Raw genomic sequence first — 230686 nt, forward strand, 5'->3', positions numbered from 1 at the left:
AACTAAGCCCTGGTTCCCGTTCCTCTGAGGCCTGGTTGTCCCGAGCAGTACGCCGAGGGCCCCGCGCGATCACCCCGACGGGCCCTCGGGCGGTGCGGGCACCCGCCCCCGGCGGGCCGCCCGGCCCCCCCCCCCGCCCGCAGGCGGGGGGCAGCCACGGCGGCGGCGGGGGCCGCCGCGGGGGGGGGGGGGGGGGGGGGGGGGGCGGGGGGGGCCCCCCCCCCCGCCCCGCCGGCCGCCCCGCCCCCCGACCGGTAGGCCCCCTGGACACCGTCCCGGGGGCCGTCGCCGTGCCACGGCCCGTGCGGTGCCCGGTCGGCCCACCTGCGGTTATTGGACGGCCCGGCCCCTTGCTGCCAAAATGTAGGGACTTGCCCCCAGACACAGCCGCCGGCCCCGTTGGTCACGGCGAGAGGAGCCCAGTCGTGTCCAACGCGCGAACCATCCGCCAGTTCGAGCAGCGCATGGCCGAGGTGCTCCGGATCCGCCCGAACCAGGTCAAGGACGTGTTCCGGGGCGCCCGCCCGACGTCGATCCGGGTCAACCGCCTCCTCGACGAGGCGAAGTACCTGGAAACCCTCGACATAGTCCGCGAGAAGGCGCCCAGCGCATTTCCCGTCGAATGGTGCGACCACACTTTCCTGTGGCCCGAGAGCGACGGATTCGAGGACATTCTCGAACTTGCCCACGAAGGCCGCGTCTATCTGCAGAACGCGTCCAGCCTCATTCCCCCGGTGGCGCTCGACCCGCGCCCCGGGGACAGCATTCTGGACGTGGCGTCCGCGCCCGGCGGCAAGGCCTTCCACCTCGCCGCCCGGGTGGGCAACGACTGCGACCTCTGGCTGAACGACGCCGCCGCGCCGCGCGCCCGCAAGCTCGGCGAGCTGGCCAAGACCTACGGCGTCAACTACGGCGAGCTGACCACGCACCAGGCCCAGTACATCGACAAGGAGCTGCCGGCCGAGTCCTTCGACCGGATCCTGCTCGACGTGCAGTGCTCGGGCGAGGGCCGGGTCGACATGCGCAAGCCGATCACGTTGCGCTACTGGTCCGAGGAGCGCATCGAGAAGTACAAGTTCCTCCAGCTGAAGATGCTCAGCGCGGCCTACACCCTGCTGAAGCCGGGCGGCGTGATGGTGTACTCCACCTGCACGCTCAGCCCGGAGGAGGACGAGTTCCCGGTCAGCAAGATCCTGCAGCGCCGCTCCGACCTGACGCTGGAGCCGCTCGGGTTCTCCGAGCCGTCGTTCCTGCCCGGGGTCACCTCCTGGCGCGGCACGAAGTTCGACGAGCGCCTCAAGCACGCGGTCCGGGTGGCCCCGAGCGACCTCTTCGAGGGCTTCTTCGTCGCCCGGATCGTCAAGGCCGGGCCCGCGGACGCGTAGGGCGCGACGGGTCGGCCCCGGGCCCGGCGGCCCGGGGCCGACCGCCGGTCAGCCGGTCAGCGGCTCGACGTCGGCGACGACCCGCTCCTGCGCGAGGTCGAGCGCCCGCCCGGTGCCGGCCTCGTCCCCCGCCACCGCGATCAGCGCCGCGAGCCGCGGGATCGGGTTCTTCGGGGGCAGCAGCAGCTGCGTACCGGGCCCGGCGAGCGCGGCCGTGTGGACGATGCCCGGCACGCTCCCCGCGGCCGTCAGGTCGACGGACCGCACCGTGCAGTCGTGCGGCGGGTAGACGAAGCGGACCTCCGCCGTGCCGCCCCCGCCGCCGCCGCGGGTGACCGGCTCCGGGTCGTGCCCGAGCGCGATCTCGGCGGCGGCCTTCACCAGGTCGATCCCGGTGGCCATCCGGCTGATCAGGGGTATCAGGTCCCCGCCGAGCCGGGCGTTCAGCTCGACCAGCCGGGGCCCGGCCGTGGTCAGCCTGACCTCGGCGTGGGTGACGCCGTAGTCCACGCCCAGGGTGCGGTGCGCGGCCCGGACGAGTTCGGCGACCTCCTGCGGCAGGGCGTCCGGGGTGGCGGCGGTGACGAGGTGGCCCACCTCCTCGAAGTACGGGGGGAAGCCGAGCCGCTTCTGCGCCACGTGGACGCAGTGCACCACGCCCTCGAAGACCACGCTGTCCACGCTGATCTCGGGGCCGTCCAGGTACTCCTCGACGAGGATGCCCTCACCGGCCGGCAGGGTGGCGTACGCCGCCCCGGTGGCCAGCTCGAACGCGGCGCGCACGGCGGCCGCGTCCTCGGCCCTGACCACCCCGATGCTGCCGGCCAGCGAGCGGGGCTTCACCACCACGGGGAAGCCGAACTCCTCCGCCGCGGCGACCGCCTCGTCGGCGGAGGACACCAGCCGGTGCGCCGCCGACGGCAGTCCGGCCCCGGCCATCAGCGACCTCGTCGCGTACTTGTCCCGGCACCGCGCGACGGCCGCGGACGACATGTGCGGCAGCCCGAGCTTCTCACAGGCCAGCGCCGTCGCCTCGAGGACCAGCTCGTCCCAGGTGAACACCCCGGACGGCCCCTGCTCCGGGGCCAGTTCGGCCAGCGCCGCGGCGATCGCGTCCGGGTCGGTGCAGTCGACCACCCGGTGGTCGGTGAGGTATTCGCGCTGCCAGGTCGGCTCAGCGGGGAGGACCGCCGACAACGCGTAGTCGCCGGCGAGGGACTGGTAGCAGTACTCCCGGTAGGGCTGCCCCCCGCTCCCGACGATGGTCAGCCGCGGCCTGCCTTGTTCCGTCACGTGCATTCCTCTCCGTCGTCACCCGGGGCCCCCGTCGGTGTCGAAGAGCTCCCGGCCGTATCTCCCCGGCGCCTGCCGGACCGGTGCGTCCCGGTCCAGCAGGAACGCCGCCGAAGCCGTGCCCCCGGGGGGCATGGCGCCGGTCGGTATCCCGAGCGGCAGCAGGACGGTCCGGCCGCCGCCCGGCGGGCGGCCCGGGTAGGCGGTCAGCCGGGCGGTCCCCGACTCCTCGCTCACCCCGACCGCGGTCGGCGGCACCCGGAGCCCCTCGCCGGTGGCCTTCAGGACCGCCTCCTTGTACGTCCACCGCCGCAGCAGCCAGCCGTCCCGCTCCGCCTCCGGGACGCGCCCCAGCTCGGCCGACTCCCGCTCGCCCAGGGCCCGCCGCAGGGCCGCCGACTGCCGCCGGGGCGAGGCCGCCGGGGCCTCGGCGTCCACGCCGACGACCGCCCCCGCGGTCACCGCGACCAGCACGACGTCCCCCGCGTAGGAGACCGACGCGTCCAGCGGGCCGGTGATCCGGGGCCGTCCGTGCGGCAGCGGGCAGTCCGGGCAGTCGCGCAGCACCTCGACCTCCCGCGGGCCGGTGCCCGAGAACTCCGCGGCGGCCAGCCGCAGCAGCGCGGCCGCCACGGTGAACCGGCGCCGGTCGGCCTCGGCCGCGTACAGGTCGCGCCGCACCGCCTCGGCCGGCGCGAGCAGCGCCTCCAGCCCCGGTCGGTGGTCCGCGGTGCGGGCCCACCAGACCCGGCAGGCGACGGCCCCGTCGGCCCCGTCCGCCGCGGCGGCCGTCGGTGTCACCGGGCGGGGTGCGGCAGCGCCGTGCGCGCCGACCGGACGTCCTCGACGAGGTGCCGCAGCAGCGGTGCCGGGTCGGCGCCGAAGTAGAAGTGGTCCCCGTCGAGCGTGCGCAGCCCGCGGAACGCGGTGGACTCCGCCTCCCAGGCGGCGACCCGGCCCGGGGTCGCGAGCGCGTCGTCGCGGCCGCGGAACACCGTGAGCGGCACCGGCAGCGGCTCCGCGTGCGCGGGCCGCCACTGCTCCACCAGTCGCAGGTCGGCCCGGATGATCGGGCCGAAGATCTCCCAGAGCCTCGGGTCGTCCAGCAACTGCTCCGGCGTGCCGCCGAGTTCGCGCACGTGCCGGCGCAGCTGAGCCTCGCTCAGGGTGTGCCGCAGGACGACCGGAGGCGCGGAGCGCGGGGCCCGGCAGGCGGAGATCCCGAGCCAGACCGGCGGCACGGCGCCCTCCCCGACCAGCCGGCGGGCCAGTTCGTACGCGACGATGCCCCCCATGCTGTGCCCGAAGAACGCGTACGGAACGTCGTCCCCGGGGCGCACCTGGTCGAGGAAGTAGCCCACCAGCCGGTCGAGTTCGTCGATCAGTTCGCGTCCCATCAGGCTGCCGTGCCCCGGCGCGTCCAGCGCCCGCACCTCCCAGCCCGCGGGCAGCCGGTCCTGCCAGCCGTGGAACAACGTGCCGGACCCCCCGGCGTGGTGAAATCCGAAAAGCCGGACCGTTGTCGCGCCATTCACCTCGAAGCCGCTCAACGACACCCCTCCCCACGGTGTTTCGGCCATTCCCCGGCCCAACTCTGCCAGATCAGCGGCCTGGCGTTAACGGGGGAAATGAATCATTGCCTCCCGCCTTCCCGGAGGATAGCTTGATCGGGCCATGACCAAGTCGTCCTGGAGGACGTTCTCATGCCGACTACGAGGAACGAGGACGCGGGAGCGCGCCGGCACGTGGTGGTCATCCACCGCTGGCGGGACGCGTACGCACACTACGACGACTACCTCGATCACGCGACCCACGCCGTCAGTTACGTGACCACCGAGGTGGGCGCGGCCGGTGTGCCCGCCGCCGCGGCCGGCGTCGTGCTGGTGGCCGCCACCGACGACCTGGTCGAGGTGCGCGAGGCGGTCTGGGAACTGACCCGGCGCCACGGCGCCCCGCAGGCCGTGGTCGCGCTCAAGGAGGACGACCTGCTGATCGCCGCGCAGTTGCGCGCGGAGTGGGGCCTGGCCGGCGCCACCCCGCAGGACCTGCTGCCCTTCCGCGACAAGCTGGAGATGTGCCGGCGGGTCCGGGACGCCGGGCTCCCCGTGCCCGCGTTCGCCGCGGTGTCCGCCGCCGCGGACGTGGAGCGGTTCGCGGCGCGGCACGGCTGGCCGCTCGTGCTGAAGCCCGTACGGGGCAGTTCGAGCGCGGGCGTGCGGATCGTGCACGGCCCGGCGGACCTCGCCGGGGTGCGCTGGGGCGACGAGGCGCCGCTGCTGGTGCAGGTCCGGCGGACCGACCCGATCTACCACGTCGACGGCCTGTTCCGGGACGGCCGCCTCGACGTCTGGCGCGCCTCCCGCTACGTCAACACCTGCCTGGGCTTCCGGGACGGCTCCTACCTGGGCTCCGTCGAGGAGACCGACCCGGCCGTCCTGGCCGCCGTGGAGGCCGCGGCCCCGCGCTTCCTCGCCGCGCTGACCGCCGCCCCGACCGTCTTCCACCTGGAGGTGTTCGTCGGCACCGGCCCGGACGGCACCCCGCACTGCTCCTTCCTGGAGGTCGGCGCCCGGGTCGGCGGCGCGGAGATCCCGTTCGTCTGGCGCGACCTGCACGGCTACGACCTGATGGAGGCGGCGTTCGCCCTGCAGCTGGGGGAGCAGCCGGCCAAGGGCCGGCCGGCCTCCGGGGCGGTCGGCGGCTGGCTGCTGGTCCCCGCGCCCGCGGAGCGGCCCTGCCGGATCACCGCCGTCACCCCGATGACGGGCCGGGTGCCGGGCCCGTACGCGGAGTCGCTGCTCGCCGCCGGGGAGGTGCTGCCCGCGGCGGACGCCTACTACGAGCACGTCGGCGGGCGGTTCCGGTTCCGGGGGGCGACCGGCGCCGAGGTGGAGGCCGCCATCCGCGCCACCGCCCGCGACTTCCGGGTCCGCGCGGCCCCCGCCTGACCGCCCCCGGGCGGGCGCGGCCCGGGTGGTGCGCCCGTCCGTCCGGGCACAGCGAAAAGGTCGGTACCGTGATCACGGTACCGACCTTTTCGTCGATGCTGCCGAACACCTCGCGGTGTTCCGCTGTGCGCGAGGGGGGAGTTGAACCCCCACGCCCTTTCGGGCACTGGAACCTGAATCCAGCGCGTCTGCCTATTCCGCCACCCGCGCATGGGTGTCGTCCTCGTTGCCGACCGATCTTCCGAACCGCTCGGTACCATGAGTACTTCGCGTTTCCTTGGACCGGCCTCCCTTTCGGGCGGCCCTTCCGACGTGGAAAACAGTAGCACGACCCGGGGGGCCGCTCCGAATCCGTTCCCGCGCGGAACCGACCGCATCCGAACGGATGCGCGACGAACGGGTGAGCGAGGGGTGCGGGGCCGCCCGGGCGGGCACATCTGGCGTGCCGTACCCGACATGCGTCACCCTGTGTGTCCGAGCCCACCCCCGGGCACCACGCTGTCCGGGAACCGTACGGAAGGGCCCGGCGTGGATACGATCAGTACGGAAGTACCGCAAGTAGGCGCGACCGACTCCCCGGGGGGATCCGGTCGGCAGGCAGGCGAACGAACCCTGGAAGGGGGTGCCCCATGGGAGTGCTGAAGAAGTTCGAGCAGCGACTCGAGGGTCTCGTCAACGGCACCTTCGCCAAGGTGTTCAAGTCCGAGGTCCAGCCCGTGGAGATCGCCGGTGCGCTGCAGCGCGAGTGCGACAACAACGCGAGCATCTGGAACCGCGACCGCACCGTCGTGCCGAACGACTTCATCGTCGAGCTGAGCCCGCACGACCACGAGCGGCTCAGCCCCTACTCCGGGCAGCTGGGCACCGAGCTGGCCGGCATGGTCCGCGAGTACGCCGAGGCCCAGCGGTACACCTTCATGGGCCCGCTCCAGGTGAACCTGGAGAAGGCCGACGACCTGGACACCGGGCTGTACCGGGTGCGCAGCCGCACCCTGGCAGCCGAGGAACCCCAGCAGTACTCCCCCCAGCAGCAGCAGCCCGGCTACGACCGCCAGCCGGCCGCACCGGCCCAGGGCGCACCGTGGCAGCAGCAGGGCGCCGGCCAGTTCGGCACGCCCCCGCCGCCCGCCGCGCCCCCGGCGATGCCCCCGGGCCCGCCCGCGACCTCCGGCGGCAACGTCCGGGCCTTCCCGGGTGCCGGCCACGGCGCCTCGGTCCGCCGCTGGATCGAGGTGAACGGCGCCCGCCACCAGATCTCCGGCGCGGCCTGCGTCCTCGGCCGCTCGACCGAGGCGGACGTACGGATCGACGACCCCGGGGTCTCCCGGAAGCACGCCGAGATCCGCCCCGGCACCCCTTCGATGGTCCTCGACCTGGGATCCACCAACGGCATCGTGGTGGACGGGCAGCACACCCAGCGCGCTACGCTCCGCGACGGCTCCCGCATCGTCGTGGGCTCCACCACCATCGTCTACCGACAGGTCGAAGGGTAGTGTCCGAGTTGTTCGCGCGCCTCACTCACCGACGGGCGGGCCGGCCATGTCAGAACTGACCCTCACGGTCATGCGGCTGGGCTTCCTGGCCGTGCTGTGGCTGTTCGTCATCGTCGCGATCCAGGTGATCCGCAGCGACCTGTTCGGGACCAAGGTGAACCCCCGGTCCTCGCGCCGCGGCGCCAACGCGGCCGCGAACGGCTCCGCGGCCACCACCGTGGCCACCGGCGCCCCCGGGGGCCGCCCCGCGCCCGCCCAGACCGCGCCCGCCCCCGCGGCGGGCCAGACCCAGGGCGGCGGGCGCCGCCGCGGCGCCCCGACCCAGCTCGTGGTCGTGCAGGGCTCGCTGGCCGGGACCACCGTCGCGCTGCAGGGCCAGACGATCACCCTGGGCCGCGCGCACGACTCGACCATCGTGCTGGACGACGACTACGCGTCCTCCCGGCATGCCAGGATCTATCCGGATCAGACTGGGCAGTGGACGGTCGAGGATCTAGGCTCCACCAACGGCACCTATCTGGACCGGCAGCGCCTGACCGCGCCCACCCCGCTCCAGCCGGGCATGCCGATCCGTATCGGCAGGACCGTCATCGAACTGCGGAAGTAGTAGCGCATGAGGGACAGCATCCCGTCCATGACCCAGAGGGGGGCACAGGTCGCATGACCCTGGTGCTGCGCTTCGCCGCCGGCTCCCACAAGGGACTGATCCGGGAGGGGAACGAGGACTCCGGCTACGCCGGGCCGCGGCTGCTGGCCGTGGCCGACGGCATGGGCGGCGCCGCGGCCGGCGAGGTCGCGTCCTCCGAGGTGCTCGGCTCGATCGTCCGGCTGGACGAGGACGTGCCGGGCGCCGACCTGCTGACCCTGCTGGGCGACGCCGTCCAGGGCGCCAACGACCGGCTCCGGCAGATGGTCGAGGACGACCCCCAGCTGGAGGGCATGGGCTGCACGCTGACCGCCATGCTCTGGACGGGCCAGCGGATGGGCATGGTGCACGTCGGCGACTCCCGCGCCTACCTGCTGCGCGACGGTTCGCTGGTGCAGATCACCCAGGACCACACCTGGGTGCAGCGCCTGGTCGACGAGGGCCGGATCACCCCGGAGGAGGCCGAGACCCACCCGCAGCGCTCGCTGCTGATGCGGGCGCTCGACGGCCGCGGCCAGGTCGAGCCGGACCTGTCGATCCGCGAGGTCCGGGCCGGCGACCGCTACCTGATCTGCTCCGACGGCCTCTCCGGCCCGGTCAGCCACCAGACCCTCCAGGACACCCTCGGCAGCTTCTACTCGCCCGAGCAGACCGTGCAGGAGCTGATCCAGCTCGCGCTGCGCGGCGGCGGTCCGGACAACATCACCTGCATCGTGGCCGACGTCATCGACGTCGGCGCCACGGACACCATGAGCGGCCAGTTCAACGACGTCCCGGTGGTGGTCGGCGCGGTCGCCGACACCCCGCCGTCCTCGGCCGCGGCCGACCGCTCGATCGCCGACACCCCGGCCGGCCGCGCGGCCGGCCTCGGCCGCAACCCGCAGGGCACCTTCGGCCCGGCCGAGGGCTACGAGGGCGAGTACGGCGGCCAGGGCGGCTTCGGCCCCGCCGAGGGCTACGAGGGCGAGTACGGCTACCCGGCCGAGCCGTCGGTGTACGGCACCGAGGAGTTCGACGAGCCGCGTCCGAGCCGGCGCAAGCGCAAGGGCCTGACCGTCTCGGTGGCCGTCCTGGTCACCCTCGGCCTGCTCGGCGGTGCCGGGTTCCTCGGTTACCAGTGGACCCAGGACCAGTACTACGTCGGCGAGGACGGCGACCACGTCGCGGTCTACCAGGGCGTCAACCAGAACCTGGCCGGCCTGAGCCTGTCCTCCGTCCACTCCTCGTTCAGCAACGTCAAGCTGAAGTTCCTGCCGCAGGACCAGCGGGCGCACCTCAGCAAGACCATCTCGGTCGGCAGCCTGAACGACGCCAACGCCACCGTCCAGGAGCTCGACGGCTGGTCCCAGCTCTGCCAGAAGGTCGCCCAGGCCGCCCCGCCCGCGCAGGGCACCCCGGCGACGCAGGCCACCCACGCCGCGTTCCTGGCGAGCACACCCACCCCGGGCGAGAAGAGCCGCGGACCGGCCGCCGCCGTCCCCAGCGCCTCGCCCACGCCCGCGCCCACCACGCCCGCGCCCACCACGAGCACGCCCGCCCCGAGCACGCCCGCCCCCTCGCCGAGCGCCACCGCGCCGGCCGCCGGTTCGCCGGGCGACCTGCCCGGGCTGACCGACGAGGAGCGCGGCCGGGCCGAGTCCTGCCCGAAGCCGTGACGTCCGTGATCCGACATAGGCCCGCCCCCTGCGGGACCGCCGGCCGTCAGGGGGCGGTCACCACGTGAGCACCTACGACCTGAGCGGCGACCCCGGCCGGACCGGCCGGCGTCGCGCGGCGGCCGAACCCGCCGCGCCCCGACGCCGGGGCAACACCACCATCTCCCCGCAGGGCGCGCCGAACCGGCGCAACACCGAGCTGGCCCTGCTGGCCTTCGCCGTCGTCCTGCCGATCCTCGCGTACGCCAACGTCGGCCTCGCGATGGACTCCGCGCTGCCCGCCGGCATGCTCGGCTACGGGCTCGGCATGGGCGCGCTGGCCCTGGTGGCGCACCTGCTGGTGCGCCGCTTCGCGCCGTACGCCGACCCGCTGATGCTGCCGATCGCCACGCTGCTGAACGGGCTCGGCGTGGTGATGATCTGGCGCCTCGACAAGGCCGGCAAGCTGCTCAGCGGCAACTACCCGGCGGCCCAGAACCAGCTGATGTGGTCGGGACTGGGGATCACGCTGTTCATCGGCGTGATGGTGTTCCTGAAGGACCACCGGGTCCTGCAGCGCTACACCTACATCTCGATGGTGGCGGCGCTGGTGCTGCTCGCCGCGCCGGCCTTCTTCCCGGCCCGGGCGGAGGACTTCGGCGCCAAGATCTGGATCCGGGTGGGCAGCTTCTCCATCCAGCCCGGCGAGTTCGCCAAGATCGTCCTGACGGTGTTCTTCTCCGGCTACCTGATGGTCAAGCGGGACGCCCTGGCGCTGGCCAGCCGCCGCTTCATGGGGCTGTACCTGCCGCGCGGCCGCGACCTCGGCCCGATCGTCGTCATCTGGCTGCTCAGCCTGCTGATCCTGATCTTCGAGAACGACCTCGGCACGTCCTTCCTGTTCTTCGGCCTGTTCGTGGTGATGCTCTACGTCGCCACCGAGCGGACCAGCTGGATCCTGTTCGGTCTGCTGATGTCGATCGGCGGCGCGGTCGCCGTCGCCTCGACCGCCGACCACGTGAAGGTCCGCATCAACGCCTGGCTCGACCCGATGGCCGCCTTCGCCCCGCACCCGCCGAAGGGCGCCACCGAGCAGATCGGCCAGTCGCTGATGGCGCTCGGCTCCGGCGGGGTGACCGGCTCGGGCCTGGGCCAGGGCCGCTCCTGGCTGATCAACTTCGCCGCCAAGAGCGACTTCATCCTGGGCTCGTTCGGCGAGGAGCTCGGACTGACCGGCCTGATGGCGATCTTCCTGCTGTACGGGCTGCTGGTGCAGCGCGGTCTGCGCACCGCGGTCGCCGCCCGCGACCCGTTCGGCAAGCTGTTCGCGGTCGGCCTCTCCTCGGCGATGGCCCTGCAGGTCTTCGTCGTCGCCGGCGGTGTCACCGGGCTGATCCCGCTGACCGGTATGACCATGCCGTTCCTCGCCCAGGGCGGCTCGTCCGTGGTCGCCAACTGGGCACTGGTCGCCATCCTGCTGAAGATCAGCGACAGCGCCCGCCGACCCGGGGCCGAACCGGCCCCCGCCACCGAGGGCCAGGGAGGACCCGTCCGATGAACAAGCCGATCCGCCGGGTCTCGATCTTCTGCCTCGTCCTGATCCTGGCCCTGATGGTCCGCACCAACTGGGTGCAGGGCGTCCAGGCCGACGCCTGGGCCGGCAACAAGAACAACAAGCGCCAGCAGTACGACCGCTACGCCCACCCGCGCGGCAACATCATCGTCGGCGGGCAGCCGGTCACCAAGTCCGACTTCGTCAACGGCCTGCGCTACAAGTACAAGCGCTCCTGGGTCGACGGCCCGATGTACGCCCCGGTCACCGGGTACTCCTCCCAGGTCTTCGGCTCCAGCCAGCTGGAGAACCTGGAGGACGGCATCCTCTCCGGCAGCGACGACCGGCTGTTCTTCCGCAACACCCTGGACATGCTGACCGGCGAGCAGAAGCGCGGCGGGGACGTCCTCACCACGATCAACGCCAAGGTCCAGAAGGCCGCCTTCGACGGCCTCGGCGACAAGAAGGGTGCGGTCGTCGCGATCGACCCGAAGACCGGCGCGATCCTGGCGCTGGTCTCCACCCCCTCCTACGACCCGAGCACCATCGCCGGCAGCGAGGGCACCGACTCCAAGGCCTGGACGGACCTCAACGCCGACCCGAACAAGCCGATGCTCAACCGGGCGCTGAAGGAGACCTATCCGCCCGGCTCGACCTTCAAGCTGGTCACCGCGACCGCCGCGTTCGAGAACGGCCTCTACCAGAACGTCGACGACGCCACGACGACGCCGGAGCCGTACATCCTGCCGGGCACCAGCACCCAGCTGAAGAACGAGAGCCCCAACGAGCGCTGCGAGAACGCCACCGTCAAGTCCGGCATGGACCAGTCCTGCAACACGGTCTTCGCCAAGATCGGCGCCGACCTCGGCAAGGAGAAGATGCGGGCGCAGGCCGAGAAGTTCGGCTTCAACAGCACGATCGACACCCCGGTCCGCTCCGAGAAGAGCATCTTCCCGGACAGCGCCAGCCTGGACGGCACCGCGCAGGACTCGATCGGCCAGCACGACACCCGCGCCACCCCGCTGCAGATGGCCATGGTCTCCGCCGCGATCGCCAACAACGGCAGCCTGATGCAGCCCTACCTGGTCGACCAGGAGCGCTCGGCCTCGCTGACCACCATCTCCAAGCACACCGAGAAGCAGTTCTCCCAGCCGATGAGCCCGGCCACCGCGCAGAAGATGCAGGACCTGATGGTCTCCGTGGTGGAGAACGGCACCGGCAAGAACGCCAAGATCCCGGGCCTGCAGGTCGGCGGCAAGACCGGCACCGCGCAGCACGGCGAGGACAACGCCGGACTGCCCTTCGCCTGGTTCACGTCCTGGGCCAAGACCTCCGACGGCCAGTCGGTCGCGGTCGCGGTCGTGGTCGAGGACGGCTCCAACAACCGCGACGGCATCAGCGGCGGCCGGCTGGCCGCCCCGATCGCCAAGGCGGTGATGCAGGCCGCACTCGGCAAGTAGGGCGCGGCTGCGGTGAGTGGAATGTCACGATCGGCACCCCCGTCCGGATACCGGTCTGATATCGGCCGACGGCTGACTCCGGTCCTCCGTGGTCCGACCGGTAGCGTATCCGCCAGCAGCGGGTGTGCCCGTTGCCGCCCGCGAGGCCGCGCACGGCCCGGCCGGAGAACCGGTCGAGTCCCGCGCGGCGTCACCCAGAGCGTGCGGGGACACCTACGTCACAACCTCACCGGCGGGTGAGGGAGAGGGTCGGAACTATGGAAGAGCCTCGTCGCCTCGGCGGCAGGTACGAGCTCGGCGGCGTCCTCGGGCGCGGCGGCATGGCCGAGGTGTACCTCGGCCATGACACCCGGCTCGGCCGTTCCGTCGCAGTGAAGACGCTCCGGGCCGACATGGCCCGGGATCCGTCGTTCCAGGCCCGCTTCCGCCGCGAGGCCCAGTCCGCGGCGTCCCTGAACCACCCCGCGATCGTCGCCGTGTACGACACCGGCGAGGACTACATCGACGGCATCTCCATCCCGTACATCGTGATGGAGTACGTCGAGGGGTCCACGCTGCGCGAGCTGCTGCACTCCGGCCGCAGGCTGCTGCCCGAGCGCGCGCTGGAGATGACGATCGGCATCCTGCAGGCGCTGGAGTACTCGCACCGCGCCGGCATCGTGCACCGGGACATCAAGCCGGCCAACGTGATGCTGACCCGGCAGGGCAACGTCAAGGTCATGGACTTCGGCATCGCCCGCGCGATGGGCGACGCCGGGATGACCATGACCCAGACCTCGGCCGTCATCGGCACCGCCCAGTACCTCTCCCCGGAGCAGGCCAAGGGCGAGCAGGTCGACGCCCGCTCCGACCTCTACTCCACCGGCTGCCTGCTGTACGAGCTGCTGACCGTCCGGCCGCCGTTCGTCGGCGACTCCCCGGTCGCGGTGGCCTACCAGCACGTCCGGGAGGAGGCGCAGCCGCCGTCCGTCTTCGATCCCGAGGTGCGCCCGGAGATCGACGCGATCGTGCTGAAGGCACTCGCCAAGGAGCGCGACTACCGCTACCAGACCGCCGACGAGATGCGCGACGACATCGAGCGCTTCCTCGACGGCCTGCCGGTGGCCGCCGCGCAGCAGGCCGCCGCCTACGGCATGGGCGCCGCCGGCTACGGCTACGACCAGAACGGCTACCCGCAGCAGCACGACCCGTACGGCCAGACCAACGTGCTGCCGCAGCAGCCCGGCGGCGGCCCGACCACCGTCCTGCCGCAGGCCGCCCCGCAGGCCGGCTACGGGCAGCCCGGGGGCTACCAGGACGACGGCTACGGCCAGACCTACCCCGGCGGCCCGTCCGGCGGCGGCCACGACGACGGCTACGGCCGCGAGGGCGGCCGGCGCGGCGAGGAGCCGCCGAAGAAGAACAACACCTCCTGGATCGTGCTGGCGGTCGCCGCCGTGCTGGTCCTGGTCGGCACCTTCTTCGTGGCCCAGGCGATGTTCAACGGCAACGACGGCGCCAAGAAGGAGTCGCCGAAGGTCGCCGTGCCGAGCCTGGTCGGCAAGAGCCTGGCGGACGCCAAGACGGCCGCCGCCGCGGCCGGTCCCAAGCTCGTGGTGGCCGAGGGCGACAAGGTCGCCTGCCCGGACAGCAACGTCAAGAAGGACCAGGTCTGCAGCCAGAGCCCGGCCGCCGCGGCGCAGGTGGCGGAGAACAGCACCATCACGGTGCAGCTCTCCTCGGGCCCGGCCAAGTCGAACGTGCCGAGCGTGGTCGGCAAGACCAAGGACCAGGCGACGAAGGCGCTCGCCGACGCCGGCTTCACCAACGTCACCACCGAGTACAAGGACGACGACACCGCTCCGCAGGAGACGGTCACCGCCCAGGACCCGGCGGGCAACGCGGCCGGCGACCCGACCGCCCCGGTCAAGCTGACCGTGTCGCAGGGCAAGAGCAAGGTCGCCGTCCCTGGCGTGGTGGGCCAGCCGAAGGAGGCCGCCCAGGCCCAGCTGGAGCAGGCCGGCTTCCAGGTGGACGCCTCGAAGACCACCCAGACCAACGACCCGACCAAGATCAACACGGTCGCGTCGCAGTCGATCCCGGCGAACAGCAAGGCCCCGGCGAACTCGAAGATCACGCTGACGATCTACAAGGCCCCGGACAAGGCCACCGTCCCGCCGCTGCAGAACGTCAAGCTGTCGGACGCCATCGCCGCGCTCGGCAAGGCCGGCCTGGGCTACACCGTCACCGGCCCGTCCGACCCGAACGCGCTGGTCATGGGCAGCAACCCGCCGGCCGGCACCCAGCTGGACCCGAACAGCCAGGTCGCCCTGGTCACCAGGCCGGCGGAGCCGACCAAAGGGGGCGACCCCCTCCCCTCACCCACCAACACCAAAGGGCAGCCCAACAACTAAGCCCTGGTTCCCGTTCCTCTGAGGCCTGGTTGTCCCGAGCAGTACGCCGAGGGCCCGTCGCGATCACCGCGACGGGCCCTCGGGCGTTCCGGGCACCGGCCCCGGGCGGGCCGCCGGGCCCGCCGACCGGCCGTCAGGAGTGGCGCAGCTCCGGCGGCGGCGTCCGCTTGGCGTCCACGTCGTCCACCCGCACCAGGCTCCCCCACACCGCCATCCGGTAGCGCGAGGTGTACACCGGCGTGCAGGTGGTCAGCGTGATGTACCGGCCGGGCCCGGTGTAACCGGAGCCGACCGGGACGGGCGCGACGATGCCGGTGTCGTACTTGGAGGTCTCCGGCAGGGTGTTGTCGACCTTGTAGACGTACCACTTGTCCCTGGTCTCCACGACGACCGCGTCGCCCCTGTGGACGGCGTCCAGGTCGTGGAACTTGGCGCCGTGGCCGTCCCGGTGGGCGGCCAGCGCGAAGTTGCCGCTCGGGTCCCAGGGCATCGCGGCGCGGTAGGGCTGCTCGTACACCCCGGCCACGCCCTCGGCCAGGACGTCGCCGCCGGTGCCCATCCTGATCAGCACCTGGTAGTCCCGGCCCATCGCCGGGACGTGCAGGAAGCCGAGCGCGTCGCCGGCCGCGTACGACGCGGCGGGCGCGGCGCCGGGCGCCGGCGTCGCACCGGGCGACGCCGTCGCGGGGGCGGCGGTCGGGCCCGCGGCCCAGGCGCCGCGCAGCCGGTCGGCGGCCGCGGCCGCGGTGCGGTCGGCCTCCACGTTGGTCCACCACAGCGAGTAGGCCACGAACAGGCCCAGCACCAGCCCCAGGGTGATCAGCAGCTCGCCGAAGACGCCGAGCGCGGCCAGTGCCCGGCCCGGGCCGCGCCGGGCCGGCTCCGGGCCCTCCCCGGGCGGCGGGAAGGCCTCCTGCACCGGCTCGGCCGACTGCGCCGTCTCGTCCGTCATCTGCGCTGCTCCCCATCCGTGCCGGGCGGGCGGGCGACTACCCGCCGATCGCGGCCGGCTTGCCCTGACTGCGCGGCCGTTCCTCGGTCATCTTGCCAAAGACGATGAGGCGGAACTTCGAGGTGAACTCCGGGGTGCAGGTGGTCAGCGTGATGTACCGGCCGGGGCCCGCGTACCCGGCGCCGTTGGGCACCGGCTTGATCACGCTCACGTTGCTCGGGGAGGTCTCCGGGATGCCGCCGGTGATCTCGTAGGTGTAGTACGAGGTGGCGGTCTCCACCACGACCTTGTCGCCCTTGGCGAGCTGGTTGATGTACCGGAACGGCTCGCCGTGGGTGTTGCGGTGCGCGGCCAGCGCGAAGTTGCCCGACTTGTCGGCCGGCATGCCGGTGCCCGTGTAGTGGCCGACCAGGCCCTTGTCGAGCACCGCCGACTTGGAGGTGCCCTCGGCGATCGGGAACTTCAGGCCCAGCTTGGGCAGGTAGATGATGGCGAAGCCCTTGCCGGGCTCGAACACCTCCGGCTTGGCCGGGTCCGGGGCCGGCTGGCCGGGAGCCGGCGCCTGCGCGGCGTCGAACTGCTGCTCCAGCTGGTTGCGGGCGCCGCTGGCGGCCGCGTCGGCCTGCACGTTGGTCCACCACAGCTGGTAGGAGACGAACAGCAGCATCACGACGCCGAGCGTGATGCACAGCTCGCCCACCATGCGCGCGGCCACCACGGCCTTGGACTCCTTGGGGCGCGCCCGCCCGGCCGCGCGGCCGTTCGCCCGGCGCCGCCCGTTGCCGGAGCGCACCGAGGTGCGGCCCTGCGCGGCCCGCCGGCGCTCGGCCCGGCCGCCGGTCGGCGGGGCGGGCTCGGCGGCCGGCCCGGCCTCGAAGGCCGGCAGCCGCAGCTGGAGGGTCTGGTCGGGCAGCCACGGGTACTCCGGGCCGGACGCCCCGGGCTGCGCGGCCTGCTCGTAGACGCCCCAGGCGTCCTCGGGAGCGCCCGGGCCCTGCCGGTACGGCTCCTGACGGTGCGGCTCGGCGCCGGCGCCGCCCCCGTACGACCCGTCCCCGTACGGGGCACCGCCGAACTGGGCACCGCCGTACTGCTGCTGCACCTCGCCGTACTGCTGCGCCCCGTCGTACGGGCCCGCCTCCGGCTGGTAACGCCCCTCCGGACGCAGCGTGGTCACGCCGCTCAGCCCCGGCCGATCACCGGGGCGAGCCCGGCCGACCGGTCCACGGCCTGCGGGTGGCCGCACTCGGCCAGCCAGTTCGCGAGCATCCGGTGCCCGCCCTCGGTGAGCACCGACTCGGGGTGGAACTGCACGCCCTCGACGGGCAGTTCACGGTGGCGGAGGCCCATGATCACACCGCTCCCGGTGCGCGCGGTGACGGCCAGCAGGTCGTCCGGCACGGTGTCCGGGTCGACCGCCAGCGAGTGGTAGCGGGTGGCGGTCAGCGGCGAGGGCAGTCCGGCGAACACTCCGCCGTCCTCGTGCTCGACCAGCGAGGTCTTGCCGTGCAGCAGCTCCGGCGCCCGGCCGACCACCGCGCCGTACGCCACCGCGATCGACTGCAGGCCCAGGCAGACGCCGAAGACCGGCAGCCCGATCCCCGCGCAGTGGTGCACCATCTCGATGCAGACCCCGGCCTCCTCGGGCGCGCCCGGGCCGGGGGAGAGCAGCACCCCGTCGAAGCCCTCGTCACCGGACCGGCGGACGGCGTGCCCGACGGTCACCTCGTCGTTGCGCACCACCTCGCAGGTGGCGCCGAGCTGGTACAGGTACTGGACCAGGTTGAAGACGAAACTGTCGTAGTTGTCGACGACCAGGATGCGGGGCGGGGTCGGCTGGGTGGTCATTCTCGCGTGGTCTCCGTGGGATGCGGGGCGGGGTCGACTGGGTGGAGGGGCCGGGCCGTCGGTTCAGCCGGCCGCGGCACCGTCGCCGCCGTCCACTGTGACGTCACCGAAGGGGAGCAACGGTTCCGCCCACGGGAAGACGTAGGTGAAGAGGAGGTAGACGATCCCGACGACGAGGAGCAGCGAGATGACGGCCCGGACCAGGGTGTTCCCCGGGAGATGACGCCAGATCCAGCCGTACATGGTGCTCCCTCGACGTAGCGGACTGGGGTCAAGAGTAGACCCGGGATCAACGGCCGGGAGGCCGGTCCCGTCACTGCTGTCCGCCGGCCGATCGCAGCTCGGTGGTGCCGGTGTAGCCGGGAAGGGTCAGGTCGCCGCTCTCCTGGACCTTCCAGCCGAGCCCGTACGCCTGGACGTACTGCAGGTAGTTGCGGATCGTCGGGTCGGTGTCCACGGCCGCCCGCAGCGCGTCGGTCCGGCCCACCGCCCGGACCACGTAGGGCGGCGAGTAGACCCGGCCCTGGAGCAGCAGGGTGTTGCCGACGCAGCGGACGGCGCTGGTGGCGACCAGCCGCTGGTCCATCACCTGGACGCCCTCGGCGCCGCCCCGCCACAGCGCGTTGACCACCGCCTGGATGTCCTGCTGGTGGATGACCAGGTCGTTGACGCCGGGCTCCGGGACGTTCGGGATCCGCGCGGTGGCGTTCGGCGGGGCGTCGTTGAGGGTGACGGTCAGGCCGCCGCCCTGCAGCGGCTCCAGGGCCGCGCCGAGCCGCAGGCCGTCCATCCGGGCGGCGTCGGCGGGGTTGCGGCCCTGCTGGCCGGTGAGCTCCTGGGCGCGGGCCTGGAGGTCGCTGAGCTGGGCCTGGGCCTGCTGGTTCTGCGCGCTGCGCTGGCGTATCACGTCGCCGAGGCTGAGCAGCGAGTTGTCGGTCCGCAGGTCGGTGCCGCGGGCGGTCTGCGCGCTGATGTAGAAGAGCAGTCCGGCGAGCGCGAAGACGGCGCAGGTCAGGGCACGTCCGACAATTCGGGTGCGGGAGCGGCGGGTGGCGGTCGGCCGAGGGGGAATCGACAAATTAGGCACCGTACCCTTATCTCCTTAAGACCCGCCGAGCCACTACGCTAACGGACGCCGGTGGCGACTGCGGGAACGGTCCCCGTAGCGTTCCCCACAGCCCACCACCGCCGACTCGAACCCCCGCTGCACCTCTGCGCGGTCTCACAGCGCATCGACAGGAGAGCTCCTCGTGCCGAAGTCTCGACTCCGCAAGAAGTCCGACTACACCCCGCCGACCACGGCCGCCGCGGTGAAGATCAGTTCGGGCCGTAGTTGGGTCGCGCCGCTGATGCTGGCACTGTTCCTGATCGGCCTGGTGTGGATCGTCACCTACTACGTGACCAGCGGCAGCTACCCGATCGAGAGCTGGCGGAACTGGAACATCCTGGTGGGCTTCGGGTTCATCGCCGCGGGGTTCGGCGTCTCCACCCAGTGGAAATGACCTCCCGCTCGTCCTGAGGCCCGCACCGGGCCTCCCCTCCCGCCGCTCCGGACCGCGTGACCCGGGGCGGCGGTCAGGCGTGTCCGGGCCCGGACGCCCATCCGATGCGCTATCCCGACAATCGGGTTGTCGCGCTTATCCACATGGTTATCCACAGTGGGGAAAAGTCTCCCCAGCCTGTGGATAACCAGGTGTCCGCGGACTGTCCACAGCTGTGCACAACTCCCCCGGTCCGGGGGAACCGCACAGCAGGACACGCGTAGAACAGCAGTTCACCACGGGGGCGCGGAACAGCCTGTGCACAACCCCGCACCCGCTGTGGACAACCCCCCGGCGGCGTCACGCGCCGTAGCGGGCCATCCCGATCATCACCATCGCCGCCACCACGGCCACCGCCCCCAGCACGGTCAGCGCCTGGAGCGGGCCGCGCCGCTCGCGCGGCGCGTACATCAGCCCGGCCGCCGTCAGGCCGCCCACGAAGAGGCCGCCGAGGTGCGCCCGCCAGTCGATCACGTCCGACCGGGCGAAGGTGATCACCAGGTTGAACACCAGGAAGGCCACCACCCAGGCCAGCGGTCCCCGGTCGCGCAGCCGCATCACCACCGTGGCGCCGATCAGGCCGAAGATCGCGCCGGAGGCGCCCACCGTCCGCAGGCCGTCGCCCGACACCAGGAAGGCCAGGGCGCTGCCGCCGAGTCCGGAGAGCAGGTAGAGGGCCAGGAAGCGCAGCCGGCCGAGCGCCTCCTCCAGCTCGGGGCCGAGCCGGAGCAGCACCAGCATGTTCAGGCCGACGTGCCACCACTGGAGGTGCAGGAAGGCGGCGGTCAGCAGGCGGTACCACTGGTCCGGGCCGGCGGCCACGCCCTCCGGCCCGCCGGCGACGCCCCGCCCGACGCTGTACAGCTCCCAGACCTGCCCGAGCCGCGGCGCGAGGACGTAGGCGGCCAGGACGAAGACCACCGCGTTGATCCCGACCAGCACCCTGGTGACCAGTGCGTCGCCCGCGCCCGGGGCCCCGCCGAACCGGGTGGTCGCCCGGCGCGCCCCCCGGTGCCCGTCCCCGACGCACCCGGGGCACTGGAAGCCCACCGCGGCGGGCACCATGCACTCCGGGCAGATCGGCCGGTCGCAGCGGGTGCAGCGGACGCCGGTGGCCGTCCCCGGGTGCCGGTAGCAGCAGCCCGTCGCGGCCTCCGGTGTCCGATCGTCCGGGAGCATCGGCGTTCCCCTTCCCGTGCGCTACCAGCGAGGCCGTCAGCCTACTGCCGGGGCTTCGCGCCCCGGGCGCCCCGAGGGCCGGTACCCGGGCCCCGCAGACGGCCCACTCCGGAGTGCCGGTGGACAAATCAGGATGCATGATCAGCATTCAGGTGGATATGTGCGTAAAGGACGCCACCCAGGAGGAGAGACTCGTGACCTTTTCGGACTCGGCTCGTGAGACGGCCACCAAGACCCGGGACACCGCCGCGCAGTTCGCGGACGGCGCGAGGCAACGCCTGGGCCCCGCCATGGACGCCCTCGGGCCGAAGGCCGCCCAGGCCGCCCAGGGCCTCCGCGTCCAGTACGACCGGCACCTCGCGCCGCAGTTCGGTCACCTCTTCGCCAGCCTGCCGCCGGAGGCCCAGAAGAGCACCCTGAAGGCCCTCCACCGGGCCCAGGAGGCCGCTCTGGCGGCCCGGCTGTCCGCCGCCCACGCCGCCGACCAGGCCCGCTCCACGGTCGGCCCCAGGGTCGCCCAGGCCGTCGAGGACGCCCGGGCCGTCGTCGTCCCGGTCGCCCAGGAGGCGCAGACCCGCGGCGCCGCCGCCTTCACCGCCCTGCAGGGCAACGTCACCTCGGCCGAGATCAGCGACCTCGCCGCCCGCAACGCCCGGCGCCGGCACCGCAACCGCTGCGCCACCGGGCTCGCCGTGGCCGGCGCGGTGGCGGTCGGCAGCGGCGTTCTGGTGTGGCAGTGGTGGCGCCGGCACAGCAACCCGGAGTGGCTGGTGGAGCCCCCGACCGGGGCGGCCGGCCGGCCGGCCGGCGCCCACGCGGCGGGCGGCGCGGGCCCGGCCGGGGTCACCGCCGCGGACGCCGCGAACGGCCCGGCGGTCACCCCGCCGGCCGCCGGCAACGGCAACGGCAACGGCACCGGGGACGCCGAACCCGGCCCGCCGCCCGGCCGGCCCGCCGAGGACGACCGCCCCAAGCCGCACGACCCGCGCAAGCACCCCTGACCGCCGCAACGGCCCCGCCCGACCGGCGGGGCCCGCCGGAACGCAGATCGGCCGCTGACCCGGATTCAGGTCAGCGGCCGATCTGCGTCACGACTGCGTGGAACTGTGGAGCATAGGAGACTCGAACTCCTGACATCTGCCTTGCAAAGGCAGCGCTCTACCAACTGAGCTAATGCCCCTCGTCAGGCACCGCGGGTGCCGACGGGCACTAGCGTACCGGGTTCCGGCGCGTTTCCCAGCGCCGTCCCCCCGGGCCGACCGGACCGGCCGCCGAGGCGGTGTCCGGGCGGTGCCTGGGGCGCGGCCGATCCGGTCGGGTGACCGGGCCGGCCGGCCCGGGAGGCGCGGTCGTGCGCCTCCGGAGATCGTCGATCGTCAGATCGTCCGGGCTCAGCGACCGGCCGGAACCGGGTCGGTGGCCTCGGTCCACAGGTCCTGCTCGGCGCGGTCCGCCTGGACCTGACGGTAGACAAAGAAGCCGCCGAGGGCGACCAGGGCGACCAGGAGAAGCTTCTTCACCGCGGGACCTCGTCCTTCTTGCGTTGGCGGACTCAGGAGCCGGTGCTCCGGCCGGAGTGACCGGGCCGACGAGTCCAGATGTGTTTCGAGCGCAAACGGGCTGTCGGGTGCCGGACCGCCCTTGCGGCCGATGATACACACCGGTGTCCCAATCGTGACCAGCCACCGCTGCGGCCAACCCGGGGGTCCGGGCCGAGGATTGACGCCGCACCTCCTGTCGTACCGGTCGGGCCGCCCGGACCGGGCCGGGGAAACGCCGAGGGGCCCGGAGTGCTGCACTCCGGGCCCCTCGTGGAGGTGGGCCTAACAGGACTTGAACCTGTGGCCTCTTCCTTATCAGGGAAGCGCTCTAACCGTCTGAGCTATAGGCCCCTGCCACGCGGCAAAGGTTACCGGAACAACCGGCCGGCGGTGACATCCGGTCGAACCCCCGGCTCCGGCCGGCGTCCGCGCGGAACGCCGAAGGGCCCGGAGCACATGGCTCCGGGCCCTTCGCGGTGGTGGGCCTAACAGGACTTGAACCTGTGGCCTCTTCCTTATCAGGGAAGCGCTCTAACCGTCTGAGCTATAGGCCCTTGCCGCACTGAAAGATTAGCGGACCGATGGCCGATCCCCCAAATCCGGGTCGGCGGGGGCCGCCGCGCGGACTCCCCCGACCAGCGGCGACGCCCCGACGGCCGGGCGGCCCAGCAGCCACTCCCCGCGGGTCGGCGGGAGTCCGGCCGCGCCCGCGTCGGTGCTGCGGACGGCGAGGACCTGGTTGACCCCGATCCGGTTCTGCTCGAAGGCGAGCGCGCTGGCGGCCATGTACAGCCGCCAGACCCGGGCCCGGCCGCGGCCGACCAGTCCGACCGCCTCCGTCCAGCGGGCCTCCAGGTTGGCCACCCACTCGCGCAGGGTCAGCCCGTAGTGCTCGCGCAGCGACTCGACGTCCCGGACCTCGAAGCCGGCCTCCTCCAGCCGGGCCACGGTGGAACCGACCGGGGAGAGCTCGCCGTCGGGGAAGACGTAGCGGTCGATGAAGGGACTGGGGCGGTAGGGCTCGCCGGGGTGGTCGGGGCGGCGGGCGATCTGGTGGTTGAGCAGCCGGCCGCCGGGCACCAGCAGCCGGTACAGGCCCTCGGCGTAGGCCCGGTACTGCACGGAGCCGACGTGCTCGGCCATCCCGATGCTGGAGATCGCGTCGAAGGGGCGGTCGGGGACCTCCCGGTAGTCCTGGAGCCGGACCTCCACCCGGTCGGCCAGACCGGCCTCCTCGACCCGGTGGCGGGCCAGCGCGACCTGTTCCCGGGAGATGGAGACGCCGACGGCGGTGACGCCGTAGTGCCGGGCCGCGTGCAGCAGCAGCGAGCCCCAGCCGCAGCCCACGTCCAGCAGGCGCATGCCGGGGCGCAGGCCGAGCTTGCGGCAGACCAGGTCGAGCTTGGCCTCCTGGGCGGCCTCCAGGCTCTTCGCCTCCGGCGTCCAGTAGGCGCACGAGTAGACCATCGAGGGGCCCAGCACGAGCCCGTAGAAGTCGTTGCCGACGTCGTAGTGGTGGCTGATGGCCGCGCGGTCCCTGCCCCGGCTGTGCAGCCGTCCGCGGGCCCGGCGGACCTCCTCCGGCGGCGGCGTCGGCTCCGGGCCGAGCGCCCCGGCCCGCAGCACGGCCGTCAGGGCGCGCCGGCCCGGCTCGCCGAGCACCTCGCCCGGGCCGAGCCGCAGCGTGCGGATCTCCGGGAGCTCGCCGAACCGGCCGACGGCCGAGAGCACCTCGTAGAGGTCGGAGTCGGGGGCGACCTCCAGGTCCCCCGCGACGTAGGCCCGGGCCAGGCCCAGCTCGCCCGGCTGCCAGAGCAGCCGGCGCAGCGCCCGGCGGTTGCGCAGGACCACGGTGGGGGCTCCCGGCGGCCCGGCCGCGCTGCCGTCCCAGACCTGCAGCCGCAGCGGTGCCGGCACCCCCAGCAGCCCCTCCACGGCCCCGACCAGTCGATCTGCGAGCTTCGCCACGTGCGCCTCCGTCCAGCCGTCCTGCGGAACGTCCTCCGGCCCGGTCGGGCGGACCGGGGGGCGGCCTGCGGCACTCCCAGACCTGGACCGGGCGGCGTCCAGCTAAACCCACCGCGGCCGGCCCGTTTCCGGGCGGCACGCCGCGGGCGGCCGGCTGTCACCCGAAATGCCGACGGGCCCCACAGGCTGGAACAGCCTGCGGGGCCCGGTCATTCCGTCCGTGGACGGCGGGCTGAGCCCGGATCAGGAACCGACCCGGGGTCAGTCCTCCTCGGCCAGCGTCAGCTCGATGCCGCCGGTGAAGCCGGCCGCCGCGTTGTAGATGAACGCCGAGAGCGTGGACAGCGCGGTCAGCAGCACGACGTCGACCACGGCGATCAGCGCGGTGAAGGTCATCACCTTGCCGAAGCCCACGTAGTCCATCAGGTTCAGGCCGCCGGTGCTGTCCGAGCCGGTGACGTCCTTCAGGGTCTTGGTCAGCGAGTCGAAGACGCCGAGCGAGTCGAGCGTCATCCACAGCACCGCCGCGGCCACGATGATGATGATCCCGACCGCCAGCGACAGCAGGAAGCTGACCTTCATCACGGACCACGGGTCGGCCTTCGTCACCCGCAGCCGGGCCTTGCGGGTCCGGCCGAGGCCGGGACCGGCGGCCGCGGGGGCCGCGGCCGGACGGCGCGCGGCGCCCGGGACGGGCGTGCCGCCGGGCGGGGTGGTGCCGCCGGTCCGGGTGCCCCGGGCCGGGGTCGGCTGCCCCTTGGCGTAGGTGGTCGGCTGCGAGAAGCCGCCCGAGCCGGGCGCCGGTGCGCTCGGCGGCGGGGGCGTCTGACCGCCGTAGGTCGCGCCGCCCTGGCCCGCTCCGCCCACCGGTGGCATCAGCGAGGTGGACGCGGCCGAGTGCTCGGCCGGCGGCTGGGGCACGCCGTACCCACCCCCGCCCTGCGCGCCCGGACGGCCGCCGGAGGGTCCTCCCGCAGCACCCGTGGCTCCACTCACCTGGTCCTCCCGCACTTCCCACCAGGGCGGCGGCACCGCCCTGCTTCGTCACTCGTCATCCAGCGCCCGGCGGGATTGCCCGGAACTGGTCGGCGACCGGAGCCGCCGCGTCCTCTCTCTGGACGCGACGGCGCCGGTCCGCGGTTCGGTTCAGGCCTCGGCGTCGCCGCCGGCCACCGTCTCCGTACCCTCGGCCGTCTCGGTGGACGCGGTGTCCGCGACCTCGTCCTCCGCCGTCTCCTCGTCCTCGGCCTCCGCGTTGCGGGCCATGCCCACGACCGCGTCGCGCTTTCCGAGGTTGATCAGTTGGACGCCCATGGTGTCACGTCCGGTTTCACGAACTTCGGAAACCCTGGTGCGGATCACCCCACCCGACAGGGTGATCGCCATGATCTCGTCGGTGTCGTCGACCACGAGCGCCCCGACCAGCGAGCCCCGGCCCTCGACGATCTTCGCCGCCTTGGTGCCGTAGCCGCCGCGTCCCTGGACACGGTACTCGTCCACGCCGGTGCGCTTGGCGTACCCGCCGTCGGTCGCGGTGAAGACGTACGTCCCCGGCCGGACGACGTTCATCGAGAGCATCTCGTCGTCCTCGCGGAAGGCCATGCCCTTGACGCCGGAGGTGGCACGGCCGGTGGGCCGGAGGGCGTCGTCGGTCGCGGTGAAGCGGATCGACTGGGCCTTCTTGGAGACCAGCAGCAGGTCGTCCTCGGAGGAGACCAGCTCGGCGCCGATCAGCTCGTCGTCCCGGCCCTCGTCGTCCTGGCGCAGGTTGATCGCGATCAGGCCGCCGGAGCGCGGGGAGTCGTAGTCCTTCAGCGGGGACTTCTTCACCAGGCCGGCCCGGGTGGCGAGGACCAGGTACGGCTTGTCCTCGTACGTCCGGACGGCCATCACCTGGGCGATGTGCTCCTCCGGCTGGAAGGCCAGCAGGTTGGCGACGTGCTGGCCGCGGGCGTCGCGCCCGGCGTCCGGCAGCTCGTAGCCCTTGGCCCGGTAGACCCGGCCCTTGTTGGTGAAGAACAGGATCCAGTTGTGGGTCGTCGTCACGAAGAAGTGGTCGACGATGTCGTCCTGCTTCAGCTGGGCACCGCGCACGCCCTTGCCGCCGCGCTTCTGCGAGCGGTAGAGGTCGGAGCGGGTCCGCTTGACGTAGCCGCCGCGGGTGATCGTGACGACGATGTCCTCCTCGGCGATGAGGTCCTCGATGGAGAGGTCGCCGTCGGAGGGGATGAGGGTGGAGCGCCGCTCGTCGCCGTACTTCTCGACGATCGCGGTGAGCTCCTCGGAGATGATCTCCCGCTGGCGGGTCGGCGAGGCCAGGATCGCGTTGTACTCGTCGATCTTGCGCTGCAGCTCGTCGTGCTCGTCGGTGATCCGCTGGCGCTCCAGGGCGGCCAGGCGGCGCAGCTGCATCTCCAGGATGGCGTTGGCCTGGAGCTCGTCGATCCCCAGCAGGCCCATCAGGCCGGTGCGGGCGGCGTCGGCGCTCGCCGAGGCCCGGATCAGCGCGATGACCTCGTCGATCACGTCCAGGGCGCGCAGCAGGGCGCGCAGGATGTGGGCGCGCTCCTCCGCCTTGCGCAGGCGGAAGGTGGTGCGCCGGACGATGACCTCGACCTGGTGGTTGACCCAGTGCCGGATGAAGGCGTCCAGCGCCAGCGTGCGCGGCACGCCGTCGACCAGGGCCAGCATGTTGGCGCCGAAGTTGGTCTGCAGCTCGGTGTGCTTGTACAGGTTGTTCAGCACGACCTTGGCGACGGCGTCGCGCTTGAGCACGACCACCAGGCGGGTGCCGGTGCGGGACGAGGACTCGTCGCGGACGTCGGCGATGCCGGCGATCTTGCCGTCCTTGACCAGGTCGGCGATCTTCAGCGCGAGGTTGTCCGGGTTGACCTGGTAGGGCAGCTCGGTGATGACCAGGCACTGGCGGCCCTGGATCTCCTCGACCTCGACCACGGCGCGCATGGTGACCGAACCGCGGCCGGTGCGGCAGTAGTCGTCGATCCCGCGGCGGCCGACGATCAGCGCGCCGGTGGGGAAGTCGGGGCCCTTGATCCGCTCGATCAGCGCCTCGAGCAGCTCCTCGTTGGAGGCGTCCGGGTGCTCCAGCGCCCAGAGCGCGCCGGAGGCGACCTCGCGCAGGTTGTGCGGCGGGATGTTGGTGGCCATGCCGACCGCGATGCCGGTGGCACCGTTGACCAGCAGGTTGGGGATGCGCGCGGGCAGGACGGTGGGCTCCTGCGAGCGGCCGTCGTAGTTGGCGGCGAAGTCGACGGTCTCCTCGTCGATGTCGCGCATCATCTCCATGGCCAGCGGCATCATCTTGCACTCGGTGTAGCGCATGGCCGCGGCCGGGTCGTTGCCCGGGGAGCCGAAGTTGCCGTTGCCGTCGACCAGCGGCATCCGCAGCGACCACGGCTGGGCCAGCCGGACCACGGTGTCGTAGATCGAGGTGTCGCCGTGCGGGTGGTAGTTGCCCATCACGTCGCCGACGACGCGGGCGCACTTGTAGTAGCCCTTCTCGGGGCGGTACCCGCCGTCGTACATCGCGTAGAGCACGCGTCGGTGCACCGGCTTGAGGCCGTCGCGGACCTCGGGGAGCGCCCGGCTGACGATCACGCTCATCGCGTAGTCGAGGTAGGACCGCTGCATCTCGGTCTCGAGCTCGACCGGCTCGATGCGCATCGTCGTCTGGGCGGTGGCCTCGGCGGCCTGGGGGGTCTCGGGCTGTTCGCCGTCGGGACGGTTGTCGTCGACCACTGGTGGTCAGTTTCCTTTCACGCGGACTGGTACGTGCTCGCTGCCGGGTCGGGCGGCGTCACACGTCCAGGAAGCGGACGTCCTTGGCGTTGCGCTGGATGAAGGAGCGGCGCGCCTCGACGTCCTCGCCCATCAGCACGGAGAACAGCTCGTCGGCACGGGCGGCGTCCTCCAGGGTGACCTGGAGCAGCAGCCGGTGCTCGGCGTCCATGGTGGTGACCCGGAGCTCCTCGGCGTTCATCTCGCCGAGACCCTTGAAGCGCTGGATCGCGTCGTCCTTGGGCAGCCGGCGCCCGGCCTCCACGCCGGCCGCGATGACCGCGTCGCGCTCGCGGTCGGAGTAGGCGTACTCGAAGTCGTCCTTGCCCCACTTGATCTTGTACAGCGGGGGCATGGCGAGGTACACGTAGCCGGACTCCACCAGCGGCCGCATGAAGCGGAACAGCAGGGTGAGCAGCAGGGTGCGGATGTGCTGTCCGTCGACGTCGGCGTCCGCCATCAGGACGATCTTGTGATAGCGGAGCTTGGCGTCGTCGTAGTCCTCCTGGATGCCGCAGCCGAACGCCGAGATCAGCGCCTGGACCTCGGTGTTCTGCAGCACCTTGTCGATCCGGGCCTTCTCGACGTTCAGGATCTTGCCGCGGATCGGCAGGATGGCCTGGGTGCGCGGGTCGCGGCCCTGCTTGGCCGAGCCGCCGGCGGAGTCACCCTCGACGATGAAGATCTCGCACTCGGACGGGTCCTTGGACTGGCAGTCGGAGAGCTTGCCCGGCAGCGAGGCGGACTCCAGCAGGCCCTTGCGGCGCGTCAGGTCGCGGGCCTTGCGGGCGGCGACGCGCGCGGTGGCGGCCTGGATGGACTTGCGGATGATGTCCGCGGCCTCGTTGGGGTTGCGGTCCAGCCAGTCGTTGAGCTGCTCGTGGACGACCTTCTGGACGAAGGTCTTGGCCTCGGTGTTACCCAGCTTGTCCTTGGTCTGGCCCTCGAACTGCGGCTCGCCGAGCTTGACCGAGATGATCGCGGTCAGGCCCTCGCGGATGTCCTCGCCGGAGAGGTTGTCGTCCTTCTCGCGGAGCAGCTTCTTGTCCCGCGCGTAGCGGTTGACCAGGCCGGTCAGCGCGGCGCGGAAGCCCTCCTCGTGGGTGCCGCCGCCGTGGGTGTGGATGGTGTTGGCGAAGCTGTAGACCCCCTCGGTGTACGAGGAGTTCCACTGCATCGCGACCTCCACCGAGATCGCCTTGTCCTTGTCCTCGGCCTCGAAGTCGATCACCGAGGGGTGGACGACCTCGCCCTTGCGGGAGTTGAGGTGGGCGACGAAGTCGGCGATGCCGCCGTCGTACTTGTACGTGACGGTGAGCGGCTTGCCGTCCTCGTCGACGTGCTCGGGGCGCTCGTCGGTCAGCGAGATCGACAGGCCCTTGTTGAGGAAGGCCATCTCCTGGAAGCGCCGGGAGAGCGTCTCGAAGGAGTAGACGGTGGTCTCGAAGATGTCGCCGTCCGCCCAGAAGGTCACCGTGGTGCCCGTCCGGTCGGTCTGCTCGCCCTTGACCAGGGGGGCGACCGGCGCGCCCATCTTGTAGTCCTGGGTCCAGATGTGGCCGTCCTTGTGGATCTCCACGGAGAGCCGGGTGGACAGCGCGTTCACCACGGAGACGCCGACGCCGTGCAGACCACCGGAGACCGCGTAGCCGCCGCCGCCGAACTTGCCGCCGGCGTGCAGGACCGTGAGCACGACCTCGACGGCGGGCTTGTCCTGACCGGGGACGATGTCCACCGGGATGCCTCGGCCGTTGTCGACGACGCGGATCGCACCATCGGGCATGATCGTGACGTCGATGGTGTCGGCGTACCCCGCCATCGCCTCGTCGACGGAGTTGTCCACGACCTCCTGCACCAGGTGGTGCAGGCCGCGCTCGCCGGTGGAGCCGATGTACATGCCGGGGCGCTTGCGGACGGCGTCGAGGCCTTCCAGCACCTGGATGTTGCTACCGGTGTAGGAAGCCTGGTCGGTCTGGTCTGGGGTCTGGCTGGGGTTGCCGGAATCGGCCACGAAGCGCCCTCTCTGGCACAGCACGGGCCGCATTCCCGCCCCGTGCGGGCGAGCGTGCGACCACGGCGTTTCGACTCGGTTGCCACTAGCAACAGTGTTTGGCTCTCAGTCTACCGGTACGACTGACAGAGATGGGCGTTTGGCAGCCCTTGAAGGCAGATACGCCGCCCTGAATCCCCTCTGCACATGTCCCGATACTCGCCCCGGGGGCCCAGAGCGCCTGGAAGGGCTGTCAGGGGTTCCGGAAGATCGTGGTCCGGTCGGGGCCGGGCCGGCACCGGTCAGCCCCAGGTGTCGCCCGGCCCCTTGCTCCCCGGCGCCCGCAGCCGGCCGTAGCCGCGAGCGGGTGCCGCCGGGCCGAGGACCTTGATGGTGCGGACCGTGCCGTGCCCCAGCTCGTGGTTCAGACGGGCCACCAACTGCTTTGCCAGCCACCGCAGTTGGGTGGCCCATGCGGTGGAGTCGCACTGCACGGTGAGGACCGCGGCGGTGTCGTCGAAGGAGGAGGGGTGGCAGTGCGCGGCGATGTCCGGGCCGACGATCTGCGGCCAGCGGCCCATCACTCCGCCGACCGCGGCCGAGGACTCCCAGCCGCGCTCGGTCAGCAGCCGGTTCAGTGCCGCACCCAGCGGGACGGGGTCGCGGCCGTCCGAGCGGGCGCCGCTGCGCAGGCCGTACCGCTTCGCCTCGCGCTTCTCCCGCACCTGCTCGCCGCGCTGGCGGGCGTTGGCCCGGGCCGCCCGCAGCGCCGAGCGGGCGAGGTCGGCGCCGGTGGGCGCCGCGTCACCGGGCCCGGCGGGCCGCTGCTCCGCGGACTCGCTCACGGCGATCTCCTTTTCCCCAGCCTGTGGACAACGGTCGCGGTCGCGCGCCGATGAGCCGTCCAGCCTACGGGAGCGCGCGGGCCCGGGGGACGGGTGTGACGGGTGGGGACCGGACGGACGGGGGCGGCGGCCCGACCGGGCGGAGGGAGCCGGGCGGCCGGACGAGCGGGCGTTCGGGCGGGCGACCGGGCGGGCGACCGGGCGGGTGCCCTAGGCGTCGATCCGGCGGACGGCGCCGTCGGCGACCGCGAACCGGGCACCGGCCAGCGCCTTCGGCACGTCCTCGGCGACCGCCGCGGTGACCAGCACCTGCTCGCCGTCGGCGACCAGCTCGGCCAGCCGGTCCCGGCGGGCGGCGTCCAGCTCGGCGAACACGTCGTCCAGGATCAGCACCGGCTCCCCGCCGTCGGCGCGCAGCAGCTCGTACGAGGCCAGCCGCAGCGCCAGCGCGAACGACCAGGACTCCCCGTGGCTGGCGTAGCCCTTGGCCGGCAGCGGGCCGAGCTTGAGCACCAGCTCGTCGCGGTGCGGGCCGACCAGGGTGATCCCGCGCTCGACCTCCTGCTTCCGGACCGCCTGCAGCGCCCCCAGCAGCTGTTCCTCGGCCTGCTCCCGGCTGGTCGGCAGCTCGCCCTCGAAGGAGCTGCGGTACTCCAGCGCGGTCTCCCCGCCGCCGGGCGCCAGCCGCCCGTAGGCGGCCGTCACCAGCGGCTGCAGCGCGGCCACCAGCTGGATCCGGAAGGCCGTCAGCTCGGCTCCGGCCCTGGCCAGGTGGCCGTCCCAGACCTCCAGGGTGGAGAGGTCGGCGCCCTTGCCGCCGCCGGCCCGGCGGGCCATCGCGGCGGTCTTCAGCAGGGCGTTGCGCTGCTTGAGCACGCGCTCGTAGTCCTGCCGGACCCCGGCCAGCCGGGGGGCCCGGGCGGTCAGCAGCTCGTCCAGGAAGCGGCGGCGCTCGCCCGGGTCGCCCTTGACGAGGCTGAGGTCCTCGGGGGCGAACAGCACGGTGCGCAGCAGGCCCAGCACGTCGCGCGGGCGGACGTTGTCGGAGCGGTTGATCCGGGCCCGGTTGGCCTTGCCGGGGGCGAGCTCCAGCTCGACCAGCGTGGAGCGGCCGCGGTCCACCACCGAGGTGCGGATCACCGCCCGCTCGGCGCCCAGCCGGATCAGCGGCGCGTCGGTGGCGACCCGGTGGCTGCCCAGGGTGGCGACGTAGCCGATCGCCTCGACCAGGTTGGTCTTGCCCTGGCCGTTGGGACCGACGAAGGCCGTCACGCCCGGGTCGAGGGGAACCTCGGCCAGGGTGTACGACCGGAAGTCGGCGAGCGACAGGTGCGCGACGTGCATGGCTGTGGACTGCGCTCGCCTTCTGTGGACGTGCCCGCCCGGGGGAGGGCCCCCGGGCGGCGCGTTTCCTGCTTACTTGGACTCGACCGCGTGGCCGCCGAACTGGTTGCGCAGCGCGGCGATCATCTTCATCTGCGGCGAGTCGTCCTGCCGGGAGGCGAAGCGCGCGAACAGCGAGGCGGTGATCGCCGGCAGCGGCACCGCGTGGTCGATCGCGGCCTCGACCGTCCAGCGGCCCTCGCCGGAGTCGGCGGCCCAGCCGCGCAGCTTGGCCAGGTGCTCGTCCTCGTCCAGGGCGCGGACGGCGAGGTCCAGCAGCCAGGAGCGGATGACGGTGCCCTCCTGCCAGCTGCGGAAGACCTCGCGCACGTCGGTGACCTCGGGGGCGGCCTCGAGCAGCTCCCAGCCCTCGGCGAAGGCCTGCATCATCGCGTACTCGATGCCGTTGTGGACCATCTTGGCGAAGTGGCCGGCGCCGACCGCGCCCGCGTGCACCGAGCCGAAGTCGCCCTCGGGCTTGAGCGCGTCGAAGACCGGCAGGACCTTGGCCACGTGCTCGGCGTCGCCGCCGTACATCAGGGCGTAGCCGTTCTCCAGGCCCCAGACGCCGCCGGAGACGCCGCAGTCCACGAAGCCGATGCCCTTGGCGGCCAGCGCCTCGGCGTGCTTGACGTCGTCGGTCCAGCGGGAGTTGCCGCCGTCGACGACCACGTCGCCGGGGGAGAGCAGCTCGGCGAGCTCGTCGACGGTCGCCTGGGTGGCGGCGCCGGCCGGGACCATCACCCAGACCACCCGGGGGCCCTCGAGCTTGGTGACGAGTTCCTGCAGGCTCTCGACGTCGGAGATGTCCGGGTTGCGGTCGTAGCCGATGACGGTGTGGCCGGCGCGGCGGATCCGCTCGCGCATGTTGCCGCCCATCTTGCCGAGACCGATGAGGCCGAGCTCCATGACCAAGTCCTTACCTGTGGTGACGTGCCTGCCGGCGGCGCCGTTGCCGCACGCCCCGAGCCTACGCGGTGGAGCGGTGCCGGCTCCTGGTGGTCGGGCCGACCGGGGGAGACGTCCACAGGCTGTGCACAGCGGGTGTGCACAGCCTGTGGATCCCGCGCGGGCGGGCTCAGCCGCAGAGTCAGCCGGAGAGGCGGACCGGCATGATCAGGTACTGGTACGCCCGGTCCTCCTCGGCGTCCACCGAGGCCTTGCCGCTGAGCAGGGCGGGCTTGGTCGGGGTGGTGAAGCTGAGCTGGGCGTAGGCGGAGTCGATGGCCTTGAGGCCCTCCTCCAGGTAGCCCGGGTTGAAGGCGATCGAGATGTCGTCGCCCTCGAGGTCGGCGTCGATCCGCTCGGTGGCCTGGGCGTCGTCGCCCGAGCCCGCCTCCAGGGTCAGCACGCCCTGCTCGAAGCTGAGCCGGACCGGGGTGTTGCGCTCGGCGACCAGCGAGACGCGCTTGAGCGCCTCCAGGAAGGGCTGCGTCTGGATCGCGGCGACGGCGCTGAACTCGGTCGGGAAGAGGCTGCGGAACTTGGGGAACTCGCCCTCCAGCAGCCGGGTGGTGGTCCGGCGGCCGGCGCCCTCGAAGCCGATCAGGCCCTCGCCCGCGCCGCCCGAGGACAGCGCGATCGAGACGTTGTCGCCGCTGCCCAGGGACTTGGCGATGTCCTGCAGGGTCTTCGCCGGCACCAGGGCGACGGCGGAGATGTCCGACTGCTCGGGCTTCCACAGCAGCTCGCGGACCGCGAAGCGGTAGCGGTCGGTGGCGGCCAGGGTGATCCGGTCGCCCTCGATCTCGACCCGCACACCGGTGAGCACCGGGAGGGTGTCGTCACGGCCGGCGGCCACCGCGGCCTGGCTGACCGCGGAGGCGAAGACGTCGCCGGAGACGGTGCCGGTGGCGGTGGGCATCTGGGGCAGTGCCGGGTACTCGTCCACCGGGAGGGTGGGGAGGGTGAAGCGCGAGCTGCCGCAGACCACGCTGACCCGCTGGCCGTCGGTGGAGATCTCCACAGGCCTGTTGGGGAGGTTCCGCGAGATGTCGTTCAGCAGGCGGCCGGAGACCAGCACGGTGCCGGCCTCCTCGATGTCCGCCTCCAGCTCGACCCGGGCCGAGACCTCGTAGTCGAAGCCGGACAGCGCCAGGCTGCCGTCCTGCGCCGTCAGCAGCAGGCCGGCCAGCACCGGCACCGGCGGCCGTGCCGGGAGGCTGCGGGCAGCCCAGGCCACCGCCTCCGCGAGGACGTCACGCTCCACCCGGAACTTCACCGGTAACCGCCTCCTGGATCGAGCGCTCCCGCTCGCACTCTGGTTCGTCTGATCTTGATCGTCGGTCTGGCTGTCCGCCGAGCTCTGCCACTCCGCTTCCAGTCGCCGAGGACAGTCTGACGTACTCCGCCGACAGACGGGGCAGACGGGCGGAAGCAACCCGAACAGATGTCGGGGCGCGGTTGTCCACAGATTCGGGGCCCACCCACTTTCAAGCGAGTCGATGGGTCTAAATGTGTAGTGGTAGTAGTAGGGCCTGTGGAAACCGTGGATAACCCCGTTTCCGCAGGTCAAGGCCCGTTTTTTGTCCACAGTGCGTGTGGACGGCGGCTGTGGACGGACAGGGCCCGCTGTGGACAGCGGAGCGTTACCCACAGGGCACGTTGGGTATCCACAGGTTATCCCCAGGGCTTTCCCCAGATCCGGGCCCGGTTATCCACGGGCCTCGGTCAACTTCACGTGACGCCTTTCACACCAGGGTATGAACGGAGCCCCACGGTTGTCGAACTGTGGACCGCGCTGTGGACAACCTGGGGATAACCGGGGTGCCCCTGGGGACAACCGGTGGATAACCCGAACGGCCCACTGGCGGCCCGTCAATTGTCCACACCCTGTGGATAACCGTTGTGCACAAGTCCACAGGCACCTGACCTGCGCGGAAGAGCGTAGCGGTGACGGAGCTGTGGACGAATTCTGGATAACTCCGGACTCCCCGGCCTGTGGACCACGGGGACGGCTCCCACCCTGTGGACAACTGCCCTGCGCGGCCCCGGTTTTCGAATCACCGGTCAGATGTTCGGCGCTGGCTGTGGACTGGTGGAGCGTCCGTCGTGGACAACCCTGCCCAGCCGGTGCCCGGCGCACACCTGTGGATATGCGGAAAGGGCGTCAGGATCGCTCCTGACGCCCTTTCCCGGGGGTGGCCGGGCGGCCGGCCCCGGCTAGCTCTTGATGCGGTTGGTCAGCTCGGTGACCTGGTTGTAGATCGACCGGCGCTCGGCCATCAGCGAGCGGATCTTGCGGTCGGCGTGCATCACCGTGGTGTGGTCGCGCCCGCCGAACTGGGCACCGATCTTCGGCAGCGAGAGGTCGGTCAGCTCCCGGCACAGGTACATCGCGATCTGCCGCGCGGTCACCAGCACCCGGCTGCGCGAGGAACCGCAGAGGTCGTCCACGCCGAGTCCGAAGTACGCGGCGGTCTGCTGCATGATGACCTGCGCGGTGATCTCCGGCCCGGCGTCCTCGTCCCCGCCCGGGATCAGGTCCTTGAGGACGATCCCGGCCAACTCCAGGTCCACCGGCGCCCGGTTGAGGTTGGCGAAGGCGGTGACCCGGATCAGGGCGCCCTCCAACTCCCGGATGTTGCGGGTGATCCGGGACGCGATGAACTCCAACACGTCGGCCGGCGCGTTGAGTTGCTCCTGGATCGCCTTCTTGCGCAGGATCGCGATCCGGGTCTCCAGCTCCGGCGGGGTGACGTCGGTGATCAGACCCCACTCGAAGCGGTTGCGCAGCCGGTCCTCCAGCGTGGTCAGCAGCTTGGGCGGCCGGTCCGAGGAGAGGACGATCTGCTTGTTCGCGTTGTGCAGGGTGTTGAAGGTGTGGAAGAACTCCTCCTGCGTGGACTCCTTGCTCGCCAGGAACTGGACGTCGTCCACCAGCAGGATGTCCATGTCCCGGTAGCGGCGGCGGAAGGTGTCCGCCTTGCCGTCCCGGATCGAGTTGATGAACTCGTTGGTGAACTCCTCCGAGGACACGTAGCGCACCCGGGTCCCCGGGAAGAGGCTGCGCGAGTAGTGCCCGATGGCGTGCAGCAGGTGGGTCTTGCCCAGCCCGGACTCGCCGTAGATGAAGAGCGGGTTGTACGCCTTGGCCGGGGCCTCGGCGACGGCCACCGCCGCGGCGTGCGCGAAGCGGTTGCTCGCGCCGATCACGAAGGTGTCGAAGAGGTACTTGGGGTTCAGCCGGGCGGCCGGCTCGTCCTTGCGCGAGCCGCCGGCCGGGGGAGCGCCGGGCGGGGCGGGCACGCCGGGGACGGCGGGGCGCTCGGTGGCGCGCTCCGGCGCGGACTTCTCCGCGGGGCGGCCGCCGGCCGGGCGGGCCCCCGGGCCCCGGCGGCCGGCGCCGGCCCGGGGCTGCTCGTTCGGGCCGGGGCCGTAGGCGCCGCCGAACAGGTCGCCCTGGGTGGTCGCGGGCGGGCCGGGCAGCGGGCGGGGTGCGGGCCGGCCCGCCGGCTCCTCGGGCTGGCGGTAACCGGGCGGCTGCTCCTGGTACCCGTGCTCGGGGTAGCCGCCGCCCTGCTCCTGGTAGCCGTTCTGGTCCTGGTAGCCGCCCTGCTCGGGGTAGCCGGACCAGGCCGGGCCGGGGCCCGGGCCGCCGTAGGGCGCGGGGCGCTGCTCGTAGCCGCCGGTGTCGTAGCGGGGCCGCTCGTAGTCCTGCTCGTAGGGCTGCTGGTAGCCCTGGCCGTCGTAGCCGCCGTCGTCCTCGTCCTCCGCGGACGGGCCGGGGTACGGCTCGGCCGGGGCCTGGGCGGGCGGCGCGGGGGTGGTCGGCACGGCGTTGGCGTCGACCATCACGGCGATCCGGACCGGACGGCTGAGCTCGCGGCTGAGGGCCTCGGTGAGCTGCGGCAGCAGCCGGCCCTCCAGCACCTGCTTGGCCCGCTCGTTCGGGGTCGCCAGCAGGGCGGTGTCGTGCATCATCCACATCGGCTGGGTGCGCTGCACCCACTGCTTGTCCATCTCCCCGACGTCAGGGTCGCTGACCAGCCGCTCGACGACCCTCGCCCAGACCGGGACGAGGTCGCTGTTGACATCAGCCACTGGTGCACGCTTTCTCGGTTCCCCGCGGCTCCAGCAGGGGGGTGGTGGATCAGGAGACAGTGGATCGGCGGGCCCGTCTCCGGCGGACCGACCCCAGGAAGAACAAACCAGACAAGTCCTGCAACGGTAGTCAGCGAACAGAGCCGGATCAAGTCGTTGTCCACAGGCTGTGGGCAAAGGGGGGCGGGGGTGCGTCGGAGCGGGCCGCGCCCCGGGGGCCGGTTTGACCCCCGTGCCCCGTCCCGCGTACCGTAACCAGGTCGAGTTGTCGATGGCCGCTGCCGCATGTCCGCGGGTCCACCCGCTCCATAAGGCGCGCAGCACGGGCGCCGTGGATTGCCCCGAACCCCAGCCGAACTGGGGTGATGGGGCCGGATTTCCGAATCAGGGGAGATCACGCGGACGCACGGTGACGGCCAAGCGATTCCCCGTCATCCTACGATTCACCTCAGGAGCCCCCGAGTGAGCAAGCGCACCTTCCAGCCGAACAACCGTCGTCGCGCGAAGACCCACGGCTTCCGGCTGCGTATGCGTACCCGCGCCGGCCGCGCCATCCTGGCCGCCCGCCGTGGCAAGGGCCGCGCCAGCCTGTCCGCCTGATCCGCACCAGAGTCTGTTGTGCTGCCCTCCGAGAATCGGCTGCGGCGGCGCCAGGACTTCGCGACCGCAGTGAAACGCGGTCGCCGGGCCGGCCGGCCCCTTCTGGTCGTCCATCTCAGCAGAGACGGTGACCCCAAGGGGCAGGTCGACCGGACCAGCGACTCCCGCCCGCACGTCGCCGAGGGGACTCCTTCGGCGCGTGCGGGTTTCGTCGTGAGCAAGGCCGTCGGCCCGGCGGTCGTCCGCAACCTGGTCAAGCGCCGGCTGCGGCACCTCGTTCGTGATCGTCTCATCAGGCTGCCCGCCGGTAGCCTGATAGTGGTGCGTGCGCTGCCCCAGGCCGCGACCGCCTCGTACCAGGACCTCGAACGTGACCTGGACGCGGCGCTGAAGCGGTTGCTGAAGGCGGAGCCCGCCATGACGGCGCCGACGGGAGCAGGGCGATGAAGTACCTGCTGATGGGTCTGATCAGGGTCTACCAGTGGACCATCAGCCCACTGCTCGGTCCGGTCTGCCGTTACTACCCCTCCTGCTCGCACTACGGCTACGAGGCCGTGAAGGTGCACGGGGCGGTCAAGGGCGGCGGTCTGACCGCCTGGCGCATCCTGCGTTGCAATCCGTGGACGCCCGGTGGGGTCGATCACGTCCCGCCGCGCAGGCATCCGGTGTGGCACCGGCGGCTGCGAGACTGGCTGAACAGCCGGTCCGCCACCGGACAGCCGGTGACCACCACCCCCGCCGGTCCGGACCCCGAGGGCCCGGCGACCATTGGCCCCGAGGGGCCAATCCACATGTCCAAGGAGCCTGACCGGTGACCTTCTCCTTCCTGAATCCCCTGTACACAGCGGTGTCCTGGATCATCGTCCAGTTCCACTCGCTGTACAGCCACATCTTCGACCCGGACGGTGGCTGGGCCTGGGGTCTGGCCATCGCCTCGATGGTGGTCGTCATCCGGATCTGCCTGATCCCGCTCTTCGTGAAGCAGATCAAGGCGACCCGGGCCATGCAGGCGATCCAGCCGAAGATGAAGGCCATCCAGGAGCGCTACAAGAACGACCGGCAGCGCCAGTCCGAAGAGATGATGAAGCTGTACAAGGAGGCGGGTACCAACCCGTTCTCCAGCTGCCTTCCCATCATCGTCCAGGCGCCGTTCTTCACCGCCCTCTACGGTGTGCTCGCCAAGGTCGCGAAGAACGAGCCGATCGGCGTCATCCACGGCGACCTGCTGGTGAGCGCCGGCAAGGCGCACATCTTCGGCGCCCCGCTGTCCGCGACCTTCCTGGGCAGCACGGAGACCAGCGTCAAGATCGTCACCGCGGTGATGATCATCCTGATGTCGCTGTCGCAGTTCATCACCCAGCGCCAGCTGATGACCAAGAACGTCGACCTCACGGTGAAGACGCCGTTCATGCAGCAGCAGAAGATGCTGATGTACGTCTTCCCGATCATGTTCGCCGTGATGGGCATCAACTTCCCCGTCGGTGTCCTGGTCTACTGGCTGACCACCAACGTCTGGTCCATGGGCCAGCAGCTGATCGTCATCCACAACAACCCGACCCCGGGCAGCAAGGCGTGGGCCGAGCGCCAGGAGCGGCTGAAGAAGGCCGGCCGGCTCAACCCGGACGGCACGGAGATCAAGGGCGCGCTCTGGGGCATGCTGCCCCCGTCGAAGGCCGCCGTCAGCGCCGCCTCGGCCGCGGCCGCGGTGGTGGAGGAGTCCGCCCAGGCCCGCCGCCAGCAGCCCCGCAAGCAGACCAAGGCGCAGCGCCAGCAGGGCGGCCACCAGCCGGCCGCCGACCTGACCAAGGACACCCCGGCCGAGGAGCCCGCGGACGCCGTTCCGGCCGACGCGGCCGCCGAGCCGGCGCCCGCCCAGCAGGGCACGGCCAAGTCCGGCGGTGCCAAGCCGGCAGCCGGCCGCCAGCAGGGCGCCCGGCAGCAGCCGAAGCGCGGTGGCGGCCAGCGGCCGAAGAAGAAGTCCTGACCCGGACCGCACGCAGAGCTTCGTCCCCGGCCCACCTACCCGGGCCCATCTCCGAAGGAGTCCATCAGTGACGGAAGGCACCACCTCCGCCGTCGAGGCCGAGGCCGCCGCCAGCGCCGACGAGAACCTCATCGCCCGACTGGAGCAGGAGGGCGACATCGCGGCGGACTACCTGGAGGGTCTGCTCGACATCGCCGACCTCGACGGTGACATCGACATGGACGTCGAGGGCGACCGCGCCCTGGTCTCCATCGTCGGTGACGGCAACGACCGCGCGCTGCAGCGCCTGGTCGGCCAGGACGGCGAGGTGCTGGAGGCGCTGCAGGAGCTGACCCGGTTGGCTGTCCACCGGGAGACCGGCGAGCGCAGCCGCCTCATGCTGGACATTGCCGGCTTCCGGGCCCGCAAGCGGTCCGAGCTGGCCACGATCGGCGCTCAGGCCGCCGAGCAGGCGAAGAGCACGGGCGAGCAGGTCAAGCTGCGGCCGATGACGCCGTTCGAGCGCAAGGTCGTCCACGACGCGGTCGCGGCGGCGGGTCTGCGTAGCGAGTCCGAGGGCGAGGAGCCCCAGCGGTGCGTGGTCGTGCTCCCGGCCTGAGCCGGCGGCACGACGACCGGCCGCCGAGGCGGACGGTGGGTTCACCGGACGCGACCCCGTCCGCCTCGTGCGGGCGGGGTCGTCGTCCCTTCGCGGGGCCCGGGCCCGGCGCGAGATGTTTCACGTGAAACGGTGTGGAGAGCGGGTCGGTGGATCCGGGGATCGGAGAGGTCGAGATGGACACGGAGAACGCGGCCGACGGCCGGCCGGGGGCGGCTGACGTGGATCCGGCCGCCACGGGCCCGGACGCCGGGGCGGCGGACGTGCCCGAGCTGGCCGAGGCGCCCGCCGTCGCGCGGGAGGTCTTCGGCGACCGCTACGACGCCGCGGTCCGCTACACGGAGCTGCTGGCGACCGCGGGCGTGCGCCGCGGGCTGATCGGGCCGCGCGAGGTGCCCCGGCTCTGGGACCGGCACGTCCTGAACTGCGCGGTGCTCGCCGAGCTGCTGCCGCCCGGCTCCACCCTCTGCGACGTCGGCTCCGGCGCCGGCCTGCCGGGCATCCCGGTGGCACTGGCCCGGCCGGACGTCTCGGTCACGCTGCTGGAGCCGCTGCTGCGCCGGACCACCTTCCTGGAGGAGGTCGTCCGGGAGCTGGGCCTGGAGAACGTCACCGTGCTGCGCGGCCGCGCCGAGGAGATGGTCGGCAAGCTCGCGGTGGACGTGGTGACCGCCCGGGCCGTGGCGCCGCTGGACCGGCTGGCCGGCTGGGGGCTGCCGCTGCTGCGTCCGCACGGGCAGATGCTGGCGCTCAAGGGCGACAGCGCGGAGCAGGAGCTGGCCGACTCGCGGGCCGGGCTGACCAAGCTGGGCGCGGTCGAGTGGAGCGTCATCGCCGTCGGCGAGGGCACCCTGGAGACCTCCACCCGGGTGGTCCAGGTCAAGGCGGGGGAGAGCCCCGGCGGGGTGAAGGCCGCCACCCGGCGGGCCAAGGCGGCCCGGGCCGGGCGGACCGCGGGCGCGGCCCGGACGGGCGAGCGCGGCCGGAGCGGGCGGCGCCGCGGCCGCTGAGCCGGCCGGGCCCCGACACCTCCGCCGACGGGCGGGCACTTCCCCGGAGGGGGGGAGCGCCCGCCCGTCGGCGTTCCGGTGACCGTGCGGGGGACGGCGGGTCGACGGCAGGACATCGGAGTGTCGCAACGTCAGATTTCCGACATAGCGGGCATGGTGTTTCACGTGAAACGTCGATCCTTGCTATCCGACAGTCTCGATCTGCGGCTTCGCCGCGGCCTCGGCCTCTTCCGGGCGGCGACTGTTGCCGCTCCGGTTTCACGTGAAACACTGACCCCCATGCAGGACTCGGAGACCGTCGACCAGATCGACGACACGCCCATCGCGCGGGCTGCCCAGGCTGCGGTCCAGGCGATCGGCCGAGCGGGTGAGGGCCTGCCCCGCCCCGCCGCCACCCGGGTGATCGTGGTCGCGAACCAGAAGGGCGGGGTGGGCAAGACCACCACCACCGTCAACATGGCCGCCTCGCTCGCCATGCACGGACTGCGCGTCCTGGTCGTCGACCTCGACCCGCAGGGCAACGCCTCCACCGCCCTCGGCATCGACCACCACGCCGAGGTGCCGTCCATCTACGACGTCCTGGTCGAGGGCAAGCCGCTGGCCGACGTGGTCCAGCCGGTGGTGGACGTGGAGGGACTGTTCTGCGTCCCCGCGACCATCGACCTGGCCGGCGCCGAGATCGAGCTGGTCTCCCTGGTGGCCCGGGAGAGCAGGCTGCAGCGCGCCATCGCCGCCTACGAGCAGCCGCTCGACTACATCCTGATCGACTGCCCGCCTTCGCTGGGCCTGCTGACCGTGAACGCCCTGGTGGCCGGCCAGGAGGTGCTGATCCCGATCCAGTGCGAGTACTACGCGCTGGAGGGCCTGGGGCAGCTGCTGCGCAACGTCGAGCTGGTGCGCGCCCACCTCAACCCGGCGCTGCACGTCTCGACCATCCTGCTCACCATGTACGACGCCCGGACGAGGCTGGCCGCCCAGGTCGCCGAGGAGGTCCGGACCCACTTCCAGCAGGAGGTGCTGAGCACGGCGATCCCGCGCTCGGTGCGCATCTCCGAGGCGCCCAGCTACGGTCAGACCGTGCTCACCTACGACCCGGGCTCGACCGGGGCGCTCTCCTACCTGGAGGCGGCGCGCGAACTCGCGCTGCGCGCGGTGGGCGCCGGAGGCGGCACACTGGTGGGCCAGCAGCGGGACGGCCAGCCGGGGCACGGAGCCCCGGTGGCACAGCACGGTACGACGGAGGGTCATCGGTGAGTGCGCGCAGGGGTCTGGGACGGGGGCTCGGGGCGCTGATCCCGGCCGTCACGCCGGCGGCGAACGGGACGGCACAGCCCGTGGAGGCCGCGCCCGTACCGGCCCCGGTGGCGGCCACCGGCACGGTGTCGCCGGTCGCGGTGCCGGTGCTGCCGACCGGTCGGGGCACGGTGGCGGCCAAGGCCGCCGCGGAGAGCCTGCGGGAGCAGGCCGACCGTGAGGCCGAGCTGGCCGAGGTCGCCGGGGCGCGCTTCGCCGAGCTGCCGCTGGACGCGATCCGTCCCAACCCGCGCCAGCCGCGTGAGGTCTTCGACGAGGACAAGCTCGCCGAGCTGGTCGCCTCCATCAGGGAGGTCGGCCTGCTGCAGCCGGTCGTGGTGCGCCAGGTCGGTGCCGAGCGCTTCGAGCTCATCATGGGCGAGCGCCGCTGGCGGGCCTCCCGGGAGGCGGGCCTGGAGCGGATCCCGGCGATCGTCCGGGCCACCGAGGACGACAAGCTGCTGCTGGACGCCCTGCTGGAGAACCTGCACCGGGCCGAGCTGAACCCGCTGGAGGAGGCCGCGGCCTACGACCAGCTGCTGCGGGACTTCTCCTGCACCCACGACGAGCTGGCCGACCGGATCGGCCGCTCGCGCGTCCACGTCTCCAACACGCTGCGGCTGCTGAAGCTCCCGCCGGCCGTGCAGAGCCGGGTCGCCGCCGGGGTGCTGACGGCCGGGCACGCCCGGGCGCTGCTCGGCGTGCCGGACCGCGAGCGGCAGGAGGAGCTGGCCAAGCGGATCAACGCGGAGGGACTCTCGGTGCGGACCACCGAGGAGATCGTCCGGATGATGGCCCAGGAGGAGAAGCCGAAGCGCCAGGCGCCGAAGGCGGGCAGGATCCTCTCGCCGGCCTTCAACGACCTCGCGAGCCGGCTCTCGGACCGCTTCGAGACCCGGGTGAAGGTCGAGGTGTCGCAGCGCGGCGGGAAGCTGGGCAAGGGCAAGGTGGTGCTGGAGTTCGGTTCGGTGGACGACCTCAACCGGATCCTGGACAGCCTGGCCCCGGGCGAGGACGGTCTGCGGCTGTCGCAGGGCTGAGCCGGGCCGAGGACGGAAACCCGATGGGTGCGTGTCCCACGTGAGCGCCGTTTCACGTGAAACACGCACCCGTCGGCGTTTCCGGAGGCATGCTCGACCCGTGACGTGGAGGAGGAGGTGCGGGGCATGGGACGCCGGATCGCTCCGCTGACGCTGGACAACCTCGCCGACCTGCCGACCACCTGCCGCTCCTGCGTGTTCTGGGAGCTGGACCCGGTCAGCGGGCGGGCGGCGGTGGAGTCCGGAAAGCCGGAGCCGGAGAAGGAGGGCTGGATCTCCGCGGTCCTGCTGGAGTGGGGGTCCTGCGGCCGGATCGTCTACGTGGACGACCAGCCGGCCGGCTTCGTGCTCTACGCGCCGCCCGCCTACGTCCCGCGGTCGCAGTCCTTCCCGACCAGTCCGGTGTCACCGGACGCCGTTCAGCTGATGGTCAGCCGGGTGCTGCCGGGGTACCAGCGGCAGGGGCTCGGCCGGGTGCTGGTGCAGACGGTGGCCAAGGACCTGCTGGGCCGCGGGGTGCGGGCGATCGAGGCCTTCGGCTCGGCCGGGCCCGATCCGGTCAGCTGCGTGTTGCCGGCCGACCACCTGCTCGCGGTCGGCTTCAAGACCGTCCGGCCGCACCACCGCTACCCGCGGCTGCGGCTGGAGGCGCGCTCCACGGTCTCCTGGAGGGGCGACGTGGAGGGGGCGCTGGAGCGCCTGCTCGGGGGAGCGCGCAAGGAGCCGGCACTGCGACCGTTCTGACGCCGCCCGGGGCCCTCACCGGGCCCGGGGGCGGAGCCGGGAAGGGCCGGTACGACAGCGGCGGGGCCGGAACGACGACGGCGGGGCTCCCCGGGTGGGGAGCCCCGCCGTCGTGCGGTCGTCGACCGGTGGACCTAGATGAGGCCGTCCAGCTCGCGCAGCAGCGCGGCCTTCGGACGGGCACCGGTGATGGACTTCACCGGCTCGCCGCCCTTGTAGAGGATCAGGGTCGGGATTGAGATCACGCCGTACTGGGCGGCGGTCGCCTGGTTGGCGTCCACGTCCAGCTTGGCGATGGTCAGCTTGTCGCCGTGCTCGGCCGCGATCTCGTCGAGGATCGGGGCGACCTGGCGGCACGGGCCGCACCAGGTGGCCCAGAAGTCGACCAGGACGGGCTTGTCGCTGTCCAGGACGTCGGCCTTGAACGTCGCGTCGGTGACGGTGGTGGTGGCGCCGGCCACGGGAACTCCTCGGGTTCGGACGGAGGGGGGCTGCTGCCGGGTCAACAACGGGTGGGCCCGTTCTGTTTCCGCCCGGCGGGGCGGGGGTGTTCCACGTGGAACACCCCCGCGGGGGGATCGGTCGGTGGCGAGGGGGTCAGACCGCGACGGCGGCGGCCTTGGCCTCCAGGTCGTCCAGCGCGGCGAGGTAGCGCTCGGCGTCCAGGGCGGCGGAGCATCCGGTGCCGGAGGCCGTGATGGCCTGGCGGTAGGTGTGGTCCACGACGTCGCCGGCGCCGAAGACGCCCGGGACGTTGGTCCGGGTGGAGGGGGCCTCGACCTTGAGGTAGCCCTCGGCGTCGAGGTCCAGCTGGCCCTTGAAGAGCTCGGTGCGCGGGTCGTGGCCGATCGCGATGAACAGGCCGGTGACGGGCAGCTCGCGGGTCTCGCCCGTGGTGGTGTCGCGCAGGGTGACGCCGGTCAGCTTCGGGTCGCCGTGGATGGCCTCGACCGCGCTGTCCCACTCGAAGCGGATCTTCTCGTCGGCGAAGGCGCGCTCCTGCATCGCCTTGGAGGCGCGCAGGGTGTCCCGGCGGTGGATGATCGTGACGCTCTTGGCGAAGCGGGAGAGGAAGGTCGCCTCCTCCAGGGCGGTGTCGCCGCCGCCGACCACCGCGATGTCCTGGTCGCGGAAGAAGAAGCCGTCGCAGGTGGCGCACCAGGAGACGCCGCGCCCGGAGAGCCGGTCCTCGTTCGGCAGGTCCAGCTTGCGGTGCTGGGAGCCGGTGGTGACGATCACGGCGCGCGCCTTGTGGACGTTGCCCTCGGAGTCGGTGACGGTCTTGACGTCACCGGTGAGGTCGACGGCGACGATGTCGTCCGGGATCAGCTCGGCGCCGAAGCGCTCGGCCTGCGCCCGCATGTTGTCCATCAGCTCGGGGCCCATGATGCCGTCCCGGAAGCCCGGGAAGTTCTCGACTTCGGTGGTGTTCATCAGCGCGCCGCCGGCGGTGACGGCGCCCTCGAAGACCAGCGGCTTGAGGGAGGCCCGGGCCGTGTAGAGCGCGGCCGTGTAGCCGGCCGGGCCGGAACCGATGATGATCACGTTACGGACGTCGCTCACTGCATCTCCTGGTTCGCATCGCGACCCGCGCTAGGTGCGGGGAGGGCGGTCCTGCTCCGCCGCCCGGGACAACGACTGACCAGTGTCTCGCATTCCCAGGCGGATCAGTACCAGGTGCCCGCACTGTGGGAGCGGCGTGCCGCCCCGGTCGTCGATCGCATGGGAACCGCCGGGCAGCTGCCGGGCCGGGGCGGGCAGGCGCCGTGACCGGGGCCGTGACCGGGCGCGGTGGCAGCGGGGCGGAGCGGGGTCAGCGGATCGGGACGGTGCGCTGCAGGACGACCGGGCCGCAGTCGGGGGAGCGCAGGTAGACGTCGGCGAAGCCGGGCCGACCGGGTGACGGGTAGACCAGGAGGTCCACCGGGGCGCCCGCGTAGCTGCCGTGGTCGGTGGCCAGCGGGGTGCCCGCCGCGGGGGCCGGGCAGCCGGACGGGGAGGCGGAGCCGGAGCCCTGGGCGGGGAGCTCCTGCTGCCCCTCGGCGGGCAGCTCGGCGGAGGGCTTGCCCGGCCCGCTCGGGAGCAGGCCGGGGGCGCTGCCGGAGCCGGCCAGCAGCTGCTGGACCTGTGCGGCGAGCTGGTCCTCCCGGTAGACCGGCCCGGCGCTCGCGGCGTGGCCGCTGCGGGGGCTCTGCGGGGCGGCGGTCGTCGCGGGGCCCGCGGCGGTGACGCTCGGGCCCCGGTCGGCCCGGTCGGAGGGCAGCAACAGGGCTGCGCCCAGGCCGATCGCGGCCAGTGCGGCGGCCGCGCCGAGCAGCAGGCGGGCCCGCCGCCGGCGCCGGGTCCGGGGCCGGCCCGGGCCGGTGGGCGCGGCGGACCGGGCGGGCGGCGCCGGCCGGGCCGCGGCGGACGGCGTGGCGGACGGTGCCGCGGGGGGCGTCGTGGAAGGGGCCGCCGGGGTGGCGCGGTGGGCGTCCGGCCGGGCTGTCCGTGCCGGGTCGGCGGCGGCCACGGCCAGCGCGGCGTCCAGCCGGGCGGCGACGTCGGCGGGCATCGGCGGGGCCTCGACGGCACCCAGCAGCGCCTGGACCTCGCCCAGCGCCTCGACCGTCCCGCGGCACTCGGCGCAGCCGTCCAGGTGCCGCTGCAGGGCCTCGGCGACGTCGGCGGACTCGACCAGTCCTTCCGCGAGGTCGGCGAGCTCGTCGATCTCGGGGTGGGCTCCGGCGGGCCCGGAGGAGGAGAGGTGGGCCGTCATCGCGTGCTCGCGTCCCCTTCCAGAATCGTCCGGCCGGTGCCGGGGCCTGTCCCTGTGACGGTGCGGGGGCCCGTCGGGTTCCCCGGGGCGCCGCGCCGGGGTGGCGGGGCCGAGCTCGGACCGTCCGGTGTTTCACGTGAAACGTCCGGCCCGCCCGCGTTCTCCCGCAGGTGGCGGACGAGCGGGAGCAGCCGGGCCCGGCCGCGCGCGCAGCGGCTCTTCACGGTGCCCACCGGGACGCCCAGCAGCTCGGCGGCCTCGGCCACCGGGTAGCCCTGCATGTCGACCAGGACCAGCGCGGCCCGCTGCTCGGCGGGCAGTTCGGCGAGCGCCGCGGTCACCTCGCGGTGCACCTCGGCCCGGACCACCGGCGAGTCGGCCGGCTCCGAGGCGCCGACCAGGGTGTCCAGGCGCTGCGGGTCCTCGTCGAGCGGGGTGGTGCGCCGGGTGGCGCTGCGCCGGGCCCGGTCCAGGCAGGCGTTGACCACGATCCGGTGCAGCCAGGTGGTGACGGCCGAGCGCCCCTGGAAGCCGGGGGCGGCGCGGAAGGCGGAGACCAGGGCGTCCTGGAGGGCGTCGGCGGCCTCCTCGCGGTCGCCGAGGGTGCGCAGTGCGACCGCCCAGAGGCGGTCCCGGTGGCGGTTCACCAGGAGGCCGAAGGCCTCCCGGTCCCCGGCGACGTGCCGGGCGAGCAGCGCCGCGTCGTCGTCCGCCACTGTCACCCCTTGCCCCCTGCCGTAGTCGCGCTGCGCGGGCGTGCGGTCAGCCGAAGACCTTGACCTCGGCGATCTGCCCGCGCCACTTGCCTTCCGTATCCTTCGGCAGACTGGTCAGCCAGATCAAGAGATAACGCGTGTTCGCCGGGTTGCCCAGGGTGAAGTCGGCCGTGGTGCCGGACTGCTTGTCGAGCACCGTGAAGGCCTCGGGCTGGGCCCCGGTCGGGTTGGCGGCGGCCTGGGCACCGGGGATCCGGAGCTCGGCCGTGGTGGTGCCGACGAACTGGACGCTCACCGAGCTGACCGACTGCTGCGAGCCCAGGTCGATGAGCAGGCCGGTGCCGTCCTTGAGCGGGGGCTTGGGACCGAAGGGGTCGAAGTACTGCTTGGTCGACCAGGCCGTGGTCGGGTCGCCGTCGAAGGCCTTCGGCAGCAGGTAGGTCGACTCCGGGGAGTCGCCCCGGGGGTTGTAGGAGATCGCTTCCTTGACGGGGATCGGCGTCGGTGCGTGCGTCGCCTTCTGGGCCGTCGGCGCGGCGCTGCTGGCGGTGGGCAGCGGGGAGGCCACGGCGCCGTTGTTGTTGCGCATGGCGTCGACGAACTGCCACGAGGCGAGGCCGATGGCGCCCAGCGCGACCGTCCAGGCGGTGGCCTTGACCACCCGGCGCAGCCGCCGCCGGGTGCGGCGGGCGGCGGTCGGCCGGGAGGAGGGCGGCAGCGGGGCGACCGCCGGGTCGGCGACCCGGGAGGGGTTGGGCGCGGTGGGCAGGGAGTGGGTGTTGTGCCGGGGCGGGGCCGGGTAGGCGGGCAGCTCCGGCTCGGGCTGACGGATCCGGGGCATCAGCGAGATCGCCCGGGCCAGCTCCTCCGGGGTGGTGATCGGCGCGGCGTGGTGCGGCGGGTGGTCGAACAGGGCCCTGGCGGCGAGCTCGGACAGGCCCTTGTGGACGCCGGCCCGGACCTGGTCCGGCGCGACGTTCTGGAGGCCCTTGGGGAGCCCCTGGAGGTCGTAGCGGTCCTCGGGGTAGGGCCAGCGGTGGGTGAGCGCGGCGAACAGCAGCGCGCCGATCGCACGGGTGTCGGCGCGCTGGGCGTCGTCGGTGTCGTCGTCGGCGGGGAGCCCGCGCAGCGCGGCGTCCACGGCGATGCCGTTGATCCGGTACTGGCCGCTGTCGGTGCGCAGCACGCAGCGCGGGGTGAGCCGCAGGTGGGCCTGGCCGCGCCGGTGGGCGGCCGCGACGGCGTCGGTGACCTGGCGGACCATCTGGTACGCCTCGTGCGGCTCCATCGGGCCGTCGGCGAGCAGCTTGGCCAGGTCGGAGGCGTGCGGCAGCCACTCCCGCACGACGTAGACCAGCTCGCCCTCCTGGACGGCGTCCAGGACCTGCACGAAGCGCGGGTCGCCCAGCAGGGCCGCGGACTTGGCGGCGGCCAGCACCTTGCGCGCCCGCTGGTGCCCGGAGGCCATCAGGTGGACGCCGACGGCGCGGCGCAGCTTCTCGTCGACGGCGCGCCAGCTGCTGAAGGTCTCGGTCTGGGAGATGCACTCCTCCAGCCGGTACCGGTGGCCGATCATGTCGCCGCTGTGCCGCAGCGGCGCGGGGAGGGTGCGGGGGAGGGTGGCGGTGTCGCGCGGGTCGACGGTGGGCTGCGGGTCGGTGGGGCGGCGCCGGGCGGCGGCCGGTTCGGCGGGGGCGGGCTTGCTCCGGGGGGTGCCGGCGGCCAGTTCGGCGGCGATCTCCCGGACGGAGAGCGGAGCGGTGATCTCCGAGGTCTCCTCCCCGGCGGGGGCGGCCGGGCTGTCCGGCCCGTCGTCCGAGTCGTCCGGGGCGTCGTCCGAGGCCGTGTCGCCGGCCTCCCGGTCGGTGCCCGCGGGGGAGTCCGGGGAGGGGGCGTCGGCGGCGCCCGCCGGGGCGGTCTTCCCGCCCGCGAGCCGGTCGATCGCCGCGGCCAGTGCGGCCTCGTCCGCCGCCGCGTCAGCTGCTGACGTGTCGACGACCGCCTTGGTGCCATCAGCCACCGTGGTCCTGCCTCCCCTTGTGTCGCCCCGGCCTGAGAGAGTCGCTGGAGCCCGCGGGTTGGGGGCCCCGTGCTCCAGGACAATTGTGCCCACTCTTCTCCACCGAGTACGACCTCTGAGGGGTCCGCTCGGTTGCACGATGGTGGAGAGATGTGGTGCAGATCCGACACCGGGCCGCCATCTCGCGGGCCCGGTGGGGCGGGGTGCGGAGGGCGGACCGACGGCGGCCGGACGGGCGGCGGGGGCGGTGCCCCCGGTTGACGCCCGGTCAGGGCGCCCGCTCGTCCGGCCGGTTGGTGCGACGGTCAGCGGCCCAGTCGGCCGCGGACCATGCCGAGCATGGCGTTGAGTTCCTCGATCCGCAGGCGTTTCGCGATGAACACAAAAACCACCATCTGGAGACCGCCGGCCAGCAGCACCGAGAGCACGCTGCCCGACCAGCCGCCGAGCACCCGCTGCACCGCCAGGCTGACGCCGAGGCCGATCACCGCGGCCGGCACGCAGGCGGCGGCCAGCCGGCTGTAGGTCTTGCCGATCCGCTTGGTGTCCAGGCCGCCGATCTTCTTCTTCAGCTTCGGCAGCGCGACCGTGACGCCGACCGCGTAGGCCAGGCCGTAGCCGAAGGCCATGCCGATCACGGTCCACTGGGCGGGCAGGGCGAACCAGCAGACGAGCGAGAAGCCGGCCTGGCAGACCGCCACCCAGACGGTGTTGGAGAACGGCGTGCGGGTGTCCTCGTAGGCGTAGAAGCCGCGCAGCATCACGTACTGGGCCGAGTACGGGATCAGCCCGAGCGCGAAGGCCGAGAGCATCAGGCCGACGTTGGTCGCGTCGTCCAGGGCCGTCGTGCTGCCGCCGACCGCGTAGATCGTGCGGCCGATCGCCGGGCCGAGCGACAGGAACAGGAAGGCGCCCGGGACGACCGCCACCGCGGTGGTGCGCAGCCCGTACGACAGGTCGTCGCGGACGGCGCCGGCGTCCTCGTCGGCCGCCGCCCGGGAGAGCCGCGGGAGCACCGCGCTCATGATCGAGACGGTGATGACGGCCTGCGGGAGCTGCCAGATCAGCAGGGCGTTGGAGAAGGCCGAGAGGCCGACACCGCCGTGGCCGCTCTTCTCCGCGGCGCTTCCGGCGGCGGTGGCCAGCTGGGTGATCACCAGGTAGCCGGCCTGGTTGGCGAGCACGAAGAAGAAGGTCCACTTGGCCAGCCGGGCGGCCTTGCCCAGGCCGTGGCCGCGCCAGTCGAAGCGGGGCCGGAAGCGGAACTCGGCGGCCCGCAGGTACGGGATCATCGCCAGGGACTGGACGACGAGGCCGAGCAGGGTGCCGAGGCCGAGCAGCCGGACGCCCTCGGGGGAGATCGTCTCGGGGGTCACCTGGGTGCCGCCGAAGCCGCCGTACACCCAGATGTAGGCGCCGAAGGTGAAGATCACCACGACGTTGTTGAGGACCGGGGTCCACATCATCGCGCCGAACCGGCCGCGGGCGTTCAGGATCTGGCCCATCACGACGTGGACGCCCATGAAGAAGATCGTGGGCAGGCAGTACCGGGCCAGCGCCACCGTGGTGTCGGCGCGGGCCGCGTTCTCCATCATCGGGTGCGCGATCAGCTGCACCAGGAGGGGCGCCCCGAGCACGGCCAGGAAGGCCACGCCGCCGAGTCCGACCATCACCAGGGTGAGCAGCCGGTTGGCGTAGGCGGTGCCGCCGTCCTCGTCGTTCTTCATGCTGCGCACCAGCTGCGGCACGAACACCGCGTTCAGCGCGCCGCCGCCGATCAGGATGTACAGCAGGGTCGGCAGGGTGTTCGCGGCGTTGTACGAGTCACCCATCGTGACGACGCCGATGGCCGCGGTGATCACCATGGTGCGGACGAAGCCGGTGCCGCGGGAGACCAGCGTGCCCGCCGCCATGATCGCGCTGGAGTTGAGCAGGTTGGCGACCTTGCCGCCGCCGGCCGCCGGGGCGGGAGCGGTCGTCTGCGCCTGCTGCGCGGCGTGCTCCTCGGCGACGATGTCCGCCAGCGGCTCCACCGCCGGCGGCACCGCGACGGCGGCCACCTGCATGGTGGCCTCCTCCTCGGAGAGCGGCGGGTCGAACTCGATCGGGGGCACGAAGGGGCGGTGACCGTCCGGTCCGCCGTGCGGCGGCTGCTGCCCCGGGTAGCCGCCCGCCGGCGGGTACGGCGCGGGGGCGGTCGGCGGCGTGCCGAAGGGCGGCACGTGGCCGGCCGACGGGGCCGCCGACGGGGCCGGGGCGGGCTGGGGCGCCGGCGGCTGGGCGGCCGCCGGCGCCTGGGGCGCGCCGAACAGCGCGTCCACGCCGACGTACTCGGTGGTCTCGCTGTCCCAGGCCGAGTGCGCGGGGCCGGGCTCCCACTGCGGCCGGGGCTGCTCGGCGGCACCCCAGCGGTCGCCGCCGGCCGGGGCGTGCGGCTCCTGCCAGGCGGGCTGCGCAGGGGTGTCCCAGCCGGGCTGCACGGGCGGCACGGGGGCCGTGAACGGCGCCGGCGCCACCGGCGTCGGGTAGCCGCCGCCCTGCGGCGGCAGCTGCGGCGGAACGTCGTACGCGGTGGCCTGCGGCTGCGGTGCGGCGGGCCGGTCGGCCCGCAGGCCGTACGGGTCAGGACCGTCCTGCGGGTTGCCGTACGCGTCGGCCGCGTACGGGTCCTGGGCGTAGGTGTCGGCCACGTACCAGTCGCCGGACGGCGACTCGGCACCCGGCCGGCTCTCACCGCGGCCCGGGGGCCGCTCCTCGCTGCGCCCGGTCATGTCACCTCTTCGCTGTCGTGGGGGAGGCCGGCCCGGCGTTGCGGGGGGTCGGCGGTATCAAGGACCAACCTTCTCATCACTGGCGGCCCGATCCCGGCCATCCGCGCTGCTGCCGCGCGGTGTCCGCGCCGGCCCGTCACCGGTGGTGTCCTGGTCGGCGGCGTCCTCCGGGCGGCCCCCGGCTCCGGATCCGGCGCCGGTACCGTCCGCGGCGTCGTCCGCGGTCCCGTCCCCGGCCGGCTCCCGGGCGGCGCCGGCCGCCGGGCCCTCCACCGGCTGGTCGCCGTCGGCGTGCGGCTGCCCGGCGCGCCGCTTGCGCTGGCGGACGAAGCGCAGCGCGGCCAGCAGCAGCAGGACGGCGGCGCCCGCGAAGACGTAGAGCACCCCGTTGGTCACCGAGGTGACCTCGACCCGGAAGTTCTGCTCGTCGCCGTACTTCTCCGCGTTGGGGCCGGTGGTCCACAGCTGGGCGGTCATGGTGACCGGCCCGTTGTTGTGGGCCTCGGCCTGGAAGCGGAGGGTGATGCTGGCCGAGGCGGGGATGACCAGCTGCTCCTCGGTCTTCACCTTCAGCCGGTTCGGCTGGGTGGAGGTGAGCACCAGCTTGAGGTTGGTGACCGGCTGGGTGAGGTCGTTGCGGACGCTGACCTGCAGCAGGCCGGTGTCGCCGGAGAGGGTGACCGCGCTCTTCTGCGGCACCCGGACGGCCTCGATCAGTTCGTTCAGGTACACGGCGACGCCGGCGCGGTAGGCCGCCCCGGACGGTGCCTCGGCGCGCCACTCGGTGGACAGCGAGCGGACCATCGCGGCGCTGAAGGGGCCGCGCACCCGCTGCGGCAGGGTGAGCACCCGCATCAGCATGTCCAGGTTGTGCTGGATCCCGTCGGTGCTGGTCAGGGCTGCGGCGGGGAGTTCCGAGGCACGGGCCCGGGTCGGGTAGTCGGTGGCGGGGGGCACGGCCGTGGTGGCCTTCTGGTCCGCCGGGCCCTGGGCCAGGGTGTCCAGCTTGACCGGCGCCAGCCACTTGTCGGACGCCGCGGACAGGGCGCTCGCCAGCGCCTTGGCGGTGTTCACGGTCAGGTCGCGCGGCGGCATCACCAGCAGTCCGCGCTGGTTCTGCGGCTGCTCGTGGGTGATCGTGTAGGTCTCGGCGAGGAAGCGCTGGACGGCCAGGGTCTGCGCCTGCGGGGTGCCGAGGTCGCCCTGGAACAGCCCGGAGACCGTCTCGTCGGCGACCACCGCGTTCTGCCCGTTGCCGATCGGCCGCACCGCGGACGGCGTGTAGGTCATCGAGTCCGGCTCCGGCATGCTCGCGCCGTTGACCAGGACCAGGCCGCTGCCGGACTGCTGGGCGACGCCGGCGATCTGCTGGTCCAGGTAGCCCTGGTACGGCCAGGCCACGTCCGAGCGGGTGTCCACGGACAGCCGGCCCTCGACGGTCAGCCGGCCGGCGGTCGCCGCCTTGCCCAGGGCGGTGCCCATGCCGGCCAGGTCCGCGCCGTTGTGCGCGATCGAGGCGAGGTCCGGGTCGGCGTACGGCAGTGACACCACCTGGGAGCCCTGCTTGGCGACGGCCGCCCGCAGCTTGTCCAGCCAGGCCGTGGCGGCCGCGGAGCCGGTGCCGAGGAAGGTGTTGTCCTCCTTGGCGGGCTTGCCGTCGGCGCCCGGCTTCTGCACCCGGTACGGCTTGGTCATCGCGAAGGCGGTGTCCAGCAGGTCCGGGTCGACCACCCAGGTCAGCCCGTTCAGCTTGGCGCCGGTGTCCACCAGCTCGTATAGCCGGCCGCCCGGGGCGAACTCGGCGGCCAGGCTGTCGTCCCGCAGCACCGGGACGGTCTGGTCGTTCTCGGCGTAGGTCTGCGCGGCCAGGACGGGCGCGTGCACCAGCGGCCAGAGCGTGGTGACCCTGGTCGGCTGGGCCTCGGCGGCGCCGCCCGGGTTGTACGGCAGGAAGGTCCGGGCGATGCCCAGGGCGCGCTCGCGCGGGTTGTCCGCGGTGGCGCCCCAGGCGTCCACCGCGAGCTCGTAGACGCCGCTCTCGGACATCCCGAGCTCGTTCACCGCGACGCCCAGGGTGTACGGCTGGCTCTGACCGGGGCCGAGCGGGGGCAGGGCGAACTGCGGGCTGTCCAGCTCCACGCCGTCCTGACCGGTCGGGACGGTCCGGCCGGCCACCAGGGACAGGTCGTTGCGCCGCTGCAGCGGCTTGCCCGAGTTGGGTTTGCGGACGGCCGCGTGGGCGTCCTTGAGCGCCGCCTTGCCGGCGTTGGTGACGTGCCCGGTGATGGTGACCACGCCGTTCGGGGCGGCCACCTGCGGCGTCATCGACTCGATGGTCATCACCACCGGGGACTCGGCCGAGACGCCGCTGTCCGCGGCCGGCCGGACGTTGCCGCCCGCGGGCAGCGCGGTGGCCGGGGCGGCCGCCGCGAACAGGGTCAGGGCGGCCCCGCAGGCGGCGGCGAGCCGACGGGCCGCGCGGCGCGCGCGCGTCCCGGGCCCGCGCCCCCCGGCGGGGTCGTCGGCCCGTCCAGACTGTCGGTGCGCCCCCAGGCCCGAGTGCCGTGCCGGCTCACTCACTCGTTCCGCCCTCGCCGTTCTCGATCGCTCGCTGCTGATGCTGTTCGCATGACGCTCTTCGCCTGACGCTCTTCGCCGCGTTGGTGCCGCGGATGCCCGACCGGTCCGGCGCTCTGCTCCGCCGGTCGCGGTGGCACGCGACACCGCATCCCCAGTCCGGTGCCCGAACCCGTCCACCGGCATGGTAACGATGCAGCCCGGGATGCAGTGTTGCGGGCCTTGGGGTGAGACGCCCAAAACGCGCGGGCGGTTGACCTTCCGGGGCACGTACCCTTGTGAGCCGTGTCCACTGCCAATGAGTCCACCCCGCGCACCGACCGTTCCAGCACCGCCGTGCAGGCCGTCCCAGGCCTGAGCGAGGCCCAGACGATGGGGCTGCAAGAGCTGCTGCGGGTGTCGCCGGTCGCCGACGAGATCGCCCGCCGGTTCCAGGCGGCCGGTCACCGGCTGGCCCTGGTCGGCGGCTCGGTGCGGGACGCCCTGCTCGGCCGGCTCGGCAACGACCTGGACTTCACCACGGACGCCCGCCCGGAGCAGGTGCTGAAGCTGGTCAGGGGCTGGGCGGACGCGGTCTGGGACGTCGGCATCGCCTTCGGCACCGTGGGCGCCCGCAAGGACACCCCCCAGGGCTCCTTCCTGATCGAGATCACCACCTACCGCTGCGAGGCGTACGACCGGACGTCCCGCAAGCCCGAGGTCACCTACGGCGACACCATCGAGGAGGACCTGGTCCGCCGGGACTTCACGGTCAACGCGATGGCGGTCGACCTGCCCGGCCGCGGCTTCGTGGACCCGCACCACGGCCTGGAGGACCTGGAGGCCCGGGTGCTGCGCACCCCCGCCACCCCCGAGGAGTCCTTCTCCGACGACCCGCTGCGGATGATGCGCGCGGCCCGGTTCGCCGCCCAGCTCGACTTCGACCCGGCCCCCGAGGTCGTCGCGGCGATGACCGCGATGGCCGAGCGGATCGCCATCGTCTCCGCCGAGCGGGTCCAGGCCGAGCTGAACAAGCTGCTGCTCGCCAAGCACCCGGTCAAGGGCCTGCGGCTGCTGGTCGACACCGGCCTGGCCGACCACGTGCTGCCCGAGCTGCCCGCGCTGCGGCTGGAGCGCGACGAGCACCACCGGCACAAGGACGTCTACGAGCACTCGCTGACCGTCCTGGAGCAGGCCGTCGACCTGGAGCAGGAGGGCCCGGACCTCACCCTGCGGCTGGCCGCGCTGCTGCACGACATCGGCAAGCCGCGCACCCGCCGGTTCGAGTCGGACGGCCGGGTCTCCTTCCACCACCACGAGGTGGTCGGCGCGAAGATGACCCGCAAGCGGATGCGCGAGCTCAAGTACTCCAAGGAGCTCACCGAGGACGTCTCGCGCCTGGTCGAGCTGCACCTGCGCTTCCACGGCTACGGCGGCGGCGAGTGGACGGACTCCGCGGTGCGCCGCTACGTCACCGACGCCGGCCCGCTCCTGGAGCGCCTGCACAAGCTCACCCGCTCCGACTGCACCACCCGCAACCGCAAGAAGGCCGCGGCGCTGTCGCGCACCTACGACGGCCTGGAGGAGCGGATCACCGAGCTCAAGGCGCGGGAGGAGCTGGACGCCGTCCGCCCGGCGCTGGACGGCAACCAGATCATGGAGCTGCTCGACCTCAAGCCCGGGCCGCAGGTCGGCAGGGCCTACAAGCACATGCTCGAGCTCCGGCTGGAGCACGGCCCGATGGAGCACGACGAGGCGGTCGCCGCGCTGCGCGCCTGGTGGGCGGCGCAGCAGGGCTGAGCACGCCGGAGGGGGCGGCCCCGGCCTCGGCCGGAGCCGCCCCCTCCGGGCGGGTGCCCGTCAGCCGTTGACGCTCTGCAGGCAGAGCACGTAGCTCAGCGCCGTCAGGTTGGAGTAGGTGCGGGTGTAGGTGCTGTCCGACTTCGGCTGCTTCTCGCAGACCTTGTCGTCGGAGGTGGCGAAGTACTTCCAGACCACCTTGTACTGGGCGCGGGAGTCGCTGCAGGGCAGCATGGTGATCTTCGGGCTGGCGTCGTGGGTGGCGCCGGTGCCGTTCTCGTTGCGCAGGCAGTCGCCGATCTTGGCGTCGTCGATGCCGTCCGGAGTGGCGCTGGGGGTGGCCACCGGCGGGAGCGTGAACGTCGGCGTGGGCACCGGCCGCGGGGTGTACGTCGGCAGCGGCGGCGGCGAGAAGGTGGTCACCGGGGGCACCGTCACCGTGGGCACCGAGACCGGCGTGACCGGGTCGTCCTTCTTGGGGCCGAGCACCCCGGTGGCGGCCAGCACGATCGTCAGGACCAGCGACAGCGGCAGCAGCAGCGCCAGCATGTGCGGCCGCCGGGTCAGCGGGACGCCGGGGTCGAGCTGCGGTCCGTGGCTGCCCGGGACGGGGTACGGCAGCTGCTTCACCCGGCCGTTGGGGATCAGGTTCAGCAGCAGGGTGATCGGGGCCAGCAGCACCGAGACCGGGCTCCACCAGCCCTGGACCAGGGTGCGGGCGGACATGTCGCGCACCGTCGCCGTCCCGCAGGTGCGGCAGAACGGGCCGGACATCCGCAGCATCCGGTAGGCCAGGACCAGGCCCTGGTGGCCGCGGACGGTGGTGTCCACGGCCGGGAATCCGCCGCAGAAGCGGCAGGTGGGCCCGTCCTGCGGCCCGGGCTGCGGGTACCCGTAGCCGTAGCCGGGCGCGGACTGCTGGGGGTAGCCGTACGCCTGGTCGGGCGGCGGCGGGGCGGCCGGGTAGCCGTAGCCGGGCGGGCCCGACGGCGGGGGCGGCGGAGTCGGCTGGCCGTACGGGTTACCGGTGGCGTACGGGTTGCCGTCGTTGGGCGGCTGCGCGCCGTACGGCATCTGGGGCGGCGGAACGGACAAGAGGTCCCCCGGGGACGGTGGTGGCGGAGAGGTCAGGACTTCCCGACCGGCGGGGTGCCGGTGCGGGCCAGCGGGCCGAGGCAGAGCACGTACCGCTTCTTGTTCCAGCGGCGTCCGCTCTTGCCCGACACGGCACTGGTGGTCTGCGGCGTCTGCTTGCAGCGGTTCACGTCGGTGGTGTTGTCGAACGTCGACAGGACGCGGTAATTCGCTTTGGAGTCAGTGCACTTGGCGATCTCGACGTCGCGTGAACCGCTCACCTTGACGCAGTCGCCGGGCTTGGCGCTGCTGACGCTCGGACCGCTCACGAAGTAGCCGACGGCCAGGGCGATGCAGCCGCCGACCAGCCCGACGGCCTTCAGCTTGGCCTTGGTCCCGCGCTTCTTGGCGGGTGCCGCGGGGGCCTGGCCGGCCGGTCCGGGCTGCGGGTACCCGTAGGGCCCGGCGGGGGGCTGCTGCCCGTACGGCGGCTGGGCGCCGGGCTGCGGCGGGCCGTACCCCGGGGGCGGCCCGTAGCCGGGCGCGGGCTGCGGCGGGGCCGGCTGCGGGTACCCGTACGGCCCCGCGGGCGGCTGCTGTCCGTACCCGGGCTGCGGCGGCCCGTAGGCCGGCTGAGGCTGGCCGTACGCCGGCGGCGGCCCGTACGGGTTGGGCGGTGTGCTCATCAGTTCGTCCCCCGAGACCGAGTGCTGTCGCTCCGACAGGTCTGACGTACCTTAGCGACTCGCTCGGACGCCGTCGGTCCCGAGGGCCCGGGGGGGTCAGGAGGACGGGCCGCCGGGGAGGGGCTCGTCCCGCCGGGCGGCGCGCAGGTAGAGGGCCGCGGAGATCGCGTACACCGCGGACACCCCGCCGACCACCGCGACCGAGCGGCCGGACAGCGGCAGCACCAGCGCGGTGACCAGGGCGGCCGCCACGAAGGCCACGTTGAACAGCACGTCGTAGATGGCGAACACCCGGCCGCGGTACTCGTCCTCGACCGACTCCTGGACCACCGTGTCGGCACAGATCTTGGTGCCCTGGGTGACCACCCCGAGCAGCAGCGCCGCGACCAGGCAGGGCACCAGGGAGAAGCTCAGGCCGAGCGCCGGGACGAAGACCACCGGCGCCGCGAGGCAGACCGTCATCCAGCCGGCCAGCCCGAGCCGGCGGGTGCACCAGGGGCTGATCACCGCGGCGATGAAGAACCCGGCGGCGGAGAGGCCGACCGCCTGGCCGAGGGTGACCAGCCCGGCCGCGCTGTCGGCCGGGTCGTTGAAGGTGTAGCGGGCGAGCATCACCACGACCACGATCAGCACGCCGTAGCAGAACCGGGCCGCGGTGACGGCCGCCAGCGCGTGGACGGCGGGCCGGCAGTCCCGGGCCAGGTGGCGGACGGCGGCACCGAGCTCGACGGCGGCCCGGACCAGGGCCTGGCCGAGCGCGGGCCGGTCCCCGTGCTGCTCCGGGCCGAGCAGGTCGCGGTCCATCCGGCGGGCGGCCAGCGCGGCCGACAGGTAGAGCAGCGAGGCCACCGTCACCAGCGCTGCGTCCGCCCGCGGCCCCGGGGCCATCACCTGGTGCAGCAGGAAGCCGATGCCGCCGCCGGAGGCCGCGGCGACCGTGCCCAGGGTGGGGGAGAGGGCGTTGGCGGTCACCAGCCGGTCCTGCTCCACCACCCGGGGGAGGGCGGCGGACAGGCCGGCCAGGATGAACCGGTTGAGCGCGGTCACCAGCAGCGCCGAGGCGAAGAACAGCCAGGTCGGCGCCTCCGCCAGCAGCAGTGCGCCGGTGCCCAGCCCGAGCCCGAAGCGGGCCAGGTTGCCGTAGTAGAGGACCTGGCGGCGGCGCCAGCGGTCCAGCAGCACGCCGGCGAACGGGCCGATCACCGAGAACGGCAGCAGCATCACGGCCAGCACCGAGGCGATGTCGGCGGGGGAGGACTGCTTCTCCGGGGAGAACACGACGTAGGCGGCGAGCGAGACCTGGAAGACGCCGTCCGAGAGCTGGGAGAGCACCCGGGCGGTCAGCAGCCGCCGGAAGTCCCGGCCGCGCAGGAGACCGAGGAGCGTGGCACGGTGCGGGGACTGGTGGGTGCTGCCGTTCTCGGTGATCGCCACCCGCTCAGGGTGCCATGGATCCGTCCGTTGTTTCACGTGAAACATCGGCCGGGAAACGGTGAAGGGCCCACGATCCGGTGATCGTGGGCCCTTCGGAGCCGCTACGGGCGGTCACCCGCGGTGCAGCTCAGCGCTCAGCGCTCGACCTCGCCGCGGATGAACTTCTCGACGTTCTCCTTGGCCTCGTCGTCGAAGTACTGGACCGGCGGGGACTTCATGAAGTACGAGGAGGCCGACAGGATCGGGCCGCCGATGCCGCGGTCCTTGGCGATCTTCGCGGCGCGCACGGCGTCGATGATGACACCGGCCGAGTTCGGGGAGTCCCAGACCTCGAGCTTGTACTCCAGGTTCAGCGGGACGTCGCCGAACGCGCGACCCTCGAGGCGGACGTACGCCCACTTGCGGTCGTCCAGCCACGCCACGTAGTCCGAGGGGCCGATGTGGACGTTCTTGGCGCCCAGCTCGCGGTCGCGGATCTGCGAGGTGACGGCCTGCGTCTTGGAGATCTTCTTGGACTCCAGGCGCTCGCGCTCGAGCATGTTCTTGAAGTCCATGTTGCCGCCGACGTTCAGCTGCATGGTGCGCTCGAGGATGACACCGCGGTCCTCGAACAGCTTGGCCATCACGCGGTGCGTGATGGTGGCGCCGACCTGGGACTTGATGTCGTCACCGACGATCGGCACGCCGGCCTCGGTGAACTTGTCCGCCCACTCCTTGGTGCCCGCGATGAACACCGGCAGGGCGTTCACGAAGGCGACCTTGGCGTCGATGGCGCACTGCGCGTAGAACTTGGCCGCGGCCTCGGAACCCACGGGCAGGTAGCAGACCAGGACGTCGACCTGCTGGTCCTTGAGGACCTGGACGACGTCGACCGGGGCCTCGTCGGACTCCTCGATGGTCTCCAGGTAGTACTTGCCCAGGCCGTCGAGGGTGTGGCCGCGCTGGACGGTGACGCCGGTCGGCGGCACGTCGCAGATCTTGATGGTGTTGTTCTCGCTGTTGCCGATGGCGTCGGCCAGGTCGAAGCCGACCTTCTTGGCGTCGACGTCGAACGCCGCGACGAACTCCACGTCACGGACGTGGTAGTCGCCGAACTGGACGTGCATCAGCCCGGGGACCTTGCCGGCCGGGTCGGCGTCCTTGTAGTACTCGACACCCTGCACCAGCGACGCGGCGCAGTTGCCCACGCCCACGATGGCTACGCGAACCGAACCCATTCCGGTTGCTCCCTGTGATCTCATGAGCACCGCCGGGGTCGACGGCACTCGTCCTGCTTCTTCGATGACTGCTTGTACGGGCGCGAGGCGCCCACTCCTGCCGCGCGGCACGGGGCTGGCGCGGTGTCAGCGCTCCTGGGCGGAGCGCCCCGGGCGGTCGTACGGTGGCCCGGGCGGGTCCAGGGACCCTTCCTCCTGGCCACGGCCGTCCGAAGTCCTGTGGGGTGCGGCGGTGGTGCCGCCGCCGGTGGCGGGCCCGGTCCGGCCGGTGCGGTTGGCCCGCTCGGTCTCGATCAGCTCGTTGAGCCAGCGGACCTCGCGCTCCACCGATTCCAGTCCGTGCCGCTGCAGCTCGACGGTGTAGTCGTCGAACCGCTCGCGGGCCCGGGCCAGCGAGTTGCGCATCTTCTCCAGACGCTCCTCCAGCCGGCTGCGCCGCCCCTCCAGGACGCGCATCCGCACGGCCCGGTCGGTCTGGCCGAAGAACGCGAAGTGGACGCCGAAGTGCTCGTCCTCCCAGGCGTCCGGCCCGGAGTCGGCGAGCAGCTCCTCGAACCGCTGCTTGCCCTCGGGGGAGAGCCGGTAGACGGTCTTGGACCGCTTGCCGTTGAGCGCGGTGGCCGGGACGTACTCGACGTCCGGGTTGTCCTCGACCAGGAAACCCTGGGCGACCAGGCTCTTCAGGCACGGGTAGAGCGTTCCGTAGGAGAACGCCCGCAGCGTGCCGAGCAGGACGTTGAGGCGTTTGCGCAGCTCGTAGCCGTGCATCGGTGCGTCGTGGAGCAGGCCGAGAACGGCGAACTCCAACACTCCTGAGCGCCTGCCCACTGCCGTCGTCCTCCTCCCTCTCGACCCTCGCCCGGCCGCTGCATCGGGCGGTATGCCGTCTCGATGTATCGGCTCGATATATCGAGAACAGTAAACCGGGCCCTCGAAAGGGGCAAGGGGGGCACGCGTGAATGTGATCACAAGCCGACGCGCGGGGGAGATTGGCAACGGGCGTGTAATGATCTGTTGCCGTTTTGCGGTTATTGGCGACTGATGCCCGATTAGTTGCGATTCTCTGCTGCGTACGCTGTCGCGTGTGCACGAGGACCACCTCCGGGGTTAGGGCGGTTGGCGGGCATCGGACGTGAACCCTGCCTTCAGGCTGGAACCGCCTGGCGAGGAGTGGCTGCAACATGAGCGAACGACGGCGAAGGACGCCCGACCCGGGCGGTGACGGGCAGCAGCCCCCGGGTGGCGGTGGCCGTCAGGGCGGACCCGGCCGTGACGAGCTGAGCTCGGACGGGATCGGCCGCCGGCGCCCTCCGGGCGTCCGGGAGACCGCCCAGCAGCCCCGGATGGGTCGCGCCGAGATGCGCAAGGCCGCGCAGAAGGGCGGCAAGGGGGGTCGCCGCGGTGCCGCCGCGGCCTCGGCCTCGGCCGCTGCCGCCGCCGGCCCCGGGAAGAAGCGCTTCATCGACTACCCGCGGTTCGGCAAGACCGGCGTGCGGCGCTGGCTGCCCTCCTGGAAGCAGTGGCTGACCGCGTTCCTGACGGTCTTCGCCGCCTGCGTCGGCGTCGTGTTCTACCTCTACCAGACCACCGAGATCCCGCAGCTCAAGGACCTGGTCAAGGATCAGAACACCATCTACTACTGGGCCGACGGCACGGAGATGACCCGCAAGGGCGACACCAACCGCCAGATCGTCGAGCTCGCCGACATCAGCCCCACCCTGCAGAACGCCGTCATCGCCGCGGAGAACGAGACCTTCCGCACCGACAGCGGCGTCGACCCCAAGGGCATGCTGCGCGCCGTCTACAACATGGCGAAGGGCGGGGAGACCCAGGGCGCCTCGACGATCACCCAGCAGTACGTCAAGAACGCCTACCTGAGCCAGGAGCAGACCCTGACCCGCAAGGTCAGGGAGTTCTTCATCACGCTGAAGATCAATCAGAAGATGGAGAAGCCCGACATCCTGAAGGGCTACCTCAACACCAGCTGGTTCGGCCGCAACGCCAACGGCGCGCAGGCCGCCGCCCAGGCGTACTACGGCGTCAACGCCAAGGACCTCAACCTCTGCCAGAGCGCCATGCTGGCCGGGCTGCTGAAGGGCGCGAACTACTACGACCCCACCAAGGCCGCCAACCGCCAGCGCGCCGAGGACCGCTGGAAGTGGATCCTCGACCGGATGGTGGAGACCAAGAACGCCACGGCGGAGGAGCGGGCGAAGTGCACCACCTTCCCGGACCCGGTCCCGCTGAAGCCCAGCTCCAACATGAACGGTGAGGTCAGCTACCTGGTCGACACCGCCAACAAGTACGTGATGGCCACCGACAAGACGATCACCCAGCAGATGATCGACAAGGGCGGCCTGAAGATCTACACCACGTTCGAGAAGGACAAGGTCGACGCCCTGAAGAAGGCCGTCGACGACGTCAAGAACGAGAACCTCAACCTGCAGAAGCGCCCCGACCAGGACAAGTGGGTGCAGTTCGGCTCCGCCAGCATCCGCCCGGGCGACGGTGCGATCGTCGCCCTGTACGGCGGCGACGGCGTGGAGAACGGCCACTTCGACAACAACGCCGACGCCATCGGCGTCCAGGTCGGCTCGACCTTCAAGCCCTTCGTGCTGGCCACCGCGATGCAGGTCGGCGTCCAGACGGCCACCGACGACAAGGGCAAGCCGAAGCGGATCAACGCCGACAGCCGCTACCTCTCCGACGACATGTCCGAGATCCGCAAGCCCGACGGCTCGCTGGTGATCGGCGACGACGGCAAGCCCTACCGGCAGAAGAACGAGGACAGCGGCAAGCGCGGCTACGTCTCGCTGCGGCAGGCCATGCAGTGGTCGTACAACGTGCCGTTCGTCCAGCTCAACCAGGACGTCGGCGGCCAGAACGTGGCCAACATCGCCGAGCAGATGGGCATCAAGAAGGAGAGCTTCGCCGACCCGAAGACCCCGACCTTCGCCCTCGGCACCTCCACCATCAGCCCGATCCGGATGGCCACCGCCTACGGCACGCTGGCGGCCAGCGGCAAGGAGTCCGAGCCCTACTCGGTCACCAAGGTCGAGGTGGACGGCAGGGAGCGCGCGGGCTTCGGCAAGAAGGACGCCAAGGTGGCGCTGGAGCCGGCCGTCGCGGACAACGTCACCGACGTGCTGGTGAACGTGGCCAAGAACGGTACGGGTAGCAAGAGCAACGCGCTGGGCCGCCCGGTGGCCGGCAAGACCGGTACCACCGACCAGAACAAGTCGGCCTGGTGGGTCGGCTACACCCCGCAGCTGGTCACCAGCGTCGCGATGTGGCGCGAGGACCCGACCAAGCACGAGCGGCTGTCGCTCAACGGCACCGGCGGCAAGGAGTCCATCCACGGTGGTGACATCCCGACCGACGTCTTCACCCGGTACATGAAGGCCGCCCTGGCCAACGAGAAGAAGATGGACTTCCCGACCCCGCAGCCCGTCGGCACCGAGGTGGACTCCTCCGGCGCCCCGAGCACGGCGTCCCCGACGGCCTCGCCGACGATGACCGACACCCCGACGGCCCCGCCGACCCAGCAGCCCGGCCCGACCCAGACGCAGCCGGCCGGCGGCAACAACCCGCCGCAGCCGCCCGTGCCCACCCAGGGCGGCGGGAACTGCGTCCCGGGCGTGGACTGCCCGGCCCCGCAGCCGACCCAGACGCAGCCGACCAAGACCCACCCCGGTCCGACGAACACCTGCATCCTGCCCGGCCTGTGCAACTCGACCCAGCCCACGACGACGCCGACCGACCCCCCCACCACCACGACGTCGCCGACCAAGTCGGGCAAGCCCACCAGCACCCCGGGAGGCGGCGGCCAGGTCGCCCCGGCGGGCTGATCCACCTCCCGTCGAACGGGCGAACGGCGGCGGCGGTCCTCTGCGGAGGGCCGCCGCCGCCGTTTCGTCATGATTCGCCGCCGACCGCCGCGGCCGCGGCCGCACCGGAACGGGGTCCTCCTCGTCCCGGTCGGGCCGGTGCGGCAGGATGTCCGGCATGACGTCGAGCGATCGTGACGAATCCGCCGCCCCGGTCGGGACCGGCGACGCCGCAGGGCCGGCCCAGCCCGCCGTCGGCACGGCCGCCCCGCCGGCCAACACCGTGGTCGTCCCGGCCGACGAGGACCCGGTGGCGGCGGCCGGCAGCGAGGTGATCGGCGGCCCGCCCGGCCGCCGGGCGCTGCTGGGCGTCTCCTGGTGGATCCCGGCGCGCTTCCTGGCGCTGGCGGTGATCGTGGTCTCGGTGCTCGGGATGCTGCAGAAGGCGCCCTGCTACCAGCAGGCCTGGTTCCAGCCGGGTTCGCCGCAGTACATCCACGCCTGCTACAGCGACATCCCGCACCTGTTCTCCGGCCGCGGCTTCTCGGCCGGGCTGCACCCCTACGTGGACCGCATCCCGGGCACCTCCGGAGACCTCCAGTACCTCGAGTACCCGGTGCTCACCGGGCTGTTCATGCAGCTGGCGGCCTGGCTGACGCCGGGCGGCGGCACCCAGCAGAGCCAGGAGCAGTGGTTCTGGGCGATCAACGCCGGGATGCTGATGGCCTGCGCCGTGGTGGCCGTGGTGGCGCTCTCGCGCACCCACCGCCGGCGCCCGTGGGACGCCCTGCTGTTCGCGCTGGCCCCCGTGCTGCTGCTGAACGGCACGGTCAACTGGGACCTGCTCGCGGTCGCGCTGGCCGCCGTGGCGATGGCCTGGTGGGCCGGCTCCCGGCCCGGCTGGGCGGGCGTCTTCATCGGCCTGGCCACCGCGGCCAAGCTCTACCCGGTGCTGCTGCTGGGCCCGCTGCTGGTGCTCTGCTGGCGGACCGGGAAGTGGCGCGAGTTCCGCGCGGCGCTGGGTGGCGCGCTCGGCGCCTGGCTGGTCGTCAACCTGCCGATCATGATCGCCAACTGGCAGGGCTGGTCGACCTTCTACGTCTTCAGCAAGCACCGCGCCGAGGACTACGGCTCGTTCTGGGTGATCCTGATGCAGAACCGCGGGGCGGGCCTGGCCGACCTCGACCTCTACATCGGCGTGCTGATGGTGCTGGGCTGCCTGGCCGTCACGTGGCTGACGCTCTCGGCGCCGCGCCGCCCGCGCTTCGCGCAGCTGGCCTTCCTGGTGGTCGCCCTGTTCGTCCTGGTCAACAAGGTGTACTCGCCGCAGTACGCGCTCTGGCTGCTGCCGCTCGCGGTGCTGGCCCGGCCGCGCTGGCGGGACTTCCTGGTCTGGCAGGCCTGCGAGGTGCTCTACACCCTGGGCATCTGGTCCTACCTGGGCTTCGTCACCGGGCCCAAGCAGCACGGCATCGGCGAGGCCTGGTACCAGTTCGCGGTCGTGCTGCACCTGCTGGGGACGCTCTACCTGGTCGTCATGGTGGTCCGCGACGTCCTGCTGCCGGACCGCGACCCGGTGCGCTGGGACGGCACCGACGACCCGTCCGGCGGCGTGTTCGACCGCGCCCCGGACGCCTTCGTGCTCGGCACCGCCCGCCGGCTGCGCGAGGAGGAGAGCTACGCCGGGTACGCGCCGGCCGGCGCCGAGCAGTGGCTCGGTGAGCCGCAGCTGCTGGAGCCGGCCGACAAGCCGTAGGCCCCGCCCGGACGGACGGTCAGCGGTCCACCACGCGGTCGAAGTGCGTGGTGGTGTGCCGCACCTGGAGACCGAGCTCCTCGCCGATCGCGGGGGCCTTGGTCTCCCCGTCCAGGAACAGCAGCGAGACCTGCATGTGCGGCGGCTCGGCGAACCAGAGCTGCTTGCCCGCCCAGTGGAACGGCGACTTGGTCTTGTTGACCGTCGCCAGACCGGCCCGGGCGATGCCCTTGGCCCGCGAGGACATGCCCTGCACGTACTTGGGCGCCTCCAGGCCGATGCCGTGCGCGGTGCCGCCGGCCACGACCACGATGTGGCCGTCGGACGGCGCCGGGTGCTGGCGGTAGCCGTAGCGGTCGCCCTTGCGCACCGGGGTGACGTCCAGCACGGTGGCCCGGACCTCCAGGGCGCCGTGGTCGCCCAGCCAGAGCCGGGTGCCGATCCGGGCGCGGAAGACGGTGTCCGGGTAGCGCTGGGCCAGCTGCTCCATGCCGGCCGCGCCCAGGTGGCTGACGTACACGGTGTGCACCGGCAGCCCGGCGGCCCGGGCGGTGTCCACCCAGTGGGCGACCTCCTCGACCGGGCTGGAGCCGTCCGGCCGGTCCATCGGCAGGTGCAGGGCCAGGCCCTCGAAGGCCACGCCGTCCAGCTCGGCGGCGACCGCCGGGAGCTCGGCGGCGGAGACCCCGTGCCGGCGCATCGTGGTCATGCACTCCACCACCACCCGGGCGCCGGGCAGTGCCCGCAGGGCGTCCAGGTTCGCCACCGTCCGGATCACCCGGGCGTGCGGCAGCGGCAGCACCTCCTCGCCGACCCGGTACGGGGTGAGGACCAGCAGCTCGCCGCCGTACCACTCGGCGGCGTCGGCCGCCTCGTACGCGGTGCCGACGGCCAGCACGCCGGTGCCGAGCAGCGTCGCCTCCTCGGCCAGCCGGTGGTTGCCCAGGCCGTAGCCGTTCCCCTTGGCGACCGGCACCAGTCCGGGGAACTCGGCCAGCACGGAGCGCTGGTGGGCGCGCCAGCGTTCGGTGTCGAGGTAGAGCGACAGCGTCATCGGGTCAGCCTCCTCAGCGGCGGGACATGTAGAGGTCGAGGGCCTTGTGCAGCAGCTTGTTGAGCGGGAAGTCCCACTCGCCGAGGTACTCGGCCGCCTGGCCGCCGGTGCCGACCTTGAACTGGATCAGGCCGAACAGGTGGTCGTTCTCGTCCAGGGTGTCACTGATGCCGCGCAGGTCGTACACGCCGCCGCCGAGGGCGTAGGAGTCGCGCATCATGCGCCACTGGATCGCGTTGGAGGGCTTGACCTCGCGCTTGTGGTTGGCCGAGGCGCCGTACGAGTACCAGACGTGCTCGCCGACCACGAGCATCGTGGTCGCGGCCAGCGGCTCGCCCTCGTGGTAGGCGATGTAGAGCCGCATGCGGTTGGGGTCCTCGGCGGTGAGGGCCTTCCACATCCGCTGGAAGTAGGACAGCGGGCGCGGGGTGAAGCGGTCGCGCTCGGCGGTGACCAGGTAGAGCTGGTGGAAGATCGGCAGCTCGTCGTAGCCGCCCTGGAACACCTCGACGCCGCTCTTCTCGGCCTTCTTGATGTTCCGGCGCCAGAGCTGGTTGAAGCCCTTCTGGATGTCGTCCAGCGAGCGGTTGGCCAGCGGCACCTGGAACACGTAGCGGGGCTGGACGTCGCCGAAGCCGGCGCCGCCGTCCTCGCCCTGCAGCCAGCCCGCCTTGCGCAGCCGGTCGGCCACCTCGAAGGCGCGCGGCTCGTACCAGTCGGCCTCGATGTCGCGCAGGCGCTTGGCCTGCTTGGCGGCGATGGCCTCCTTGATGGTGGGGGCGTTCCAGCGGCGGATGACCACCGGCGGGCCCATCTTCACCGAGAAGGCGCCCTGGGACTTCAGGTGCGCCAGCATCGGGGAGAGCCAGCGGTCGAGGTCGCGGTCGAACCAGTCGATGACCGGGCCCTCGGGCAGGTAGGCGAGGTAGCGCTTGACCTTGGGCAGCTGCCGGTAGAGCACCAGGCCGGCGCCGACGAGCTGGTTGGCCTCGTCGAACCAGCCGATCGACTCCGATCGCCACTCGGCCTTCACGTCGCCCCAGGACGGGACCTGCATGTGGCTGGCCGAGGCACGGCTCCTGATGAAGGCGAGGTGCTCCTCGCGGGTGATCGTCCTCAGGCGCAGGCTCATGCTCGGTGCTCCTCGTCGGTCGGGCTGCGGTGAGCCCCAGGTTCTCGGGCTGACCCTATCGTCCGGGGCCCGGACGCCCGAGTCCCCGGGCGTGACGGCGCCCCCGTCGCGTACCTGTCTCCTTGCAGATACGCCACGGGGGCGCCCAGGGTTCCGCGCGGGGCGGCCGGGGGCCGGGTTCAGCCCCAGAGTCCGCCGCGGGCCATCCCCAGGTAGAAGCCGACGGCCGAGGCGCCGAGGCTGACCATCAGCACGAACCGCTCGGCCGTGGTGACCGAGACGAACACGCCCAGCAGCCCGGTGACGATCCCGAACAGACCGGTCCACGAGGTCAGCAGGTGGAGGTTGTGGAAGAACGAGGTCGTGAAGGCGATCACTCCCAGCACGGCCGTGAGGGCCACCAGGGTGTTCTCGCGGGGGTGCGGGTGGCCGTCGGTGTTCAGCGTGAGGGCCGGCATGTGGTGGACGGACTGGGCCATGTGTCCCACCTCCTGGCGTGGAGACGAACGAGCAGGAATCCCGTTCCGTCCAGATTGCGGCGGTTGGGCCGCTCTCACAACCCCTATGCGTTTTGTTCGGCCGTACGGGTGCGGGTAGGGTTGGCCGTCTGCACTGGTGTAGTTGTGCCCCCTTGCGCCCTCTTCCGGGCGACCACCCCCTCCGGGGTGAGCGGGGGCCCGCTGTCGGACCCGGCCGCTACGGTGGCCGGTGTCGTCACTGCTCCGGTGCCGACGCTGCACAACCCTCCTGCCACGGAGAGACCGTGGCCGTTGAGTCCAAAGGAGGTGGGTTACCCATGCGTCACTACGAGGTGATGGTCATCCTCGACCCCTCGGTCGAGGAGCGCGCTGTCTCCCCCCTGATCGAGAACTTCCTCACCGTCGTCCGCAACGCCGGCGGCAAGGTGGAGAAGGTCGACACCTGGGGTCGTCGCCGTCTGGCTTACGAGATCAACAAGCAGTCCGAGGGCATCTACTCGGTCATCGACCTGAAGGCCACGCCTGAGGTCGTCAAGGAGCTCGACCGCCAGATGGGCCTGAGCGAGTCGGTTCTGCGGACCAAGGTCCTGCGCCCGGACACCCACTGAGCCACCTCTGAGGCCTTCGGGTCTCGGGTAGCTCGCGTCCGCTGTTTCACGTGAAACAGCGGTGAACGGACATCTTCCCGAGAGGTCATCACCACCATGGCAGGCGAGACCGTCATCACCCTCGTCGGCAATCTCGTCGACGACCCCGAGCTGCGCTTCACCCCGTCGGGTGCGGCGGTCGCGAAGTTCCGTATCGCGTCCACCCCCCGCACCTTCGACCGTCAGACGAACGAGTGGAAGGACGGCGAGAGCCTCTTCCTCACGTGCAACGTCTGGCGGCAGCCGGCGGAGAACGTGGCCGAGTCGCTGCAGCGGGGCATGCGCGTCATCGTGCAGGGCCGACTGCGCCAGCGGTCTTACGAGACCAAGGAAGGCGAGAAGCGGACGGTCTTCGAGGTCGAGGTCGACGAGGTCGGCCCGAGCCTGCGCTCGGCGACCGCCAAGGTCACCCGGGCCAACCGGTCCGGCGCTCCCGGTGGCGGCTTCGGCGGCCAGCAGGGCGGCGGCCAGGGTGGCGGCAACTGGGGAGGCGGCGGCGGCCAGCAGGGCGGCGGCGGCTGGGGTGGAAACTCCGGCGGCGGCCAGTCCGGCCCCTCCGACGACCCGTGGGCGTCCAGCACTCCGTCCGGCGGCCAGCAGGGCGGCGGCAGCTGGGGTGCCCCGTCCGGTGGCGGCTACTCGGAAGAGCCCCCGTTCTAAGAGCTGACAGATTTCGTGCGGCCCGGCCGCGGCGTCCCAGGACGCCCGCCGGGCCGTGAACCCCAAATGGAGCACACAATGGCGAAGCCGCCTGCTCGCAAGCCGAAGAAGAAGGTTTGCGTCTTCTGCAAGGACAAGGTCAACTACGTTGACTACAAGGACACGAACCTGCTGCGGAAGTTCATCTCCGACCGTGGCAAGATCCGTGCCCGCCGGGTCACCGGCAACTGCACCCAGCACCAGCGTGACGTCGCCACGGCCGTGAAGAACAGCCGTGAGATGGCGCTGCTGCCCTACACCAGCACCGCGCGCTAAGAGAGGGTGACCAAGTAATGAAGATCATCCTCACGCACGAGGTGCCGGGTCTCGGCTCCGCCGGCGAGGTCGTCGAGGTCAAGGACGGCTACGCCCGCAACTTCCTGGTCCCGCGTGGCTTCGCCATCCGCTGGACCAAGGGCGGCCAGAAGGACGTCGACGCCATCCGTCGCGCCCGCAAGATCCACGAGATCCAGACCCTCGAGGCCGCCAACGAGGTCAAGGGTCAGCTCGAGGGCGTCCAGGTCAAGCTGGCCGTCCGCTCGGGTGACGCCGGCCGCCTGTTCGGCTCGGTGACCCAGTCCGACGTCGTCGAGGCCATCAAGGCCGCCGGCGGCCCGGCCGTGGACAAGCGCGCCGTCGCGATCGCCTCGCCGATCAAGACCGTGGGCACCCACAAGGTCTCGGTCAAGCTGCACGCCGACGTCCAGGCCAACCTCGACGTCGCCGTCGTCGCCGCCTGAGTTCCGTAGCAGTGGCCTGAGGGCCGGGCTCCTCCGGGAGCCCGGCCCTCAGCCGTTCCCTCAGCCGTTCCCGCGGCTGCTCGGGCGGTCGACGCCGCCCCGGGAAGGCCCGGTGGAGCGGCCCGGAGCGGCCTACGCCCGGACGGCGCCGGTCACCAGCCAGCGCCCGCCGCGCGCCCGGCCGACCAGGAAGGCCGCCCGGACCAGGATGAACAGGTTCATCGCCCACCAGAGCCCGGCCAGCCCGGCGCCGGTGGCGGGCACCGCGACGGCCACCGGGGTGAACACCACCAGGGTCGCGATCGCAGCCCGGGCCAGGTAGGGGCCGTCCCCGGCGCCCATCAGCACGCCGTCCAGCACGAAGACCAGACCGGCCACCGGCTGGCTCAGCGCGAGCAGCAGCAGGGCGGTGTCCAGCTGGCCCTGCACCGCCGGATCGGGCGTGAACAGCGGCACGTAGAGCGGGCGGGCCACCACCACCAGCAGGCCGAGCACCACCCCGGAGCCGATCCCCCACTCGACCATCCGTCTGGTGGCGGCCCGGGCTCCCGGCACGTCCGAGGCGCCCAGGTAGCGGCCGATGATCGCCTGCCCGGCGATCGCGATGGCGTCCAGGGCGAAGGCCAGGAAGCTGAACAGGGTCATGGTGATCTGGTGGGCGGCCACCTGGTCGTCCCCGAGCCGGGCGGCCACCGCGGTGGCGATCATCAGCACCGCGCGCAGGCTCACCGTGCGCACCAGCAGCGGGCCGCCGGCCCTGGCCCCGGCCCGGATGCCGGCCGCGTCGGGCCGTAGGGAGGCCTGCTCGCGGCGCGCCCCGCGGACCACCACGACCAGGTAGGCGGCGGCCATCCCGGTCTGCGCCAGCACGGTGCCCCAGGCCGAACCGGCCACCCCGAGCCCTGCGCCGTAGACCAGTCCGGCGTTCAGCCCGATGTTGGCGGCGAAGCCCGCGACGGCCACCAGCAGCGGGGTCCGGGTGTCCTGGAGGCCGCGCAGCACGCCGGTGGCCGCGAGCACCATGAGCATCGCCGGGATCCCCAGGGCGCTGATCCGCAGGTAGGTCACGGCGTAGGGGGCGGCGGTGGGCGAGGCGCCCAGGACGTCGGCGGTCCAGGGGGCCAGCAGCAGGGTGAGCAGGACCACCGGGACGGCCAGGCCGAGGGCCAGCCAGATGCCGTCGACGCCCTGCTGGACGGCGCCCCGGCGGTCCCCGGCCCCGATCCGGCGGGCCACCGCGGCGGTGGTGGCGTAGGCGAGGAACACGAACATGCCCGTCGCGGTGGAGAGCGCGGCGGCGGCCACCCCGACACCGGCCAGCTGCGGGGTGCCGAGGTGCCCGACGATCGCCGAGTCGGCCATCAGGAAGAGCGGCTCGGCGACCAGCGCACCGAAGGCCGGGACGGCCAGCGCGAGGATCTCCCGGTCGTGCCGGCGTCTGGACGGGGTCGGGGCGGTGGGCGAGACGGTCATGGGCTCCAGGCTACTCATCCACAGGTAATGGTTGCCAGGGCTGGGCGATCATTACTCGAATTCTTGAGCGACGCGCCCGGCCCGCTCGGTGCCCACAGCCGTTCGGAGGTGTGTGAAGAATTTCTCATGCACAGGCCCGGATCGAGGTAGTCCCAGGTCAACGGGTTGACGGTGGATCGATGGTCGGGTTATCCACAGGACCTTCCACAGGGGTGTCCACAGCTTTGCGGCACTTCTCCACAGGACGGCGGCGCTCGTCCACACCCCCTGTGGATAACCGCCTTGGCTGAACGGCTCCCGGCGCCTTAGCGTGGGCCCTCCGCCCGACACTCCAGCCCGCCCCGGCGTCCGATTTGTCGGAGCCGTGGCGTACAAAGAGGAGCGGCTCAGCTCCACCCAGCCACCGGCAAGGCCCGCTCCATCTCGCACCACTCGCTGAACGGGGAACACGCGTGACCGGCCCCCAGTACGACGACCACGACGCCCCGCCGCCGGAGGAGGACTGGCCGACCGCGGAGGACCCCTTCCCGGCCGGTGCCTTCGACGACGCGCCGTTCCCGGACGGCCCCGGTGACCGGCTCCCGGTCTCCCGCGCCCGCGGCGGCCAGGGTGGCGGTCAGGGGGGCGGCCAGGGCGGCCGTGACGGCGGCTTCCAGAAGGGCGGCTTCCAGGGCGGCAAGGGCGGCAAGGGCGGCTCCCAGCGCGACGGCGGCCGCGAGGGCGGCTGGCAGCGCCGCGACGACGAGGGCCAGGGCGGCGGGGACGGCTTCGAGCGGGTCCCCCCGCAGGACCTCGCGGCCGAGCAGTCCGTCCTCGGCGGCATGCTGCTCTCCAAGGACGCCATCGCCGACGTGGTCGAGGTCCTCAAGCCGGCCGACTACTACCGGCCCGCGCACGAGCTGGTGCACGGCGCCATCCTCGACCTCTACGCCCGCGGTGAGCCGGCCGACCCGATCACCGTGGCCGGCGAGCTCACCAAGCGCGGCGAGCTGCAGCGCGTCGGCGGGGCGTCCTACCTGCACACCCTGGTCAACTCCGTCCCGACGGCCGCCAACGCCGAGTACTACGCCCAGATCGTCCACGAGCGCGCGGTGCTGCGCCGGCTGGTCGAGGCCGGCACCCGGATCGCCGGCATGGGCTACGCGGCCGAGGGCGACGTCGACGAGATCGTCAACGCCGCCCAGGCGGAGATCTACGCCGTCACCGAGCAGCGCACCAACGAGGACTACGCGCCGCTCGCCGACATCATGGAGGGCGCGCTCGACGAGATCGAGTCGATCGGCTCCCGCAACGGCCAGATGTCCGGCGTCCCGACCGGCTTCGCCGACTTCGACGCGCTCACCAACGGCCTGCACCCCGGCCAGATGATCGTCATCGCCGCCCGTCCCGCGATGGGAAAGTCGACCCTGGCGCTGGACTTCGCGCGGGCCTGCTCGATCCACCACAAGCTGCCGAGCGTGATCTTCTCGCTCGAAATGGGCCGCAACGAGATCGCCATGCGCCTGCTGTCGGCCGAGGCCCGGGTCGCGCTGCACCACATGCGCTCCGGCAGCATGACCGACGACGACTGGACGCGGGTCGCCCGCCGGATGCCGGACGTCAGCGAGGCACCGCTGTTCATCGACGACTCGCCGAACCTGTCGATGATGGAGATCCGGGCCAAGTGCCGCCGGCTCAAGCAGCGCAACGACATCAAGCTGGTCGTCATCGACTACCTCCAGCTGATGCAGTCCGGCGGCTCCCGCCGGGCCGAGAACCGCCAGCAGGAGGTCTCCGACATGTCGCGAAACCTGAAGCTGCTGGCCAAGGAGCTGGAGGTGCCGGTGATCGCGCTCTCCCAGCTGAACCGTGGCCCCGAGCAGCGCACCGACAAGCGCCCGATGGTCTCCGACCTGCGCGAGTCCGGCTCGATCGAGCAGGACGCCGACATGGTCATCCTGCTGCACCGCGAGGACGCGTACGAGAAGGAGTCCCCCCGGGCGGGCGAGGCCGACCTGATCGTCGCCAAGCACCGAAACGGCCCCACCGCCACCATCACGGTGGCCTTCCAGGGCCACTACTCCCGTTTCGTCGACATGACCCGGGACTAGGGTCTGTCCGCTCCCGGTCCGCGGCCCGGGGCCCGGGGCCGGCCGGAGGACAGCCGGGGACAGGGGTGTGGCGCGATGGACTACTGTCCCTGCCGTGAAGACGATACGACAGCTGTCCGCCCGCCGGGCCGGGGGAAGCGCGAAGGCCCAGGCCGGCGGGGCAGCCGCCAGGCTGGGCTGGCTCGACGCGCTCCGCGGCGTGGCCGCCCTCGTGGTCGCCCTGCACCACTTCGACGTCCTGAAGCTGCTGCCGGACCGGCTGGCCGCCTTCATCTGGTGGCACGGGGACCTGGGCCTGTACGGCGTCATGCTGTTCTTCCTGGTCAGCGGCTACATCATCCCGGCCTCGCTGGAGCGCCGGGGGGACGTGCGGGCGTTCTGGCTCGGCCGGTTCTTCCGCCTCTGGCCGCCGGTGATCGTCGGCATCGTGGTGGCGCTGGCCATCATCCCGAAGGGTGACGGTTCCGTCGCACTCTTCGCGACCGGCCACAACTACGTGGCGGTGGCCGCCAACGCGACCATGCTGCAGGACTTCATGGGCGTCTGGAACGGCCTGGGCGTCATGTGGACGCTGAGCTACGAGATGGCCTTCTACTACATGGTCACCGCGCTCTTCGCGATCGGTCAGCACCGCCGCAGCGGCCCGATCGCGGTGGCCTTCGCCGCCGTGGCGCTGATCTTCGGCACCTCCATCGCGTCCCACACGATGACCGTCGACGCCGCCTCGACCCACAACCTGGTCTGGGGCGTGGTGCTGATCGTGCTCTTCGCCTTCGCGTGCGTGCTGAGCGGCCGGGCGAACCTGACCCGGATCGGGGCGATCACGCTCGGCGTGCTGGCCTTCGTGCTGATGTACAACAACAGCCGGGCGCCGATGTTCGAGACCCTGATGATCTTCGCGACGATGTTCGCCGGCACCGTGATCTACCGGGCCGAGCGGGGCCAGATCGACCGCATGCAGGCCGTGCTCTGCTGTGGCTTCGTGATCGCCGCGGGCGTGGCGATCGGCTTCTTCTTCAACCACAGCGGCATGGAGAACAACACCTGGACGGCCGGTCCGCGCGCCTGGGTCGGCTCCTACCTCGGGGCCTGGATCAGCTTCGGGATCGGCTTCGCGCTGCGCAAGCGCCGCTTCCCGAAGCCGCTGACCTGGCTCGGCGGGATCAGCTTCTCGCTCTACCTGCTGCACGTCCCGGTGCTGCACACCCTCCACCACCTGCTGGACGTGCCCAAGGTGCCCCCGACGACCGGCGGCAAGCTCATCTGGACCGTCGAGTACCTCGCCGTGATCATGCTGGTGAGCTGGGTGATGTACAAGCTGGTCGAGCTGCCCGTGCAGAAGCTCGGCCGCAGGGCGAGCAAGGCGGTCGAACGCCGTTGGCCCTCCGGCGACCCGCTGACGGCCCCCGTGACGGCCGCGCCCGCCACGGGCGCGGTGGCCCGCCCCGAGGAGCCGGTGCCGGCCGAGGTCGGCGCCGGGGGCCCGGGGCAACGGGTCGGCTGACCGTCCGGACGGACGCGCGAAGGGCTCCCCTCCCGCTCGGGAGGGGAGCCCTTCGGCGTGCGGCGCCGGACGCCGTCAGACGGTGACGGTGGCGCGGAAGAGCGTGGTGCCGGTGCCGGCGAGTCGGGTCGGGGCGCCGGTGGCCGGGAGGAAGGCCGACTGGCCGCGGGCCAGGTCCAGGGTGGTGCCGTCGGCCGAGGTGAGTCGGGCGGTGCCGGCCGTGCAGAGCAGGATCTGCGGGGTGCGGCCGTCGATCTCGCGCTCCCGGCCGTCCAGGGTGAAGCGGGAGAGCCGGAACTCGTCGATCGGGACGGGGTACAGCTCCTCGCCCGGGGTGCCCTCGACCGGGGCGGGGTGCAGGACGTCGGGCGCGCCGGCCTCGAAGACCACGACCTTCAGCAGCTCCGGCAGGTCGACGTGCTTGGGGGTGAGGCCGGCCCGCAGCACGTTGTCGGAGTTGGCCTGCAGCTCGACGCAGACGCCGGACAGGTAGGCGTGCGGCACGCCGGCGCCCAGGTAGAGGGCCTCCCCGGCCCGCAGCCGGACGTGGTTGAGCAGCAGCGCCGCGATGAGGCCGCGGTCGGCGGGGAAGTCCTTGGCGATCCGGGCGTACGGAGCGTAGACGCCGTCCGGGTCGAGGCCGTCGCGCTCCGCCAGCACCTCGGCGGTCTCCCGGACGGTCCGCCCGGCCGTCGGGCCGTCCATGGTGAGGATGGCGGCCAGGGTGGTGCGCAGCGCCTCGGTCTCGTCCTCGGCGGCCAGCAGGCCGATCAGCGGGTCGAGTCCGGGCACCGCGAGCCCGGCCAGCACCCGGGCCGCCTCGGCCGGCCGGCGGAAGCCGCAGAGGCCCTCGAACTCGCCCAGCGCGCAGACCATTTCGGGCTTGTGGTTGGCGTCGCGGTAGCTCCGCTCGGGGGCGTCCAGCGGGATGCCGAGGGCGTTCTCGGCGGCGAAGCCGGCGCGGGCCTGGTCGAGCGTGGGGTGGGCCTGGATGGACAGCGCGGTGCCCGCGGCGAGGACCTTGAACAGGAACGGCAGGGTCGGGCCGAACCGGGCGACGGCCGCGGCGCCGAGCTCGCCCTCCGGGTCGGCCGCGATCAGCTCGTCCAGCCGGCGGGGCCCGTCGCCCCGGTCGGCGCGGGACGGGTCGCCGGGGTGGGCGCCCATCCACAGCTCGGCCTGCGGTTCGCCGGTCGGCTCCTGCCCGAGCAACTCGGGCAGGGCGGTCGGGGAGCCCCAGGCGTACGGGCGGACGGTGTTGACGAGCCTGTCCATGCGCGCGGTCCTACTCCTTCGCTGGGTGGCGGGTGTGCCGGATCACCGGGTGCGGGCCCGGCGATGCGGGGGTCCGGGCACAGGCAGGGCATCGACCCTAGCGGACCGGTGTCGCCGACGGGGAAACGGTGGGCGACCGTGGGGAGTGCCGCGGCCGGACCGGCGGTTCCCGGGCGCGGTAGTAGGATGCCAGGACGCAGTAGTCTCCGCCCCGCAGCAGTCTCCACCGTGGTCATCCCGCAGGCGGGCTGCCGGTGGAGCCGCGTTCCAGAGTGCGGGCGACGGTGTTCTGACACTCCCCGTCATCGGCCGAGAGGTTTGTACGTGACCGTGAACCAGCAGAGTTTTGCTGATCTCGGCAGGGTCCTGGTGATCATTCCGACCTACAACGAGGCGGAGAACGTCGAGCGGATCGTCGGCCGGGTCCGGGCCGCGGTGCCCGAGGCCCACGTGCTGGTCGCCGACGACAACAGCCCGGACGGCACCGGCGAGCTGGCCGACAAGCTGGCCGCCGAGGACCCGCACGTGCACGTGATGCACCGCAAGGGCAAGGAGGGCCTGGGCGCCGCCTACCTCGCGGGCTTCCGCTGGGGCATCGACCACGGCTACGACGTCCTGGTGGAGATGGACGCGGACGGCTCCCACCAGCCCGAGGAGCTCGACCGGCTGCTGGCCGCGCTGCGCGGCGCCGATCTGGTCCTGGGCTCGCGCTGGGTGCCCGGCGGCCGGGTGGTGAACTGGCCGAAGTCGCGGCTGCTGCTCTCCCGCGGCGGCTCGACCTACTCGCGGCTGATGCTGGGCGTGCCGATCCGGGACGTCACCGGCGGCTACCGGGCCTTCCGCAAGGAGACCCTGCTGGGCCTGGGCATGGACGAGGTGGCCTCGGCCGGGTACTGCTTCCAGGTCGACCTGGCCTGGCGCACGGTGAAGGCCGGCTTCAAGGTGGCCGAGGTGCCGATCACCTTCGTCGAGCGCGAGCTCGGTGCGTCCAAGATGAGCCGCAGCATCGTGGTCGAGGCGCTGTGGCGGGTGACCTCCTGGGGTCTCTCCGACCGGCTGGCCCGGCTGCGCGGCGGCGCCGGGCGCTGACCCGGCCCCGCCCCCCACGTTCACGCCCGGGGCCCGTCCGTCTTCCCGACGGACGGGCCCCGGGCGTTTTCGCGCACGTGCGGCCCCGGCGGGAACCGGACACGCCTCAGCAGCCGCCCGGGTGCAGGGCGCTCTCGGGCAGGTGGCGGTCGGCCCAGAGGGCGAGTTCGGTGAGCGCGGGCTTCAGCGCGACGCCGGCCTCGGTGAGCCGGTAGCTGACCCGCAGCGGCGGTCCGGCGTCGACCTCGCGCAGGACCAGCCCGGCCTCGGCGAGTTCGGTGAGCCGGTCGGAGAGCATCCGTTCGCTGATGCCGGGGATGGTGCGCCGCAGCTCGGAGAAGTAGGCCGGCCCGTGGCTGAGCACGGCGACCACGATGCCCGTCCAGCGCTTGCCGAGCAGTCCGAAGACCCTGGTCAGGGCGGGGGAGGCGGCCGCGCAGTGCCCCGTGGGCACTCCGGGAGGGGCCTGGAGCCGGTCGGTCGCTAGCTCGTGGTCGGACATGCCACCAGCGTACCGGACCCTTCGCTAGTGACTGCAGAAAAGTAAGCTGCTACGGTAGTTGCAGCTGCAGGGGAAAGAGCAGCTGCTAATTCTATGGAGGCCCCACCATGCCCACGCTCCTGCACATCGACTCCTCGGCCGTCGTCGACGGATCCGTCTCCCGCGAGGTCACCGCCGCCTTCCGGGCCGCCTGGGAGGCCGAGCACCCCGGGGGCACCGTCGTCTACCGCGACCTCGCCGTCGAGGACATCCCGCACCTGGACGCGCACGGCATCGTCGCCGGCTTCGTCCCGGCCGAGGGCCGCAGCGCCGAGCAGGCCGCCGCCTTCGCCCTGCGCGAGCAGCTGATGACCGAGCTGGAGCAGGCCGACGCCGTGCTCATCGGCAGCCCGATGTACAACTTCACGATCCCGTCCAGCCTCAAGGCCTGGCTGGACCAGGTGATCCTGGTCGGCCGCACCGCCGGCGAGAACCCCTCCGCCAAGGGCACCCCGGTGACCGTCGTCGCCGCCCGCGGCGGCTCCTACGCCCCCGGCGCCCCGCGCGAGCCGTACGAGTTCGTCACCACCTACCTGGAGAAGGTGCTGACCGGCATGCTCGGGCTGGAGGTCGACTTCATCGTCCCCGAGTTCACCCTCGCGCCGAGCGTCCCCGCACTCGCCGACTTCATCCCGCAGGCCGCCGAGTCCAAGGCGCGGGCCCTGGAGGAGGCCGCCCGCCGGGCCAAGGGGCTGGCCGCCTGAGCCCGGGCCGCCCCGGGTGACGGTGCCGGAAGGCGCGCCCCGACGGGCGCGCCTTCCGCGCAATCGGGTGTCCGTGCTCCCATGCTGTAGGGCGCAGGAAACCCGACCGCAGAACAGAGGGAGCAGCCAGTGACGTCGTCCCCGCCCGAGGAGGGCCCCGGCGCGGACCGCACGGACGCCGGAGCCGCCGGCGGCCCGGACGGCCAGCGGCCCACCCCGCCGCTGGAGGTCGCCGTCTTCACCGGCCCCGAGACGGCCTTCTTCGCCACCTCCACGCTGATCCTCGGCGAGCACACCGCGATCCTGGTCGACGCCCAGCTCACCCGCAGCGCCGGCCGCGAACTCGCCGAATGGGTCGCCGGCAAGGGCCGCCGGCTGCTCGCCGTCGTCGTCACCCACCAGCACCCCGACCACTACTTCGGCGCCGAGGAGGTGCTGAAGCTCTTCCCCGACGCCCGGCTGCTCGCGGCGCCCGCCGTGGTGGACGGCATCCGGCGCACCGCGGCCGCCAAGGTCGCCCAGTGGAAGCCGGTCTACGGCGACGACATCCCGGACCGCCCGCTGATCCCCGCCCCGCTGCTGCCCCAGCCGCTGATGCTCGACCGCCAGGTCATCCCGGTGCTGCTGCTCGGCCAGGCCGACTGCGGCGACTCGACCGTCGTCCACGTGCCGAGCATCCGGACCGTCATCGCCGGGGACTTCGTCTACAACGGCACCCACGTCTGGACCTCCGACACCACCCCCGCCCAGCGGACCACCTGGGGCCACAACCTCGGCCGGATCGCCGACCTCGGTGCCGACCGGGTCATCGCCGGCCACCGCGCCCCCGACCGGGGCGACGACGCCGCCCGGGTGCTCGCCTTCACCGGCGAGTACCTGCAGGACTTCGACCGGCTGCTGGCCGAGCACCCGGACGACCCGGAGGCGCTGGTCACCGCGATGAACGCCCGGTACGGGGAGCTGACCCTGCCGGTCATCCTGGAGCTGGGCGCCGCCGCCAACACCGCGCGCACGTCGGCGGAGGCGGAGGAGGGGCCGTCGGGGGAGGAGCCCGGGGAGGATCCGGGCGAGGACCGGGCCCGGTAGGACCCGGCCCCGGGGGCGGATACTGGCCGCATGACGCCGTACGACGTGATCGTCCCGGCGGGCGGCGCCGCCCGGCGCCTCGGCGGCGCCGACAAGCCCGGCCTGACCGTGGGCGGGACCACCCTGCTCGACCGGGTCCTCGCCGCCTGCACGGGGGCCCGCACCACCGTCGTGGTCGGCCCCGCCCGGCCGACCGCCCGCGACGGCGTCCGCTGGACCAGGGAACGGCCGCCCGGAGGCGGCCCGGTCTCAGCCGTCGCCGCCGGGCTCGACCTGGTCACCGCGCCGACCGTCCTGCTGCTCGCCGCCGACCTGCCCTTCCTCGACCGGCGGACCGTCGACCGGCTGGTCGCCGCCCTCGACCGGGCCGGACCGGACGTCGACGCCGCCGTGCTGGTCGACGCCGGCGGCCGCGACCAGCCGCTCGCCGCCGCCTACCGCACCGGCCCGCTGCGCGCCGCGCTCGCCGGGCTCGGCGCCCCGGAAGGCCTCCCGCTGCGCCGCCTCACCGGCGGCCTCGCCCGGCTGCGGGTGGCCGACACCGACGGCGTCGCCCACGACTGCGACACCTGGGAGGACCTGGCACAGGCCCGCGAGCGCGACCGCTCGTAGCCCCCGCCGACCCCTGCCGGCCCCCTGCAGCACCCCTTCCGGGCCGCTCCGGGGCCGCTTCTCACGGCCGGTGCGCCCGGGCGTGCGGGAAACGAAGCGCGTCGCACACGGGGTGAACACCTCGGGGTAACCGCCGATCAGGCAGCATGGGCGCATGGAGCGCACGCTGGAGGACTGGATCGCCGAGGTCAGGGCCGACCTGGGCATCGACCTGGACGTCGACGTCCGGGGACTGCTCGACCTGACCAGGGTGGTCGCACACGGGGTGGCCCGCCCGGCCGCGCCGCTGACCGCCTTCCTGATCGGCTACGCGGCCGCCCAGCAGGGCGGTGGGCCGGAGGCCGTGGCCGAGGCCGCCCGCCGGACGGCCGTGCTCGCCGAGCGCTGGAGCGCCGCCGCCGGGCCGGGCGAGCCGTGACCACCGCGGAACGGACCCCCACCATGGCCGCCCCGTCCACCGGCCCCGCGGCGTCGAGCTGGCCCCGGGCCCGCGAGACCGCCCGCCGGGCCGGGCTCCGCCCGCTGCCGGCGGTCGCACTGCCGCTCGCCGAGACGCTCGGCCGCACGCTCGCCGAGCCGCTCACCGCGCTCACCGACCTGCCCGCCTTCGACACCTCCGCGATGGACGGCTGGGCGGTCGCCGGGCCCGGCCCCTGGCGGGTCGCCGGGCGGGTGCTGGCCGGCCGGGTCGAGGTCGCCCCGCTCGCCGACGGCGCCGCCGTCGAGATCGCCACCGGCGCCCAGCTGCCGCCGGGCGCCACCGCGGTGCTGCGCCGCGAGCACGGCCGCACGGACGGCACCCTGCTGCGCGACCACGGCCCCCAGCCGCTCACCACCGGCCAGGACGTCCGGCCGCGCGGCCAGGAGTGCCGGCGCGGCGAGACCCTGCTGCCCGGCGGCACCCCGGTCGGGCCGTCCGTGCTCGGCCTGGCCGCCGCCTGCGGCCACGACCGGCTCGCCGTCCGCCGCCGCCCGGTGGTCGAACTGCTCGTCCTCGGTGACGAGTTGCTCTCCACGGGGGTGCCTGGTCCGGGCCTGGTGCGGGACGCCCTCGGGCCGCTGCTGCCGCCCTGGCTGCAGGCGGCCGGCGCCGAGGTGGCCGACGTCCGAGCCGTCCGCGACGACTACGGGATGCTCCGGGACGCGCTGCGGCACTCCACCGCCGACGTCGTGGTCACCACCGGTGGGACGGCGGCCGGCCCGGTCGACTTCCTGCACCGCGCCCTCGCCGAGGCCGGGGCCCGGCTGCTGGTGGACGGCGTCGCCGTCCGCCCCGGCCACCCGATGCTGCTGGCCGAACTGCCCCAGTCCGGCCCGCCCCGGTCCGAGCCGTCCCGGTCCGAGCCGGCCGGCACCCGCCACCTGGTGGGGCTGCCCGGCAACCCGCTGGCCGCCGTCGCCGGGACGGTCACCCTCGCCCTGCCGCTGCTGCACGCCCGCAGCGGGCGGGCGCTCGGTGCACCCGTCCTCGCGCCGGCCGCCGTCGTCCTGCCCGGGCACCCGGTGGACACCCGGCTGCTCCCCGTCCGGCACACCGCCGCCGGCGTCGTCCCGCTGGCCTTCGACGGGCCCGCGATGCTGCGCGGCCTCGCCCGGGCCGACGCGCTGGCCGTCGTCCCGCCCGGCGGTGCGGCGGCCGGCGACCCCGTCGAACTACTGGAGGGGCCGTGAGCGGACAGGACGGGGTCAGCGGATGAAGGGGCGGCGCAGGGAGCCGACGCCGGGCACCGAGCCCTGGGCGGACGCCGGGATCGTGCTGCCCGCCCGGCGGGCTGCCCCGGCCGTCCGCCAGGTCGGCTCCCGGCTGCTGGTGGCGTTCGCCGTACTGGTCGCCACCACGCTGATCGTCTACGTCGACCGCGGCGGCTACAACGACAACGCGGGCGGCGGCGTCAGCTTCCTCGACGCGGCCTACTACGCCACCGTGACGCTCTCCACCACCGGGTACGGCGACATCACCCCGTTCAGCGACGGCGCCCGGCTCACCAACATCTTCGTGATCACCCCGCTGCGCGTGCTGTTCCTGATCATCCTGGTCGGCACCACGCTGGAGGTGCTCACCGAACGCACCCGCCAGCAGTGGCGGTTGAACCGCTGGAGGTCCACCGTGCGCGAGCACACCGTCGTCATCGGCTACGGCACCAAGGGCCGCAGCGCCGTCGACACCCTGCTCGGACAGGGGGTGAAGAAGGAGGAGATCGTCGTCGTCGACCCGCAGCGCAAGGTGATCGACCAGGCCGCCCAGCACGGGCTGGTCGGCGTGGTCGGCGACGCCACCCGCACCGACACGCTGCTGCGCGCCGCGCTGCCCGCCGCCGCCCGGGTGGTGATCGCGCCCGAACGGGACGACACCGCCGTCCTGGTCACCCTGACGGCGCGCCAGCTGAACAAGGCCGCCACCGTGGTCGCGGCCGTCCGGGAGGACGAGAACGCCCCGCTGCTGCGGCAGAGCGGAGCGGACGTCGTGGTGACCAGCTCCAGCTCGGCCGGCCGGCTGCTCGGCATGTCGATGCTCAGCCCGCACGCCGGCGAGGTGATGGAGGACCTCCTGACCTACGGCAACGGCCTGGACGTGGTCGAGCGCCCCGTCACCCGGGCCGAGGCCGGGCACGGTCCGCGCGAGTGCGAGGACCTGGTGGTCGCGGTGGTCCGCGGCCGCCGGGTGCTCAACTACACCGAGCCCGAGGCGGCCGTGCTCCAGCTCACCGACCGGGTGATCGTCATCCGGCCGGCCGGCTGACCGGCCCCGCCGCACCGGCGGGTGAGCGGCGTGCCGGGCCCGGGGGCCCGTCCGCCGGAAGCGCCCTGACGCGCAGTAGGTTCGGGGCATGCATGCGATGACGATTCCCGTACCCGGCGGCCCCGAGGCACTGGTGTGGGCCGAGGTGCCCGACCCGGTGCCCGGCGAGGGCGAGGTCCTGGTCGAGGTGGCGGCCACCGCCGTCAACCGTGCCGATCTGCTCCAGCGGCAGGGCCACTACAACCCGCCGCCCGGCGCCTCGCCCTACCCCGGGCTGGAGTGCGCCGGGCGGATCGTCGCGCTGGGCCCGGGGGTGTCGGGCTGGGCGGTCGGCGACGAGGTGTGCGCGCTGCTGTCCGGCGGCGGCTACGCGCAGCTGGTCGCGGTGCCGAGCGGGCAGCTGCTGCCGCTGCCCGCGGGCCTGGGCTTCGAGGAGGCCGCGGCGCTGCCCGAGGTCGCCTGCACGGTGTGGTCCAACGTGTTCCTCACCGCCCACCTGCGACCCGGCGAGACGGTGCTGCTGCACGGCGGCGCGAGCGGCATCGGGACCATGGCGATCCAGCTGGCCAAGGCGGTCGGGGCCCGGGTCGCGGTCACCGCGGGCAGCGCCGCGAAGCTGGCCCGCTGCGCCGAGCTCGGCGCCGACGTCCTGATCGACTACCGCGAGCAGGACTTCGTCCGGGCGCTCGCGGAGGCCACCGACGGGGCCGGGGCCGACGTGATCCTCGACATCATGGGCGCCAGGTACCTGCAGCGGAACGTGGACGCGCTGGCGGTCAACGGGCGGCTGGTGATCATCGGGCTGCAGGGCGGGGTGAAGGGCGAACTCGACCTCAACGCGCTGCTGCGCAAGCGCGCCGCGGTGATCGCCACCAACCTGCGCGGGCGCCCGCTGGCGGAGAAGGCGGCGATCGTGGCGGCGGTGCGCGAGCACGTGTGGCCGCTGGTCGAGTCCGGGGTGGTGAAGCCGGTGGTCGACCGGGTGCTGCCGCTGGGCGAGGCCGGTGCGGGGCACCGGGTGCTGGAGGCGGGGGAGCAGGTCGGGAAGGTCGTGCTCAAGGCCTGAACCGGGCCCGGCCGGGGGGATGTGTGTCCGAAATGCCTTGATTGTCGGAATGTGTGAGGCTGGTCCGGAGCTGTCCCGCCGCCGACCCCGCCCCGCGCGGTCGGCCGTCGGAAGGACCTCCGACCGTGGCCGCACCAACGCACCCCCTCGGGCCGCTGCCCACCGCGCCGCACCACCGTCGTACCCGCAGTGCGGACCCGGGCCGGGCCCGCCGGCTGATCGCGGCGGCCGTGCTGGGGCTCACGCTCCCGCTGGCCGCCGCCTCCGTGGCGGCCGCCGCGCCGTCCCCCGCGTCCGTCCCGGCGACCACGCCGTCCTCGGCCTCGCCCGCGGGGGAGGACGCGGCGGAACCGACCGGTGCCGCCGAGCCCGCCGAACAGGCGGAGGCCACCGGCCCGGCCGCGCCGACCGCCGGGCCGGTCCGCTCCGGCTCGCCCTCGGCCGTGCCGAGCGCCCCGGCCACCGGCACGGCCCCGGGCACCGCCGCGACCCAGGTGGCCACGGCGCCACCCGCCCCGAGCACCGCCGCCCCGACCGGCACCCGCCCGACGGCCGCGGCCCCGGCGGTGCCCGCCGCCGCACCCGTCCCGGCCGCCGCGCCGCCGCAGCACGCGGTCGCCCGGCCGCGCCCCGACGACGAGCCGCGGGCGCACCGCCACCGCCCCGCCTCGGCGCCCGAACGCGCCGACCGTGCCGACGCCGCCCCGGGCCAGGTGCCCGGCCAGGTGCCCGGGCAGGCCCCCGCACAGGTGCCGGGCCAGGCTCCCGGCCAGGCCGCCGAACAGCCGGCGGAGCAGGCCCCCGGACAGGCGCCGGACCAGGCCCCGGACCAGGCCCCGGCCGGCGGCACGGACCGCGCCGAGGCCGACCCGGGCACCCCGGACCAGGCGGACCCGGCCGCCGACGCCGCCCCGCAGACCGTCACCACCGCGAGCGGCCAGAGCCTCGCCGCCCCCGCCGTCCTGCCCGCCCGCTGGCGGGACGCCTCCACGGTGCAACTGCCGCTGGGCGCCGGCCTGGGCCTGATCGGCTGCGGGCTGGCGCTGATCGGCGTGCGGCTGCGGAAGGGCTGAGACCGCGCCGACCGCCGGGGGCGGGGGAGGTTCGGTGAGGGGTCCGTGTCGACGGCCGGCCGCCCGCGGACGGACCGGGCGGGCCGGGAGGGCCGCGGGGCCGCGCGGGGCGCGGTCCGGCCGGGGCCGGAACTGAGTACCCGTACGGATTCCGGCGCGGCGCCCGGGGGCGTACCGTCGTCAGCGGTGGCTCGGGTCGGCGGGCGCACGGGGGCTTCCGCCCGACCAACCCCAGTGAGAGAGAATGTTGTTCATGACGAATCCGATGAACGAGCGCTCGTCGCAGCAGCCCTTCCAGGCGGCCGGCGGGCAGTCGCACGACGGCCAGAAGGTGCTGATCGTCGGACCGGACGGGCTGCCGGTGGGCCAGGGGTTCGCCGGGCCGGCGGGGGACGACGACGAGGGGGAGCTCCCGCGCGAGCTCCCGGTGACCGAGATGGTCGAGCAGCCCGCCAAGGTCATGCGGATCGGCAGCATGATCAAGCAGCTGCTCGAGGAGGTCCGGGCGGCGCCCCTCGACGAGGCCAGCCGGGCCCGGCTGAAGGACATCCACGCCAGCTCGATCAAGGAGCTGGAGCTCGGCCTGGCCCCCGAGCTGGTGGCCGAGCTGGAGCGGCTGTCGCTGCCGTTCACCGAGGACAGCATCCCGACCGAGGCCGAGCTGCGGATCGCCCAGGCCCAGCTGGTCGGCTGGCTGGAGGGGCTGTTCCACGGCATCCAGACCGCGCTGTTCGCCCAGCAGATGGCGGCGCGGGCCCAGCTGGAGCAGATGCGCCGGGCCCTCCCGCCCGGCCTGCACGGCGGCGACGCGGACGAGGACGAGCCGGGCCAGGGCCGCGGCATCCGTTCCGGCCCGTACCTGTAGGACACCCGTAGGACACGCCGGAACCGGACGTACCACGACGATCCGCCCCGGGCCGAGGCACCGCCGGACGGTGCCGGCGGCCCGGGTCCAGGACCGGCCCTGGACCGATCACCGTCGGCGGGAGCCGATACCCTGGCCCCTGCCGCAGGCCGGTCGGACCGCCGCGGCAGGGGTTCGCCGGGCCAGCGGGCCGGGCCACCACGCACGGACGAGACCGAACGTCACGGTCGCGGCGCCACGGCCGCGCCGAGGGGGAGCAGAGGACCATGAGCGAGCACGGGAACGCGGCGGTCGAGGGCTTCTCCCTGGGCAACGGCCGCTACGTCCTCCAGCGGCTGCTGGGCGAGGGCGGCATGGCGTCCGTGCACCTCGCCTACGACAGCGTGCTGGACCGGCAGGTCGCGCTGAAGAGCATGCACAGCGAGCTCGGCCGGGACGACTCGTTCAAGGAACGGTTCCGCCGCGAGGCCCAGGCGGTGGCCCGGCTGGAGCACCCGAACATCGTCACGGTGTACGACAGCGGCGAGGACGTCGCGCCCGACGGCTCCAGCACGCCGTACATCGTCATGCAGCTGATCGACGGCAAGGGCCTGCGCGAGGCGATCAACGAGGCGGTCGCCCAGTACGGCGCGATGCCGACCGAGGAGGCCCTGCGGGTCATCGTCGGCGTGCTGAACGCGCTGGAGGCCTCGCACGACATGTCGCTCGTGCACCGCGACATCAAGCCCGGCAACGTCATGTTCGACCGCAAGGGCAACGTCAAGGTCATGGACTTCGGCATCGCCCGGGCGCTGGAATCGGGCGTCACGTCGATGACGCAGACCGGCATGGTGGTCGGCACCCCGCAGTACCTGTCGCCCGAGCAGGCCCTCGGCAAGCCGGTGGACGCCCGCTCCGACCTCTACTCGGTCGGCGTGATGCTCTTCGAGATGCTCACCGGCCAGCTGGTCTTCGACGGCGACTCGGCGTTCTCGATCGCCTACAAGCACGTCCAGGAGGAGCCGCCCGCGCCGTCCACCCTCAACCGGTCGGTCACGCCGGCGGTGGACGCCTTCGTCGCCCAGGCGCTGCGCAAGGACCCGGCCCACCGGTTCCAGAGCGCGGCGGCGATGCGCGACGAGGCGGAGCGGCTGATCGCGGCCGCCAAGGGCGGCGGCAGCGGGCACCCGCTGCAGGCCAGCACCCCGCTGGTGATCAACGAGGGCCCGCGCTCGGTGCACGCCGCGCCGCAGGCCCCGCAGACGCCCCACCCGCAGTACCTGCAGGGCCAGCAGCCGCAGTACCAGACGCCGCCGCCGGCCTTCCAGCAGCCGCACCCGCAGGCGCCGCAGACCCCGCACCCCTTCCCGCAGCAGCCGCAGTACCAGACCCCGCCGCCGGCCTTCCAGCAGCCGCGCCCGCAGGCCCACACCCCGCACCCGCAGTACCTCCGGCAGGGCGGGCCGCAGCCGGCGCACACCCCGCCCCCGCAGCCGATGCCGCCGTACCAGCAGCCGAAGGCGCCCAGCGGCGGCGGCTGCTCGACCGCCGTCGTGGTGGTCGGGATCATCATCGGCGTGCTCGTGCTGGCCGGCATCATCATCGCGATCGTGGTCAACAAGGCCCAGGACAAGCAGAAGGCCAAGACCGGCCACACCACCGGGGCGCGTCCCGCGGCGGTGCTGGTGGTGGACTCCCCGGCCGACCGGAATGGCCTGCTCTGACGCTTTGCGGCCGGTTCGGGCGTGCTACGGGCCCGCTCGGGAAGCGGTAGCGTTCGGGGAATACGTAAGCGACAGGGCACCGCGATCCGAGCGAACGCCCGGGGCGAGGAGCGATGGCACAGACGCAGCATCCGGACGACGACGAGGGTGCCTACCCGCCGGTCATCGGGGCGCCCGGTGCCCAGACCCCCGGGCGCGGCACCGCCGCCCCGCTGGGTACGGTCGGTGACGGCCGCTACCGGCTGACCCACCGGCTCGGCCGCGGCGGCATGGCCGAGGTGTTCGCCGCCGAGGACGTCCGGCTGGGCCGGACCGTGGCGGTCAAGCTGCTCCGCGGCGAGCTGGCCCAGGACGACATCGCCCGGCTGCGCTTCACCCGCGAGGCACACGCCGTCGCCGCGCTCAACCACCACTCGATCGTCGCGGTCTACGACACCGGCGAGGAGTACGTCGGGGACGAGTCCACGCCGTACATCGTGATGGAGCTGGTCGAGGGCCGGACGGTCCGCGAGCTGCTGATGGACGAGCAGGAGCCGCCCGTCGACCAGGCGCTGATCATCATCGCCGGGGTGCTGGAGGCGCTCGCCTACAGCCACCGGCACGGCATCGTCCACCGCGACATCAAGCCCGCCAACGTCATCATCACGACCGCGGGCGCGGTCAAGGTGATGGACTTCGGCATCGCCCGGGCGCTGACCGGCACCGCCAGCACGATGACCCAGACCGGCATGGTCATGGGCACCCCGCAGTACCTGTCGCCGGAGCAGGCCCTCGGCAAGCCGGTCGACCACCGGTCCGACCTGTACGCGGCCGGCTGCATGCTCTACGAACTGCTGACGCTGCGCCCGCCGTTCACCGGCGACACCCCGCTGTCGGTGGTCTACCAGCACGTCCAGGACATGCCGGTGCCGCCCTCGCACGCCAACGGCCGGGTGCCGGCCGGGCTCGACCAGCTGGTGCTGCGCTCGCTGGCCAAGAACCCGGACGACCGCTTCCAGGACGCCGACGAGTTCCGCGCGCACGTCCAGCACGCACTGCGCGAGATGCACGGCGCGGCCGGGGCCGGCTGGGCCGGCGCGGCGGCCGGGCTGGCCGCCGCCGGGCAGGGCAACACCGGTGCCACCCAGGTGATCCGGCCGGACCAGACCGCGGCCACCGCGGCCTTCGGCGCGGTCGGCCCGGGGGACCAGACCTCGGTGATGCACCGGGCGCCGGGCGGCCCGCACACCCCGTCCGGGCCCTACCAGGGGGCCGGCGGCCCGTACGGCGGCGGTCACGGCGACGGCGGTGACGAGGACGACCACCCCCGTCGGCGCGGTCCGTGGGCCTGGGTGGCCGGGATCGCGGCCGTCCTGGTCGCCTCCGGGGTCGGCATCGCGTTCGCGCTCAGCGGCAGTGGCGGCGGCGACGTGAAGACGCCGCCCTCGCAGACCGTGCCCGCCCCGATGACCAGCACCACCGAGCCCGGTACGCCGACCCAGAGCGGCGTCCAGACCCCGCCGGCCACCAACACCGGCACCCGGCGCCCGCAGCAGCCGACCGACAACGGCAACTACAGCGGTGGCAACAACGGCGGCAACAACATGTCGCCGGCGCCGACTTCGGGCCGGCACTCGCCGACCACGACGCCGAGCACGACCCCGTCGCACACGGCGACCGGCACCCCGACCGGGACGGGCACGCCCACCACGGCGCCCAGCGCGTCGAGCACGGGCGGCGGTGGCAGCTCGCCGACCTCGCAGCCGGTGCCGACCAAGACGGTTCCGCCGGTGACCCAGCCTCCGATCACCCAGCCGCCGGCGACGCCCTGACCGCCCCCGCGGAGTGACGAACGCCGTCGGCCCGACCCGGTTGCGGGTCGGGCCGACGGCGTTCAGTTCGCGAAGGCGTCCAGGACCTGCTCGTACTCCTGGCACCACCACGCCAGCTGGCCCGCCGAGGCGGGGTAGAGCGGGTCGGCCCGGTGGTCGGCCCGCTGGTACCGCCACTGCAGCATCCAGAAGTCGTTCAGCCGCTCCCACCAGACCCGGTGGGCGGCGGCGGCGAGGTGCTCGGCGGTGGCGGCCCCGGTGGCCCGGTAGGCCTGTGAGTAGTGGCGGACCCGGACCAGGTCGAGGGCGCCGGACGCCCGGTCGTTGAAGAGCAGGGTGGCGGCGCGGACGGCCTCCTCGGCGCGCGGCTGCGGGCTGAGCTTGTCCCAATCCAGGACGGCCGCGACGGGGCCGTCGTCCGGGAGGCCCCCGCCGTACAGCAGGTTGAGCCCGTGGAAGTCGCCGTGGGTCCAGCCGGTGGGCGGGGCGGCCAGGGGGCCGGGGCGGCGGTGGGCGTGCTCGGCGAGCAGTTCCAGCCGTTCGGAGAGCCGCCGCTCGACCAGCGCGTCCAGATCGCCGTGCGGGCGGTGGTCACGGGCGAGGCGCCGCAGTTCGCGGGCGAGGTCGGCGCTGTCGACGGCGTCCGCGCTGCGGTAGCCGGCGGGCGGTTCGAGGGGGGCGCACACGTCGTCGAGCGCGCCGTGCAGCCGGCCGAGCAGCGCGCCGAGGGCGTCGCACTGCGGCAGGGAGAGGTCGGTACCGTGCCGGTGTCGGCCATCCACCCACGGGAACAGCGCGAACAGCCGGCCGTCGTGGCCCGCCACCGTGCCGGTCCGTCCGGTGCAGCTCAGCGGGGGTGCCACGGGCAGTCCGAGGGCCTGTAGCCCCGCCATCGCGCGGTGGTGGGCGACGATCCTCGGCCGGTTGGCGGTGGCGGCGTCGACGTAGCACTTCAGGAAGTACGTGCCGGCCTCGGTGGTGACCCGGTAGCCGCGGTTCAGCAGGCCCTCGGCGACCGGCTCCGCGGTCAGCGGCAGGCCCACCGGGTAGCGGCTCAGGACCTCGGTGAGCACGGCGCGCGGGACGGGTGGACTGAGCGTCCCCATCGGCGGAGCGGAGAGGTCGGGGCGGGCCGGTGGACAGGCGAGGGTCTGGCTGAAAGTCACAGCCAGAGGGTATGGCCCCCTGGCGGGGGCCCTTGACAAACCGTCAGATCTGTGCAAGCGCCCCGATCAATGCTGCTGGTCCGCCTGGTGCCGTGCCACGAAGGCCGCCGCCTGGGTGCGCCGCTCCATGCCCATCTTGGCGAGCAGACTGGAGACGTAGTTCTTCACCGTCTTCTCGGCCAGGTGCAACTCGTTGCCGATCTGACGGTTGGTCATCCCCTCGCCGATCAGATCGAGGATCCGGCGCTCCTGCTTGGTCAGCTGGGCCAGCCGTTCGTCCTCCTTCTCGCCGCCGTCCCGCAGCCGGGCCAGCACCCTGCTGGTGGCGACCGGGTCGAGCAGCGACCGGCCGGCCGCGACGTCCCGGACGGCGGTGATCAGGTCGGTGCCGCGGATCGCCTTCAGGACGTAGCCGGAGGCGCCCGCCATGATCGAGTCGAAGAGCGCCTCGTCGTCGGAGAACGAGGTCAGCATCAGGCACTTGATCTCCGGCAGCCGGGACCGGACCTCGCGGCAGACCTCGACGCCGTTGCCGTCCGGCAGCCGGACGTCGAGCACGGCCACGTCCGGGTGGACCGCGGGGATCCGGGTGATCGCCTCGGCGGCGGTGCCGGCCTCGCCGACCACCTCGATGTCGTCCTCGACCGAGAGCAGATCGTGCACGCCCCGCCGGACGACCTCGTGATCGTCGAGAAGGAATACCCTGATTTGTCCGTTATCGCTCACGCCCAAAGCCTCCCATATCACCGTAGGAAAGACCTATCGTCTTTACCTGCACACTGACGCGATCCGGCCAGAGCGGTCCAAAACCGATACCGAGAACCCCCTTACGCAGGAGCTCCCGCCCGGATAACGTGCGCTGGTGTCCTGAAGGCGCCCGAATTGAGAGCTGCGTCACGCCGTCCGTCACCCCCACCCTTCCGACGGCGCGCTGCACGCGGCACCCCCGGGGTCGTAGGCCCCGAACAAGTAGGACGTCCTAGCGCAAGCGCGCCAAGGGCGGACGCTGGGTAACGTTCTCGTGAGGGACGCCGTCGGAACAGGATCACCACCTGCCCCGCAGTAGGTGCGCACACCCACGCGCGCCCCGCGAGGCGGTGACCGGACCGGTCACCGGCGACCCCGGGCGGCCGGACAGACCGAGGAGTGAACGTGACCGTCAAAAGCACGGCGAGGGCTCGCAAGAAGGCGGCCCCCGGCGTCCCTGACACCTCCCGCGCCACGGGGACGGACGCCCAGCCGGAGCTCGTACAGCTGCTCACCCCGGAAGGCGAGCGGGTCGAGCACCCGGACTACCCGCTCACCACCACCCCGGAGGAGCTGCGCGCCCTCTACCGCGACCTGGTGCTGGTGCGCCGGTTCGACGGCGAGGCCACCTCGCTCCAGCGCCAGGGCGAGCTCGGCCTGTGGGCCTCGCTGCTCGGTCAGGAGGCCGCCCAGGTCGGCTCCGGTCGCGCCATGCGCACCGGCGACTACGCCTTCCCCACCTACCGCGAGCACGGTGTCGCCTGGTGCCGCGACGTCGACCCGCTCAACCTGCTCGGCATGTTCCGCGGCGTGAACCACGGCGGCTGGGACCCGAACGAGAAGAACTTCCACCTGTACACCATCGTGATCGGCGCGCAGGCCCTGCACGCCACCGGTTACGCGATGGGCATCAGCAAGGACGGCGCCGACGACGCGGTCATCGCGTACTTCGGCGACGGCGCCTCCAGCCAGGGCGACGTCAACGAGGCCTTCACCTTCGCCTCGGTCTACAACGCCCCCGTGGTGTTCTTCTGCCAGAACAACCAGTGGGCGATCTCCGAGCCCACCACCACCCAGACCAAGATCCCGCTGTACCGCCGCGCCTCCGGCTTCGGCTTCCCCGGCGTCCGGGTCGACGGCAACGACGTGCTGGCCTGCCTGGCCGTCACCCGCTGGGCCCTCGACCACGCCCGCAGCGGCAACGGCCCGGTGCTGATCGAGGCGTTCACCTACCGCATGGGCGCGCACACCACCTCCGACGACCCCACCCGCTACCGGCCCAGCGAGGAGACCGAGGCCTGGAAGGCCAAGGACCCGATCGCCCGGCTCCGCGCGCTGCTGGAGAAGGAGGGCCTCGCCGACGAGGACTTCTTCGCCGCGGTCGACGCCGAGAGCGAGCAGCTGGGGCTGCGGGTGCGCGAGGGCGTGCGCAGCATGCCGGACCCGGACCCGACCCTGATCTTCGACCACGTGTACAGCGAGCCGCACGCGCTGGTCGATGAGGAACGGGCCGAGTACGCCGAGTACGCGGCCTCCTTCGAGGCGGGGGAGAACCTCTGATGGCCGGTCAGCTCAGCATCGCCAAGGCGCTCAACGACGCCCTGCGCAAGTCGCTGGAGAGCGACCCGAAGACCGTCCTGATGGGCGAGGACATCGGCAAGCTCGGCGGCGTCTTCCGGATCACCGACGGCCTGCAGAAGGACTTCGGCGAGGGCCGGGTGATCGACACCCCGCTCGCCGAGTCCGGCATCGTCGGCACCGCGATCGGCCTGGCCCTGCGCGGCTACCGCCCGGTGGTGGAGATCCAGTTCGACGGCTTCGTCTACCCGGCCTTCGACCAGATCGTCTCGCAGCTGGCCAAGATGCACGCCCGCGCGCTCGGCCACGTCAAGCTGCCGGTCACCGTCCGCATCCCCTACGCGGGTGGCATCGGCGCGGTCGAGCACCACAGCGAGTCCCACGAGGCGTACTTCGCGCACACCGCCGGCCTGCGCGTGGTCAGCCCGTCCAGCGCGCACGACGCCCACTGGATGCTGCGGCAGGCCATCGCCTCCGACGACCCGGTCGTCTTCCTGGAGCCCAAGCGGCGCTACTGGGACAAGGGCGAGGTCGGCGCCGCCGCCGACCTGGGCCTGCACGAGGCCCGGATCGTCCGCCCCGGCACCGACGCCACGCTGCTCGCCTACGGCCCCATGGTCAAGGTCTGCCTGGAGGCCGCCGCGGCCGCCGAGGAGGACGGCCGCCGCCTGGAGGTCATCGACCTGCGCTCGCTCTCCCCGGTGGACTTCGCCACCCTGGAGGAGTCGGTCAAGCGCACCGGTCGCGCCGTCGTGGTGCACGAGGCGCCGGTCTTCATGGGCATGGGCGCCGAGCTGGCCGCCCGGCTCACCGAGCGGTGCTTCTACCACCTGGAGGCCCCCGTCCTGCGGGTCGGCGGCTACCACGCGCCGTACCCGCCGTCCCGGGTCGAGGAGGCGTTCCTGCCCGACCTGGACCGCGTGCTGGACGCCGTCGACCGCGCGTTCGCGTTCTGAGCCGGGGAGCGAAGATGACCACCGAAGTTCGCTCGCTCCGCGAGTTCAAGATGCCCGACGTGGGCGAGGGCCTCACCGAGGCCGAGATCCTCAGCTGGTACGTCAAGCCCGGTGACACCGTCACCGACGGGCAGGTCGTCTGCGAGGTGGAGACCGCCAAGGCGGCGGTGGAGCTGCCGATCCCGTTCAACGGGGTCGTCGAGCAGCTCTTCTTCCCCGAGGGCGCCACCGTCGACGTCGGCACCGTGATCATCTCGGTCGCGGTCGCCGGGGCGCCCGACGCCGCGGCCCCGGCCGCCGCGCCCGCCGCAGCCGTGCCCGCGCCGGCCGCGCCCGCGGCGGAGCCGGCCGAGCCGGAGCGGCGCGAGGTGCTGGTCGGCTACGGCCCGCGCACCGGCACCGCCCAGCGCCGCGCCCGGCGGACCACCACGACCACGGTGACCGCCACCCCGGCCGCGCCCGCACCGGTCGCGCCGGTCGTGCCGGTGGCTCCGGTCACGCCCGTGGTGGCCGAACCGGCCGCCGGCGAGCGGCCGTTGGCCAAGCCCCCGGTCCGCAAGCTCGCCAAGGACCTCGGCATCGACCTGCGCGCGGTCGTCCCGACCGGCCCGGACGGCGTGATCACCCGCGAGGACGTGCACGCCCACGCGTCGGCGCAGGCCGCCGTGCAGGCCGCCCCGGCCGCGGCGCCCGCCGTCGTCGAGGCCGCCGAGGCGCCCGTCCCGGTGCCCGTCACCACCACGGGTGACGTCCGGGTGCCGATCCGCGGCGTCCGCAAGGCGACCGCGCAGGCGATGGTGGCCTCGGCCTTCACCGCCCCGCACGTCACCGAGTTCGTCCAGGTCGACGTGACCCGCACGATGAAGTTCGTCCGCCGCCTCAAGGAGAGCGGCGAGCTGGGCCGGGACGTCCGGGTCAGCCCGCTGCTGCTGGTCGCGAGGGCGCTGCTCACCGCGATCAAGCGCCACCCCGAGATCAACGCCCAGTGGGACGAGGCGGCCCAGGAGATCGTCATCAAGGGCCAGGTGAACCTCGGCATCGCCGCGGCCACCCCGCGCGGCCTGATCGTCCCCAACATCAAGGACGCCGGGTCGAAGACCCTCTCGGGCCTCGCCGTCGCACTCGGCGAGCTGGTCGACACCGCCCGCCAGGGCAAGACCTCGCCGGCCGACATGCAGGGCGGGACGGTCACCATCACCAACGTCGGCGTCTTCGGCGTCGACACCGGCACCCCGATCCTCAACCCGGGAGAGGCCGCGATCCTCGCGGTCGGCACCATCCGGGAGATGCCGTGGGTGCACAAGGGCAAGGTGGTCCCGCGTCAGGTGACCACGCTCGCGCTCTCCTTCGACCACCGCCTGGTGGACGGGGAGCTCGGCTCCAAGGTGCTGGCCGACGTGGCCGCCCTGCTGGAGCGCCCGAAGCGCCTGATCACCTGGGGCTGACGGGCGCGTAGCGCCCGACATCCGGAGGAGTGGACGAAGGGGTCCTCGCTCCACACCGCCGTGTGGAGCGAGGACCCCTTCGCCGTGCCCGTTCGTCGACTAGCGCTGGGGACGGAGTCGACGGACGGCGATCAGGACGCCGGAGCCGAGGGCGAGGAGCGCGGCGGCGGAGGCGGCGAGGAAGGTGTCGGCGGGGCCGGAGCCGGTCTGGGCGAGCTCGGGGGTGCCGGCCGGGGCACTGGTCGCGGGGGCGGCGGTCGGGGTGGCCGCCGGGGCCTTGGTGGCGGGCGCGGCGGGCGCGGCCGGGGTCCGGTCGGCGGCGGGCCGTGCGGGTGCGGGCTTGGTGGGCGCGGGCTTGGACGGGGACTTCGGGGCGGGCGCGGGGGAGACGGCCATGTCCTTGAGGACGCCGTCGGCGCTCTGGCCGTCGCCGTCGCCGTCGATGGAGACCTGGACGTGGGAGGCCTTCGACGCAGCCTTGGCCGACAGGCCGATCCGGAAGGTGAAGTGGGCGGCCCGACCGTCCTGCAAGGTCTCGCCGTACGGGGTCACGGCGCCGGTCCACCCGTCCGAGGAGCTGCCGAGGGCCAGCTTCTGCCAGCCGCCCTGCGGGGTGTGCGCCTCGATGGTGAGGTAGTCGTCGCCCAGGCCCACGGGCGCGGCCCCCACGATGCCGCGGAGACTGACGGAGGCCTTCACGTCCTGGTAAGGCGCCCCGGTGAAGTTGACGACCGCGACGGGGATCTCGACCTTCGGGCCGCCGGCGGTGATGCTCAGCGACGGCGTCATGTGGAGCCCGGCCTGGAGATGCCCGGTGTGGGCGGCGGCGGGCGCCGTCGCCGCGGTCGGGGCGGCGGCGGGCGAGGCGGCCCAGGCGGTGTCCACGGCGAGCACCTGGACGCCGCCCGCGAGGACGGCCGCGGTGGCGGCGAGGACGGCGACGCGGCGGCCGGAGAGCGCGCGGTCGTTCTTCGCGAATCGGTTGATAACGGGCATGCGCATGACGTGACTCCCCAGGGTCATGAATCCGACGTGTGTGGTGAAGACGACCGGCTCCGCTGCTCGCGAGCGGAAGCGCCCCCCGGGCTCCGCCGGTCTCGCTCTCCGTGCCTTCATCTGTATGGACGTGCATCCCCGCCGGGGGTTGCAGGTGGGTTCCGAAGTTTTTTCCGGAGGTTCTCGACGGGGTGTTCGGGATACTTCCGGGATGACGGATGAACTGACGGTCGGACCGGAAACGGTGCCGGCCGGGGGCGGGGAGCGGCGGTCGCTGCGGCGGGACGCGTCGGGGCCGGCACTGCTGGCGGGGTTGGTCTGCGTCGCGGTCTCGTTCTCCGGCCCGCTGGTCGTGGTGCTCGCGGCCGCCGCCGCCGGGCGGCTGGACCCGGCGCACACGGCCTCCTGGATCTGGGCGGTGTCCATCGGCAGCGGGCTGAGCGGCCTCCTGCTGAGCTGGTGGACCAGGACGCCGGTGATCACCGCCTGGTCCACCCCCGGCGCCGCGCTGCTGGTGACCGGCCTGGGCTCGTACCCGTACCGGGAGGCGGTCGGGGCCTTCCTGGTGAGCGCCGCGGTGGTGACGCTGTTCGGGGTGACCGGCTGGTTCGGCCGGCTGATCGCGGCGGTGCCGGTCGGCATCGTCAACGCGATGCTGGCGGGCATCCTGTTCTCCTTCGGCGCCGGGGTCTTCGGCGCCGTGCACGGCGCCCCGGTGCTGGTGGTGGGCAGCTTCGCGGCCTTCCTGCTGGCCAAGCGGCTGGCCCCGCGGTACGCCGTCCCGGTGGCGCTGGTGGTGGGCGGGGTGCTGGCGGCGCTGACCGTCGGACTGCCGCTGCACCCGGGCTCGGGCGGGCCGACCCGGCCGGTGCTCACCGTGCCGGAGTTCTCCTGGTCGGCCGTGGTGGGGGTGGCGCTGCCGCTCACGATCGTGGCGCTGGCCTCGCAGAACGCGCCCGGCCTCGGAGTGCTGCGGGCCTTCGGCTACCGTCCGGACGACCGGCTGCTGATCGGGTCGACCGGAGCGGTCTCGCTGCTGCTGGCGCCGTTCGGCTCGCCGGGGGTCAACCTGGCGGCGATCACGGCGGCGATCTGCGCCGGCCCGGAGAGCCACCCGGATCCGCGCCGCCGTTACGTCGCGGGGATGTCCGCGGGCGTGCTGTACGTCCTGGTGGGCAGCTTCGGCGGGGTGCTGGTGAGCCTGTTCACCGGTCTGCCGAAGGAGCTGGTCGCGGTGGTCGCCGGGGTCGCCCTGCTGGCCTCGCTGCAGGGCAGTCTGGCGGCGGCGGTGGCGGACGAGCGGGGGCGGGACGCCGCGGTGGTGACCTTCCTGGCGAGCGCCTCGGGGATGAGCCTGTTCGGGATCGGCTCGGCCTTCTGGGGGCTGCTGTTCGGGCTCGGCACCCACGTGGTGCTGGACCTCCGCAGGGACTGACCGCAGGGACTGACCGGGAGGCGGTTCGGGAGGGGTGCTGAGGGGGCGCGGTAGGACCGTGGCGTGAAGGGATCCGATTCATTGGAATGACTGGCCTGGTGTGGGTCATTCGGCCAGGTCGGTGACTTTTTCGTCACCCGGTAGGGGCGACACGCCGGTGCGGGTACGTCTCCGCTCCACCACCCGGGCGACGCCGGGTGACCGGAGCCCTGAGGACGCACCCGTATGCCGCCTGGCAACCCTGGCCGTCTCGTCCGGAGTCTGGCCGCGCTCGTGCTGGTGTCCACCGCCGTACTCCCGGCCGCCCTGGAGCTGGTCGGCCCCTCGCCGTTCGGCGTGATCGGACCGGGTGCCCCCGCCGACCGGGCGGTGCCGCCGCACACCGCCCAGCACGCCGACCACCGGACCGTCACGGCCGCACCCACCGTCGACGTGCGCCGCACCGGGGAGCCGGCCAACCGGATCACCCTGGTGCTGCTCGGCGACGGCTACACCGCCACCGAACAGGAGCTGTTCCGCCAGCAGGCCGACCGGGCCTGGCACGCTCTGATGGACATCGAACCGTTCCGCACCTACCAGGGGTTCTTCAACATACGGCGGGTCGAGGTGGTCTCCCCGGTCTCCGGGATAGCCGAGAGCGAGAGCCGCGGCCGCAACCCCGCCACCCCGCTCGGCATGCACTTCTGGTGCGAGGGCACCGCCCGGCTGCTCTGCGCCGACGAGGCCGCCACCGCCCGGTACGCGGGGGACGACGCCGGGCCGCAGTACCTGATCGCGCTCGCCAACTCCACCGAGTACGGCGGCGCCGGCGGCACCGGAGTGACCACGCTGGCCGGCGGCAGCCCGGACGCCGGCCGGATCATCCAGCACGAGATCGGCCACACCGTGGGGGACCTCGGCGACGAGTACGACAGCGCCCCCGACGACGCCGAGTACCCGAACCTCTCCACCCTCAACGCCGACGACATGCGGCGCAGGCAGACCAAGTGGTGGCGCTGGCTGGGCGCGGAGTCCCCCGACGGCGCCGGGACGGTCGGCGCGTACCGCAGCGCCAACGGCCTCTACCGGCCCACCCCCGACTCGGTGATGCGCACCCTGGGCAGCGCCTACAACCTGCCGTCGCGCGAGGCGATCATCGAGGAGCTCTACCGTCGGGTCCGGCCCACCGACAACCCGGTGCCGCCGCCCGGCGAGGTGGCCGGGCGCCCCCGGCTGGACGTCCGGGCGCTGCCGCTGAACGGCCCGCGCCAGCTCCGGGTGGAGTGGCGGGTGGACGGCGTCCCGGTGACCCCGCAGCCCGCGGACGGCGGCGCGCTGGACACCGCGCGGCTCGACCTGGCGCCGGGCCGGACGGCCACCGTCACCGCGACCGTCCGGGACACCACCGACTGGGTGCGCGACGAGGCGTTCCGGGACCGCTACATGACCCGCTCGGTGTCCTGGACGGTCACCGGCTGAGGCCGGGCGCACGCACCCGCCGTCGTGCGCGTTCGTGGGCGACCGACCGCCCCCGCACTGGGCCTCCCATCATGGGATGACTACGCTGTTCGCACTATGACCGTGGAGCCCGCCAGTTCAGCCGCGCCCAGATCCGTCCCCGCTCCCCGAACCACCGCCGAGCCCCCGGCCGCCCCCGCGCCGTCCCCGCCCGGCGGGCGCGCGGCCTGGCTCGCCTGGTCCGTCGGCGTCAGCGTCTACGTGCTCGCGGTGATCCACCGCACCAGCCTCGGCGTGGCCGGACTGGACGCCGCCGACCGCTTCGGCATCGGCGCCTCCGCGCTCTCCACCTTCTCGATCCTCCAGGTACTGGTCTACGCGGCCATGCAGATACCCGTCGGCCTGCTGGTCGACCGGTTCGGGCCGCGGCGGGTGCTGCTGCTCGGCGTCGTCCTGCTCAGCGCCGGGCAGCTGGCCTTCGCGTTCAGCTCCGCCTTCGCCCCCGCACTGGCCTCCCGGGCGGTGCTCGGCTGCGGCGACGCGATGACCTTCATCAGCGTGCTGCGGATCGCCGCCAGGTGGTTCCCGGCCGCCCGCAACCCGTTCGTGGCCCAGCTGACCGGCCTCGCCGGCATGGGCGGCAACCTGATCACCACCGTGGTGCTCGCGCAGGCCCTGCACCGCGAGGGCTGGACGCCGACCTTCACCGCGATCTCGCTGCTCGGCGTCGCGGTGTTCGCGCTCGTCGCGCTGCTGCTGAGGGAGGCGCCCGACTCCGGGGCCGGACGGCCCGCCGACCGGCCCGCCGGAGACCCGGACCGGGACCGGGACCGGCCGAAGGTCGGCCGCCAGGTCCTCGCCTGCTGGCGCGAGCCCGGCACCCGCCTCGGCCTCTGGGTGCACTTCACCACCCAGTTCCCCGGCAACGCCTTCGGCCTGCTCTGGGGCCTGCCCTACCTGGTGGAGGCACAGGGCCTGACCCGGGCCGAGGCCGGCGGGCTGCTGACCCTGCTGGTGCTCAGCAACATGACCTTCGGCTTCCTGTTCGGCCGCCTGCTCTCCGCCACGGCCCGGGCCCGGATGCCGATCGTCCTCACCGTCGTCGCGACCACCGGACTCGGCTGGGCCCTGGTGCTGGCCTGGCCCGGCGGCCACCCGCCGCTCTGGCTGCTGGCCGGGATCATCGTGGTGATGGGCAGCAACGGCCCGGCCTCCCTGGTCGGCCTGGACTACGCCCGCGCCCGCAACCCGGTGGAGCGCCTCGGCACCGCCTCCGGGATCGTCAACATGGGCGGCTTCATCGGCACGATGATCACCCTGTTCGGCATCGGCGTCCTGCTCGACGCCCTCTCCCCGGACGGCGCCGGCGGCTACTCCGCCGACGCCTTCCGCTGGGCCTTCTGCTGGCAGTACGTCCCGCTGGCGGTGGGCCTGGTGATGATCCTCCGGCTCCGGCGCAAGGTCGGCGCGGCCGAGGCGTAGGCAATCCGGCCGCTGGCCGGCGGTCTCTCCCCCCGCCGTTACAGCCCGATGCCCCGGAGGACCTCCGTGACCTCCGACGGCCGTCCGTAGATCCTGGCCCGGTCGATCAGGCAGAGCACGGTGCCCTCCGGCGGCATGACCGGTGCGGGTGCGGGATGCGCGGCCGCGGCCGCGGCCCGCGCAGGCTGCCCCACCGCACCGTCCCGCAGGCGGATCAGGTCCACCAGCTTCAGCTTCGGACAGCCCGGGACGACCCGGCTGCCCCGGATGCCGACCCGCTCCCCGCCCGGGCACGCGAAGTACGCCCCGTACGGCGGCCCGCCGTCCTCCTCCCGGCCCGGGAGGTGGAGGGTCATCTCCCCGTGCCGGCAGTGCACCGTCCCGTCGGAGCGGACGGTCAGGCCGGGCCAGTCCTCGTGCTCGATCTCCGCGACGATCTGCACCTGCTGCCCGATCGCCTCGGTCAGGGTCTCCGCCATCCGCCGCTGCTGGGCGGGGGCGTCGGTGTCGCCGCGGCGGACGGAGGGGAGGAGGTCGCGGGTGACCCACTCCTGGAAGGGCCGGGCGTTCGGCTTGTTCGACCGCATGATCAGCCGGTACAGACCGGATTCGCTGATCACGTTGAGCATCGGGTTACCGCGCTCGTAGGGTTTCTGACCTGCGGAGACGTGATTAACCTTCGCGAAGGTTAGGTTCAGCGAGCGCGAGTTCACGACCCGCGTGTGCCCCGGGTCGACGATGTGGCGCACCCGGCTGGGGTTCTGCCGGCCGAGTACCGCGCACACGTCCGCCGTGACGAACCACGGCTCCCCGTCGATCATCACGACGCGGATCGGCTGCCCCGTGCCGGGGAAGCTCGACCGCACCAGTTCCATCCGTTCCTGCTGTTCGTCGTCCATGGGGACGCCCCTCCTTCTTCCGGGTGATGGCTGGAGTGCCCGGAACAACGAGGCCGAACAGGTGAGGTGCTGGCGTCAGGTTGACGGATGGACGCACGAGTGGTGCCCACCCGGCGCGCGCTCGTTCGTGCACGCCGGGTGGTGTGCGCAGGTGGTCAGGGGGTCACGGCGAAGGTGGCCAGGACCCGTTCGGCCAGCTCCTTGTCCCCCTCGACGCCCACCGGGCCGGGGCGACCGCGGCCGCAGGCGAGCCGGACGAACGTCTCCCAGCCCATGGTGAGCTGGACGTCCGGAGCCAGGCTGATCGACTCGTCCACGGTGCCGCGGCCGGCCGCGTCGACCCGGACGGTGCGCAGGAACTCCACCGGGCCGGTGACGTCCACCACCACGGTCGTCCCGGCCGGGGCGCCGGCCTGGTGGGCGACGGCCTTGGGCAGCAGGCCGAGCAGGACGTCCCGGGTGATCAGGGCGGCCGGGGAGTCCAGGTTGCCGGGGGTGCCCAGCGCCCGGCGCAGGTCCTGCTCGTGCACCCAGACGTCGAAGGCCCGCAGCCGCAGCAGCTCGTGGTACGGCACGTCGTGGCTGAGCGGTCCGGCCGGCCGGCGGACCGGTTCCTCGGGCGTCTGCTTGGCGTTGCGCAGTGCCCGGGAGCGGCGGATGACCGTGTACTCCAGCTCGCTGGTCATCTCCAGCGCGGTGTGGCAGCGGCGCTTGTCCACCGGCAGCTCGACGTAGCGGGCGAACTCGGTGGTCACGTGGCGGAGGTCACGCGGCAGCGAGTGGATCGGGCGGGGGTCGCCGAGGAGCTCGGACTCGACCGCGATGATGTGCGAGACGACGTCCCGGACCGACCAGCCGGGGCACTCGGTGGCCCGGTTCCAGGAGCCCTCGGGGAGGGGGGCGACCAGCTCCGATATGGACTCGATGCTCTGCGTCCAGGCGTCCGTGTAAGCCTGCACGGTCTGGTTGTCCGTCACGGGAATCTCCGGCCCTCCGTCAGCTTCCTTGCCGCCTGCGCCCGCCCTCCCCGGTCGGCCGGGATGGTCCGGCTTCCGGGCGCACACGCTAACCGCACGTTACGCTGCCGGGAGACAGCTGGGCAGCGCTTTCGGGTGACGATCGTAGGTCTCTTGCCGTGGACGGTGGTACTGTGCGCGCTTCATTGATCCAACTCGCGGTCTCCGACGAGGAGCCGCCCGCCGAACGGCGTGCCAGGGCCGCCGCCCTGGTCCGTGCTCAACAGGGCGCCGACCTGGTGGTCCTGCCCGAGTTGTGGGCGCTCGGCGGCTTCGCCTACGACCTCTGGTCGGACGGCGCGGAGACGCTGGACGGGCCGACCTCGGACGTGATGGCGGCGGCGGCCCGGGCGGCCGGGGTCTGGCTGCACGCGGGTTCGATCGTGGAGCGCGACCCCGACGGGCCGATCTACAACACCTCGCTGCTGTTCGCCCCGGACGGCGAGCTGGTGCACACCTACCGCAAGATCCACCGCTTCGGCTTCGACAGCGGCGAGGCGGTGGTGATGGGTGCCGGCCAGGAGATCGTCACCGCGCCGACCGACTTCGCGACGCTGGGCCTGGCCACCTGTTACGACCTGCGCTTCCCGGAGCTGTTCCGGGCCCTGCTGGACGCCGGCGCCCAGCTGCTGGTCGTCCCGGCGGCCTGGCCGGCCCGGCGCCGCGAGCACTGGACGCTGCTGGCGCGGGCCCGGGCGGTGGAGGAGCAGGCGTACGTGCTGGCCTGCAACACCGCGGGGACGCACGGCGGGGTCGAGCAGGCCGGGCACAGCATCGTGGTGGACCCGTGGGGCCGGGTGCTGGCCGAGGCGGGGGCGGACGAGGAGGTGCTGACCGTCGAGTTCGACCCGGCGGAGGTGGCCAAGGCCCGCGCGGAGTTCCCGGTGCTGCGCGACCGTCTGCTCGGGATCCCGGCGCCGGTCCAGCGCTGACCCGCGGCCCGGGGCGGCCGGGGCGGGCCGTGCACCTAGGCCCGCCCTGCCCGGCCCGCCCTGCCCGGTCCGGCCCGCCCTGCCCGGTCCGGGAGAGGGGGCGATCCGGCTCGTCCGGGGGGTGGGTCAGCGCCTGCTCGGGGCGGGTTTGAGAAGATGAGCACTCGTCGTGTTCCCCGCCGTCCCCGGCCGGTCCGCCGAGGGCCCACCCGGCCGGCCCGCCCGAGGAGGTCGCGCGCATGTCCGGCAACGGCGCCGGCGACACCCGCCCCGTCATCCACCGCAACAGCCTGCGCGAACAGATCGCCGGGGCGTTGCGCGAGGAGATGATGGCCGGTCGGCTGGCGGCCGGCCGCAACTTCACCGTCAAGGAGATCGCCGAGCTGTACGGGGTCTCGGCCACGCCGGCCCGCGAGGCCCTGGTCGACCTCGGTGCCCAGGGGCTGCTGAGGGCCGAGCACCACCGCGGATTCACCGTGCCCGAGCTCGGCTGGGACGACTTCCTGGAGATCTTCGAGTCCAGGGTGCTGCTCACCGACAGCTTCTACCGCCAGTTCTCCACCCGCCGGGCGCTGCCGGACCTCAGCCGGCTGCCCTCGCTGCGCCGCCGGGCCGACGCGGCGGTCCGGGCCGCCCGGGCCGGGAACCTGGACGTGATCGTCGGCTGCGACCGCCGTTTCTGGCAGGAGGTCGCCGCCCTGGCCGGCAACCGCCGGATCAGCGGCTACCTGGACTGGCTGCGGGTGCAGTCCTGGATGTTCGCCGCGCCCTACCTGCGGGAGATGCCGGTCCTCGCGGGGGTCTGCTGGGACCGCCACCTCGAACTGGTCGACGCCGTCGAGGCCCGGGACCTGACCGGCGCGCACCGGATCATCTGCGAGTACAACCTGTTCACCGCCCGGCTGCTGGCCGAGCTGGCCGGGCGGCCGCTGGAGTCCGTGACCGTGCTCGGACTGCTCACCGGGCCCCTGGACGGCGAAACGGCGCCGCCCCCGCCCGCCGCTCCGGCCGAGGCCGCCGCACCGCCGCCGCCCGCCGGGCCCGCCGAGCGGACCGGGCCGGGGCGCCGCCGGCCGGGCGAGGAGGTCGCCCGGGAGCTGGGGCGGGAGCTCGGGCTGGGCCTCGGTCTGGTGCCGCAGCCGCGCTCGGTGCACGGACGGTTCGCCCGGCGGCTGCCGGAGGCGCCGCCCGAGGCGCCGCAGGGCCGGCCCGACCCGTACCCGGCCCCGGGCCGGTAGGGTGGGCGGTCGTCGAACCGGGCGCCCCGTACCGCGGCCGCCCGGGTAACGACACCGCCCCCGTCGTCGCCCCGCCCCGCGGGCGATCCCGCCGCCCGGAGAGGAACTGCCGGCCATGGCCTGCGACCTCTGGCTCGTCCCGCTCGTGGACGTGCTGAGCCACAGCCCCGACAACCCCTTCCGGGACGACCTCGCGCTCTACAACTCGGTGTTGGCCTCGCGCGGGCTGCCCGAGGTGCCGGTCTACCAGTACGTGCCGGGGATCAGCGGCGCCGTCGAGCCGATAGCGGCCTTCGACTACGACTCGCTGCACTTCCTGCGCCGCGCCTACCTGCTGGGCCTCACCGGTCTGGACATCACGCCGGTGGACTCGCTCGGCGGGGACTACGAGCAGCTGCTGGAGATGTTCGAGAGCAGCGCCGAACAGTCGCACCTGGTCTGGCACTTCGACCACGCCGGCGCCTACGTGCCGATCGAGTTCGCGACGCCGCTGGTGGACGAGGCGCTGCTCGCCTCCGGCGGTCCGCTCGGCTCCAGCCACGGGCTGCTGCGCGAGCTGCAGGCCGTGGCCCCGGCGCTGGGCATCGACCCGTTCAACCCCCCCGGCCCGACCAGGCCGCTCGGCCCGACCGGCCTGGAGCAGCCCTTCGGGCCGCCGCTGGACGACCTGCACCCCTTCGCCCGGGAGCGGCACGCCTGGGCCGGTCTGTACGCGGCGGCGACCCGCAGCCTCACCCAGGGATCGATGGTCGTCTTCGCCTGAGCCCCGGGCTCCGCGTCCCCGGGCCCCGCGTCCCCGGCCCCGGGCTCCGCGTCCCCGGCCCGGTCCGGCTCGGTGCCCGGCTCCGGGCCCGGCCCCGCGCCGCCGCGGGCGCCCCGCCGCAGGCCTACCGCAGCGGCCCCTCCGGCGGCCGCTGGCGCGGCATGGTGGGCCGGGTGCCCGGCGGCGGCAGCACCCGCACCTGGGCGCCCACGCCGGTCTCGCTGCGCCCGCCCCACGTCCCCGGGGACTGGGTGGGCAGCTGGGTCATCGAGGCGCGGAACTCCAGCATCCACTCCGAGGTCTCGGTGCGGACCATGTCCGAGACGTCCTCGCAGAACCGGCGCAGCACGCCGAGGCAGCGCTCGGCGGCCTCGCCCGCGGTGCCCTCGGTCGGGCCGAGCACCTCGCGCACGCACTCCGAGGCCCAGTCGAACTGGAAGGCCTCCAGGCGCCGTTGCAGCGCCTGCGCGGTGCTGACGTCCCGCATCCAGCCGGAGGTGAGGCCGAACACCCGGTCCGTGCCGTAGCAGGCGGCGGAGAGCGCCAGGCCGACGTAGCCCCAGCTGGTGCCGTGCGCGACCGTGCCGGTCAGGTCGACCAGCGGGGCGGTCACCCCGCCCACGGCGAAGCCGGCCGAGCCGAACCGCAGCAGGCGCGCCCAGCGGCGCTTCCAGACGCGGTCCCGGCGGTACCAGTCGATGGCCTCGACGGCCCGCTCCTCGGACCAGCGGTACAGCTCCTCGAGCCGTTCGGCGGGCTCGCCCCAGTCCCCGAGGGGGAACTGGCGGGCGCTCAGATCGGTCCGGCGGCGGGTGGAGGCCCGGCGGGCGACGATCGCGGCGGGCTGGTCCTCCTCGCCGATCTCCTTGCCCCAGGCACTCTCCTCGGGCTGCATTTCCGGCTGGCTCACCTGTGAGGCTCCCTGTGGCGGGCGGGCTGGTGGTTCTGGCGGCTCATCGGCTGACGCGGCGTCTGCCGGTGGTTGTCCAACAGCACTTCTTACCGCCAAATGGCTGACCGTGGGTCGCTTCCCGGATGATCGTTACCGGATTCGGCCACCGGAACCCGAGGTGGGAGGGATGCGGGGGTCGGCGAGATTTCACCCGTCCGAGCGAGGCTCCGGTGACCCGCCGTCCTGACCCGGACACCCGGCGCGCATCCGGCCCGGCCCGGTTTGGAGGTTCCTCCAGCGTCGTGGGCGTACGGAGCTCCCTTCCTGGAGGATCCGACGGGACCGGGGAACGGCCCGAACCGGCCACCGGCTACCCTTGCCAAGCGTGAAGGTCCTCGTCATCGGCGGCGGCGCCCGCGAACACGCCCTGTGCCGCTCTCTGTCCCAAGATCCCGCCGTGACCGAGCTGCACTGCGCCCCGGGCAACGCCGGGATCGCGCAGGTGGCGACGGTCCACCCGGTCGACCAGCTCGACGGCGCGCAGGTCGCCGACCTGGCCGTGCGGCTCGGTGCCGCCCTGGTCGTCGTCGGCCCGGAGGCCCCGCTGGTCGCCGGCGTCGCCGACGCCGTGCGCGCGGCCGGCGTCCCGGTGTTCGGCCCGTCCGCGGCGGCGGCCCAGCTCGAGGGCTCGAAGGCCTTCGCCAAGGACGTGATGGCGGGCGCCGGCGTGCCCACCGCCCGCTCCTACGTCTGCACCACCGCCGAGGAGGCCGCGGAGGCGCTGGACGCCTTCGGCGCGCCGTACGTGGTGAAGGACGACGGCCTGGCCGCCGGCAAGGGCGTGGTGGTCACCTCCGACCGCGCCGAGGCGCTGGCGCACGCCGCGTCCTGCATGGTGGAGTCGCCCGGCCGTCAGGGCCGGGGGAGCGTGGTCATCGAGGAGTACCTGGACGGCCCCGAGGTCTCGCTGTTCGCGATCACCGACGGGACCACCGTCGTCCCGCTGCAGCCCGCACAGGACTTCAAGCGCGCCCTGGACGGCGACGAGGGCCCCAACACCGGCGGCATGGGCGCCTACTCGCCGCTGCCGTGGGCGCCCGCCGGCCTGGTCGAGGAGGTCCTGGAGACCGTCCTGCAGCCGACCGTCGACGAGCTGCGCCGCCGTGGCACCGAGTTCTCCGGCCTGCTCTACGCGGGTCTGGCGCTCACCTCGCGCGGCACCCGGGTGATCGAGTTCAACGCCCGCTTCGGCGACCCGGAGACCCAGGTCGTGCTGGCCCGGCTGCGCACCCCGCTGGCCGCCGTCCTGCTGGCCGCCGGCACCGGGACCCTGGACCAGCTGGAGCCGCTGCGCTGGGACGAGGACGCGGCCGTCACCGTGGTCGTCGCCTCCGAGGGCTACCCGGCGGCGCCGCGCACCGGAGACCCGATCGAGGGCCTGGCCGAGGCCGAGGCCGACGGCACCGCGTTCGTCCTGCACGCCGGCACCAGGTACGGGGCGGACGGCGCGGTGCTGAGCGCCGGCGGCCGCGTGCTGTCGGTCACCGCGACCGGCGCCGACCTGGGCGAGGCGCGCGACCGCGCGTACGCCGCCGTGGACCGGATCACCCTCAAGGGTGGTCAGCACCGCACCGACATCGCGCTGAAGGCGGCCACCGCCTAGGACCTGTCCGGCGGCCGCCGCGCAGCCGCCGCCACGCGCCCGCGGGGCGCTGCGTGCCGTGGGCTTTCCCCCCATGGACGCAGCGCCCCGCGGCGTTTCCCGGGCCGGAGCGGCCGACGGCGCCGACGCACCGTTCGGCGGCCGGAATCCAGCCCATCGGGTGACAGCACCCGCATCCGGCTGACGTAACCGGGCGGACGGCCTTATGGTGCGCTGGATCGCAGTGCGGCGCGGACGCGCGCCGGGGTCGCCGCCGGGTAGCGGTGCTCCGGCGGGGGGATGCTGGACGGCGTCCGGCCGGGCGGTCGCCCGGGTGCTTCGCACCGGACCGGTCGCGGTCGTCCGGAATCCGGGCGGCGTCACCGGGACGAGTGGAAACCGGGGCGATCCGGAACACCCACCCGCGCCGGGGCGTCGAAAATGGCAGAAGCGCCACGCAGCACGCACTGCCCGGGATCGGACGCCTCCGTTTCCCGGTCGTAACTGATCGTTTCGAGTCGGCTCAGGGGCCCGTCACCGGGTGCCCGGGGGCTCCGAAGGGGGTGCCGCACCGTATGGCCGCAGTCGACACCGCGCGCGCTCACGCCCAGGCGGTCCTGCGGGTCCGAGGTCTCGCCCTGGCCGCCGCCGCCATGCCCGCCGCCGTCGCGGTGGTCCTGCTCGCGGGCCGGTTCACCGGGCGGATCGGCGCTCCCGGCTCCGCCGACGCCGCCGGGTGGGACACCGCCCGCTGGGTGGTCGGCGCGGTGGCCGCGCTGGCCCTCCTGGTGGCCGGCCTGACCGCCCGCGCCTACCGGCGGGCCGTCCCGCCGCAGACCCCGGCCGTCCCGCTGGCGCGCGCCGAGGCCCCCGAGCTGTACCGGCTGATCGGCGAGCTCGCCGACCGGCTGGACGTTCCCGCGCCCTCGGTCCTCGCCCTCACCCCGGACTGCGACAGCTGGCTGGAGGACCTCCCGCCGGTGCGGTCGGCCCGCCCGTTCCGGCCGCACGCCGAGCCGCCCGGCCCGATGCTGGTGATCGGTTCGCCGTTCCTGTGGTGGATGCGGGCCGACGAGCTGCGTGCCCTGCTCGCCCCGGTGGTGGCCGGCGCCGCCGCCTCCGCCGACCCGGAGATCGCCGCCGCCCGCCGCTTCCTGCGCAGCCTGGACGCCAGCCTGGACCCGGGCCAGGGCGCCGCCCCCGGCCTCGGCGGCGGCAACCTGGCGGGCCCGCCCCGGCCGGCCCGCCGCGGCCCGGCCGCGCTCGCCGACCGGGTCACCGGCGGGATCACCCGCCGCCTGCTCGGCGCCTGCCGCGGCCACGCCGCGGAGCTGGAGCGCGCCGTCGCGGCCCGGGCCTCCGAGCAGGCCCGGACGGTCGACTACGGCCTGCGGATCGCCGCCCAGGAGCAGGTCGGGCTGGCCTACGCGGGCTGGGACCGCCTGCTCACCCGGGTCGCGCTGCCCGCCTGGCGGCTCGGCCGCCACCCGGCGCACCTCAACGCCGGGGTGGTCGCCGCCCTCACCGAGCTCTCCCGGCGGGACCGCCTGGCCGACGGCTACGGCAACCGGCTCGGCGACCGCCCGGCCTGCGACCTGTTGGAGGAGCCCGGCAGCGTCGACCGGGCGGTCTCCCGGCTCGCCGCCGAACTGTTCTTCGGGCGTCCGGAGGCGGGCGCCTGGCACGAGCTGGAGTGGTCCGACTACCCGGCCGACGTGGTGGACGCCGGCTGGCGGGCCGGGGCCGCGGCCCTGCAGGCCGCCCTGGACCGGCTCGCCCCGCAGGCCCGCCCGGGCTCCCCGACCCTCACCCGGCTGCTGGTCCGGCTCGCCGACGGGGAGGGCGAGCCGTTGGCCGCCGCGCTCACCGCCCAGCTGGCCCGCACCACCGCCCCGGCCCCGCTGCTGGAGCCCGACCGCACCGGCCGCGACCTGCTGGTGGACCACGTCACCGCGATGGTCTGCTGCGCGGCCGTGGACACCGCGGGCGGCAGGCCCGGCCTGGACTGGCTGGACGGTCCGGTGCTGCTGCTCGGCGGGGTGCGCCGCACCGATCTCGCCGGTCCGGTCGCCCAGGCCGTCGAGCAGGGCCAGGACGGCCCGCTGCGGGCCTGGCTGGACGCCGCCGACGTCCGGCTGGAGAAGCCCGTGCGGCTCTGAGGCCCCGGCCCGGGGGCGGCCCGGCGGCGCTCGGGCCGCCGGTGCGCGCCCCCGGAAGCCGGGCGGAACGATCGTCTCCGCAGGCCGGGGGCCCGGTCCGGGCCGGTGGCGAGATTCCCGGCACCAATTGCCACCACTGGGTGACGCAGTGACAGCACTCTGTGGTGTATTAGTCCGCACGCACATCCGGGGGGCACGTGCCAACCGGGCGGGAGTGCACCTGGGAGGGGCGCGTGGGGACGGAACTCAACCGCCGGTGGGAGTCCGGTACGCACGCGTACAGCGTCTCCGACCCTTTCGGCCAGGGGCCGCTGCCCTGGCTGCGCAGCCCGGACCAGTACCTGGCCGGTGCGGAGGGCGCCGTCCCCTGGTACGTCTCGGTGGACGCCCCCGGCCAGCGTCCGCTGGCGTCCGGGGCCCGGCCCAAGCCGCCGGTCGGCACGCCGCAGAGCGCCAACGACGTGGACCAGCAGATCAAGGGGTTCGCCTCGGCCGGGGTGATCCGCCCCGGCGGCTCGGTGGACTTCCGGGTGACGGTCAACCCGCCCCGCGAGTTCACCGTGGACGTCTACCGGATCGGCCACTACGGCGGTGACGGCGCCCGCCACATGACGTCCAGTCCGCTGATCGCCGGGCTGGCCCAGCCCGCCCCGCTGGTGGTCGAGCGGACGGTCTCCTGCCACCACTGGTGGCACTCCTGGCGGCTGCAGGTCCCGACGCACTGGAAGCCCGGCGCGTACGTCGCCGTGCTGACCACCGCGGACATGCTGCACCGCAGCCACATCCCGTTCACCGTACGGGACTTCGAGGACCAGGAGCACGCGGCCGAGCTGCTGCTGGTGGTCCCCGACGTCACGTGGCAGGCCTACAACCTGTTCCCCGAGGACGGCCGCAGCGGCGCCAGCCTGTACCACGCCTGGGACGACCGGGGCGGTCTGGCGGGGGAGGCCGAGGCGGCCGTCACCGTCTCCTTCGACCGCCCGCACGCCACCGCCGGGCTGCCGCTGCATGTGGGCCACGCGTACGACTTCATCCGCTGGGCCGAGCGCTACGGCTACGACCTCTCCTACGCCACGGCCACCGACCTGCACGCGGGGCTGGTCGATCCGGACCGGCACCGGGCACTGATCTTCCCCGGCCACGACGAGTACTGGTCGGAGCCGATGCGCCGGGTCGTCGAGCGGGCCCGGGACGGCGGCACCTCGCTGGTCTTCCTCTCCGCCAACACCATGTACTGGCGGGTCGAGCTGACCCCGGCCGCCTCCGGAGAGCCCAACCGGCTGCTCAACTGCCGCAAGCGGCAGAAGGTCCGGCCGGGCAGTCCGGCCGCCGGGGTGCCCGGCTCGGCCAGCGCGCTGTGGCGGGACGCGGGCGAGCCGGAGCAGCACCTGCTCGGCCTGCAGTACTCGGGCCGGGTGGCCGCGCCCGTCCCCATGGTCGCCCGGCACACCGCGCACTGGCTGTGGGACGGCACCGGGCTGCGGGAGGGCGACGAGCTGCCGGGCCTGGTCGCCGGGGAGGCCGACCGCTACTACCCGAAGGTCGCGCTGCCCGAGCACACCGAGCGGGTGCTGCTCGCGCACTCGCCGTACCAGGACCTCGCCGGCCGCACCCGCCACCAGGAGACCTCGCTGTACCGGGCGCCCAGCGGCGCCTACGTGTTCGCGGCGGGCACCTTCGCCTGGTCGCCCGCCCTGGGGCGCCCGGGGCTGACCGACGAGCGGATCCAGCGGGCCACCGCCAACCTGCTGGACCGCCTCGGCAAGAACCACGGTTCGGCGGTCATGAAAGACTGCGGGGGCAGTGACCTCCCCTTTCGCGGTGCCCCACGCCCCCGAACGACCCCTGAGGACTGAGACACGTTGAGCGGATTTGTCACCAAGCCCGAGCCGGTCCAGGTGCCCGGCCTGGTCCACCTGCACACCGGCAAGGTGCGCGACCTCTACCGCACCGGGTCGGGTGAGCTGGTCATGGTCGCCAGCGACCGGATGTCCGCGCACGACTGGGTGCTCCCGAACGAGATCCCCGACAAGGGCCGCGTCCTCACCCAGCTGTCGCTGTGGTGGTTCGAGCGGATCGCCGACATCGTGCCCAACCACGTGATCTCCACCGAGGTCCCGGCCGGCGCGCCCGCCGACTGGAAGGGCCGCACGCTGATCTGCAAGAGCCTGGACATGGTCCCGGTCGAGGCGGTCGCCCGCGGCTACCTGGCGGGCTCCGGCCTCAGCGAGTACGAGGCGAGCCGCACGGTCTGCGGCATCGCCCTGCCGGAGGGCCTGGAGAACAGCTCCGAGCTGCCCGCCCCGATCTACACCCCGGCGCTCAAGGCCGAGGTCGGCGAGCACGACGAGAACGTCTCCTACGAGGAGACCGCCCGCAGGATCGGCGCCGAGCTCGCCTCCCAGCTGCGCCGCACCACGCTGGACGTCTACGCGCGCGCCCGGGACATCGCCCGCGACCGCGGCATCATCCTGGCCGACACCAAGTTCGAGTTCGGCCTGCTGGACGGCGAGCTGGTGATCGGCGACGAGGTGCTCACGCCGGACTCCTCCCGCTACTGGCCGGCCGACGAGTGGCGCCCGGGCCGTTCGCAGCCGTCCTTCGACAAGCAGCTGATCCGCGACTGGCTGGTCTCCCCGGCCTCCGGCTGGGACCGCTACAGCGAGCAGCCCCCGCCGGAGCTGCCGGCCGAGCTGGTCGAGCGGACCCGCGCCAAGTACATCGAGGTCTACGAGCGGCTGACCGGCACCGCCTGGGTCTGACGCACCACCGCCCGCGGGCCGGCCGGGTCTCAGATCCAGCCGTGCTCGCGGGCGATCCGCACCGCCGCGTGCCGGTTCTCGGCGCCCAGCTTGGTGGCCGCCGAGGACAGGTAGTTGCGGACGGTGCCCGGGGAGAGCGCCGCCCGCGCGGCGATCTCGGCGATCGTGGTGCCGTCGGCGGCCAGTTCCAGGACGTCCGTCTCGCGCGGGGTCAGCGGGGTCTCCCCGGCGCTGATCGCGTCCGCCGCGAGCTCCGGGTCGACGTAGCGGCCGCCGGCCCGCACGGTCCGGATGATCCCGGCCAGGTCGGCCGCCGAGACGGTCTTCGGCAGGAAGCCGCGCACTCCGACCTCCAGCGCCCGCTTGAGGTAGCCCGGGCGCCCGTGCCCGGTGACGATCATGCAGCGGCAGTCCGGCAGCATCCTGCGCAGCTCGGTGGCCACCTCGATGCCGTCCTTGCCCGGCATCTGCAGGTCCAGCACCGCGACGTCCGGGCGGTGCGCCTGGGCCATCGCCAGCGCCTCCGGTCCGGAGCCGGCCTGGGCGACCACCTCGAGGTCGTCCTCCAGCGAGAGCAGGGCGGCCAGTGCGCCGCGGATCAGGTGCTCGTCGTCGGCGAGCAGGACGCGCACGGGCACGGTCTCGGTCATCGTCGGTCTTCCTCCGGCAGTCGGGTCAGATCGGGACGGAGGCGAGCACCCGGAAGGTGCCCTCCCGGGCGGGCGGAACGGTCAGCTCGCCGTCGTGCGCGGCCAGCCGTTCGCGCAGGCCGGGCAGGCCGGCACCGCCGCCCCGGGAGGGGCGCGGCAGGCCGGGCACCCCGTCGTTCTCCAGCTCCAGCACCGCCCGGCCCTCCTCCAGCCGCAGCCGGATCAGGCAGTGGGCGGCCTCGCTGTGGCGCAGCACGTTGGTGGTGCCCTCGCGGATCACCCAGCCGAGCACCGACTGCACCGCGGTCGGGAGCCGGTCGGCGTCCTCGCCGAGGTCGATCTCGCAGGCGATGTCGGCGGAGCGCAGCACCGCGCTGGCGCCGATCGCCTCGGCGTGCAGGTCGGCGGTGCGGTAGCCGCGGACGACGTCGCGGACCTCGCGCTGCGACTCCTGGGCGATCCGCTGCACCTCGGCCATCTGGTCGGCGGCCTCCGGGCGACCCCGGCGCGCGAACTGGACGGCGAGTTCGCTCTTGAGCGCGATGGTGGTGAGGTTGCGGCCCATCACGTCGTGCAGGTCGCGGGAGAAGCGCAGCCGCTCCTCGGCGACGGCGAGGCGGGACTGCGTCTCGCGGGCGGCGTCCAGCTCCCAGACCACCGAGGTCAGCCAGGCGAAGCTGCGGCAGCTGGCGACGACGAAGGGCATGCCCACCGCGTCGCCGACCAGCAGGCCGACGGCGAAGCCGGGTGTCACTCCGGCCAGCAGCATCGCGGGGGCGACCAGCAGGATCTGGCCGAGCGCCACGGGGAAGGCCCAGCGCAGCGGCAGGCCGACGGCGAGCGGCCCGAAGCCGCCGCTCAGCAGGATGGTCGCGATCGCGGCTGTGAACGGCTGCCCCGCCGGGCCGCCCGGGGCGTCGGGGACGGGGTGGGCCAGCAGGACGGCCCAGCAGCCGGCCACCGTGAAGGCTCCGCTGGCGAGGAGCCAGCGCCGGTGGTCGGTGGGCCGGTTCAGGTAGTGGTCGAGCGAGGTGCCGCAGGCCCGGAGGTCCAGCAGGACGGCGGCCAGCGTCACGACCAGGGTGACCCGGGTGGCCGCCGGAGGGTGCGGCTGGTCGGCGCGGGAGTTGGTGATCAGGACCGCGATGGGCAGCATGACGAGCGGCATCAGGTAGATCGACCAGCGCAGGTAGAGCTCGGAGCGCTTGGGCTTGCCGAAGCCCCGCCAGGCGCGCATCGGCGACCGGATCTCCATCTGCCCGTCCCCCTGTTCGATCATGATCGTGCTGTTGCCTTCATATCAGAGGGCGAACCGGGGGGTCCTCCTCGGATTCGTGCCGCGTGCCGCCGGGGTGCGTCAGCGGCGCGACTCCCAGCGGAAGTAGCGGACCGCGCCCCAGAGCGCGAGGCCCAGCCAGACCGCGCCGGTGACCAGGTGCGGGAGGGCGGTCGCCCAGGTGCCGCCGAAACCGGTGGCGGCGGCCGAGCCGTCGCTGCCGGTCCAGCCGAGGCGGATCAGCTGGAAGCCGGGGGTGGTGGGCAGCAGGCGGCAGACGTCGGCGATCCGGTCGGGCATGGTCTCCAGCGGGATGAGCAGGCCGGAGCCGAACTGGGAGACCAGCAGGACGGGCAGGGTCGTGATGCCGGCGGTCTCCACGGTCTTGGTGAAGGCGCTGGTGAGGGCGGCCAGCGCGATCATGGTGCCGATGCTCAGCAGGACCCCGGCGGCCAGCAGCAGCGGGTTCACCGGGGCACCGAGCTTCAGCACGGCGACACCGCCGGCGGCGACGACGCCGCTCATCAGCAGGGCCAGGCTCACCGAGGGCACCGCGGTGCCGGCCAGGATCTCCACGTCGGTGGCCTCGCCGGTCCGCAGCCGCTTGAGCACCAGCTCGTTGCGCCGGCCGACGTACGCGGCGGTCAGGTTGTAGTAGACGACGAACGCCAGGATCCCGCCGATGGTGCCGGTGATCAGCAGCGAGTCGACGTCCAGCCCGGGGTGGGAGTCGGCCTGCTGCTTCAGCATGCCGTGCCGCCCGCCGATCAGCATGAGGGGCAGCAGCAGCGCGGTGAACAGCGCCGAGCGGTTGCGCAGCAGCAGGGTGGCCTCGGCGCGGCCGAGGGCGAGCAGCCGGCGGGCGACGGTGCTCCGCGGCCCGGTGGCGGCGGCGGTGGCGGTGGGGGCGGCGGTGGTCATCGGGCGGATCCGATCAGGCGGCGGCGGGCGGTGGGGGCGGCCGGGGTGGGGGCGGGCGGCTGGTGTGCGGCCTCGGAGGCGATGGCGAGGAAGGCCTCCTCCAGCGTGGCGCTGCGGGCGTCCAGCGCGCCGAGCGCGATCCCGTGCCGGCGGGCCCAGGCGAGCAGGTCGTGCAGGGTGTCCTGGAGGCCGGCGGTCTGCACGGTGACCTTGCGGCCGTCGACGGTGACCTCGGCGCCCGCCAGCGGCGGCAGCGCGGTGCCGGTGAACGCGGGCAGCTCGAAGCTGATCCGGGACGGCCGGCCGGCGATCACCTCGGCGACCGTGCCGGTGGTCACGACCTGGCCGCCGTGCATGATGGCCAGCCGGTCGGCGAGCTCCTCGGCCTCCTCCAGGTAGTGCGTGGTGAGCAGCACGGTGGTGCCCTGGGCGCGCAGTTCGCGGACCAGCCGCCAGACGGCGGCGCGGGCCTCCGGGTCGAGGCCGGTGCTGGGTTCGTCCAGGAAGAGCACCTCGGGGCGGCCGAGCAGGGCCATCGCGAGGTCGAGCCGGCGCCGTTCGCCGCCGGACAGCTGCTTGACCCGGACGCCGCGGCGGTGGGTCAGGCCGACGAGTTCGAGCGCCTCGTCCACCGGGCGGGCCCCGGTGGTCAGCCCGGACCAGGCGCGGCCGGTCTCGCCGACGGTGAGCTCGCCGGGGAAGCCGCCCTCCTGGAGCATGATGCCGATCCGCGGGCGGACGGCGACGCGCTCCCGGTGGGGGTCGTGGCCGAGCACCCGGACGGTGCCGCCGCTGGGGGCGGCCAGTCCCTCGATGAGCTCCATGGCGGAGGTCTTGCCGGCCCCGTTGGTGCCGAGCAGGGCGAACAGTTCGCCGCGGCCGACGGTCAGGTCGACGCCGCGGACGGCGTGGTAGCCGGTGGCACCGGTGCCGTAGTGGCGGTGCAGTCCGGTGACCTCGATCACGCTGTCGCCGGGGCGGGAGGGCTGGCTCGTTTCCATGCCTCCAGCCTTCCGCGGCCCGGGGCGCGCGGGCAGTGCGCGCCGTCACCGGACGGCGGTGGGGATCCACGGGTCGGCGATGACAAATGTCACCGGCCCGGGGCATTCCGGGGGAATGCCGAAGGGCCCCCTCGATCGAGGGAGCCCTTCGTTTCGGAGCGGACGACGAGATTCGAACTCGCGACCCTCACCTTGGCAAGGTGATGCTCTACCAACTGAGCCACGTCCGCAGGTCAAGATATTCTGTTGTGCTGTGCTCGCGCACTGCGAGCGGACGACGAGATTCGAACTCGCGACCCTCACCTTGGCAAGGTGATGCTCTACCAACTGAGCCACGTCCGCACGGTGCCTGGTGGGGCACCGTCCGCCGGTCCGGATCTCTCCGTTGCGGCGACGAGGATTACTCTACAGCATCGTTCGGGGTGGTCGCCCCACCCTTTCGGTCCAGGCGGGCGGGGCGACCGGGGCGCGGCCCCGACGCGGTCAGTTCGCCTCGGCGAACGCCTCGTACACGTGCTTGGGGATGCGGCCGCGGGCCGGGAGCTCCATGCCGCGGGACAGTGCCCAGGCGCGGACGGCGGCCGGGTCCGGGGTGAGCGCGGTGCGGCGGAAGGACTTTCCGGTGCGGCTCTGGCGGCGGCCGGCCGCGACGAACGGAGCGAGGGCCTCCCGCAGCTTTTCCGCGTTGTCCACGGACAGGTCGATCTCGTACGACTTCCCGTCGACGCCGAAGTGGACGGTTTCCGCCGCGGCGCCGCCGTCCAGGTCGTCGGAGAGCGTGACAACTACACGCTGAGCCATGGGTGTCAATCCTCTCGGGCAATTCGGCCGCCGGTCCGCGGGGTGCGTCGGGGGCCTGATGTGCACCACTCGCGCAAGCGCATACGGGCAGGCCGGGTGGCCCGCCGGATACGCAGCACTTGCCGCGACAGGTGGCCCTATTCTGCACCCGAAGGGGGTCGAAATCGAAGAGTCCGGCATTCTTTTCCGGATATTCACGTGTCTTCGCCGGAGTGCCGGATACCGAAGCGCGGGACGGGGCGATCTGTCCCGGAGTGCCGTATTCGGGTGTTCTTCGGCTGTTCTCGTTCCGGGGGCCGAATCTCCGGAAACCGGGTGGGCCCGGTGGAGCCCGGTGGGCCCGGATCCCTTGTGGCGTAAGGGTCTCGGGTCTACGCGCGTCGCCCTCCCCGGCCAGCAATCCCGCCCGAAACGGCCGGTAGTCTGGAGTTCCCCCGCCTCACCGAAGACACCACCGGGAGTGCCAGTGGCACGCGTCGTAGTCGACGTCATGCTCAAGCCGGAGATCCTCGACCCCCAGGGACAGGCGGTGCAGCGTGCACTGCCCCGTCTCGGATTCACCGGGATCGCCGACGTCCGCCAGGGCAAGCGTTTCGAGCTGGAAGTGGAGGGCCCGGTCGACGACGCCGCGCTCGCCCGTATCCGCGAAGCCGCCGAGACCTTTCTCGCCAACACCGTGATCGAGGACTTCACCGTCCGGGTCGAGGAGGAGGCGAAGTGACCACCCGCGTAGGCGTCGTCACTTTCCCCGGCTCGCTCGACGACCGCGACGCCCAGCGCGCGGTCCGCCTCGCCGGCGCGGAGCCGGTCGCCCTCTGGCACCGTGACAAGGATCTCCACCAGGTCGACGCCGTCGTCCTGCCGGGCGGATTCAGTTACGGCGACTATCTGCGCTGCGGCGCCATCTCGCGGTTCTCGCCGGTCATGGAGACCGTCATCGAGCAGGCGAAGCTCGGAATGCCGGTCCTCGGTATCTGCAACGGCTTCCAGGTGCTCTGCGAATCCCACCTGCTCCCCGGCGCGCTCACCCGCAACGACTCGCTGCACTTCGCCTGCCGCGACCAGAAGCTGCGCATCGAGAACGCCGGCACCGCGTGGACCCGGGATTACTCCGCGGGCCAGGAAATCGTCGTTCCGCTGAAGAACGGCGAGGGCCGCTTCGTCGCCGCCGAGCGCGTCCTGGACGAGCTGGAGGCCGAGGGCCGGGTGGTGGCCCGTTACCTGGAGGTCAACCCGAACGGTTCGTACCGCGACATCGCCGGCATCACCAACGCCGCCGGCAATGTCGTCGGTCTGATGCCGCACCCGGAGCACGCGGTGGAGCCGCTCACCGGTCCGACCACCGAGGGCCTGGGCTTCTTCACTTCCGTCCTGAAGCAGCTGGTGAACGCCTGATGAGCCTCGACACCGTCAAGAACGCCGAGCAGACCCCGGACGCCGCGCAGCCCTGGGCCGAACTCGGCCTCAAGCAGGACGAGTACGCGCGCATCCGGGAGATTCTCGGCCGCCGCCCCACCGGTGCGGAACTCGCGATGTACTCGGTCATGTGGTCCGAGCACTGTTCGTACAAGAGCAGCAAGGTCCACCTGAAGCAGTTCAGCGAGAAGAAGCCGCAGAGCGACGCGATGCTCGTCGGCATCGGCGAGAACGCCGGTGTCGTCGACGTCGGCCAGGGCTACGCGGTCACCTTCAAGGTCGAGTCGCACAACCACCCGTCGTACATCGAGCCCTACCAGGGCGCGGCCACCGGCATCGGCGGCATCGTGCGCGACATCCTGGCGATGGGCGCCCGCCCGGTCGCCGTGATGGACCCGCTGCGGTTCGGTGCGGCCGACCACCCGGACACCCGGCGCGTGCTGCCCGGGATCGTCGCGGGCATCGGCGGCTACGGCAACTGCCTGGGCCTGCCGAACATCGGCGGCGAGGTCGTCTTCGACTCCTGCTACCAGGGCAACCCGCTGGTCAACGCCCTCTGCGTGGGCGTCATGAAGCACGAGGACATCCACCTCGCGCAGGCCTCCGGCGCCGGCAACAAGGTCATCCTGTACGGAGCCCGCACCGGTGGCGACGGCATCGGCGGCGTCTCGGTGCTGGCCTCCGAGACCTTCGACGACACCAAGCCGGCCAAGCGCCCGGCGGTCCAGGTCGGTGACCCGTTCCAGGAGAAGCTCCTGATCGAGTGCACCCTGGAGATCTTCGGCGAGAAGCTCGTCAAGGGCATCCAGGACCTCGGCGGCGCCGGTCTGTCCTGCGCCACCAGCGAGTTGGCCTCGGCCGGCTCCGGCGGCATGCGGATCGACCTCGACACCGTGCACCTGCGCGACACCACGCTCTCGCCCGAGGAGATCCTCATGAGCGAGTCGCAGGAGCGCATGTGCGCGATCGTCGAGCCCGGCAAGGTCGCCCGCTTCCTGGAGATCTGCGAGAAGTGGGACGTCATCGCCAACGTCATCGGTGAGGTCACCGACGGCGAGCGCCTGGAGATCTTCTGGCACGGCGAGCTCGTCGTCGACGTCCCGCCGCGGACCGTCGCCCACGAGGGCCCGACCTACCAGCGCCCGTTCGCCCGCCCGAGCTGGCAGGACGCGCTGCAGGCCGACGCCCCCACGGCCGAGCGGCTGGCCCGCCCGACCACCGGCGAGGGCCTCAAGGCCGACCTGCTGAAGGTCGCCGGCTCGCCGAACCAGGCCTCCAAGTCCTGGATCACCGACCAGTACGACCGCTACGTGCTCGGCAACACCGTGCTCTCGGTCGGCGAGGACTCGGGCATGATCCGGATCGACGAGGAGACCAACCTCGGCGTCTCGGTCGCCACCGACGGCAACGGCCGCTACACCAAGCTGGACCCGTACACCGGAGCCCAGCTGGCCCTGGCCGAGGCGTACCGCAACGTCGCGGCCGGCGGTGCCAAGCCGCTCGCGATCTCCGACTGCCTCAACTTCGGCTCCCCGGAGGACCCGGACGTCATGTGGCAGTTCGCCGAGGCCACCCGCGGTCTGGCCGACGCCTGCCTGGCGCTCGGCACCCCCGTCACCGGCGGCAACGTCTCGCTGTACAACCAGACCGGCGAGGTCGCCATCCACCCGACCCCGGTGGTCGCGGTGCTCGGCGTCATCGACGACGTCACCCGGCGCACCCCGGTCGCCTTCGCCGAGGAGGGGCAGCTGCTCTACCTGCTCGGCGACACCGCGGACGAGTTCGGCGGCTCGGCCTGGTCCGAGGTCGTCCACGGCCACCTCGGCGGCCTGCCGCCCAAGGTCGACCTGGAGCGCGAGCGCCTGCTCGGCGAGATCCTGATCGCCGCCTCGCGCGACGGCATGATCGACGCCGCGCACGACCTCTCCGACGGCGGTCTCGGCCAGGCGCTCGTGGAGAGCTGCCTCAAGGGCGGCCACGGCGCGCGGATCATCGTGCCCGAGGGCGCGGACCCGTTCGTCCTGCTGTTCTCGGAGTCGGCCGGCCGCGCCGTCGTGGCGGTGCCGCGCAGCGAGGAGCTCCGGTTCAACGACATGTGCACCGCGCGCGGCCTCCCGGCCACCCGCATCGGTGTCGTGGACGGCGACTCCCTGGACGTCCAGGGCCAGTTCACCGTCTCGCTGGCCGAGTTGAAGGACGCCCACACCGGCGTCATCGAGGCCCTGTTCATCTGATCCGGGCACTCGGCTGACCGAGGGGCGGACGGTTCCTGGTGGACCGTCCGCCCCTCGCCGTATGTTGGCGGCATGCCTGCCAAGTCCCGTACGTACCAGCCGCAGAAGGTGCGCGCCGCGCTGGCCGCCCAGACCGGGGCGCTGCGCGCCGCCGTGCGGGCCCTCACCGCGGAGCAGCTCGACCGGCCCACCGGGCTGGGGGAGTGGCGGGTGCGCGAGCTGCTCGCCCACCTGGCCGTCCAGCTCGAGTTCGTCCCCGCGCACCTCGACGACCCGCTGGAGGGCCGGGCGCCGCTGGACCTGCTCGGCTGGGTGGCCGCCGTCGGGACGGTCGCGCCGCTGCTCGACGAGCAGGCGAGGACGCGGGCCGCCGAGGAGTTCGCGGGCGGTCCGGACGCGGCGGCGGAGGCCTTCGACCGCGCCGCCGAGGCGCTGACCGCCCTGCTGGAGCGCCCCGAAGCCGCCGACCCGGCCCGGCGGTTCGAGATCCGGCTGGGCTCGATGCTGCTCTCCGACATGCTGGTGACCCGGCTGGTGGAGACGGTGGTGCACGCCGAGGACCTGGCCGACGCGCTCGGCCCGGAGGCCTTCCCGGGCGGCTTCCCGCACGACCGCCAGGCCGTCGCCGCCGTCACCCGGCTGCTGGCGGACGCCTTCGCGGACCGCGCCCCCGGCGGCGCGGTCGAGCTGCGGATCCCGCCGTACGCCGTGGTCCAGGCCGTGGAGGGCCCCCGGCACACCCGGGGGACCCCGCCGAACGTGGTCGAGATGGACCCGCTGACCTGGATCCGGCTGGCCACCGGACGGGCCGACTGGGCGCGGGCGGTGGACACCGCCGCGGTCTCCGCCTCGGGGGAGCGCAGCGACCTGCGGGGGCACCTGCCGGTGCTGGCCTAGGGCGTGTCTTTCGGATCACGCCAGGCGGTCGCCGCCGGGGCACGCACCTCGCCGGCTTCTCGTCAGTCGCCGATGCTCCGCATGGACTCCCTCCTCGGCGCCGCCGATGCACGCACCCCAACGACGCCCGCTGATCCGACGTGATCCGAAAGACACGCCCCAGGGGCTGCCCGACGGGGCGTCACGGGACGGCGGGTGTCACCGGGCTGCGGGTGTCACGGCAGGGCGGGCGTCACGGCACGGCGGGGCCGCTCAGGTAGCCGCCCTCCGCCGAGTACGGCCAGGCGTTCGCGGTGCAGCCCTTGAGGCCGTAGATCTGCTGCATCATCGCGGGCGCCGGCTTGCCGGGGCCCGGGCAGGTCTCGTGCCCGTGCCCGATCCGGTGGCCGACCTCGTGATTGATGATCAGCGCCCGGTACTCCTCCAGCGGCCCGCTGAACTGGGGTGAACCGGTGTTCCAGCGCTTGGAGTTGACGATCACCTGGTCGCCGACGTTGCAGTTCACCTCGCCGTGGGTGTCCAGGCCGGAGGCGCCGCAGATCCGGTCCACGGTGGCCGGCGAGGCGATCTTCACGGTGAAGTCGTAGGAGCCGCCGGCGACCAGCTGGAAGCCGTTCTTGCGGTCGTTGGTCCAACCGCGCTTGTCGCCGAGGATGTCGTGGATCCGGGCGGCGGCGGCCGTGGCCTCGATGCCGATGCCGTCCTCGACCTCCACCCGGTAGCGGCGCACCTTGCCGCGTCCGACCGGCTGGGCGTTGGCGGGGGCGATGGTGAAGGTGCCCGCGCCCTTGGCGGGTCCCGGGTCCGGCGCGGTGGGGGTGGGCGTCGGGGCCGGCGGGGTCGGCGTGTCGGCCGCGGTGGGCGTCGGCGTGGCCGCGGGGGCCGGTGCCGGGCCGGTGGGTGCGGCGGACGGTTCGGCCGGCTGGGCGATCCGCGCCTGGGCGCTCGGCCCGGCCGGCGTCCCGGCGGAACGATTCAGCATGACCGCCGTGCCGCCCAGCACCGCGACCGCCGCGAACAGGGCCGCGAGCGTGCCGGGCCCGAGTCTCCGGCTCGGTCGGCGGCGTCGGCGACCACCGCGGGCGCGGCTGCGCGGGGCGGCGGATCGTGCTGCGGGCATGATCAACACCTTGGCATGGCGAACGGGTGAATGTCCACATACCGCGTATGCACGAATCCGGCACGGCGCGGCCGATCCCCGGCGGCGGTTGACCCCAGCGCCTCGGGTGGCAGACTGCGTGCATGGCGATTCACCGGAATCTTCTCGACGGCCCCGACCCGACCCTCCTGCCGGAGGACGAGCAGCCCTACCGCATGCTGGCGGAGGAGTCGGCCTCACCGACCCAGGTGGCCGCCGACTTCCCGACCTTCTGCCTGGCCTGGGCCATGCTCGCGGACGACGCCTACGCGGCCGGCCGCTACGTGGAGTCCTACGCCTACGCCCGCACCGGCTACCACCGCGGCCTGGACGCCCTGCGCCGCAACGGCTGGAAGGGCCACGGGCCGGTGCCGTGGGAGCACCGCGGCAACCGCGGCTTCCTGCGCTGCCTGGCGGCGCTCGCCCGCGCGGCCGGCGCGATCAAGGAGACCGAGGAGGAGGCGCGCTGCTGGCAGTTCCTGAAGGACAGCAGCGCCGAGGCGTACGGGGAGCTCAAGCCGTAGGGTCCGACCGACCCGGAACGCACGGTGCCCCCGGTGGACTTCCACCGGGGGCACCGTGCGTTCAGGCGGTCACCGGGCGGGGCCCGGCCGCCGGGGTCACTTCAGGCGGTTGCCGGCCGAGCGCAGCTGCTGCGCGGCCTCGACCACGCGGGAGGCCATGCCCGCCTCGGCGAGCTTGCCCCAGGTGCGCGGGTCGTAGGTGTTCTTCTTGCCGACCTCGCCGTCGACCTTCAGCACGCCGTCATAGTTCGCGAACATGTGGCCCGCCACCGGGCGGGTGAACGCGTACTGGGTGTCGGTGTCGAGGTTCATCTTCACGACACCGTTCTCCAGCGCGGTGGCGATCTCCTCGGCGCTCGAGCCCGAGCCGCCGTGGAAGACGAAGTCGAACGGGTCGTTCTTGCCGTACTGCTTGCCGATCGCGTCCTGCAGCTCGCGCAGCAGCTCGGGCTTCAGCACCACGTTGCCCGGCTTGTAGACGCCGTGCACGTTGCCGAACGAGGCGGCCAGCAGGTAACGGCCCTGCTCGCCCAGGCCCAGCGCCTCGGCGGTGCGCACCGCGTCGTTGACGGTGGTGTACAGCTCGTCGTTGATCTCGTGGGTGACGCCGTCCTCCTCGCCACCGGTCGGGGTGATCTCGACCTCGAGGATGATCTTGGCGGCGACGGCCTGGGCCAGCAGCTCCCGGGCGATGGCCAGGTTGTCGGCGAGGGTCTCGGCCGAGCCGTCCCACATGTGCGACTGGAACAGCGGGTTGCGGCCCTGGGCCACGCGCTCGGCGGAGATCGCCAGCAGCGGGCGGACGTAGCCGTCCAGCTTGTCCTTCGGGCAGTGGTCGGTGTGCAGCGCGACGGTGATGTCGTACTTGGCGGCGACGATGTGCGCGAACTCGGCCAGCGCGACGGCGCCGGTCACCATGTCCTTGTTGTGCTGGCCGCCCAGGAACTCCGCGCCACCGGTCGAGATCTGGATGATCCCGTCGCTCTCGGCCTCGGCGAAACCACGCAGCGCGGCGTGCAGGGTCTGCGACGAGGTGACGTTGATGGCCGGGTAGGCGAACTTGCCCGCCTTGGCCCGGTCCAGCATCTCGTTGTAGACCTCGGGAGTTGCGATGGGCATGCGATCCGCTCCTGTCGGGTTGCGGCGTACGGACGGTGCTGTCCGACGCTGTGTACGCCTTCGGTACGACTCCGTGCCGGCCGCCGACGCGCGGCGCTGCGGTGTGGCTCTCCGGCACCAAGGTTCGGGGCGACGTCCGCGGAACGGCAATGAGGGTGGTGTACCGCCGCGGTCCGGACGCCCGTGCCATCTTCCCAGACTCGTGCCCGCAGGTCAGCAGGAGCCCGCCAGTCGGAACGGGGCCGACGGCGGCGCGGGCGGCCGCCGGGTGCGCCGGGCCGCGCCCCCGGGGCGGGGCCGGATCGGCCCGCCGCCCCAAGCCTCCGTACAGACGGGCCCGCTATCCTGCGCCCGTGGACTACAACCAGCTGGCCGTCAATCTGCTCGACGCCAAATCCCTGATCTCGTCCCTCGGCGCCATCGGGCTGATCGCGATCATCTTCGCGGAGACCGGCCTGCTGGTCGGCTTCTTCTTCCCGGGCGACTCGCTGCTGATCATCGCGGGCGTCGCCGCCTCGAACGCCGCCTCCTCGGTGCTCGGCGACGGCGCCAAGCTGCCGATCGCCGCCCTGCTCGTCGGCGCGCCGCTGGCCGCGATCGCCGGCGCCCAGCTCGGGCACCTGATCGGGGTCAAGGTCGGGCCGAAGATGTTCGACAAGCCCGAGTCGAAGATCTTCCGGCGCGAGTACGTGATGAAGGCGGAGGAGTACTTCAACAAGTTCGGGCCCGGCAAGGCGGTCGTGCTGGCCCGCTTCATGCCGATCGTCCGCACCTTCCTCAACCCGGTCGCCGGCACGCTGGAGATGCCCGCCCGGACGTTCTTCCTGTGGAACGTCATCGGCGGTGTGCTGTGGACCGAGTCCATGCTGCTGATCGGCTACTTCTTCGGTGACGCGCTCGCCCCGGTGATCGACAAGTACCTGATCCCGGCGGTGCTGCTGATCGTCCTGCTGTCGGTCTCGCCGATCCTGATCGAGGTCCTGCGGGAGCGCCGGAAGAAGAAGGCGGGCGGCGCGGAGAGCGCCGAGGCCGAGAGCGTGCAGGCCGGCGGCGGCCGGCACCGACGGGGCTGAGCGGCCCGGAGGGCGAACGGAAGGGGCCGGGTCCCGTCTCACGTTTCACGTGAAACAGGACCCGGCCCCGTTGCGTGTCCGGTCCCGCCCGTCCGGCCCCGTCGTCGTCCGGCCGGGCCGTCGGCCTCAGAGGCCGAGGTCCTCCAGGTCGTACGCGGTCACGTACGGCAGGCCCTGCGCCTCGACGGCGGCCGCGCCGCCGCGCTCCACGATCACCGCGACGCCGACCACCTCGGCGCCCGCCTCGCGCAGCGCCTCGACGGCGGTCAGCACCGAGCCGCCGGTGGTGGAGGTGTCCTCGACCGCCAGCACCCGGCGGCCCTTGACCTCGGGGCCCTCGATCCGGCGCTGCAGGCCGTGCGCCTTGCCCGCCTTGCGGACCACGAAGGCGTCCAGCTCGCGCCCGCGGGCGGCGGCGGCGTGCAGCATCGCGGCGGCCACCGGGTCGGCGCCCAGGGTCAGGCCGCCGACGGCGTCGTACTCCAGGTGCGAGGTCGCGTCCAGCATCACCCGACCGACCAGCGGGGCGGCCTGGCCGTCCAGCGTGATCCGGCGCAGGTCGACGTAGTAGTCGGCCTCCTTGCCGGAGGAGAGGGTGACCTTGCCGTGCACGACGGCCTTGTCCTTGATCTGTGCCAGCAGGGCGTCGCGGTCGTTGCTCATGAGCGTTCAGTCTAGGCCCTGGCCGCCCGCCCGGCGCCCGGACCCTAGCGGCGGCGCAGCGCCCTGACCAGCACCACGGCGCCGCCCAGCAGGGCCACCGAGCCGCCGATCACCCACGGCACCGCGCTGCGGCCACCGGTGCCCGGGACCACGATCCCGCCCGCCTCGCCGCCCCAGCGGGACGCCGCCCGGGCCCGGGCGCTGCGGGCCGGCAGCGCCGGGGCGTACCGGCCGCGCGGCGGGGCGTGGTCGACCTCCTCGGCCGACCGGCCGACGATGCTGCGGCGGACCGGTCCGCCGGCCGGCTCGTCGTCGTACTCGAAGAGCGGCTCGGCGGGGAGCTCCTCGGCCACGCCGTCCTCGTGCGCGTCCTCGTCGGCGCCGCCGGTGGGCAGGCCGAAGCGCTCGGCGTCGGCGTCGGAGAAGGCGATCAGGTCGGAGAGGTCGTCGTCGAGGTCGTCCCCGGGCTGGTCCTGGTGCTCCTCGATGAACACCACGCTGGCCCCGGTGCCCTCGTCGTCCGCGCCCTCGTCGTCCGCGGGCCGGTCGTCCCCGTCGTCGTCCGCGTCGTCCGCGTCGGCCGGGCCGGTCCCGGCGCCCGCGGCGTCCTCGGTGTCGGGCTCGTCGCCGTCGGTCTCCGTCTCCGGTGCGGCGTCCGGGGACACCAGCGCGGTGGCGAAGCGCTCCAGCAGCCGGCGGCCGGCGGCGTCGAGGGCCTCCGAGTCGAACTCGGTGAGCCGGCCGGTGGCGCTGAGGTCGCCGGTGAAGCGGACCACGGCGGTGCCGTCCTCGGGGCCGTCCGCGACGCTCACCCGGACGGTGGCGGTCGCCTCGCCGCTGCCGCGGGCCTCCTGGCCCTCGGCGAACACGGTCAGCACGCCCTCGCGGCCCTCGATCAGGGAGAGCACGCCCTTGTAGGTGATGGTGGAGCCGCCGATCCGCAGCTTCAGCCGGCCACCGATCTCCTCGGCCGGACCGCTGCCGACCGCGGCCGGTTCGGTGCTGAGCCCCGGCACGCTACGGGCCAGCAGAGCCGGATCCTGCAGGGCCTGCCGCACCAGCTCGGCGGGCATCGGGACGACAACCTCATGCTCCATGCCACGGAGCCTACCGACCGAACCCCGCCCGGTCCCCACCCAGCACGGCCCGAGTTCCCCCGGGCCCCACCGCCCACCCCGGCCCCGGGACCCGGCCCGGGTTCCGGCCCCGCCCCGGCCGCCGGGCAACCGGACGGTGGCACACCCCCGGCCGCCGGCTCAGTGCGGCCCGAGCAGGGTGAGGGCGGCCGGGGGGCGGGCCGGGCGGAGCGGGGTGAGGCCGGTGGCGGAGGTGCGGAGGGCGTCGGCGGTGAGTGCCCGGGGCGGCGGGGCGTCCGGGGCGAGCGCCAGCGGGGGCTGTGCGGCGGCCGCCAGCAGGAAGAGCTGGGCGGCGTCCGGCGGGTCGGGCCGGCAGCCGGCGGTGGCGCTGCCCGGGAGGCCGTACGGGACGGTCTGCAGCCCGGCCGCCCGCAGGCCGGACTCGGTCCGCCAGAGCCCGTCCCGGTCTCCGCCGGCCCGGACGGCGAGGCGGCCGCCGGGGGAGAGCAGCCGGGTGGCGAGACCGTAGAACTCCTGGGAGTGGAACGTGACCGGTCCGCCGTCGGAGGGGGCGGGCAGGTCGGCGAGGACCACGTCGTACGGTCCGTCCTGGGCGGCCGCGTCGCCGCGCAGCCAGACCAGCGGGTCGGCGGCGGTGGCGCGCACCCGGGGGTCGTCCAGCGAGTGGCCGGTGAGGGCGGCGAGTCCGGGGTCGGTGCGGGCGAGCCGGGGGAGGGCCGGGTCCGTGTCGACCAGCCGGACGGCGCGCACGCCGCGGTGCCGCAGCACCTCCCGCAGGGCGAGGCCGTCGCCGCCGCCGAGGAGCAGGACGCGGGCGTCCGGCCCGGCGCCCATGGCGGGGTGCACGAGGGCCTCGCTGCCGCGGTACTCGTCCGGCCCGCAGACGGCGAGGCGCCCGTCGAGGTACAGCCGGAGGGGGCCCTCGGCGGGGCCGGTGAGCACGATCTCCTGGGTCCGGCTCCGGCCGGCGTAGCGGATCTGGTCCCCGTAGAGGGCGTGCCGGGCGGCGCGTTCGACGGCGTCGGTGCCGGCGGCGGCCGCGGCGAGGAGGGCGAGGACGAGGGCGCAGCCGCCCCAGAGCAGGCGCCGTGTCCGGGGGGTGGGTTCCTCGCGGAAGAGCCAGAGCACCACGGCGGCGCCGGCGACGGCGTTGACGGCGCCGGTGACGAGGGCGCCGGTGCCGGGGCCGAGGCCGGGGAGGATCAGGAACGGGAAGGCGAGGCCCCCGATGAGGGCCCCCACGTAGTCGGCGGCGAAGAGGTCGGCGGCGGTGCGCCCGGCGTCCTCGCGCCGGATCCGTTGGACGAGGGTCATCAGCAGGGGGATCTCGGCGCCGATCAGGATGCCGATGAGGCAGGTGAGGCCGACCACGGCGGCCTGGCAGCGGCCGATCCAGGCCCAGCAGGAGTAGAGGGCGAGGACGGAGAGCCCGCCGGTGAGCGCGAGTGCGCATTCGACGAGGGCGAAGGCGGTGGCGGGCCGGCGGGTGAGGCGCTTGGCGAGGAGCGAGCCGAGCCCCATCGCGAAGACCATGACGGACAGCACGACGGAGGTCTGGGTGACGGCGTCCCCGAGCAGGGAGTCGCCGAGTGCGACGAGTTCGAGCTCGTAGACGAGTCCGCAGGCCGCGCAGACGAACGCGGCCAGCAGGACGGCCAGGCGGGCGAGCCGGGGGCGGGAGCGCAGCCGGCACCGACGGCGGGCGGGCAGCGGGGCGAGGCTGCGCCCGGTCCGGGGCGGGTCGCCGTCGTCGTCGAGGTCCACTCGCGGGTGGGCGGGCGGACCGGCCGGATGGTTGATCACGAACAAACGCTAGGGGACGTTCGGGACGGACGGCTGCGCCCATTCGACGGACAGTGCGAGAGCTCGGATTGACGAATCGTTCCTGCGTGCGATTCATCGGTCGCGGTCCCGCTGGCGCCCCGGGGCGGCCGGTCGGCGGTCATGCCCCGGACACCACCAGCGAGGAGCGGGTGCAGACCAGCTGCCCCTCCTGCGGGTAGGCGTGCCAGGTGCGCCAGAGCAGCCGGTCCGTGCCGCCCTGGGTGACCAGGGCGGTGAAGGCGCTCGGGTCGCCGGGGAAGATCCCGGCCAGGCCCCGCGGGTGCCCCTCGACCAGCGCCAGCAGCTCCTGGGCGCGGGCCGCGAAGTCGTGCGGGGGCAGCGCCTCGATCCGGGCCGCGAACTCGTACTCCCAGCCGCCGACCTGCTTGGCGACCCGGGCCGGCAGCGGCGTCCGGCGGCCCGGCAGGCAGGCGACGGTCTCCAGGCACTCGCCCGGGCCCGCCGCGATCACCACCTGGTGCGACGCGCCCAGCAGCCGCAGCTGGAGGGTGCCGGACGTCCCGGGGTGCCCGCCCCCGGTGAGTCTCAGGTCGCGGACCGCGAGAGCGGGCAGCGGTTCGCCGCCCAGGCACCAGGCCAGGTCACCGGCGCGGGTGTCCGTGTAGGAGGTCTGCAGTGTGGTGAGCATGCTCGGCTCCGCGTTTCAGCTCCGTGCGCGCCCGCCGAGCAGCATCGAGTAGGCCTAGGCGATGGCGAGGCTGTTCGTGGCTGTGCGGCCCTGGGCGCGGCCGACCGTGGAAGGAAGGATTCCGGCTGGAGATTCAGCAGCAGAGAAGCATGAATACGCCGGGTCCGTCGGTGATTTACCCAACTTTGTCAAGCATTCACCGTTTCGGGCACACCTGCTTCCCGGCTCTGATCGACCCGGTGTGCGACTCTGCACCGCGCGCGCCCCTCTCACCGGGTCACGCGCCGTGCGCGCTGGTCGTGCGCCGTTCGTGCGCCTCACGCGCCGCCGCCCCGCACGCGCCGGGGGTGCGGGGCGTGCGGGGCGGCGGCGGGGTGTGCCGGAGAGGCCTCCCGGTGTGCCTCACGGGCATCGTCCGGATCCCGACCGGGCTTCCGGAGCCGTGGAGTTGACGGTTTCTCAGTCGCGTCGCGGGGCCATCATTGTTCCCCCGGCGTCGGCTGACCCGGCGGTCGGGGCGTCGGAACCGGGGTGCCGGAGCCGGGGCGTCAGAACCGGGATGTCAGCGCCACGGTGTCAGAGCCGCTGCAGGCGGGCGACCGCCTCCTCCAGCACTGCGTCCTGCTTGCAGAAGGTGAACCGGACCAGGCTGCGGCCGGCCTCGGCGTCGTCGTAGAAGACGGCGTTCGGGATCGCGACCACGCCGCAGCGCTCCGGCAGGGCCCGGCAGAACTCGACGCCGTCCTTCACCCCGAGCGGGGTGATGTCGGTGGTGACGAAGTACGTGCCCTGGGGGTTGAACGCCCGGAAGCCCGCCGAGGTGAGCCCGCCGACCAGCAGGTCGCGCTTGCGCAGCAGGTCGGCCCGGAAGCCCTCGAAGTACGCGTCGGGCAGCTGCAGCGCCTCGGCGACGGCGTACTGGAAGGGCCCGGCGCTGACGTAGGTCAGGTACTGCTTGGCGGTGCGCACGGCCGCGACCAGGGCCGGTGCGGCGGTGACCCAGCCGACCTTCCAGCCGGTGAACGAGAAGGTCTTGCCGGCCGAGGAGATGGCGACGGTGCGCTCGCGCATGCCGGGCAGCGCGGCGACCGGGTGGTGGGTGGCGCCGAAGACCAGGTGCTCGTAGACCTCGTCGGTGACGACCAGCAGGTCGTGCTCGACGGCGAGGGCGGCGATCGCGGCCGTCTCCTCGGCGGTCAGCACGGTGCCGGTGGGGTTGTGCGGGGTGTTCACCAGCAGCAGCCGGGTGCGCGGGGTGATCAGGCCGCGCAGCTCGTCCAGGTCGGGCCGGAAGTCGGGGGCCCGCAGGGTGAGCGGGACGCGCACGGCGCCGGCCATCGCGATGCAGGCGGCGTACGAGTCGTAGAAGGGCTCGAAGGCGATGACCTCGTCCCCGGGTTCGAGCAGGGCGAGCAGGGTGGCGGCGATGGCCTCGGTGGCGCCGGCGGTGACCAGCACCTCGGTGTCCGGGTCGTAGCACAGGCCGTGGAAGCGCTGCTGGTGCCCGGCGATCGCCTCGCGCAGCTCGGGGACGCCGGGGCCCGGCGGGTACTGGTTGCCGCGGCCGTCGCGCAGCGCCCGGACGGCCGCCTCGCGGACCTCCTCGGGCCCGTCGGTGTCGGGGAAGCCCTGGCCGAGGTTGATCGAGCCGGTGGCCGTGGCCAGGGCCGACATCTCGGCGAAGATCGTCGTGCCCATGCCGTCCAGCCTGCGGTTCAGCAGCGGCCTGTCACCCATCGATGGCTCCTCACGCGCGTCGTCGTCGGGCCCCATCCTGGGGTCGGCCGGGGGCCGGGGACAAGGACGGCCCGGCCACCTGGTCCCAGGTGGTCGGGCCGCTGCTCTCCGGGCGGGGTGAGGTCAGGCCTCGTCGGTGCCCTCGGGGGCCTCGCCCTCGCCGTCCTCGCCCTCGATCTCGTTCTGCAGGCCGAGGCGCTCGACGATCCACTGCTCGAAGCCGACGGACGCCTGGGTCCAGTTGGCGGTGGTGGTGACGAAGTAGTCCAGGTTGACGCCGGTGCCGACGATCATCTGGGCCTCACCGATCAGACGGACGACGCCGTCCTCGTGGGTGTGGGTGTAGACCTTCGGCCAGAGGGTCTCGCGGTTCCACTCGTCGATCAGGTCGAGGATCTCGTGCTTCTTCTCCAGCGGGTACGCGCGGTCGTAGAAGGCGCGCACCGCGAAGAGCTCCTTCTGCTCGCCGCGGAACATGTAGTAGACGCGGAAGCCCTCCCAGGGGGCGGTGAGGTCGCCCTCCTCGTCCACGACGTGCTTGAGCTGCATCTGGTCCAGCAGCTGGGCCACCAGCCCCTGGTCCGGGACGACGATCGGCGGGGGACCGGCCGGTCCGCCCTGGCCACCGGGCTGGCCGCCCTGCGGTACGCCGAAGGACGGGATGGACGACGGGTCGATGCTCATGGGGGTCCTCTTCCTCAGTGCACGTGGTGGCCGGCAATGAGAGGCCGCCCTTTCCACCTCCATCCTGCCTCATTCGGGGCCCTCCTCACAGGGGCACCCGGACACGCGTCGATCTTCGACGGAGGCCTTCCGACGGGGGGCTGAGCAGGCGGTGGTGACGGTGGGTGTCCGGCCGTACGGGGGTGCGGACGCGGAGCGCAGCGGCCGTCCGGCGGCCCCGGAGAGGGGAACTCGCGGCGGCGCGGGCGGTGCGCCCGGGCCGCCCCGCCCGACGGCGGGGCGGCCCGGGCACGCTGCGCTACTTCTCCAGCGGTCCGCGGCTGCGGACGGTGAGGCGGTCGCCCTCCTCGTCCCGCTCGACGAGGACGGTGTCCCCGTCGTGCACCCGGCCGGAGAGGATCGCCCGGGCCAGCTGGTCGCCGATCGCCGACTGGACCAGACGGCGCAGCGGGCGGGCGCCGTACGCCGGGTCGTACCCGGTCAGGGCCAGCCAGTCGCGCGCCGCCTCGGAGACCACCAGGCTGAGCCGCCGCTCGCGCAGCCGCTCGCCCAGCCGGGCCACCTGGATGTCGACGATCCGGCTGAGCTCGGCGGTGCCCAGCGGGTCGAAGACCACGATGTCGTCCAGCCGGTTGAGGAACTCGGGCTTGAACGCCGCCCGGACGGACTCCAGCACCAGCGCCTTCTTGCGCTCCTCCGGGATGGCCGGGTCCACCAGGAACTGCGACCCGAGATTCGAGGTGAGGATCAGGATGGCGTTGCGGAAGTCCACCGTCCGGCCCTGGCCGTCGGTGAGCCGGCCGTCGTCCAGCACCTGCAGCAGGACGTCGAAGACCTCGGGGTGGGCCTTCTCCACCTCGTCCAGCAGCACCACGCTGTACGGGCGGCGGCGCACCGCCTCGGTGAGCTGGCCGCCCTCCTCGTAGCCGACGTAGCCGGGCGGGGCGCCGACCAGACGGGAGACCGAGTGCTTCTCGCCGTACTCGCTCATGTCGATCCGGACCATCGCCCGCTCGTCGTCGAAGAGGAAGTCGGCCAGGGCCTTGGCGAGTTCGGTCTTGCCGACGCCCGTCGGGCCGAGGAAGAGGAACGATCCGGTCGGGCGGTCCGGGTCGGCGATGCCGGAGCGCGTGCGGCGCACCGCGTCCGAGACGGCCTGCACGGCCTCCGCCTGGCCGATCAGACGCCTGCCCAACTCCTCCTCCATGCGCAGGAGTTTGGCGCTCTCTCCCTCGAGCAGGCGGCCGGCCGGGATGCCCGTCCAGGAGGACACCACGTCGGCCACGTCGTCCGGGCCGACCTCCTCCTTCACCATCGGGGCGGAGGCGGACCCGGACTCCGTGTCCGCGGTGGCGGCCCGCTCCTGGGCCTCGGCGAGCTCCCGCTCGGCGGCCGGGATCTCCGCGTACATCAGCTTCGACGCGCGCTCGAAGTCGCCGTCGCGCTGGGCCCGTTCGAGCGCGCCGTGCAGGTCGTCCAGCCGCTCCTTGAGCTCGCCGACCCGGTTGAGGCTGCGCTTCTCCTGCTCCCAGCGCGCCGTCAGGGCGCTCAACTGCTCGTTGCGGTCGGCGAGGTCGCGCCGCAGCCGGGCCAGCCGGTCGATCGAGGCCGGGTCCGACTCCTTCTCCAGGGCCAGCTCCTCCATGCGCAACCGGTCCACGGAGCGCTGGAGTTCGTCGATCTCGACCGGGGAGGAGTCGATCTCCATCCGCAGCCGGGAGGCCGCCTCGTCGACCAGGTCGATCGCCTTGTCCGGCAGGAAGCGGGAGGTGATGTAGCGGTTGGACAGGGTGGCCGCGGCGACCAGCGCCGCGTCCGCGATCTGCACCTTGTGGTGCGCCTCGTAGCGGCCCTTGAGCCCGCGCAGGATGGCGATCGAGTCCTCGACGCTGGGCTCGCCGACCAGCACCTGCTGGAAGCGGCGCTCCAGGGCCGGGTCCTTCTCGATCCGTTCGCGGTACTCGTCCAGCGTCGTGGCGCCGACCATCCGCAGCTCGCCGCGGGCCAGCATCGGCTTGAGCATGTTGCCGGCGTCCATCGCGGAGTCGCCGCCCGCGCCCGCGCCGACCATGGTGTGCAGCTCGTCGATGAAGGTGACGACCTGGCCGTCGCTCTGCTTGATGTCGTTCAGGACGGCCTTCAGCCGCTCCTCGAACTCGCCGCGGTACTTGGCGCCGGCGACCATCGCGCTGAGGTCCAGTGCGACCAGCCGCTTGCCGCGCAGCGACTCCGGCACGTCCCCGGCGACGATGCGCTGGGCCAGGCCCTCGACCACCGCGGTCTTGCCGACGCCGGGCTCGCCGATCAGCACCGGGTTGTTCTTCGTCCGGCGGGAGAGCACCTGGACGACCCGACGGATCTCCTGGTCCCGGCCGATCACCGGGTCGAGCTTGCCGTCCCGCGCGGCCTGGGTGAGGTCGGTGCCGTACTTCTCCAGCGCCTTGTAGGTGCCCTCCGGGTCCGGCGAGGTGACCCGGCCGCTGCCGCGCACGTCCTTGAACGCGGCGAGCAGCGCCTTCGGCGTCGCGCCCTGCTGCACCAGCAGCTCGGCGACCGGCCCGCCCTCGGCGGCCAGGCCGACCATCAGGTGCTCGGTGGAGACGTACTGGTCGTCCAGGTCGTCGGCGCGCGCTCCGGCCTCGGTGAGCACCGCCAGGGTGTCCCGGGCGAGCTGCGGCGCGGCGACGGTCGAGCCCATCGCGCTGGGCAGCGCGGCCAGCTGGCGGCGCGCCTCGGCGTCAATCCGGGCGGCGTCCGCGCCGACCGCCTCCAGCAGCGGCCGTGCGATGCCCTCGGGCTGCTCCAGCAGGGCGGTCAGGATGTGCACCGGCTTGACGTCCGGGTTCCCGGCCGCGCCCGCCTGCCGGATCGCGGCGGACAGGGCGTCCTGCGTCTTGGTGGTGAACTTGCTGGCGTCCACTGCTGGGGGGTCCTCCCGTGTCGTCCTTCAGGTCTGCTGACTACAGCATGCACTAAGTTGAGTCTATTCCGCTCAACTTTCCGGGGTCTCGGTGACCGGGGTCCCGGCACCCGGGGCCCGCGCAGTCCGGCTCCCCGCCGCCCGCCCGCCGGCGGCCCCCCGCCCGGCGCCCGCCGGCCCCCGGGCCGCCGGCGCCGCCCGGCGGGTCAGCACCAGCAGCTCCCGGGCCGGCCCACCCGGACGCTGTCCGGCGGGCCACACCGCGCGCAGCGGCCGCCGCAGGTCCAGCCCGTCCTCCAGCGGCACCTCCACCAGCCGCCGGCTCGCCAGCTCCTCCGTCACGGCCAGCTCGCTCAGGCAGACCGGCCCGGCGCCGGTCATCGCCGCCGCCTTCAGCGCGGTGGACGAGGCCAGCTCCAGCCGGGGCCGGGTCGCGCCCCCGAACGGCGCCAGCGCCATCTCCAGCACCTCCCGGGTGCCCGAGCCGGGCTCGCGCAGCACCAGCGGAGTGGCCGCCAGCTCGGCTCCGGTCAGCGGCGTGCGGCGGCGCGCCCACGGGTGCCCGGGCGCCACCACGACCACCAGCCGGTCGGCCGCCACCACCGCGCCGGCCAGCCCGGGCGGCGGGGACGGGCCCTCCACGAAGCCCAGGTCGGCGTCCCCGGCCAGGACGTGCCCGGCGACCTCGGCCGAGTTCGCCGTCCGCAGCGTCACCGCCGTCCCGGGGCTGGCCTCGGAGAGCGCCAGCAGCCAGCCCGGCATCAGGTACTCGGCGACGGTCAGACTGGCCACCACCGTGAGCTTGGCGTCCCGGCGCTCGCGCAGGGCGTCGATCCCGGCGTCCAGGGCCTTCGCCGCCTCCACCACGTGCCGGGCCCACTCGACGACCAGCCGGCCCGCCCCGGTGGGCCGGCTGCCGCGCGGCGAGCGTTCCAGCAGCGGGACGCCGATCTGCCGCTCCATGCCCTTGATCCGGGCGCTCGCGGTCGGCTGGCTGACGCCCAGCTCGGCGGCCGCCTGTCCGACGCTGCCCAGCCGGTCCACCGCGAGCAGCAGTTCCAGGGCGCCGAGTTCGGGGACGCGGGGGGAGAGGGCCATAGGTTCAGGCTATGCCCTCATAGGATCCGCGGCGCTACCGGCGGCCGGGCCCGGCGGGCACGGTGGAACCATGTCCACCCTGGCCGATGTCCGCCCGTTCCCCCGCTCCCCACGGCTCTCCCGCCCCGGCCGCCCGGCCGGTGCCGGCCGGCTCCCCCGGTTCGACCTCGCCCAGCTCGGCCCGAACTGGTACGCCGTGGTGATGGGCACCGCGATCCTGGGCAACGGCGCGGCCGTCCTCCCCGTCCGGCTGCCCGGACTGGTCGGGTTCGGTGAGGTGATGTGGGCGCTCGGACTCGCCGTCCTGCTGGTGCTGCTCGCGGCCCGGCTGGTCCACCTGACCCGGCACCGCGAGGCCGCCCGCACCCAGCTGCTGGACACCCCCGCCACCGCCGTCTTCTACGGCTGCCCGCCGATGGCCCTGCTCTCGGTCGGCCTCGGCACCCTGCTGCTCGGTTCCCGGGTGATCGGCACCGGCCCGGCGGTCGCCCTCGACGCCGTGCTGTGGGGCGCCGGCACCCTGTACGCGCTGGCCGTCGCCGCCGGCATCCCGTACCTGATGATCACCCGGCACCCGGTCTCCGCGCTGGAGGCCAATCCGACCTGGCTGCTGCCGGTGGTCGCCCCGCTGGTCGCCTCCGCCACCGGCCCGGCGCTCGTCCCGCACCTGCCGGCCGGCGGCCCCCAGCAGACCATGCTGTACGCCTGCTGGGCCCTGTTCGGGGTCGGTCTGCTGGCCACCCTGGTGCTGCTGCCGGTGGTGTTCACCGGGCTGTTCCACAGCAAGCTGCCGGCCCTGGCGCTCACCCCCTCGCTGTTCCTGGTGCTCGGCCCGCTCGGCCAGTCCGTCACCGCCGTCCACCAACTCGCCGACGCCGCACGCCCGGTGCTGCCCTCGCTGGCCCCCGCCATGCTCCCCTTCGCCGAGCTGTACGGCGTCGCGGTGATCGGCGTCGCGATGCTCTGGCTGCTCGTCGCGCTGACCGCCAACCTGCGCGCCCGCCGGGCCGGCATGCCCTTCGCGATGACCTGGTGGGCCTTCACCTTCCCGGTCGGCACCTGCGTCACCGGCGCCTCCGCCCTCGCCCGGCACACCGGGTTCGGCGGCTTCACCGCCCTGGCCACCGGCCTCTTCGTGCTGCTGGCCGGCGCCTGGGTGCTGGCCGCCGCCGGTACGGCCGCCGGGCTCGCCCGCGGACGGCTGCTGGCGCGCTGACCGCCAACCTGCGCGCCCGCCGGGCCGGTCGTGCACCCGCCGGCGCTGCAGGAACCCGCAGACCGGACCGCCCCGCAGGGGCCGGCCGGGCCTACCGGCGGGCGGCCGCCGCGCACCCCCGCCGGCCTCGCCCTCCACCGGAACCCGACCCACCGCCCGGTCCCGCCGGGCCCGGGCAGCCGTGCAGGTAGCTGCAATTGCGCGAACCTGCACTCGGGCGGCACTTGTCCACCGGCCGTCACACTGTGAGGGTGGAGCCACGCCAGGTCGTCCGGGCACCGCAGCCCGTCGGTGGCGACCGGCTCTTCGGAACTGCCCCGGGTGCAACGTCCCGCACCCGTGGAACGGGGGAAGAGCACCGGCCGGGGCCATGTGTGGTGATGGCACCCCGGACCGGATCCGTCGAGGCGTTGCTGCTCCGCCTCGACGGAGGCGTCCAGGCACTGGCGTGCCGACGGCGGCCCCCGGGCGCCACGGAGTGCGACGGCACCCGGCCCGGGGCCCGCCGTCCGACCGGCTCCGTGACCGCCGGCCCGGTGATCCCGCCGCGGCGGCGCCCGGTACCGTGATCACGCCCGGCGCACCGGCGGCGAGAACCGCGCCGCCCGCAGCGGGGGGCGGCCACCAGGGAGAAGCGTCCGGCAGGGAGTGTGCGACGTGACGGCGGAACCGGCGGTCGCGCCGCACCACGGACAGCCCGCGGGCGAGGAGCCCGACGAGGCCGCCCGGCAGCTGTACCTGGCGGTCCTCGCCGAGGGCGGCCGGATCCCCTACTCCGGGGTCCGGGAGGCCGACCGGGAGCCGCTCCGACAGCTCATCGCCATCGGCCTGCTGCTGGCCAACCCGATGGACCACTGCTACACCGCCGTCAGCCCGCGTTCCGTCAGCGACCGCCTCGGCGCCGAACTCCGCAGCGAGGCCACCCGGCTGCTGGTGCGCGCCGAGAGCCTCCCGGGCTCCCTCGACGGCCTGACCCGCGCCTACGACGCGATGCCCCGCCCCTCCGGCCCGGCCGGCGGCGCCGTCCACGTCGAGGGCCACGTCCACATCCGGCAGCGGATCTCCCAACTGGTCTCCGACTGCCGGTCCGAGGTGCTCACCGCCCAGCCCGGCCACCGGCCCGCCGAGACCCTGCAGATCGCCCTGCGCCAGGACGTCCAGCTCCTGCAGCGCGGCTGCTCCCTGCGCACCGTCTACCAGCCCGTCGCCCTCGCCGACCGGCCCGCCCGCGCCTACGCCGAGGAGGTCACCCGGCACGGCTCCCGGATCCGGGTCCTGGACGAACCGTTCCAGCGGCTGATCGTCTTCGACCGCACCGTCGCGGTGATCTCCGCCAGCGACGACCACAGCACCGCGGCCTTCATCACCGACCCGGCCGCCATCACCTTCCTGGTCGGCGCCTTCGAACGGGACTGGGCCCGGGCGGACCCGGCCGGGTTCGCCGCCGGCGGCGGGCCCGCGCGCAGCGTCCCGGACCGCGTCGGCCGGCTCCTCGCCCGGGGGCTCACCCAGCGCGCCGTCGCCACCCGCCTGGGCCTGAGCGAGCGCACCGTCGCCGCCCACATCTCCCGCCTGCGCGACCGCCACGGCGCCCAGACCCTCTTCCAGCTGGGCTGGCTGATGCGGGGCGCCCGCGACGACCGGTGAGCCCTCCCCGGCCGGGCGCGGCCGCGCGGGGGGCTCACACGGCGGGCGACCGGGGCCAGGGGGTGACCGGTCGTCGGGACGAGCCCGGCCGGGCCCGGTGGGGCTCAGCCGGTGGCCGCGCCGGTGGGCCAGTAGCCGGTGACGGGGGGCTGCTGCCGGGGGACGTTGAACTGCTCGCCGGGGGCGGTCCAGAAGCCCTCGCGCAGGGACAGCGCCATGCCGGCCCAGTCCAGGGCGGTCTCCACGGTGTGGTTGAGCGCCTCCTGCGACCAGGTGTCGTCGAAGACCAGCGGCAGGACGGGGGCGACCTGCTCGATGGTGGCGATCAGCGGGTTGTGGGTGATCGCCTCGTCGACGAGGAGGACGATCGGCTTCCGCAGCGCCGAGGCCCATCCGAGTTCCAGGCTCACTCCGGCCGACAGCGGCGCGCCGACGTAGGCGAACACCAGGTCCGCGGACTGCAGCGCGCGGAAGTCGGACGGCACCCGGGGCTCGGGGGCCCGGCCGGCGACGGTCCAGGCGTCGCTGTGGTGCGCGCTGTAGACGGCGGCACCGCTGCGCAGCAGCGTGGTGCGCAGGGTCGTCAGCCGCGTCCGGCTGGCGAGCGTCACCACGCTGTCCGCGGGCCCGGTCAGCCGCATCAGCGGCGCGGCCAGGAACACTCGTGCACGCCGGCCTTCGGTGGCCTGGCTGTCGTGCTGACGCAGGTAGGGCTCGGTCATGTCGACTCCGGGGGAAGGCGTTGGCACTCGGCTGCTCGCCGCCGACGCTTGGTGTGGAGATTGGGACAGGGGGAAATCGTGCGGGTTTATCACTATTTCGATGCCTGTCATACGCGGCGTTCGGGAGGGAGGATCCCGCTGCTGCGGCGTGAGGACGCCAGTTGATCGTCCATCGGGCACGGGGTGCCAGTCCACTGATGCACGGTGTCATCCCTCTGCATGGCAGAGAGATGACACCCTCTTCGGGCTGGGCGCGACCGTGACAGCCAGATACGGCATGTGGCACGATCTGAGCGTTTGATTGTCTGTCGCCTGTTCATTCGACTGACAGGCCACTGAAGAGGATTGGGGTGTGCGCGTGTCTCGTCTGCGTAGGGCTGCCAAGGCGGCCGTGATGGCGATATCTGCGGGCGTCCTTACCGTGCTTGGCTTCGGACTGCTTGCCACCGGCCATGATGCCGATGGATCTGCCCATGTCAATCGCGCGGGGTTCGGGGTCGATGTTAGTACGACTTCGAATCAGGCAATGGGCACGGCTTTGGACGGCGAACACCAGTGGACATGACAGAATGAGGCTGACGAATCGTTATGCGCTGCCGGAAGCGGCGGGGAGGCATGGCGATTCGTCGGTCTCTTGTGACGAACGGGCCAGCGCCCAACCGAGTTGGAACAGCGATTCGACGTTGTAGTCCTCCCGCATCTCGGCCAGATGGCGGGCGAGGGTCCGTTCGCTGATGCCGAGCCGGCGGGCGATGACCCGGTGGTTGGTGCCCTCGAGCAGCAGGTCGATGATGGTCTGGCGCATCCGTGACACCACCTGTTGCGGCACGGTGCGTCCGCCGGTGAAGTCGAGACCGCGGTTCCAGTTGCGTTCGAACACCTCGTGCACGAGGAAGTGGATGACGGCGGGGTCGTGGATGAAGGCGGCCAGGTTGAGGTCCTCGGCGACCGGGATGGCGGCCAGCTGCCGGTCCACGATGATCAGCCTGGTGTACGGCTCGTCGAGGGTGCGGAACCGGCCGCCGGCCTCGGTGATCTTCGCGACGTAGTCCCGGGTGGGCGCGTGGTACCGCGTGCTCGGGTGGTAGATCGTGCGGACGGCGATCCCGCGCTTGAGATCGGCCAGGTCGTCGTCGAGCACCCGGGACAGGACGTCCGGCGGGCGCGGACCTCCCGGCTGGGCCGCGAGGATCTCCTCTTTCGCCGTGGTCACGGCGTGGTTGATCCGCTGGCTGATCAGCGCCTTGCCGCGGACGTACTCAATTGTTCCGCCGGAGGACTCCGGGCGGTGAAACGCGTCCGCGAGGCTCTGGAGGTCGCTCGGGACGGCTATCGCGCGCGACAGCAGTGCCAGTGCCTGACGCTGCCAGACCGCGCTCAGACCGGTGGCGAGCTGTTGCGGGTCGACCGCGACCAGAATCTGCGGATCATCCAGGTCGGGAGTCAGGAGACCGATGTCCAACAGCTCGCTGAGGTGGCTGTAGTCGTGCTCCGCGATTTCATTGCGGGCCGTCCGACCGCGCGTCCGGATAATCGCGAGGTAGAGATCATGCGCTCCGGCGGACAGGGTGCCCGTCGCACTGACCCCCGGAATGGCGTCGTTCCTCCCGTTCATTCACGGCTCCTTCTCGACGACCGAACCTGCCCTATGGCTGCACCCGAGCCCCATCGGTGATCCTAGATCCCGGAGTGGGATCTGGAAGTGGGCATTGTTCCACCATTGCGGAGTAGCGCTTCGATTGGCACCCTCTCACCACGACCAAACCGCCGGCACCCCCCAGGCGGAGGGAACCGGCGGCTGTCGGTGTTTCGGGCCCGGTCAGCGCTTGGGGCGCCAGACCACCAGGGCGCTGGAGTGCGGGGTGGGGGGCTGGTACGGGACGAGGTCGCGCCGGTAGGAGGCGTGCACGGCGGCCTCGCGCTGCTGGAGCGCGGTCGCGGCGCCCTCGAGGGAGTCGACCAGTTCGCTGATCCGCGACTGCAGGGCGGTGACCTGGTTCTCCAGCTCGATGATCCGCTTGATGCCGGCCAGGTTGATGCCCTCGTCCTGGGAGAGCCGCTGGACCTCGCGCAGCTGCTGGATGTCGCGGGCCGAGTAGCGGCGGCCGCGGCCCGCGGTGCGGTCGGGGCAGACCAGGCCGAGGCGGTCGTACTGGCGGAGGGTCTGCGGGTGCAGGCCGGAGAGCTCGGCGGCGACGGAGATGACGTACACCGGGGTGTCCTCGGTGAGCACGTACTGCGGCGGGGCCGCGGCGCGCCGGGGGCGGCGGTTGTCGCCGGGGAGGCCCTCGCCGATGCCGGGGCCGATCGGGCTGTCGGGGATCATCGGGGACATCTGGTCGTCACGCTCCCTTCGCCGCCCGGAACAGGGCGGCTCGCGGGTCGTCGGAGGCGGTGGCCTCGCGGTACTGCTCCAGGGCGTTCAGCGCGTCGCCGGTGACGTGCTGCGGCACCACGACCTCGACGGTGACGAGGAGGTCGCCGCGGGTGCCGTCCTTGCGGGTGGCGCCCTTGCCGCGGGCGCGCATGGTGAGGCCGTTGGCGCTGCCCGGGGGCAGCTTGAGCTTCACGGCGGGGCCGTTGAGGGTGGGCACCTCGATGGTGCCGCCGAGGGCGGCCTCGGGGAAGGTCACGGGGACGGTGACGGTGAGGTTGTCCCCCTTGCGGCCGAAGACCGCGTGCGGGTCGACGTGCACGGTGACGTAGAGGTCGCCGGGCTGGCCGCCGCGCTCGCCCTGCGCGCCCTTGCCCTTGAGCCGGATCCGCTGGGCGTCCTGGACGCCGGCGGGGATGCGGACCTGCATGGTGTGGGCCGAGCTGGCCCGTCCGCTGCCGTGGCAGTCGTTGCACGGGTCGTCGACGATCATGCCGCGGCCGCGGCAGTCCTTGCACGGCTCGGAGAGCGCGAACGCGCCCTGGCCGCGGCTGACGGTGCCGGCGCCGACGCAGGTCGGGCAGACCCGCGGGGTGGTGCCGGTCCGGGCGCCGGTGCCGTTGCAGGAGCGGCAGGGGGCCTGGCTGGTCATCCGGAGGGGGACGGTCGCGCCGTCGACGGCCTCCTCGAAGGCCAGGGTGACCTCGGTCTCGACGTCGGCGCCGCGCCGCGGCTGGGCCTGCCGGCCGCCGCGGTTGAACAGGCCGCCGAAGACGTCGCCGAGCCCGCCGGTGTTGGCGCTCTGGCTGCCGCTGAAGAGGTCGCCGAAGTCGAAGCTGTAGTTGCCGGCGCCCGCGCCGGGGCCGCCGGCCCGGAAGCCGCCGTTGGCGAAGAGGCTGCGCGCCTCGTCGTACTCCTTGCGGCGCTTCTCGTCGGAGAGGACGTCGTAGGCCTCGGAGATGTCCTTGAAGCGGTCCTCGGCCTTGCTGTCGCCCTTGTTGGCGTCCGGGTGGAACTCGCGGGCGAGCTTGCGGTAGGTCTTCTTGATCTCGGCGGCGGTGGCGTCCTTGGGCACGCCGAGGACCTTGTAGTAGTCCTTCTCCACGTAGTCCTTGCCGCTCATGCGTCCACCTCGCTCCGCCCGGCAGCCGCTGCGCGCCACGCGCACCTCTGAACGGTCCGCCCGCTGCGCTCGCTCACGGCTCCCGCCACCTCCCGATGTCCATCGTCGCTGTGCTGTCGACGGGCCGTCCGCCGGCCGCCGTCGACAGCGCGCTGCGGAGCCGGCCGCCGTCATGGCCGGCGTACGACTCCGCAGCGCACTGGTTGTCAGCTGTCACAGGTTGTCAGCTGTCAGCTGTCCGAGCCACCGTCGGACGCGTCCTCGTCACCGGACTTGGCGTCGCCGTCCGGACCGGCCGTCGTCTGGGTGCCCGGCTGGGGCTCCGCGACGGCGACCATGGCGGGGCGGATGATCCGCTCGCCGATCCGGTAGCCGGGTTGGAGGATCTGCACGCAGGTGTCCTCGGTGACGTCCGAGGAGTAGCTGTGCATCAGGGCCTCGTGCATGGTCGGGTCGAAGGGCTCGCCCTCCTTGCCGAACTGCTGCAGGCCCAGCTTGGCGACGACCGTCTCCAGGGACTCGGCGACGGACTTGAAGCCGCCGGTGACCTCGCCGTGCTCGCGGGCGCGGCCGATGTCGTCCAGGACCGGGATCAGGGACTCCAGGATGTTGGAGACCGCGATCTCGCGGACCGTCAGCCGGTCGCGCTCGACCCGCTTGCGGTAGTTCTGGTACTCGGCCTGCAGGCGCTGCAGGTCGGCGGTGCGCTCGCCGGCCTCGCGCTTCGCGGCGGCCAGGTCGTCGGCACCGTCGGCGTCGGAGGAACCGCCCGCGGCGGCCTCCTCGGCCGCCTTGATCACGGCCTCCTCGGCGGCGGAGTCGTCGCCGGGCTTGCCGCCCTGCGGCTTGTCCGTCATGCCGACGCACCGCCCTTGGGCTTCTCGTCGTCCACGATCTCGGCGTCGACGACGTCGTCCTCGGCCTTGGCCTGGGCGGAGTCGCCGGCCGGGGCCGCACCGGCGGCGTCGGCGTTGGCGTACAGCGCCTGGCCGAGCTTCTGCGCGGTGGTGGACACCTTCTCGGAGGCCTCGCGGATCTTCGCGATGTCCTCGCCCTTCAGGGCCTCCTTGAGCTCGCCGACGGCGGTCTCGACCTCGGTCTTGACGTCGGCCGGGAGCTTGTCGGCGTTGTCGGCGATGAACTTCTCGGTCGAGTAGACGAGCTGCTCGGCGGAGTTGCGGGTCTCGACGGACTCGCGGCGCTTGTGGTCCTCCTCCGCGTACTGCTCGGCCTCGCGCATCATGCGCTCGATGTCGTCCTTCGGCAGCGCGGAGCCGCCGGTGACGGTCATCTTCTGCTCCTTGCCGGTGCCGAGGTCCTTGGCACCGACGTGCATGATGCCGTTGGCGTCGATGTCGAAGGTGACCTCGATCTGCGGCAGGCCGCGCGGCGCCGGCGGGAGGCCGGTCAGCTCGAACATGCCGAGCTTCTTGTTGTACGCGGCGATCTCGCGCTCGCCCTGGTAGACCTGGATCTGCACGGACGGCTGGTTGTCCTCGGCCGTGGTGAAGATCTCGGAGCGCTTGGTCGGGATCGTGGTGTTGCGCTCGATCAGCTTGGTCATGATGCCGCCCTTGGTCTCGATGCCGAGGGACAGCGGGGTGACGTCGAGCAGCAGGACGTCCTTGACCTCGCCCTTGAGGACACCGGCCTGGAGCGAGGCGCCGATGGCGACGACCTCGTCCGGGTTGACGCCCTTGTTGGCCTCCTTGCCGCCGGTCAGCTCGCGGACGAGCTCGGCGACGGCGGGCATGCGGGTCGAGCCGCCGACCAGGACCACGTGGTCGATCTCGGAGAGCGCGATGCCGGCGTCCTTGATCACGTTGTGGAACGGGATCTTGCAGCGCTCCAGCAGGTCGGAGCTGAGCTGCTGGAACTGGGCGCGGGTGAGCTTCTCGTCCAGGTGCAGCGGGCCCTCGGCCGAGGCCGTGATGTAGGGCAGGTTGATCGAGGTCTCGGAGGACGAGGACAGCTCGATCTTGGCCTTCTCGGCGGCCTCGCGCAGACGCTGCAGGGCCATCTTGTCCTTGGACAGGTCGACGCCGTGGCCGGCCTGGAAGACCTTGACCAGGTGGTCGACGACCTTCTGGTCCCAGTCGTCGCCGCCGAGGTGGTTGTCACCGTTGGTGGCCTTCACCTCGACGACCCCGTCGCCGATCTCCAGCAGGGAGACGTCGAAGGTGCCGCCGCCGAGGTCGAAGACCAGGATGGTCTGGTCGTCCTTGTCGAGGCCGTAGGCCAGGGCGGCCGCGGTCGGCTCGTTGACGATGCGCAGGACGTTGAGGCCCGCGATCTCACCGGCCTCCTTGGTGGCCTGGCGCTCGGAGTCCGAGAAGTACGCCGGGACGGTGATGACGGCGTCGGTGACGGTCTCGCCCAGGTAGGCCTCCGCGTCCCGCTTCAGCTTCTGCAGGATGAAGGCGCTGATCTGCTGGGGGTTGAAGTCCTTGCCGTCCAGGTTGATCTTCCACCCGGTGCCCATGTGGCGCTTGACCGAGCGGATGGTGCGGTCCACGTTGGTGACCGCCTGGCGCTTGGCCACCTCGCCGACCAGGACCTCGCCGTTCTTCGCGAAGGCCACGACGGACGGAGTGGTCCGCGCGCCCTCGGCGTTCGTGATGACGGTGGGCTCGCCACCCTCCAGAACGCTGACGACCGAGTTCGTCGTACCGAGGTCGATGCCGACCGCGCGTGCCATCGTAGATACCTCCACGGAAGAGTTGAGCTTTACGGGCTCAAGGATGCATGACCCGACGGGTCGCGTCAACAGGTGTGAGTCCGGGTGGCTCAACTTTGCTGAGCCCTGTCCTGCGGTGCGGCCGGCGGGCGGATGTGGCGGGCGTGGGGTTACGTGACTGCCGCCATAGCTTGAGAACCTTCTGGAGGACTGTGGGTGGGCGGTATTGTCCGGGCCGTCGGCCCGGCAAGTTACCGACGAGTACACTTACTTCAGAACCACAGAGACTGCTCAACAGCAAGCCGCAGGAGACGGAGAGCCGATGCAGCTAGCAGCGATCGTCATCTCGCTGGTCACGTTCGTGATCGGCACCGCGCTCGCCGCCCGTGCGGCGTTGTACATCTTCAAGGTGGTGCGGACCGGTCAGGCGGACTCCACCCGCTTCGGGCAGCCCGCCCAGCGGGCGAAGACCGTCGCCGTCGAGTTCGTCGGCCACACCAGGATGAACCGCTGGGGGATCGTCGGCATCGCCCACTGGTTCGTGGCGGTCGGCTTCTTCAGCCTCGTCCTCACCGTGGTCAACGCCTTCGGCCAGCTCTTCGACGCCGAGTTCGCGCTCCCGATCATCGGCCACTGGCTGCCGTGGGAGATCTTCGTCGAGCTGGTCGGCACCCTGACCACCCTGGGCATCGCCACCCTGATCGTGATCCGGCTGCTCAGCCTGCCCTCCCGGGCCGGCCGCAAGTCGCGCTTCGCCGGCTCCATCGCCTGGCAGGCCTTCTACGTCGAGTACACGATCCTCGGCATCGGCATCTGCATCCTGATGCTGCGCGGCCTGGAGGGCGCCCTGGCCGGCGTCGACTCCTACGACCCCGCGTACCTGGTCTCGTACCCGATCGCCGCCGCCTTCGACGGCGTCGCCCACGGCACGCTGGCCAACCTGGTCTACCTCTTCGCGATGCTGAAGATCTGCATCTCCTTCGCGTGGGCGACCACCATCGGCCTCAACCCCTCGATGGGCGTGGCCTGGCACCGCTTCCTCGCCTTCTTCAACATCTACTTCAAGCGCGAGGAGGACGGCGGCACCGCGCTCGGCGCCCTGCGCCTGATGACCAGCGGCGGCCAGCCGATCGACTTCGAGGACCCGGCCGACGACGCCGTCTTCGGCGTCTCCCAGGTCGAGCACTTCTCCTGGAAGGGCATCCTCGACTTCTCGACCTGCACCGAGTGCGGCCGCTGCCAGTCGCAGTGCCCCGCCTGGAACACCGGCAAGCCGCTCTCGCCCAAGCTGCTGATCATGAGCCTGCGCGAGCACGCCTTCGGCAAGGCCCCCTACCTGCTCGCCGGCGGCGGCAAGGACATGGAGGGCGAGGAGAAGGCCACCCCCGAGCAGCTCGCCGACGTCCCCGCGGCGGCCCTGGCCGAGGCCGAGCGCCCGCTGATCGGCACCGCCGAGGAGAACGGCGTCATCGACCCGGACGTCCTCTGGTCCTGCACCACCTGCGGCGCCTGCGTCGAGCAGTGCCCGGTGGACATCGAGCACATCGACCACATCGTCGACATGCGCCGCTACCAGGTGATGATCGAGTCCTCGTTCCCGACCGAGGCCGGGACGATGCTCAAGAACCTGGAGAACAAGGGCAACCCGTGGGGCATGGCCACCAAGGCCCGCCTGGACTGGGTGAAGGAGCTCAAGAAGGAGACCGGCATCGAGGTGCCGGTGATCGGCGAGGACATCGACCCCGCCGAGGTCGAGTACCTCTACTGGGTCGGCTGCGCCGGCGCCCTGGAGGACCGGGCCAAGAAGACCACCAAGGCCTTCGCCGAGCTGCTGCACACCGCGGGCGTGAAGTTCGCCATCCTCGGCAAGGAGGAGTCCTGCACCGGTGACTCCGCCCGCCGCCTGGGCAACGAGTTCCTCTTCCAGATGCTCGGCGCCCAGAACGTCGAGACGCTGAACGCGGCCCTGGAGGACGCCCCGGTCAAGCGGATCGTCGCCACCTGCCCGCACTGCTTCAACACCATCGCCAACGAGTACCCGCAGCTGGGCGGCCACTTCGAGGTCATCCACCACACCCAGCTGCTGCAGCACCTGATCGACGAGGGCAAGCTCGTCCCGGTCAACCCGGTCGAGGGCCTGATCACCTACCACGACCCCTGCTACCTGGGCCGCCACAACAAGGTCTACAGCCCGCCGCGCGAGATCATGGACAAGGTCCCCGGTCTGCGCCAGCAGGAGATGCACCGCCACAAGGAGCGCGGCTTCTGCTGCGGCGCCGGCGGCGCCCGGATGTGGATGGAGGAGCGCATCGGCAAGCGGATCAACACCGAGCGCGTGGACGAGGCGCTGTCGCTCAACCCCGACATCGTCTCCACCGCCTGCCCGTTCTGCCTGGTGATGCTCTCCGACTCGGTCAACGGCAAGAAGAACGAGGGCGCGGCCAAGGAGCACCTGAAGGTGGTCGACGTCGCCCAGCTGCTGCTCGACTCGGTGAAGGCCACCCCGCCGACCGAGGCCGAGGAGCCCGCGACGGTGGACGCGTAGCGTCCTCTGTTCGACAGTTCTGCAACAACTGCCCGGCCCGGGGGGCGTCGCGAGAGCGCCCGCCGGGCCGGGCTTTTGGCGCCGATCGGGGGTGCGCGGCGGAGCGCGCGGAGGGCAGGACTCGTAGGGGAGTGGTGCCAATCGCACGGCCGCCTGACTGCGTCCCCGTTGGAAGGAAATACAGTAGGCGCCAGACCGGCCCCGTGCCGGTCGACCCGTTCCGGACCGCCGGACGGGTCCAGACCACCGACGGAGGTATCGGCCCGCCGGGCCGGGCCGCGGAGAGCACAAGGGGAACAGCGCAGACCATGACCGAGGCGATCATGCTGGTCGGTGGTAAGGGCACGCGACTGCGTCCGCTGACCACCCACACCCCCAAGCCCATGCTGCCGGTGGCGGGCGTCCCCTTCATCGCGCACCAGCTGGCCCGCGCGGCCGCCGCCGGCGTCACCCGCGTCGTGCTGGCCACCTCCTACCTGGCCGAGGTCTTCGAGGACCACTTCCAGGACGGCACGCCGTACGGCATCGAGCTGGTCTACCTGACCGAGCGCGAGCCGCTGGGCACCGGCGGCGCCATCCGCAACGCCGCCTCCGGGCTGACCTGCGGCCCCGACGAGCCCGTCCTGGTCTTCAACGGCGACATCCTCTCCGGCGTCGACATCGCCGCCCTGCGCGACGGCCACGTGGCCGCCGGGGCCGACGTCACCCTGCACCTCACCCGGGTCGAGGACCCGCGCGCCTTCGGCCTGGTGCCGACCGACGCGAACGGGCGGGTCCTGGAGTTCCTGGAGAAGCCGGAGACGCCGGAGCAGATCGTCACCGACCAGATCAACGCCGGCTGCTACGTCTTCACCCGGTCCGTCATCGACCGCATCCCGGCCGGCCGGGAGGTCTCCGTGGAGCGCGAGACCTTCCCGGAGCTGCTGGCCACCGGCGCGCTGCTGCGCGGCGTCGTCGACACCTCCTACTGGCTGGACCTCGGCACCCCGGCCGCGTTCGTCCGCGGCTCCGCCGACCTGGTGCTCGGCAAGGTCGACTCCCCGGCCGTCCCCGGGCCGACCGGCGACGCCCTGCTGCTGCCCGGCGCCACCGTCCACCCGGGCGCGGTGCTCAGCGGCGGCACCGTCGTCTCCGAGGACGCCGTGGTCGAGCCCGGCGCGATCGTCGAGGGCAGCGTGATCCTCCCGGGCGCGGTGATCGGCCCGGACACCCTGGTCAAGGACTCCATCGTGGGCGCCTTCGCCACCGTCGGCGCCCGCTCGGCGCTGGACGGCGCGGTGATCGGCGACGGCGCGATCGTCGAGTCCGACAACGAGCTGCCGAACGGCATCCGGATCGCCTGCGGCACCCTGCTGCCGGTCGGCGCGGTCCGCACCTCGGCCGGCCCGGGCGGCTGCCCGGCCGGCACCGCGGCCGCCGCCGCCGTGCACGGCCCCTCGGTCACCGCCCAGCGGTAGGACCCGGACCGGACCCGGCACCCGCGGCGCGCAGCCCGGGCGCCCGGGTGCGGCCGGCATTCCCGACCCGTTCGTCTCAGACTCGCTGCAAACCGGCCCCGGCTGCGAACCGGGCGTACGCGGACCGGGCCGGACGGGTACCGTCGGACCGTGGCTGGTAATCGATACGACAGCGGTCAGGGCGCCGACCCCCACGGCGGGTGGGCGCCCCCTCCGCCGCCGGCGGGGGCACCCGGGGGGCACGGGGGGACGGACGGGCCGGAGTACTTCACGGCCCCGCACCGGGGGGCGGCCGGGGGAGCCGACGGAACACCGGGGGGCTTCGGCGCGCCCGGTCCGCAGGGCGGCGGGTACGACCCGTACGCCGCCGACCGGCCCGGCAGCACCCGGGCCTTCCCGGCCGGTGACCCGTACCCGCAGGAGCCCCACCAGGGGTACTACGACCAGGGCGGGTACCCCGGGCAACCGGGCCCGCCGCAGCAGGGCTACGGCCAGGGCGACCAGGGCTACGACCAGGGCGGCTACCACCCCGGCGGCTACGGCCAGGAGGGCCACGGCGCCGGGCAGCAGCCCCCGTACAACCAGGACAACGTCACCGTCTACCGGGCCGGCGGCCAGTCCGCCCCGCACGTCTCCGGCCCCCGCCCGCACTGGCGCGAGCTGCTCGTCGGCGTCTTCCGCGCCCCGGGCGCGACCTTCGACCGCACCCGCGACCACCAGGTCTGGCTGCCCGCCCTGACGGTGTCGATGCTCTACGGCGCCCTCGCGGTCCTGGGCATCGGCCTGACCCACGACGACATCGTCAACTCGACCTTCACCGTAGCCCTGACCGGCATCCTCGCCGCCGCGATCGGCTTCACCCTGGCCGGCGCGGTCTTCGGCGCGGTCACCTACGCGCTGGCCCGCCAGCTCGGCGGCGACGGCCCCTGGAAGTCCACCGTCGGTCTGGCCGCCCTGATCGGCTGGCTGACCGACGCCCCCCGGCTGCTGCTCGACCTGGTGCTGCCCTCGGGCAGCGTGGTGGTCCAGGTCGCCGGATGGGCCACCTGGGCGCTCTGCGCGTTCCTGCTGAGCAGCATGGTCCGGCGGGTGCACGACCTCCCCTGGGGCAAGGCGGCGGCCGCCGCGGCGGTGCAGCTGCTCGCGCTGCTGGTGCTGATCAAGCTGCCGACGCTGGGCTGAGCCCGCCCGCCCCGGTGCCGGGCCGCCCGGCGCCGCGGCACCGGTCCGGGGCCGGCCCCGGACCGGGGTGCGCGATCATGCCGCCGCGCCCCGGACGGCACAATGGTGGACGGGCCCCGGGTCGTACCGGGCCCCGTCCACCCCCGTCGTTCACGTACCGGAGCCAGGAATGACCCTCCCCACCACCCACGTCAGCTTCCCGGCCGGGGCGGTGACCGGCGAGTCCCCGGTGCTCGCGGTGCACCCGCTGGCCGACGGCCGGTACGCCGTGGTCACCGCGGCCACCCCGTTCCACCCGCTCGACCACACCTGGCCCGACCAGCCCGCCGACCTCGGCACCCTCGCCGTGGACGGCACCGAGCTGGCCGTCGTCGACTGCCTCACCGGCGCCGTCGGTCCGGACGGCGGCGCGCCGCTGGTCGGTGCCGACATCCCGGTCCGGCGCGGCGACGAGGAGTGGTCCTGGCTGGTCCTGCACGTCCTCGCGACCGACCCGGGCGACCTCGTCGGACGCACCGCGGTGCTCACCGTCGACGCCGGCCGCCGGGCCGCGCTCAGCGCCTCGCACAGCGGCTGCCACCTGCTCGCCCTCGCCCTCAACGAGGCCCTCGCCCCGCGCTGGCGCAAGGACCCGGGCCGCTCCGACGCCCTCGGCCACCCCGACTTCGACAGCCTCGCGATGGCCACCTCGGTGATGGACACGGAGGCCAGCACCGACACCTACCGGCTCGGCAAGTCGCTCAAGAAGAAGGGCTTCACGGCGGACGCCACCGAGGAGCTGCCCGCCCTCGCCGACGCCCTGCCCGCCCTCACCGAGGCCGTCAACGCCCGGCTCGCCACCTGGGTCGCCGCCGACGCCCCGGTCCGCATCGAGGTCCCCGGCCCCGAGCTGACCGCCCGCCGCCAGTGGCACTGCGAGCTGCCCGAGGGCGGCGCGCAGATCTTCTGCGGCGGCACCCACCTGCACCACCTCGGCGAGCTGGCCGAGCTCCGCACCGAGCTGCGGCTCTCCGAGGACGGCACCGAGCTGGTCGCCGTCACCAGGCCGAAGCGGGCCTGACCGCCACCGGGCCCGGCCCGGGAACGCCGCGGGCGGCCGCCCCTCGACTGACGAGGGGCGGCCGCCCGTTGTCGCGCGTGCTGTTCCGGTCGGGCCGGTCAGACCCGGGTGCGGTGGAAGTTCAGGTACGAGCGGGACGGCGTCGGGCCGCGCTGGCCCTGGTAGCGCGAGCCGTAGCGCTCCGAGCCGTACGGGTGCTCCGAGGGCGAGGAGAGCCGGAACAGGCAGAGCTGCCCGATCTTCATGCCCGGGTACAGCTTGATCGGCAGCGTCGCGACGTTGGACAGCTCCAGCGTCACGTGCCCGCTGAAGCCGGGGTCGATGAAGCCGGCCGTGGAGTGCGTCAGCAGGCCCAGCCGGCCCAGGCTCGACTTGCCCTCCAGCCGGGACGCCACGTCCTCGGGCAGCGTGATGACCTCGTAGGTCGAGGCCAGCACGAACTCGCCGGGGTGCAGGATGAACGCCTCGTCGCCCTCGGGCTCGACCAGCCGGGTCAGGTCCGGCTGCTCCTCGGAGGGGTCGATGTGCGGGTAGCGGTGGTTCTCGAACACGCGGAAGAAGCGGTCGAGGCGCACGTCGATGCTCGACGGCTGGATCATCGACGGGTCGAACGGGTCGATGACGACCCGGCCCAGGTCGATTTCGGTCCGGATGTCCTTGTCAGAGAGCAGCACGCTTCGAGGTTACGTGCACGACGGGGCCCCGGACGAATCCGCCCGGGGCCCGTTCCGTCCTCACGCCGACCGTCAGGCCAGGAACTCCGCGGCCTCCAGCCGCAGGGCCTGCGCCAGTTGCGGCGCCGACAGCTCCCGCACGTCGGCCAGCACCGAGCTCCGGAGCCGTCCGCATTGCGGACAGCGGATCAGCCGCCCGGGCCCGAGCCGGCCGGGTCCGAGGTTCTGCATCGGGAACGTGGTGGTGCTGAACAGGTGCCCCTCGGCACAACGAACGACGGCGCGCTGCTCCATCGGTCCCCTTCCCATCCCTAACCCAGTACTCACCCGTACTCATCGCGCCCCGGTGGCCCAAGGCCCCGGGACAGCGTCACATTAGGGGATGTTCCGGACATTCCACACCGTGGCTCGCCGCCCCGACCCCACCCGCCGGAGCACTCCTACGCGGCCCACACAGTACGCCTCCGCGCGCCCCCGGCCGCGCTCCGCCACGTCCCCGGGAGGCCTGTGCGGCGAGGGTCACGGATGGGGTACAGTGATGCTGGATCGAGCGGTCTATGACGGCTCGTCAGGCGGGCGTAGTTTAATGGTAGAACATGAGCTTCCCAAGCTTAGAGCGCGAGTTCGATTCTCGTCGCCCGCTCCATTGAGAAAGCCGCAGGTCAGGTGACCTGCGGCTTTTCTGTTGTCCCGGTGGGGTGTCGGCGGGGTCCCCGTGCGGTGCCGGCGGGATCCCGCCCGGGCGGCGGCGGGGTCAGGGGGTGTCGAGGAAGGCGCGGACGGTCTTGGTGAAGGCCTCGGTCTCCTCGGCGAGGACGATGTGGCCGGTGTCGAACTCGGCGTACTCGCTGGTGGGCAGGGCCGCGTGGAGGCGGCGGGCGTTCCCGACCGGGACGGTGGCGTCCCGGGTGCAGCCGATCACCAGGGCGGGGGCCTCGACGCGGGGCAGCAGCGGGGTGAGGTCCAGGCTGAGGTCCAGGGCGATGTGGCGCAGGGTGCCGGGGGTCGGCCGCATGTAGGCGGTGTTGGCCTCGACGGCCTCGCGGCCGATGCGGTTGAGGAAGCCGCCGCTGAAGGCGGTGAGGGTGGCGTAGCCGCCGAAGGCGTCGGGGTGGTCGGCGAGCGACAGCCAGGTGGCCATGGACAGCCGCATGTACTCGTCCTGTTCGGCGCTGATCCAGCCGGCGGCGGCGACCAGGCGGCGGACCTGGTCGGGGCGCAGGGCGGCCGCCGCGGTGGCGACGACGGCGCCGAGGGAGAAGCCGAAGACGTCGGCGGGGCCGCGGCCGGCGTCGTCGATGACGGCGTTGACCTGGGCGGCGAGGGTCTCCAGGGTGAGCTCGGCGCCGTCGTCCTCGGCGGCCTCGCTGCCGGAGAGGTCGGGCAGCAGCACAGTGTAGCGGTCGGTGAAGGCGTCCAGCAGGCCGTCCCACATGCCCGAGCCGGGGCCGGTGCCGTGCACCAGGACGAGGGTGTCGGGGCCGTCGCCGACGACGCGGTAGGGGATGCGGGCGGTACCGACGGTGATGGTGGGCATGGCTGGGTCCTTTCGGGGAGGTCCTGGTGGGGACCGGCGGGTGGTTCGGCGCTGTCGGCCCGGTCCTGCCGGTCCCTGGCGACAAGAAGTAAACTACACGGTGCAGATCATTGATTCAACTGCACCGTGCAGTGCACTTTGCTTCGCGGTGATGCCGGCGCCCCGGGGCGCGGCGGAGGGTGAGGGAATGGTGAGAGTGGAACTGTCCGTCCACGGTCACCGTCCAAGCAGTGATGGAATCCCAGCCCGGCCCGGAAGCCGGGAGGAGTGCGGAGGGCCCAGTGCAGTCAGGTGGTGCCGAACTGAACGTCGGATTACCGGTCGGGTGTCAGGACCGCGTGCCGGTCACGTCGCCCCTCGGGCCCCCCGCCAGGATGGCGACGATCGATCAACTCGACGCCGCGGAGCGCTGCGAGGCGCTGCTCCAGGACACCCTGGACGCCGTCCGGCCGACGCTGGTCTGGGAGCCGGCCGCGCCGAGGGCCGGAGCGCGGCTGCCGCTCCCGGGGCAGGACCCGGACCTGCACTGGTACGTCACCCGGGGGAGGGACGTCCGCACCGTCGTCTCGGCGGCCCGCCGGGCGGTGCTGGTGGACGTGGTGGAGCGGCACTGGCGCCGGCGCGGCTGGACGATCACCTCGCTGAACGCCGGGCGGGACCGCCCGGGCGTCACCGCCGTCACCTCGGACTGCTACCGACTGGTGCTGCGCTTCGGCGAGTTGGGCGAGGTCGGGCTCACCGCGGGCTCGCCCGGGGTGCTCCGCTCGGAGCGGCTGCCGTCGCCGCCGCAGGCCGCCGGGCGTGCCCCGGTGCCGCTGCCGGACGTCTGCTGCCCGCACTGGAGCGCGATGTTCTGAGCGGGAGCCCGAAGGGAAGGGGGAGGCGCGGAGCGAGTCCCCCCGGACCCGCTCCGCACCGCCTCGTCGCACGGCTTCGGCGCGGCCGCTCCCCCCGACTCCCCGGCAGCCCCGCCGTTTCCCCCCTGGCAGCACCCTCCGGCGAGAGCGCCCTGCACAGGCCCCGGCGAGCCCCCACCCCCGGGGACGTCGTTGATCTCAAGCTAACAAACCGCGTGGTTGGTTTGTCAATACCCGGATCCACGAAACATCCACAAACGTGATGGTCGGTTCGAGTGCGGCCGCAGGGCTCGGACCAGCGGATCGAAGGCCTCGGGAGGGACCGGGCGGCCCCGGGGCGCACGCCGCGGCGGGCGGCACCGTCGATGGACATGGCAGTGGAACCCGACATTCCGTGCATCACGGCAGCACGGAGGGACACCGCGTGAGCGCTGAGCGCAGCCGGTGGCCCGAAGGCTCGACGGACGGGGGCGGGGCAGTGCCGCGGCCCCTCCGGCGGGGTGGGCGCCCGGTTCAGCGCAGCAGTCGGCGCTCCTTGGCCACTGCCACCGCGCCGGCCCGGGTGTCCACGCCCAACTTGTCGTAGATCCGGCCCAGATGGGTCTTCACCGTGGCCTCGCTGATGAACAGCGCCCGGGCGATCTCCCGGTTGCCCAGCCCCTGCGCCAGCTGCGCCAGGATGTCCTGCTCACGCTCGGTCAACTGCGGTGCGGGCGCCCGCATCTGCGCCATCACGCGGGACGCGACCGGCGGCGAGAGCACCGTCCGGCCCCGGGCCGCGGCGTGCACGGCGGCGAACAGCTCCTCGGGCCGCTCGGCCTTCAGCAGGTAGCCGGTGGCGCCGGCGGCGATCGCCCGGGTGATGTCGGCGTCGGTGTCGTAGGTGGTGAGCACCAGGACGTGCGGTCCGCCGCCGGCCGTGGTGATCCGCCGGGTGGCCTCGACCCCGTCGATGCCGTCGCCGAGTTGGAGGTCCATCAGCACCACCTGGGGCACCAGCGCGGCGGCCAGCGCGACGGCCTCCTCGCCGGTGCTGGCCTCGCCGACGACCTCGATGTCGCCCGCGCTGGCGAGCAGTGCCAGCAGGCCGGCGCGCACCACGGCGTGGTCGTCGCAGACCAGCAGCCGGACGGGGGAGTCGGGGGCGGTGCTCATCGGGGCTCCAGGGGGATCGCGGCGGAGACCACAGTGCCCTCGCCGGGGGTGCTCTCCACGGTCAGCGTCCCACCGAGCTGGCGCAGCCGGGCGCGCATCGCCGACAGCCCGTACCCGCGGCCGTCGGACGTCCCGGTCGAGCCGGGTGTCCCGGACGTGCCGGTGGTGCCCGCCGTGCCGGACGTGCCGGTGGTGCCCGCCGTGCCGGACGGACCGGACGTGCCCGCCGTGCCGGTCGTCGCCGGGTCGAAGCCGCGGCCGTCGTCGGCGACGTCCAGGACGGCCTGGTCGCCGAGGAACGACAGCGTGATCGCCGCGGTCGACGCCCCGGCGTGCTCCCGGACGTTGGCCAGCGCGCCCTGGGCGATCCGCAGCAGCGCGGACTGCACGGCGGCGGGCAGCGGCACGGGCGGGCCGTCCAGGTGGAAGCGGACCGGCAGGCCGCTCTCGGCCTCCTCCCGGTCGGCCAGGGCCCGCAGCGCCCGGTCGAGCGGGCGGCCGTCGGCGAGTTCGGCCGGTGCGAGGTCGTGGACGAAGCGGCGCGCCTCGGCCAGGTTGCGGGCCGCCACCCGGGCGGCGGTCCGGACGTGGGTGCGGGCGGTCACCGGCTCGGTGTCCCAGGTGCGTTCGGCGGCCTGGAGCAGCATCTGCTGGCTGGACAGGCCCTGCGCCAGGGTGTCGTGGATCTCCATCGCCAGCCGCTCGCGCTCCGCGAGGGTGCCCTCCCGCCGTTCGGTGGCGGCGAGTTCGCGCCGGGTGTGCACCAGGTCGGCGATCAGGGCGCGCTGCCGGGCGGCCTGCCGGGCCATGAACAGGAAGACGCCGGTGGCGAGCGCCGCCACCGTGGGCGGCAGCAGGACGAGGGTGGCGTCCGCCCCGTCCGAGAGCCGGATCTCGGCGATCACCACCAGCAGGGTCAGCGCCGCCACCAGCGGGATCGCGGCCCGTGCCGGCAGGGCCCGCAGCACGGTGTAGACGAGCGGGACGGCGCACCAGGCGAAGCTCGGCGCGAGCAGCACCAGGACCACCCACAGCGCGAGCACGGCCACCAGCGGCCACGACCGCGGCCGGGCACCCGGGGCGGGCGGGCGGTGGTGCGCGAGCCAGGAGCCGGCCGGCTGGACGACGGCCAGTGCGGCGCTCAGCCCGATCACCCAGGGGATCCGGGGGTTGCCGTGGTGGTGGGAGAGGTAGCGGCTGAGCGAGGCGGCGAGCAGGAGCAGGAAGGCCGAGTCGAGCAGCACCGCCAGGCGTCCCGCGTCCGGGTCGCCGGTGTCGCGGCCGGCGGCGGGGCGGCCGGTCGCGGGGCGGGGTCGTCGCACGGGTGGCTCCTGGCTGGGCGGGCGGTCGGGGTGCCCGGCCGGGCTGGCGCACCGACCGGCCGGCGGGCCGGTCACCGCGCCGACCTGCACCGATCCCTCGATGGTGACCCGCCGGGCCCGGTCCCGCATCAGCCGATCGGTTGACGGCGTCGTCCTCCATCATGCCCGCGCGGTCGCGCCGGAGCGCCGATGTGGCGGGGCGGGGCCCGGCCGCAGGATCGAGGGGAGCCGGGCGGACCCCCACCGCCCGGCCCCAGACGCCGATCCGCTGAGGAGCTGGACCATGAAGAAGATCTCCGTGCGCACCCGGGTGCTGACCGGCACCCTCGCCGCCGCCGCGCTCGCCGCCACCGTGGGCGCCGTTTCGGCCAGCGCCGAGACCTCCGAGACGCCGGCCGCCCCGGCCGCGGTCAAGGCGGACACGCAGAACCGGAACCTGGCCCAGACCACCGGTCTGTCCCTGGACGCCGCCACCCGCGCCGCCCAGGCCACCCTGGACGCGGCGACCAAGGCCGGCCAGCACGTCTCGGTCGCGGTCGTCGACCGGGACGGCGTCACCCGCGTCCTGCTCAAGGGCGACGGTGCCGGCCCGCAGTCCCCCGAGTCGGCGCAGCGCAAGGCGTTCACCGCCGTCTCCTGGAACGCGCCCACCTCGGAGCTGACCAAGCGGCTGGCCCAGGCCCCGACCCTCAAGGACATCCCGGGCACGCTGTTCCTGGCCGGCGGCGCTCCGGTGCAGTCGAAGGGCGCGCCGGTCGCGGCGATCGGTGTCGCGGGTGCGCCCAGCGGCGACCTGGACGAGCAGTTCGCCCAGGCCGGCGTCGCCGCGCTGGCGAAGTGACGCCCGCCGGCCGGTCGTCCCGCTCCCGGTGGCCGGGGCGGGGCGCCGGCCGGGGCGGCGCGCTCGGGCCCGTCCCCGGCCCCGGGGGGAACTGCCCGTTCGAGTGAAGATCGAGACGGTCTTTGCAGAACACGGAGCGGTCCTTTGAAAAGCCGGTGCCGCTGTCAGTGCCGCGTGGCAGGCTTCCCGGTATGACGGCGTGGACCCTCAACGACATCGAACGTGCGATCCGCTCCTCCTGGGGTGTCGACACCTGTGCGCCCGAGGACCTGGCCCACTGGCGTCCCGACAATCCCGCCCGCGGCCAGTGCGGGGTGACGGCGATGGTGCTGCACGACCTGCTCGGCGGCGAGCTCATGATGGGCGAGGTGCACGTCGGCGGGGTCCGGACGGACCTCCACTGGTGGAACCGCTTCGCCACCGGCGTCGAGATCGACCTCACCCGGGAGCAGTTCGGCCCGGACGAACTGGTCGGCCCGGGCCGACCGGTCGCCCGCCCGGCCCGCCCCGGCCGGCTCCAGGCCCAGTACGAGCTGCTGCGCCACCGGGTGGTCGCCGAGCTGGAGCACGGCCGCGCCCGGCTGCCGGAGCGCGCCTGCGCGTGAGCGCTCCCCGCCGGTCCTCCTGACGTACAGTCGGCCGCGCGCACGGCGCCGGTGACGGCCGCCGTGGCTGCGGTGGTGACGTCCACGGCGGGGCGCCGTGGTGAGGACGGCGAGGGGAGTGCGCGATGACCGCGACGACGGTGGGCTTCGTGGGGCTGGGCGCGATGGGGCAGGGGATGGCCGGCAGCCTGCTGCGGGCCGGCCATGCCGTCCGGGTGTGGAACCGCTCGCCCGGCCCGGTGGCCGCCCTGGCCGCCCGGGGTGCGGAGCCGGCCGGATCGCTCGCCGAGGTGTTCGCGGCCGACACCGTGGTCTCCATGCTCGCCGACGACGCGGCCGTCGAACGGCTGCTCCTCGACCCCGGGCTGCTCGCGGGCGCGACGGCGACCCTGCACGTCAACATGGCCACCGTCTCCGTGGCGCTCGCCGAACGCGCCGAGGCGCTGCACGCCGAGCACGGCGTCGGTTACCTGGCCGCGCCGGTGCTCGGCCGGCCCCCGGTCGCGGCGGCCGGCCGGCTGAACGTCCTGGCCGCGGGCGCCCCCGAGCTGCTGGCCCGGGCCGAGCCGCTGTTCGCCGCGATGGGCGAGCGCACCTGGCACTTCGGCGACCGCCCCCGGCAGGCCAACGCGGCCAAGATCAGCGCCAACTTCCTGCTGGCCTGCGCGATCGAGTCGATGGCCGAGGCGTGCACGCTGGCCGAGGGCCACGGTGTCCGGCCGGGTGACCTGATCGGGATGCTCACCGCCACGCTCTTCCCCGGGCCGGTGCACACCGGGTACGGCGCGATGATCGCCGAACGCCGTTACGAGCCGGCCGGGTTCAGGCTCCCGCTGGGCCTCAAGGACGTCGGCCTCGCGCTGGAGGCCGGTGCCGCGCAGCACGTCCCGCTGCCCTTCGGCGGCATCCTGCGGGACGCCTTCCTGGACGCCCTGGCCCACGGCGACGGCGACAAGGACTGGTCCGCCGTCGCGGAGGTCGCCCGCCGCCGGGCCGGCCTGTCCGATTGAGGCGCCCGCGGGCGGCGGCGACCGGCGGCACCCGTTCGGCACCGCCGCACCCGGGAACGTGCTCGGAGCGCGTTCGGGCGAGGGCGCCCGGGGGAGCGCGTACCAGGGCGCGGGAGCGGAATAACCGGCGCGCGGGCCGTGCTCGCACCTCTGTCCGCACCACCAGACCGGGGGGAGTTCCGATGGCCGACCAGCCGGCCGGCGCCGAGGCGCCACGCAGTTTCCTGTTCCTCGACGCCAGTGCCCGGGAGGACGGCAACTCCGGGCGGCTCGCCCGGCTGGCCGCGGAGGCGAGCCTGCCGGCCGGGGCGGAGCAGCGCTGGCTGCGGCTGAGCGAGCACCCGCTGCCGCCGTTCCAGGACCTGCGGCACACCGGGGACGGCCGCTACCCGGAGCCGGTCGGCTACGAACTGACGCTGCTGGAGGCCACCCTGGCCGCCACCGACCTGGTCTTCGTCGCGCCGCTGTACTGGTACTCGCTGCCGAGCAGCGCCAAGCTCTACCTCGACCACTGGTCGGCCTGGCTGCGGGCGCCCGGGGTGGACTTCCGCGCGGGCATGGCCGGCGGCACGCTGTGGGCCGTCACCGCCCTCGCGACCGAGGACGACAAGGCCGATCCGCTGGTCGGCACGCTCCGGCTGACCGCCGAGTACCTGGGGATGCGGTGGGGCGGCGCGCTGATCGGCAACGGCAGCCGGCCGGGGGACGTGCTGCGCGACGAGCGGGCGCTGGTTTCCGCCAAGTCCTTCTTCGCCGGCTGACCGGCCCCGGACCGGTCGCCGGCCCGCCCCCGCGCCGGTCATCGGGCCGCCCCGGGCCTGGTCGTCGGCCCGTCGCCCGAACGCCGTCGGGCGGCGCTCCCGGGGCCCGGGGGCCGGCCTCCGCCGCGGCGGTGTTCGCGGAATGTTCACACCCGTGGGCGCTTCACGCCGCGCAGGGCCGTGCGGTACGCTCCTCCGGGCGTGTACCCGTCAGCAAACGTCATGTTTCGGTAAAGGCCAAAAGCCTTGTGTGTGGACGTAGTTGGACGATTCGGGCGCGCCTGTTCCCTGAGCGGACCCCGGCGTGACACCCGCCTTCCGAAGTGGCTGGATCGTTCGGTAATCTCCGTCGGACTTTCAAGCTTCGCGGGGGATTGCGGCATGCTCGGCCGCCCCTCGCGCCCCGGGCCTCGCCCGGACTCTTCCGTGAGGTCTCCCTTGTCCATACGTCGCAGTCTTGCCCTTGCCGGCGCCGCCGCGCTCACGTCCTCGCTCGTGCTGTCCGGCGCCCAGGGCGCCATGGCCGTCGGCACCACCGGATCCCCGTCGGCCGCCGCCCCGCAGGCCAAGGCCTCCAGCCAGAGCCTGGACCTGACGGTGAACGGCGTGCCCGGCACCTTCATCGCCGGCGGTGACGCCCGCGAGTTCACCTTCAAGATCGACAACTCGACGAAGCACGACTTCATCTTCCTGCCGCTGCTCAAGTTCAAGAACAAGGCCGGCACGCTCAAGGCGAAGGACCTCAAGGTCGAGTACCAGATGCCCGGTGGCCAGTGGCAGACCGGTGCGCCCGCCCCCGACGCCGGCGAGGACAAGGACGACTCCGTCCTCACCCTGCTCGGCGCCCTCGGCCCGGACGGCAACCCCACCGACGACGACCTGCTCGTGGTGAACCGCGGCAAGGCCTTCTCGATCAAGATCCGGGTCTCCTTCACCTCGGACGCCCCGCTCGGCCGGGCCGGCGTCGTCCCGGTGGTGTTCTCCGCCGAGCTCGACGACGACACCCACCAGCCGGTCGACGAGGGCCACCTCAGCTGCGACGGCATCAAGGGCGCCGGCTTCGTGATCAAGGCCGGCGGCGGTGGCAAGCCCAGCCCGACCGTCAGCCCGACCCACACCGGCAAGCCCAGCCCGACCGCCACCACCTCGCCGACGGCCACCCACTCGCCGACCGGCAGCACCTCGCCCACGGCCACCCACTCGCCGACCGGCAGCACTTCGCCGACCGCGAGCACCTCGCCCACGGCCACCGCCACGGCCACCGCCACCGCCACGCCCACCGCGACGGCCACGGCGACCACCACCGGGACCCCGACCACCCCGTCGACCGGTACGCCGTCCGCCTCCGCCTCGACCGCCGCCCCCGCCCCGGGCGACAGCACCGGTGGCGACACGGCCGGCCCGATCGACTTCCCGGTGGCCGTCCCGACCGTCAAGACCCCGCCGCTCACCCCGGCCGCCGTCAACAAGGCCAAGGCCGCCGCCGACAACGGCGACAAGGCCCTGGCCCAGACCGGTGGCGGTGACGACACCACCGCCATCGCCGGCGCCGGTGCCGCCGTGCTGCTGGCCGGTGTCGGCACCCTCGTGGTGCTCCGCCGCCGCAAGTCGGCCCAGCAGGGCTGACCTCGACCGCGCGCCCGAGCGGTGGCGCCCGAGTGCCGCCGTGCCGCCCGGAGTCCGTCCGACGGACCTCCGGGCGGCACGGGCGGTACTCCTCCGTCACATAGGATGTCCGGCCGGAGGGGGGCGGAACCGGCGGGGAGAGGGACAGGTGCGGGGAGCACGCACGGCACGGACGACCACCGACTACGAGGCGGCGACCGGGCGGATCGCGGGACTGCCACTGCGCAGGCACCACGTCCTGCTGGTCGCCTGGACGGTGCTCTGGTTCTTCCTGGTCGAGCCCAGCGGAGGCTTCTCCTGGCACTACCTGCGCCAGGGTGAGCAGCTGCTCTTCAGCGACCAGCCGGACGGCGGGCTGGCGCTCTACGCCCACCACCCGGAGCTGCAGATCGGCCCGGTCAGCCTCGCCGCGGCCCGGCTCACCGCGCCCTTCTCACCGCACGTCGGCGAGCTCGTCGCGGAGGCCGCGGCGTCCGCGCTCGGCCTGGTGATGCTCGTCCTGATCGGCCGCACCGCCGCCCTGTACTACCTGGGCACCGGCACCAACCACCGCCGGCTCCAGCAGCGCCTGCTGATCGCCGGACTGGCCTTCATCCCGATGTGGGTCGAGGTCTCGGTCCGCTTCGCGCACCTGGACGACGTCCTGGCGCTGTTCTTCACTACCCTCGCCGCGCACGCCCTGGCCCGCGGCAAGCCCACCATGGTCGGCGTCTACCTCGCCCTGGCGGTGGACTCCAAGCCCTGGGCGATCGCCTTCGCCCCGCTGATCCTGGCTCTGCCGCGCCCCGCCTGGCTGCGCACCGCGATCTGGTTCGCCGGGCTGGTGGCGATCGCCTGGCTGCCGTTCTACCTGGGCAACCTGGACACCCTCGCGGCGGCCAAGTTCACCATCCCCAACCAGCCGGCCTCGGCGCTGCGCTGGTTCGGGGTGACCGACCCCGCCACCCCGTGGTGGGACCGCCCGACCCAGTTCGCGCTGGGCATTGGCCTCGGCACCGTCGCGGTCTGGCGCGGCCGCTGGCCCGCCGTGGTGCTGCTCGGCGCGGACGCCCGGATCCTGCTCGACCCGAGCGTCTACACCTACTACACCGCCTCGATCCTGCTCGGCACCCTGCTCTGGGACGCGGTCGGCCAGAAGCGGCTCGTGCCGTGGTGGAGCTGGATCGCGCTGGCCTCGTTGTACGGCGGCACCCTGCTCATCCCCTCCGACGCGGCCCGCGGCTTCGTCCGGCTCGCCTTCGTCGTGGTCTCGGCCGCGTACGTGCTGCTCTGGCCCACCCAGCGGACCCGCCGCCCGCGCCCGCCGGCGGACGGGGAGGGGCGCCGCCGCACCTCCCGGCGGCGCGAGCGCGACCTGGTGGGCGCCGGCGCCTGACCGGGGCGCCCCCGCGCCCGGGTGCCGGAACGGGCTTGACCCTCACGCGGCGTGAGAGCCGAGGCTGGTGGTCGAAAGGAAGGGAGCACCCCTGATGAGCGGCAGCGGCGGCTACACGGTCGGCGCCCTGGCGAAGATCGCCAAGGTGACGGTCCGCACCCTGCACCACTACGACGAGATCGGTCTGCTGTCCCCCGCGGGCCGCACCCCGGCCGGCTACCGCCGGTACGGGGAGGCCGACCTCGACCGGCTGCAGCAGATCCTCTTCTACCGCGAGCTCGGGTTCCCCCTGGAGGAGATCGCGGCGATCCTGGACGACGACTCGGTCAGCCCGACCGAGCACCTCCGGCGTCAGCACGGACTGCTGACCGACCGGATCGGTCGGCTCCAGGCCCTCGCCGCGGCCGTCGAGAACGCCATGGAGGCACGCAGGATGGGCATTCAGCTGACCCCGGAGGAGAAGTTCGAGATCTTCGGCGAGGGCTACCAGGAGGACTGGGAGACCGAGGCGGAGCAGCGCTGGGGCGACACCGAGGCCTGGGCGGAGTCCCAGCGCCGCACGGCGAAATACGGCAAGGCCGACTGGGAGCGGATCAAGGCCGAGGCCGACGGGTTCAACGCCCGGATGGTCGAGGCGCTCACCGCCGGCGAGCCGGCCGACGGCACGGTGGCGATGGACCTCGCCGAGGAGCACCGCCGGCACATCAGCGACAACTTCTACGAGTGCGGCCACCGGATGCACCGCTGCCTCGGTGAGATGTACGTCGCCGACCCGCGGTTCACCGCCACCTACGAGACGATGGCGCCGGGCCTGGCCGTGTGGCTGCGCGACGCCATCCTCGCCAACGCGGACCGCAACGAGCGGTCCGGTGAGCAGCAGGCCTGACGGGGGACGGGACCGCCGGGCGCGGGACCGGTGAGAGTCGGGGCCGGTGAGAGTCGGGGCCGGTGAGGGCCGGGACGGGGAAGCGGGACCGCCGGGCACCGGTCCCGGCCCGGATCAGGCGACCCCGCGTCCGAAGGAACGCCGGTAGGCGGTCGGGGAGGTGCGCATCACCCGGCCGAAGTGGTGGCGGAAGGTCGCGGCGCTCTCGAAGCCGACCGCTGCGGCCACCTCCTCCACCGTGCCCTCCGGGGACTCCAGGAGGGGCAGGCTGGCCGCGATGCGCTGGGTGACGACCCAGCGCATCGGGCTGGTGCCGTTGCGCGCGGTGAAGTGCCGCAGGTACGAGCGGTCCGACATCCGGGCGGCGCGGGCCAGCAGCGAGATGGTCAGCGGAGACGCCAGGTGGTCCATCGCCCACTGCATGCTGCGGGCGATCCCGTCGTCGTCCTCCTCGACCGGCCGGACCGCGGCCTCGATGAACTGGGCCTGCCCGCCGTCCCGGTGCGGCGGCACGACGAACCGCCGGGCCACGCTGTTGGCCACCCTGGCGCCGTGGTCCCGGCGGACCAGGTGCAGGCAGAGGTCGATGCCGGCGGCGCTGCCCGCACTGGTGAGCACGTTGCCGTTGTCGACGTAGAGCACGTCCGGGTTGACCCGCACGTCCGGGTGGCGCTGCTGGAGCAGGTCCGCGTACCGCCAGTGGGTGGTGGCCTCCCGGCCGTCCAGCAGGCCGGCGGCGGCCAGCGCGAACGCGCCCGAGCAGATCGACACGATCCGGGCCCCGCGTTCGTGCGCCGTGCGCAGGGCCGCGACCAGGCCGGGGGACACCTCGCCGCTGAAGGCGTTCGCCACCCCGGGGACCACCACCGTGTCGGCGGCGGCGAGTTCGTCCAGTCCGTGCCGGGCGGTCAGCGCGAACCCGCCCACCGCGTCCAGGGCCGCCCCGGGCCGGTCGGCGCACACCTTGAGCCCGTACCACGGGGCCGCCAGCAGCCCGCTCAGCTCGGGCCGGGCCAGCCCGAACACCTCCACCACCACGCCGAGTTCGAACGGGGCCATGCCCTCGAAGGCGTACACCGCGACGTCGTGCACCGGCTCCGGCCGCCGCCCGATGGTGACGGGCACCGGGCGGGAAGCGGCCACGACCGGGCCCTCGACGTACTGCTCGGCCATGCGGACCCCCTGCTGACGGTGGCGGGATGGCGGTGAGTGTAGCCGTTCCGGCCAGTCGGAAATTGCTTCGAACCGGCCTGCAACCTCCGTGCCCCCCGGACGTCCATCGAGTAGGGGGGGCGGAGCCTGACAGGCCGGGGGGCGCTGGAAGGATTCCCTCGATCACGAACTGACAGGTGTCCTGACGGGTGCTCCGGCCGAGGGCCGGGCGTTCCGTCCCGGGGGAAAGCAGAACGCGCATGTCCATGGCCATCGGGCCGTTCGCCGTACCACCGCGGGGGCGCGGACTCTCCGTCCGCGGCCTCGTCGGGCTGCTGTTCGGTGCTCAGGAGGTCGGCGAGGTGTCCGCGGCGACGGGCGCCGAGCAGGCGGCGGCACGCCGCTCCGGCTTCCGGCTGCTCCGCGGCGGACGCAAGGCCGCCGAGGAGCGGCCGACCCTGACCGACCTGTACCACGCCCACCGGCTGGGCCTGGTCCGGATGGCGGTGCTCCTGGTGGACCACCAGGACCTGGCCGAGGACGTCGTGCAGGAGGCCTTCACCCAGCTGTACCAGCGGTACGGAGAGGAGCTCGACGACCTGGACAACGCGCTCGGGTACCTGCGCACCGCGGTGGTCAACGGCGCCCGCTCGATGCTCCGCCGCCGGAAGACCGCCCGCGAGTACGTGCCGCCGCACGAGGCCGACGCGCCGTCCGCGGAGGACCACGCGGTGCTCAACGACGAGCACCGCCGGGTGCTCGTCGCCCTGCAGGAGCTGACCCCCCGCCAGCGTGAGGTGCTGGTGCTGCGCTACTGGTCCGACCTGTCGGAGGCGCAGATAGCCGAGACCCTGGGGCTGTCCCGGGGCGCCGTGAAGTCCACCGCCAGCCGGGCCCTGGACGCCTTGGAAAAGCATCTGGAGAAGGTTCGATGACCGACAAGAATCCCCGCCCCAAGAGCGGTGACCGAGGCGGTGGCGGGCCGGCCGAGACGCCGACGGAACGGCTGCTGCGGGAGGCCATGAACGCCCGCGCCTCGCTCATCACCGTCCACGACCTGCGCCCGGCCGACCCGCCGACGCGGCGACTGCGCCGGCTGCGCCCGCTCTACCTGGCCACCGTGCCGGTCCTCGCGCTGGCCGCCGCGCTCGCCATCGGCGTGCTCACCCTCCACGGCGACCCGCTGGCCAGGAAGGACGTCCCGCCGCCGGCCGCCACCGGGTCGGCCACGCCGAGCCCCACCGCCTCGCCGACCGGCACCCCGACCCCCACGCCCACCCCCACCGTCGCGCCGTCGGACACCGGCGCCCCCACCGGCGAGCCCGAGACCGGCGCCCCGCTCTCGGACGTCACCCCGACGCACGGCAGCACCCCGACGCCGACCGGCACCACCCCGGCGGCCGCCGGGAAGCCGTACACCTTCCGGAACGTCAGGTTCAAGGTCCCGGCGGGGTGGCGGGTCGTCGAGCCGTCCCCGGGGGACACCGCGCTGTGCGTGATGAGCCCGGGCGCCCCGCCGGCGTCGTCGCCGAACCCGGGGCTCCCGGTGGGGGCCAACCCCGACCCGTGCCAGCCGTACGGCGTGCTGCTGGTCGTGATGGACCAGCCCTCGGAGAACTGGCCGTCGACGGCCATGATGGACACCGCGAGCGGCTGGAGCCCGCAACCCGCCTGTCCGGTCTGGGGCAACGTCCACGCACCGGCCGGGCAGGAGGCCAAGAGCACCGGGCCGGAGAAGAGCACGCCCACCGTGGCCGGGCGCCCGGCCCGCAAGTCGCAGTGGCAGGGCAGCTGCGGCAGCGACTCCTTCACGGCCCAGATGTGGGCGCTGCCGAAGGACGGCGTCTTCGTCACGACGGCGGGCCTCAAGGCGGACTACCAGGCCGGCCTGAACTCGCTGCTCGGCAGCCTCGACCTGAGCGGCCACCAGGCCCCGCCGACGGCGGCCAACCAGAACGACGTCGCCGTGACCTTCGACGGTCTCGCGGCCGGCCAGCCGTTGCGGGCGGGCAGCGCGGTCGTCACCTTCTCGGTGACCTTCCGCAACACCAGCCAGAACACCTACGCCCGGCTGCAGCCGCTGGTGTTCACGGACCACTACGAGGGCTCGCCGCTCGCGCTCGGCGCGCCCAACGACGGCCGGCTGGAGCTCCAGGCCGGCGGCGAGTGGAAGAAGAAGGCGATGTCGCCCGACTCCCTCATGGGCTACGCGCTGGCCGACGAGACGGAGCTCTTCAAGCTGGCCCCCGGGGAGTCCAGGACGCTGACCTACCGGCTGACGGTGGGCGCCGGGAACGGGCTCGGGGACATGCCGCTGAAGGCCCAGGCGGTGCTCCCCTACAACGGGAGCGACCTGACCGTGCTCGGCCACCAGGACATGACGGTGAAGATCGTCAAGTGACGCACCGGGGCCCGGCCTCCCACCGCGGGGAGGCCGGGCCCCGGCCGCGGGCCGCCGGTCAGGCCAGCGAGGCCATCCACGCCTCGACGTCCTCGGCGCGGCGCGGCAGGCCGGCCGAGAGGTTCTCGTTGCCGTCGGCGGTGACCAGGATGTCGTCCTCGATCCGGACGCCGATGCCGCGGTACTCCTCCGGCACCGTGAGGTCGTCCTGCTGGAAGTACAGGCCGGGCTCGACGGTCAGGACCATGCCGGGCACCAGCAGCGCGTCGACGTGCTCCTCGCGGCGCGAGTGGGCGCAGTCGTGGACGTCCAGGCCGAGCATGTGGCCGGTGCCGTGCAGGGTCCAGCGGCGCTGCAGGCCGAGCTCCAGGACCTTGTCGACGTCGTACTGCGAGGCGTCCAGCAGGCCCCAGGCGAGCAGCCGCTCGGCGAGCACCCGCTGCGAGGCGTCGTGGAAGTCGCGGAACCGGGCGCCGGGCTTCACCGCGGCGATGCCGGCCTCCTGGGCGTCGTACACGGCCTGGTAGATCGCGCGCTGCAGGTCGTCGAAGCGGCCGTTGATCGGCAGGGTGCGGGTGACGTCGGCGGTGTACAGGGTGTGGGTCTCGACGCCGGCGTCGAGCAGCAGCAGCTCGCCGGGGCGGACGTCGCCGTCGTTGCGGACCCAGTGCAGGGTGGTGGCGTGCGGGCCGGCCGCGGCGATGGTGCCGTAGCCGACGTCGTTGCCCTCGACCCGGGCGCGGCGCCAGAAGGTGCCCTCGATCCAGCGCTCCGAGGTGGCGACGGCCTGGCCGAGCTCGCGGACCACGTCGGTGAAGCCCTTGACGGTGGCGTCGCAGGCGGCGCGCAGCTCGCCGATCTCCCACGCGTCCTTGACCAGCCGCAGGCCGCTCAGGAACTCCTTGAACCCGGCGTCCCGGTCGGCGTCCAGCGCCCCGGCCAGGGCGTCCTCCAGGCCGGCGTCGTAGCCGCGGACGATCCGGGTGGGCACGGCGGAGTCGCCGGCCAGCGCGGCGAGCTCCTCGGCGGCCTTGCGGACGTCGCGCACCGGCAGGCCGAGCAGCTGCTCCTGCTCGCTCAGGCTGTGCCGGCGGCCGACCCACAGCTCGCCGTAGCCGTCCAGCCAGAACTCGCCGTTCTCGCGGTCCGAGCGGGGCAGCAGGTAGAGGGAGAAGGCGTGGCCGGCGTCGCCGGTCGGTTCGGCGACGAGGACGGCGTCCTCGGTCTGGTCGCCGGTGAGGTGCACGTACTCGCTGGCGGCTCGGAAGCTGTAGTCGGTGTCGTTGGACCGCACCCGCAGGTTGCCGGCCGGCACCACCAGGCGCTCGCCGGGGAACGCGGCGGACAGCCGGGCACGGCGCTCGGCGGCGTACGGGGCCTGGGCGACCGGGACGAGGCCGTGCAGCTCGGTGTCGGCCCAGCCGGACTTCATCGAGGCGGCCAGCTCGTCGGAGACCTCGGCGTACAGGCCGTTCTTGCGGCCCTTGAACTGCTGCGGCTCCTCGCCGCCGGTGGCCTCGGGGTTCTCGGCCACCGCGGGGGTGAGGTCCTCGGTCACGTGTAACGCCTCCTTGGGGGTGGTACCGCCGCCCCTCGGGGGAGTGTCGGGTCGCGACACGCGCGGGCGGCCGTGCGTCCATGGTACGGACGCACGGTCGCCCGCCCGTTCGGGGCCGGACCGTCCGTTCGGGGGCGGGTCACTCGAAGCGGGCCGCGAGCAGCAGGAGGTCGTCGGTGGCCGGCCCGGTGTCCTGGTCGGGGCAGTGGGCCAGCAGGTGGGCGCAGAGCCGGTCGGGGTCGATCCGCACGTCCCGCGGGGCGTCGGCGGCGGCCCGGCGCAGGTTGGCCTGCCCGGCGTGCAGGGTGGGGCCGCAGCGGCGGGCCAGGCCCTCGGTGTACAGCAGCAGGGTGTCGCCGCGCTCGGCGGTGAACTCGACGCCGGGCGCCTCCCAGCAGGCCAGCATGCCGAGCGGGGCGGACAGCGAGGTCTCCACGAACTCGGCGCCGTGCCGGCCGACCAGCACGGGCGGGCAGTGCCCGGCGCCGGCCAGGGTGATCCGGCGTTCGTCGGGTTCCACCCAGGCGTAGACGGCGGTGGCGGTGCGGGTCGGCTCGGTGGTCTTGAGCAGCAGCTCCAGGTCCCCCAGGACGGAGACCGGGTCCTCGCCCTCCAGCACCGCGTAGGCGCGCAGGGCGGCCCGGATCCGGCCCATCGCGGCGGCCGCGCCGGGGGCGGAGCCGGGGCCCGCTCCGGGGCCGTCACCGGAGACGGAGCCGACGGTGAGGCCGACCGTGCCGTCCGGCAGGGGGATGGCGTCGTACCAGTCGCTGCCGCAGGAGCGGTCCAGTCCGGCCGGGACGAGCCGGGCGGCCAGCCGCAGGCCGGTGGCCTGGGGCAGCCGGTCGGGCAGCAGGCCGCGGCGCAGGGCCTCGGTGGTGCGCCGGACCCGGTCGGCCTCCAGCTGCTTGGCGAGCAGCGGTGCGGCGATCCCGGCGTAGCGGTGGGCGAGTTCGCGTTGGCGCTCGGTGGCCTCGGTGGGCTCGTCGTAGAACCAGACGGCGGCGGCGAGCGGGCCGTCCTCCTCGGTGGCGAGCGGCAGGCCGTAGCAGCCGCGGAGGCCGAGCTGGGCGGCGAGTTCGCGCAGCCGGTCGCCGGCGGCCGGGTCCTCGGCGAGGTCGGGGGAGTGCAGCCGCTCGGGCCGGTCGGTCTCCCGCAGCAGCCGGGTGAGCAGGCTCTGGTCGGTCGGCACGGTCTCCAGCGCGCCGAGGCTGGCCCGGTCGAGGCCCAGGCCGACGGGCTGGCCGAGGCCGCCGCCCGGGGTCCGGCCGACCAGGACGCCGCGCCGGGCTCCGAGCAGGGCGGCTCCGGAGGCGAGGACGGTCTCCAGGGTCTCGCCGAGGCCGCGGGCGCGGGCGAGCTGCTCGGTGTGCCGGTGCAGGCGGGTGAAATCGGACAGCCGTCCGGCCAAACGGTCCTGCACCCCGGTGGGCGGTGCCGTGCGGGTGTCCGCCGCGCCGGCCGGGGCGTCGACGGGGAGGGTGTCCGCCGCGCCGGCCGGGGCGTCGACGGGGCCGGGGAAGCCCGGCAGCGGGTCGAGGACGGTGAGCCCGCGGGCGCTGCCGGGCTCACCCGGCTCGGAGGGTGTCGACGACGGGTGGGACTCGGTCATGCCGCCACTCCTGACGCGGTGCTTCGTGCCATGCGGGACCCCCAGGTACGGCTGAGGTGGAGCGAGTACGGCCAAAGGGCGCGTTTCGCCTCGATTCGCTACTACTCGTCATTGATCGACAGCAATGCCACCACTTCTACACAGGCCATTTGGGGCATGTCCAGATCCGGGACGACGCGGTGGCCGGTTCCGTCGGACGCGCGACCCGGTCGGGGGCGCGTGCGGTCGGTGTGCGCGCCGGTTCGGCCGGCAGGCATGGAGCGGGCCGTGGGCGGGCAGAACGGAGGGGACGGACCCGGCGGCCGTCCGGATCGTATGTCCGCGCCGCCCGGGAGCCGGGCTGGCCGGAAGTCTCTCACTCGTACGGTGGAACCAAGCGCGCCCGGGCGGCGTCCATCCGGTCGCATACGGGATTCTCGTTCCAGGGGCTGTTCCAGTGCGCGGCCCTTCTCATGTCGTGCTCCACACCGTGCTCCACGTCGTCGCCGCGCCGCCCGCCCGCCCGCCCCGCTTCGCGCCGCCCGGGGGCCGTGCCTTCCGCGGGCCCGCAGGGCGGGGCCCGACGGTGCCGGCGGAGCGGAACGAACCGAGCGGTCAGGGAAAGGAACGAGCGCCATGCGTGAGAACCCGAAGGATTCGTGTTCCGCCCGGCTGGCCGCGGCCCTGACGGCTGCCGTCGACCACCGCTGGCCCGTGGTGCCGGGCGCCGTGCTGCGCGGCGACCGCTGCTCCTGCGGTGACCAGGACTGCTCCGTCCCCGGCGCGCACCCGCACGACCCCTCGCTGCTGGCCGCCACCACGGACGCCCGGATGGTGCGCTGGTGGTGGGAGCGGCAGAGCCCGGACGCGCCGGTGCTGGCCGCCACCGGCTCGACGCTCTCCGCGGTCAGCCTGCCGGCGGCGGCCGGTGCCCGGGCGCTGGCCTACCTGGGCGCGCTGCGGCTGCCGCTCGGGCCGGTGCTGTCCCTGCCGGGCCGCTACGCGCTGCTGGTGGCGCCGTACTCGCTGGACGCGCTCGGCGAGATGCTTGCCCAACTCCCTTGGGTGCCCGGGTCGTTGCGCTACCACGGGCCGGGCGGCTTCCTGCCGCTGCCGCCCGGTGGCGGATTCGGGCGGGTGCGCTGGGTGCGGGCTCCCCGGCCGGCCGCCGACGGCGGGGTGTGGTTGCCCCAGGTCGGTCCGCTGCTGGGCGAGTTGGTGGAGGCGACGGTCCGGCTGGACAGCGGCCGCTCGGCGTACTGACCGGGTGTCCGCTCTCTCGGTCCGGCGGATCCGCGGCGGCCGGGCCGGCTGGCGGTGTCAGGTGGCCGCGCTCGGGGCCGTGACCGGGGCCGCTGCGGGGGCCGACCGGAAAAACAAAAGATCCGGCCGCTGGCGACGGGGGATGCACCAGCGGCCGGACTCTTTAGACAGTAACAAGGATCCGCGCCCGCGCCAATTTCCAAGACGCCCTCCACGCCCGGAAATTGCGGCTTCGCGGCGACAATGTGACGCGTATCACCCGGATCCTGCGTCCTTTAGTTCAAAGTGACCTGACGGTTCACCAGGTTCGCGCGGGCGCGCCGCTCCTCGGCGGTCAGCGGGGTCTCGTCGGCGAGCACGGCGGCCAGCCGCTCGGCGAACTCGGCGGCGGGCTTCTCGCAGTCCTCCGCGGTCATCGCCAGCGGGAGGTCCCAGACCGGGACGGTCAGGCCGTGCGCGCGGAACGAGCCGACCAGGCGGGTGTCAGCGCCGAGCGAGGAGCGGTCGGCGGCGCTCAGCCGGGCCAGGGCGTCCAGCAGCCGCTCCTCGGGCACGGTCATCACCCAGCGCAGGTGGTTCTTGTCCGGGGTGCCGCACCAGTAGGCGGCGTCGACGCCGTCCAGCTTCACGGTCGGGATGGCCGAGGCGTTGGCGCGCTCCAGGGAGGCGGCGACCTCACCGGTGGCGGTCTCGGCGTCCTCCAGCCAGAACTCGAAGCCGGTGTGCACGGCTGGCGTGAACTCGGCCGTGGTGTCCAGCAGATCCTGCAGGCGGCGCCCGCCCGGCTCGGTCCGGCGGGCCGGCACCGGGTTGCCCGGCTCGGTGGCCAGGGCCAGCTCCAGGGCGTCGGCGAGGTCGCGGCTCAGGTCGCCGGAGGCGGACTGGGTCTGCAGGCCGAGCAGGATCGAGCCGTCCTGGCGGCGCAGGGCCGGCCAGGCCAGCGGCAGCACGGTGGCCAGGGTCACCGACGGGACCTCGCCGGTGGCGCCCTCGGCCACCCCGGCGGCCAGCGTCAGCGGCACGGTGGCGGCGGGCACCAGCTCGCGCAGCGCCACCCAGTCGGCCTCGCCGGCCAGCCCCTCGAACGGGCGGTGCACCAGCTCCTGCACCGCGTGCGAGGCCTCCCGGCCGTGGCACGCCTTGTACCGGCGGCCCGAACCGCAGGGGCAGTTCTCGCGGGCCCCGACCACGGGGATCTCGCCCGTGACGGCGGTGGTGGACTGACGCTGCGGCGCCTTCTTGGCGGCCTTCTTGCCCATGGTGCGGCTCTCCCGGGGACGGTGTCCTTTGCTCCGGGCAGCCTACTGACCTTCCTCCCGACGTGCGGTCACGCACCGGGCCGCCCGGCGGGGCCCGGCGGGTGCCGGGCCCGGGGCCGGTCGGGCGGGGTGCGCGGTGTCAGGCGCTGCGGGCGTCACCGCCGGTGCGCCGGGCGTGCCGGGCACGGGCGGGCAGCGCCGCCCAGACCGTCACCTCGCCGGGCGCGTCGCGCACGCCCCAGTCGCTGGCCAACTGGTCGACGATGCCCAGGCCGCGGCCGCCGCGCGAGGTCAGCGAGGGGCTGGCGGGCAGCGGCCGGGTGGTCGCGCCGCCGTCGGTGACCTCCAGGGTGAGCACGCCGTCGGCGTGCATCTGCCAGCGGACCAGGACGCCGCCGTCGGCACCGCCGCCGGTGTCCTCGCCGCCCCGGCCGCCGGGTGCCGGGTGCGCCCCGCCGGGGACGCCGACCAGCACCTGGTCCACCACCTCGGCCCGGGCGCTGCGGCCCAGTGCCCGCAGCGGGCCGAGCGGACGGGCGTACCGGCACGCGTTGCTCAACAGTTCGGAAAGGATCAGAACAGCATCATCGATGACCGGCTCGGGTATCTCCCGGTCACCGAGATCTCGACGCAGTCGGCGCCGTGCGACCCCGACACTCGCTGGGCCGTGCGGCACTGCCATGGTCGATGAAGTCGGCACTTCACGCGCCACCATCAACGCCACCCCCGGACCTCCTTCAGCGTATGCCGAGGGAGAGATGCCCCTTGGTAATGCGTCGGAAACGACCGCCGGAGGATCCCGCGAGGACATTTCGAGCGTCGCGACCGAGGGTCGACCGGAGGTCATTCACCGCTCACCCTCCGTCGTGCGACGGCATGAATTCCGGCAATACCGTGCCCGGAAGGTTTGAGTGCCGACCAGACCGATCAGGTTCGATCAGTCCGTTCGGCCCCGTCCCGCCCTCGTCCGGCCCTGTCCCGTCCCGTCGTCCGGCCCCGTCCCGTCGTCCGGTGCCGCTCCGTCGTCCCGTCCCGCTCAGTGCCGCCCGGTGCCGCTCCGGAGGAGGATCACCGCCCGAGCTGCGCCAGCACCTCGGCGGGCCGGTTGGTGATGATCGCGGACACCCCGAGCTCCAGGCAGAGCTCCACGTCGGCCGGCTCGTCGACCGTCCAGACGTGGACCTGGTGCCCCAGCTCGCGCAGCCGCGTCACCAGCTGCGGGCGGGCCCGGACCAGGTCGATGCCCGGGCCGGCGATCCGCGCCCCGCCCGGCAGCGGGGAGCCCGGGCGCAGCCGGCCGAGCAGCGGCAGGGTCCGCTCGAAGAGGAAGACCCGGCGGTAGTCCGGTGCCCCGGCGGCCACCCGGTCGAGGGCCACCGAGGAGAAGCTCATGATCCGGGCGACCGGGCGGTCCCCCTCGCGCTCCGCGCCGATCTTGAAGCGCTCCAGCATCCGCAGCAGTTCGGCCTCCACCCGGCCGCGGTAGCGCACCGGGTGCTTGGTCTCGATCGCCAGGTCCACCGGGCGGCCGCAGTCCACCGCCAGCTCCAGCAGCCGCTCCAGCCGCAGCACGCCGCGCAGTTCGGGGTCGGTGCTGGGGCGGCCGGTCTTCCAGGCGCCGAAGTCGTACGCCTCCAGCTCGGCCAGGGTCATCGCCGAGACGGTGCCCCGGCCGTCGGAGACCCGGCCGATCCGGCGGTCGTGCACGCAGACCAGCTCGCCGTCGGCGGTCAGCCGGACGTCGCACTCGAGGGCGTCGGCGCCCTCGTCGAGCGCGCGCCGGTACGCCGCGAGGGTGTGTTCGGGCAGGGCGTGGGAGGAACCGCGGTGGGCGATCACCTGGACGGGCGGCGCGGTGTGCGCCGCCGTCGAGGACAGGTCTGGGCTGGTCACAGGGCCAACGATAGGCGGCCGAAGTGACGCGGAGACGAAGACGGCCCCAACCCGTGGGGCCGTCTTCGGTGGGCGGGGCCGTCGGCGGGGGCGGTTCCGGGCCCCGGCGGCCCGGCCCGTCAGGCTCCGGACGCCCCCGGCAGCGCGGCCTGCCCGGCCCGCCGCGCTCGGACTCAGCCCGCCGTGTTCCGGCGGGTCAGCGGGGTGAGCGCCCAGGTGAGCAGGGCGGGCACCAGGAAGGCGAACAGCGAGGCGGAGGTCCACTCCTGCGGGGTGAAGTGCAGCGACTCCTGGGCGGAGGTCCAGAAGTCCGTCCACCAGCCGGCCACCGGGGTCGGCGCGATGAACTGGTAGACCGCGAAGCCCAGCACCCACGGCAGCAGCATCAGCCAGCGGGAGGGGGCGTCGGCGGAGAGGTTCCAGCCGTGCCGGCCGGCGCCGAGGAAGTAGTCCACCGCGAGCACCGCCAGCAGCGGCACGAAGACGGATCCGATCAGGCCGAGGAAGTTGGTGTAGGTGTCGGTGAACCGGTCGATCTGCAGCGCCAGGACGGTGATCAGCAGGCCGATCCCGCCGGTCAGCACCCGGCGGTCCACCTTCGGCAGCAGGTTCTGCACGGACATCGCCGTCGAGTACACGTTGGCGAAGGACTGGTCCGTCTCGCGCAACACCAGCACCAGCAGGAACAGCCAGCCGGCCCAGACGCCGAGGAAGGAGTCGAAGATCCGGTTCGGGTCGCCGTCGGACTGCAGCAGCGCCATCAGGCCGAGCACGTAGCACCAGACCTGGGCGACGGTGTAGCCGGAGAAGCTGCCCCAGAACGCCGAGCGCGGGGTGCGCGAGTGCCGGGTGTAGTCGGCGGCCAGCGGCACGAAGGAGATCGACACCGCGATCATCATGTCGGTGGCGCCCAGGAAGCCGTGCCAGTTGCCGGCGCCCGGGTCGGGCACCCCCTGACGGCCCAGCTGGACGGTGAAGTACACCATCGCGACGGCGACGGCACCCGCGACGAAGCGGCGCAGCACCGCGATCGAGCCGAGCGGCCAGATGGTCAGCGCGGTGGTCAGCGCGCCGGCCAGCAGCACGAACAGCCAGCGGTAGCCGTCGGTGTGGGCGACGGTCTGGGCGCCCGCCGCGATCGTCAGCAGCTCGAAGACGCCCCAGCCGACGCACTGGACGATGTTCAGCACCGTCGGGACGTACGACAGCCGGGTGCCGAACAGCCCGCGCAGGTTCGCCATCGCCGGGGCGCCGGTCCGGGCCCCGATCAGGGCGGCCACGCCGAGCATCGCGGTGCCGACCACGGTGCCGGCCACGATCGCCGTCACCGCCGCGGCCAGCGAGAGCTCGCCGCCCTTGGCGCCGAGCACGGTGGCGGCGGTGGAGAAGCCGATCAGGCTGACGCCCAGGTTCATCCAGAGCGCGAAGTGGTCGCGGAAGCGCAGCGTGCGCGGCGGCTCGGTGTCCAGCACCAGTGGCGCCTCGACGCGCTCCGGGCGGTCCAGGACGGCGGTCGCCGTGCCGGAACCGGCCGGGCCGCCGGCGGCGTCGCCGTGAACGGTCGTGGACGATCCGGGGAGGTCCCCGGTCGCCCCGGGGAAACCCTTGGACTCGGGCGCGCCCGAAGAAGAGGATGGCGAAGCAGGCGGCATGGCCGATACTCCCTACGCCGGCATTACCCGGACAGGTTCCGGCGGTCTGCGCCCCCTCGACGGTCCGTCCACGATGCCGTGGCGGTACGGTCGACCAGCGCACTCTCAGCCTGGAAGGTCCAAGCTCCCGCGTGTCAGTTTGGAGCGACAGGCTAACCGGCACCGGGGTGGACGCCAAGGCCAGGGGCCCTGCCGTCCGCATCGCGGGACGCCCGGCGGAGGTGGGGGAGCCTCCGTCGCCGGGTCGGCCGTCTGCGCCGGCTAAGGATTCTTATGAGTTCTTCAGAGGGGTCCTTACGGCAATCGAATCGACTGTGCGAAAAACTATGGTCCTTGGTTCTGTCAGCTATGGAGGTCGTCCGTGAGCACCGAGCGAGAGGTTGGGCCCACCGGGCCGCAGGGGGAGCAGCCCTCGGGCGCCCAGGGGGCGGGCGGTCCCGCTTCCGACCCCGCCGCCTCGGGCGGGCACAAGCCGACCATGGCGTTCAGCCGGGTCCCCGAGCCCGACGCCGCCCCCGCCTCCGAGCCGGCCCCGGCCGACTCCCCGGCCGCCCCGGCCGAGGGCGGGCACCGGGCGACCATGGCGTTCGGCCGGGTCCCCGAGCCCGAGGCCGCCCCCGCCCCCGAGCCGGCCGCGGCCGACGCCGCCGCGGCCGCGGAGGGCGTCCCGGCCGAGGGCGGGCACCGTCCCACCGTCGCCTTCACCAAGGTCCCCGCGCCGGAGGCGGCCCCGGCCGCCCCCGTGGCCCCCGTCGAGGCGCCGTCCGCCGGCGTCGACCCCGCCACCGGCTACCTCGACGCCCCGCCGCCGGTGCTGCCGCCCGCGCCGCAGGCCCCGGCAGCCCCCGCGGCGCCGCTCGCGCCGGTGGCCGAGGGCCAGGCCCCGCCGCTGGGCAACCCGTACGCCACGCCGACCCACGGCGTCCCGGCCGCCGGCGCGCACGACCCGTACGGCCCGCCGCCCGCCCCCGGCGTGCCCGCCGCGCACCCCGCGCCCGGCCACCACCCGTTCGGCGCCGGCCAGCCGCTCGGCGGCTGGGGCGCCTCCCACGACGCCACCGGCGGTGCCGGCTACCCGGGCGGCCCGGGCGGTCCGCTCGGCTACCCGGCCGACTACCCCGGCGGCCCCGGCGGCCCGCACCGCCCGCGCAGGAAGCGCGGCGGACTGGTCGCCCTGATCGCCGCCGTCGCACTGGTCGCCGGCGTGGCGGGCGGTGCGCTGGGCGTGGCGGTCACCGACCACAACAACGGCAGCAGCTCCGCGGACGACCACCGCAGCACCACCGTCCAGGCCAGCAACACCCAGAAGAACGAGCCCTCCCCCGGCTCGATCGCCGGCATCGCGCAGAAGGCGCTGCCCAGCGTCGTCACCATCAAGGCGCAGGGCAACGGCGAGTCCGGCACCGGCACCGGCTTCGTCTTCGACACCGAGGGCCACATCCTCACCAACAACCACGTGGTCGCGCCGACCCTCAACGGCGGCAAGCTCACCGTCAAGTTCGCCGACGGCACGTCCTACAACGCCTCGGTGCTGGGCCACGCCGAGGGCTACGACGTCGCCGTGGTCAAGATCGACAACCCGCCGAAGAGCAAGCTGGCGCCGCTCCCGCTGGCCGACTCCGACAAGGTCAACGTCGGCGACTCCACCATCGCGATCGGTGCGCCGTACGGCCTGGAGTCCACCGTCACCAGCGGCATCATCAGCGCCAAGGACCGCCCGGTCGCCTCCGGCGACGAGACCGGCGGCCAGTCCTCCTACATGAACGCCCTGCAGACCGACGCCTCGATCAACCCCGGCAACTCCGGCGGCCCGCTGCTCGACTCCGGCGGCGCGGTGGTCGGCATCAACTCGGCGATCCAGTCCAACGCCTCCGCCAACGGCCGGGCCGGCAGCATCGGCCTCGGCTTCGCCATCCCGATCAACCAGGCCAAGTGGGTCGCCGACACCCTGATCAAGACCGGCAAGCCCGTCTACGCCAAGCTCGACGTGCTGCGCAACGACGACTACAAGGGCGACGGCGCGCAGATCCAGACCCGCGACGTCCAGGGCCAGCCCGCCGTGACCCCCGGCGGCGCCGCGGACAAGGCGGGCCTCAAGCCGGGCGACGTCATCACCAAGCTCGGCGGTGTCCCGATCGAGAACGGCCCCGCCCTGGTCAGCCGGATCTGGACGCACAAGCCCGGCGAGACCGTCGACGTCGAGTACACCCGCAACGGCCAGCAGTTCACCACCAAGGTCACCCTCGGGCAGCGCGACGGCGACAGCTGACCCCCGCCGACCCGCACCGAACCGTGTGCACCGAACCCCGCCGGACCCGTTAGGCTGACCTCCGCCTGGAGAGCTGCCCGAGCGGCCTAAGGGAACAGTCTTGAAAACTGTCGTGGCGTGACCCGTCACCGTGGGTTCGAATCCCACGCTCTCCGCCGGTAGGAGAACCACCTGCTCAGGGGCGGGTGCCGAGATCGTTCGGCACCCGCCCTTCGCGCGTTCCGGGGCCGGGACTTGACCCTGACACCGTGAGAGGCAGTGGAGTGGGAGCACCATGTTGAACATCGGAGACTTCGCCAGCCACGGCCGGGTGTCGGTGCGGATGCTGCGCCACTACGACGAGATCGGACTGCTGCGGCCCGCCCGGGTGGACCCGGTCACCGGGTACCGCTCCTACGAGGCGTCCCAACTCGCCCGGCTCAACCGGCTGATCGCGCTCAAGGAGCTCGGCTTCACGCTGCAGCAGGTGCGGGCCGTCCTCGACGAGCAGGTCGACCCGGTCGAACTGCGCGGGATGCTGCGGCTGCGGCGGGCCCAACTCGCCGAGGCGATCGCCGCGGACGGGCAGCGGCTGGCCCGGGTGGAGGCGAGGCTCCGGACGATCGAGAGCGAGGGGACCATGTCCACGCACGATGTCGTGGTGAAGCGGGTGCCGCCCGTCCGGGTGGCCGAACTGACCGGTGTGGCCGCCGGCTACGAGCCCGAGCAGATCGGCCCGGTGATCGGCCCGCTGTTCGCGGAGCTGTGCCGGCGCCTGGCCGCGGCCGGGATCACGGGGACCGGCCCGTCCGTCGCCCGGTACGAGGACGTGCCGGACGGCGACGGCGCGGTGCTGATCCGGGTCGCCGTCCCGGTCGGGCCGTCTGTGGAGCCGGGCCGGTCCGACGTCGCGGTGCTCGACCTGCCGCCGATCGAGGAGGCGGCGACGCTGGTGCACCGCGGCCCGATGGACGACGCCGTGGGCGCCTTCCAGGAGCTGGCCCGCTTCATCGAGGCGAACGGCTACCGCTCCGCCGGCTACGCCCGCGAGCTCTACCTGGAGTGCCCGGACGACCCGGCGCAGTGGGTCACCGAGTTCCAGGAGCCGGTGGTCCGCCGCTGACCGCTGCCGGTGGGCCCCGCACGGGGGTCGGGGCCCACCGGCCCGGCGGCGCCCGTCGGCGCGGCGGTGCCGACGGGGGCCGCTCGCCCGGCGGGCACCACGTGCCCGACGGGACCGCTCGCCCGGCGGGGACCACTTGCCCGGCCGATCCGGGGCGGGCAGAGTGCCGGAGGAGGCCGGTGGGCGGCGAGTGGAGGCGGCGATGAGCGATCTGACGGACCGACTGACGGAGGGCCTCCCGGCCGGCGCGGTGGTGGTGGACCCGGACGTGACCGCCGCCTACAGCCGGGACATGGCGGGGTTCTGCGCCGCCGGCGTGCCCGCGGTGGTGGTGTTCCCGGAGACGGTCGAGCAGGTGCAGCACGTGATGCGCACCGCCACCGCGCTGCGGGTGCCGGTGGTGCCGCAGGGCGCGCGGACCGGGCTGTCGGGTGCGGCGAACGCCGTGGACGGCTGCATCGTGCTGTCGATGGTGAAGCTGGACCGGATCCTGGAGATCGACCCGGTGAACCGGATCGCGGTGGTCGAGCCGGGCGTGGTGAACGCCGAACTCTCCCGCGCCGCGGGCGAGGTGGGGCTGGCCTATCCGCCGGACCCGTCCAGCTGGGAGTCCTGCACGATCGGCGGCAACATCGGCACCGGCGCGGGCGGGCTCTGCTGCGTGAAGTACGGCGTCACCGGCGAGTACGTGCTCGGCCTGGACGTGGTGCTGGCGGACGGGCGGCTGCTCTCCACCGGGCGCCGGACGGCCAAGGGCGTGGCCGGGTACGACCTGACCAGGCTGCTGGTCGGGTCGGAGGGCACGCTGGGCGTGGTCGTCCGGGCGGTGCTCGCGCTGCGGCCCGCCCCGGCGCCGCAGTTGGCGCTGGCGGCGGAGTTCCCGAGTGCGGACGCGGCCGGTGCGGCGGTCTGCGAGGTGATGGCGCGCGGTCTGACCCCGTCGCTGATGGAGCTGATGGACGCCGTCAGCGTGCGGGCGGTCAACGAGCTGGGCCGGATGGGGCTGCCCGAGTCGACCCGGGCGCTGCTGCTGGTGGCCTTCGACGGGCCGGAGCGGACGGCCGAGCTCGCCCGGGTGGCGGAGCTGTGCCGGGCCGCGGGGGCGACCGAGGTGGTGCCGGCCGAGGACCAGGCGGAGTCGGACCTGCTGCTGGAGGCCCGGCGGCTGGCGCTGCCGGCGCTGGACCGGCTCGGCACCACGATGATCGACGACGTGGCGGTGCCGCGGTCCCGGCTGGCCGAGATGCTGAACGGCGTCGCGGCGATCGCCGAGCGGCACGCGCTGACCATCGGGGTGGTCAGCCACGCGGGGGACGGCAACACCCACCCCATCGTGATCTTCGACGCGGCGGACGAGGAGCAGACGGCGCGGGCGCAGCGCTCCTTCGACGAGATCATGGCGCTGGGGCTGGAGCTGGGCGGCACGATCACCGGGGAGCACGGGGTGGGGCTGCTGAAGCGGGACTGGCTGGCCCGTGAGCTGGGGCCGGTGGCCCTGGATCTGCAGCGGCAGTTGAAGGCGGTCTTCGACCCGCTGGGAATCCTGAACCCGGGCAAGATGGTCTGATCGTCATCCGGCACGGCGCCCGGAATCCCTCCGCCGTTCCCCTCCACCGCTCCTCCCCGCCGTTCCTCCCGTTTCGGTACGACTTTCCGATCGGCTGACGATGGCTGGAAATGTCGACATGGAAGGGTGGTCGAACCTTCTGGGGGGCGCTTTCCCGGTTCGTCGGCGCCGGGGTGGTGCGCGCGGTGGTTCGCACCGTATCGACGCGCCGTTTCCGGCGGGCGGGTCGATGGCCGCCGGTCGGGCGAAAACCCCAGCTCGGAGGTGGTGTGTCGGCGCGCTGTCCGGTTCGGCTGCCGTTATTCGCGGGCTGGGTGGATATCACGCTAACGGGCGAAAACTGCTCCGTCGGCTAGTGCTTTGTCGATTTGTTGCGGAAGTCTGTCTCCCGGCGTCGCAGCCCGCAGGTGTTCGTCTGGCCGGCGAACTCCCGCACCCCCTGCTCGACAGTTGCACGATTTAAAGCTTTCTTGGAGGCTCTCATGGCTCGCATCCACACCCGCCGGGTGGCCGGACTCCTGCTCGCCGCCCCGCTCGCGGCGGGGCTGCTGCTGGCCGGCGCCGGTGCCGCGGCCGCCGACAACGGCGCGGGTGCCGCCGCCGGCTCCAACGCCGGGGTGGTGTCCAACGTCGGCACGGGCAACGTCTTCGGCTCGGTCGACGGCAACTACGTCTCCACCCAGCAGACGGCCACCGGCTCCGGTGCCTCGAACCAGAACAACACCCTCGCGGTGAAGGACAACGCGGGCACCATCCTGGCCGGGCAGTCCAACAAGAACGTCAACGTCGTCTTCGCCCCGATCTTCAACTGATCCGGGTCCTCGGCTGATCCGGATCTCCGACCGATCCGGTCGGACACCACCGACGGCGGGGGCGCCGGAGGTGGGTGACCGCGGGTGAGCTGAGCACCCGCGGAGGGGCTCGAACCAGTCTCCGGGCGGAGATCCCGCCCGGGCGCGATCAGACGCGCGCAAGACCGGCCAGCGGAAAGGGTCGCCGCGAAACCGGCCCCGTGGGCGGTGCCGCCATCGGCACCGCCCACGGGTGCGTCCTGGCCCCGGCGCGTCCAGTGAGGGCCCGCGCCCGGAGCCGTCGGGCCTCGGCGGTACGGTTGCGCTCCGAGAGTGCAGCACGTGCCCGGGCCAGGGAAGGACGGCCCGGCCGGGGCGGCGACCGCGGCAACCGGAAGGAAGGGCGCGCGATGGCGGCGGACGAGGAGGGGCTGACCGGCCCGGGCGAGGTCTGGCCTGCACCGGAGCCGGATCCGCGACCGGGGCCGGACGTCAGGGCCGAGCACCCGGCGGAGCACCGGCCCGAGCCGAGGTCCGTGCCCGAGCTGCTGCTCGGTCGCCCGCCGATGGCCCGACCGCTGCCGTCCTTCGACGCCGAGAGCGCCCCCGCCGAGCCCGGCCCGCTGTTCGTGGACTGGCTCGCCACCGCACTGGCCGCCGGCGTGCCGGACCCGCAGGTGGTCACCCTCTCCACGGTCGACGCGGACGGCCTGCCGGACGCCCGGGTGCTGGTGCTGCGCGACGTCGACGCCTCCGGTACCGGCTGGGTGTTCTCCGCCGCCGCCGACAGCCCCAAGGGCCGCCAGCTGGCCGACCACCCCGCCGCCGCACTGACCGTCTACTGGCCGCAGCTGGGCCGCCAGGTGCGGGTCCGCGGGACCGTCGAGCGGGCCGCGGACCTGGTCGCCGCGGCGGAGTTCGCCACCCGTTCGCCGGCCGCCCGGGTCGGCGCGCTGGTCGGGCGGCAGAGCGAGCCGCTGGGCTCGCTCACCGAGTACGACGAGGCCGTCGCGGTCGCCCGCCGCCGGCTGGAGGCCACCCCGGACGCGGTCGCGGCCGGGCACGCCGTCTACACCCTTTGGGCGCACGAGGTCGAGTACTGGCAGGGCGACGCCGATCGCCGGCACGTCCGGCTGCGGTACACCCGCACCGGGCCGGTCCGCACCCCGGAGTGGTCGCGCACCCTGCTCTGGCCGTAGCCCGGTCGCGTTCCGGCCGAAGCCCCGTCCCGCTCCGGCCGTAGCCCGGTCCCGCTCCGGTCGGGGTCGGCCGACGCCCCGGCGGCGGGCTACCGCCGCCCGGTCAGCGTGGCGCCCACGCTGGCCGCCACCACGCAGCCGATCCCGGCCAGCTGCGGCACGCCCAGCAGCTGGCCGAGCACCACCAGCCCGACCAGCGCGCTGACCGCCGGCTCCAGGCTGACCAGCACGCTGAACACCCGTTGCGGCATCCGTCGCAGCGCGGTCATCTCCAGCGCGTACGGGATCACCGGCAGCAGCAGCGACACCCCGGCCACCGCGGCCAGCAGCACCAGCGGCGAGGCACCGGGAGCGGTCAGCCCGTCCCACGCCTGGCCCAGCCCGAACGGCGCCAGCGTCAGCGCGCCGACGGTCATCGACACCGCCAGCCCCTGGAAGCCCTGGAAGGCGGCGCCGACCTTGTCGGTGAACAGGATGTACGCGGCGTAGCAGGCGGCCGCGCCGAAGGCGTAGACCAGGCCGACCGGATCGAGTCCGCCCCCGCCGTCGCCCTCGCCGAGCAGGGTCAGCAGGACGACGCCGGCCGCCGCGAGCAGCGCCCAGAGCAGGTGGCTGGCCTTCCTGGCGAAGACCAGGGCGACGGCGAGCGGGCCGAGGAACTCGATGGTCGCCGCGGTGCCCATCGGCAGCCGGTCGATCGCACCGGCGAACAGGAAGGTCATCCCGGCGGAGGCCATGCCGAGCAGCGCGGCCGCCGCGAGGTCGCGCGGGCGCTTGTCGCGCAGCCGGGGCCGGGTCACGGCGAGCAGGATGACCGCCGCGAAGCCCAGCCGCAGGAAGGTGGTGCCGCTGACCCCGAGCGGGCCGAACAGCGGCTTGGAGAGCGCGATGCCGGTCTGCACCAGGAACATCGCCGTCAGACAGAGAAGCGGCGCCGGGATCCGCTCCGGGCGCCGCAGGACCTTCGGGAACCGGCCGGTGGGCCGGCCGGGGTGCGCGCCGGGTGGCGCCGCGGCGCCGGACGCCCCGCCTCGTCGCCAGCCGCCCCGCTCGCCGGCGGGCTCGCCCTTGGGGGCGGGCGGCATGGCAAGGGCCTCGGCGACGGCGGCGGCCGACGTCGGGGCTGCGGTTTCGCTGGGGTTGGAGGTGGGCATAAGGGTGAGTTTGCCGTAAGGAGCGACAAACCGGCAAGCTCGTTACAAATGGCGGGACGGCTGCGGACGGGTGCGCCCGAAGGGATGGGCTCGCCCGGCGTCCGCGGCGTGGTTGCCGCGATCGTCCGATGGTCCGTCAGTATCAAGGGTCGGTGCGCTACCTACGCCCCGCGGCCCTCGTCGCCGCCTCCCTCGTGCTCCTGCTGGCCACCGACGGGACGGGCGTGAACACCGAGGCCACCGCCCCGGCCGCCGCCGCCGTCCCCCGCATCCGGGCCCTCACCCTGCCCGACCGGATCGGGCCGCCCCGGCTCCGCGACGCCTACGCCGGACCCGCCTTCGACGCCTGCACCGCGCCGCCCGTCGACACCCTGCGGGCCTGGCGCGCCGCCTCCCCGTACGGCGCGCTCGGCATCTACGTCAGCGGCTCCCAACGCGGCTGCCCCCAGCCCCGGCTCACCGCCGACTGGGTGCGCCAGGCCCGTGCCCTGGGCTGGCGCTTCCTGCCCGTGCACGTCGGGCTGCAGGCCCCGTGCAGCCGGCTCAGCCGCAAACCCCGGCGGATCGACCCGGCCACCGCCGTCCGGCAGGGGCGGGACGAGGCCGACGAGGCCGTCCGCGCCCTGCGCTCGCTCGGCTTCGGCCCGGGCGCCCCCGTCTACCTCGACGTCGAGGCCTACCCGATGAACGACCCGGCCTGCGGCCAGGCCGTCGTCGACTACACCCTCGGCTGGACCGAGGCCCTGCACTCCGCCGGCTACCGCTCCGGCTTCTACTCCAGCCTCGAATCCGGCGTCTCCGACCTGGCCGCCGCCGCCCGGGCCGGCAGCTCCCCGCTGCCCGACGCGCTCTGGTACGCCCGCTGGGACGACCACGCCGACACCGCCGGCTCCGGCCCGCTCACCGCCGACCTCTGGAGCTCCCACCAGCGGGTCCACCAGTACCGCGGCAACGCCGAGGAGACCTACGGCGGCGCCACCCTCACCGTCGACCGCAACCAGGTCGACGGCCCGACCGCCGGCTGACGCCCCACCGGGCGGCCCGCCGGCCCCCCGATAAGGTGGCCCCGGTCCAGCGGAGGGGGGCGGCGGCATGCCGAACGGACAGGGACACGACGACGCGGGCGGCTACGGCGCCGCACCGCGGCAGAACCCGTACGCGCAGGGGCCGTACCCTCCGGACCCGTACCCGCAGAGCCCGTACGGCCGGGGCCCGGCCCCGCAGAACCCGTACGCCCGGCCCGTCCCGCCGCAGGCGCACCCGTACCCGGCACCGCCCGGCGCCGCGCAGCCCCACCACTCCGCGCAGCCCGACCCGGTCGCCCCGCAGGCTCCGACCCCGCAGGCTCCGACCCCGCCGCCCGTGCCGGCCGGGGCGGAGGCCTTCCCCGGCCCCGGGCCGCGCCGCGGGCGGATCGCCGTCCTGCTCCAGTTCACCCTGCAGTGGATCTACGCCCCGCTCTGGATCGCCGCCCTGGTGGCCCTGTTCGCGCTCCTCCTCTGGTCCGGCAGCAGCGGCCCCTCCGGCCCCGACTCCGACGGCTGGCTGAAGGTCAACCGCACCTTCATCCCGCCACGCCGCCTCAAGGCCGAGCTCACCGGCCGCCCGGAGGACTGGGAGCGGTACGTCGCCCCGATCCTGGCGCGCCGGATCGCCGCCGCCGAGGCCGAGCACGCGGCCGGCGGCGGCACACCGCTGCCCGACCTCGGCCGCGCGGTGCACACCGAGTTCGCCGTCCGCCTCTACCGCGGCCTCGGCGCGGCCGGCCTGGTCCGCCTCGCCGAGCGCCACGGCTGGCACGGCGTACCGGTCCACTCCGACCCGGGCCACGTCCGGCTGACCCGCCGCTTCCCCGCCCCGACCGGCGTCCGCGCCCCGGCCCCGCACGACCCGCCCGCCGCCCCAGGCACCCCGTGGGGCCCGCAGCCGACCCGCTTCGCCCCGCTGCTGCCGGTGATGTTCCTCCTCCAGTTCGTCTACGTCCCCGTGCTGGGCGTGCTCAGCCTGCTCGCCTTCTGGGTGAAGCACCCCGAGCCCGACCACTGGGACCGCTGGGGCGCCCGCTGGGCGGTCGGTCCGCGCGCCTTCTGGCCCGAGTTCACCAACGGCCGGGCCGCCTGGGACCGCCACATCCGCCGCGTCCTGGACCGCGCCGTCCAGCGCGAACTCGCCCAGCCCGCCGAGTCCTACCGGGGCGTCACCGCCCCCGACGGCACCTTCCTGCGCCGCATCCGCGTCAACCGCGCCACCTACCGCGGCGCCGGCGCCCACCACGTCCTGCGCCTCGCCGCCGAGCAGGGCTGGACCCTCGACCCCACCTACCTCCCCGACCCCACCAACTCCGTCCGCCTCTCCCGCCCCGACCACACCCGCCCCACCCCCTGAACGGCGCCGTGGCCACGGAGCGGGAGCGGATCGGGGGTGGGGGCGGGGCGGGGTCGTGATCCGTGCAACGGGGTCGGGATGCTGACAGGGGGCGGGCGGGGCGGCACAATCGGGCACGTCCGCGCGCATTACCGCCCGGTAGGTGCCCGCGGGCACAGCCGCCAGTGCCGCCAGGTCGAGGAGGACCCGTGTTCAGCACGATGCAGGACGTTCCGCTTACCGTCGCCCGGATTCTGGAGCACGGGTCCACCATCCACGGCCGGTCCACCGTCACGACCTGGGACGGCTCCGGGCCGGTCGTGCGCACCTACGCGGAGGTCGGGGCGCGGGCCGCGCAGCTCGCCTGTGCGCTGCGGGACGAGCTGGGCGTGACCGGGGACGACCGGGTGGCGACCCTGATGTGGAACAACGCCGAACACCTGGAGGCGTACCTCGCCGTCCCGGCGATGGGCTCGGTGCTGCACACGCTCAACCTGCGGCTGCCCGCCAACCAGCTCTCGTTCATCGTCAACCACGCCGCCGACCGCGTGATCATCGTCAACGGCAGCGTGCTGCCGCTGCTCGCCGCGGTGCTGGGGGACCTCGCCCCGACGCTGCGGCACATCGTGGTGAGCGGCCCCGGCGACCGCTCGCTGCTGGCCGGCTTCGCGGGCACCGTGCACGACTACGAGGAGCTGATCGCGGACCGGCCCACCGCGTACCCGTGGCGCTCCGACGTCGACGAGCGGCAGGCCGCGGTGCTCTGCTACACCTCCGGCACCACCGGGGACCCGAAGGGCGTGCTCTACAGCCACCGCTCGGTCTACCTGCACTGCCTGCAGGTCAACACCGGCGACAACTTCGCGTTCACCCCGCGGGACACCGCGCTGCCGGTGGTCCCGATGTTCCACGTGAACGCCTGGGGCATCCCGCACGCCGCCTTCATGTCCGGCGCCAGCCTGCTGATGCCGGACCGCTTCCTCCAGCCGAAGCCGATGGCGGAGATGATCGCCGCCGTCCGGCCCACCGTCAGCGCCGCCGTCCCGACCATCTGGAGCGGCCTGCTGGACGAGCTCGACGCGGGGGACTACGACACCTCCAGCCTGCGCATGGTGGTCATCGGCGGCAGCGCCTGTCCGCCCTCGCTGATGGAGGGCTTCGAGGAGCGCCACGGCATCCGGGTGGTGCACGCCTGGGGCATGACCGAGACCTCGCCGCTCGGTTCGTTCGCCCAGCCGCCCGGCGGCCTGACCCCGGAGGAGGAGTGGCCGTACCGGGTCACCCAGGGTATCTTCCCGGCCTCCGTGGAGGCCCGGCTGATCGGCCCGGGCGGCGAGCGGATGCCGCACGACGGCGTGGCGGCGGGCGAGCTGGAGGTGCGCGGCCCGTGGATCGCGGGCGCCTACTACGGCGGCGCCGGGCAGGACCCGCTCCGCCCGGAGGACAAGTTCTCCGAGGACGGCTGGCTGCGCACCGGCGACGTGGGCACCATCACCGCGGACGGCTACCTGACGCTCACCGACCGGGCCAAGGACGTCATCAAGTCCGGCGGCGAGTGGATCTCGTCGGTGGAGCTGGAGAACGAGCTGATGGCCCACCCCGAGGTGGCCGAGGCCGCCGTGGTCGCCGTCCCGGACGAGAAGTGGGGCGAGCGCCCGCTGGCGACCGTGGTGCTGCGCCCGGGGGCCTCGGTGGGGCTGCCGGAGCTGCGGGCCTTCCTGGCCGGGCGGATCGCCTCCTGGCAGCTGCCGGAGCGCTGGTCGATCGTCGAGTCGGTGCCGAAGACCTCGGTGGGCAAGTTCGACAAGAAGGTGATCCGGGCCAGCTACGCGGCGGACGAGCTGGACGTCACGGTGCTCGGCAAGGAGTAGTCCGCGGGTCGCCCGCAGGCTGACGGAAGGGCCCGTCGCACCGGACTTCCGGTGCGGCGGGCCCTTCGAGCGTGCTCAGCCGGCCGCGGGGACGCCGGCCTCGCCCATCGCGCCGATCCGACCGAGCAGGTCGACGATCCGGGACTGGACGTCCGCGCTGGTCGAGCGCTCGGCGAGGAACAGCACCGTCTCGCCGGTGCGCAGCCGGGGCAGTTCGCGCGGGTCGAGGTCGACCGAGGTGTAGACGACCAGCGGGGTGCGGTGCAGCCGGTCGTTGGCGCGCAGCCAGTCGAGCAGGCCGACCCGGCGGCGGCGGATCTGGAACAGGTCCATCACCACCAGGTTGGGCTGCACGCTGGCGGCCCGGGCGACGGCGTCGTTCTCGTCGGTGGCGTGCTCGACGTGCATGCCGCGCCGTTCCAGGCTGCTGATCATGGCGGCGGCGATGTCCGGATCGCCCTCGACCAGCAGGACGCGCGGGGCGTGGTGCTCGCCGTCGCGGGGTGCGAGGGCGCGCAGCAGGACGGCCGGGTCGGCGCCGTACGCGGAGTCCCGGGTGGCCTGGCCGAGGCCGGCGGTGACGAGCACCGGGACGCGGCTGTTGAGCGCGGCGGTGCGCAGCGACTGCAGCGCGGTGCGGGTGATCGGGCCGGTCAGCGGGTCGACGAAGAGCGCCGCGGGGAATCCGGTGGCCTGCGCGTCCACCTCCTCGCGGGAGCGGACGATCACCGGCTGGTAGCCGCGTTCCTGCAGGGCCTGCCGGGTGGCCGGGTCGGGCTCGGGCCAGACCAGCAGCCGGCGGCCGCCGCCGTCCTCCGGAGCGCCGGGCGCACCGAGAGCGCCGGGCGCACCGAGCGGAGCGGGAGCACCGGGCAGGGCGGGCGGACCGGCGGGCAGCGACGGCTGCTCCGGGACGGCCCGGTCGCCGCCGGCGGGCAGTGCGGCGGGCAGCGCGGCCATCGGACGGGGCGCCGTCCTGGCCTCGACGGGGACGGGCGGCTGCGGCACGAGGGTGGGCACCGGCGGGCCGGCGAGCGGACGCGGCGGGGCGAGCTCGGCGAGACCGCTGCCGACCGGCTGCGGGCCCGACTGCTCCTCGGCGGCGGGCAGCGCGGGGCGGGCGGGCTCCAAGGCGGCGGGGGCGCCCTGGACGGGCCGGTCCTCCTGGGGCCCGTGGGCGGGCGGTCCGGCCGGGGTCTCCGGGGCGGGCCCCGGCGGGACGGCGAGTCGGCGGCGGCGCCCGGTCGGCGCGGCGGCGGGTTCGGCCGCCACGGGCGCAGGCCCGGACGGCAGCGCGTTCTCCAGGCCGGGGTAGACCGGGGTGTCGGCGAGCCCGGGCAGGGCCGGTCCGCCGGGGGCGTCCTCGGCGGCGGGCAGGGCGCGGCGCCGGCGGGGCTTGGCCGTGCCGTCGGACGCCGGGGCGCCGTCCGGGGCGGGGGTGCCGGCGGCGGGGGTGCCGTCGTCCGGGGCGGTGCCGGGGCCGAGGGCGAGCGGTTCGCGCCCGGCGGGGCGGTTCTGCCGGGGGCGTTCGCCCTCGACGGGTACGGCGTAGGCGGGGCCGGAGCGGCCGTCGTCCTTGCCCCAGGGGTCGCGCTGTGCGCCGTCCGGGCCGGCCAGGCCCTGGCGACCGTACGCGGGGTCGTTGCCGGTGCCGTTCCACTGCTCGGGGACGGCCCGTTCGATCCGGGCGGGGGCGTTCGGCCACTGGTCGGCGGGCGTGCCGGGGTCGGTCGGCGTGCCGGCGGCGGGGGCCTCGGGGGTCTCGGTGGCGGGCCGGCCGCGGCGGCCGCGCCGCTCGGTGGCGGGTTCCTCGGCGGGCCGCTCGGTGGCGGGGGTCTCGCGGCCGGGCTGCTCGACGCCCTCGCCGGAGCCTTCGGCGGCCTCGGTCGGACCGTCGCTGCTGGGCAGCTGCGGGATGCCGGGCAGCTCGGGCAGGACGGCGCTGTCGCTCTCCTTGGGCCGGTCGGAGCGGCCCTCGGCGCCCGCGCGCTCGGCGGCGGCCTTCGCGGCGGCCGGGTCCAGCGGCAGCTCGACGACGTAGGTGGTGCCGGCCTTGCCGGGCAGCTCGTGCGGCTGGAGCACGCCACCGTGGCGCTCGACCACCGCGCGGGCTATCGGCAGGTGCACGGGGCTGCCGCCGAGGCCGGGGCCGCGGATCTCGACCCGGGCGACCTCGCCGCGCTGGGCGGCGGCCAGGACGACGGTCGGCGGCTCGGGCGGCACCGGCACGGCCCCGCCGTTGGGGCCGGGCGCGGCCAGGCCGGGGGAGGGGGTGACGGGGGCGTCCAGGGCGAGGCCGATGCCGCTGACGTCGGCGACCAGGTGGGCGAGCGCCTGGGCGAGCCGGTGCTCGTCGGCGATCACCTCGACGGCGGCGGCGTGCACCGAGAAGCGCACCCGGCCGGGGCCGACCAGCCCGCCGGCCTCCTCGACGGCCCGCCGGACCACCTTGTCCAGGGCGACGGGCACCCGCCGCTCGGAGGGCCGGCGGCCGCCCTTGGCGTCCTTGGTGTCCTTGCCGTCGCGGCCGTCCGCGAGGCCGCTCTCGCCGGCCTCGGCCCGCTGGTGGGCGAGCACGCCGTCGATCAGCCGACCGAACCGGCGGCACTCGTCGGCGAGTCGGCGCAGCGTCCAGTTGGCCTCCGGCCAGAGCTGCCCGGCCGGGTCGGCGGCGAGGGTGTCCAGCCGCTCGTTCAGCGCGGTCAGCGCGCCGCCGAGTTCGCTCTCCAGGACGGCGGTGAGGTGGTCGTTGCGGGCGACCAGGGCGAGCTCGCGGCTGCGGTCGGTGAAGGTCATCACCGCGCCGACCAGCTGGTCGCCGTCCCGGACCGGGGCGGTGGTGAGGTCGACGGTGACCGGGCGGCCGTCCTTGCGCCAGAGCACGGTGCCGCGCACCCGGTGCTTGCGGCCGGAGGTCAGGGTGTCCAGCAGCGCGGACTCCTCCAGCGCGAGCGGGGTCCCGTCGGCCCGGGAGTGCTGGATCAGGGGGTGCAGCTCGCGGCCGCCCAGCTCGCTCGCCCGGTACTCCAGGATGTGCGCGGCGGCCGGGTTGACCAGCACGCAGCGGCCCTCGAGGTCGACCCCGAGGACGCCCTCGGCGGCGGCGCGCAGGATCATCTCGGTCTGCTTGTGCTGGCGGCGCAGCTCGGCCTCGACGCCGAGCCGGCCGGAGAGGTCGCGCACCAGCAGCAGGAGCAGGTCGGTCGCGGAGGAGGCGCGGGAGCGCTCGTCGCGGTACGGGTCGTAGGGGGCGAGCGCGTAGCCGCGGCCCTCGCTGACGCCGTCGTCGGGGAAGTCGTTGCCGGAGACCTCGACGGGGAAGGAGGTGCCGTCGGTGCGGCGCGCGGTCATCCGGACCGGGCGGTCGGGCTCGTCGCCCTCGCGGGCGGCCGGACGCATCGAGCCGGGGATCCGGCTCGGGTCGAACTCGGGCAGGAGGTCCAGCACGCCCATGCCGACCAGCGAGGTGCCGGGCGCCTGGAGCGCCTGGACGGCTGCGCTGTTGGCGTCCACCACCGTCCCGTTGCTGTTCACCAGCAGCAACGCGTCGGGCAGGGCGTCGAGTATGGCGGCGAGGCGAGCAGCGCCTCGGATCGGCCTGCTGCTCACGTCGACAGGTCTCCTCGGCTCAGGGCAGCTCCTCCGGAGACGGCAGTATCTCATTCTTCTTTGCGGTGGGGACGACCCGCCTAGTAACGTTGGCGGTGGTTGGTGCCGAACCCCGCGGTTGTGGCATCATCACAGGCACACGGAACGGGTCCGCTCAGGCGGGCTTGATCCTTGTGGAGGAGGCTTCGCCTAGTCCGGTCTATGGCGCCGCACTGCTAATGCGGTTTCGGGGTTATTCCTGATCGAGGGTTCAAATCCCTCAGCCTCCGCCGACCGGGAGCCCCGCCGACGATCTCGTCGGCGGGGCTCTTTCGCATGTCCGGACCCTCGTACGTCCGGCCGGACCCTCGTACGTCCGGCCGGGTCCGGGCCGGGTCTGGCCGGGTCCGGGCCGGGTCTGGCCGGGTCCGGCCGGGTCCGGGCCGGTGCGGGCCGGGTGTGCGGTGCGGTCCGGGGCCGGTCCCGGCCGGGGCCGCCGGGGGGCCCGGATCAATCGATTTCGCCCCGCGTCGCAGGTCATGTAATGTTGTCCCCGCACCGCCCCGGTGGCACTGTTCACCAGGGCGAGCGCTCATAGCTCAACGGATAGAGCACTTGACTACGGATCAAGAGGTTGCAGGTTCGAATCCTGCTGAGCGCACCACAACTCCGCAAGATCGGGTTCGCCCGTTCCTTGCGCTCATAGCTCAACGGATAGAGCACTTGACTACGGATCAAGAGGTTGCAGGTTCGAATCCTGCTGAGCGCACCATCGAGAAGCCCCCGGCCACCGGCCGGGGGCTTCTCCGTTTCCGGGGCGCTGCGGCCCCCGGTGGGCCGGGCGGGTGTGCGGTGCGGCCCCGTTCCGGCGGGTTCCCCGGCTGCTTCCGGCGGGACCGCCCGGGTCGTTCCGTGCCGCCGTCCAGTGGATGAAATGGGGCTGTTTCGGGTACATCCCGTCCTGCCGCTCGGATGACCTCCAATCGGGTGGGATGGGGCTAAAAGCGCAGGTGTCGCAGTATGACCGGTCTGGGGTCGTGATTCCGTTTTGTCGGATCTTGTGCCCAGACTGCCCGGCACCCCGGCAGCCGATCGCGAAGGAGAGCCGGATGAGCCGACAGTTCCCCCGCACGGCCACCTCCCTGGCCCTCCTCGCGGCCGGACTGCTGACCGGCTGGAACGCCCCGTACTCGGTGGCCCAGCAGTCTCCTGACGCCTGGTCCGGGGAGCACCGGGCGCTGCTCCCCTCGGGGCTCTCCGTCCAGCTCGACTTCGCCGCCTCGCCGGGCGTCTCGGTGACCGCCGAACCGGGCGAGCTCGACGAGCGCGCCGGAGGGGGGCGGGCGGCCGGACTGTACGCGGACGGAACGCGCCCGGGCGACCCCGCCCAGACCTTCGCCGTCGCGGAGGACCGCCCGCAGACGGACGGTTCCTGGCGCACCGTCGGGACGCTGCAGCTGACGTTCTCCCGACCGGTCCGCAACCCCCGGCTGCACCTCAGCGGGCTGGCCGCCGTCGCCACCGGGAAGAACGGCACCACCAGCACCGCGGCCCGGCTGACCCTCACCGGCGGCTCGCCCGCCGCCCCCGCCCTGGTCAACCGCACCGACTGGCCCGGCTGGACGGTCGACGCCAACGCGCTCGCCCCCGCCGCCGACGGCGGGTCCGACGGCAGCGGCGGCTCCGCGGCCGAAGGCAGCCTCGAACTGGCCGGCACCTTCCGCACCGCCCTCCTCCGGGTCGAACAGCGCTCCACCGCCCGGGGCGGCAGCACCACCGCCCCGCCCGTCCTGCGCCAGGCGTACACCGTCACCGTCGACGAGGACCTCGGCACCGCCCCGCAGGGCTACGGCAACGCCTCCCACGTGGTCTCCGACCTGTTCCTCGGGGCCGAAGCCGCCAACCCCACCCGGCGGGCCCGCCCCGTCGCCCCCGCCCCGGCCGGGGCGGGCGACGAGCCGCTGGTGGAGCTCGACCACGGGGCGGCCCGGCGCAGCGTCTTCGCCAGCCCGCTGCCGCCCAAGCTCCAGCCCGGCCGCGGCGAGTACCAGGGCGCCGACCCGTCGATCAGCTTCCCGACCGACGCCGCGATCGGCCACTACTACCGGGTCACCGTCCCGGTGGCGGTGGACGACCAGCCCGCGACCCTGGCCGGCTGGATCGACTTCGACCGCAACGGCCGCTTCGACCCCGCCGAGCGGGTGCAGACCGAGGTCCCGGCCGGCGCCGACACCGCGACCCTGGAGTGGACGGTGCCCTCCGGCGCCGCCTCCGGCGCCGCCTCCGGCGCCGCCTCCGGCGCCGCCTCCGGCGCCGCCTCCGGCGCCGCCTCCGGCGCCGCCTCCGGCGCCGCCTCCGGCGACACCTGGGCCCGGCTGCGGATCGCCCGCGAGGCCAGCCAGCTCGTGCCCTCCGGGGGCTTCGCCGACTCCGGGCAGGTCTCCGACCAGCGGATCAGGCTCACCGTCGGCGCCGCCCGCCCGGAGATCGCCGAGCCCGTCGACGGCACCGCCCTCGCCGACGCCCGCCCGCAGATCCGCGGCGAGGGCGCGGTCGCCGGCGCCACCGTCGAGATCCGGGACGGCGACGCGGCCCTCTGCCGGGCCAGGGTCGAACGCGGCGGCGACTGGTCCTGCCGCCCCGGCACCGCGCTCGCCGCCGGGCCGCACACCCTCACCCCGGTCGAGACCACCAGCGGCGGGGTGGTGCTGCGCGGCGAGGCCGTCCGGGTCACCGTGAAGACGGCGCCGCCCGCCGCGCCCTCGCTCACCCTCCCGGAGTACACCAACGACCCCGGGCTCCAGCTCACCGGCACCGGCGAGGCGGGCAGCACCGTCTCGGTCGCCGACCAGCGCGCCGAGCTGTGCAGCAGCGCGGTGCGGGCGGACGGCCAGTGGTCCTGCCTGCCGGTCGAGAACCTGGCGGACGGGCGCCACCTGCTCACCCCCGTGGCGGTCGACGCCGCCGGGAACCGGACGGCCGGGCGGGCGGTCGCCCTGGTCGTCGACACCGTCCCGCCCGACCGGCCGGTTCTCACCTCGCCGGCCGCCGGAGAGACCGTGCGGGTCAGCCGGCCGAAGCTCGCCGGGCGGGCCGAACCCCGGGTGAACGTGCTGGTCACCGCACGGGCCGGGGGCGCGGCGTCCGACGAGCGGACGGTGCTGTGCGGCGCGACGGCGGCCCTCGACGGCAGCTGGACCTGCACGGCCAACCGGGATCTGACGGACGGGGAGCAGTGGCTGGTCGTCACGGCGACCGACCTCGCGGGGAACGGTGCGGCGGCGGAGCCGGTGCGGGTCCGCGTCGCGGCCGCGCTGGTGGCGCCGAGTCCGGTGTCACCGGCGCCGGTGACACCCGGTTCGCCGGCGTCCGGGTCGTCGGCGTCGACCCCGGCCGTGGCGCCTTCGGCGGCGTCGAGCCCGGTGGCGTCTGCGGCGGCGTCGAACCCGGTGGCGTCTGCGTCGGCGGTGCCCAGCCCGCTGGCACCGAGCCCGGCGGTGTCCAGCCCGGCGCCGTCGAGCCCGACCGTGGCGACTCCGGCGGTGCCGAGCCCCGTCGCGTCCGTCCCGGCCCCGGCGAGTGCGGTGGCGGTGCCGAGCCCTGCCGGGGTGGTGCCGACGGCTCCCTCGGGGAGTCCGACGGCGCCGAACCCCTCCGCGGCCCCGGCCGCTCCGGAGGTGTCCTCCGCTCCCTCCGGGCCCGGACCGGTGGTGACGGTGCCGGAGGTGATCGCGCCGCTGCCGGCCGGGCTGCTGCCGATCCTCGTCCCGCCGGCCGCGGTGGTGCCGCCGCAGCCGGCGGTGGCCGTGCCGGCCGTGCCGGTGCCCACGGGCCCGGTGGCCTCCGCGGGCCCCACGGCCTCCGCCGCGGCGGCTGCGCTGACCGCTGCCGCCGCCCTGCCGTCCGCCTCCGGCCCGCCGAGGCCGGGCACCGCCCCCACCCCGAGCGCCGTCCCGACTCCTGCTGCTGTCCCGGCCAAGAGCGCCGTTGCCACCCCGAACACCGTTGCCACCCCGAGCGCCGTTCAGCCCCCGGGCCCGACCCCGGCCCAGCCCCCGTCCTCGCCTCCGGCACCGCTCTCGACGGCTACCGCGGCTGCGACCCTGAGCACGACCCCTGCGGTGCTCCCGACCCCGATGGCCGAACGGGACGCCACCGTCCGCGCCGGGGGCCGCCCGCTGCCGGCGCCGCCGAGCACGGAGCCCGTCGGGTCCGCCGCCGAGGCCTCGCAGGCGGCGGCCGAGCGGTCGGCGTCGAGCGGCTGGCGGGGTGGGCTCGCCGGGGGCCTGCTGGTGCTCACCGGCATCGGGCTGATCACCCGCCGGGTGTTCGCCCGGGGCCCCGGTGCCCGCAGACGCTGATCCGTCCACCGTCCCACTGACCGGCGCTGACCTGCGTCGATGCCCCTGACCATCCCGACCATCCGTTCATGTGCCTGCGCGTCAGGTCGGCTTCGGACGATACGTCAGTAAATGTCGACACACCTCACCTTAAATGTCGCATTTGATGACGTATGAACTTAGCCTGGCCCTGGCACTGCCCGTCAGATCCGGGCCGCCCGTTGCGCGACACACCGACCCCGAGGATCCGTGCATGGACGTCACCCGCGATTCTTCGCAGCGACCCGACACCCCGCCCGAGGCGCTCCCCCCGGCCCAGCCGGAACGTTCCGCCTCCGGCTCCAGCGCGCTCGTCAGAACCACGGCCGCCAGGCCCTCCGGCGCCCCCCGGGCGGCCGGGACGGCGGGCCCGGCCGACGGCGGTCCGGCGACCACCCCGCTGGCCGTCGTCCCCGGCCCGGCCGTCGGCCACCCCGCCGACCTGCGCGACCCGCTGGAATCGGCCGGCCCGGAGACCGTCGAGCTCCCGGAGGTCACCCCGGCCGGCGCCCCCGCGGCCGCCACCTACCGGCGCCCCCCGCGGGCCGACCAGGCGCTGCGCGAGACCCCCGCCACCGCCCTGCCGGGCTGGTTCGCCCTGCTGGTGGTGCTGGTCGGCACGATCGGCGTGGTGCTGGTGCTGCTGCGCGCAGGCGTCATCCCGCACTGGGACGTGCTGCCCGACCTGCGCAGCACCGCCGTACGGGCGAGCGGCCGGGCCGAGGCCGACCCCGCGTCGGTCGCCGCGGTCGGCGCCGCCGGTCTGCTGACGGTGCTCACGCTCGCCGGACTGCTGGCCAACGCCGGCGGTGAGACCCGGGTGCTGACCCGCTGGGGCCGTTACCGGGGCACCGTCCGCCGCACCGGCCTGGTCTGGGTCAACCCGCTGCTGCGCCGCCGCCGGGTGGACGTGCGGCTGCGGCACTGGCGCAGCGAACCGGCCAAGGTGGTCGACCGCACCGGTACCCCGATCGTCGTCCGGCTGCTGGTCGTCTGGCGGGTCAAGGACACCGCGCGGGCGCTGCTGGCGATCGACGACCACGAGGGCTACCTGCGCGAGCAGGTCCAGGCGGTGCTCACCCGCACCGCGTCCCTCCTGCCCTGCGACAGCAACGCGGCGCCCGGGCCGGCGCTGCGGGACGGGCAGTGGTTCGCCGACGAGCTCACCAGGGCGCTGGCCGCCGAGGTCGCCCCGGCGGGCCTGGAGGTCTACTCGGCGCAGCCGCTGGCGCTCGACTACGCGCCCGAGGTCGCCGAGTCGATGCGCCGGCGCCGGCTGGCCGACCTGGACGCGGGCCTGCGGACGGTGCTGGTGGACGACGCGGTGGAGGCCGCGGCGCTCGCCGTCCGCCGCCTGGAGCGCGCCACCGCGCACGAACTGGACGAGGCCGCCCGCAGCGCCCTGATGGAGCAACTGCTGGTCGCCTTCGTCGCCCCGGCCGGAGTGGCCGCCTCGGTACCGCCCCCGGCCGCCCGGGCCGGGCGGAAGGAAGGACGACCCGCATGAGGATAGCCACCGGCGCCTACGCCGATCCCGATCCCGGCCTCGACTTCGACGCCGACTTCGACGCCGACTTCGACTTCGACTTCGAGTCCGGCCTCGACGCCGGGCCCGCGGCCGACCTCGACGCCGAGCCGGACCGCGGCCTGATCGGCTTCGAGGAGAGCACCGGAAGCATCCCCGCGATCGCCGGTTGCGGCTGCCCGAACTGCGCGGCGCGGCCGCGTACCGCCCGCACCGCGACGGCGGGCGGCGGCAGCCGAATACACCGGGCCGTCCGGACCACCTGCCTGGCCACCACCGTGCTGGCGGGCGCAGGAGTCGTCGGCCTGACGGCCGGTGCCGGCGCCGCGCACGCGGCCCCCGGCAAGCAGGGCTGGGACGGGTCGAAGTACTGGTTCAGGAACAGCAGCGGCGAGTGGCGGTGGACCGGCCACTACGACGTCTACCTCAGCCGCACCGGCCGGTCCGGGGGGTCCGCCGGTACCGCCGGGACCGGTGGCTCCGCCGGCAAGACGGCCACGGCGTCCAAGGTCCCGGCCGCGTCCTCCGGGATCCGCCAGGGCTGGGACGGCTCGAAGTACTGGTTCAGGAACGGTGCCGGCGAGTGGCGGTGGACCAGCCACTACGACGTCTACCTCAGCCGCACCGGCCGGTCCGACGACGGTGAGGCGCCCTCCCGGCCCGCGGCCGCGTCCTCGACGGACGACGAGCAGGGCTCTGGCAGTGTGGCGGCGGCCGTCGACTACGCGCTCGCCCAGCTGGGCAAGCCGTACGTGTGGGGCGGTGACGGGCCGTCCGGCTTCGACTGCTCCGGCCTGGTCCAGCAGGCCTTCCGCCGCAGCGGGATCAGCCTCCCGCGGGTGGCCGACGACCAGTACGCGGCCACCACGCCGATCAGTGCGGGCCAGCTGCGCCGCGGTGACCTGGTGTTCTGGTCGGACACCGGCCGGGCCTCGGGGATCCACCACGTGGGGATCTACCTGGGTGGCGGCACCTTCGTGGAGGCGCCCAGGCCGGGCCGCACCGTCCGGATCGCCGCCCTCGACCCGGGTTACTACCCGACCCACTTCGGGCGGCCGTAGCCGGCGGGCGGCAGTCGTGGGCCCCGGCGGGAGCGATCCCGCCGGGGCCCGCTGCGTGCTCCGGGGTTCCGTCGAACCCCGACCCGCCCCGAACCCGCGGCCGCCCCGAACCCGCGGCCACCCCGAACCCGCGGCCACCCCGCAGCAGCGGCCGACGGCCGCTCGTGCCGCGGGCCGCGGGCGCGACCGCAGGGCCCGGCGCCCGCGGCCCGCGGGAGCGGGCTCAGGCGGAGGCGGCGTCCAGCCTGGCCGTCTGCTCCGGGGTCAGTCGGAGCGAGGCGGCGGCCAGCAGCGGCGGGAGCTGCTCGACGGTGCGGGCGCTGGCGATCGGGGCGGCGACGGTCGGACGGGCGGCGAGCCAGGCCAGGGCGACGGTCGCGAGCTCGACGCCGTGCTCCCCGGCGACGGCGTCGAGGGCCTCCAGGACCTTCGGGCCGCGCGGGTCGTCCAGGTAGCGGGCGGCTCCCTCGGCCCGGGCGCTGTCCACGCCGGTGCCGCCGAGGCGGTACTTGCCGGTGAGGAAGCCGGAGGCGAGCGCGTAGTAGGGGACGGTGGCCAGGCCGTGCCGGGCGACGACCTCGGCCAGCGGGCCCTCGAAGGTGCCGCGCGAGACCAGGTTGTAGTGCGGCTGGACGGCGACGTACCCGGCCAGCCCCTCCCGCTCGGCGAAGGCCAGCGACTCGGCCAGCCGCTCGGCGCCGATGTTGGAGGCGGCGACCGCGCGGACCTTCCCCTCGCGGACCAGCTCGTCCAGCGCGGTGACGAACTCCTCGACCGGGGTGTCGTCGTCCTGGTGGGTGTAGTAGAGGTCGATCCGCTCCACGCCCAGGCGGCGCAGCGAACCCTCTGCGGAGGCCTTGATGTTGGCCGCGCCCAGGCCGCGCGCACCGGGGTGCAGGCCCACCTTGGTGGCGATCACCACCTCGTCGCGGTTCCCGCGGCTGCGCAGCCAGTCGCCGATGATCGTCTCGGACTCGCCGCCGGTGTTGCCGGGGACCCAGGCCGAGTAGACGTCGGCGGTGTCGACGAAGTTGCCGCCGGCCGCCGCGTAGGCGTCCAGCACCGCGAAGGACTGCTGCTGGTCGGCCGTCCAGCCGAAGACGTTGCCGCCGAGGGAGAGCGGGAAGACGGACAGGTCGGAGGCGCCGAGCCGGACCCGGGCCGTGGCGTCGCTGTGGTTTCCGGTCATGGTCGCAGTCAACCGGATCGCGCCGTGCGGCATTCCGTGCGCCGGGCGGCCGTCGCGGGCCCGCCGCGGCGGCGTCGCGCGGCCGGCGCGGACCCGTACACCGGGGCGGTGCGGTGCGCGCGGGAGGGGTCCGGACTGTCCCCCGGGCGGGCGGATTCGTTAGAGTCCGTGCCATGGCTGACAACGACTACGACCCCGCCGGCAGCACCCAGATGTTCCGGGCGTTCGTCGACGAGACCCCGGCCCCGCAGGCCCCGGGCACCGTCTCCACCTACGGCCGCAGCAGCGGTGGTGGTGGCCGCACCGGCACGATCGCGCTGATCGCCGTCGTCGCCCTGGTGGTTCTGGGCGCCGTCGTCTGGCTGGCGGTCAAGTGATCCTCGCGCGGGTGACCCTGACGGGGGTCACCCGCGCGACGGAAGCCGCCGTGCGCCGGCGGTTCAGCAGGGCTTGCGCCAGACGCTCAGGTCGAGCTTCTTCTGCATCGAACTGAAGCCGAGCGACTTGGTCTTGGCGCAGAACTGGCCCGTGTCGAGCTTGTACTCGACGTGGAACACCGCCTTGCCCGCCTTGACGAACGGCGAGATCCGGTCGCACTCGTCGAACTGCGAGCACTCCTCGTTGACCGCGAAGTCGAAGTCCGGCAGCAGGGCCGGGATCTGGTCGAGGTCGTTCTTCAGACCGATGGCCAGGCCGCGCTCGTGCGCGAGCTGGGCCAGCATGCGGTTGTAGCGGATCTGGTCGTCAGCGGTCAGCGGGAAGCCGCTGTTCTGGTTGTAGGCCTCGATGGTGTCCGGCTCGATGGCGTCGAACCCCTTGCTCCGGCACATGTCGAAGCGGGCCGCCATCAGCGGCTTGAGCTGGTCGAGCTTGCGGATGTCGAACCACTTCTCGCCCTTCCAGCCGGTGTCCGAGCCCTGCAGGGCCTTGGTGAAGGCCGAGGCGTCGGGGCGGAAGTCCTCCCAGGAGCCGGCGTTGATGTAGCAGATCACCTTGCGGCCCTTGGCGTGCAGCGCGGCCACGACCGAGGCGTCGTTCTCGAAGCCGTCGATGTCGTAGACCGGGACGTCCACCGACTGGTCGACGGTGCCGCCGCCGAGCTGCCACTGCCAGGCGAGGCCGGGGGTGGGCTGCCAGCGGGCGCCGGACGGCGCCGGGGCGGTGCTGCCGCCGGGGGTGCCCGGGGCGGTGGTGGCGCCCGGCGGGGTGGTCGCGCCGTGCGTGGGGGGTGCACCGGTCGGGCCCGGGGTGCCGGGGGTGCTCGGCGTGCCGGGGGTGGCGGACGGCGTTCCGGTGTCCGGCGGGGTGCTCGGGGCGGTGCTGTCGCCGGGGGTGGCCGGCGCGGTGGCCGCGGGCGGAGTGCTGGGGGAGTCGTCGGCCGAGGAGCTGTTGTCGTCGTCCGAGCCTGAGCTGCTGCACGAGGTCGCCAGCAGGGCGGTGGCGATGATGGCGGCCGGCAGGAGCCGGGTACGGCGGTTCACGGTAGTCGAACTCCGGATCGGGTCAGGTCAGTTCCGCTGCGGTAAGACCGTAGGGCAGGGTGCACCAGGGGTTCTCCCCGGCGCCGGGGACGGCGCAGCCGACGCCCGCCCGGCGGGCGGCGATCAGCGCGGTGGCGTCCTCGGCGTGCTCGGCCGGGACGTCGTACACCAGGTGGCAGAAACGGGACGCCGCGTGGCGGCCCGTCCAGAGCGGGAGGGTCATCTCGCGGTAGGCGTCCCAGTTGCCCTCGAAGGTGACCAGCAGGTCGGCCAGCCCGACCTCGGCGTAGCCCGGGTCCGGGTGTTCGCCGTGGCCGAAGATCACCGTCCCGCAGCCGGCCGCCCGGGCGGCGGTGGCCAGCCGGCGGTAGTGCGTCAGCGCGCCGGGCTGGGTGGACACCTGGTCGAAGTAGACGCCGGTGATGCCGTGGCGCTGGCGGTACGTCAGGATGTCGGCCACCACCGCGGCGTGCGGCCGCCGGCCGTAGTCGGTGTCGGTGTAGCCGACCAGCGGCAGGCCGGCCGAGCGGAGCTCCTCGGCGGCCTCGGCGAAGACGCCGTCCGGGGTCTCGCCCGGCCCGTCGGCCAGGTTGAGCACCACGGCGCTGATCCGGCCGGGGTCGGCGGCGGCGACCGCCCGCCAGGCCGCCGGGTCCACCGCCGGGTGGACGTACAGCGGCACCAGCAGGCGGCCGTCGGGGGTGGGCCCGGCGGTCATGGGACCACCGGGGCGGTCGCGGACCCGACGGTGTCGAGCCACAGGTCGCGCAGGGTGTCGGCGAGGTCCGTCTCCGGCTGCCAGCCGAGCTCCCGGGCGGCGGCCGAGACGTCGGCCTGCTGCCAGGAGACCGCGGCCGAACGCTCCGAACCCGCCCCGGTCTCGTCGATCCGGCCGGTGAAGACGGCCGCGGCGACCAGCCCGTCGGCGATCGCCCGCACCTGTCGGGCCCGCCCGGAGGCCAGGTTGAGCACCCGGGGGAGCGGCCCCTCCGCGGCGGCGGCCAGGCCGACCGCGCGGGCGATGTCCCGGGCGTCGACGAAGTCGCGGTAGGCGGAGAGGTCTCCGACGGTGATCACGCCGTCGGCGCCCTCGGGCGCCACCCGGTGCAGCTCGGCGGCCAGCCGGCCGGGCAGCGAGCCCGCCGGGGCGCCCGGGCCGACCGGGTTGAACACCCGCAGGACCACCGCGTCCAGTGCCGAACCGGCCACCGCGAGGGAGCCGGCCAGCTTGGTCGCGCCGTACACGCCGACCGGGCGGGCGTCGGCGTCCTCGGACAGCGAGCTGCCCTCGGCGCAGACGCCGTACTCCCCGGCCGAGCCGATGTGCACCAGCCGGGCCTTCGGGGTGCCGAGCTGCATCGCCTCGCAGAGCACGGCCGGGCCGCGCGCGTTCACCTCGGCGAGCTTGACCGCGCTGCCGGCCACGGCACCGGCGAAGTTGACCACCACGTCGGGGGCCAGCTCGGCCAGTTCCTCGCCGAGCGGTCCGGCCTGCGCGGTGGCCAGGTCGAGCCGCAGGTCGTGGGCGGGCCGCCGGCCCGCGGTCAGCACGGTGGCACCGGGCAGTGACCGCAGGACGGCGGTGGCGTGACGGCCCAGGAAGCCGTCGCCGCCGAGAAGCAGGATCCTCACGCGGCCCGTCCGTCACTCTGGGCGCCCGCGGTGGCGGGCTCCTCGGCCTGGTCGTCCGGGGTGGTGCGCGCGGCCGCGAGCGGCAGCTCGGCCACGGCCGGGACCTTCTCGGCCGACTCGAAGGGCATCAGCACCGGGCGGATGGACGAGAACTCGGCGTTGGCCCGGTCGTAGTCGTCCGGGCGGCCGATGTCGAGCCAGTAGCCGCCGAACTCGTAGGCGGACGGCGGGGTCCCGGCGCCCAGCAGGTCCAGCACCAGCTCGTCGAAGCCCAGCGGAAGGCCGGGGGTGTACTTGGCGAGCGCCGAGCGGGAGACGCCGTAGACGCCCATCGACACGCGGTAGTCGATGCTCGGCTTCTCCTGGAAGCCGGTGATGCTGCCGGACTCGGTGGTCAGCACACCGAAGTCGATCTTCACCTGTCGGGCGTAGGTGGCGATGGTCAGCGGCGCACCGGACTCCTCGTGGTGGCGGAGCACCCCGGCGAAGTCCAGGTCGGTCAGGATGTCGCCGTTCATCACCAGGAAGTGCTCGGGCAGGCGGTCCTGCATGGTGAGCAGCGGGCCCATGGTGCCGAGCGGGCTGTCCTCGACGGCGTAGCCGACGCGCAGGCCCCACTGGGACCCGTTGCCGACGTAGGCGCGGATGATGTGGCCGAGGTGGCCGATGGCCAGGGTGACGGTCTTGAAGCCCGCGGCGGCGAGCTGGCGCATCACGATCTCGAGGATCGCGTGCTGGTCGCCGATCGGGACGAGCGGCTTGGGGAGCGCGGTGGTGTACGGGCGGAGTCGGACGCCCTTACCGCCGGCCAGGATCACTGCATGCATGGATTTTCCCCCACGGAAAGGATGTGCAGGACACGAACCTTGGAACCAGGTCGGGCAAGATCGTTACGACGGTCAGACGTTGTAGATGTCGGTCTTGTAGCGGGCCAGGTTGGACGGGTCGCGGAAGAACTCGATGGTCTGCTCCAGACCCTGCTCCAGGCTGAACTGCGGGGCCCAGCCGGTGGCCTCGCGCAGCCGGGTGGCGTCCGCGACCAGGCGCATGACCTCGGAGTTGGCCGGGCGGATGCGCTGCTCGTCCTCCTTCACCACCAGGTCGACGCCCATCAGCTTGCCGACCAGGGTGACCAGGTCGCCGACCGAGATCTCGCCGCCGGTGCCGGCGTTGAAGGTCCGGCCGACCACCGTCTCGGCGGGCGCGGTGCCGACCGTGCGGAAGGCGTTCGCGGTGTCCTTGACGAAGGTGAAGTCACGGGTCGGGCGCAGGTCGCCGAGGGTGATCTCGGTCTCGCCGGCGGCGACCTGGGCGATCACGGTCGGGATGACGGCGCGCATCGACTGGCGCGGGCCGAAGGTGTTGAACGGGCGCAGGGTGACGACCGGGGTCTCGAAGCTGGCGTGGTAGCTGTCGGCCAGCCGGTCCCCGCCGGCCTTGGAGGCGGCGTACGGGGACTGGGTGTTGATCGGGTGGTCCTCGGTGATCGGCACGGTCTGCGCGGTGCCGTAGGTCTCGCTGGTCGAGGTGTGCACCATGCGCGGGATCTCGAGGTGGCGCACCGCCTCCAGCACGTTCAGGGTGCCGGTGACGTTGGTGTCGACGTACGAGTGCGGGGCCCGGTAGGAGTACGGGATCGCGATGAGGGCGGCCAGGTGGTAGACCGCCTCGGTGCCCTTGACCAGGCCGTTGACCGAGCCCGGGTCCCGGACGTCGCCGAGGACGATCTCGACCGAGTCCAGCACCTCCTCGGACAGGGTCTCCAGCCAGCCGAAGGACGAGAAGGAGTTGTACTGGACCATCGCGCGGACCTGGTGCCCGTCGGCGACCAGGGTTTCGACGAGGTGGGAACCGATGAATCCCTCGGCTCCGGTGACCGCGACGCTGCTCATGCGTAATTCGCTTTCTCGATCTTTGGGGAGGCCGGGCTCTCGTGGTGACCGGCCGGTGGTGTTCAGCTGTTCCGGTGAAGCTGTTCAGCGGTGCACGCGGGTGCGTGCGCGTGTTCAGGTGTTCAGCGGTGCTGGGTGGTGCGGCCGAGCGCGGGCCCGGCGATTGCGGTGAGGAGGACGGCGGCCGTCCCGCAGCCGATCAGCTGCAGGACGATCGGGTCCGCCCCGGCCAGCAGCCCGGCGCTCTCGGCACCCGCGGCGGCCAGACAGATGAGGGCGGTGCTCCAGCTGAAGCCGAAGGCGTTCAGCAGCAGCGCCAGCCAGAGCGAGCCGCCGAGGAGCAGCATCGCGCCGAGCTGCGGGACGCCGAGCGCGGGGGCGCCGGGCCACAGCACGGTCGCGGCGGCGTCCAGCGCGGCCACGGTGGTGAGGTAGATGAAGAGGCAGCCGAGCAGGATCCCGCCGGTCCGGCGGGTGAACTGCCCGGAGGTGTGGCTGGTGCGCAGTGCGGCCACGGCCATCGCCCGGTAGCGGAAGAGCAGCCACTCGGCGAGCCCGAGGCTGAGCGTCAGCGCGATCATGGCCGGCCCGGTCGGGGTGGCGCTCGCGCCGTGCGCGGCCCCGGTCTCCACCGCCAGGTGGATGGTCCCGCCGAGGCCGGCGATCAGGGTGAGCGCGCCGCAGGCCAGGCCGAACAGCAGGTGCGGGACCTCCTGGCGGACCGGCAGCCGCAGCTCGACGTCCTCCTTCTCGCCGCGGCGGACGCAGAACAGCAGCTCCCGCGCGGCCAGCCCGACGGCGAGCACCAGCGAGGCGAGCAGCACGACCGTCCGGACGAGTTGCGGGACGTCCACGGCGAGCACCACGCCCGCGCCGACCGAGGCCGGTGCCAGTGCCAGCAGCAGGAACTTCTCCCGCCCGAGCACCAGCAGCACGGTGGCCGCGCCCAGGTAGAGGGACTGCCCGGCGGCGAAGCAGAGCGCCCCCAGCGGGCCGCCGACCACGTACGCGGCCGCCGAGGCCAGCAGCGCCCCCAACGGTGCGCCGACGGCCAGGCAGACCGCGGCCTCCCGGCGCCGGAGCCGGCCCAGCCAGCGGTACGACCGGTGCGCCAGCGCCTGGTTGAAGCCCCAGCTGACCAGCGTCGCGACGGAGAGCGCGAGCATGCCCGAGGGCAGGCCGAAGCGCATCCGGTCGGCTGCGAACAGGTTGGCGCCGAGCAGGTAGCCGAGCCCGGGCAGGGCGAACACCAGGCCGCGCACCACGCAGCGCCAGGGGTCGGCCCGCCACGGGTTGGCGAACTCGGAGCTCGGGCCGGGGTAGCGGCGCTGGACCTTCTCGAACAGCTCCTCGGCGACGGTGAAGGCGTCCGGGCGGCCGTACAGCAGGGCCGCCTGTTCGTCGGAGAGGCCGTCGGACTCCAGGAACGCGGCGATCTCGTACGGGTGGACGGCGTCGGCGCAGACGTCGCGCAGGCGCTCGGCGAGCTCGTCCAGCGGGTCCGCGGAGAGGTCGAGCTGTTCCTCGGGTTCGGGCTGGACGGGCGCGGCCGGGCGGCGGCGCTTCAGCGGCAGGGTGCGCAGCTGCATCGTCCGCTCGGAGCCGCCCTCGTCCGGCACGAGCCGCAGCGGGCCGCTCATGCCGTCACCTCGGCGAGCTCGGCGGCGTCGCGGCGCGCGCGCCCGTCGACGGTTCGCCCGTTCACGCGCCCACCTCGCTCGGCTCCGGGCGGGCGGCGGCGAGCTGCTCGTCCCAGTCGGGTGCGGGGGCCTCGTCGGTGACGGCCACCACGCCGTTGGGCATCCAGCGGGCGGTGCCGAGGAGCTCGGTGTAGATGCCCCGGAAGCCGTCGATGTTCTGGCGGAGGGTGAACTGCTCGATGACCCGCAGCCGGGCCTGCTCGCCGAGCCGGCCGCGCCGCTCGGCGTCGCGCAGCAGCTCGATGGCGGCGGCCGCCATCGGCTCGGGCTCGCGCGGCGGGACGACCAGGCCGGTGTCCCCGACGGCCTCGCGGACGCCGCCGACGTCGGTCGAGACGGTCGCGCGGCCGCAGGACATCGCCTCGATCAGGGTGAACGGGAAGCCCTCGCTGATGCTGGAGAGCATGACCACGTTGCCGGCCGCGTACGCGTCGGTGATGTCGGCGACGCGGCCCTCGAACGCCACCGAGTCGGCGATGCCGAGCTCGGCGGCCAGGGCTATGCAGCCGTCCCGGTAGGCCTCGCCGCCCTTGGGAGTTCCGCCGAAGAGCCGCAGCCGCGCCTCGGGGATCTCGCGCTGGACGATGGCGAAGGCCCGGATCAGCGTCTCCAGGTCCTTGATCGGGTCGACCCGGCCGGCCCAGCTGAGGGTCGGCGTCTCGGGTTCGGGCCCGGCCGGCGGGAAGGCCGTCGGGTCCACGCCGTTGTAGACGGTGCGGATGTGCGCGGACGGCGTGCCGCCGCGCTCCTCCCAGCGCCGGTTGTACCGGTTGCCGGGGGTGACCAGCGCCGCCTGCCGGTAGCTCTCCTCGGCGAGCATCCGGTAGAAGCCGAGCAGCAGCGCCTTGACCGGCCACCGGTAGGGGCCGGTGCGGTAGCCGAGGTAGCGCTCGCGCAGGTAGATGCCGTGCTCGGTGAGCAGGAACGGTACGCCGTACTGCTGGGCGGCGATCAGCCCGGGCAGGGTGGCGAGGCCGCCGCTGGCCGCGTGCGCGACGCCGTCGGTGGGCGGCTCGACCGAGAGCGGCCGCAGGGCGTGCTCCAGCAGGTCGGTCGCGTTCAGGGCGTCGTGCAGGGTGGGCCGGGAGACGGCGGTGGGCAGGTAGTCGCGGGTCCAGACGTGCTGGAGGGTGCGCAGCGCGCGTTCGCTGCGCAGCGCAGGGCTGAGCAGGCCGCGCCGGGCGAGGTCGGCGAAGCCGTACAGCTCGGTGCCGAAGTGCGTGGTGTAGACCGGATCGAGGATGGAGTGCAGGAAGCGCTCGTACGCGTTGAGGAAGCGCCGCATCTCCTTGCCGCGGGGCGGTCCGGCCTCCGAGGCCGGTCCCCACAGCGGTGCGGTCGTGACGGACCGCACGTTGGCGGGCAGCTCCCAGGCCAGGGCTTCGTGGCCGGTACCGGTGACGGCGATGACGTCGAAGTCGACGTCGGGCATGCCTTGAACGAGCTGGTCGCACCAGACACTCACGCCGCCGTGCTGGTGCGGATACGTCCCCTCGGTGAGCAGGGTGACGCGCATCTCCTGTCCCCCCTCCTGTTCCTTGCGTCGGTGTCCGGCCTGGGTGGCCGGAACGGGAGCCGTGGCAGGGGCCGGGCCGGTTGCCCGGTCCGGCCCCGCCATCGGGTGCTACGGGTTACCGGTTGCCGGAGCGTCCGGTGGTGGTGGTGCCGAGCGAGGCCGCCCCCCCGGTGGCCTTACCGCCCTTGGCCGCGACGCCCTTGCCGGGCACCGTGACGCCGCTCCCGGGGACCAGGGACTTCGCCTTGGTGCGGGTGGTGTCGCTCGGACCCACCGGGACGGGGGTGGCGACGCCCTGCGGGACGACCTTCTTGTCCGCCGGGGCCGGAGCCGTGACGGAGTTGGCCGCGACACTCGGCGAGACGGCGGCCGGGGTGGCCGGCGCCGACGGGAGCTGCAGGGTGATGCTGCTCTGCAGGGTGCCGCGGGACACCCAGCCGGACAGCGTACCGGCGTAGGCCGAGCCGAACGCGGTCGACCCGATGACCAGCTTCTGGGAGGTGCCCGTCGGCATGGTGGCCTGGACCTGAACGCCGGACGGCGCGTTGACGGTCACCGTGTTGCCGATCCGGTACGCGGTGACCTGGCCGGCGGCCAGCGCCGCGTTCCAGGCCGCGCGCTTCTGGAACTCCTGGCCGATCTCCTTCTCGCCGAGGTTGACGATCGGGGTGTTGTCGGCGTGCAGGGCCCGGTAGTTGCCGAGGACCTTCTCCAGCACCGGGTACAGGATCCGGTCCTCGGAGAGGTTCGACTGGTGGATGAAGTGCGGACGCGGGTCGTTGCTCAGCACGTGGCCGAGGTCGATCCGGGCCTCCAGCGGCACGATGTACGACTGGTAGCCGGTGTTGACGTCCAGCGGGTGCGGCAGGCAGGTCGAGTTCGCGTTGTTCTCGCAGATCCCGCTGCCGCCGTTGGCCGCACTGGTGTAGATCCAGTTGTACTCGTCCGCCTCCTCCTTCGCCGTCCCGGCGTTGTAGAAGACGTTCATCGGGTACCGCGGCACGGTCAGCGTGGACGAGCCGACGGCCCGCTGGGCGGGCTCGCGGGACGCGTCGCTACCCGTGAACTTGATGCCGTTGGCGGCCAGCGCCGGCGCCAGGTACGGGTTGTCGCTGGTCTCCTGCGGGGCGGTCAGTAGACCGGAGTGCTCACCGGTGACGAGCGACTGCGGGTCGACGTTCAGACCGTTGGTCTTGGCCCAGTCGAAGTTGTTCTTGATCTGGGTCGAGATGGTGTTCTGGTCGGTCCAGACGGTGTTGCCGGCGGCGTCCTTGCTGCAGCGCCACGGCACCACCGACACGTCCTGGACGCAGCCCAGGTACGGGTGGGTGTAGGTGTGGTTGACCCACCGGTAGCTGTTCTGGTCGGCGATCATCTGGGTGGCGGTGGGGTCGACCGTGGTCTCGTGGTCGGCCTTCCAGTCCTCGCTGCCGCCACCGTTGAACACCATGTCCAAGGTGAAGTTGTTGGCGGTCTGCCACTGCTTGAGGAACTGCGCGTCCGCCTGCGTCATCCGGATCGGGTTGGCCGTGTCCGGGGTGCCGGGCGGGCAGGTGACGTCGCCGGGGGTGCACTTGAGGGTGGTGTCCCAGCGGTCGTCGGCCAGGAAGACGTCGTCCACGTGCGCCGCGAAGTAGTTGCGGTCGTAGCCGAGGTGGACGCCCTGGGTGATCCAGTCGACCATGCCGCGCGCCAGCAGGCGGTACTGCTGCTGGTACTGGTTGTAGACGAAGGTGACGACCAGTTCCTTGCGGCCGTCGTGGGTGTACTCCCCGACCAGCGAGCCGCGCGAGGTGGTGTTCGGGATCGCGGAGTCGACCAGCGGGACGAACGAGGCACCGGCGGGGAGGCTGGCCAGGGGCGTGGCCAGGTAGCCGTAACTCTCGCTGACGGACGGGTCGTTGTCCTCGAACGGGACGCTGCCCTTCAGGTACCCGAACGGGCCCGAAGTGCCGGCGGCCGTGGTGGCGCCCTGGAAACCGTCCAGGGTGCCGTAGTAACCGGGATTCACGGCGTAGTTCAGCCCCACCGCGGGGCTGGCGAACGTGTACGCGTCGATCTGCCGGATACCGAATGCGGCTTCGTAGCTCGCGATGGCCGTCATCTCGGCGGCACTGTTGGGGAAGGGGTTTTCGTTGGGCAGCACGATGCCCTGGTACTTCCCGCGGGGCTGACCGTTCACCGTGTCACTCAGGAAAGCCGAGTTGATGACGGGACGGTTGGTGTCGTTGAGGTTGACGACCTTGTACGGGGTGCCCTGGCTCTTGAGCTCGGCGGTGATGGCCGCGACGGAGGGGCCCCCGTCGTCGATGACCAGGATGGTGAGGTCGATCCTGGGCGGCGTCGTGTCGCCGTGGGCCAGGGTGGTCTGCAGGCCGCTGGCCAGCAGAACTGCCGCCGCGCAGGCGGCAACTCTTCGGGTCGCTCGACCCATGGTTGATCCTCCCCTTGGTGCAGGCGCCTCGCTGCTCGGCGCTCGCCTGCCCTGTAGCTGTTCGCGGGCAGCAGGCTGCCCGGCGCCCATCCTGGTCGAGGGTCGGGCCTACGAGGGACCAATTGGGCGAGAGTGCAGCGAACCTGTTACCAACGTTCATGGCGATGCCATGAAGGCGCTGATTGTGACCGGAACTGGACCGGCTATGCAAATAATGAATTGGGAATGAAAAAACGGAAGCTGACCGCTACGCCTCGTTACTGCGCGTGCGCCTTCGGCAGGGCCCCCCGGCGCCTACACTGTCGTCGTCGCGGATGACACTCTTGCACATCTCGCCGACCCATTGGGCAGGTTCATGCAATATCGGGCACCGCTGTGCCATGTGACAGTCCGAATATGCAATGGAGGCGCCGCGTGGCCGATCAGCAGACCCAGTCCGGCGTAATCGGCGGTGCACGGAATACGTCGGCGGGGCCGGGCGGAACGGTGCTGGTCGGGCGCAGTCTCGGGTTGCGCGGCGCGGTCAACGCGCGCGACCTCGGTGGCTACCGGACGGCCGACGGGCGGCTCCTGCGGTCGGGCGTGGCCCTGCGCAGCGATGGCCTGAACCATGTCACCGAGGACGATCTGGGCCCGCTGAGCGCACTCGGCCTGCGCCGCGTGGTGGACCTGCGCAGCCTGGACGAGGTCCGCGCGGCCGGCCCCGACCGGCTGCCCGGCCTCCCGGTCGCCGAGCTCCCGGCCACCGCCCCGGCGACCACCGCGCTGACCGTCGAGGCCGACGGGCCCGGCGGCGTCACCCTGCACCACCTGCCGCTGCTGGCGACGGGCTTCGACATCCACCGGACGCTGCGCGGCGCCCTCGCGGACCGCGACCCCGACCGGCAGCGCGCCGTGCTCGGCGCGGGCCGGGCGGCCGGGATGATGACCGGCCTCTACCGCTGGTTCGTCACCGACCCGGTGGCCCGGGAGCGGTTCGCGACCCTGCTGCGGCTGCTGGCCGCCCCCGGGGGACCGCCGCTGCTGTTCCACTGCTCGGCCGGCAAGGACCGCACCGGCTGGGCCGCCGCGCTCGTGCTGACCGCGCTCGGGGTGGACCGCGGGGCCGTCGTCGCCGACTACCTGCTCACCAACGAGCGCGCCGCCCCGGTCGTCGACCGCGTGCTGGAGGACTTCGGCACCCGCGGCCTGATGCGCGAGCCGGAGCTGCTCCTGCCGGTCTTCCGGGCCGACCCGGACTACCTGGCCGCGGCCTTCGAGGAGGTCGGGGCCGGCTGGTCCGGCTTCGACGGGTACTGGCGGGACGGCCTGGGCCTGGACGACGCCGTCCTGGACGGGCTGCGGGCCAACCTGCTGGACGGCGACGGGGGCCGGCCCGCGGTGCCCTGATCAGCCCTCGCTGATCAGGCCCTCGCGGAGCTGGGTGAGCGTCCTGGTGAGCAGTCGGGAGACGTGCATCTGGGAGATGCCGATCTCCTCGCCGATCTGCGACTGGGTCAGGTTGCCGAAGAACCGCAGCATGATGATCCGGCGCTCCCGCGGCGGCAGCTTGGCCAGCAGCGGCTTCAGCGACTCCCGGTACTCGACGCCCTCCAGGGCGAGGTCCTCGTAGCCGAGCCGCTCGGCCAGCGGGCCGTCGCCGTCCTCCTCGCCGGGGCTGGAGTCGAGCGAGCTGGCGGTGTAGGCGTTGCCCACCGCGAGGCCCTCGACCACGTCCTCCTCGCTGACGCCCAGGCAGGCGGCCAGCTCGGCGACGGTGGGGGAGCGGTCCAGCCGCTGGGACAGCTCGTCGCCGGCCTTGGTGAGCGCCAGCCGCAGCTCCTGGAGCCGCCGGGGCACCCGGACCGACCAGCTGGTGTCCCGGAAGAAGCGCTTGATCTCGCCGACCACGGTGGGCATCGCGAAGGTGGGGAACTCCACCCCGCGCTCCGGGTCGAACCGGTCGATCGCCTTGATCAGGCCGATGGTGCCGACCTGGACGATGTCCTCCATCGGCTCGTTGCGGCTGCGGAAGCGGGCCGAGGCGTACCGGACCAGCGGCAGGTTGAGCTCGATCAGGGTGTCGCGGACGTAGGCGTGCTCGGTGCTTCCGGGCTCCAGGGCGGCCAGCCGCAGGAACAGCGAGCGGGAGAGCGTCCGGGTGTCCAGGACGGAGCCGGGCGGCGGCTCGGGCGGCGTCTCCGGGCCGGGGGACCCGGCGGACGGGACCCGCTGGAGCGGGATCCGGTCCTCGGCGACCGCCGTACCGTTGGCCTGACCAGCGTGGATCTCCGCAGTGCCCAGCTCTCCGGACATGCACCCACCCCCTCGTGACTGACACTTGAACGGGAGCCGTCGCGCGGAGGTTCCCGCCGGGGCCCTCCCCCTCCATACCGGAACACGGCCCACGGCAAACCCGAACGTCGCGAGATGTCACGCGGGGGTAACGCGCTGCAATCTCAGTCTTCCCATGAGTTGCCGGTCCGAAGCCTCGTCAGGATGCGCGAGAGCAGCCGCGAGACGTGCATCTGGGACATCCCCAGCTCGGTGCTGATCTGCGACTGGGTGAGGTTCGCGAAGAACCGCAGCATCACGATCCGGCGCTCCCGCTCGGGCAGCTGGACCAGCAGGTGGCGGACCATGTCCCGGTGCTCGACCTCGGCCAGCGCGGAGTCCTCGTAGCCGAGCCGGTCGAGCAGGGCGAGCCCGCCCTCGTGCTCCTGCGCGGCCTCCAGGGAGGCCGCGTTGTAGGCCCGCCCGGCGTCCAGGCAGGCCCGGACGTCCTCCTCGGGGATCCGCAGGCTGGCGGCGATCTCGGGGACCTTGGGGGTCCGGCCGTGCAGCACCGTCAGCTCCTCCATCGCGCCGCTGACCTGGACCCAGAGCTCCTGCAGCCGGCGCGGGACGTGCATGGTGCGCACGTTGTCCCGGAAGTAGCGCTTGATCTCGCCGAGGATGGTCGGCAGGGCGTAGGTGGGGAACTGCACCCCGCGGCCGGGGTCGAAGCGGTCGATCGCGTTGATCAGGCCGATGGTGCCGACCTGGACGACGTCCTCCATCGGCTCGCTGCGGCTGCGGAACCGGGTGGCCGCGTACCGGACCAGCGGGATGTTCACCTCGATCAGGGCGGCTCTGACCCGCTCCCGTTCGGGGGCGCCGGCGGGCAGCTCCGCGAGCCGTTCGAAGAGCACCCGGGTCAGTGTCCGGACGTCCACCGCGGGGCGGCCGCCGGGGCCGCGCAGGCCCTCCGGGCGCAGCTCGCCGGCCGGACTGATGATCGCCGCCAAGACCTCGTCCACCGACACGCCACCCCTCCCTAAGTCGACAACGACGGGCCCTGCGGATCGGGTGTCGCGGCTGGTTGATCACCTCGCCATGTCCGGCAAAACCGGTCATAGCATCACAAGGCGGGCACAGGTCGGGCAAGCACCCGGTGGAGGTGTGTTGGTGCGGCGCCGTCCGTCCGTCCGGGCCCCCGGCGGGGCGCGGCAGGGATCGTTCCGGGACAGAGCAAGCGCCCCGTCCGACGGGCGGACGGGGCGCGGCGGTCCGTCCGGGGGACGGGCCTCGGGTGCGGCGGGGATCAGACCTCGACGTCGGCGATCACCCAGGTGGCGAACTCGCGCCACTGCCCGGCCGCGGCCTGGTGGGCCGGGTGGGTGAGGTACGCCTGCAGGGCCTCGCGGTCCTCGACCAGGCTGTTGATCGCGTAGTCGTACGCGATGTCGCGCTCGGTGGTGTTCCAGCCGCACTCCCACTCGCGCAGCTCGGGGATCTGCGGGCCGAGCTCCTCGAAGGCCTTGGCGCCGGCGAGCGCCCGGTCGTCGTCCTTGGTGACGCCTTCGTTGAGCTTGAACAGGACCAGGTGCCGGATCACGATTGCCGCTCCTCGCGGACGGGGGTGGGGACCCGCCCACGGTAGCCGGTGGGCGCGGGCCCGGCGACGGCCGTCCGCGGGCTGACCGCCCGCCGGCCGCGGAGGCCGGCCGGGCGGGCCGTTCACGATGGCCGGGGGCTCACTTGATCAGACCGGTCATGAAGGTGCCGACCGCCTTGGCCGCGTTCGAGATGCCCTCGAAGCCCAGCTGGACGAGCTCGGCCGAGCGGGCCGGGGACGTGATGATCGAATAGAGGACGAAGATGAGCAGGAGGGCCATGCCGATCTTCTTCGCCTGCGCCATCGGTGCCGTCCTCCCTGCCGTGGGCCGCCGCCGTCCTGGTCCCCGATCGGCCCTGCGGAAGCAGCTTATCCACCGGACGGGCTATCAAGTGTGCGACGCGTTCGCCCGACGGGACGAAGGTCCCCGCGAGTGAGGCCTTTCTCCGGGTGCCCGGTCGCGGCTCCGGCGGCAGGATGGAACGCGTACCGGGGATCTGGCAGGAATTCCCGGTGCGTGGATCCGGAGCTCCCCGCTGTGGGGCCGGTGCCGCGGCTTCCCCCCCGACGCGGCGCCGGTTGTGGGACTCCGCAGGGGGGAGCGGCAGTTTCCCCCGAGCCGCTCCCCCTCCAGGCTCCGTACCCTCCGGGCGTTGGTGGTCATCGGCCCGGAGTGCGGAGCCCTTTCCGCGCCCGAGGGTGCGCGGGAACGCCGAAGGCCCGTCCGTTCTGCAACGGACGGGCCTTCGGGCTTTTCCAGCGGTAGCGGTGGGATTCGAACCCACGGTGGAGTTGCCCCCACACACGCTTTCGAGGCGTGCTCCTTTGGCCGCTCGGACACGCTACCGAGGGGAACTCTACCGGACGGGTGGCGCGGTCACGAAATCCGTATCGGCGCGGGGGTCGCGCGCCCGGTGCGGCCGGTGCCGGCGGGGGCGCGGCTGCGGTGTCAGCGGTGGGTGTCGAAGAACTCGCGCAGCTGCTCGCCGCACTCCTCGGCGAGGACGCCCCAGATCACCTCGGGGCGGTGGTTGAGCCGGCGGTCGCGCATCACGTCGAAGAGCGAGCCGGCCGCGCCGGCCTTCTCGTCGAGGGCGCCGTAGACGACCCGGTCGATGCGGGAGAGCACGATGGCCCCGGCGCACATCGTGCAGGGCTCCAGCGTGACGACCAGCGTGCAGCCGCTCAGCCGCCACTCCCCGACCTCTGCGGCCGCCTGCCGGATCGCGACCACCTCGGCGTGCGCGGTGGGGTCGCCGACCGCTTCGCGCTCGTTGTGGCCGCGCCCGATCACCTCGCCGTCCGGGCCCAGGACGAGCGCCCCGACCGGAACGTCCCCGGTGGCCGGCGCCAGGGCGGCCTCGGCGATCGCGAGGCGCATCGGCGCCGCCCAGCGGTCACGGACCGGGTCGGGGCGGACGGGGGCGGGGAGCGGGGCGATCCGGGGGGCGGTCTGCATGGCATCCAGTGTCGGGCATCCGGTGGAGGGCACCGGTGCGGTCGCTACCGGACCGCCTCCAGGACCTCGCCGCAGCCCAGGGCCTCGGCGATCTCCTCCAGGGCGTCGCCCGGGACGGCGCCCTCGCCGCTGAGGGCGAGCAGCTCCTCGGAGGGGAGGCCGAACTCGGTCAGCAGGTGGGAGTCGCCGAGCGGACCGACCGGGACCCCGCCGGGTGCGTCGGCGTCCTCCTCCTGGTCCTCCTCCCCGCTCTCCTCCAGCTCGACGACCAGGTCGTCCAGGTCGCCGAACTCGCTCTCGCCGGCCTGGTCGACCAGTTCGTCGGTGAGGACGGAGCCGTAGGAGCTGCGGGCGGCCGCGGCGCCGTCGGAGACGAAGATCCGCGGGTCCTCCTCGCCGTCCACCCGGACGATGGCGAACCAGGCGTCCTCCTGTTCGATGAAGACCAGGACGCTGTCGTCGTCCTGCGCGGAGTCGCGGGCCAGGTCGGTCAGATCGGCGAGGGTTTCGACGTCGTCGAGCTCCGTCTCGCTCACATCCCACCCGTCCTCGGTGCGAGCAAGCACTGCAGCGAAGTACGCCACCAGGGACACTCCCAAGATCATCGGTCTCGGCTGTCGGCGCGTTCGGGCAACGCGAAGTCTGGCCGCCCCCGCGCCAGAGGCGGTCCGCTTGTTCGGACCGTCCCATCGGAATCGTGACAGAAAGCCCGCCCTCGCGGGGGGTGTTCGGCAGCGCGTCTTTGCAGGTCGTGTCGGAAGGGCGGGGCGGGGGTCGGTGAACCGGGGCGGATCGGGCGGCAGCCCCCGTCAGATCCGGAAGGTTCGCATCCGCATGGCCTCGCGCATCCGCCGCTCCTTGGTCCGCCGGGGCTGCACCCGCTCCCGCAGCTCGCGGGCCTCGGCGAGCTCGCGCAGGAAGACGGCCCGCCGTTTGCGGCGTTCCGCCTCGGTCTCCGGAGGGTCCTGCGGCGGGCCGGCGCGCCCGCCCGACCGGCCGGTGGGCTCGTTCGTCGAGCCGCCCCCCGCGTTCGGGTTGCTCGTCATAAGACGTGACATTCCCAGATCGGCCCGGTTGATACCACAGGAGGTGCTTCCGTCCGGAGATTCGCGGTGCGTCACGGCGTGTCACGGACGGGTGACCGGCGACGCGGCCGGGGCGGACGCGGCGAGTCGTACAGGCGTCCGGGGCCGGGCTAACCTCGGTACATGCGTCTCCACGTCGTCGACCACCCCCTGGTCGCCCACAAGCTCTCCACCCTGCGCGACGAGCGCACCGACTCGCCGACCTTCCGTCGCCTGACCGACGAGCTGGTGACCCTCCTCGCCTATGAGGCCACCCGGGACGTCCGCACCGAAGAGGTGGAGATCACCACGCCCGTGGCGGTCACGCTCGGCACCCGCCTCAGCTACCCGCGCCCCCTCGTCGTGCCGATCCTCCGGGCCGGCCTCGGCATGCTGGACGGGATGACCCGCCTGCTGCCGACCGCCGAGGTCGGCTTCCTCGGCATGGTCCGCAACGAGGAGACCCTCGAGGCCTCCACCTACGCCACCCGGATGCCGGACGACCTGTCCGGTCGCCAGGTCTACGTGCTCGACCCGATGCTGGCCACCGGCGGCACCCTGGTCGCGGCGATCCGGATGCTGATCGAGCGCGGCGCCACCGACGTCACCGCCGTGGTCCTGCTGGCCGCGCCGGAGGGCGTCGAGGTGATGCGGCGCGAGCTGGCGGACCTGCCGGTCACCGTCGTCACCGCCGCCCTGGACGAGCGGCTGAACGAGAACGGCTACATCGTCCCCGGCCTCGGCGACGCGGGCGACCGCCTCTACGGCACCGCGGGCTGAGCGGACCCACCCCCCCCTGGACGTCGAGAGCCCCCCGGCACCGTGCCGGGGGGCTCTCCGCTGTCGTGGGCGCCGGGTCAGCAGCTGCCGGTGACGGTCGGGGTGGGGGAGGGCTTGGTGGCCAGGGCGAGGGCCGCGGCGGCCTGGGTCTCGTCCAGCAGGGCGTTGTAGCTGTCGCCGACCACGAAGTCGACGCTGCCGTCGGTGCGGGCGTCGGCGGTGGCGGTGGCCCCGGCGATCTGCGAGGTGAGCAGGGTGGCGGCGCCGGCGCCGGCGGGCCCGGCGATCACCTGGGCGGTCCCGGGCACCTTCTTGTCCAGCTCGGCCGGGGCGTTGCCGACCTTGCCGATGGTGAAGCCGCGCTTCTTGAGCTCGTCGGCGGTCCGCCCGGCCAGCCCGGCCTTGGTGGTGGCGTTGTAGACGTTGACCGTGACCGCGGCCGGCTGCGGGATGGCGTGCGGGTCGCCCTGGGCGGCGGCCGGCGTGCCGGAGGCGGCGGGTGCGGCGCCCGGGGTGGGCGCGGCCAGCGGCTTGCCGGAGGGCGTCGCGCAGGCCTGCGCGGAGGCGTTGCGGTTCTTGCCGCTGAAGATGTCGTAGAGCTGCACGCCGCCGAGGCCGATCAGGGCCAGGGCGACCAGCGCCGCCAGTGCGGCGATCACCTTGCGGCTCTTCTTCGGGGGCCGGCCGAGCCGCGGGTAGGCGTTGCCGGTGACGCGGTACTGCTTCCCCTTGAGGCCTTGGGGAGTCAACATGCTCACGGTTTGTCTCCCCCTCGTGCCGGGGCGGGGTCGGGATGACGGGTCGGCCGGTCCGGTGGTCCCCCGGTGCGGGCGGATCCCCTGGTCGCGGCCGTAGTCAGCAGCCTAGTGCCGACAGGCTGCGAAGGTACTAAATGATCATCATCTGGAGTACTCCGGCACCCGAACGGGGGTACCCGGGTACGCGCGAACCGCCCTCCGCCGGATGGCGAGGGGGCGGTCCGGTGGCCCGTGACGAAGGGTCCGTCACTCCATCTCGAGGACGCGGGCGTGCAGCACCTGGCGCTGCTGCAGCGCGGCGCGCACGGCCCGGTGCAGGCCGTCCTCCAGGTAGAGGTCGCCGTGCCACTTCACCACGTGGGCGAAGAGGTCCCCGTAGAAGGTCGAGTCCTCGGCCAGCAGGGTTTCGAGGTCCAGTTGTCCCTTGGTGGTCACCAGCTGGTCGAGCCGCACCGGACGCGGGGCGACGTCAGCCCACTGTCGGGTGCTCGTCCGGCCGTGATCCGGGTACGGCCGCCCATTGCCGATGCGCTTGAAGATCACACGGAAAGCCTACCGTTTGGGCGGCGGATGGCGCAGCAGCCGCGACGCCGCCACGCGCTCCGGTGTGAGCTGCGGGCGTGTGATTGCGGCTGTTTGATGGGAAATGTCGCGAACATCGCCCCGGAATCCCCCCGGGTTCGGACCCCGCCCCGCCCAGGAGTGTGCCCCGATGTCCTCAGCCCCCACCCCGTCGGCCGTCCGGGAGATCGCCGACGGGTACGCCTTCACCGGGCCCGCCCTCGACCTCGGCGCGGTGCTGCTGGACGGCACCGCCCACCGGGACGCGCAGGTCCGCGTCCCGCTCGGCGTGCTCAACCGGCACGGGCTGGTCGCCGGCGCCACCGGCACCGGGAAGACCAAGACCCTCCAGCTGATCGCCGAACAGCTCTCCGAGCAGGGCGTGCCGGTGTTCCTCGCCGACGTCAAGGGGGACGTCTCCGGCGTCGCCGCGCCCGGGGTGCCCAGCGAGCGCACCGGCGCCCGCGCGGCCGAGGTCGGCCAGGACTGGACACCGCAGGGCTGCCCGGTCGAGTTCTACTCGCTCGGCGGCCAGGGCGCGGGCATCCCGATCCGGGCCACCGTCACCAGCTTCGGGCCGCTGCTGCTGGCCAAGGTGCTGGACCTGAACGAGACCCAGGAGTCCTCGCTCAGCCTGGTGTTCCACTACGCCGACGCCAAGGGCCTGGAACTGTACGACCTCAAGGACCTCACCGCCGTCATCGCCTTCCTCACCTCGCCCGGGGGCAAGGAGGAGCTGCGGACCATCGGCGGCCTCTCGGCGGCCACCGCCGGGGTCATCCTGCGCGGGCTGACGGTGCTGGAGAACGAGGGCGCCGGGGCGTTCTTCGGCGAGCCCGAGTTCGACACCGCGGAACTGCTGCGCACCGCCCCGGACGGTCGCGGCGTCGTGTCGGTGCTGGAGCTGCCCGCCGTGCAGGACCGGCCGCGGCTGTTCTCCACCTTTCTGATGTGGCTGCTCGCCGACCTCTACCAGGAGCTGCCCGAGGTCGGCGACCTCGACCGGCCCAAGCTGGTCTTCTTCTTCGACGAGGCGCACCTGCTGTTCAAGGGCGCCTCCAAGGCCTTCCTGGAGGCCATCACCCAGACCGTCCGGCTGATCCGCTCGAAGGCCGTGGGGATCTTCTTCGTGACCCAGTCGCCGCGCGACGTCCCGTCCGACGTGCTCGCCCAGCTGGGCAACCGGGTGCAGCACGCGCTGCGCGCCTTCACCCCGGACGACGCCAAGGCGCTCAAGGCCACCGTCTCCACCTTCCCGCGGTCCTCCTACGACCTCGGCGAGGTGCTGACCTCGCTCGGCACCGGCGAGGCCGTGGTGACCGTCCTGTCCGAGAAGGGCGCGCCGACCCCGGTCGCGGCGACCAGGCTCCGGGCGCCGCGCTCGCTGATGGGGCCGATCGATGCGGGTGCGCTGCAGGCCGCCGTGGACGCCTCGCCGCTGACGGCGCGCTACCGGGACGCCGTCGACCGGGAGTCGGCCTACGAGAAGCTGGCGGCGCGGGCGGCCCGCCCGCCGGCGGTGGAGCCGGGACCCGCCCCCGGGCCGCGGGAGCCGGCGGAGCAGGAGGAGCCGGCGGGCGCGGGCGGGCTGCTCGGCTCGCTGCTGAGCAACCCGACGGTGAAGTCCTTCGCGCGCTCGGCGGGGAGGCAGCTCGGGCAGGAGATCTCGCGCAGCCTGTTCGGGACCTCCCGGCGGCGCCGGTAGCGGTGGCGGTGGCCGTGGACGACGGGACCTAGTCGGCCAGGGCGGCGCCGATCCGGTCCAGCGAGGAGAGCCGCATCAGGCCGTAGTGGTAGAACTCGACCTCCGGGACGCCCAGTTCGCGCAGGACGGCGATCTTGGCGGCGAGGTCGGCCGGGCCGTCGCAGTCCACGGCCATCGGGCGCAGGATCACCGCCAGGTCCTGCGGGCGGACGCCGTGCAGGGCGAAGGCGGCGACCTTCTCGCGGACGGCCTCCGGGGTGCGCGCGTAGCCCAGCGTCTCGATCCGGTCGGTCGCCGCGGCGAGGGCCGGCAGGTCGATCCCGGACAGCCAGCCCCTGCCCGGGCCGGCGCCGTCCATGAAGGTCAGCCGCATGCCGTGGCGCCGGGCCTCCCCGGTCAGGTCGGCGGCGAGCGCGGTGACGGTGGCGGCGGAGGCGTCCACGTAGGCGGCGAACGCGCCGCCGGCGAGCTCGTCCAGGGCGCCCGGCTCGGCCGCCGCGCCCTCGTCGGCCAGCCGGCGGCGCAGCTCGGTGCGGACGGCTGCCGCCACCTCCTCGGCGGGGACGCCCGCGCGGACGGCGGCCGCCCGGCAGTGCTCGCAGAAGCAGACGCCGAGCAGCGCCTCGGCGACCGGGCCCAGTTCCTCGAAGTAGCGCTCGTGGTGGAAGCCGTGGCGCAGCCCGTGGAAGTGCAGCGACTCGGCGCGGACGGCGTCGACGCCGTACCGGGCGAGTTCGGTGACCAGGCCCAGCGCGTACGCGCGGACCTCCGGGTGGGCCGGGCACAGCTCGGTGAGGTGGCGGTCGCCGAAGGCGTTGGCCGGGGCGCAGTCCGGGTGGACGAAGCCGAGCCGGTCGTTGTGGCAGAACACCGTCCAGGCGTGCAGCCGCATCCCCCGGCGGCGGGCCTCGGCGGCGGCCTCGGCGAACGGGTCGCGGTCGCCGATCGCGGTGGACGGGACGGGCGCGAGGCGGCGGCCGCGCCAGTGCGCCGGGTCGGGGCGGAAGTAGGCCGCGCCCGGCTCCAGGTAGCGGATCACCCGGTGCGGGTTGTGCGGGAAGACGTCCCGGGCCTGGTGGTAGACCGAGGCGAGGGTGACGCCGCCGACCCCGGCGCGGTCGGCGAGGTTGCCGAAGAAGGTGTCGGCCCCCTCGTCGAGCAGGTCGGTGGCGAAGGCGAGGACGGACGACTCCACGGTGCGGCTCCGGAGCAGGGGGCGGGTGCGCCGACCACGCTATCCGCAGGGGTGGAATTGGTCTATACCTGGCCACCCGGGCGGACCAGCGGCCCACCGGCGGGGATCGGCCGCCCCGGTGGCGGCCCGCACTACAGTGAGCCGTGTCGTTCCGACCCGGGCTCCCGGCCCGTGGCCGTGCCAGGCCCGTTGAGAGGTGACCGCCAGATGAGCGTCCGTCCGCCGCTGCCGTACGACTTCCTGCCGCAGGTGCCGTCCTTCCCGCTGACCAGCGAGGACGTCACCGAAGGCGGGACGCTGGACCGGGAGTTCGTCCACGCCGGCGGCAACCTCTCGCCGCAGCTCGCCTGGTCGGGCCTGCCGGAGGGCACCCGGAGCATCGCCGTCACCTGCTACGACCCGGACGCCCCCACCGGCTCCGGCTGGTGGCACTGGCTCGCCCTCGGCCTGCCCGCCGACACCGCCGGACTCCCGCGCGGTGCCGGCTCCTCGGACGCCGACCTGCCCGGCGCGGCCTCCTTCCACGGCCGCAACGACTTCCCCGGCAGCCGGTACGACGGCGCGGCCCCGCCGCCCGGCGCCCCGCACCGCTACGTCTTCGCCGTGCACGCCCTGGACGTGGAGAAGCTGGACGTCACGGCCGACACCCCGGCCGCCCAGATCGGCTTCCACCTCACCTTCCACACCCTGGGCCGGGCGCTGCTCACCGCCGAGTACGGGGTCTGAGCGGGCCGTACCGAACCCGGCCGCCGGCCCACCGGGCGGCGGCCGGTCAGCGGTCCTCGCCCGCCGCCCGCGCGGCGCGGCCGGCGAGCGCGCGCAGGTGGGCGACCAGCTCCGGCGGCTCGTGCACCTCGAACTCGCAGCCCAGCATCAGCAGCCGCACCGCCGTCCACTCCGGGGAGTCGGTGCGGGCGCTCAGCCGGCAGCGCTGCCCGTCGACCGGCTCGATCACGGCGTCGTCCTGGTTGAACCGCTGCCGGACGGTGCCCGCAGGGGCGTGCACCGTCGCGACCAGCGTCCGGGTCGGCGCCGGGCGGCGCAGCTTCGCCGCCACGTACGCGGCGGCGTCCTCGGCCGGGAGCCGTCGCGGGGTGAAGCGGGCGCCGGTGGCGAGCGGCTCGCCGAGCCGGTCGACCCGGAAGAGCCGCCAGTCGTCGCGGTCCAGGTCGAAGCCGACCAGGTACCAGCGGCGCCCGGCCGAGACCAGCCGCTCCGGCTCGACGTGGCGCCTGGTCTCGGCGCCGTCGCCGGCGCGGTAGGCGAACCGCAGGCGCTCCCGGTTGGTGACGGCGCCGGCGAGCACGGTGAGGTCGTCCGGATCGACCGTCGGGCCGTCACCGGTGAGCAGCGGTACGGTCGCGGAGTTGAGCGTGCCCACCCGGTGCCGCAGCCGGCCCGGCAGCACCTGGAGCAGCTTGCCCAGGGCCCGCACCGAGGCCTCCTCGATGCCGACCACCGCGTGCCCGGCGGCGGCCCGCAGCCCGACCGCGATGGCGACCGCCTCCTCGTCGTCCAGCAGCAGCGGCGGCATCGCCGTGCCCGCGACCAGCCGGTAGCCGCCGACCGCGCCCATGGTGGCCTGCACCGGGTAGCCCAGCTCGCGCAGCCGGTCGACGTCGCGCCGGATCGTCCGGGGGCTGACGCCGAGCCGCTCGGCCAGTTCGCTGCCCGGCCACTCGCGCGGGGTCTGCAGCAGGGACAGCAGGTTCAGCAGCCGTGCCGGGGTGTCGGTCATGCCCCCAGGATGCCGGAGAACTGGGACAGGACCTGACCTACATGGCCCGTATCGTCTCGGACGTGCCGACGAGCAGGACGAGCGAGGAGTACCGAATGAACACCGCGAAGAGCGCGGACCCGGACCGGCGGAGGTGGATCGCGCTGGCGATCGTGATGGTCGCCTCCTTCATGGACCTGGTGGACGTCACCATCGTCAACATCGCCATCCCCAGCATCCAGCAGGACACCGGCGCCTCCTTCAGCGCCGTCCAGTGGGTCACCGGCGGCTACGCGCTGGCCTTCGCGATCGGGCTGATCACCGGCGGCCGGCTGGGTGACATCCACGGCCGCAAGCGGCTCTTCCTGGTCGGGATCGGCGGGTTCACCCTGGCGTCCGCGCTGTGCGGCCTGGCCACCGGCCCGGAGATGCTGGTCGGGATGCGCCTGCTGCAGGGGGCGACGGCGGCCCTGATGGTGCCGCAGGTGCTGTCGATCATCCACGCCACCTTCCCGGCGGAGGAGCGCGGCAAGGTGTTCGGCATGTTCGGCGCGGTGGTCGGCCTGGGCGCCGTCTCCGGGCCGCTGATCGGCGCGCTGCTCACCGAGTGGGACCTCCTCGGCCTGGCCTGGCGGCCGATCTTCCTGATCAACCTGCCGGTCGGCGTCGCCGGACTCCTGCTCGGGCGCCGCTTCATCGACGAGTCGCGGGCCGAGCAGGCGCTCAAGCTGGACCTGGTGGGCGTCGCGCTGGCGAGCCTCGGCCTGCTGATGCTGATCTACCCGCTGACGCACGGGCGGGAGGCCGACTGGCCGCTCTGGGGGTACCTGTCGATGGCCGGCAGCGTGCCGGTGTTCGCCCTGTTCGTGGCGTACGAGCGGGTCAAGACGCGGCGGGACGGCTCGCCGCTGGTGGAGCTGTCGCTGTTCCGGGTGAAGAGCTTCGCGGCCGGCATCGGCGTGCAGCTGGCCTTCGGCGTGGTCTGCGGGATCTTCTTCCTGGTCTGGACGCTGTACATGCAGGTGGGGCTGGGCTGGAGCCCGCTCAAGGCCGGGTCCACCGGCATCCCGTTCTCGCTCGCGGTCTCCACGGCGGCCGGGCTGTCCGTGCAGAAGCTGGTGCCGCGGTTCGGGCGCCGGGTGCTCCAGGCGGGCGCGCTGGTGATGGCGGCGGGCGTGCTGACCTACATCTGGGAGGCGGACCGGTACGGGACGGCGATCGCGCCCTGGCAGATGGCGCTGCCGCTGGTGGTGATGGGCCTCGGGATGGGCCTGATCGTCGCGCCGATCACCGACGCGATCCTGGCGGAGGTGCCGCGCGAGCACGCCGGCTCGGCGTCCGGGCTGATCAACACCGTCCAGCAGATGGGCAACGCGCTCGGGCTCGGGCTGGTCTCGGTGGCCTTCTTCGGGGCGATGGACGACGTGGTCGCGCCGCAGGCGGTGGGCACCGCGTTCGGCGGGGCGTTCGTGCACGCGATGTGGTGGGTCGCGGGGGCGCTGGCGGTGGTGTTCGTGCTGATGTTCGCGCTGCCGCGGCGCAGGGCGGTCCCCGCGGCCGCTCCGGCGGCCGGTCCGGTCGGCGCCGGGGAGGCGGAGCGCGAGTCCGTCCTGGTCTGAGGGCCGTCCCGGACGGCGGGGCCCCGGTCGCACCGTGCGACCGGGGCCCCGCCGCACGCCGGGAGGGTCGTGGACCGTACGGCGGTGCACTCCTCGGTGCCGGGCCGGCCCCGGGTCGGGCCTGGTGCCGGCCCCGGTGCACCCGGTGGCGGCGTCAGCGCGCGCCGGCCCCGGTCGGGCTCGCGGCCGCCGCCCGGGTGGTGGTCTTCGCCGCGGACTTGGCCTCCTTGGCGGCGCGCTTGATCTCCTGCTTGAACTCCCGTACCAGGTCGAGGGATTCGGGCCCGGTGATGTCGGCGACGGAGCGGTGCGCGCCCTCCTCGCCGTAGCTGCCGGCCGCCTCCCGCCAGCCCTCAGGCTGCACGCCGTACTGCTTGCCGAGCAGGGCCAGGAAGATCTGCGACTTCTGCTTGCCGAAGCCGGGCAGCGCGTTGAGGCGGCTGAGCAGCTCCTTGCCGGTGCGGGCGTCCTTCCACAGCGCGGCGGCCTCGCCGTCGTACTGCGCGACGAGGAACTGGCAGAGCTGCTGGACCCGTTTGGCCATCGCGGCCGGGTAGCGGTGCACGGCGGGTTTCGCGGAGAGCAGCGCCACGAACTCCTCCGGGTTGTACCCGGCGATCTCGTGGGCGTCCAGGTCGTCCCGCCCGAGGCGCCGGGCGATGGTCAGCGGGCCGGTGAACGCCCATTCCATCGGGACCTGTTGGTCCAGCAGCATGCCGACGAGCGCAGCCAGCGCACTCCGTCCGAGCAGTTCGTCGGCCTCGGGCTGCTGTGCGAGCCGGACGGTGACGTTCATGGGCTTGCCCTCCTCGGAGTTGACGTCGGGTCGGCGCCCAGTCTGGTGGACGGGCCGGGAGGGGAGGCGGTCAACACGCCCGTAGCGTGGGAAGTCGTGGAGTTGCCGGCCTTGCCGTGACTGGTTTGTTCGTTGGCGGAGCGGTTGTTGGGGTCACGGGTTCCGGCGGTCGGGGGAATTCGCGGGACATTTTTTGCCCGCAGTCCGGTGGTGGTGGGGAGTTGGGGGAGGGGGCGCCCGGTGGAGGGGGGCGGTGGTGCGGGCGGCGCTCGGGGCGCGGCCCGCGCTCGGCCGCCCGTGGGTCATCTCATATGACTGTTTCCGTTGCGACGGTGCGCGGGCTCGTCCGCGGGTCATTCTTGGTCCAAACGACGCGTCCAGAAAGGCTCGCCCGCCGTGACCCAGCCGTTCGAACTGCCGTCCTTCTACGTGCCGCACCCGGCGCGCCTCAACCCCCATCTGGACGGAGCGCGGGCCCACTCCACCGAATGGGCCCGCGAGATGGGCATGTTGGAAGGGTCCGGGATCTGGGACCAGGCCGACCTGGACGCCCACGACTACGGCCTGCTCTGCGCCTACACCCACCCCGACGCCTCCGCCGAGGCGCTCTCGCTG

190 protein-coding genes, 12 tRNA genes, 3 pseudogenes and 1 riboswitch (1 of these 206 cut by a window edge) are annotated in these 230686 nt (G+C 73.6%); of the genes and pseudogenes, 99 read left to right on the forward strand and 106 right to left on the reverse strand.

Translation table 11 applies throughout. The features are described 5' to 3' along the window. Positions 1–425 precede the first annotated feature (425 nt). Positions 426–1385, forward strand: a complete 960-nt coding sequence (locus tag ACFYUY_RS13080; RefSeq protein ID WP_387900494.1) for a hypothetical protein — start codon at positions 426–428, stop codon at positions 1383–1385. A gap of 48 nt (positions 1386–1433) precedes the next feature. Here ACFYUY_RS13080 and ACFYUY_RS13085 read toward each other — a convergent pair whose 3' ends face one another. From ACFYUY_RS13085 to ACFYUY_RS13095, 3 genes are read right to left on the reverse strand one after another with little or no spacing between them, the layout of a single operon-like run. Beyond that, positions 1434–2678 carry an ATP-grasp domain-containing protein gene (locus tag ACFYUY_RS13085; RefSeq protein ID WP_360212918.1) on the reverse strand — a complete coding sequence of 415 codons (1245 nt, stop codon included), beginning with the start codon at positions 2676–2678 and terminating at the stop codon, positions 1434–1436. 18 nt (positions 2679–2696) lie between these two features. Continuing rightward, entirely contained in the window at positions 2697–3479 is a 783-nt protein-coding gene (locus ACFYUY_RS13090) for a 4'-phosphopantetheinyl transferase superfamily protein (protein WP_360212916.1), read from the reverse strand. Beyond that, complete coding sequence (locus tag ACFYUY_RS13095) at positions 3476–4258, reverse strand: thioesterase II family protein (protein WP_387900496.1); 783 nt, start codon at positions 4256–4258, stop codon at positions 3476–3478. The genes ACFYUY_RS13090 and ACFYUY_RS13095 overlap by 4 nt, the downstream gene beginning before the upstream one ends. Before the next feature lie 123 nt (positions 4259–4381). On the opposite strand from ACFYUY_RS13095, the gene ACFYUY_RS13100 reads away from it, so the two are divergent. After that, positions 4382–5626: a biotin carboxylase gene (locus tag ACFYUY_RS13100; RefSeq protein ID WP_360212914.1), complete on the forward strand. Its 1245-nt coding sequence runs from the start codon at positions 4382–4384 to the stop codon at positions 5624–5626. Positions 5627–5752: 126 nt separating this feature from the next. On the opposite strand, the gene ACFYUY_RS13105 is transcribed toward ACFYUY_RS13100, so the two are convergent. Next, a tRNA-Leu gene (locus ACFYUY_RS13105) sits at positions 5753–5836 on the reverse strand. A gap of 419 nt (positions 5837–6255) precedes the next feature. Here ACFYUY_RS13105 and ACFYUY_RS13110 point away from each other — a divergent pair. From ACFYUY_RS13110 to pknB, 6 genes are all read left to right on the forward strand, one after another. Next, positions 6256–7119, forward strand: coding sequence for a DUF3662 and FHA domain-containing protein (locus ACFYUY_RS13110; protein WP_360212912.1), 864 nt, complete (start codon positions 6256–6258; stop codon positions 7117–7119). Positions 7120–7165: 46 nt separating this feature from the next. Then, positions 7166–7726 carry an FHA domain-containing protein gene (locus tag ACFYUY_RS13115; RefSeq protein ID WP_360212910.1) on the forward strand — a complete coding sequence of 187 codons (561 nt, stop codon included), beginning with the start codon at positions 7166–7168 and terminating at the stop codon, positions 7724–7726. 53 nt (positions 7727–7779) lie between these two features. Beyond that, a complete protein-coding gene (locus tag ACFYUY_RS13120; RefSeq protein ID WP_387900498.1) occupies positions 7780–9420 on the forward strand; it encodes a PP2C family protein-serine/threonine phosphatase in 1641 nt (546 codons plus the stop codon). Between the two features lie 160 nt (positions 9421–9580). Next, positions 9581–10957 carry an FtsW/RodA/SpoVE family cell cycle protein gene (locus tag ACFYUY_RS13125; RefSeq protein ID WP_387900756.1) on the forward strand — a complete coding sequence of 459 codons (1377 nt, stop codon included), beginning with the start codon at positions 9581–9583 and terminating at the stop codon, positions 10955–10957. Further along, the gene (locus ACFYUY_RS13130; RefSeq protein ID WP_360212906.1) at positions 10954–12411 is read left to right on the forward strand and encodes a penicillin-binding protein 2; all 1458 of its coding nucleotides are present in this window, start codon (positions 10954–10956) and stop codon (positions 12409–12411) included. Before ACFYUY_RS13125 ends, ACFYUY_RS13130 begins: the two co-directional genes overlap by 4 nt. A gap of 257 nt (positions 12412–12668) precedes the next feature. Next, positions 12669–14804 (forward strand): Stk1 family PASTA domain-containing Ser/Thr kinase, encoded by a 2136-nt coding sequence (gene pknB / locus ACFYUY_RS13135; protein ID WP_387900500.1) that lies wholly within the window; start codon positions 12669–12671, stop codon positions 14802–14804. Positions 14805–14937: 133 nt separating this feature from the next. On the opposite strand, the gene ACFYUY_RS13140 is transcribed toward pknB, so the two are convergent. From ACFYUY_RS13140 to ACFYUY_RS13160, 5 genes are all read right to left on the reverse strand, one after another. Further along, positions 14938–15756 (reverse strand): class E sortase, encoded by an 819-nt coding sequence (locus ACFYUY_RS13140; protein ID WP_387900502.1) that lies wholly within the window; start codon positions 15754–15756, stop codon positions 14938–14940. Positions 15757–15793: 37 nt separating this feature from the next. After that, positions 15794–16933, reverse strand: a complete 1140-nt coding sequence (locus ACFYUY_RS13145; RefSeq protein ID WP_360212900.1) for a class E sortase — start codon at positions 16931–16933, stop codon at positions 15794–15796. Between the two features lie 5 nt (positions 16934–16938). After that, entirely contained in the window at positions 16939–17604 is a 666-nt protein-coding gene (locus tag ACFYUY_RS13150) for an aminodeoxychorismate/anthranilate synthase component II (RefSeq protein ID WP_360212898.1), read from the reverse strand. Positions 17605–17667: 63 nt separating this feature from the next. Then, positions 17668–17847 (reverse strand): hypothetical protein, encoded by a 180-nt coding sequence (locus ACFYUY_RS13155; RefSeq protein ID WP_280673909.1) that lies wholly within the window; start codon positions 17845–17847, stop codon positions 17668–17670. A 70-nt stretch (positions 17848–17917) separates the two neighbouring features. Continuing rightward, positions 17918–18682: a DUF881 domain-containing protein gene (locus ACFYUY_RS13160; RefSeq protein WP_360212896.1), complete on the reverse strand. Its 765-nt coding sequence runs from the start codon at positions 18680–18682 to the stop codon at positions 17918–17920. A gap of 172 nt (positions 18683–18854) precedes the next feature. Between ACFYUY_RS13160 and crgA the strand changes: the two genes are divergently transcribed. Then, a complete protein-coding gene (gene crgA, locus ACFYUY_RS13165) occupies positions 18855–19106 on the forward strand; it encodes a cell division protein CrgA (protein WP_360212894.1) in 252 nt (83 codons plus the stop codon). Between the two features lie 339 nt (positions 19107–19445). Here crgA and ACFYUY_RS13170 read toward each other — a convergent pair whose 3' ends face one another. Continuing rightward, positions 19446–20324: a rhomboid family intramembrane serine protease gene (locus ACFYUY_RS13170; protein ID WP_360212892.1), complete on the reverse strand. Its 879-nt coding sequence runs from the start codon at positions 20322–20324 to the stop codon at positions 19446–19448. A 194-nt stretch (positions 20325–20518) separates the two neighbouring features. On the opposite strand from ACFYUY_RS13170, the gene ACFYUY_RS13175 reads away from it, so the two are divergent. Beyond that, the gene (locus ACFYUY_RS13175; protein WP_387900505.1) at positions 20519–21325 is read left to right on the forward strand and encodes a DUF5324 family protein; all 807 of its coding nucleotides are present in this window, start codon (positions 20519–20521) and stop codon (positions 21323–21325) included. 106 nt (positions 21326–21431) lie between these two features. Here the strand turns inward: ACFYUY_RS13175 and ACFYUY_RS13180 are convergent. The 13 genes from ACFYUY_RS13180 to dnaA form a co-directional block, all read right to left on the reverse strand. Beyond that, positions 21432–21504 (reverse strand) — tRNA-Ala (locus ACFYUY_RS13180). A 211-nt stretch (positions 21505–21715) separates the two neighbouring features. After that, positions 21716–21844, reverse strand: coding sequence for a DLW-39 family protein (locus tag ACFYUY_RS13185; protein WP_014137031.1), 129 nt, complete (start codon positions 21842–21844; stop codon positions 21716–21718). A gap of 298 nt (positions 21845–22142) precedes the next feature. Next, positions 22143–22216 (reverse strand) — tRNA-Ile (locus tag ACFYUY_RS13190). 126 nt (positions 22217–22342) lie between these two features. Next, positions 22343–22419 (reverse strand) — tRNA-Ile (locus ACFYUY_RS13195). Positions 22420–22435: 16 nt separating this feature from the next. Continuing rightward, the gene (locus ACFYUY_RS13200; protein WP_360212888.1) at positions 22436–23833 is read right to left on the reverse strand and encodes a cyclopropane-fatty-acyl-phospholipid synthase family protein; all 1398 of its coding nucleotides are present in this window, start codon (positions 23831–23833) and stop codon (positions 22436–22438) included. 261 nt (positions 23834–24094) lie between these two features. Beyond that, positions 24095–24754 carry a DUF3566 domain-containing protein gene (locus ACFYUY_RS13205; protein WP_360212886.1) on the reverse strand — a complete coding sequence of 220 codons (660 nt, stop codon included), beginning with the start codon at positions 24752–24754 and terminating at the stop codon, positions 24095–24097. Between the two features lie 225 nt (positions 24755–24979). Next, a complete protein-coding gene (gyrA, locus tag ACFYUY_RS13210; RefSeq protein WP_387900758.1) occupies positions 24980–27517 on the reverse strand; it encodes a DNA gyrase subunit A in 2538 nt (845 codons plus the stop codon). Between the two features lie 133 nt (positions 27518–27650). Next, positions 27651–29666: a DNA topoisomerase (ATP-hydrolyzing) subunit B gene (gyrB, locus tag ACFYUY_RS13215; protein WP_360212882.1), complete on the reverse strand. Its 2016-nt coding sequence runs from the start codon at positions 29664–29666 to the stop codon at positions 27651–27653. A 257-nt stretch (positions 29667–29923) separates the two neighbouring features. Continuing rightward, positions 29924–30466 carry a DciA family protein gene (locus tag ACFYUY_RS13220; RefSeq protein ID WP_360212880.1) on the reverse strand — a complete coding sequence of 181 codons (543 nt, stop codon included), beginning with the start codon at positions 30464–30466 and terminating at the stop codon, positions 29924–29926. A 210-nt stretch (positions 30467–30676) separates the two neighbouring features. Continuing rightward, positions 30677–31810, reverse strand: a complete 1134-nt coding sequence (recF, locus tag ACFYUY_RS13225) for a DNA replication/repair protein RecF (protein WP_360212878.1) — start codon at positions 31808–31810, stop codon at positions 30677–30679. A gap of 72 nt (positions 31811–31882) precedes the next feature. Beyond that, positions 31883–32758 (reverse strand): phosphogluconate dehydrogenase (NAD(+)-dependent, decarboxylating), encoded by an 876-nt coding sequence (gene gnd, locus ACFYUY_RS13230; RefSeq protein WP_360212876.1) that lies wholly within the window; start codon positions 32756–32758, stop codon positions 31883–31885. Positions 32759–32939: 181 nt separating this feature from the next. Next, a complete protein-coding gene (gene dnaN / locus ACFYUY_RS13235) occupies positions 32940–34070 on the reverse strand; it encodes a DNA polymerase III subunit beta (RefSeq protein ID WP_360212874.1) in 1131 nt (376 codons plus the stop codon). 941 nt (positions 34071–35011) lie between these two features. Further along, complete coding sequence (gene dnaA, locus ACFYUY_RS13240) at positions 35012–36892, reverse strand: chromosomal replication initiator protein DnaA (RefSeq protein WP_387900510.1); 1881 nt, start codon at positions 36890–36892, stop codon at positions 35012–35014. 462 nt (positions 36893–37354) lie between these two features. Between dnaA and rpmH the strand changes: the two genes are divergently transcribed. From rpmH to ACFYUY_RS13285, 9 genes are all read left to right on the forward strand, one after another. Next, positions 37355–37492 (forward strand): 50S ribosomal protein L34, encoded by a 138-nt coding sequence (gene rpmH, locus ACFYUY_RS13245; protein WP_030059672.1) that lies wholly within the window; start codon positions 37355–37357, stop codon positions 37490–37492. An 18-nt stretch (positions 37493–37510) separates the two neighbouring features. Continuing rightward, entirely contained in the window at positions 37511–37939 is a 429-nt protein-coding gene (rnpA, locus tag ACFYUY_RS13250) for a ribonuclease P protein component (protein ID WP_360212870.1), read from the forward strand. Further along, positions 37936–38307: a membrane protein insertion efficiency factor YidD gene (gene yidD / locus ACFYUY_RS13255; protein ID WP_360212868.1), complete on the forward strand. Its 372-nt coding sequence runs from the start codon at positions 37936–37938 to the stop codon at positions 38305–38307. The genes rnpA and yidD overlap by 4 nt, the downstream gene beginning before the upstream one ends. After that, a complete protein-coding gene (gene yidC / locus ACFYUY_RS13260; RefSeq protein WP_360212866.1) occupies positions 38304–39476 on the forward strand; it encodes a membrane protein insertase YidC in 1173 nt (390 codons plus the stop codon). Before yidD ends, yidC begins: the two co-directional genes overlap by 4 nt. Positions 39477–39543: 67 nt before the next feature. Then, complete coding sequence (locus ACFYUY_RS13265) at positions 39544–40074, forward strand: R3H domain-containing nucleic acid-binding protein (RefSeq protein ID WP_360212864.1); 531 nt, start codon at positions 39544–39546, stop codon at positions 40072–40074. A gap of 176 nt (positions 40075–40250) precedes the next feature. Beyond that, a complete protein-coding gene (gene rsmG / locus ACFYUY_RS13270; RefSeq protein ID WP_360212862.1) occupies positions 40251–41084 on the forward strand; it encodes a 16S rRNA (guanine(527)-N(7))-methyltransferase RsmG in 834 nt (277 codons plus the stop codon). Between the two features lie 306 nt (positions 41085–41390). Beyond that, positions 41391–42338, forward strand: a complete 948-nt coding sequence (locus ACFYUY_RS13275) for a ParA family protein (protein WP_387900760.1) — start codon at positions 41391–41393, stop codon at positions 42336–42338. Beyond that, positions 42335–43417 carry a ParB/RepB/Spo0J family partition protein gene (locus ACFYUY_RS13280; RefSeq protein WP_360212858.1) on the forward strand — a complete coding sequence of 361 codons (1083 nt, stop codon included), beginning with the start codon at positions 42335–42337 and terminating at the stop codon, positions 43415–43417. The genes ACFYUY_RS13275 and ACFYUY_RS13280 overlap by 4 nt, the downstream gene beginning before the upstream one ends. A gap of 126 nt (positions 43418–43543) precedes the next feature. Continuing rightward, a complete protein-coding gene (locus ACFYUY_RS13285; RefSeq protein ID WP_360212856.1) occupies positions 43544–44161 on the forward strand; it encodes a GNAT family N-acetyltransferase in 618 nt (205 codons plus the stop codon). A gap of 134 nt (positions 44162–44295) precedes the next feature. Here ACFYUY_RS13285 and trxA read toward each other — a convergent pair whose 3' ends face one another. The 7 genes from trxA to ACFYUY_RS13320 all read right to left on the reverse strand — a co-directional run bounded on the left by trxA (position 44296) and on the right by ACFYUY_RS13320 (position 55006). Further along, the gene (gene trxA, locus ACFYUY_RS13290) at positions 44296–44622 is read right to left on the reverse strand and encodes a thioredoxin (RefSeq protein ID WP_360212854.1); all 327 of its coding nucleotides are present in this window, start codon (positions 44620–44622) and stop codon (positions 44296–44298) included. Positions 44623–44758: 136 nt separating this feature from the next. Continuing rightward, positions 44759–45724 carry a thioredoxin-disulfide reductase gene (gene trxB, locus ACFYUY_RS13295; RefSeq protein WP_360212852.1) on the reverse strand — a complete coding sequence of 322 codons (966 nt, stop codon included), beginning with the start codon at positions 45722–45724 and terminating at the stop codon, positions 44759–44761. 250 nt (positions 45725–45974) lie between these two features. Further along, the gene (locus tag ACFYUY_RS13300; protein ID WP_387900515.1) at positions 45975–46919 is read right to left on the reverse strand and encodes a hypothetical protein; all 945 of its coding nucleotides are present in this window, start codon (positions 46917–46919) and stop codon (positions 45975–45977) included. Further along, positions 46916–47635 carry an RNA polymerase sigma factor SigM gene (gene sigM, locus ACFYUY_RS13305; RefSeq protein WP_360212848.1) on the reverse strand — a complete coding sequence of 240 codons (720 nt, stop codon included), beginning with the start codon at positions 47633–47635 and terminating at the stop codon, positions 46916–46918. The genes ACFYUY_RS13300 and sigM overlap by 4 nt, the downstream gene beginning before the upstream one ends. A 46-nt stretch (positions 47636–47681) precedes the next feature. Next, positions 47682–49655, reverse strand: coding sequence for a serine/threonine protein kinase (locus tag ACFYUY_RS13310; RefSeq protein WP_387900517.1), 1974 nt, complete (start codon positions 49653–49655; stop codon positions 47682–47684). 305 nt (positions 49656–49960) lie between these two features. Continuing rightward, a complete protein-coding gene (gene murJ, locus ACFYUY_RS13315) occupies positions 49961–52426 on the reverse strand; it encodes a murein biosynthesis integral membrane protein MurJ (RefSeq protein WP_387900519.1) in 2466 nt (821 codons plus the stop codon). A 57-nt stretch (positions 52427–52483) separates the two neighbouring features. Continuing rightward, positions 52484–55006 carry a DUF6049 family protein gene (locus ACFYUY_RS13320; RefSeq protein WP_387900521.1) on the reverse strand — a complete coding sequence of 841 codons (2523 nt, stop codon included), beginning with the start codon at positions 55004–55006 and terminating at the stop codon, positions 52484–52486. Between the two features lie 369 nt (positions 55007–55375). Here ACFYUY_RS13320 and ACFYUY_RS13325 point away from each other — a divergent pair, with 369 nt between their 5' ends. Beyond that, positions 55376–56782 carry a CCA tRNA nucleotidyltransferase gene (locus tag ACFYUY_RS13325; protein WP_387900762.1) on the forward strand — a complete coding sequence of 469 codons (1407 nt, stop codon included), beginning with the start codon at positions 55376–55378 and terminating at the stop codon, positions 56780–56782. A gap of 60 nt (positions 56783–56842) precedes the next feature. Here the strand turns inward: ACFYUY_RS13325 and ACFYUY_RS13330 are convergent, their stop codons facing one another. From ACFYUY_RS13330 to ACFYUY_RS13350, 5 genes are all read right to left on the reverse strand, one after another. Continuing rightward, a complete protein-coding gene (locus tag ACFYUY_RS13330) occupies positions 56843–57877 on the reverse strand; it encodes a hypothetical protein (RefSeq protein WP_387900523.1) in 1035 nt (344 codons plus the stop codon). A gap of 32 nt (positions 57878–57909) precedes the next feature. Next, positions 57910–58542 carry a hypothetical protein gene (locus ACFYUY_RS13335; protein ID WP_360212838.1) on the reverse strand — a complete coding sequence of 211 codons (633 nt, stop codon included), beginning with the start codon at positions 58540–58542 and terminating at the stop codon, positions 57910–57912. 96 nt (positions 58543–58638) lie between these two features. Next, a complete protein-coding gene (locus ACFYUY_RS13340; protein WP_360212836.1) occupies positions 58639–59976 on the reverse strand; it encodes an MFS transporter in 1338 nt (445 codons plus the stop codon). A gap of 134 nt (positions 59977–60110) precedes the next feature. Then, a complete protein-coding gene (locus ACFYUY_RS13345) occupies positions 60111–61193 on the reverse strand; it encodes an inositol-3-phosphate synthase (protein WP_313764715.1) in 1083 nt (360 codons plus the stop codon). 126 nt (positions 61194–61319) lie between these two features. Beyond that, entirely contained in the window at positions 61320–62021 is a 702-nt protein-coding gene (locus ACFYUY_RS13350) for a PadR family transcriptional regulator (RefSeq protein ID WP_360212834.1), read from the reverse strand. 353 nt (positions 62022–62374) lie between these two features. On the opposite strand from ACFYUY_RS13350, the gene ACFYUY_RS13355 reads away from it, so the two are divergent. Together ACFYUY_RS13355 and ACFYUY_RS13360 are read left to right on the forward strand one after the other, a co-directional pair. Further along, on the forward strand, positions 62375–65041 hold the full coding sequence (locus ACFYUY_RS13355; protein ID WP_387900525.1) for a transglycosylase domain-containing protein: 2667 nt from the start codon (positions 62375–62377) through the stop codon (positions 65039–65041). Positions 65042–65198: 157 nt separating this feature from the next. Next, positions 65199–66776, forward strand: a complete 1578-nt coding sequence (locus ACFYUY_RS13360; protein WP_360212831.1) for a glycosyltransferase 87 family protein — start codon at positions 65199–65201, stop codon at positions 66774–66776. A 19-nt stretch (positions 66777–66795) separates the two neighbouring features. Here ACFYUY_RS13360 and ACFYUY_RS13365 read toward each other — a convergent pair whose 3' ends face one another. The 3 genes from ACFYUY_RS13365 to ACFYUY_RS13375 all read right to left on the reverse strand — a co-directional run bounded on the left by ACFYUY_RS13365 (position 66796) and on the right by ACFYUY_RS13375 (position 69441). Next, positions 66796–67830 carry an alanine racemase gene (locus ACFYUY_RS13365; protein WP_387900527.1) on the reverse strand — a complete coding sequence of 345 codons (1035 nt, stop codon included), beginning with the start codon at positions 67828–67830 and terminating at the stop codon, positions 66796–66798. A gap of 13 nt (positions 67831–67843) precedes the next feature. Beyond that, positions 67844–68962 (reverse strand): peptidoglycan bridge formation glycyltransferase FemA/FemB family protein, encoded by a 1119-nt coding sequence (locus tag ACFYUY_RS13370; RefSeq protein ID WP_360212827.1) that lies wholly within the window; start codon positions 68960–68962, stop codon positions 67844–67846. 179 nt (positions 68963–69141) lie between these two features. Continuing rightward, on the reverse strand, positions 69142–69441 hold the full coding sequence (locus ACFYUY_RS13375) for a hypothetical protein (RefSeq protein WP_360212825.1): 300 nt from the start codon (positions 69439–69441) through the stop codon (positions 69142–69144). 317 nt (positions 69442–69758) lie between these two features. Here ACFYUY_RS13375 and rpsF point away from each other — a divergent pair, with 317 nt between their 5' ends. The 4 genes from rpsF to rplI all read left to right on the forward strand — a co-directional run bounded on the left by rpsF (position 69759) and on the right by rplI (position 71527). After that, entirely contained in the window at positions 69759–70049 is a 291-nt protein-coding gene (gene rpsF / locus ACFYUY_RS13380; RefSeq protein ID WP_063348486.1) for a 30S ribosomal protein S6, read from the forward strand. A gap of 96 nt (positions 70050–70145) precedes the next feature. Further along, complete coding sequence (locus tag ACFYUY_RS13385) at positions 70146–70748, forward strand: single-stranded DNA-binding protein (RefSeq protein WP_360212823.1); 603 nt, start codon at positions 70146–70148, stop codon at positions 70746–70748. A gap of 78 nt (positions 70749–70826) precedes the next feature. After that, complete coding sequence (gene rpsR, locus ACFYUY_RS13390; RefSeq protein ID WP_030304537.1) at positions 70827–71063, forward strand: 30S ribosomal protein S18; 237 nt, start codon at positions 70827–70829, stop codon at positions 71061–71063. Positions 71064–71080: 17 nt separating this feature from the next. Next, positions 71081–71527: a 50S ribosomal protein L9 gene (gene rplI, locus ACFYUY_RS13395; protein WP_360212821.1), complete on the forward strand. Its 447-nt coding sequence runs from the start codon at positions 71081–71083 to the stop codon at positions 71525–71527. A 132-nt stretch (positions 71528–71659) separates the two neighbouring features. Here the strand turns inward: rplI and ACFYUY_RS13400 are convergent, their stop codons facing one another. Then, positions 71660–73000, reverse strand: coding sequence for an MATE family efflux transporter (locus ACFYUY_RS13400; protein ID WP_387900530.1), 1341 nt, complete (start codon positions 72998–73000; stop codon positions 71660–71662). 452 nt (positions 73001–73452) lie between these two features. On the opposite strand from ACFYUY_RS13400, the gene dnaB reads away from it, so the two are divergent. Beyond that, positions 73453–75090 (forward strand): replicative DNA helicase, encoded by a 1638-nt coding sequence (dnaB, locus tag ACFYUY_RS13405; RefSeq protein ID WP_360212817.1) that lies wholly within the window; start codon positions 73453–73455, stop codon positions 75088–75090. A gap of 94 nt (positions 75091–75184) precedes the next feature. Next, positions 75185–76594 carry an acyltransferase gene (locus ACFYUY_RS13410; RefSeq protein WP_360205970.1) on the forward strand — a complete coding sequence of 470 codons (1410 nt, stop codon included), beginning with the start codon at positions 75185–75187 and terminating at the stop codon, positions 76592–76594. Positions 76595–76669: 75 nt separating this feature from the next. On the opposite strand, the gene manA is transcribed toward ACFYUY_RS13410, so the two are convergent. After that, on the reverse strand, positions 76670–77869 hold the full coding sequence (manA, locus tag ACFYUY_RS13415; protein WP_387900533.1) for a mannose-6-phosphate isomerase, class I: 1200 nt from the start codon (positions 77867–77869) through the stop codon (positions 76670–76672). A gap of 324 nt (positions 77870–78193) precedes the next feature. Here manA and ACFYUY_RS13420 point away from each other — a divergent pair, with 324 nt between their 5' ends. Further along, the gene (locus ACFYUY_RS13420) at positions 78194–78958 is read left to right on the forward strand and encodes a polyprenol monophosphomannose synthase (RefSeq protein ID WP_387900535.1); all 765 of its coding nucleotides are present in this window, start codon (positions 78194–78196) and stop codon (positions 78956–78958) included. 106 nt (positions 78959–79064) lie between these two features. Here ACFYUY_RS13420 and ACFYUY_RS13425 read toward each other — a convergent pair whose 3' ends face one another. Further along, complete coding sequence (locus tag ACFYUY_RS13425) at positions 79065–79460, reverse strand: helix-turn-helix domain-containing protein (protein ID WP_360205962.1); 396 nt, start codon at positions 79458–79460, stop codon at positions 79065–79067. A gap of 107 nt (positions 79461–79567) precedes the next feature. On the opposite strand from ACFYUY_RS13425, the gene ACFYUY_RS13430 reads away from it, so the two are divergent. The 11 genes and pseudogenes from ACFYUY_RS13430 to ACFYUY_RS13480 all read left to right on the forward strand — a co-directional run bounded on the left by ACFYUY_RS13430 (position 79568) and on the right by ACFYUY_RS13480 (position 91159). Further along, positions 79568–80203: an NAD(P)H-dependent oxidoreductase gene (locus ACFYUY_RS13430; protein ID WP_360205959.1), complete on the forward strand. Its 636-nt coding sequence runs from the start codon at positions 79568–79570 to the stop codon at positions 80201–80203. 129 nt (positions 80204–80332) lie between these two features. After that, on the forward strand, positions 80333–81289 hold the full coding sequence (locus tag ACFYUY_RS13435; protein WP_387900537.1) for an MBL fold metallo-hydrolase: 957 nt from the start codon (positions 80333–80335) through the stop codon (positions 81287–81289). A 30-nt stretch (positions 81290–81319) separates the two neighbouring features. Then, a complete protein-coding gene (locus ACFYUY_RS13440; protein ID WP_387900539.1) occupies positions 81320–81901 on the forward strand; it encodes a molybdenum cofactor guanylyltransferase in 582 nt (193 codons plus the stop codon). A gap of 160 nt (positions 81902–82061) precedes the next feature. Beyond that, a pseudogene (locus ACFYUY_RS13445) lies at positions 82062–82319 on the forward strand (DUF6457 domain-containing protein); the annotation flags it as partial. A 23-nt stretch (positions 82320–82342) separates the two neighbouring features. Continuing rightward, positions 82343–83572, forward strand: a complete 1230-nt coding sequence (locus ACFYUY_RS13450) for a molybdopterin molybdotransferase MoeA (protein ID WP_387900540.1) — start codon at positions 82343–82345, stop codon at positions 83570–83572. Between the two features lie 22 nt (positions 83573–83594). Further along, entirely contained in the window at positions 83595–84641 is a 1047-nt protein-coding gene (locus tag ACFYUY_RS13455) for a potassium channel family protein (protein ID WP_360205952.1), read from the forward strand. Positions 84642–84729: 88 nt separating this feature from the next. Next, positions 84730–85707 carry an NAD(P)H-quinone oxidoreductase gene (locus ACFYUY_RS13460; protein ID WP_360205950.1) on the forward strand — a complete coding sequence of 326 codons (978 nt, stop codon included), beginning with the start codon at positions 84730–84732 and terminating at the stop codon, positions 85705–85707. 125 nt (positions 85708–85832) lie between these two features. Continuing rightward, entirely contained in the window at positions 85833–86780 is a 948-nt protein-coding gene (locus ACFYUY_RS13465) for a hypothetical protein (protein WP_387900543.1), read from the forward strand. 253 nt (positions 86781–87033) lie between these two features. Then, positions 87034–87645, forward strand: coding sequence for a bacterial proteasome activator family protein (locus ACFYUY_RS13470; protein ID WP_360205944.1), 612 nt, complete (start codon positions 87034–87036; stop codon positions 87643–87645). A 266-nt stretch (positions 87646–87911) separates the two neighbouring features. Beyond that, positions 87912–89348 (forward strand): protein kinase, encoded by a 1437-nt coding sequence (locus ACFYUY_RS13475; RefSeq protein ID WP_360205942.1) that lies wholly within the window; start codon positions 87912–87914, stop codon positions 89346–89348. A 113-nt stretch (positions 89349–89461) separates the two neighbouring features. After that, the gene (locus tag ACFYUY_RS13480) at positions 89462–91159 is read left to right on the forward strand and encodes a protein kinase (RefSeq protein WP_387900545.1); all 1698 of its coding nucleotides are present in this window, start codon (positions 89462–89464) and stop codon (positions 91157–91159) included. A gap of 62 nt (positions 91160–91221) precedes the next feature. Here the strand turns inward: ACFYUY_RS13480 and ACFYUY_RS13485 are convergent, their stop codons facing one another. Both ACFYUY_RS13485 and ACFYUY_RS13490 read right to left on the reverse strand, forming a co-directional pair. Further along, complete coding sequence (locus ACFYUY_RS13485; RefSeq protein WP_387900764.1) at positions 91222–92265, reverse strand: phosphotransferase enzyme family protein; 1044 nt, start codon at positions 92263–92265, stop codon at positions 91222–91224. A 126-nt stretch (positions 92266–92391) separates the two neighbouring features. Beyond that, entirely contained in the window at positions 92392–93051 is a 660-nt protein-coding gene (locus ACFYUY_RS13490; RefSeq protein WP_360205934.1) for a response regulator transcription factor, read from the reverse strand. 426 nt (positions 93052–93477) lie between these two features. Here ACFYUY_RS13490 and pdhA point away from each other — a divergent pair, with 426 nt between their 5' ends. From pdhA to ACFYUY_RS13505, 3 genes are read left to right on the forward strand one after another with little or no spacing between them, the layout of a single operon-like run. Then, positions 93478–94632: a pyruvate dehydrogenase (acetyl-transferring) E1 component subunit alpha gene (gene pdhA, locus ACFYUY_RS13495; RefSeq protein WP_360205931.1), complete on the forward strand. Its 1155-nt coding sequence runs from the start codon at positions 93478–93480 to the stop codon at positions 94630–94632. Beyond that, positions 94632–95606 carry an alpha-ketoacid dehydrogenase subunit beta gene (locus tag ACFYUY_RS13500; protein WP_387900548.1) on the forward strand — a complete coding sequence of 325 codons (975 nt, stop codon included), beginning with the start codon at positions 94632–94634 and terminating at the stop codon, positions 95604–95606. Before pdhA ends, ACFYUY_RS13500 begins: the two co-directional genes overlap by 1 nt. Positions 95607–95620: 14 nt before the next feature. Then, positions 95621–97051 (forward strand): dihydrolipoamide acetyltransferase family protein, encoded by a 1431-nt coding sequence (locus ACFYUY_RS13505; RefSeq protein ID WP_387900550.1) that lies wholly within the window; start codon positions 95621–95623, stop codon positions 97049–97051. Positions 97052–97150: 99 nt separating this feature from the next. On the opposite strand, the gene ACFYUY_RS13510 is transcribed toward ACFYUY_RS13505, so the two are convergent. Next, positions 97151–98053, reverse strand: coding sequence for a hypothetical protein (locus ACFYUY_RS13510; RefSeq protein ID WP_387900551.1), 903 nt, complete (start codon positions 98051–98053; stop codon positions 97151–97153). 205 nt (positions 98054–98258) lie between these two features. Here ACFYUY_RS13510 and ACFYUY_RS13515 point away from each other — a divergent pair, with 205 nt between their 5' ends. The 3 genes from ACFYUY_RS13515 (at position 98259) to ACFYUY_RS13525 (ending at position 102401) form a co-directional block, all read left to right on the forward strand. Further along, on the forward strand, positions 98259–99482 hold the full coding sequence (locus tag ACFYUY_RS13515) for a benzoate/H(+) symporter BenE family transporter (RefSeq protein ID WP_387900553.1): 1224 nt from the start codon (positions 98259–98261) through the stop codon (positions 99480–99482). 225 nt (positions 99483–99707) lie between these two features. Next, positions 99708–100940, forward strand: coding sequence for a M64 family metallopeptidase (locus ACFYUY_RS13520; protein ID WP_360205921.1), 1233 nt, complete (start codon positions 99708–99710; stop codon positions 100938–100940). A gap of 96 nt (positions 100941–101036) precedes the next feature. After that, the gene (locus ACFYUY_RS13525; protein ID WP_387900555.1) at positions 101037–102401 is read left to right on the forward strand and encodes a nitrate/nitrite transporter; all 1365 of its coding nucleotides are present in this window, start codon (positions 101037–101039) and stop codon (positions 102399–102401) included. Between the two features lie 38 nt (positions 102402–102439). Here ACFYUY_RS13525 and ACFYUY_RS13530 read toward each other — a convergent pair whose 3' ends face one another. Then, positions 102440–103300, reverse strand: coding sequence for a Bro-N domain-containing protein (locus tag ACFYUY_RS13530; RefSeq protein ID WP_387900557.1), 861 nt, complete (start codon positions 103298–103300; stop codon positions 102440–102442). Between the two features lie 155 nt (positions 103301–103455). After that, complete coding sequence (locus tag ACFYUY_RS13535; RefSeq protein ID WP_387900559.1) at positions 103456–104277, reverse strand: maleylpyruvate isomerase family mycothiol-dependent enzyme; 822 nt, start codon at positions 104275–104277, stop codon at positions 103456–103458. Positions 104278–104450: 173 nt separating this feature from the next. Between ACFYUY_RS13535 and ACFYUY_RS13540 the strand changes: the two genes are divergently transcribed. The 3 genes from ACFYUY_RS13540 (at position 104451) to ACFYUY_RS13550 (ending at position 107249) form a co-directional block, all read left to right on the forward strand. Next, the gene (locus tag ACFYUY_RS13540) at positions 104451–105248 is read left to right on the forward strand and encodes a carbon-nitrogen family hydrolase (protein ID WP_360205909.1); all 798 of its coding nucleotides are present in this window, start codon (positions 104451–104453) and stop codon (positions 105246–105248) included. Positions 105249–105487: 239 nt separating this feature from the next. Continuing rightward, positions 105488–106486 (forward strand): GntR family transcriptional regulator, encoded by a 999-nt coding sequence (locus tag ACFYUY_RS13545; RefSeq protein ID WP_360205906.1) that lies wholly within the window; start codon positions 105488–105490, stop codon positions 106484–106486. A gap of 115 nt (positions 106487–106601) precedes the next feature. Beyond that, positions 106602–107249 (forward strand): hypothetical protein, encoded by a 648-nt coding sequence (locus ACFYUY_RS13550; protein WP_360205903.1) that lies wholly within the window; start codon positions 106602–106604, stop codon positions 107247–107249. Positions 107250–107373: 124 nt separating this feature from the next. On the opposite strand, the gene ACFYUY_RS13555 is transcribed toward ACFYUY_RS13550, so the two are convergent. After that, positions 107374–108159, reverse strand: a complete 786-nt coding sequence (locus tag ACFYUY_RS13555) for an SLATT domain-containing protein (RefSeq protein ID WP_360205900.1) — start codon at positions 108157–108159, stop codon at positions 107374–107376. Positions 108160–108526: 367 nt separating this feature from the next. On the opposite strand from ACFYUY_RS13555, the gene purD reads away from it, so the two are divergent. The 4 genes from purD (at position 108527) to ACFYUY_RS13575 (ending at position 114704) form a co-directional block, all read left to right on the forward strand. Then, positions 108527–109804: a phosphoribosylamine--glycine ligase gene (gene purD, locus ACFYUY_RS13560; protein WP_360205897.1), complete on the forward strand. Its 1278-nt coding sequence runs from the start codon at positions 108527–108529 to the stop codon at positions 109802–109804. A gap of 554 nt (positions 109805–110358) precedes the next feature. Further along, the gene (locus tag ACFYUY_RS13565; RefSeq protein WP_387900561.1) at positions 110359–111942 is read left to right on the forward strand and encodes a hypothetical protein; all 1584 of its coding nucleotides are present in this window, start codon (positions 110359–110361) and stop codon (positions 111940–111942) included. A 233-nt stretch (positions 111943–112175) separates the two neighbouring features. Beyond that, complete coding sequence (locus ACFYUY_RS13570) at positions 112176–113798, forward strand: N,N-dimethylformamidase beta subunit family domain-containing protein (RefSeq protein ID WP_360205892.1); 1623 nt, start codon at positions 112176–112178, stop codon at positions 113796–113798. A gap of 6 nt (positions 113799–113804) precedes the next feature. Then, complete coding sequence (locus ACFYUY_RS13575; RefSeq protein WP_360205889.1) at positions 113805–114704, forward strand: phosphoribosylaminoimidazolesuccinocarboxamide synthase; 900 nt, start codon at positions 113805–113807, stop codon at positions 114702–114704. A 29-nt stretch (positions 114705–114733) separates the two neighbouring features. On the opposite strand, the gene ACFYUY_RS13580 is transcribed toward ACFYUY_RS13575, so the two are convergent. From ACFYUY_RS13580 to ACFYUY_RS13610, 7 genes are all read right to left on the reverse strand, one after another. Continuing rightward, on the reverse strand, positions 114734–115354 hold the full coding sequence (locus ACFYUY_RS13580) for a response regulator transcription factor (protein WP_360205886.1): 621 nt from the start codon (positions 115352–115354) through the stop codon (positions 114734–114736). 25 nt (positions 115355–115379) lie between these two features. Then, on the reverse strand, positions 115380–116633 hold the full coding sequence (locus ACFYUY_RS13585; protein WP_387900564.1) for a sensor histidine kinase: 1254 nt from the start codon (positions 116631–116633) through the stop codon (positions 115380–115382). A 78-nt stretch (positions 116634–116711) separates the two neighbouring features. Further along, positions 116712–117551, reverse strand: coding sequence for an ABC transporter permease (locus tag ACFYUY_RS13590; protein WP_387900566.1), 840 nt, complete (start codon positions 117549–117551; stop codon positions 116712–116714). Further along, on the reverse strand, positions 117548–118552 hold the full coding sequence (locus ACFYUY_RS13595; RefSeq protein WP_387900568.1) for an ABC transporter ATP-binding protein: 1005 nt from the start codon (positions 118550–118552) through the stop codon (positions 117548–117550). Before ACFYUY_RS13595 ends, ACFYUY_RS13590 begins: the two co-directional genes overlap by 4 nt. Positions 118553–118709: 157 nt before the next feature. Next, positions 118710–118782, reverse strand: a tRNA-Gly gene (locus tag ACFYUY_RS13600). 39 nt (positions 118783–118821) lie between these two features. Then, positions 118822–118894 (reverse strand) — tRNA-Gly (locus tag ACFYUY_RS13605). A gap of 141 nt (positions 118895–119035) precedes the next feature. Beyond that, entirely contained in the window at positions 119036–119353 is a 318-nt protein-coding gene (locus ACFYUY_RS13610; RefSeq protein WP_030056585.1) for an Lsr2 family protein, read from the reverse strand. A gap of 466 nt (positions 119354–119819) precedes the next feature. Here ACFYUY_RS13610 and purS point away from each other — a divergent pair, with 466 nt between their 5' ends. The 4 genes from purS (at position 119820) to ACFYUY_RS13630 (ending at position 123900) form a co-directional block, all read left to right on the forward strand. Next, positions 119820–120074, forward strand: a complete 255-nt coding sequence (gene purS, locus ACFYUY_RS13615; RefSeq protein WP_350606827.1) for a phosphoribosylformylglycinamidine synthase subunit PurS — start codon at positions 119820–119822, stop codon at positions 120072–120074. Beyond that, positions 120071–120748, forward strand: a complete 678-nt coding sequence (gene purQ, locus ACFYUY_RS13620) for a phosphoribosylformylglycinamidine synthase subunit PurQ (protein ID WP_360205874.1) — start codon at positions 120071–120073, stop codon at positions 120746–120748. Before purS ends, purQ begins: the two co-directional genes overlap by 4 nt. Further along, entirely contained in the window at positions 120748–123003 is a 2256-nt protein-coding gene (purL, locus tag ACFYUY_RS13625) for a phosphoribosylformylglycinamidine synthase subunit PurL (protein WP_360205871.1), read from the forward strand. Before purQ ends, purL begins: the two co-directional genes overlap by 1 nt. A 72-nt stretch (positions 123004–123075) precedes the next feature. Next, a complete protein-coding gene (locus tag ACFYUY_RS13630) occupies positions 123076–123900 on the forward strand; it encodes a sterol carrier family protein (protein WP_387900570.1) in 825 nt (274 codons plus the stop codon). Positions 123901–124132: 232 nt separating this feature from the next. On the opposite strand, the gene ACFYUY_RS13635 is transcribed toward ACFYUY_RS13630, so the two are convergent. Then, the gene (locus ACFYUY_RS13635; protein WP_387900572.1) at positions 124133–125020 is read right to left on the reverse strand and encodes a DUF3152 domain-containing protein; all 888 of its coding nucleotides are present in this window, start codon (positions 125018–125020) and stop codon (positions 124133–124135) included. Positions 125021–125142: 122 nt separating this feature from the next. Here ACFYUY_RS13635 and ACFYUY_RS13640 point away from each other — a divergent pair, with 122 nt between their 5' ends. Continuing rightward, the gene (locus ACFYUY_RS13640) at positions 125143–125562 is read left to right on the forward strand and encodes a DUF3151 domain-containing protein (RefSeq protein ID WP_360205862.1); all 420 of its coding nucleotides are present in this window, start codon (positions 125143–125145) and stop codon (positions 125560–125562) included. 96 nt (positions 125563–125658) lie between these two features. On the opposite strand, the gene fbaA is transcribed toward ACFYUY_RS13640, so the two are convergent. Beyond that, a complete protein-coding gene (fbaA, locus tag ACFYUY_RS13645; RefSeq protein ID WP_360205859.1) occupies positions 125659–126681 on the reverse strand; it encodes a class II fructose-bisphosphate aldolase in 1023 nt (340 codons plus the stop codon). Between the two features lie 353 nt (positions 126682–127034). Here fbaA and ACFYUY_RS13650 point away from each other — a divergent pair, with 353 nt between their 5' ends. After that, positions 127035–127754, forward strand: coding sequence for a VTT domain-containing protein (locus ACFYUY_RS13650; RefSeq protein WP_360205856.1), 720 nt, complete (start codon positions 127035–127037; stop codon positions 127752–127754). Between the two features lie 126 nt (positions 127755–127880). On the opposite strand, the gene pyrE is transcribed toward ACFYUY_RS13650, so the two are convergent. The 8 genes from pyrE to ACFYUY_RS13690 form a co-directional block, all read right to left on the reverse strand. Continuing rightward, positions 127881–128417, reverse strand: coding sequence for an orotate phosphoribosyltransferase (gene pyrE, locus ACFYUY_RS13655; protein WP_360205853.1), 537 nt, complete (start codon positions 128415–128417; stop codon positions 127881–127883). Positions 128418–128461: 44 nt separating this feature from the next. Then, complete coding sequence (locus ACFYUY_RS13660; protein ID WP_387900574.1) at positions 128462–129514, reverse strand: hypothetical protein; 1053 nt, start codon at positions 129512–129514, stop codon at positions 128462–128464. 159 nt (positions 129515–129673) lie between these two features. Then, entirely contained in the window at positions 129674–131317 is a 1644-nt protein-coding gene (locus ACFYUY_RS13665; protein WP_387900576.1) for a polyamine aminopropyltransferase, read from the reverse strand. Positions 131318–131456: 139 nt separating this feature from the next. After that, the gene (locus tag ACFYUY_RS13670; RefSeq protein ID WP_387900577.1) at positions 131457–131987 is read right to left on the reverse strand and encodes a DUF2617 family protein; all 531 of its coding nucleotides are present in this window, start codon (positions 131985–131987) and stop codon (positions 131457–131459) included. A gap of 576 nt (positions 131988–132563) precedes the next feature. Next, positions 132564–133724 carry a pyridoxal phosphate-dependent aminotransferase gene (locus ACFYUY_RS13675; RefSeq protein WP_360205841.1) on the reverse strand — a complete coding sequence of 387 codons (1161 nt, stop codon included), beginning with the start codon at positions 133722–133724 and terminating at the stop codon, positions 132564–132566. Between the two features lie 123 nt (positions 133725–133847). Then, positions 133848–134408: a YbjN domain-containing protein gene (locus tag ACFYUY_RS13680; RefSeq protein ID WP_360205839.1), complete on the reverse strand. Its 561-nt coding sequence runs from the start codon at positions 134406–134408 to the stop codon at positions 133848–133850. 298 nt (positions 134409–134706) lie between these two features. Further along, the gene (gene clpB, locus ACFYUY_RS13685) at positions 134707–137328 is read right to left on the reverse strand and encodes an ATP-dependent chaperone ClpB (protein ID WP_360205836.1); all 2622 of its coding nucleotides are present in this window, start codon (positions 137326–137328) and stop codon (positions 134707–134709) included. Between the two features lie 72 nt (positions 137329–137400). Next, entirely contained in the window at positions 137401–138426 is a 1026-nt protein-coding gene (locus tag ACFYUY_RS13690) for a LysR family transcriptional regulator (RefSeq protein ID WP_360205833.1), read from the reverse strand. 70 nt (positions 138427–138496) lie between these two features. Between ACFYUY_RS13690 and ACFYUY_RS13695 the strand changes: the two genes are divergently transcribed. Both ACFYUY_RS13695 and ACFYUY_RS13700 read left to right on the forward strand, forming a co-directional pair. Beyond that, positions 138497–139642: a TDT family transporter gene (locus tag ACFYUY_RS13695; RefSeq protein WP_360205830.1), complete on the forward strand. Its 1146-nt coding sequence runs from the start codon at positions 138497–138499 to the stop codon at positions 139640–139642. A gap of 657 nt (positions 139643–140299) precedes the next feature. Then, positions 140300–141289, forward strand: a complete 990-nt coding sequence (locus ACFYUY_RS13700) for a LuxR C-terminal-related transcriptional regulator (RefSeq protein ID WP_387900578.1) — start codon at positions 140300–140302, stop codon at positions 141287–141289. Between the two features lie 104 nt (positions 141290–141393). On the opposite strand, the gene ACFYUY_RS13705 is transcribed toward ACFYUY_RS13700, so the two are convergent. From ACFYUY_RS13705 to dnaK, 6 genes are all read right to left on the reverse strand, one after another. Further along, complete coding sequence (locus ACFYUY_RS13705) at positions 141394–142011, reverse strand: hypothetical protein (protein WP_360205824.1); 618 nt, start codon at positions 142009–142011, stop codon at positions 141394–141396. Between the two features lie 586 nt (positions 142012–142597). After that, the gene (locus ACFYUY_RS13710) at positions 142598–143626 is read right to left on the reverse strand and encodes a helix-turn-helix domain-containing protein (RefSeq protein WP_360205821.1); all 1029 of its coding nucleotides are present in this window, start codon (positions 143624–143626) and stop codon (positions 142598–142600) included. A gap of 204 nt (positions 143627–143830) precedes the next feature. Beyond that, positions 143831–144346: a heat shock protein transcriptional repressor HspR gene (locus ACFYUY_RS13715; RefSeq protein ID WP_360205818.1), complete on the reverse strand. Its 516-nt coding sequence runs from the start codon at positions 144344–144346 to the stop codon at positions 143831–143833. 7 nt (positions 144347–144353) lie between these two features. Beyond that, positions 144354–145508 (reverse strand): molecular chaperone DnaJ, encoded by a 1155-nt coding sequence (gene dnaJ, locus ACFYUY_RS13720; RefSeq protein WP_360205815.1) that lies wholly within the window; start codon positions 145506–145508, stop codon positions 144354–144356. Between the two features lie 230 nt (positions 145509–145738). Then, positions 145739–146365 (reverse strand): nucleotide exchange factor GrpE, encoded by a 627-nt coding sequence (grpE, locus tag ACFYUY_RS13725; protein ID WP_360205812.1) that lies wholly within the window; start codon positions 146363–146365, stop codon positions 145739–145741. Next, entirely contained in the window at positions 146362–148206 is a 1845-nt protein-coding gene (gene dnaK, locus ACFYUY_RS13730) for a molecular chaperone DnaK (protein WP_360205809.1), read from the reverse strand. Before dnaK ends, grpE begins: the two co-directional genes overlap by 4 nt. 301 nt (positions 148207–148507) lie before the next feature. Here dnaK and ACFYUY_RS13735 point away from each other — a divergent pair, with 301 nt between their 5' ends. The 4 genes and pseudogenes from ACFYUY_RS13735 (at position 148508) to ACFYUY_RS13750 (ending at position 154429) form a co-directional block, all read left to right on the forward strand. Further along, positions 148508–150730 carry a (Fe-S)-binding protein gene (locus ACFYUY_RS13735; protein ID WP_387900580.1) on the forward strand — a complete coding sequence of 741 codons (2223 nt, stop codon included), beginning with the start codon at positions 148508–148510 and terminating at the stop codon, positions 150728–150730. A 308-nt stretch (positions 150731–151038) separates the two neighbouring features. Continuing rightward, positions 151039–152112 (forward strand): annotated as a pseudogene (locus ACFYUY_RS13740) (sugar phosphate nucleotidyltransferase); the annotation flags it as partial. 225 nt (positions 152113–152337) lie between these two features. After that, entirely contained in the window at positions 152338–153369 is a 1032-nt protein-coding gene (locus ACFYUY_RS13745; protein WP_360205804.1) for a Yip1 family protein, read from the forward strand. Positions 153370–153538: 169 nt separating this feature from the next. Continuing rightward, entirely contained in the window at positions 153539–154429 is an 891-nt protein-coding gene (locus ACFYUY_RS13750) for a metal-dependent hydrolase (RefSeq protein ID WP_360205801.1), read from the forward strand. A gap of 98 nt (positions 154430–154527) precedes the next feature. Here ACFYUY_RS13750 and dcd read toward each other — a convergent pair whose 3' ends face one another. Together dcd and ACFYUY_RS13760 are read right to left on the reverse strand one after the other, a co-directional pair. Further along, the gene (gene dcd, locus ACFYUY_RS13755; RefSeq protein WP_360205798.1) at positions 154528–155103 is read right to left on the reverse strand and encodes a dCTP deaminase; all 576 of its coding nucleotides are present in this window, start codon (positions 155101–155103) and stop codon (positions 154528–154530) included. Between the two features lie 72 nt (positions 155104–155175). Then, on the reverse strand, positions 155176–155397 hold the full coding sequence (locus ACFYUY_RS13760; RefSeq protein ID WP_360205795.1) for a hypothetical protein: 222 nt from the start codon (positions 155395–155397) through the stop codon (positions 155176–155178). 278 nt (positions 155398–155675) lie between these two features. On the opposite strand from ACFYUY_RS13760, the gene ACFYUY_RS13765 reads away from it, so the two are divergent. Continuing rightward, positions 155676–155749, forward strand: a tRNA-Gly gene (locus tag ACFYUY_RS13765). A gap of 108 nt (positions 155750–155857) precedes the next feature. Here the strand turns inward: ACFYUY_RS13765 and ACFYUY_RS13770 are convergent. Beyond that, positions 155858–156640, reverse strand: a complete 783-nt coding sequence (locus tag ACFYUY_RS13770) for an alpha/beta hydrolase (RefSeq protein WP_360205792.1) — start codon at positions 156638–156640, stop codon at positions 155858–155860. A 374-nt stretch (positions 156641–157014) separates the two neighbouring features. Here ACFYUY_RS13770 and ACFYUY_RS13775 point away from each other — a divergent pair, with 374 nt between their 5' ends. Continuing rightward, positions 157015–157497 carry a hypothetical protein gene (locus ACFYUY_RS13775; protein WP_387900583.1) on the forward strand — a complete coding sequence of 161 codons (483 nt, stop codon included), beginning with the start codon at positions 157015–157017 and terminating at the stop codon, positions 157495–157497. Between the two features lie 513 nt (positions 157498–158010). Here the strand turns inward: ACFYUY_RS13775 and ACFYUY_RS13780 are convergent. After that, positions 158011–158652, reverse strand: a complete 642-nt coding sequence (locus ACFYUY_RS13780) for a response regulator (RefSeq protein ID WP_387900585.1) — start codon at positions 158650–158652, stop codon at positions 158011–158013. Continuing rightward, complete coding sequence (locus ACFYUY_RS13785; protein WP_387900587.1) at positions 158649–160103, reverse strand: sensor histidine kinase; 1455 nt, start codon at positions 160101–160103, stop codon at positions 158649–158651. The genes ACFYUY_RS13780 and ACFYUY_RS13785 overlap by 4 nt, the downstream gene beginning before the upstream one ends. Positions 160104–160257: 154 nt before the next feature. Between ACFYUY_RS13785 and ACFYUY_RS13790 the strand changes: the two genes are divergently transcribed. From ACFYUY_RS13790 to ACFYUY_RS13820, 7 genes are all read left to right on the forward strand, one after another. Then, positions 160258–160815 carry a heme-binding protein gene (locus tag ACFYUY_RS13790; RefSeq protein WP_360205781.1) on the forward strand — a complete coding sequence of 186 codons (558 nt, stop codon included), beginning with the start codon at positions 160258–160260 and terminating at the stop codon, positions 160813–160815. 191 nt (positions 160816–161006) lie between these two features. Further along, positions 161007–161420 carry a hypothetical protein gene (locus ACFYUY_RS13795; RefSeq protein WP_360205778.1) on the forward strand — a complete coding sequence of 138 codons (414 nt, stop codon included), beginning with the start codon at positions 161007–161009 and terminating at the stop codon, positions 161418–161420. Between the two features lie 125 nt (positions 161421–161545). After that, entirely contained in the window at positions 161546–162430 is an 885-nt protein-coding gene (locus ACFYUY_RS13800; RefSeq protein ID WP_387900588.1) for an NAD(P)-dependent oxidoreductase, read from the forward strand. A gap of 182 nt (positions 162431–162612) precedes the next feature. Further along, entirely contained in the window at positions 162613–163191 is a 579-nt protein-coding gene (locus tag ACFYUY_RS13805; protein WP_387900590.1) for a flavodoxin family protein, read from the forward strand. Between the two features lie 438 nt (positions 163192–163629). Then, positions 163630–164817: an LPXTG cell wall anchor domain-containing protein gene (locus ACFYUY_RS13810; RefSeq protein WP_360205770.1), complete on the forward strand. Its 1188-nt coding sequence runs from the start codon at positions 163630–163632 to the stop codon at positions 164815–164817. A 148-nt stretch (positions 164818–164965) separates the two neighbouring features. Then, entirely contained in the window at positions 164966–166192 is a 1227-nt protein-coding gene (locus ACFYUY_RS13815; RefSeq protein ID WP_387900592.1) for a hypothetical protein, read from the forward strand. 94 nt (positions 166193–166286) lie between these two features. Next, positions 166287–167078 carry a MerR family transcriptional regulator gene (locus tag ACFYUY_RS13820; protein ID WP_360205768.1) on the forward strand — a complete coding sequence of 264 codons (792 nt, stop codon included), beginning with the start codon at positions 166287–166289 and terminating at the stop codon, positions 167076–167078. 114 nt (positions 167079–167192) lie between these two features. On the opposite strand, the gene ACFYUY_RS13825 is transcribed toward ACFYUY_RS13820, so the two are convergent. Next, positions 167193–168251, reverse strand: coding sequence for a helix-turn-helix domain-containing protein (locus tag ACFYUY_RS13825; protein ID WP_387900593.1), 1059 nt, complete (start codon positions 168249–168251; stop codon positions 167193–167195). A 239-nt stretch (positions 168252–168490) separates the two neighbouring features. On the opposite strand from ACFYUY_RS13825, the gene ACFYUY_RS13830 reads away from it, so the two are divergent. Further along, positions 168491–169165, forward strand: a complete 675-nt coding sequence (locus tag ACFYUY_RS13830) for an RNA polymerase sigma factor (protein WP_387900594.1) — start codon at positions 168491–168493, stop codon at positions 169163–169165. Further along, entirely contained in the window at positions 169162–170631 is a 1470-nt protein-coding gene (locus ACFYUY_RS13835) for a hypothetical protein (RefSeq protein WP_387900596.1), read from the forward strand. Before ACFYUY_RS13830 ends, ACFYUY_RS13835 begins: the two co-directional genes overlap by 4 nt. A 58-nt stretch (positions 170632–170689) precedes the next feature. Here the strand turns inward: ACFYUY_RS13835 and ACFYUY_RS13840 are convergent, their stop codons facing one another. Together ACFYUY_RS13840 and ACFYUY_RS13845 are read right to left on the reverse strand one after the other, a co-directional pair. Next, on the reverse strand, positions 170690–172189 hold the full coding sequence (locus ACFYUY_RS13840) for an aminopeptidase P family protein (RefSeq protein ID WP_387900598.1): 1500 nt from the start codon (positions 172187–172189) through the stop codon (positions 170690–170692). Positions 172190–172328: 139 nt separating this feature from the next. Then, positions 172329–173801, reverse strand: coding sequence for a PP2C family protein-serine/threonine phosphatase (locus ACFYUY_RS13845; protein ID WP_387900600.1), 1473 nt, complete (start codon positions 173799–173801; stop codon positions 172329–172331). 615 nt (positions 173802–174416) lie between these two features. On the opposite strand from ACFYUY_RS13845, the gene ACFYUY_RS13850 reads away from it, so the two are divergent. Beyond that, on the forward strand, positions 174417–175043 hold the full coding sequence (locus ACFYUY_RS13850) for a bifunctional DNA primase/polymerase (protein WP_360205752.1): 627 nt from the start codon (positions 174417–174419) through the stop codon (positions 175041–175043). 275 nt (positions 175044–175318) lie between these two features. Here ACFYUY_RS13850 and ACFYUY_RS13855 read toward each other — a convergent pair whose 3' ends face one another. The 4 genes from ACFYUY_RS13855 to ACFYUY_RS13870 all read right to left on the reverse strand — a co-directional run bounded on the left by ACFYUY_RS13855 (position 175319) and on the right by ACFYUY_RS13870 (position 179847). After that, positions 175319–176302, reverse strand: a complete 984-nt coding sequence (locus tag ACFYUY_RS13855) for a DUF5926 family protein (protein ID WP_360205749.1) — start codon at positions 176300–176302, stop codon at positions 175319–175321. A 139-nt stretch (positions 176303–176441) separates the two neighbouring features. Next, a complete protein-coding gene (locus tag ACFYUY_RS13860) occupies positions 176442–177149 on the reverse strand; it encodes an ATP-binding protein (protein WP_387900602.1) in 708 nt (235 codons plus the stop codon). Positions 177150–177370: 221 nt separating this feature from the next. Further along, positions 177371–178195: a glycerophosphodiester phosphodiesterase family protein gene (locus ACFYUY_RS13865; protein WP_360205744.1), complete on the reverse strand. Its 825-nt coding sequence runs from the start codon at positions 178193–178195 to the stop codon at positions 177371–177373. Between the two features lie 173 nt (positions 178196–178368). Next, positions 178369–179847, reverse strand: coding sequence for a cytosine permease (locus ACFYUY_RS13870; protein WP_360205742.1), 1479 nt, complete (start codon positions 179845–179847; stop codon positions 178369–178371). Further along, positions 179840–179988, reverse strand: a riboswitch (TPP riboswitch). Its footprint overlaps the gene before it by 8 nt. A gap of 220 nt (positions 179989–180208) precedes the next feature. Here ACFYUY_RS13870 and ACFYUY_RS13875 point away from each other — a divergent pair. From ACFYUY_RS13875 to ACFYUY_RS13900, 6 genes are all read left to right on the forward strand, one after another. Then, a complete protein-coding gene (locus ACFYUY_RS13875) occupies positions 180209–182116 on the forward strand; it encodes a trypsin-like peptidase domain-containing protein (protein ID WP_360205740.1) in 1908 nt (635 codons plus the stop codon). A gap of 67 nt (positions 182117–182183) precedes the next feature. Then, a tRNA-Ser gene (locus tag ACFYUY_RS13880) sits at positions 182184–182271 on the forward strand. A gap of 119 nt (positions 182272–182390) precedes the next feature. Continuing rightward, positions 182391–183218 carry a MerR family transcriptional regulator gene (locus tag ACFYUY_RS13885; protein WP_360205737.1) on the forward strand — a complete coding sequence of 276 codons (828 nt, stop codon included), beginning with the start codon at positions 182391–182393 and terminating at the stop codon, positions 183216–183218. A gap of 202 nt (positions 183219–183420) precedes the next feature. Next, a complete protein-coding gene (locus ACFYUY_RS13890; protein ID WP_360205735.1) occupies positions 183421–184785 on the forward strand; it encodes an FAD-linked oxidase C-terminal domain-containing protein in 1365 nt (454 codons plus the stop codon). Between the two features lie 482 nt (positions 184786–185267). Next, the gene (locus tag ACFYUY_RS13895) at positions 185268–185597 is read left to right on the forward strand and encodes a hypothetical protein (RefSeq protein WP_360205733.1); all 330 of its coding nucleotides are present in this window, start codon (positions 185268–185270) and stop codon (positions 185595–185597) included. A gap of 389 nt (positions 185598–185986) precedes the next feature. Then, positions 185987–186775, forward strand: coding sequence for a pyridoxal 5'-phosphate synthase (locus tag ACFYUY_RS13900; protein WP_387900605.1), 789 nt, complete (start codon positions 185987–185989; stop codon positions 186773–186775). A gap of 89 nt (positions 186776–186864) precedes the next feature. Here the strand turns inward: ACFYUY_RS13900 and ACFYUY_RS13905 are convergent, their stop codons facing one another. Next, on the reverse strand, positions 186865–187929 hold the full coding sequence (locus ACFYUY_RS13905) for an EamA family transporter (RefSeq protein WP_360205728.1): 1065 nt from the start codon (positions 187927–187929) through the stop codon (positions 186865–186867). A 152-nt stretch (positions 187930–188081) separates the two neighbouring features. On the opposite strand from ACFYUY_RS13905, the gene ACFYUY_RS13910 reads away from it, so the two are divergent. From ACFYUY_RS13910 to ACFYUY_RS13920, 3 genes are all read left to right on the forward strand, one after another. Beyond that, a complete protein-coding gene (locus ACFYUY_RS13910; RefSeq protein WP_387900607.1) occupies positions 188082–188954 on the forward strand; it encodes a DUF1906 domain-containing protein in 873 nt (290 codons plus the stop codon). 67 nt (positions 188955–189021) lie between these two features. Continuing rightward, complete coding sequence (locus ACFYUY_RS13915; protein WP_387900609.1) at positions 189022–190314, forward strand: hypothetical protein; 1293 nt, start codon at positions 189022–189024, stop codon at positions 190312–190314. A gap of 188 nt (positions 190315–190502) precedes the next feature. Next, on the forward strand, positions 190503–192164 hold the full coding sequence (locus ACFYUY_RS13920; RefSeq protein WP_360205712.1) for a long-chain fatty acid--CoA ligase: 1662 nt from the start codon (positions 190503–190505) through the stop codon (positions 192162–192164). A gap of 75 nt (positions 192165–192239) precedes the next feature. Here ACFYUY_RS13920 and ACFYUY_RS13925 read toward each other — a convergent pair whose 3' ends face one another. Further along, positions 192240–195773 (reverse strand): PAS domain-containing protein, encoded by a 3534-nt coding sequence (locus tag ACFYUY_RS13925; protein WP_387900611.1) that lies wholly within the window; start codon positions 195771–195773, stop codon positions 192240–192242. A gap of 178 nt (positions 195774–195951) precedes the next feature. Between ACFYUY_RS13925 and ACFYUY_RS13930 the strand changes: the two genes are divergently transcribed. The 6 genes from ACFYUY_RS13930 to ACFYUY_RS13955 all read left to right on the forward strand — a co-directional run bounded on the left by ACFYUY_RS13930 (position 195952) and on the right by ACFYUY_RS13955 (position 202717). Further along, a tRNA-Ser gene (locus ACFYUY_RS13930) sits at positions 195952–196042 on the forward strand. Between the two features lie 298 nt (positions 196043–196340). Further along, positions 196341–196416: transfer RNA gene (locus ACFYUY_RS13935), tRNA-Arg, on the forward strand. Between the two features lie 32 nt (positions 196417–196448). Then, positions 196449–196524 (forward strand) — tRNA-Arg (locus ACFYUY_RS13940). Between the two features lie 337 nt (positions 196525–196861). Then, positions 196862–200113, forward strand: a complete 3252-nt coding sequence (locus tag ACFYUY_RS13945) for an Ig-like domain-containing protein (protein WP_387900613.1) — start codon at positions 196862–196864, stop codon at positions 200111–200113. Between the two features lie 232 nt (positions 200114–200345). After that, positions 200346–201638, forward strand: a complete 1293-nt coding sequence (locus ACFYUY_RS13950; protein WP_387900615.1) for an SPFH domain-containing protein — start codon at positions 200346–200348, stop codon at positions 201636–201638. Beyond that, entirely contained in the window at positions 201635–202717 is a 1083-nt protein-coding gene (locus ACFYUY_RS13955; protein ID WP_387900617.1) for a C40 family peptidase, read from the forward strand. Before ACFYUY_RS13950 ends, ACFYUY_RS13955 begins: the two co-directional genes overlap by 4 nt. A 223-nt stretch (positions 202718–202940) precedes the next feature. On the opposite strand, the gene ACFYUY_RS13960 is transcribed toward ACFYUY_RS13955, so the two are convergent. Further along, complete coding sequence (locus ACFYUY_RS13960; RefSeq protein ID WP_360205698.1) at positions 202941–203906, reverse strand: aldo/keto reductase; 966 nt, start codon at positions 203904–203906, stop codon at positions 202941–202943. A 173-nt stretch (positions 203907–204079) separates the two neighbouring features. Here ACFYUY_RS13960 and ACFYUY_RS13965 point away from each other — a divergent pair, with 173 nt between their 5' ends. Beyond that, on the forward strand, positions 204080–204283 hold the full coding sequence (locus ACFYUY_RS13965; RefSeq protein WP_360205696.1) for a hypothetical protein: 204 nt from the start codon (positions 204080–204082) through the stop codon (positions 204281–204283). A gap of 63 nt (positions 204284–204346) precedes the next feature. Here the strand turns inward: ACFYUY_RS13965 and ACFYUY_RS13970 are convergent, their stop codons facing one another. From ACFYUY_RS13970 to ACFYUY_RS14005, 8 genes and pseudogenes are all read right to left on the reverse strand, one after another. Continuing rightward, on the reverse strand, positions 204347–205387 hold the full coding sequence (locus ACFYUY_RS13970; protein WP_360205694.1) for an endo alpha-1,4 polygalactosaminidase: 1041 nt from the start codon (positions 205385–205387) through the stop codon (positions 204347–204349). A gap of 22 nt (positions 205388–205409) precedes the next feature. After that, complete coding sequence (locus tag ACFYUY_RS13975; protein ID WP_387900619.1) at positions 205410–206105, reverse strand: spherulation-specific family 4 protein; 696 nt, start codon at positions 206103–206105, stop codon at positions 205410–205412. Beyond that, entirely contained in the window at positions 206102–207019 is a 918-nt protein-coding gene (locus ACFYUY_RS13980; protein ID WP_387900621.1) for an NAD-dependent epimerase/dehydratase family protein, read from the reverse strand. The genes ACFYUY_RS13975 and ACFYUY_RS13980 overlap by 4 nt, the downstream gene beginning before the upstream one ends. Before the next feature lie 125 nt (positions 207020–207144). Further along, positions 207145–207846 (reverse strand): annotated as a pseudogene (locus ACFYUY_RS13985) (NDP-sugar synthase); the annotation flags it as partial. Between the two features lie 72 nt (positions 207847–207918). Next, positions 207919–208911 (reverse strand): SDR family NAD(P)-dependent oxidoreductase, encoded by a 993-nt coding sequence (locus ACFYUY_RS13990; RefSeq protein ID WP_360205685.1) that lies wholly within the window; start codon positions 208909–208911, stop codon positions 207919–207921. A 122-nt stretch (positions 208912–209033) separates the two neighbouring features. Next, positions 209034–210551: a hypothetical protein gene (locus tag ACFYUY_RS13995; protein WP_360205682.1), complete on the reverse strand. Its 1518-nt coding sequence runs from the start codon at positions 210549–210551 to the stop codon at positions 209034–209036. A 61-nt stretch (positions 210552–210612) separates the two neighbouring features. After that, positions 210613–212127, reverse strand: coding sequence for a GT4 family glycosyltransferase PelF (gene pelF / locus ACFYUY_RS14000; RefSeq protein WP_387900623.1), 1515 nt, complete (start codon positions 212125–212127; stop codon positions 210613–210615). Positions 212128–212242: 115 nt separating this feature from the next. Next, positions 212243–214561 (reverse strand): hypothetical protein, encoded by a 2319-nt coding sequence (locus tag ACFYUY_RS14005; RefSeq protein WP_360205676.1) that lies wholly within the window; start codon positions 214559–214561, stop codon positions 212243–212245. Between the two features lie 414 nt (positions 214562–214975). On the opposite strand from ACFYUY_RS14005, the gene ACFYUY_RS14010 reads away from it, so the two are divergent. After that, positions 214976–215950, forward strand: coding sequence for a tyrosine-protein phosphatase (locus ACFYUY_RS14010; protein ID WP_387900625.1), 975 nt, complete (start codon positions 214976–214978; stop codon positions 215948–215950). Here the strand turns inward: ACFYUY_RS14010 and ACFYUY_RS14015 are convergent, their stop codons facing one another. The 8 genes from ACFYUY_RS14015 to ACFYUY_RS14050 form a co-directional block, all read right to left on the reverse strand. Continuing rightward, entirely contained in the window at positions 215951–216856 is a 906-nt protein-coding gene (locus ACFYUY_RS14015; protein WP_360205670.1) for an RNA polymerase sigma factor SigF, read from the reverse strand. It lies immediately after the preceding gene. 143 nt (positions 216857–216999) lie between these two features. Next, on the reverse strand, positions 217000–217797 hold the full coding sequence (locus tag ACFYUY_RS14020) for an RNA polymerase sigma factor SigF (RefSeq protein WP_360205979.1): 798 nt from the start codon (positions 217795–217797) through the stop codon (positions 217000–217002). Positions 217798–218123: 326 nt separating this feature from the next. Beyond that, positions 218124–218417: a Dabb family protein gene (locus tag ACFYUY_RS14025; RefSeq protein ID WP_360205666.1), complete on the reverse strand. Its 294-nt coding sequence runs from the start codon at positions 218415–218417 to the stop codon at positions 218124–218126. Positions 218418–218556: 139 nt separating this feature from the next. Continuing rightward, positions 218557–218721 (reverse strand): hypothetical protein, encoded by a 165-nt coding sequence (locus tag ACFYUY_RS14030; protein WP_188304848.1) that lies wholly within the window; start codon positions 218719–218721, stop codon positions 218557–218559. Positions 218722–219177: 456 nt separating this feature from the next. Continuing rightward, a tRNA-Ser gene (locus tag ACFYUY_RS14035) sits at positions 219178–219264 on the reverse strand. A 102-nt stretch (positions 219265–219366) separates the two neighbouring features. Then, positions 219367–219876: a tRNA adenosine(34) deaminase TadA gene (gene tadA, locus ACFYUY_RS14040; RefSeq protein ID WP_360205663.1), complete on the reverse strand. Its 510-nt coding sequence runs from the start codon at positions 219874–219876 to the stop codon at positions 219367–219369. Positions 219877–219920: 44 nt separating this feature from the next. Then, positions 219921–220481, reverse strand: a complete 561-nt coding sequence (locus ACFYUY_RS14045) for a tRNA adenosine deaminase-associated protein (RefSeq protein ID WP_360205660.1) — start codon at positions 220479–220481, stop codon at positions 219921–219923. Positions 220482–220685: 204 nt separating this feature from the next. After that, positions 220686–220922, reverse strand: a complete 237-nt coding sequence (locus ACFYUY_RS14050) for a hypothetical protein (RefSeq protein WP_360205657.1) — start codon at positions 220920–220922, stop codon at positions 220686–220688. 162 nt (positions 220923–221084) lie between these two features. On the opposite strand from ACFYUY_RS14050, the gene upp reads away from it, so the two are divergent. Further along, positions 221085–221720, forward strand: a complete 636-nt coding sequence (gene upp / locus ACFYUY_RS14055; RefSeq protein ID WP_360205654.1) for a uracil phosphoribosyltransferase — start codon at positions 221085–221087, stop codon at positions 221718–221720. 77 nt (positions 221721–221797) lie between these two features. On the opposite strand, the gene ACFYUY_RS14060 is transcribed toward upp, so the two are convergent. Together ACFYUY_RS14060 and ACFYUY_RS14065 are read right to left on the reverse strand one after the other, a co-directional pair. After that, the gene (locus tag ACFYUY_RS14060; protein ID WP_387900766.1) at positions 221798–222472 is read right to left on the reverse strand and encodes a LytR C-terminal domain-containing protein; all 675 of its coding nucleotides are present in this window, start codon (positions 222470–222472) and stop codon (positions 221798–221800) included. 252 nt (positions 222473–222724) lie between these two features. Then, positions 222725–223021: a type II toxin-antitoxin system VapB family antitoxin gene (locus tag ACFYUY_RS14065; protein WP_030061387.1), complete on the reverse strand. Its 297-nt coding sequence runs from the start codon at positions 223019–223021 to the stop codon at positions 222725–222727. 169 nt (positions 223022–223190) lie between these two features. On the opposite strand from ACFYUY_RS14065, the gene ACFYUY_RS14070 reads away from it, so the two are divergent. Further along, on the forward strand, positions 223191–224744 hold the full coding sequence (locus tag ACFYUY_RS14070) for a helicase HerA-like domain-containing protein (protein WP_387900628.1): 1554 nt from the start codon (positions 223191–223193) through the stop codon (positions 224742–224744). Positions 224745–224772: 28 nt separating this feature from the next. On the opposite strand, the gene ACFYUY_RS14075 is transcribed toward ACFYUY_RS14070, so the two are convergent. Next, positions 224773–225939 carry a hypothetical protein gene (locus tag ACFYUY_RS14075; protein WP_387900630.1) on the reverse strand — a complete coding sequence of 389 codons (1167 nt, stop codon included), beginning with the start codon at positions 225937–225939 and terminating at the stop codon, positions 224773–224775. A gap of 207 nt (positions 225940–226146) precedes the next feature. Here ACFYUY_RS14075 and ACFYUY_RS14080 point away from each other — a divergent pair, with 207 nt between their 5' ends. Then, positions 226147–226665: a YbhB/YbcL family Raf kinase inhibitor-like protein gene (locus ACFYUY_RS14080; RefSeq protein ID WP_360205645.1), complete on the forward strand. Its 519-nt coding sequence runs from the start codon at positions 226147–226149 to the stop codon at positions 226663–226665. Positions 226666–226711: 46 nt separating this feature from the next. On the opposite strand, the gene ACFYUY_RS14085 is transcribed toward ACFYUY_RS14080, so the two are convergent. Then, positions 226712–227677: a helix-turn-helix transcriptional regulator gene (locus tag ACFYUY_RS14085; protein ID WP_387900632.1), complete on the reverse strand. Its 966-nt coding sequence runs from the start codon at positions 227675–227677 to the stop codon at positions 226712–226714. A 95-nt stretch (positions 227678–227772) separates the two neighbouring features. Between ACFYUY_RS14085 and ACFYUY_RS14090 the strand changes: the two genes are divergently transcribed. Then, positions 227773–229275: an MFS transporter gene (locus ACFYUY_RS14090; RefSeq protein ID WP_360205640.1), complete on the forward strand. Its 1503-nt coding sequence runs from the start codon at positions 227773–227775 to the stop codon at positions 229273–229275. Between the two features lie 154 nt (positions 229276–229429). Here ACFYUY_RS14090 and ACFYUY_RS14095 read toward each other — a convergent pair whose 3' ends face one another. Next, the gene (locus ACFYUY_RS14095) at positions 229430–230071 is read right to left on the reverse strand and encodes an HhH-GPD-type base excision DNA repair protein (RefSeq protein ID WP_360205638.1); all 642 of its coding nucleotides are present in this window, start codon (positions 230069–230071) and stop codon (positions 229430–229432) included. A gap of 396 nt (positions 230072–230467) precedes the next feature. Between ACFYUY_RS14095 and ACFYUY_RS14100 the strand changes: the two genes are divergently transcribed. Then, on the forward strand, positions 230468–230686 hold the beginning of the coding sequence (locus tag ACFYUY_RS14100; protein WP_387900634.1) for a germacradienol/geosmin synthase. Its footprint extends 2262 nt past the window's final position; 219 of the gene's 2481 nt are visible here — the first part of the coding sequence; its start codon is at positions 230468–230470; the stop codon falls past the right edge of the window.

Source organism: Kitasatospora sp. NPDC004745 (genome assembly GCF_042873275.1).
Classification (GTDB): Bacteria; Actinomycetota; Actinomycetes; order Streptomycetales; family Streptomycetaceae; genus Kitasatospora.

Coding starts and splice junctions, on each gene's coding strand:
- ACFYUY_RS13475 (WP_360205942.1), top strand. CDS start 87,912: ATGAGCGAGCACGGGAACGCGGCGGTCGAGGGCTTCTCCCTGGGCAAC.
- purL (WP_360205871.1), top strand. CDS start 120,748: ATGAGCCTCGACACCGTCAAGAACGCCGAGCAGACCCCGGACGCCGCG.
- fbaA (WP_360205859.1), bottom strand. CDS start 126,681: ATGCCCATCGCAACTCCCGAGGTCTACAACGAGATGCTGGACCGGGCC.
- rpsF (WP_063348486.1), top strand. CDS start 69,759: ATGCGTCACTACGAGGTGATGGTCATCCTCGACCCCTCGGTCGAGGAG.
- ACFYUY_RS13775 (WP_387900583.1), top strand. CDS start 157,015: ATGGCGACGATCGATCAACTCGACGCCGCGGAGCGCTGCGAGGCGCTG.
- ACFYUY_RS13115 (WP_360212910.1), top strand. CDS start 7,166: ATGTCAGAACTGACCCTCACGGTCATGCGGCTGGGCTTCCTGGCCGTG.
- ACFYUY_RS13690 (WP_360205833.1), bottom strand. CDS start 138,426: ATGGCCCTCTCCCCCCGCGTCCCCGAACTCGGCGCCCTGGAACTGCTG.
- ACFYUY_RS13485 (WP_387900764.1), bottom strand. CDS start 92,265: ATGGGGACGCTCAGTCCACCCGTCCCGCGCGCCGTGCTCACCGAGGTC.
- dnaK (WP_360205809.1), bottom strand. CDS start 148,206: ATGGCACGCGCGGTCGGCATCGACCTCGGTACGACGAACTCGGTCGTC.
- ACFYUY_RS13895 (WP_360205733.1), top strand. CDS start 185,268: ATGGCTCGCATCCACACCCGCCGGGTGGCCGGACTCCTGCTCGCCGCC.
- ACFYUY_RS13130 (WP_360212906.1), top strand. CDS start 10,954: ATGAACAAGCCGATCCGCCGGGTCTCGATCTTCTGCCTCGTCCTGATC.
- ACFYUY_RS13905 (WP_360205728.1), bottom strand. CDS start 187,929: ATGCCCACCTCCAACCCCAGCGAAACCGCAGCCCCGACGTCGGCCGCC.
- ACFYUY_RS13990 (WP_360205685.1), bottom strand. CDS start 208,911: ATGAGCAGCGTCGCGGTCACCGGAGCCGAGGGATTCATCGGTTCCCAC.
- ACFYUY_RS13760 (WP_360205795.1), bottom strand. CDS start 155,397: ATGGAGCAGCGCGCCGTCGTTCGTTGTGCCGAGGGGCACCTGTTCAGC.
- ACFYUY_RS13565 (WP_387900561.1), top strand. CDS start 110,359: ATGGCCGCAGTCGACACCGCGCGCGCTCACGCCCAGGCGGTCCTGCGG.
- ACFYUY_RS13950 (WP_387900615.1), top strand. CDS start 200,346: ATGGACGTCACCCGCGATTCTTCGCAGCGACCCGACACCCCGCCCGAG.
- ACFYUY_RS13630 (WP_387900570.1), top strand. CDS start 123,076: ATGCCTGCCAAGTCCCGTACGTACCAGCCGCAGAAGGTGCGCGCCGCG.
- ACFYUY_RS13805 (WP_387900590.1), top strand. CDS start 162,613: ATGGCCGACCAGCCGGCCGGCGCCGAGGCGCCACGCAGTTTCCTGTTC.
- ACFYUY_RS13860 (WP_387900602.1), bottom strand. CDS start 177,149: ATGACCTCCGGTCGACCCTCGGTCGCGACGCTCGAAATGTCCTCGCGG.
- ACFYUY_RS13530 (WP_387900557.1), bottom strand. CDS start 103,300: ATGGACGACGAACAGCAGGAACGGATGGAACTGGTGCGGTCGAGCTTC.
- ACFYUY_RS13520 (WP_360205921.1), top strand. CDS start 99,708: ATGCCGCCTGGCAACCCTGGCCGTCTCGTCCGGAGTCTGGCCGCGCTC.
- ACFYUY_RS14015 (WP_360205670.1), bottom strand. CDS start 216,856: ATGTCCGGAGAGCTGGGCACTGCGGAGATCCACGCTGGTCAGGCCAAC.
- yidD (WP_360212868.1), top strand. CDS start 37,936: ATGAAGTACCTGCTGATGGGTCTGATCAGGGTCTACCAGTGGACCATC.
- ACFYUY_RS13285 (WP_360212856.1), top strand. CDS start 43,544: ATGGGACGCCGGATCGCTCCGCTGACGCTGGACAACCTCGCCGACCTG.
- ACFYUY_RS13385 (WP_360212823.1), top strand. CDS start 70,146: ATGGCAGGCGAGACCGTCATCACCCTCGTCGGCAATCTCGTCGACGAC.
- ACFYUY_RS13915 (WP_387900609.1), top strand. CDS start 189,022: ATGCCGAACGGACAGGGACACGACGACGCGGGCGGCTACGGCGCCGCA.
- pknB (WP_387900500.1), top strand. CDS start 12,669: ATGGAAGAGCCTCGTCGCCTCGGCGGCAGGTACGAGCTCGGCGGCGTC.
- ACFYUY_RS13750 (WP_360205801.1), top strand. CDS start 153,539: ATGACCCTCCCCACCACCCACGTCAGCTTCCCGGCCGGGGCGGTGACC.
- ACFYUY_RS13965 (WP_360205696.1), top strand. CDS start 204,080: ATGGCTGACAACGACTACGACCCCGCCGGCAGCACCCAGATGTTCCGG.
- ACFYUY_RS13635 (WP_387900572.1), bottom strand. CDS start 125,020: ATGCCCGCAGCACGATCCGCCGCCCCGCGCAGCCGCGCCCGCGGTGGT.
- ACFYUY_RS13675 (WP_360205841.1), bottom strand. CDS start 133,724: ATGGGTGACAGGCCGCTGCTGAACCGCAGGCTGGACGGCATGGGCACG.
- ACFYUY_RS13425 (WP_360205962.1), bottom strand. CDS start 79,460: ATGTCCGACCACGAGCTAGCGACCGACCGGCTCCAGGCCCCTCCCGGA.
- ACFYUY_RS13785 (WP_387900587.1), bottom strand. CDS start 160,103: ATGCGGGACCGGGCCCGGCGGGTCACCATCGAGGGATCGGTGCAGGTC.
- ACFYUY_RS13450 (WP_387900540.1), top strand. CDS start 82,343: ATGGCCGCCCCGTCCACCGGCCCCGCGGCGTCGAGCTGGCCCCGGGCC.
- ACFYUY_RS13705 (WP_360205824.1), bottom strand. CDS start 142,011: ATGACCGAGCCCTACCTGCGTCAGCACGACAGCCAGGCCACCGAAGGC.
- ACFYUY_RS13885 (WP_360205737.1), top strand. CDS start 182,391: ATGTTGAACATCGGAGACTTCGCCAGCCACGGCCGGGTGTCGGTGCGG.
- ACFYUY_RS13545 (WP_360205906.1), top strand. CDS start 105,488: ATGTCCGGCAACGGCGCCGGCGACACCCGCCCCGTCATCCACCGCAAC.
- ACFYUY_RS13870 (WP_360205742.1), bottom strand. CDS start 179,847: ATGCCGCCTGCTTCGCCATCCTCTTCTTCGGGCGCGCCCGAGTCCAAG.
- ACFYUY_RS13820 (WP_360205768.1), top strand. CDS start 166,287: ATGAGCGGCAGCGGCGGCTACACGGTCGGCGCCCTGGCGAAGATCGCC.
- ACFYUY_RS13500 (WP_387900548.1), top strand. CDS start 94,632: ATGGCCGGTCAGCTCAGCATCGCCAAGGCGCTCAACGACGCCCTGCGC.
- ACFYUY_RS13710 (WP_360205821.1), bottom strand. CDS start 143,626: ATGAACGGGAGGAACGACGCCATTCCGGGGGTCAGTGCGACGGGCACC.
- ACFYUY_RS13975 (WP_387900619.1), bottom strand. CDS start 206,105: ATGACCGCCGGGCCCACCCCCGACGGCCGCCTGCTGGTGCCGCTGTAC.
- ACFYUY_RS13120 (WP_387900498.1), top strand. CDS start 7,780: ATGACCCTGGTGCTGCGCTTCGCCGCCGGCTCCCACAAGGGACTGATC.
- ACFYUY_RS13505 (WP_387900550.1), top strand. CDS start 95,621: ATGACCACCGAAGTTCGCTCGCTCCGCGAGTTCAAGATGCCCGACGTG.
- ACFYUY_RS13800 (WP_387900588.1), top strand. CDS start 161,546: ATGACCGCGACGACGGTGGGCTTCGTGGGGCTGGGCGCGATGGGGCAG.
- ACFYUY_RS13640 (WP_360205862.1), top strand. CDS start 125,143: ATGGCGATTCACCGGAATCTTCTCGACGGCCCCGACCCGACCCTCCTG.
- ACFYUY_RS13995 (WP_360205682.1), bottom strand. CDS start 210,551: ATGAGCGGCCCGCTGCGGCTCGTGCCGGACGAGGGCGGCTCCGAGCGG.
- ACFYUY_RS14030 (WP_188304848.1), bottom strand. CDS start 218,721: ATGGCGCAGGCGAAGAAGATCGGCATGGCCCTCCTGCTCATCTTCGTC.
- ACFYUY_RS13770 (WP_360205792.1), bottom strand. CDS start 156,640: ATGCCCACCATCACCGTCGGTACCGCCCGCATCCCCTACCGCGTCGTC.
- ACFYUY_RS13590 (WP_387900566.1), bottom strand. CDS start 117,551: ATGACCACCGCCGCCCCCACCGCCACCGCCGCCGCCACCGGGCCGCGG.
- dnaJ (WP_360205815.1), bottom strand. CDS start 145,508: ATGAGCGGCAAGGACTACGTGGAGAAGGACTACTACAAGGTCCTCGGC.
- ACFYUY_RS13830 (WP_387900594.1), top strand. CDS start 168,491: ATGTCCATGGCCATCGGGCCGTTCGCCGTACCACCGCGGGGGCGCGGA.
- manA (WP_387900533.1), bottom strand. CDS start 77,869: ATGGACAGGCTCGTCAACACCGTCCGCCCGTACGCCTGGGGCTCCCCG.
- rplI (WP_360212821.1), top strand. CDS start 71,081: ATGAAGATCATCCTCACGCACGAGGTGCCGGGTCTCGGCTCCGCCGGC.
- ACFYUY_RS13795 (WP_360205778.1), top strand. CDS start 161,007: ATGACGGCGTGGACCCTCAACGACATCGAACGTGCGATCCGCTCCTCC.
- ACFYUY_RS13585 (WP_387900564.1), bottom strand. CDS start 116,633: ATGATCGAACAGGGGGACGGGCAGATGGAGATCCGGTCGCCGATGCGC.
- ACFYUY_RS13370 (WP_360212827.1), bottom strand. CDS start 68,962: ATGAGCCTGCGCCTGAGGACGATCACCCGCGAGGAGCACCTCGCCTTC.
- ACFYUY_RS13525 (WP_387900555.1), top strand. CDS start 101,037: ATGACCGTGGAGCCCGCCAGTTCAGCCGCGCCCAGATCCGTCCCCGCT.
- ACFYUY_RS13680 (WP_360205839.1), bottom strand. CDS start 134,408: ATGAGCATCGACCCGTCGTCCATCCCGTCCTTCGGCGTACCGCAGGGC.
- gyrA (WP_387900758.1), bottom strand. CDS start 27,517: ATGCGCATCGAGCCGGTCGAGCTCGAGACCGAGATGCAGCGGTCCTAC.
- ACFYUY_RS13960 (WP_360205698.1), bottom strand. CDS start 203,906: ATGACCGGAAACCACAGCGACGCCACGGCCCGGGTCCGGCTCGGCGCC.
- rpsR (WP_030304537.1), top strand. CDS start 70,827: ATGGCGAAGCCGCCTGCTCGCAAGCCGAAGAAGAAGGTTTGCGTCTTC.
- ACFYUY_RS13550 (WP_360205903.1), top strand. CDS start 106,602: ATGGCCTGCGACCTCTGGCTCGTCCCGCTCGTGGACGTGCTGAGCCAC.
- rsmG (WP_360212862.1), top strand. CDS start 40,251: ATGGACACGGAGAACGCGGCCGACGGCCGGCCGGGGGCGGCTGACGTG.
- tadA (WP_360205663.1), bottom strand. CDS start 219,876: ATGCAGACCGCCCCCCGGATCGCCCCGCTCCCCGCCCCCGTCCGCCCC.
- upp (WP_360205654.1), top strand. CDS start 221,085: ATGCGTCTCCACGTCGTCGACCACCCCCTGGTCGCCCACAAGCTCTCC.
- ACFYUY_RS13660 (WP_387900574.1), bottom strand. CDS start 129,514: ATGGAGCATGAGGTTGTCGTCCCGATGCCCGCCGAGCTGGTGCGGCAG.
- ACFYUY_RS13460 (WP_360205950.1), top strand. CDS start 84,730: ATGCATGCGATGACGATTCCCGTACCCGGCGGCCCCGAGGCACTGGTG.
- ACFYUY_RS13170 (WP_360212892.1), bottom strand. CDS start 20,324: ATGCTCCCGGACGATCGGACACCGGAGGCCGCGACGGGCTGCTGCTAC.
- ACFYUY_RS13150 (WP_360212898.1), bottom strand. CDS start 17,604: ATGACCACCCAGCCGACCCCGCCCCGCATCCTGGTCGTCGACAACTAC.
- ACFYUY_RS13610 (WP_030056585.1), bottom strand. CDS start 119,353: ATGGCTCAGCGTGTAGTTGTCACGCTCTCCGACGACCTGGACGGCGGC.
- ACFYUY_RS13510 (WP_387900551.1), bottom strand. CDS start 98,053: ATGCGCATGCCCGTTATCAACCGATTCGCGAAGAACGACCGCGCGCTC.
- ACFYUY_RS13695 (WP_360205830.1), top strand. CDS start 138,497: ATGTCCACCCTGGCCGATGTCCGCCCGTTCCCCCGCTCCCCACGGCTC.
- ACFYUY_RS13440 (WP_387900539.1), top strand. CDS start 81,320: ATGACGCCGTACGACGTGATCGTCCCGGCGGGCGGCGCCGCCCGGCGC.
- ACFYUY_RS14050 (WP_360205657.1), bottom strand. CDS start 220,922: ATGACGAGCAACCCGAACGCGGGGGGCGGCTCGACGAACGAGCCCACC.
- ACFYUY_RS14090 (WP_360205640.1), top strand. CDS start 227,773: ATGAACACCGCGAAGAGCGCGGACCCGGACCGGCGGAGGTGGATCGCG.
- ACFYUY_RS13325 (WP_387900762.1), top strand. CDS start 55,376: ATGGGGCTGCAAGAGCTGCTGCGGGTGTCGCCGGTCGCCGACGAGATC.
- pyrE (WP_360205853.1), bottom strand. CDS start 128,417: ATGAGCAACGACCGCGACGCCCTGCTGGCACAGATCAAGGACAAGGCC.
- ACFYUY_RS13780 (WP_387900585.1), bottom strand. CDS start 158,652: ATGAGCACCGCCCCCGACTCCCCCGTCCGGCTGCTGGTCTGCGACGAC.
- ACFYUY_RS13155 (WP_280673909.1), bottom strand. CDS start 17,847: ATGTACGGCTGGATCTGGCGTCATCTCCCGGGGAACACCCTGGTCCGG.
- ACFYUY_RS14080 (WP_360205645.1), top strand. CDS start 226,147: ATGAGCGTCCGTCCGCCGCTGCCGTACGACTTCCTGCCGCAGGTGCCG.
- ACFYUY_RS13480 (WP_387900545.1), top strand. CDS start 89,462: ATGGCACAGACGCAGCATCCGGACGACGACGAGGGTGCCTACCCGCCG.
- ACFYUY_RS13955 (WP_387900617.1), top strand. CDS start 201,635: ATGAGGATAGCCACCGGCGCCTACGCCGATCCCGATCCCGGCCTCGAC.
- ACFYUY_RS13095 (WP_387900496.1), bottom strand. CDS start 4,258: ATGGCCGAAACACCGTGGGGAGGGGTGTCGTTGAGCGGCTTCGAGGTG.
- ACFYUY_RS13735 (WP_387900580.1), top strand. CDS start 148,508: ATGCAGCTAGCAGCGATCGTCATCTCGCTGGTCACGTTCGTGATCGGC.
- ACFYUY_RS13580 (WP_360205886.1), bottom strand. CDS start 115,354: ATGACCGAGACCGTGCCCGTGCGCGTCCTGCTCGCCGACGACGAGCAC.
- ACFYUY_RS13375 (WP_360212825.1), bottom strand. CDS start 69,441: ATGGCCCAGTCCGTCCACCACATGCCGGCCCTCACGCTGAACACCGAC.
- ACFYUY_RS13945 (WP_387900613.1), top strand. CDS start 196,862: ATGAGCCGACAGTTCCCCCGCACGGCCACCTCCCTGGCCCTCCTCGCG.
- ACFYUY_RS13365 (WP_387900527.1), bottom strand. CDS start 67,830: ATGACGCTGTCGCTCTACCTCGACACCGAACGCTGGCGCGCCCACCAG.
- ACFYUY_RS13715 (WP_360205818.1), bottom strand. CDS start 144,346: ATGTCCCCGATGATCCCCGACAGCCCGATCGGCCCCGGCATCGGCGAG.
- ACFYUY_RS13595 (WP_387900568.1), bottom strand. CDS start 118,552: ATGGAAACGAGCCAGCCCTCCCGCCCCGGCGACAGCGTGATCGAGGTC.
- ACFYUY_RS13300 (WP_387900515.1), bottom strand. CDS start 46,919: ATGACGGCCCACCTCTCCTCCTCCGGGCCCGCCGGAGCCCACCCCGAG.
- ACFYUY_RS13515 (WP_387900553.1), top strand. CDS start 98,259: ATGACGGATGAACTGACGGTCGGACCGGAAACGGTGCCGGCCGGGGGC.
- ACFYUY_RS14095 (WP_360205638.1), bottom strand. CDS start 230,071: ATGAACGTCACCGTCCGGCTCGCACAGCAGCCCGAGGCCGACGAACTG.
- ACFYUY_RS13455 (WP_360205952.1), top strand. CDS start 83,595: ATGAAGGGGCGGCGCAGGGAGCCGACGCCGGGCACCGAGCCCTGGGCG.
- ACFYUY_RS13790 (WP_360205781.1), top strand. CDS start 160,258: ATGAAGAAGATCTCCGTGCGCACCCGGGTGCTGACCGGCACCCTCGCC.
- ACFYUY_RS14005 (WP_360205676.1), bottom strand. CDS start 214,561: ATGGGTCGAGCGACCCGAAGAGTTGCCGCCTGCGCGGCGGCAGTTCTG.
- ACFYUY_RS14045 (WP_360205660.1), bottom strand. CDS start 220,481: ATGATCTTGGGAGTGTCCCTGGTGGCGTACTTCGCTGCAGTGCTTGCT.
- ACFYUY_RS13100 (WP_360212914.1), top strand. CDS start 4,382: ATGCCGACTACGAGGAACGAGGACGCGGGAGCGCGCCGGCACGTGGTG.
- ACFYUY_RS13360 (WP_360212831.1), top strand. CDS start 65,199: ATGACGTCGAGCGATCGTGACGAATCCGCCGCCCCGGTCGGGACCGGC.
- ACFYUY_RS13335 (WP_360212838.1), bottom strand. CDS start 58,542: ATGAGCACACCGCCCAACCCGTACGGGCCGCCGCCGGCGTACGGCCAG.
- ACFYUY_RS13670 (WP_387900577.1), bottom strand. CDS start 131,987: ATGCTCACCACACTGCAGACCTCCTACACGGACACCCGCGCCGGTGAC.
- ACFYUY_RS13845 (WP_387900600.1), bottom strand. CDS start 173,801: ATGACCGAGTCCCACCCGTCGTCGACACCCTCCGAGCCGGGTGAGCCC.
- ACFYUY_RS14085 (WP_387900632.1), bottom strand. CDS start 227,677: ATGACCGACACCCCGGCACGGCTGCTGAACCTGCTGTCCCTGCTGCAG.
- grpE (WP_360205812.1), bottom strand. CDS start 146,365: ATGACGGACAAGCCGCAGGGCGGCAAGCCCGGCGACGACTCCGCCGCC.
- ACFYUY_RS13400 (WP_387900530.1), bottom strand. CDS start 73,000: ATGACCGTCTCGCCCACCGCCCCGACCCCGTCCAGACGCCGGCACGAC.
- gnd (WP_360212876.1), bottom strand. CDS start 32,758: ATGGAGCTCGGCCTCATCGGTCTCGGCAAGATGGGCGGCAACATGCGC.
- ACFYUY_RS13140 (WP_387900502.1), bottom strand. CDS start 15,756: ATGACGGACGAGACGGCGCAGTCGGCCGAGCCGGTGCAGGAGGCCTTC.
- ACFYUY_RS13835 (WP_387900596.1), top strand. CDS start 169,162: ATGACCGACAAGAATCCCCGCCCCAAGAGCGGTGACCGAGGCGGTGGC.
- ACFYUY_RS13110 (WP_360212912.1), top strand. CDS start 6,256: ATGGGAGTGCTGAAGAAGTTCGAGCAGCGACTCGAGGGTCTCGTCAAC.
- ACFYUY_RS13855 (WP_360205749.1), bottom strand. CDS start 176,302: ATGGGCAAGAAGGCCGCCAAGAAGGCGCCGCAGCGTCAGTCCACCACC.
- ACFYUY_RS13850 (WP_360205752.1), top strand. CDS start 174,417: ATGCGTGAGAACCCGAAGGATTCGTGTTCCGCCCGGCTGGCCGCGGCC.
- ACFYUY_RS14070 (WP_387900628.1), top strand. CDS start 223,191: ATGTCCTCAGCCCCCACCCCGTCGGCCGTCCGGGAGATCGCCGACGGG.
- ACFYUY_RS13430 (WP_360205959.1), top strand. CDS start 79,568: ATGCCCACGCTCCTGCACATCGACTCCTCGGCCGTCGTCGACGGATCC.
- ACFYUY_RS14060 (WP_387900766.1), bottom strand. CDS start 222,472: ATGTTGACTCCCCAAGGCCTCAAGGGGAAGCAGTACCGCGTCACCGGC.
- ACFYUY_RS13355 (WP_387900525.1), top strand. CDS start 62,375: ATGAGCGAACGACGGCGAAGGACGCCCGACCCGGGCGGTGACGGGCAG.
- ACFYUY_RS13470 (WP_360205944.1), top strand. CDS start 87,034: ATGACGAATCCGATGAACGAGCGCTCGTCGCAGCAGCCCTTCCAGGCG.
- ACFYUY_RS13345 (WP_313764715.1), bottom strand. CDS start 61,193: ATGGGTTCGGTTCGCGTAGCCATCGTGGGCGTGGGCAACTGCGCCGCG.
- ACFYUY_RS13900 (WP_387900605.1), top strand. CDS start 185,987: ATGGCGGCGGACGAGGAGGGGCTGACCGGCCCGGGCGAGGTCTGGCCT.
- recF (WP_360212878.1), bottom strand. CDS start 31,810: ATGCACGTCGCGCACCTGTCGCTCGCCGACTTCCGGTCGTACACCCTG.
- ACFYUY_RS13890 (WP_360205735.1), top strand. CDS start 183,421: ATGAGCGATCTGACGGACCGACTGACGGAGGGCCTCCCGGCCGGCGCG.
- ACFYUY_RS13825 (WP_387900593.1), bottom strand. CDS start 168,251: ATGGCCGAGCAGTACGTCGAGGGCCCGGTCGTGGCCGCTTCCCGCCCG.
- pelF (WP_387900623.1), bottom strand. CDS start 212,127: ATGCGCGTCACCCTGCTCACCGAGGGGACGTATCCGCACCAGCACGGC.
- murJ (WP_387900519.1), bottom strand. CDS start 52,426: ATGACCGGGCGCAGCGAGGAGCGGCCCCCGGGCCGCGGTGAGAGCCGG.